This is a genomic window from Methyloparacoccus sp. NF-16, assembly GCF_056880625.1.
In genome coordinates, this window is record NZ_CP174130.1 from 1,968,189 (window position 1) to 2,198,874 (window position 230,686).

The window sequence follows — 230,686 nt, forward strand, 5'->3', positions numbered from 1 at the left end:
TGGGGTGTTGCCCAGCTATACCGCCCTGGGCATGGCGGCGCTGTTGCCGCACGACAAGCTGGCTTACAAGCCGAACGCGAATCTGGATGTAGCGGTGGATGGGGCCGTCGTCGCCACGGTCGAGCAGCGTAGGCAGCAATTGGCCAAAGTGTCCGGGGTGGCCATCAAGGCCGACGATTTATTGGCCATGGGCAAGGACAAGGGTCGCGAGTTGGTCCGCGAGCACAAGGTGATCTACGTCTATCACGACAGGATCGACATGCTGGGTGACAAACAGGGATCCGAGCGTGAAACCTTCGATGCCGTGGCCCAGACGCTGACCGAGCTGAATCAGCTCACCCGTTTCATCGTCAACAGCCTCAATGGCTCGCTGGTAATGATCACCGCTGATCATGGCTTTCTCTATCAGGAATCTCCGCTCGAGGAAGCGGATAAATCCAGCCTGGGCGAGAAGCCGGACGGCACACTCAAGGCCAAGAAACGTTACCTGCTGGGTCAGGGGCTCGGGAAGAATCCGAAAGCCTGGTGCGGGAATACGGCGGTGACCGCCGGCACGGTGCCGGGCGAGGGCAGCATGGACTTCTGGCTGCCACGCGGCGCGGCCCGCTTTCATTTTGCCGGCGGGGCGCGGTTTGTCCATGGCAGCGCCATGCCGCAGGAAATCGTCATCCCGGTGATCACCGTGCGCGAGAGCGAGAGTGAATCCCACAAGACCCGCGCCGTCGAGTTCAGCCTGCTGGGATCGTCGAACAAGGTGGTGACCAACAAGCAGCGGTTCGAATTCATCCAGACCGAACCGGTTTCCGAACGGGTCTTGGCGCGTACCGTGCTGGTCTCGCTGCGCGATGGCGAGGTACCGATCAGCGACGAGATTACGGTGACCTTCGACAGTACCTCCCATCTGATGGACGAGCGCAAGCGCTCGGTGATGCTGACGGTCAAATCCGGAAGCTATGACAAGACCCGGGACTACTTTCTGATTGCGCGGGATGCGCAGACCCAGGTGGAAGCCCTTCGTATCCCGGTCAAAGTGGATCTGGCCTTCACCAACGATTTCTAGACAAACCCATGACCGAAGAAACGCCAACCGATGGCAACGTCGATTCCCTGCTGAACACCCATTTTGCCGGCAAGGTGGTGCGCAAGGATCTGACCAAGCTGATCAAGGAGGGGGCCAATGTCCCGGTCTACGTTCTGGAGTACCTGCTGGGGATGTATTGCGCGTCCGATGACGATGCGACCATCGACTCCGGTCTGAACCACGTCAAGCGCATCCTTGCCGAGAATTACGTCCGGCCTGACGAGGCGGAGAAGATCAAGTCCAAGATTCGCGAGAGCGGCAGCTACAAGGTGATCGACAAGCTCACCGTCAAGCTGAACGAAAAGCGCGATGTGTACGAGGCGTTGCTCTCCAATCTAGGCGTCAAGAATGCCGAAATTTCTGATGCCTTCGTGCGGCAGTACGAAAAGCTGCTGGTGGGTGGCATCTGGTGCATCGTCACCCTGCATTATCGGTTCGAAGAGAATCAGAAGGGCTCGCCGTTTCTGGTGACCGAGCTGAAACCGATTCAGATGCCGAATATGGATATGCCGGGTCTGTTCGAGGGGCGCAGGGCCTTCAGCGAGGAACTCTGGATCGACGCACTGATTCGCTCCACCGGCATGGAGCCGTCCTGCTTCAAGGAACGGGTCAAATGGCACTTGCTGGCCCGCCTGATTCCTCTGGTGGAGAACAACTACAACTTTTGTGAACTGGGGCCACGTGGTACTGGCAAAAGTCACATCTACAAGGAAATCAGCCCGAACAGCATTCTGGTGTCGGGCGGCCAGACCACGGTGGCGAACCTGTTCTACAACATGGGCGCTAAGAAAGTCGGTCTCGTTGGTTTGTGGGACACGGTAGCCTTCGATGAGGTGGCGGGCATCACCTTCAAGGATCATGACGGCGTCCAGATCATGAAGGACTACATGGCATCGGGGTCTTTCTCTCGCGGGCGCGAATCGATCAACGCCAACGCCTCTATGGTCTTCATCGGCAACATCAACCAGAGTGTCGAATCGCTGGTGAAAACCTCGCATCTGCTGGCGCCGTTTCCCGAAGCCATGATCGATCCGGCCTTTTTCGATCGTTTCCACGCCTACGTGCCGGGTTGGGAAATTCCGAAGATGCGGCCGGAGTTCTTTACCAACCAGTACGGCTTGATCGTCGATTACCTGGCCGAGTACCTGCGGGAAATGCGGAAGTTCAACTTCGCGGATGCCATCGACAAGTGGTTCCGGCTGGGAAACAACCTGAACCAGCGCGATACCATCGCCGTGCGCCGCACCGTGTCCGGTTTGCTGAAGCTGATTTGTCCGGCCGGGGATTATGGCAAGGAATCAGCCCGCAAGTGTCTTGAGTACGCCTTGGAAACGCGGCGTCGGGTGAAGGAGCAGTTGAAGAAGATCGGCGGCATGGAGTTCTATGACGTCCACTTTTCCTACATCGATCTCGAGGACGGACAGGAACGCTTCATCGCTGTGCCGGAACAGTCTGGCGGTGCACTGATCCCGGACGGGCAACTGAATCCGGGAACTCTCCACACCATCAGCATGGGCACCGCTGAAATGCCGGGGACCTATCGGCTGGAAATTCAGAGCATTCCCGGCAGTGGCAAGATTTCGGCCTCCGGCTCGGCGCCCAGGGAGCCGGTCAGGGTGGCGCACGATTACTTCAAGGCCAATACCTCGCGGGTGAGTGCCTCGATCAAGCCCGGCGAACTCGACTTCCACCTGCACCTGGTGGAACTGCAAAATGCCGGAGCCCCACAAGCCTTGACGCTGGCCAGCTTCATCGCGCTCTGTTCTATCGCCCTGCGAAAACCCGTGCAGCCCCAGATGTTGATCATGGGCGACATGAGTCTCGGCGGTACCGTGGTGCAGGTGCGCAACCTGGCCGAGAGCCTGCAGGTCGCGTTTGATGCGGGCGCCAAAAGGCTGCTGCTGCCGATGTCCAGCGTCGTGGATATTCCGACGGTACCGGGCGAACTCTTTGCCAAGTTCCAGACCAGTTTTTATTCGGATCCGGTAGACGCTGTTTTCAAGGCGCTGGGGGTGGAATGAATCGGAAGACATGCGCCTGAAAGGCCCTCCCCGGCAAGGCGGTCGTCAAGCACGCGGCGGCACACATTCCGACAGGAGAAGGTCTTCTCCCGGCAGGGAGAGAACAGCACGCTGTCAGCAAGCCAGGCCCACAGGCCGGGGCGCGGCTCAAGGCTGAAGCACCCTCCGCCCCTGATCACCCATCCGCGAGGATCGCATGACCGCGCGGAGAGAAGATGGATAACGAGGATATTGCCTTCTTGAGCCGTGCCCCGGTCCACGGTCCTGGCCTGCTGGCACAGGTTCGACCGGCGGCAACCGCGGGCCAGCGCCCGCCATTGTCATGCGTGCCGCCTGCCGGCACGGGTGGCAACCCCGCACCGGCAGCAGGCACCGTGTGCCTCAGGGTTTCAGGCGCTCGACGAACGGCTTGAGCGGACCCTGCTCGGCCGTGCGGCCATTCCTGCCCACGGCCGGCAGGTGCAGGTAATCGTCGGCCGCATAGTCGGGTCCGCGGGGCGATGCACCGGCCTTGTGGCCATGCGGGATCAGCAGCTCGGGATGGTCGAAGGGCGCCCTCTCCCAGCGCACCCGCTCGTCGGTGAGCGACTTCAGGAACAGCACCAGGTCAGCCTGCTCCTGCTCCGACAGCCCCAGCGGGAACACCAGCGTGCCGATGTGATGGGGATTGTCGACATTGCCGCCCCGGTTGTAGAAGGCCACGACCTCCTCCAGCGATTTCATGCTGCCGTTGTGCATGTACGGTCCGGTCAGTTCGACATTGTGCAGGGACGGCACCTTGAAGGCAGCGTTGATGCCCATCGGCAGCATTCCCTGGCCGGGCCGCGCCCGTTCGCGCCGGATCACCTCGGGCGTCGGTATCCGGGACAGCTGCTTGTAGCCCCGGCAATGGCCCTTGCCGTTGGGGTCCGGCACCAGGTCCGCGGCCGGCATGTTGTAGGCGAACGGCATGTCCATTTCGCAGGCGACCACATCGATGGGGTCCACCATGCCCCGGGCGGGATTCTCCAGCGCATTCAGATACTGGCCGGTGAACGACAGCGGATGGCCGAAGGGATCGGTACCGCCGATGCCGATATCGTATTCCCAGGGCGCGACGCTGGTGATGTTGAAGCCGGTATCCAGCAGTGTGCCGGCGACGCCGATGCCATCGCCGTCCTCGCTCATGCCCGAGCGGTTGACAAGATTGTAGAACTTGACCGACTTGGCGCTGAACACCTTGGGATGGGAAGCCGAGGACAGGTTCGGCCCCACATGGCAGATGAAGCAGTGGGCGTCGAGAAACACCTGCAGGCCGTGGCGCTGGCGCTCGTTGAAATCGACCGGGAAATTGTCCTTGTCGCGGCGGCCGTCAAACGGCGACTGGTCGGCGATCAGGGTTTCCTGGTACAGCTGCAGGGCCAGGCCGAAGAAGAAGGCGAAATTCGCCTCCATCTGGGTGTAGGGTTCGCCGCCCTGCTCCGCCGGGCCATAGGTTCCCCTGGCGGACCAGTAACGGCTGGCAAAGGCCTTGCGGATCAGATCGGCGTAGGTCACGTTGAGGCCCTTGCCGGAAACGTCGCGCAATCCGCCCAGCACGCTGTCCTCGGCATGCACGGCCTGCGTCTCCAAAGGCCGGCGCGGCAGCAGCCGGCGGCCCAGGGCATGGAAGGTCCGCGAAACGCAGGACATTTCGCGGGTATCCAGCGGCGGTGCCACGGCCTGCGAGGCCAGGGAGGCGTTCTTCAGCAGGATGCGCTGCTTGTTCGGCTTGCCGGCCACCCAGACGCCAGCATCCGGATCGCGGGCGCCGAAGGCCGATTCGCCATTGAAGAGGTTGTTGGCGCGGCCATCCCAGAACTGGCGGAAATTGAAGGCGGCATTGATGACCGTCGGCGCGTTGCGGACAGTGACCTGGCGCGTGTTGCGGCCGCCGGCATGGAAGATGTCGTCCTTGAGGGGATCGCAGCGGTCCTCGGTCTCGGCAGCACCGACAAACTGGCCGAGAAAGGCGCCCGAGGAGGACACCACGTCGTCGGTCTGGAAGAGGATCTCGGAATACTTGTCAGTCGGGTCACGGAACTGCATCAGCGGAAAGTCCGCCCGACGCAGCTCGTAATCCGGCCCGCCGGCCGCGCCGGAGGCCGTCTTTTCGAAGGTCGTCGAAGTCGGCGCGCCGACATGCTTGGTGCCGGGGTCCAGCTGATTGCGCGTGCGACCATCCGCGCCGCCCTGCGAGTGGCAGGTCGCACAGGCGACGCCGTCACTGCCCACGCCCCCATCCCAGAACAGCGACTTGCCGAGCTGGATGGCGGCTTTCTTGTTGACGACGATCGGCCGGCTGCCGCTGACCAGGCCCGGTGTCGCCGGTACCTTGACGCCACGCAGGGGGTTGGGCGGTATACCGTGGGCCAGGGCCAGTTCCGACGTGGCCAGCATCAGGATGGCCAGCGTCAGTGGGGAATTGGCGAGTCTTTTCATGATCTTCACGCGCGATTCTGGATAAACGGAAAAAGGGGCGGACGCACCTGTCCCGGCACGCCGCCCCCCGCCCGCGAAACCGGATGGTTTACTTGAAGTTCAGCAGGTTGCCGCTGATGGAAACCTTCATCGGATATTTCACGGTCGTGCCTTCCACGGGCGGCTCGGGCGCGATGCCGCCGGCGACGCAATGGTAGAAGCCGGTGTAATCGGCCAGGATCTGGATGGTGACCTTGCCGGCCTCGCCGTCGAGGATGGCGGCCATGTTCCCCTGCTGGAACTGCTCGGAAAGGATGTCGCCGAGACCGTCACGATCCCAGCCATTGACCGCGAAGTACATGTAACCCTTGCCCAACTTGGCCTTGCCGTCTTCGTTCACGGCATTCGGGTCCATGATCGACTGCCACTGGTTGTAGAAATGACCCGGGGCAAAACCGATCGGCACGTAGCCGTTGCCCTGCGGCCGTTTCCAGCAGGTCAGGCCCGGGTGGAAGCCGGGGATGGCGGAGACGTCGACGGTGATGTTGTACAGCTCGCCCTTCTTCAGCTTCATGTACAGCCAGGACGAGTGATGGGTCCAGCCCTTGTAGCCCATCGTCGAGTTCGAGTAGGCATCGGCGCGGGCGGTCAGGGTCTGCGCCGCACTGTCGGGCCGGAAGGGGAAGTTGTCGCCCTTGATGGCGGTCCATTCGAGCGCGTTGGCCGCCGTGGCGGCACCTGCCAGACCCAGGGCCATCAACAGCTTGCTGACGTGATATTTCATGCTTTTTTGAACTCCATGTGAGTGAAAGAAATCGTTCCTGTGATCCGCCCGGCCCGGCCTCGGGCATGCGACTCGCCGGCGCCCGGGGCACCCGACCGCTGGCTGGCAAGATCGGCGGATACTGTTTGCAGGGTCAAGGATCGTGCCATGGCTGCACCGCTTCATTATCAATGACTTAAATTGCCACCCCGCCAGCGGGTGCGGCATTTGCCACACTCCCGTAAGGGATTTGGCGCATCGATGGCCACAGCCCTCCGCAAATGCCGGCCCCATCAGCATGGCCGCAATCCGCGCGGCGCCTGGGGATGCAAAGGCATTCAAAAAAAGCGCCTCCACGCGGGAGGCGCAAAGCTTCACGGAGCACTGGAACAGAGGATTGAATGAAACGACCTCTCTGCAAAAAGGCGCGCCGACCCACTCGATGGGAGCCGCCCGGCCGCAGGGCCGGGGTGAGAGGGTGAGGCTGTCCGTGGCGAGTGACGGTCGCGCCCCCCGTCCCGGGCCGAAGTCCCCCGTAACCCGGGACAACGCGACCGTCGACCCCGCCAGCAGGAGGATCGACGCACGGCAGTTACACAGCAAATTGCAGGCCAGTCACTGAAAGCCTTGACAATCATGTGGTTACCGACGCCGCTTCGGCGGATCCCGACTGGCGCATGAGGGATATGCCATAACCCTGTGGCGAAATCCCGCAGTCGGCGCGGAACCGGTCTATGCCACCGCCGCTCAAGGCCTGCGGTGCGCTGTCCGCCGGACAGGTGACGGATACAAGTCAGACAGCCCTGCCACTGCGGCATGTCCAGCCCCGGGTGTGGCATATCCCGCAGTTTCGGCGGAATCAGGCGCCGCATCTCTCCCGCCACACGCGACCAACCACCGCGGCACCAAAAAATCAGAATCCGCTTATTACCAAGCGTTTCAATAGGTTATTGACCCCAGGCGCCGTCACTGGATACCGCCATCCCGGCATCCTGCAAATATGGCACGTAATCTGCTGTTAGCGCTGGGCAGCAGGACATCCGCACGACAGGTGGGGTTGGCCGTGCAACCAAGAACTAACGACACATGGAGACTTTCAGAATGAAAATGACGTTTACGCGCGCCCTCGCCATCGGTGCCGGACTGACCGCCCTGGCGGGCGTCCAGCAGCAGGCCCTGGCCCACCCCAGCCTGTCGATACCGAACATGACCGAAGGCACCAGCATCTACACGGCGGTCACCGTCACCCACGGCTGTACCGCCTTCACCCCGGCCAAGCCCGTGACCGGCACCGTGCAGCTATTCCCCACCGGCGCCGACGCCGCCAAGAAGGGCCCGGGCCGCATCACCAAGCCGGACGGCACCAAGGAAGTCATCCAGGGCGGCGTGGCTGCCGTACGCCAAACCAAGGATTCCGGCTCGTATGAAGTCGGCACTGCCACCACCCTGGCCGAGGAAATCGTCAGCGCCAATGGCGGCAATACCGGCGTCACCACCCTGGGCGACAAGTTCCGGGCCGTCTCCAGCCGCGATGTCTTCAACAAGCTCGGCGTAGTCAAGTCGCTGGACGGCGCCACCCGCGTCGGTGCCTGGTCCTACCAGGGCAAGCTGGACCCGGACATGTACGGCCAGACCAGCTTCCGGGCCAATGCCGGCGGTATCTGGCTGCGCAGCGACAAATGCGCCAGGAGCCTGAAGATCCGCGTGCCGGCCATCGACGTCTGCAAGGCCGACCGCAAGAACACCGGCAGCCCGGCCGGCTACGCCAACTACTGGATCAACAGCCAGACGCCGAAGTTCAACATCCCGGATGCCCACGGCATCAAGCCCGAGGACAACTTCTGGATGACGCTGACCATCAACCGCGACACGACGAAAAACCCGTTCCCGGATAGCTGCAAGAGCGATACCAGCAAGCAATACGACGTGGTCGTGACCCCGACCTTCGAGGAAATCGACGGCCTGCTGAAGATCCCCGGCTACGCCTTCGACCAGTAAGTCGAATCCCCCGGCCGGCAAGCGGCCAACCCGGAATAAAGCCCCTCCCGAGGGGCTTTATTTTTGCGAGGGGCTTTTGGCCACGCTATCGGCTACCGATGGCGGCACTTGTGACCCCGCTCCAGCCGGCCGATCGCTCGAACGCCGGAGCGCGGATGCAGCCCACCGGGGCCAAACTACAGGCCTTGACCGTCACCGCCGGCCGGCCGGCCTTCCACTGACAACGGGCACCTGGCATGACACATGGCCAGCCGGTAGCGAACCCCGCCTTGCCGCTGCCAGGCGCCGGCGGCATGGCGAACGGGCAAGGTGTCGGTCGGGGGGGCGGGGACATGAGACGTGAGCGTGGCGTGCTGGCCGGGCGGCTGCGAAGGCAGGCTCAGGGGATTTCGACGGGCTTGCTGATGCCCGTGTAATAGTTGGAGGTGGCCGCGGTATCGCATTCCTGGCGGGTCTTGAAGATCGCCGTGCCCTTGAGCCTGGTGTCCTTGTCGGTGGCCTTCTTCCTGACCTTGCTGATGGTCAGGGTGTACTCGCCCGCGCCCTGGCTGACCAAGGCATAGGTGCTGTAGTAGACGCCCGGGCCATTCTTGAGGCTGATCACTTCCTGCACGACGCCGTCCTTTTCCAGCGTGGCCTTGACCAGGAACTTGGCGGACTTGGTGGCGCCCTGTACCCGCACGCGCATCCTGACCGGTTCGCCGTTGCCGTCGTTGTAGCAGCTTATCCGGTACCTGCGGGTGGCGGTCGGACTCTTGGCCAGGACCGAGACGATCTTGGAGGCGCCGGTCGGCACGTAACCGGCGGCCTGGGCGGACACGCCCGGGTCCGCTTCGATGGCGACGGGTGGCGTCCCGGCCAGCGCCAGGCCGGAGATCAGGCCCAGCCCCGGCAGGGCGAGCGCCGCGCGCGTCAGGGCCCGGCGCGAGGCCGCGGCAGACGGCTGGCCGGATTCGGCGGCCTGGCCGCTGGCCGGCGCGTCAGGTTCGAGAGTCAGGGCGTGAGGATTCGGCGTCATGTTCTGTCAGGGATGGGTTCAGGTGAGGCCCGACGCGGAAGCGCCGGGCTGTCGGATCCGGAGTGCTTGCGCCTGCCGGGACGGCATCATTCCGCCGGCGGTACCGGGGTCACGACCGAGCCGAGAATCCGGGTGGCATTGGTCACGCCCCAGTCCCCGGCCTTGCTGGTCCATTGCCCGTTCCAGGTCTGGTGATCGGCGGCCAGGACGAAATTGAAGGTGGAGACGCCCATGGCCCCCATGTCCATCAGCATCTCGACATCGCAAGTCTTGGGATTGGTGATGGCATAGCTGCCGAACATGTTGACCGTCTTCGGTCCCTTGCCGGGCGAAATCCAGCAATAGCCCTCGAAGGAGCCGGTCAGCTTGTCGGTAGGCTGGAAGGCGGCCTCGCAGCGGGAGATGTTGCTCTTCGCCACCGCATAGGCGGCAGCCTGGTAATAGCGCCAGGTTCCCTTGAGCGCCTTGGCCGAGTTGCAGCCTGCCTGTACCTGTCCGGCTACCGCCACGGTCGCCAGGGCCAACAGGATTTTTTTCATTGATGCAGAAGCCATGGATGGATATTGAGTCTGCCCAAGCAGGCATTGAGCATGCTCAGGCAATGCCCATGCCAAAAATCAGCATATGCTTATTCAATGACTTGGCGTCACATCCACCGCCGATATCGACATATCGGACGAGGCGATAGGTGAAATCCCACAATCCGTGCGGGATTTCACGCAATCCGGGCGAGGAAGCAAAGGGCCAACCACTCCGGGCGCGGCCCATGCTCACGCGCCGGGCGACGGCATCCACGCCTGCCGGCACAGCCCGTTCCGGCACTGCAACCGGATCCGGCCGCCACTGCTGGCCCGGCTCCCGGATGGCCCCGCCCCCACCATCGTCAACCACGCTGCCGCCCTGCGGCTTGGCAAGGCGCGGCTCCGGGACAGGCACGCCGGCGGCGACGACATCGTCCGGCGCAGTGGCCCGGCTCAGGGCAGCATCCAGTCCGGCCCGAGAATCTCCGCCACCATGGCGCGGTAGCGCTCGGACTTCGGCAGCTGGTAATGCTCCAGCGGGTTGTAGTCGTCGGTCAGCACCTCGCCGACGGCGCTGTCGACGGCAACCCGTCGCGCGTCCAGCCAACGCGCCCGCGTCTCGCCGAGCCGCTCCGGACCGAAATCGAGCGGGCTCGCGGAAGCGACGACGACATAGTCGTTGAAATCCTCGCCGGGATCGCTGCGCAGGATGGCCGCATGGGGCAGAACCTGCTCCAGCGTCCGCACCACCGAAGCCAGTCCGCGGTTGCGGCCCTGGTCGAGAAACGCCACGTAGTTGAGGGCCAGGACACCCTCGTCGGCCAGCAGCCGCCGCAGTTCCCGGAAGGTCTCCAGGGTCAGCAGGTGCGAGGGCTCGGTACCGCCGGTGAAGCAGTCGTGGATGATGAGATCGTAGGGCCCCTGCAGGCGGCGGATCTCGTAGCGACCGTCGCCGACCACCGCCCGGCCGCTGGGCGCGAAACCGAAAAACTCGACCGCCGCCTCGGCGACCGAGGGATCGATTTCCAGGGTGTCGGTCACGATGCCATGGCGATGCGCCAGCTCCATCGCCATGTGCCCGGCCCCCTGCCCGATCAGCAGCACGCGGCGGATGTCGCGCCTGACCTCCGGCAGCAGGTTAATGACCTGCTGGTAATTGAGCAGGCTGCTGCCATCCGACAGGCGGGCGGCGCCGATGATGGAGGCGTCCGAGGTCAGCAGGCGCATGTCGCGCCGGGGATCGTCGAGCACCCGCACCCAGCCGTAGAGCGACTCCCGGTCGAACGCGACCCGGTAGGTCGGATCGGCCTGGCCATGGGGTGCCTGTCCTCGCAACGCCGGCAAGGCGGCCAGCGCCAAGGCGAGCAGGATCGTCGGCGTCATCGCGTTGCCGCAGTCCAGCCAGCGCCGCTCGTAGACCGCCACCACCCCGCCGAGCAGCATCAGGGACAGGCCGACGCTGAGCAGGATGGCGCGCGAACCCGCGTAGGGAAAAATGAAGAAGCCGAGCGCCAGGGTGCCGAGCACGCTGCCGACCGTGCTGACGGCGTAGATGGTGCCCGCGCTGGTGCCGACACCGGCAAGCTGCTCGGTTGCCAGCTTGATGGCATAGGGGCCGACCATGCCCAGCAGAGTCAGCCCCGGCATGAACAGCGCGAAGGCGCTGACGAAGGCGCCGGCGCGCAAGCCCAGCGGATCGCTCGCCCGCAGGATGCCGGGCGCCAGCCACGGAATGGCCAGGGTGGCGAGGCCGGCAAGCGCGATGATGACCGGCAGCCCCCCGCCACCCCAGCGGTCCGCCAGCCGGCCTCCACTGAAATAGCCGATCGCCAGGGCCATCATGGTCACCGAGATGATCGAGGCCCAGACATACAGGCTGCTGCCATAGAAGGGCGCGATCACCCGGGTGCCGAGCATTTCCACCACCATGACCGCCGCGCCGGTCAGGAAAACAATCAGGTAGGTCACCAGGTGCGCGTAATGGGTTTGTTGTCGTTCTGCCATGGGAATCCGACGGGTTGATCAGGCTGTTGCCAGGAGAGTGCGGTCGGCCACCGGTCCGGCCAGACCACATGGGCCGGAAGCTTCACGCAAAAAAGCCCCGCTGCCGGGGCAGCGGGGCTTCTGCGGTCGCTTGGCGGATGCCTCAGTGGCCGCTGTGGCTGCCGTCCGGGATCATGCAATTGCAAAACGGCGTGAAAAACTTTCCAGGGTCCTGGGGAAAAGAGCGTTGAAAACTTTCCACCCCAGGTCGTTCAATGCCCGGCTTTTAGCCGGAGTAACCTGGAGTGATCAGAGTGGAACTCATTGCCGAACTGCGGCGCCTGCATTTTGTTGAGAAGGTCAAAATCAGCGAACTGGCCAGGCGCTTTCATCTATCCCGACCGACGGTCAGAAAGCATCTACAGACCGAGGGCGACCCGGTCTATCCCACCCGCAAGCAGCAACCCTATCCCCAACTGGGTCCCTATCGGGATCGGTTAAGGGAGTGGTTGGAGTTTGATGCATCCCTGCCCAGGAAACGTCGCCATACCGCCCAACGTCTGTTTGAGCGATTACAGGTGGAGGGCTATCGCGGCGGCTATTCCTCCGTTCAACGCTTTGTGAAGGTGTGGAAGAGCGCACGCACCGAAACACCGAAAGTCACGCAAGTGTTTGTGCCGTTGGTGTTCTCCCCGGGGGACACCTGCCAGTTCGACTGGAGTCATGAGACCGTGGTCATCGGCGGTGTCGAGCACGTCGTGAAGGTGGCGCATTTCCGCCTGAGCTACAGCCGGAAGATGTTCGTCGTCGCCTACCCACGCGAGACCCAGGAAATGGTGCTGGATGCCCATATTCAGGCGTTTGCGTTCTTTGGCGGCGCCCCCAAGCGCATGGTCTATGACAACCTCAAAACGGTGGTGGACACGATATTCCTGGGGAAGGAGCGTCGCTTCAACCGACGGTTCATGGCCCTGGCCAGCCATTACCTGTTTGAACCGGTCGCCTGTACCCCTGAATCGGGATGGGAAAAAGGACAAGTGGAGAATCAGGTCGGTAACGTGCGCGAATGGCTGTTCACGCCGACACCGCATTTCGACAGTTTGGTTGAACTCAATGTCTGGCTGGCTCAGCGTTGTGAGGAATTGGCTCGACGCGCTCACCCGGAACAGGCTTCACGTACTATCGCGGCGTGCTTTGCTGAAGAACAGGGCTGTCTGATTCCCGTCACGGCCCGTTTCGACGGGCATGTCGATGACATGCGCCGGGTCAGTTCCCAATGCCTGGTGTCGGCTGACCGGAACCGCTACAGCGTACCGGCCCAATGGGCTAATCAGGTGGTCTCGGTCCGTCTCTCCGCTGACCGAGTCCGCATGGTGGCCAACGATGACATCGTGGCTGACCATGCTCGTTGCTTCGGTCGCGGTCAGCTGATTTGTGATCCCTGGCATTACCTCCCCGTGATCGAGCGCAAACCCGGCGCCCTGCGCCACGGGGCACCCTTCGTCCAGTGGGATCTGCCCGTTCCCATCAAAGTCGTGCGAGACCGCATTCTGAAGCAGGACAAGGGCGATCGCGCCTTTGTCGAGCTCCTGCTGATGGCGCGCACGCTTGGGGACAGCGGATTGGAAACCCTGGAAGTGGCCTGTGAGTTGACGTTGCAGTCCGGCGTGATCTGCGCTGCCGTGGTGGTCAATGCCATGCAGCGACTGACCGAGGCATCGAGGCCGAAAACCCTTGAACCCGCCGGTGCGTCGATACCGCAACTGACGCTGGAACCGGTCGCCGATTGCAGCCGCTACGACAGCTTACGGGGGGTGACCTATGTCCATTGATCGCGTAGTCGACCTCAAGGCCTTGCATCTCTATGGCATGGCCGCTGCCTGGAGTGAATGGCTGGCCGAGTTCGGTCATCAACAAAAGCCCGTGATACCCGAAGTCTGGTTGGACCGGTTGATCGCCGCTGAACAAGCGTATCGGCAATCACGCAGCCTCAACTATCAACTCAGGGCCGCTCGCTTTCCGATCCATCGCGACTTGTTGAACTTCAACTGGCATGAAACGCCGTTGGCACAGCATCGGGTCGAACAACTCGCCACGGCCGGCTTCATGGCGGAAGCGCACAACGTGATTCTGGTCGGTGGCACCGGAACCGGTAAAACCCACCTGGCCACCGCTTTGGGCATCGCCGCTATCCATCAGGGCAAGCGGGTGCGGTTCTTCAACGCCGTCGACCTGGTCAACCAACTGGACCGGGAAAAGCAGCAAGGTCGCGAAGGTAACCTGGCCAAACAACTCGTCCACATGGACGCCATCATTCTCGATGAGCTGGGCTACCTGCCGTTCCCTGCCTCCGGGGGTGCCTTACTGTTCCATCTGGTCAGTAAGCTCTATGAAAAGACGTCCTTGATCATCACCACCAATCTCAACTTTGCCGAGTGGGTGCAGGTGTTCGGGGATGCCAAGATGACCACGGCCCTGCTGGACCGCATCACCCACCACTGCGACATCCTGGAAACGGGCAATGACTCCTATCGTTTCAAGCAACGCAAAAGGAGCATCACACCCCAATCACCCTAGCGCTCATCTGGAAACTATTCGGCGCTCTTCCCTGGAAACTTTTCAAAGCCGATTGACACGCCTCATCCACATAAGCCAGCTCAATTTCGCCCGCTTGGGCCTGTTGGATCAGATCTTCGATGTCGCCTCGGGCCCGTTCGAATCGCTCCGGATCGCGTTTTTTTTCAAGCTGTAGCGCGTACGCTTCCACACGTAGCCCAGTTGCTTCAATTCCAGGCGCAAGGTGGTCCGACCGATGACAACCTGGTATTCACGCTCCAGGCGCGTCAGCAATTCCCGCGACGACAACGCTTCACTCTCCACCCACGTTCCCAACTGCTGGCGGTGCTCGTCCGTCAGCTTGCTCGGGGCCCCGCTGCGCGGTCGATCCGGCAAACTCGCCAAACCTGATTTTAGCCATTTGCGCCGCCGAACCCGCACCGCTTCCCGGCACAGCCTCTGCTGTTCCGCCACCGATTGCACGCTATACCCTGCTGACAGCAACAAGATCGTTTCCGCCCGATCTCGCTCGCGCCAATCCGCGCCCTTCTTGATGATCTCCATCAGGCATTCGCGCTCACTGTCCTCCAATTCTATCGGTGCAACTCGTGCCACTGCTCTCTCGTCCGTCCATATCCCAGAATGCCGAGAGTTTACAGCAAATCAACTTGTCGCGAAGTGCTTAGTCGAGTTCACCCTCCGTGAAATGATTATCGGCAGCCAGGATGAAAAACCCCTTGTTGTCATTCGACGCGGCGACGATGATGCCATTGAAGGGCATTTTCGACTCGCCAAATTCCTTGCTGACCCGCTCGAAGGGGCTGGCATTAGCGAAGACATACCCGGGACCGGCCTGGGAAATCCTGGGCATATAGGTAACGCTATAGGTCGTCGTTGATCTGGCGCCGGTCAAGGTAACGCTGGTCCACTTGTTCAGGGTTTTGTCCTGCTTGTCCAGGGCAGCTCTCATTGGCCGGCTGAGCCTGCCGGAATGGATATGCAGCTGATGCTGGCCGCGCACGGTGGCCGGATTGATGGCTAGACCCAGCCAGTAGTCATTCAGCTTCGGCTGCCTTATCTTGAGCCCCGTATGGCGTGCGGCGTCCCAGTAGCTGTAGATATCGCGGTGCTTCCTGTCCTCGACACCTATGGTTGGCGGCAAGGCAAACGTCACATAATGGCAGGTGGGCTTGCCCTGGTTGTCGGTCAGCTGCGCGGCAACGTATTCGTACCTGCCTGGCCGTGAAAATACCTTGAGCCGGGCCAGATCGTCCCTGCATTTGGTCTTGTCTGCCAGGCACGCCTCGATCTGCCGGTACACGGCGCAGGCAGTCTTGCCCTTGTTGGCCGGGTCGCCGCAACTCTTGCACAAGTCTTCATCGGCTATGTCATATTGCGTTTTCGCATAGTAATGATCGGGGTCCCTTTCCCCCGTGTATTGGTTCCAGGCGGGACATGCGCTGCCGCTCGCAGCCTCCGCCACAAGGGCATTGGCAAGCGCATCATCCGCGGCAAGCGGTGATGCCAACCCTACCGGGTTCGCCATGGCCGTTTGGGCCATGGCGACGAGCAGGGCCGCAATCATCAGTCTTATCATGGGGCCTTCATTGTTCCTTGATATAGCCATGGCATGCTCCACAAAGAGGTGAGGCAAATCCGGCTGTCTTGCGCGCCTTTCCGGCCAGGATAACTGGCCACCATCGGGATTTTCGATATTTTCTTGATTATCGCTTTCAACCTGAATCAGGCAGCATATGCCTGATGATGTTCAAGGTTATCCATTCGTCGATAATGGCGAATACGCCTGCCGCCATCAACGATATTCCCATTCCAACAGGGCGTCCAGATTTTCCTCCCACGTCCTGCCTGAAAAATCCGGTCCGGCGTACCGGATGCGTCGGGGCAAGGCAAACACCCCGGCGCGACCGCCGCGTCATCGGGTTCGCCGACAAGATCGTTTTTTCCGCGCGAGCGGGCGTGAACCCTTCTCGGCAGGCCGATCCGCTCAGGCCGGAGCCTGCCCCGCATCGCCCGCCGGCGCGGCACACGCGCCAGATTGCCGTCCCGGCCAGGCCTCATCCGTCTGCTGCACGGCCTGATCGGCCGGGTCCGGCAAAGGCACGGGGATAGCGATGCCGCCCTGGTGGTTGCCGCACATGCAACCGGAACGGTTATCCTCGGGACAGTTTCATGCAGGCTTATTCGTTATCACGATATGCACATGATGTTTCATTATTGGCAAGCCGATCTGTGCCGCTATAGGCTTGCCAGCATGTTTTTGATCGGGCGTCAGCATGGACAAGGTAAGCGTGTACCTCGGACTCGATGATGAGGATATGAGACAGCTCAGTGAAATATCCCGGAATCATCATGTCAGCCGTATCAGAAGGCGGGCCTCCGCCTTGCTGGATATCCATGCCGGTCTCCCGGCGAGTCACGTTGCAAGCAAGCATGCTGTTCATGTCCAGACCGTTTCCAGGTGGGTAAAAACCTGGCTTGAGCATGGCCTGACTTCCGTCCTGAGACGTTCACACGGGGGCGGCCCCATCAAGCTCACGGAGAACCTGCTGGATACGGCCGAACAAATAGCCAGGACAACGCCAATGCGCCTGCCGTATATCCTGAGACGACTCAGGGAAATTCATCCGGACTCACCCTTCATGACGCCGGAGTGTCTGCGCAAGGGTTTGCGGCGCAGAGGCATCAAACGTTGACAAGCAGAGGCCATGGCCATTCCCTGCCCCCATTGCGAGACACCAAACGGTATCGGATGGCGATATGCCAGGTTTCGTCAAACTGGCAGCACAGACACAGGGGACATTCGTGCCGCTTCAACCTAACCCTGGGCCTCGCGTCAGTCAGGCGCCTGAACATACCGACGATCACCTACAGCCAAGAGCACACCTATGTCACGGCACTATAACTTCTCCGCCGGCCCCTCGACTTTTCCGGAAAGTGTCCTCCTAAGGGCACGCGACGAGCTGCTGGAATGGGGCGATACCGGTATGTCCGTGATGGAAATGAGCCATCGCGGCAAGGCGTTCATCGGCATCGCAGAAAAGGCCGAGGCCGATCTGCGCGAACTGCTGGCCATCCCGACCGACTACAAGGTGCTGTTCCTGCAGGGCGGCGCCACCGGCCAGTTCGCCGCCGTTCCCCTGAACCTCATGGGTGACCGGGCCCGGGCCGCCTATCTGGACACCGGCATCTGGTCACAGAAGGCCATTGCCGAAGGCAGGCGCCATGCCGAGGTCATCATCGCCGCGACAGCCCGGGAAAGCGGCTACACCAGCATTCCCGGGCGCTCAAGCTGGCAGGTTCCTGCCGACGCGGCATACCTGCATTACACGGCCAACGAGACCATCGGCGGGGTGGAGTTTCAGGAAATTCCCGATGCCGACGGACTGCCGCTGGTCGCGGACGTTTCCTCCAACTTCCTGTCCCGGCCCCTGGACATCACGCGTTTCGCGGCAGTCTATGCCGGGGCCCAGAAGAATGCCGGGCCGGCCGGGATCACGGTCGTCATCGTGCGGGAGGATCAGCTCGGCAGGGCCAGTTCCATCACCCCCTCGATACTGGACTGGCAAAAACAGGCCGAGAACGGCTCGATGCTGAATACCCCGCCGACCTACAACTGGTATCTGCTGGGGCTGGTGCTGGACTGGCTGAAAGCCGGCGGCGGCATCGCCGCGATCGAGCAGCGCAACATCCGCAAGGCGGCGAGGCTCTATGCCGCAATCGATGGTTCCGGCTTCTACTCCAGTCCGGTCGATCCAGTCGCGCGCTCACGCATGAACGTTCCCTTCCGCCTGGGCAATCCGGATCTCGAGAAAACCTTCCTGGCCGAGGCCAGGACCGCCGGCCTGGTCAATCTGGAGGGCCATCGCTCGGTGGGTGGGCTGCGCGCCAGCATCTACAACGCCATGCCGGAAGCTGGCGTGGACGCCCTGATCGCCTTCATGTCCGAATTCGAACGCCAATATGGGTGAACGCCATGTACAAGATACTGACCTACAACACCATTTCCCCGCTTGGGCTGGAGCGGTTGCCGCGCGACCGCTATGAAGTGGCCGCGGAGATCCGGCAGCCGGACGCCATCCTGCTCCGTTCCCACGACCTGCACGGCACGCCGATTCCGGACAGCGTCAAGGCCGTGGGCCGCGCCGGTTCGGGGACCAACAACATCCCGGTGGATACCTGCACGGCGCGTGGCATACCCGTGTTCAACGCTCCCGGGGCCAACGCCAATGCCGTCAAGGAACTGGTCGTGGCCGGCCTGCTGCTGGCGGCGCGGCGGATTCCCTCGGCGCTGGCATTCGTCCGCGACCTGGAGGGTGACGATGCCAGCCTCGGGCAGCAGGTCGAGACAGGCAAGAAGCGCTTAGCCGGTTCCGAGCTGGCCGGCAAGACCCTGGGCGTACTGGGCCTGGGCGCCATCGGCGTTGCAGTGGCCAACACCGCCAGTGCCCTCGGCATGCAGGTGATCGGGTTCGATCCCCTGCTGACCGTGGAGAGTGCCTGGAAACTCTCCGCTACCGCCATCAAGGCCACCAGCGTGCAGGAGCTGCTGGCACAAGCCGATTTCGTCACTCTGCATGTGCCGCTCAACGAGCAGACACGGCGGTTACTCGACGAGGAACGGCTCGCCGCCATCAAGCCGGCCGCCGTGCTGCTGAACTTCTCCCGCAGCGGGGTCGTGGATGAGGGCAGCGTGATCCGGGCCCTGCAGGACGGCAGGCTCGGCGCCTATGTCACGGACTTCCCCAGCCACGCGCTGGTCAACCAGCCAAATGCCATCGTGCTGCCCCATCTGGGCGCGTCCACAGCCGAAGCCGAGGACAACTGTGCCGTCATGGTGGCGGACCAGATCAAGGACTTCCTGGAGAACGGCAACATCCGCAATGCCGTCAACTTTCCCGATGTCGTGCTGCCGCGCAACGGGGCAAAGGTGCGACTCGCCGCCGCCAATCGCAACGTTCCCAGCATCGTCGGACAGATCACGGCGGCCCTGGCCGATGCCCGACTGAACATCGTCGACCTGATCAACGCGTCGCGGGGTGACCATGCCTTCACCCTGCTGGACCTCTCGGACACGGTGCCGGCGGCCACCTTCGAGCGCATCCGCGCCATCGACGGGGTGCTCTCGGCCCGCCTGGTTTGAATCGCCCTCATCAGCCCACCAAAGGAGACCGTCATGCCCAGCTTCCAGCAAATCCTGGCCTTGGCCAACGATGCCCGAACCCGCATCAGGGAAATCCCCCCGGCGACCGCGGTCGATCCGGAGCATCGCGGCAGACGCCTGCTCGATGTGCGCGAGCGGAGCGAATTCGATGCGGCCCATCTTCCCGGTGCGCGGCACCTGAGCTGGCTGCAACTGGAAGCCCGCATCGGCGAGCTGATTCCGGACAGGTCAACCCCGATCCTGACCTACTGCGCCATCGGCCACCGGTCCGCCATTGCGGCGGACATGCTCCAGCAGCTGGGCTATCGCGATGTGGTGTCGCTGGAGGGCGGCTTGCAGGCCTTTCAGGCCGACGCGGTGGCACAAAAGGCCGCCTGAGCCAAGCGAGGCGGCGGGCCGACCGGCCATCACGCCGGTGGCCCGGACCCGCCATCTGTCGCCGGACCCAGAGGAGGAGCACCCATGAAGATCGGCCTGCCCAAGGAAATCAAGGATCAGGAGGGACGCATCGCCCTCACCCCCGACGCCGTCCGCCAGCTGGTGATGGCCAAACACGCGGTGCGCGTCGAGCTCGGCGCGGGACTCGGTGCTGGCTTTGGCGACGATGAGTACCGGGCCGCGGGCGCCAGCCTGGTCGGCGTCGATGAGGCCTGGGACAGCGAGCTGGTCATCAAGGTCAAGGAGCCGCTGGCATCCGAGTACGGCCATCTCCAGCGGCAGATGCTGTTCACCTTCCTGCACCTGTCCGGCGCGCCACGCTCGCTGACCGAGGTTCTGCTGGAGCGCGGCACCACCGGCATCGCCTACGAAACCCTGGAGGACCGCCACGGCCACCTGCCCCTGCTGGCGCCCATGAGCGCCATCGCCGGCAACATGGCCGCGCTGGTCGGCGCCTATTACCTAGGGCGCACGCATGGCGGCAAGGGCGTACAGCTCGGCCAGGTGCTAGGCGTCCGCCATGGCCGGGTGCTGGTCATCGGCGATGGCGTCGTCGCCCACCACGCGGCGCGCAGCGCGCATGGCCTGGGCGCCGGGGTCGTGCTGGCTGGCCTGGATCCGGCGAAAGGCCAGCAATACCGGACCGAGCTGGGCGAGGGCTTCCTCTACGTCGATTCGACTCCCGCGGCCATCGACCGCGAGTTGCCGGAAACCGATCTGGTGATCGGCGCCGTGCTGCGGCGCGGGGCCAGGGCCGACTACGTGATGACCCGCGAGCAGATCCAGCACCTGCGAACGGGCTCAGTCGTGGTCGACGTCAGCATTGATCAGGGCGGGTGCATCGAGACATCCCGCCCCACCTCGCACAGCCATCCGGTGTTCGTCGAGCACGGGATCATCCATTATGGCGTGACCAACATGCCGGGCGCGTACCCGCGCACCGCCACCGTCGCTCTCTCCGACGCCGTCTTGCCCTACGCCCTGCGGCTGGCGCAGCAGGGACTGGAGGCCCTGGCCGCAGATGCCGGGTTCGCCAGGGCATTGAACACCCATGCCGGATACCTCGCCATCCGACCGGTCGCGGAAGACCTTGGCCTGCTCGACCGCTACCGGCCCTGGGGTTCCCACGGTGCCTGATCCGGGCGCTGGTACGCAGCGACTGCTGCCGGCCACCCCGAACCCGCCTCCAGGATCCCGGCTGTCAACGTCATGAACGATACTCCTTCTCCCCTGAGTCCCGAGCAGTGGCAGACCCTGGTCAGCCTGCTGGGCGCCCTGACACCGGCACAGCGCCAATGGGTCAGTGGTTTTGTGGCCGGCTTCGCCGCCCTGGACGGCCCACGGCCCGAGCCGGCGAAGCCGGCATCCGCGCCAGCCATCACGCTGCTCCATGGTTCGCAGACGGGCAATGCGGAGAGACTGGCCCGGGCCTTCCACGAGCGTCTGGTCCAGGCGGGCCACGAGGTCAGGCTGGAATCCATGGCCGGCTATCCCTTCGCCAGGATCAAGCGCGAATCGTCGGTCCTGATCGTGGTCAGCACCCATGGTGAGGGCGAGCCGCCGGACAATGCCCGCGCCTTTCATGACTTTCTGCACAGCCCGCATGCCCCCCGGCTCGACAGGCTCCGCTATGCGGTACTGGCGCTGGGTGACTCCAGTTACGAGCATTTCTGCAAGACCGGCCACGACTTCGACGGGCGTCTGGCCTCACTGGGCGCCGAAGCGATCATCGAGCGAGTGGATTGCGACATCGACTATGAGGCCGCCGCCGAAGCCTGGCTGGATCAGGTTCTGGCCCGGCTGGAACAGCCCCGGCAGGGCATCGATGCGAACAACGTCGGTGCGCAACCCGCCGCCGCGGCACGCTACTCGCGCCGGCATCCCTTTCCGGCACGTCTGCTGGAAAACCTGCCCCTCACCGGTCCGGGCTCCTCCAAGGATGTCCGCCACATAGCACTGTCCCTCGCCGACTCCGGACTCCGCTACACGCCGGGCGATGCGCTCGGCGTCGTGCCCGGCAATCGGCCGGAACAGGTAGAGGCGCTGCTGGCCGCACTGCATCTCTACCACGCCGACTCCATCACCGGGCCCGGGGGCGCTACGCTCTCGCTGGAGAACGCCCTGTTAAGCGAATATGAAATCACCACGGCCTCCCGCGCCTTCCTCGAAAACTATGCCCCGCTGGTCGGCTCCTCCCGGCTGGCGACCCTGCTGAAACCCGACCGGCGCGGCGAGCTCCAGGTCTGGCTCCGGGGCCGGGACATCCTCGATGTCGTCAGGGCATTCCCGGCGGTCGGACTCACCAGCCAGCAGTTTGTCGACCTCCTGCGCCGGCTGCCGCCCCGTCTCTATTCCATCGCCTCGAGCTGGACAGCAGACCCGGACGAGGTGCATCTGACCGTGGCCGTGGTGCGTTATGAGGCACATGGGATCCTCCGGCATGGCGTGGCATCCACCTTCCTCGCCGACCGGGTGGAAACAGGCGCGGCCGTGCCGGTCTATATCCAGGAAAACCCGAATTTCCGCCTGCCCGCGGACCCCGCGACGCCCATCATCATGATCGGTCCCGGCACCGGCGTGGCGCCGTTTCGCGCCTTCCTGGCCGAACGCGAAGCCATCGGCGCGACCGGCCGCAACTGGCTGTTCTTCGGCGACCGCCAGTTCGAGCACGATTTCCTGTACCAGAGCGAATGGCTGGCTTACCGCCGCAAGGGGCTACTGACGCGCATCGACGTGGCGTTCTCGCGCGATACCGACGAGAAGTGCTACGTGCAGCATCGCATCCGGGAAAACGCGCGGGCGATCCTGGCCTGGCTGGAGGAAGGCGCCCACGTCTATGTGTGCGGCGATGCCGCGAGAATGGCGCCGGATGTCCACGACGCGCTCTGCGAAGTCCTGGTGCGGGAAGGCGGCCGCAGCCCCGATCAGGCCAGAGAGGAGTGGCTGGCGCTGCAAGCCGCGAAACGCTACCAGCGCGATGTCTATTGAATGGATGCCAAGAGGTGGATGCCCCCATGAGCGACAGCAAGCAACGGCAATTGGCCCCCGAGGAAACCCTCAAGCGCAACAGTCACGGTCTGAGGGGGACGCTGGCGGCGAACCTCGCCGACCCGGTGACCGGCAGCATCCCTGAGGATGACGCAAAACTGCTCAAGTTCCACGGCGCCTACTTGCAGGACGACCGCGACCAGCGCCAGGAGTGGCTGCGCCGCAGACTGGAACCCGCCTACAGCTATCTGATCAGGGTTCGCATGCCGGGCGGCGTCTGTGCACCGGCGCAGTGGCAGCAGCTCGACGAGCTGGCGGTACGGTATGGCTTTCCCTCGCTGCGCATCACGACGCGCCAGACCTTGCAGTTCCACGGTGTCCCCAAACGGCATCTCGGGACGGTGATCGCCGGCATTCATGCTGCGCAGCTGGATACCTTGGCCACCTGCGGGGATGTCAATCGCAACGTGGTCTGTCACAACAACCCCTACCTCTCGCCCCTGCATGCCGAGTTGCACGGGTGGGCCGGCCGCCTGAGCGACGAACTCCTGCCCAGGACCCGCGCCTATGCCGAAACCTGGTTGAACGGCCGACCACTGGCTCCGGCAGGAGCGGAAGACGAAGACGATGAGCCGCTGTACGGCAAGACCTACCTGCCGCGCAAGTTCAAGATCGGCATCGCCCTGCCGCCCCGCAACGATATCGATGTCCTGGCCCAGGATCTCGGCCTCATCGCCATCGCCGAGAGCGGGACCCTGCTGGGCTTCAATATCGCGGTCGGCGGAGGCATGGGCATGACGCACAGCGACCCGGCCACATATCCCCGACTCGCCAGCGTCATCGGCTTCTGCCCGCCCGAACGGCTGATAGCGGTCACCCATCACGTCCTCGCCATCCAGCGGGATTTCGGCGACCGCGGCAACCGTCGCCATGCGCGATTCAAATACACGCTGGATGACCGGGGCCTGGACTGGTTCCGGACGGAGCTCGAGGACCGCCTGGGTGAGCCCCTGGCGGAGGCCCGGCCATTCGCATTCCGCGACAGCGGCGACCCGCTGGGCTGGATGGAGGACGGCCAGGGCGACTGGCACCTGACGCTGGCGATACCCAGTGGCCGGCTGCGCGATACCGGCGGCATCGCCTGGCTGACCGCGCTGCGCGAGATCGCACGTCTCCATGACGGCGACTTCCGGCTGACCGCCAACCAGAACCTGACCATCGCGCGTGTCGCGCCCAGTCTGAAGCCCGACATCGAGCGCGTCCTGGCGTGGCATCGCATCCCCCTGCCGGAATCCCAGAGCGCCCTAAGGCAACGCGCCATCTCCTGCGTCGCCTTTCCAACCTGCGGCCTGGCGATGGCGGAAAGCGAGCGCTGGCTACCTGCCCTGCTGAGCCGGCTGGAAAGCGTGCTGGGCGCGCTGGGGCTGGAGCAAGCGCCGATCAACCTGCGCGTGACAGGTTGCCCCAACGGCTGTGGCCGCCCATTCCTCGGCGAAATCGGGCTGGTGGGCAAGGCACCGGGCCGTTACAACCTATATCTCGGTGCGGCCTTCGATGGAACGCGCCTGAACCGGCTTTACCGGGAGGCCATGTCCGAAGACGAGGTGATCGAGGTGCTGACACCGATCCTGCGCGATTACGCAAGCGGACGCGAGCCCGGGGAAACCTTTGGCGATTTCGTCCTGCGTCGCGCGTATGTCGCCCCGGCAACCGCCGGCAGCGCCCCCCGCCCCTGACGATCGATCCGCCGGAAACCTCATGCACGCACTCGCACGCCCCGACAACCCGGCCCTGGCCGCCCTGGAATTGTCCGCACACACCCTCACCCATCTCAAGCAACTGGAAGCCGAGAGCATCCACATCATCCGCGAGGTTGCCGCCGAGTTCGACCGGCCGGTGATGCTCTACTCGATCGGCAAGGACTCGGCGGTCATGCTGCACCTGGCGCTCAAGGCCTTCCATCCCGGCAGGCCGCCCTTCCCGCTGCTGCATGTCGACACCACCTGGAAGTTCCGCGACATGATCGCCTTCCGCGACCGCATGGCCCATGACCTGGGGCTGGACCTGATCGTCCACATCAACCCCGAGGGCGTGGCGCAGAGCATCAATCCCTTCGACCATGGCAGCGAGAAGCACACCGACATCATGAAGACGGAGGCGCTCAAGCAGGCGCTCAACCAGTACCGCTTCGATGCCGCCTTCGGCGGCGCCCGCCGCGACGAGGAAAAGTCCCGCGCCAAGGAGCGCGTCTATTCCTTCCGCGACCAGCATCATCGCTGGGACCCGAAGAACCAGCGGCCGGAACTGTGGAATCTCTACAACGGCAAGGTCAACGCGGGCGAGAGCATCCGCGTGTTTCCGCTCTCCAACTGGACCGAGCTGGATATCTGGCAGTACATCCATCTCGAGAACATCCCCATCGTGCCGCTCTACTACGCCGCCGAGCGGCCGGTGGTGATGCGCGATGGCATCTGGATCATGGTCGATGACGACCGCATGCCGCTGGCGCCGGGCGAGGTGCCGGAGATGAAGCGGGTGCGTTTCCGCACCCTGGGCTGCTATCCGCTGACCGGTGCGGTGGAGTCCAACGCCACCACCCTGCCCGAGATCATCCAGGAAATGTTGCTGACCACCACCTCGGAGCGGCAGGGCCGCCTGATCGATCACGACCAGTCGGGCTCCATGGAGAAGAAGAAGAAGGAGGGTTATTTCTGATGGCGCACCAATCCGAGCTGATCGCCCGCGACATCCATGCCTATCTGGCCCAGCACGAGCGCAAGGAGCTGCTGCGTTTCCTCACCTGCGGCAATGTCGATGACGGCAAGAGCACCCTGATCGGGCGGCTGCTGCACGATTCGAAGCTGATCTACGAGGATCAGCTGGCCGCCATCCGCAAGGACAGCGCCAAGTTCGGCACCACCGGCGATGATTTCGACCCGGCCTTGCTGCTGGATGGCCTGCAGGCGGAACGCGAGCAGGGCATCACCATCGACGTGGCCTACCGCTATTTCTCAACCACCCGGCGCAAGTTCATCATCGCCGACACGCCGGGGCACGAGCAGTACACCCGCAACATGGCCACCGGCGCCTCAACCTGCGACCTGGCCATCATCCTCATCGATGCCCGCCATGGGGTGCAGACCCAGACCCGGCGGCACAGCTACATCGTCTCGCTGCTGGGGATCCGCCATGTGGTGGTGGCCATCAACAAGATGGATCTGGTCGACTTCCGCGCGGAGGTGTTCAACGGTATCCGGGCCGACTACCTGGCCTTTGCCGAGAAACTGGCGATCAGGGACATCCGCTTCCTGCCGCTGTCGGCGCTGAAGGGCGACAATGTGGTCCATCCCGGTCCGAACATGCCCTGGTACGACGGGCCGCCGCTGATGGCGCTGCTGGACAGCATCGCCATCGCCGACGATCAGAACATGGTCAATCCGCGCTTCCCGGTGCAGTACGTCAACCGGCCGCACCTCGACTTCCGCGGCTACAGCGGCACCGTGGCCGCAGGCATCTTCCGCAAGGGCGATCCGGTGATGGTGCTGCCCTCGCGCAAGACCAGCCACATCGCCAGCATCGTCACCTACGACGGCGAGCAGGCCGAGGCCTTCCCGCCGCAGGCGGTGACCTTCACCCTGACCGACGAGATCGACATCAGCCGCGGCGATCTCCTGGTGCGGCCGGACGATGTGCCGCAGCTGGCCGCGCGCTTCCTGGCGCAGGTGGTGTGGATGACCGAGGCGGCGCTGGTGCCGGGCCGGCAGTACCTGATCAAGCAGAACACCCGCAGCGTCACCGGCTCGGTGCCGCGCATCCGCTACCGCATCGATGTCAACACCCAGGCCCATCACCCGGCCACCCAGCTGCACCTGAACGAGATCGGCCTCTGCGAGCTGGCCCTCAGCGCCCCCATCGCCTTCGATCCCTATACCGTCTGCAAGGGCACCGGCGCCTTCATCGTCATCGATCGCCTCACCAATGTCACTGTCGGGGCGGGGATGATCGTGGGCCCCGTGACCGGCGACAGCGCGTTCAGGCCGGTGACGGCCGTGGAGCGACAATGCCGCCTGGGCCAGCGGCCTGTCCGCGTCTGGCTGACAGGCGAAAACCGGCAGCTCATCGCGCGCGAACTGGAGCGGCAATTGTTCGACCGGGGCTTCCTCTGCACGGTCCTGGATCTGGAAACACTGGGTGAGCACGCCGCGGCAGTGCTGGAAAACCTGAACGATGCCGGCCTCATCGCCCTGATCGCGGCGCCTCCGGAGCGGTTGCCGGCCATTCCGGGCGAGGACGACCTGGCGTTGCCTGGCGAACGTCACGATATCCACGCCATCACCCGACGCGCCCAGGCCGAACGGGACGCGCCGCTGGATTTCCAAATCTGACCCGTCTATGGTCTCGACAACCGCTCGGCGAGCCGGGCAGCCTTGATCCGTATCTCCGGCACGGCGGTGGTCTCCCAAAGCATGCCTTTCTCGGGCGGACCGAGGGTAAACAATCGATCCGAGGGGGTACCATCATCACGCCGCAGCGCCCCATCAGCGGCAACGTCGAGCCCCAGCCGCAGGGTATCCGGGCGAATCAGGCCCCGATCGAGGAGATCGCTCACCAGAGGGCTTTCCAACCGGCGGTAATCGCTCTCCGAGCCCGAGCAGTTCAGCACGGCATCCACCGCGATGACGCCAGCGTCGCCCCCATGCCGTGGTCGAACCAGTATCTCCACCGTATCCGGCTGCTCGCGGTACTCCAGGATTCGTCCGACATGGCAAACCAGCTGTCCGTCATCGACCAGCGCCTGCAGCCGAGCGGCCACGGTCGGCGCGAGCCGGTGCCGGTGACAGTCCCACCAGGGCCGCAGATGGCGCAGGAAGCGGCGTTGCTCGGCCAGAGGCAGGGATTGCCACAAGGTCTGGTTGGCCGGGCGCAGGGCGTCGATGGCTGCGCGCCAGTCGCCGCCCGTTTCCCGAATGTGCCGACGCAGGGCTCTCAGCCAGTTGCGCGTCGAGGGTGCGACGGTATCGAGGGCAAAAGCCGTGGCCATGGCCGGCGCATGTGCCCGGGGCCACAATCCCCGCCGCGAGATGGCATGGATAAGGCCGGTGTATCCCGCCGATTTCAGGGCTATTGCCCAGTCCACCATGGTCAGCCCCCCGCCGATGAGCAGGCAGGAGCGGGTTGCCAGCACCGTGTCGAGCAGCCCCGGCTTCCAAGGATTGCCATGGTAGCGCATGCTGGCATAAAAGGCGGGTTCCGCCACGCAGGGATCTCCCGGCGGAAAGTTCCCCAGCGCCAGCACTGCGCGGTCGGCCAGCAGCCGGGGGCCATCCCGCAGCTGCAGGCAAACCCCGTCCGGGGTTTCCGCCATGCGGATGACCTCGGCGGTGTGGTGGCTCAGCTCGATACCTGGCGCTGCCTCGCGCACCGCGGCGTCCAGCAAGTCGACGAGGTAGCGGCCATAGGCGCGGCGCGGCAGGAAGCTTCCCGCCTCCACCTCGGTGACCCAGGGCGGACAGAGGAGCGAGTCCCGTCGCGCCCGCGCCCAGCGCAGGAAATGATCGGGATCGTCCGGGAAGGCGCTCATGTTGCCCGCCGGAACATTGAGCAGGTGGCAGGCCAGCTCGGTACCGTAGGCGACCCCGCGTCCCTGCTGACGCGGCGCCTTCTCGATCAGGGCGATCTCGGTCCCGCGGAGCGCGATCCTGGACAGGTGCGCGGCCACCAGGCTGCCGCTGAATCCCGCGCCGATGATGGCGATGCGGCCGGTCCTTGGCTTTTCGATGGTCAAGGGATGCTCCCATGCGATGGAAAGGCGCGGGCCGCGCCGGCGATGGCGTGGCCCGCGGTCGGGTATCAGCGCCTCAGGGCGTGACTGCCGCCCTGGATGCGACGGACGGCCTCCACCAGCGCGTCGACCTCCCCGAAGGTGTTGTAGAAAGCGAACGAGGGCCGCACCGTGGTTTCCAGGCCGAAGCGACGCAGGATCGGCTGGGCACAGTGATGTCCGGAGCGGACGGCTATGCCGTAACGGTTGAGCGCCTCGCCGACATCCTCCGAGCGGAAGCCCTGCAGCACGAAGGACAGCACGCTGGCCTTCTCATGCGCGGTGCCGATCAGACGCAGGCCCGGTATTTCCAGCAGGCCGCGGGTCGCATAGGCCAGCAGGTCGTGCTCGTGGCGGGCAATATTTTCCAGGCCGACACGTTCCACGTAGTCGAGCGCCGCGCCCAACCCGACCGCATCCGCGATGTTGCCGGTGCCGGCCTCGAACCTTGCGGGGGCGGGCTGGAACAGGGTGCGCTCGAAGGTCACGTCCTGGATCATGTTGCCGCCACCCTGCCAGGGCGGCGTGGCATTCAGGAGGTCCAGCTTGCCGTAGACCGCGCCGATGCCGGTCGGCCCGAACACCTTGTGCCCGGAGAACACGTACCAGTCGCAGTCCAGGGCCTTGACGTCGACCCTCAGATGCGGGGCGCCCTGCGCGCCGTCCAGGAGCACCCGCGCGCCGTAGCGATGGGCGATCTCGATCATCTCCCGGGCCGGGGTGACTGTGCCGAGGGCGTTCGAGACTTGCGAGAAGGCGACCAGCCGGGTCCTGGGGCCCAGTAGCTTCTCGTACTCGTCGAGCAGGATCTGACCACTGTCATCCACCGGCGCTACCCGCAGCCTGGCCCCCTTCTCAGCACAGAGTTGCTGCCAGGGCACGATATTGGCGTGATGCTCCAGCCAGGTGATGACGATTTCGTCATCCTGGCCGATGTGGCGCCGGCCCCAGGATTGGGCGATCAGGTTGATGCCCTCGGTGGTGCCGCGCACGAACACGATCTCATCCCGGCTGCCCGCGCCGAGAAAGCGCGCCACCGTGTCGCGGGCCGCCTCGTAGGCATCCGTGGCGCGCGCCGCCAGTTCATGGGCCGCCCGGTGGATGTTGGAGTTCTCGTGCTGGTAGAAATAAGCCAGCCGGTCGATGACCGCCTGCGGCTTCTGGGTGGTCGCGGCGTTATCCAGCCAGATCAGCGGTTTGCCGTGGACGGTCTCATTGAGGATGGGAAAATCCCGGCGCACCTGCCAGACATCGAAGCCCGGATGGGCGGAATCGAGATGGGCAACCTGATTTTCCTGTGGTTCCTGGCCCTGACAGGCGGGATCACCCGGAACGCTGACCATTTCGCCCAGAAAATACAAGGACACGTCCGCCGCTTCGCCTCCGGCCGTCACCGGCGCGCCGCCGGGCGGCGCCCCTTTCGGCACGGCGATGCCGGGCACGGTGGTTCGGGGCAGACCCAGATCGGGCAGGATGTCCGGTCCGGGTTGGGGTAAGCCCGGCGCCGCCGTGCGGGGGGGCTGGGCGCCTCCCAGGAAGTAATGCGCCAGGGCCGCCGCCGCTCCCCCGGTCGTTAGACCCGGGTCTGGCGCGAGCGGCGGGGCGGTCCCCTCCTGCGGCGCCGGCCGGGGTTCCCGGCTTGCGGCCGAGGGCGGCACGGTGATGGCGGCCGCCGCCGGAACCGGGCGCAGGAAATAAAATTCCGCCAATCCGTCCCGGTCCCCAGGCGCGGCGATACGGTCCAGCGGCAGCGCGGCCAAGGCGGCTTCATCGAGCTGATCGGGCGCGGCGCTGGCCGGTACGGCAGGCGCTTTCTGCAGGAAGGCGCCGCCCCCGTCCGGCAAGGCCGCGAAATATTCGTTGGCCAGTCGCGTCAGGACATCCACATCGGGAAGCCCGGCGAGGCCCAGGGCCTCGACCAGGTATGCCGAACCTGACGCCACAGACTTATCTGTAGGTAGGTTTGTAGTCATGGTACTTGTCCACGTCGACGTTTTCGAGCACGGCGATGGCATCCTCGGTGAGGACAGCCAGCGAGCAGTAGAGGGACACCACGTAGGAGGCGATGGCCTTGCGGCTGATGCCGCCGAACTTGACCGACAGACCCAGCCCCTGCTCGCCCGGCAGGCCCGGCTGATACAGGCCAACCACACCCTGACGGCTCTCGCCGGTGCGCAGCAGCAGGATGCTGGTCTTGCCGTTCTCGATCTTGACCTTGTTCGAGGGCACCAGCGGGATGCCGCGCCAGGTCAGGAACGGCGAGCCGAACAGGTTCACGGTGGGCGGTGGAACACCACGGCGGGTGGCTTCGCGGCCGAAGGCGGCGATGGCCTTGGGGTGGGCCAGGAAGAAGGCCGGCTCCTTCCACACCTTGGCGATCAGTTCGTCGAGGTCGTCCGGCGTGGGCGGCCCGGCCAGGGTGGAAAGCCGCTGCTCGGGCACGATGTTGTGCAGCAGGCCATATTCCTTGTTGTTGATCAGTTCCTCTTCCTGCCGTTCCTTGATGGTCTCGATGGTCAGGCGGAGCTGTTCCTTGATCTGGTCGTGCGGGCTGCTGTAGAGATCGGAAACCCGGGTGTGGATGTCGACGATCGAGGTGACGGCGCTGAGGAAGTACTCGCGCGCGCCCTCGTCGTAGTCGACGAAGGTCTGCGGCAGGTCGCTCTCGTCACGGTGCGAGCAGGCGGTCAGCACGCGCGAGGCGTCCTTGACCTTGTTGACGCGGTAGATGCCGGCCTCGACGCCGACCCAGGGCAGCAGGTGGGTGAGCCAGCGCGGTGAGATGGTGACGAGTTGCGGAACGGTCTTGGTGGCATTCGCCAGGGTACGCGCGGCGTTGTCGCCAAGCGCAAGTTGCTGTTGGTCCAGATCGGTCATGACAGTGTCCTCGAGTGGTTAACGGAATCGATGGTCAGGCGAGCTTTCCACCTCATGTTTTGCCCTTCGCACCCAGGCGGCCGACGTCATCGACGAAGTACAGGCCTCCAGCGGGCACGTTCAAGGCGGGGCTGGGCAATCGGACCGGACCCAGATCGGGCAGCGGTTCGTACCCGGCATTCCGGGCAGGCAGATTGATGTCCACCGGGATTCTTGGCGTCGGCTGGGTTCCCTCCAGAAAATAAGGCGGGGAGCCCGAGGGCAGACCACCAGCGGCGCCCAATCCCGCAAGCGGACTGGTGCCCGCCACATCAGCCAACACACCGGGAGCGGCCCGCAAGGGTTCCTCGCCAGTCGTCGGGAAGGCCGAGGCGGGAGGAACAGCACCAGCGAAAGGCTGCGAACCCAGCTCGACGCCGGGTGTATGCGGAGGCGTGGAGCCGTGCTGGCTGCCGGGCACGCTGCGCTGGCTGGTCGGCGCTCTGGGGTTGGCCGTGGAAATAGCCACCGGCGCCACGGAGTTCAGGTTGGGATCGGTGCCGGGCCGGTCCGGCCGGAGCAAGGGCACCACACCCGGGCTGGTGGGTGGCACGGCCTTCAGGAAATAGAGGCCGGCATCCGCGTCCGACGCCGTCGGAGCTTGCGCCAAGGCGGCGGGGCCCTGCCCCGAGACCCCGGCCAGTGCTGCCGGAATCTTCCTGAGGTCGTCCTCGTTGGGAATGTCCACAGCTGAGCCCGGGTTGGCGGGCGCCGCCGGGACGGCACTTGGTAAAGCGCCCGCGCCAGGGACCACAACGAGAAACTCGTTGGCATAGGGGGCCGTAGCGTCCAGACCGGGGATATCGCCCGGGAGCCCCGGAGTCGTTGCGGGGCGTTCGGTGCCGATAGGCAGGGGGTTACCGGTAGACAGGCTGGTAGTCATGGTATTTCTCCACATCGACATTCTCGAGCACGGCGATGGCATCCTCGGTGAGGACAGCCAGCGAGCAGTAGAGGGACACCACGTAGGAGGCGATGGCCTTGCGGCTGATGCCGCCGAACTTGACCGACAGACCCAGCCCCTGCTCGCCCGGCAGGCCCGGCTGATACAGGCCAACCACACCCTGACGGCTCTCGCCGGTGCGCAGCAGCAGGATGCTGGTCTTGCCGTTCTCGATCTTGACCTTGTTCGAGGGCACCAGCGGGATGCCGCGCCAGGTCAGGAACGGCGAGCCGAACAGGTTCACGGTGGGCGGTGGAACACCACGGCGGGTGGCTTCGCGGCCGAAGGCGGCGATGGCCTTGGGGTGGGCCAGGAAGAAGGCCGGCTCCTTCCACACCTTGGCGATCAGTTCGTCGAGGTCGTCCGGCGTGGGCGGCCCGGCCAGGGTGGAAAGCCGCTGCTCGGGCACGATGTTGTGCAGCAGGCCATATTCCTTGTTGTTGATCAGTTCCTCTTCCTGCCGTTCCTTGATGGTCTCGATGGTCAGGCGGAGCTGTTCCTTGATCTGGTCGTGCGGGCTGCTGTAGAGATCGGAAACCCGGGTGTGGATGTCGACGATCGAGGTGACGGCGCTGAGGAAGTACTCGCGCGCGCCCTCGTCGTAGTCGACGAAGGTCTGCGGCAGGTCGCTCTCGTCACGGTGCGAGCAGGCGGTCAGCACGCGCGAGGCGTCCTTGACCTTGTTGACGCGGTAGATGCCGGCCTCGACGCCGACCCAGGGCAGCAGGTGGGTGAGCCAGCGCGGTGAGATGGTGACGAGTTGTGGAACGGTCTTGGTGGCATTCGCCAGGGTACGCGCGGCGTTGTCGCCAAGCGCAAGTTGCTGTCTTTCTGATTCAGCCATGGTCGTCTCCAGTTGCGGGGATATGGGCCAGTCAAAGTGTTAACCGGGATCTTTGCTTGCACGCATCGCGGGCAAGGCGGCAAGCGATGCAAGCAATCGGGGGGGTCGGGGCAACGCCTCATATGCCCGCCCCATGGTTGAAATATTCACTGCGCGCCGGCGCCTGCGTCAGGTTGCTGAATTCCGGGACGCTGTGCGTCACCCAGACATTGCCGCCGATGACCGAGCCACGGCCGATGGTGATGCGCCCCAGAATGGTCGCCCCGGCGTAGATCACCACGTCGTCCTGGATGATCGGGTGACGGGCGCCGCCCTTGATCAGGACGCCGTGCTCGTCGGCGGGGAAGCGCTTGGCACCCAGCGTCACGGCCTGATACAGGCGAACCCGGGAGCCGATGACGCTGGTCTCGCCGATCACCACGCCGGTGCCGTGATCGATGAAGAAGCTGGGGCCGATCTGTGCCCCGGGATGTATGTCGATGCCGGTCTCGGAATGGGCGATCTCGCCGATCATCCGCGCGATGAGCGGGAGGCCGAGTTGATAGAGCCTGTGCGCGAGGCGATGGTGGATGACAGCCAGGATGCCCGGATAGCAGATCAGCACTTCGTCCTCGCTGCTGGCGGCCGGATCGCCCTCGTAGGCAGCCTGCAGGTCGCTGTCCAGCAAGGCCCTGATACTGGGCAGGGACTGCGCGAACTCGCGGATCAGTTCCTCCGACTGATCGCTGATGACCCGACGGTCTGGCGCCCGTCTTTGCAGGTGCTCGTGGGTGTAGCGGAGTTCCCGCTGAATCTGCACGCGCAACCGCCGCAGCTTGGTTTCCAGCAGGTGCCCGACGTAATAGTCGACGCCTTCCTCGGTAAGGTCGCCGGCCCCCAGCCGGTTCGGGAACAGCACGGTGGCGAAGCCTTCCACGATGTCCTTGAGCTCGCTTCGGTATGGCAGCTTGAGGGAGGCATCGTCCCCATGGCGACAGGCCAGCGCACGCTCGCGGATGTCGAGCAATGCCTTGACGATCGCGGGTATGCCGATGGGGTCCTGGAACTCGGGCAAGGGTGACATGCCTCGCACTCCTTCACGCGGCGAGGCCATTGGCGTCGAAGATGCCTTCATAGAGCGCCGTGCTCAGGTAGCGCTCGCCCGAATCCGGCAGGACCACGACGATGGTCTTGCCGGCGTGCTCCGGACGCTGGGCCAGCCGCACCGCCACCGCCGCCGCCGCCCCGCAGGAAATGCCGGCCAGGATGCCCTCCTCCCGCGCCAGCCGGCGGGCCATGTCGATGGCCTCCTCGTTGCTGACCGGTTCGATGGCGTCGACCAGCGACAGGTCGAGCACATCCGGCACGAAACCGGCGCCGATGCCCTGGATCTTGTGCGGACCGGGCTGCACCGGCTGCCCGGCGCGGGTCTGCGACAACACCGGGCTGGCGGCGGGCTCCACCGCGACCGACAGGACCGGCTGGTGGCGGGTGTGCTTGAGATAGCGGCTGACACCGGTGATGGTGCCGCCGGTGCCGACGCCGGCAACCAGGATGTCGACCTGGCCGTTGCTGTCGTCCCAGATTTCCGGACCCGTCGTGGCTTCGTGAATGGCGGGATTGGCGGGGTTCTTGAACTGCTGCAACAGGACATAGCGGGCGGGGTCGGATGCGGCGATCGCCTCGGCCTTGGCGATGGCGCCCGGCATGCCCTTGGCGCCTTCGGTCAGCACCAGTTTCGCACCATAGGCCACCAGCAGCTTGCGCCGTTCGATGCTCATGGTCTCCGGCATGGTCAGCGTCAGGGGAATGCCGCGCGCCGCGGCCACGAAAGCCAGGGCGATGCCGGTGTTGCCGCTGGTCGGTTCGACGATTTCCTTGCCGGGCCCGAGCAGGCCGCGCTGCTCGGCATCCCAGACCATGGCCGCGCCGATGCGGCATTTCACCGAGTAAGCCGGGTTGCGGCCCTCGATCTTGGCCAGCACGGTGGCCTTGGCGCCCACGGTGATGCGGTTAAGCCGGACCAGCGGGGTCCGGCCGATGGCGCGGGAATTGTCTTCGTACCAGCGGCTCATGCTGCCTCCTGCGATGCTTGTGTGACCAAAAGCCGTTTCCCTTTCGGCTCCGCCGCGCGGGCAAAAAAAAAGCCAGTGAATCCTTTTCTGGATTCACTGGCTTCCGGTGGTCCGGTCAGCTTGCCCGATAGGACCATTCTAGACTTATGAAGGTATAAGGCCAGAGTGGTGGAAACGGTTATCGGCGTGAAAAGGCATGTTTTTGCCTTGCATATAAGTTAACAGCCGGCAGGAGAGCCTTACAAATACCCTGATCGAATATGCTTATTTCTCTGGCGGGCTCAGCGCACCATGGGTTGAGCCCCGGATTGCCGGATCCCTCTGCCACGGGCAGGAACAGGCAACCCGCCCCACCGTGCCCGGGGCTCCCGGTTGACCCGGTTGATTCCACCGATCACCCGATGCTGTGACGGTGGGCGACATCACTGGCGTGCCTCGTGCAATCCGGCCAGCCCGGGGAAATGGCGCCGCAAGCGATCAATGAGCAGCCGCTGGGGTTTCTGGAAACGGCTTTTTCGGGTTGGCCATGACGCGATGCCCTGTTCCCCTCCGCCCCGGCTCATGACCACACGCTCCCCACGGGCCAGCAGCGGCCCCGTGGGCTCAGGCCAGGGCCAGCAGGATATCGTTCCGGGTGATTTCGCCGAGCAAAACCCGCTCCGCGTCGACGATGGGAAGGCGGTCGCATTCATGTCTGACCAGTAATCCCAAGGCCTGGGTGAGCGGGGTCTCCGGTGTGATGGCCGGTATGTCGTCCTCCATGAAGACCCGCGACGCCTTGAGGTGCCGCAACGTGGGATCGCCGAGAAACAGCTTCATGCGGTCCAGCGTGATGGCGCCCTGGTAGCGCCCGGCCGCATCGACGACCCATACCTGCGGGGCCGTGGAGCGGCAGAACATTTCGCTGACAGCCTGGGCGGTGGCTTCCATGTTGACGCGGGCAGCAGCAGGGCTCATGAGGTCCTCCGCCTGCATGAGGAAAGGTACCTGGGTGCGCGGGTTGCCCAGCGAACTCGAGTAGACGGAAACCGGACGGATTGCGGCGGCGATGTAGCGGGCGGTCATCGCCACGGCGATCAGGGGAAGCAGCAGGTCGGCCTTGAGGGTCATCTCGAAGATCATCAGGATCGCCATCACCGGGGCAAACGTGGTGGCTGAGAGAAACGCCCCCATGCCGAGGATGGCAAAGGTCACGGTATCGGTAGACCCATCGAGACCCAGCGCCAGCAAGGACTGGCCATAGAGCCAACCGGTGCAGGCACCGATCAGCAGGGTGGGTGTGAATACGCCACCGATGGTGCCGGTGCCGACCGCTGCGGCGGTGGCCAGCATCTTGAGCAGGGCGAGGCTGAGCACGAAATCACGCATTGGCGATCCGGTCAGGATGAACTCTGCCACGGCATGACCGTTGCCCCAAACCTGGGGATACCAGAGGGAAATCGCCCCGATCGCGAATCCGCCCAGGCCCAGGCTGAGCGGCAAGGGCAGGCGCAAGCGCTGCACCAGACGAAGACAGGCATCGAGCAGGGCCAGGAAGGCTGGCGCCAGGATACCCGCAAGCAGCCCAAGGCCCAGCACCTGCGCGATAGCCGGGGGATGAGCCAGGGTCAGGGATGGCAGGGTGTAGATCGGTCGCAGACCGATCCAGTGGCGGATGACCAAGGTCGCGGACAGGGCGGCGACGATGAGCGGCCCCAACGCCTCGATGGCCAGGGTATGCATGACGATTTCGGCGACGAAAAGCGCACCGGCCAGCGGCGTATTGTAGGCGGAGGCCAATCCTGCCGCACCGCCACAGGCGACCAGCAGGCGCAAGCGTTGCTTGGGAAAGCGGAGCAGACGGCCGATGCTGGAAGCCGCCAGGGCGGAAAACTGCACCATGCCGCCCTCGCGCCCGATCGAAGCGCCAGAACTGATGGAAATCAGCGATGAGGCGAGGCGAACCAGGGTGGGCCTGACCGCGATGACACCGTCGCCGAGCCGGACGGCCTCGAGGTAATCCCGGGAGCGCAGGCCGTTGCATAGGCGCGCCCCCAGCCAGAGCACGGAGCCGGCGGCAAGGCCACCCAGCGTGGGTACCCAGAGGCGCATGGCAGGTGACAGGCTCTCGGCTATGGCGACGATATCCTGGGTCTGCCCGGTCATGAGCCACTTGAGGCCAATGTTGGCCGCACGGAACAGGCCCGAGCAAAGTCCACCCGCAACCCCCACCAGCGCGGCCCACAGCAACATCGAATCCAGACCGGCCGCGCCGGTGTCCGCCCGCAGCCGCAGCCGCCATGCCAGCAGCAGCCTCGCCATGGCGGCGGCCAGCCGGGCGGTGGGTCCGGAGCCTGACTCAGGGGCAGCGGCCATGATCGGGCACGCTAGCGGTACGGCGAGGCGGGCAACGATGCGGCCATCGCGGCAACATTCGCCTGCCGATGTTGAATCATCCCGTTGATTCCCGGGTTATCGATAATGCCGCCGGCGGACCGCTCGTCCAGCTGCTGCCATGCGGGCCGCGGCCGGCGAGTCTCCTCGCCCGCCCTCTGAGGGGGTGTGCTCATGCCATCGGTAGCCCCGGGAGGTTGAACCGCTGTTTTTCGCGGCGCTCGATTTGCACGATGCGGCCCTCGTGAACCGTGATCTCTACCGCCCCGAACCTCAGGTCACGGAGAGCGGTGCGAATGGCTTCCGTGGCGAGGTCCGGACTGTCCTGGGACTCGGGGAGGCTTGCGCTTGCGTTCATGGGCTGTCTTGAGCAGATCGGTGAGGTTTGCTGCGCATGCCGGACAACGGCTCGCATCGGGTCAAGATGCTAGCAACAGGGCTTTTCGGTTCAAAAGAATGAATATGAAGATGTTTATTCGAATCGGCTCTAAGGCAGGGCGCGCAACCGGAGCGCTCATCGCCAGCCCGGCCAGCGTGGCGCAAGCCGCCTGGGCGTCACCTGCAGCGATAAACAGCGCCCACATATGTCACGTTGGTCTGCTCACTCGAGCCACCGCCGCTTCCGTTGGCAACCCCGAAGCTGCCGGTCTGCCCTGCACGTGTCGACAGCAACTGAACGGTATTCCCGCCCATCTGCGCCGCCTGGTTCTTGAGGTCATTCCGTGCACCGGTCTCCAGGTTGGCGTTGCTGGTCCAGCCACCCGTGAAGAAGTTGCCCTGATTTCCCGTGGCCTCGCCCAGGTACTCGCAGTCCTTGGGCTCGGAGTGTCAATCGGCTTTGAAAAGTTTCCAGGGAAGAGCGCCGAATAGTTTCCAGATGAGCGCTAGGGTGATTGGGGTGTGATGCTCCTTTTGCGTTGCTTGAAACGATAGGAGTCATTGCCCGTTTCCAGGATGTCGCAGTGGTGGGTGATGCGGTCCAGCAGGGCCGTGGTCATCTTGGCATCCCCGAACACCTGCACCCACTCGGCAAAGTTGAGATTGGTGGTGATGATCAAGGACGTCTTTTCATAGAGCTTACTGACCAGATGGAACAGTAAGGCACCCCCGGAGGCAGGGAACGGCAGGTAGCCCAGCTCATCGAGAATGATGGCGTCCATGTGGACGAGTTGTTTGGCCAGGTTACCTTCGCGACCTTGCTGCTTTTCCCGGTCCAGTTGGTTGACCAGGTCGACGGCGTTGAAGAACCGCACCCGCTTGCCCTGATGGATAGCGGCGATGCCCAAAGCGGTGGCCAGGTGGGTTTTACCGGTTCCGGTGCCACCGACCAGAATCACGTTGTGCGCTTCCGCCATGAAGCCGGCCGTGGCGAGTTGTTCGACCCGATGCTGTGCCAACGGCGTTTCATGCCAGTTGAAGTTCAACAAGTCGCGATGGATCGGAAAGCGAGCGGCCCTGAGTTGATAGTTGAGGCTGCGTGATTGCCGATACGCTTGTTCAGCGGCGATCAACCGGTCCAACCAGACTTCGGGTATCACGGGCTTTTGTTGATGACCGAACTCGGCCAGCCATTCACTCCAGGCAGCGGCCATGCCATAGAGATGCAAGGCCTTGAGGTCGACTACGCGATCAATGGACATAGGTCACCCCCCGTAAGCTGTCGTAGCGGCTGCAATCGGCGACCGGTTCCAGCGTCAGTTGCGGTATCGACGCACCGGCGGGTTCAAGGGTTTTCGGCCTCGATGCCTCGGTCAGTCGCTGCATGGCATTGACCACCACGGCAGCGCAGATCACGCCGGACTGCAACGTCAACTCACAGGCCACTTCCAGGGTTTCCAATCCGCTGTCCCCAAGCGTGCGCGCCATCAGCAGGAGCTCGACAAAGGCGCGATCGCCCTTGTCCTGCTTCAGAATGCGGTCTCGCACGACTTTGATGGGAACGGGCAGATCCCACTGGACGAAGGGTGCCCCGTGGCGCAGGGCGCCGGGTTTGCGCTCGATCACGGGGAGGTAATGCCAGGGATCACAAATCAGCTGACCGCGACCGAAGCAACGAGCATGGTCAGCCACGATGTCATCGTTGGCCACCATGCGGACTCGGTCAGCGGAGAGACGGACCGAGACCACCTGATTAGCCCATTGGGCCGGTACGCTGTAGCGGTTCCGGTCAGCCGACACCAGGCATTGGGAACTGACCCGGCGCATGTCATCGACATGCCCGTCGAAACGGGCCGTGACGGGAATCAGACAGCCCTGTTCTTCAGCAAAGCACGCCGCGATAGTACGTGAAGCCTGTTCCGGGTGAGCGCGTCGAGCCAATTCCTCACAACGCTGAGCCAGCCAGACATTGAGTTCAACCAAACTGTCGAAATGCGGTGTCGGCGTGAACAGCCATTCGCGCACGTTACCGACCTGATTCTCCACTTGTCCTTTTTCCCATCCCGATTCAGGGGTACAGGCGACCGGTTCAAACAGGTAATGGCTGGCCAGGGCCATGAACCGTCGGTTGAAGCGACGCTCCTTCCCCAGGAATATCGTGTCCACCACCGTTTTGAGGTTGTCATAGACCATGCGCTTGGGGGCGCCGCCAAAGAACGCAAACGCCTGAATATGGGCATCCAGCACCATTTCCTGGGTCTCGCGTGGGTAGGCGACGACGAACATCTTCCGGCTGTAGCTCAGGCGGAAATGCGCCACCTTCACGACGTGCTCGACACCGCCGATGACCACGGTCTCATGACTCCAGTCGAACTGGCAGGTGTCCCCCGGGGAGAACACCAACGGCACAAACACTTGCGTGACTTTCGGTGTTTCGGTGCGTGCGCTCTTCCACACCTTCACAAAGCGTTGAACGGAGGAATAGCCGCCGCGATAGCCCTCCACCTGTAATCGCTCAAACAGACGTTGGGCGGTATGGCGACGTTTCCTGGGCAGGGATGCATCAAACTCCAACCACTCCCTTAACCGATCCCGATAGGGACCCAGTTGGGGATAGGGTTGCTGCTTGCGGGTGGGATAGACCGGGTCGCCCTCGGTCTGTAGATGCTTTCTGACCGTCGGTCGGGATAGATGAAAGCGCCTGGCCAGTTCGCTGATTTTGACCTTCTCAACAAAATGCAGGCGCCGCAGTTCGGCAATGAGTTCCACTCTGATCACTCCAGGTTACTCCGGCTAAAAGCCGGGCATTGAACGACCTGGGGTGGAAAGTTTTCAACGCTCTTTTCCCCAGGACCCTGGAAAGTTTTTCACGCCGTTTTGCATTCCTGAAAGCCTTGATTCAGGCCGCACCCTTCCGTATCCAGAAATGCCTGACCGACAATGGCTCCGAATTCACCGATCGCTGTCTGCGCCGCGAACAGGGCCCCTCAGGGGAGCACACCTTTGATCGCGCCTGCGCCGAACAGGACATCGAGCATCGCCTGATACCGCCACGCCACCCGCAAACCAACGGCAGGGTCGAGCGCTTCAATGGCAGGATTGCCGAGGTACTGCAAACCCACCATTTCGAATCCACAGAGGACCTCGAAGCCACATTGCATCGATACACGCACCTTTACAACCACCACATCCCGCAAAAAGCCTTGAACCATCGATCACCGGTGCAGAGCCTGAAAGAATGGCAGTCTTCACACCCTCATCTCTTTCGAAAAAAGGTTTATCACCTCACGGGACTCGACAGTTAGTTTAAGGCCTTTCTTCACCGCCTGATAGTCAGGAAGTTGTGGATCAACGGGAAGGATGCCAACCTTGAGCAGGTCAGGCGCGGCATGGCGTGGGTCTACACCAAGTACGCCAGCGAGCCGGAATACTTCGCCGCCGAGCGCTTAGCCAAAGGCTGCAGAACGGGTCTGTGGTCTCAGCCGAACGCCATCTCGCCATGGGTGTTCCGACACCCGGAGCGGGCACAGGCGACCACTCCAGAGGCCCGCGTGGCGGCGGAGGGATCAGCCTAGGGCCGGTGTGGCACCAAGCGATTCTACAAGCAGATGACGACGTGTGACGAGGCCCGGTACTTCCTGAGCGTCTGTGGGGTGAAGCAACTCGACGGCGATGGTGATGGGCCAGGGCTGTTCAATGCTCTCAGAATTGGGGATATTAACCCGGCCACTTTTTATCGAACGTCTGCAACCCATGGAAGCCTTGTCTGGCGCAGCAACTGACCCCGTGGTCGTACGTTTTATTGTGGCCGGAGTAATAGTTTGGCGCGATAGATGGGGTTTGCGCACAGCGCCGTGGTCAACCTCGACAACTAGCACGAGGATGGCCAGACGGGCATCGACCTCCTGGATGACAGCCAAAATTCGAGAAACGGGCACGACCAGCTCGGGGGGCCAGAACCTCAACGCTCAAACCGAGCGGGACCAGGAGCTCTTTCCGCAGAACCTGACCCGGGCGGACCGGACGCATGCTGTTCTTGGTCGCGGCGGCCTCAGTGGTTGTCGACGATCTCAACGCGCCCCGCCTACAAATTACCATCGTCGAGCAGGATGATGGGCAGGGCGAAAGAAGAGTTGAGCATGTGCCCTGACTGGCGTGACTATGGCACCCCGAGTACCTTGCGCTTTTCTGAGTCGAACTCTGCCTCTGTCAGTGCGCCGGTATCCAGTAGGTGCTTCAGCTTTTCCAGCTCGCCATATTTGTCCGGTGGCGCTCCAGCTGCTTTCGGTTGGGCTTTGGTGTCGCAGGTAAAAATCAACTCCATGCGGGGGAAATTGCCGAGGATATAGGGCGGATCGGATTGTTCCGACTCCAGCTCATGGAGGGTTTTTGCTTTGTCGTCGCAAAACTTGCGTGCCCGTTCTTCAAGCCCCTCGCGCACGGTTCCAATCGAGACAAAGCCAGTCGCTGCCCGGTCGTAGATTCGATAGATATCCGGGCTCCCCTTCTGGGGCTTGATCCGGCTGGCGGGGTCATCACTGAATGCCGATTCCGACTCGCTGATCTTCTTGATCGGGGACGAGACCGCACAGCCTGCCAGCAATACCACCGAGATCGCACCGCAGATAGCAAGCAGGTTCATTCGTTTCATATCTCCCTCGCTTTGTCGTCAGGTTGTCAGCTACTGGCCTTTGTAGGGCCAGCTATTCCCAGCATCGTCTTGACCCCTTCGGTGTCCACATACGGGGCGTGGAGTACGTCGCGGGCCGCTTTGTCAGTTCCTGCCAGTCGCGCAAGAGGGGGTCCTCCACCTGGAGACTCGGCGCAGGCATCAGGTAGGTTCCGCAAACCATCCGCCGAGGCGGATGGCGCTTCTCATGGATCTTGTTGGCAATCGCCAGCACGGCCAGCACAGGCAAGAAGACAGCCGCGAGCAGCTGAATCGGTACCGCAGCCCACCATTTCAGGTCGTTGTTCTCCATGTAGTCGAGTGTAGGAGCAAAACCTGGTCTTGCCTAGAGGTGTCGATGGGCTTCTGGTCGGGCACGGGTGGCAACCAGCATCGCGCCGTCACTCGCCGGCCCGGGCCAAGAATCCGACAAAGCGATCAGGTATTGGCTGCGTAATTGAAGTATCTCGCGGGTTTCTTTCGGGTATTAACCTGCGTAACCGGGGTATGTGGGTCTGGTTTCTCTTGGGAATATAGGGGGATTATGGCTGCGTAACAGGGGTATACGGGTTTGATTTCTCCTGGGAATATAGGGGGTTATGGCTGCGTAATTGACTTGGGGATGTAAGTTGTTTTCTCCTGGGAATATATTGGGTTATGGCTGCGTAATTGACTTCAAGAAAAAGGGGTTTAGGTGAGCGTCATGGGTGGGGGTGGGGGGTCGTCGACAGCGCGTGGTCCACGGGGGGTGGGGGGTATTGACGCGTTTTGAATCTCTCCGGAAAAGCGCGACGACGCGCGGTCGCATGTTGCCCGGCGCTGGGTTCAAGACATCCGCGTTACCGCATGGCAGGACCAGGACTGACATCACCAGGGCCAAGGATGGCCCATCGTGAGAGTGGCGGCGCCAACATCAAATTCGACTGCAACAGCAACAGCATCGACATCAGCGGCCACCTCGTCTGCCCCATCGACTATTACCGTCAAGTGCCCGCCTCTGGCGGGCGTGACCGGGGCGCCCTTGTGGCGCCTTTTTTGTTCTGGTGCTGATCATGGCGACCAGCTCAAAGCGCGGCGCAACAAGCCGCGCAGAGAACTAACGCCCGAGACGCCTAGGCAGCAGAATCGATGCCCAGCGGTGCGGGTGGCATCGTCCAAGTGAGTACATATGGAGTACACGGACGAATTTTCGGACATGAAAAAGGCCCAACATTGTGGGCCTAAGTCATTGATTATTAAGTGGTAGCAACGCCCGGACTTGAACCGGGGACACCCGCATTATGAATGCGGTGCTCTAACCAACTGAGCTACGTTGCCAGAAAGAAACGGAATGATAAAAAGGCCAACCCGGACTGTCAACCTTCCACAGGGTCGGGTTGGGCGAAGCGGGACGCAGGACTGGCAGCGTGAGGGTCGGTTAAGCTACCGTCCCTTCTACCGCCACCTTGCCGGGAGTTCCCTATGCGTCACCTGTCCTGCCGACCCCAATCCCGACGGCCAATCTGGCCCGGCCTCCGCCTTGGCCTGTGCTGGCTGCTGGTCGCAACGCTGACAGCCGGGTGCGCATACGGTCCGCCCGCAGGCGTCACGGCGGTTTCCTCCTTCGATGCCCAGCGCTATACCGGCAAATGGTACGAAATCGCGCGACTGGATCACGGTTTCGAGCGGGGCCTGACCGACATCAATGCGACCTACCGGCTGCTGCCGGATGGCAGCCTGGAAGTCACCAACCGGGGCTACGATCCCAAGGCAAAAACCTGGCAGCAGGCCGTGGGGCATGCCAGGTTCCTCGGCGACCCGCGCAAGGGCTCGCTCAAGGTCAGCTTCTTCGGGCCCTTTTACGGCGGTTATCACGTCGTCGCCCTGGACCAGAAGGGCTATGACTGGGCGCTGGTCATGGGGCCGGACCGCGACTACTTCTGGATTCTGGCGCGTGACAAGCAACTGCCGGAGCCGCTCAGGCAGGACCTGCTGGAGAATGCCCGTCGCCTTGGCATCGATACCGGGCTACTGATCTGGCCCAGCCAGACGCGCGACGACAGCTGAAATCCGACCAGCCGGAACCGGCCAGGCAAACACCCATTGCCGGAGAACCCTTGTCCTTGAAGCGAAAACCGGCCCTATGGCATCATGCCGGTTCCTTTCGGCGTGGCGAAAATGGCCGTGCCGAACCCCCGCAGGGGTGGCCGCGAAACACAAGTCCCTGCCACCCGAACCATGAGCCCGGGCTTTCCGCGCCTTGCCGGGAGCCGATCGGCACACGCACGGTTCCACCTGCTGCCCAACTTTCCATCCACCGACTGAATCCAGGACACCCATGGCTGGCCGCAATCATCTTTACATCCCAGGTCCCACCAATATCCCCGATGCCGTTCTCAGCGCGATGCATGTGCCCTCCGAGGACCATCGTTCGCCCAACTTCCCCAAGCTGGTCAAGCCACTGCTGGAAGACCTCAAGAAAGTTTTCAGGACCGAGAAAGGCCAGTGCTTCGTCTTTCCCGCCACCGGTACCGCCGGCTGGGAAATCGCCATCACCAACACCCTGTCGCCCGGCGACAAGGTCCTGGCCTACCGCTTCGGCCAGTTCACCCACCTGTGGATCGACCTCGCCAAGCGGCTGCAGATGGACGTCGAATTCCACGAAGTCCCCTGGGGCGAGGGCGTGCCGCTGGATCACCTGGAAGCGCGACTGAAGGAAGACAAGAATCACGAGATCAAGGCGCTGCTGATCTGCCACAACGAGACCGCCACCGGCGTCACCAGCGACCTGCCCGGCGTGCGCAAGGCGCTAGACAGCACCAATCACCCGGCGCTGTTCTTCGTCGACGGCGTCAGCGCCATCGGCTCGCTGGAATACCGCCACGACGACTGGGGCATCGACGTCGGCCTGGCCGGTACCCAGAAAGGCTTCATGCTGCCCGCCGGCCTCGCCCTGCTGGCCTTCAGCCAGAAGGCCCTGGCCGCCCGCGAACATGCCAAATGCCCGCGCGCCTTCCTCGACATCCACGACCACATGGTCCACAACCCCGGCGGCTACTTTCCCTACACCCCGGCTGTACCCATGCTCTACGGCCTGAAGAAGGCGGTCGAACTGCTGCTGGAAGAAGGCATGGACAACGTCTACGCCCGCCACGCCCGTCTAGCCGAAGGCGTGCGCCGTGCGGTCGGCGCCTGGGGCCTCAGGATGTGCGCCAGGGACCCGAAGTGGTACTCCAACAGCGTCACCGCCATCGTCGTGCCGGAAGGCTTCGACGCCCGCGACGTCATGCACTACGCCTACCACCGCTACAACCTGTCGCTGGGCGCCGGCCTGTCGGAAGTGCTTGGCAAGGTCTTCCGCATCGGCCACCTCGGCGACCTCAACGAACTGATGCTCGCCAGCGCCATCGTTGGTTCGGAAATGGCCATGCTCGATGCCGGCATCCAGGTCACCCCCGGCAGCGGCATCGCCGCCGCGTCCGAATACTGGCGGCAGACCGCCGCGCCGCTGGCGGCCAGGGCATAACCGCAGTTGATAGATCATGTCCCGCGAAAATGCGGCTTCTAACGGCGTTCGCGACGCCGCGTGAACGCCTTTTACGGGACGGTCATTGACTTCTTCGGCGCCCCAGCCGTCCCCGTCCCCCGTTCAGCAACAACAAGGTCGCTGAACGGGGCGCGCTTGGATAACGCCACGGGCTTTCGGGACACCTCGCCGTTTGCCGTCGGACGGTGTTGGCACACCACCGACCGGCAAACCGCCTGACCCTGGCCCTTCCGGGTGGATATAGAAGAAAAACTTCCCGGCGATCACTCATGAACCCACCCAAAATACTTGTCACCCGTCGCTGGCCGGAGCCCTGCGAGGATCGCCTGCGCGGGCAGTTCGACGTCACCCTGAATCTCGACAACCACCCGCTGACGCTGGCGGAACTCCAGGCCGCCCTGCGCGATTACGACGCGGTGCTGCCAACGGTGTCCGACAAGTTGCCGGCCGAGGTATTTGCCACGGCGCCGCTGCGCTGCCGCATCCTCGGCAATTTCGGCGTCGGCTTCAACCACATCGACATCGAGGCTGCCCGGGCGGGCGGCATCGTCGTCACCAATACGCCGGACGTCCTGACCGAGAGCACGGCCGACATCGCCATGATGCTGATGCTGATGGCCGCGCGCCGAGCCAGCGAGGGCGAGCGCCTGCTGCGCGCCGGGCAATGGACCGGCTGGCACCCGACCCAGTTGCTCGGGACGCAGGTGACCGGCAAGACGCTGGGATTGATCGGCTTCGGCCGCATCGCCCAGGCCATGGCGAGCAAGGCCCATTTCGGTTTCGGCATGCCGATCGTCCTGTATACACCACGGCCGGTGGCACCCGAACTGCTGGGGCGGTTTCAGGCCCGGCAGCTGGATTCCGTCGAGGCGGTCCTGCGGGAGGCCGATGTCGTGGCCCTGCATTGCCCCGGCAGCGCGGCCAATTACCACCTGATCGACGCCGAGCACCTGGCGCTGATGAAACCGACCGCCATCCTGGTCAACACCGCCCGCGGCGATGTGATCGACAATCAAGCGTTGATCCTCGCGCTGCGCGAGCGCCGGATCGCCGCCGCCGGGCTGGACGTCTACGAGGGCGAGCCGAACCTGGATCCCGGCTTCCTCGAACTCGACAACGCCGTGCTGCTGCCACACCTCGGCAGCGCCACCACGGAGACCCGCATCGCCATGGGCATGAAGGTGATCGACAACCTCGAAGCCTACTTCCGCGGCGAATTGCCACCCAACCGGGTGGCCTGAGCCGGCGACGCCAGTGCCACCAGCGGGCCAGCCCTGGGCCGAGGACGGATTGCCGCCAGGCGAGTTCGCGTGCCAGTGGCAGCGCATCCAGGCAGCCTTCCTGGCGCTGATGCAGGAGCAGCGGCTCCCCCTGGAGGAAGCCCCGGCGCTGGCTGCCGCCTATCTGCCGCTGGCCGCCTGGGTTGCCAGGCGTCCGGCGGATGCCGGCAGACCCACCGTGCTTGGCGTCAACGGCGCCCAGGGTTCCGGCAAATCCACCCTGTGCCGGTTTCTGGAACGCTTGCTGGGCGAACTGCATGGCCTGCGGGTTGCGTGTCTCTCGATCGACGACGTCTACCGGACGCGGGCCGAACGCGAAGACCTGGCCCGGGAAGTCCATCCCCTGTTCCTGACCCGCGGCGTACCCGGTACCCATGACGTCCCGCTGGCACTGGACACCCTGGCGCGCCTCCGGTCGGCGACGATGACCAGCCGAACCGCCCTGCCCCGTTTCGACAAGGCCCGGGACGATCGCGCGCCGCCCGAGGAATGGCCGGTTTTCGTGGGCAGACCCGACCTGATCCTCTTCGAAGGCTGGTGCGTCGGCAGCTCACCCGAGCCGGATGCCGCCCTGCGCGAGCCCATCAATCGCCTGGAGCGCGAGGAAGACCCGGAAGGCATCTGGCGCCGCCGCGTCAACGAGGAACTCGCCACCACCTACGCCCCGCTTTTCGCGCAGCTGGATGCCCTGATCTTTCTCAAGGTACCGGACATGGACAGCGTCTTCGCCTGGCGCAGCCTGCAGGAGCGGAAGCTGGCCGAGGCGGCGCGCGGCGGCCACCGGATCATGGACGACGACGCCATACGCCGCTTCATCATGCACTACGAGCGGCTTACCCGCCGCAATCTCGCCGAGCTGCCGGGCCGCGCCGAACTGACCTTGACGCTGGACCGGCAGCGCCCGGGGGTGGTCTAGGTCTTCAGCCCGGTACCGCGCCAGAGCAGCCAGAGCGCCCAGACCGCCAGCCCGACCACGCCCAGCAACACCACGCCCAGCGCCGGCAGGACGGGAATGTCGGAGATGCCGAGGAAGCCGTAGCGGAATGCATTGACCATGTAGAGGATGGGGTTGCCAAGCGATACCTTCTGCCAGAAATCCGGCAGCAGATTGATGGAATAGAACACCCCGCCCAGATACACCAGCGGCGTCAGGACGAAGTTGGGCACGATGGAAATGTCGTCGAAGCTGTTGGCATAAACGGCGTTGATGAACCCCGCCAGCGCGAACAGCGTCGCCGTCAGCAGGAATACGGCCAGGATCACCCAGGGATGGAGGAAGCTCAGGCCGCTGGCGAACAGCATGCCGATCGCCGTGACCAGCAGCCCCACCACCAGGCCCCGCACCACCCCGCCGCCGACATAGCCCGCCAGTATCACCGTATTCGGTACCGGCGCGCTGATCAGCTCCTCGATGTTGCGCTGGAACTTGCTCGAATAGAACGAGGAAACCACATTGCTGTAGGCATTGGTGATCACCGACATCAGCGCGACGCCGGGGACGATGTAATCCATGTAGGAGATGCCGTCCATCGGCCCGATACGGCGACCGATCAGGGTACCGAAGATCAGGAAGTAGAGGGAGGTGGTCACCGCCGCCGGCAGCACCGTCTGCGGCCAGATGCGCATGAAACGGTAGATCTCCTTGCCGAGAATGGTACGCAGTGCAACCAGATATTGGGGTTGAAACAGCCGTTCGCTCATGACGGGGTCGCATGAAGGGTGCAGGGAATCAGGGCTGGCACAGGGCCTCGCAGGGCACGCCATCGCCGTCGCCATCCAGGGCGCGCACACCGCAGCGGCGCAGGTAATAACGTGCCTCGCTGCAGCTGTCCATGTCTTCGCAGCGATGCTTGTCGCCGCAGCTGCCGGCCTGGCGGGGGCGGTCGGCCATCCGGGGACGGGCCGGGGACGCCGGCCTGTCGCCCGCATGCCGGTAGGCCCAGGGCGGCTCCGGCCGGCTCTGCGACCACAGGCCGGTCCGCCGCCGACGCGCCTCGGCCTCCAGCCGGCCCAGGTCAGGGTCCTGGTTGTAGAGCACATAATGCCAGGCCAGTCCCTGCCGCAACTGTTCGGCGTTGGCCTCCAGCCCGCCGCAGCGGACATTGGCCAGGGTGCGGCCGTACTTGTCCTCGCCCACCGGGTCCACCCGGGCCTGACGGCCATAGCAGAGATCCGACAACCCTTGGCGGGACTGGCGCCCATAGGGCTGGCCCAACTCCGGCGCATCGATGGCCTGTAAGCGCAGCTTGACCGCCCACCCCTGGCGCAGCACCGAGAGCGTATCGCCATCGTGGATGGCCACCACGCGACCGGTCCAACCCGCCGCCGCCGGGTCTCCTGAACAGCTGGCCAGCAGCAGTCCGACCGTCCAGAGGGTGGCCCGCCCAAGCCTGCGCCAGCGCCAGCGCTTCAAAAGCGGGGTACCAGGAACTTCTGGCCGTCCAGCTCCAGCAGCAGATTCTCGGCCTGAATGGCCAGCAGGAGGATACCGCCGGGCAGGCGGTCGCCGGTGCGGTACTTCTTCATGTCGATGATCACGAAACGCTCCGCCGGATTTTTCGAGTAGGCGAACATGGTGATCCTGAAGGGCGGAATGCGTGCCTGTAATTCCGGCGGCAGCTCGCGATAGTCGGGCGTACCCGGCTGGACGCCGGGTCGCGCCCGGGGTGCCTCGACGTCGGCGGCAACATCGCGGGCATCGGCCAGATTCTCACCCTCCCGCTCCAGCTCGCGGTCGATTTCCTCGAAACCCTCGTCAAGCGCCCGGCTGCGCGGCAGCCGCGGCGGCGCCAGCGCAGGCTCGGCGATGGCCGACATACGGCTTCCACGAAGATTCTGCCGGGGCGGTGGGGCGGCGGCCGGCGCCGGGGATGGCGCCACGGCAACCGGCGGGCTGAAGGGCGTACCCGTCGGTGCCTGGGGTGCCGGGCTTGGTGCCGGTGGCGCGACCGCGGTGGCCGGCGCGAGCGTCGGCGCAGCGGCGGCCGTCGTGGATGGCGCGGCCGGATCGCTGGTCGCCGGCAGAGTGGCAGCCGCGGTCGATACCGGCTGACCCGGGTTGACGATGGGTGGATTCAGGTTCCGGTCGGCGCTTGCCGCCGGCGTCTCGACCCCGGTCGTTACCGGCGCGGACACGGGTCCGCCGGCCGTTGCCGCCGGCTTCGGCTGTTCCTCGGCGCCACGCTGGACCCACCAGAGCGCCAACCCGCCGAGGTTCAGCGACAGCAGCAGGCCGATCAGGAGATAAAGCCAGCGGGACTGGCGGACCGGTGTCTCGGTCACCACGCTGGGCAATCCCGGCACCTGGCCGGCCCGGCGTTCGCGTTCGGATTTGCGTAAGGCATCCAGAATGTAGGACATGTCGGCGTCTCTATCTGGGCGTCGGCGACACCAGCAGTGGCACGGCCGGATCCTGCCGGGCCGTCTGCAGGTTCAGCAGGGTCTGCATGCCCAGGAGGCCATCCGCGCGCAGTCCCCGGGATTTCTGGAACTCGACGACGCGCGGCTTGAGCGCATCATCGTAGACGTTGTCCGGCCCCGGAGCGGCCGTGGCCCCCAGCTGCCGGCGCACCCAGGACACGATCGGCGCTGTCTCGCCCGGTTTCACGAGATTGGCGATCGCCGTGCCGGGTTTCCACACCACCCATGCGTTGCCGGTCCACAACGGCAGGATGTCGCCAACCTGGAAGCTGCCGGTGGTACTGCCGCTGGTCAGTTTCAGGGTATCGCCAGCCATCGCCAGCAACGCTACATAGCGCCGCCCGCCCCCGGGCAGCTGGAATTCCAGCACCATCGGCAGATTCAGCTGGCGGAGCTGCAACCAGGCGAACTGCACCGGCTGGCACTGATGGCCACTGGCCTTGCCGGCCTCGCAGGGATCGCCGGTGGCCGCATCCGGTGCCACCGACCAGGCCGAGAACACGCTGTCGTAGGCCGGCTTGCGGCCACGTTCGATGGCGGCGATCCAGCCGGCGAATCCGTCCGCCGATTCTGGCCTGCCGGCCGGCTGGCTGTCCTGCGAAGCATTGCCGTCATCGACCGCCGGGGTTCTGGCCGGTTCTGCGGCAACCTGATCCGCCGGGGCGCTGGCCGGCGGCTCCGGCCCCGCGGCCGGTAGCGATGCCGGTTTGCCGGCAAACGGGCCGGGAATGGCGCCGACATACAGGGCCAGGCCGAGGCTCAGGCCCAGGAGGGCCAGAAGGCCCGCCAGCCGTGCCCGGGAACGGGGCATCCTGGCCGGCATCAGCTCGCGGGCGGCACGCCTGGCGACCGCCGCGGTCACCCTGAGCCGGCCGAGCGTGTAGGCACCCAGCAGGGCACGATCGGCCATCAGGTTGACGAGCCGCGGGATCCCCCGCGCGCGCCGGTGGATCACCCGCACCGCGGCCTGGGTGAAGCAGCGTTCGGAGCCACCGGCGACGGTCATGCGGTGGCGGATATAGTCGCGGGTCTCGACAAGGGACAGCGGGTTCAGGTGATAGCGGGCGGTGATCCGCTGCGCCAGCTGGCGCAGGTTGGGCCGCTCCAGCACCTGGTTCAGCTCCGGCTGGCCGACCAGGATGATCTGCAACAGCTTGGTCTGGTTGGTTTCCAGGTTGGTCAGCAGGCGCACCTGTTCGAGCACGTCGAAACGCAGGTTCTGGGCCTCGTCGATGAGCACGATCACCCGCCGGCCACGGGCATGCGCGTCCAGCAGATACTGGTTGAGGGCGTCGATCAGCTGCTTGAGGCTGGCGCGCGGTCCCGGGTAGGGGATGTTCAGCTCGTCGCAGATGCCGGCCAGCAGCTCGCGGGAGTTCAGGCGCGGATTGAAGATGAGCGCGATGTCGACATCCTCGGGCAGCTGGTCCAGCAAGGCCCGGCACAGCGTGGTCTTGCCGGTGCCGACCTCGCCGGTCAGGACGACGAAGCCGCCGCCCACGCCGATCCCGTACAGCAGGTGCGCCAAGGCCTCCCGGTGCTGGGCGCTGAGATAGAGATAGCGGGGGTTGGGCGCGATCGAGAACGGCAGTTCGGTCAGGCGAAAATGCTGGGTGTACATGCTCCGCGAAGGCAGATGCTGGCTTGCGCAAACCGCCATTTTATAGGCAAAGCCCTTGCCGTGGCGGCCACGGCAGGCCGGCAACCCGTTATTAGTCCGGCTGTGCCGGCGGCTCCGCCTGACCGTGGTACCAGGCTAGCTGCCGATGCAGGGCAACCACCGAGCCGATGATGATGAGGGCGGGCGAGACGATGCCGGCAGCGGTCGCCCGCTCGTAGAGATCGACGAGGGTGCCGGTCACCACGCGCTGGCGGACGGTGGTGCCCTGCTCGATGATGGCGGCCAGGGTGTCAGCAGGACAGCCGTGCCGGATCAGTTGGTCGCGGATTTCCGGAAAGGCCTGCAGCCCCATGTAGACGACCAGTGTCTGCTGCGGGTTCACCAGCCGCGCCCAGTCGACCGAGCTGCCCTGCCCTTCGCGGGAATGGCCGGTGACGAAGGCCACCGACTGGGCATGATCGCGATGGGTCAGCGGAATGCCGGCATAGGCGGCGCAGCCGGTGGCGGCGGTTACGCCCGGCACGATCTGGAAGGGAATGCCCTGCTCCAGCAGGGTCTCGATTTCCTCCCCGCCGCGGCCGAAGATGAACGGATCGCCGCCCTTGAGGCGCACCACGCGCTTGCCCTCGCGCGCCAGCCGCACCAACAGGCGGTTGATTTCCTCCTGGGGCAGGGTGTGCCGACTGCTGGCCTTGCCGGCATTGATCCGTTCGGCATCGGTGCGGATCAGGCCCATGACCTCGGCCGAGACCAGGCGGTCATAGACCACCACATCGGCCTCCTGCAACAACCGCAGGGCGCGCAGGGTCAAGAGATCGGGATCGCCGGGCCCCGCGCCGACCAGCGAGACGAAACCCCGGCCGCCGGATGCCGGCCCCGCCGTTTCGGCGGCGAGCAGACCCTCGAAGCAGCGTTCGGCCGCCGCATCCTGGCCATTGAACATCAGCTCGGCCGGTCCCCCCTGCAGAGCCGCCTCCCAAAAGCGCCGGCGTCGGCTGGCGTCGGGCAGCGCCACCTTGACGCGCTGGCGGAACCGCTCGGCCAGCAGTGCCAGCCGGCCATAGGCCGCCGGCAGGGCCATTTCCAGCCGCGCCCGCACCAGCCGCGCCAGCACCGGCGAGGCACCGCCGGTGGAAACGGCGATGACCACCGGCGAACGGTCGACGATGGCCGGGAAGATGAAGCCGCACAGGTCGGGACAATCGACGACGTTGACGGGCACGTTGCGGGCCTGCGCGGCGGCGGCCACGGCCTCGTTGACCTCGCGCCGGTCGGTGGCGGAGATGACCAGCGCCTGGCCGTCGAGATCGGACGGCTCGAAGCGCCTGGCGAGATGCTCGATGCGGCCGGCCAGCAGAAGCCTGTGGACGTCCTCGCCCAGCGCCGGGGCCACCACGCGCACCCGGGCCCCGGCCCGCAGGAGGGCATTGACCTTGCGCGCCGCGATCTCGCCGCCGCCGACGACCAGGCACGGCTGACCGGCCAGCCGGAGAAAGATCGGCAGGTACTGCATCGGATCAGGCCGTGGCGGGTTCGGCGGCGGGTAACGCCGGGGTCACCGGTGCGGGATGCAGGCCGATTTCCTCGTCGCTCAGGTAACAGCCCGGGTCCTCGGCCCAGGGATTGCCGGTGACCTGATGCGCACGCACCCGGGTATTACCGTTGCAGAGATCGAGATGCACGCAGGCGGCGCAGCGTCCCTCCACCGGTCGCGGACGCTGCTTAAGCCCCGCCATCAGCGGGTCGGACACATCGCGCCAGATGTCGGAGAAAGGCCGCTCGCGCACGTTGCCCAGGCCGTAATGCCACCAGAAGGTGTCGGGGTGCACATTGCCAAGGTTGTCGATGTTGGCGATGTTGATGCCGGAAGCATTGCCGCCCCACTGGCGCAACCGGGCCCGGATGACGGCCTCGTACGCCGGGAAATGGCGGCGAACCCAGTGCAGCAGGTAGGCCCCGTCGGCGTCGTTGTTGCCGGTGACGAACTCGGCCGGCCGGCCTTCGCGCAGTCGCCGCAGACAGGTTTCGAACAGGGTGTCCATCACCCTGCGGGTCATGGCATGCACCGCGTCGTCCTTGCGGTTGCGGTTGCCGCGGCCGCCATAGTTCAGGTGCGAAAGGTAGAACTTGTCCACGCCCTCGGCCTCCATCAGGCCCAGCATGGGCTCAAAGTCGCCGATATTGTCCTGGGTCAGGGTGAAGCGCAGCCCGACCTTGATGCCCCGCTCGCGGCACAGGCGGACGCCGCGCAACGAGGCGTCGAACGAGCCCTCGCCGCGGCGGAAACGGTCATGCGTCTCGCGCATGCCGTCCAGGCTGACGCCGACATAGTCGTAGCCGATGTCGGCAATGGCATCGATATTGCCGGCGTCGATGAGGGTGCCGTTGCTGGACAGGCCGACATAGAAACCCATGTCCTTGGCCCTTCGGGAAATGTCGAAGATGTCGCGCCGCAACAGCGGTTCACCGCCCGACAGGATCAGTACCGGCACGCCGAAGGCCTTGAGATCGTCCATCACGGCGAAGACCTCGGCGGTACTCAGTTCGCCGGGAAAATCGACGTCGGCGGAGGTCGTGTAGCAGTGCTTGCAGGCCAGGTTGCAGCGGCGGATGAGATTCCAGATAACCACCGGACCCGGCAGCCGGCGCGGGCCATCGGTGGCGGGGACGGGTTCGGCGGGCGGCTTGAGCAGTTCCGCGATGAACTGACTGACACGAAACATGATGTGCTGCTGGATGAGAGGTTATTCACCGATGCGCAGACCGGTCTTCTTGAGGATGCGGGTACTGTACAGGATGGCGCGGGCCCGCTGGCTGGAGCCGAGAATGGCGGCAATCGCCTCGGCGTGCGCCGCCACCTCGTCGCGGGTCCGGCCATGCACCATGGCGAAGAGATTGTAGGGCCAGTCGGGCGGGTGCCGGGGCCGATGATAGCAGTGGCTGACGTAGTCGAGCTCGCCGACCCTCTGGCCGAGCGCATCGATCCGGGCATCGTCGACATCCCAGACCGTCATGCCGTTGGCGGTATAGCCCAGCCGATAATGGTTGGGCACCACGCCGATGCGGCGGATCACGCCGAACTCGCGCAGGTCCTCGATGCGCGCCATGACCTCGTCCGGCGACAATCCCAGCTGCTCGGCGATGGCATGATAGGGCCGCGGCACCAGCGGCAGACCCGCCTGGGTCGCCCGGATGATGCGGCGATCGATCTCGTCCAGCGGCAACGCCTCCTCGCCCATGCTCATACCTCGAGCCGCAGACCGACAAAATATTCGGCGACCTTGGGCATGTCGTGAACCGGCAGCCCCGTCTCGGCCGCGATGGCCGCCAGCACCTCGGCCTTGCGTTCGGGCCGATCGGTCGCCAGCACGAACCACAGGTTGAAGGCGTGCTCGCGGGCGTAGTTGTGGGCGACTTCGGGGTGGGCGTTGACCAGCGCCGCCACGCGCTCGAAATCCGCCGCCGGCACACGCATGGCCACCAGACTGAGGGCGCCACCCAGGCGCTCGGCGTGGTACATGGGCCCGAAACGGCTGAGGATGCCGGCTTCCAGCAGGCCGAGGATGCCCTCGATGAGCGCATCCTCGGTCAGCCCCAGGGCTTCCGCCGCCGCCAGGAAGGGACGTTCGCAGACCGGGAAACCGCCCTGCAGGCCGTTGATGATGGTGCGTTCGGTCGGGGTCATGCGGGCTCGGGCAAGGTCTCGGCGCTCAGCCGGTAATGTGCACCGCGCTGCTTGAAGCAGCGGCTGCTGAACAAGGTGGCGCGCGGCAGCGTCTCGATGCCGGCGATCCCGACCAGCTCCTCGATCTGCGCCTCGACCACCCGGCGCTCCCTGCCGTGGATCATGCAGAACAGGTTGAAGGGCCAGTCCGTCCCGCGCCGGGGACGGCGGTAGCAGAGGGTCACGTAGGGCGACCGGCAGAGGATGCGGGCCACATCGCGCACCCGCTCGTCGGGGATGTCGAACACCACCATGGCATTGGCGGTGTAACCCAGCGGCCGATGCCGCACGATGATGCCCAGCCGCTTGATCAGCCCCGCGGACTGCCAGTCCGCCAGCCGCGCGATGACCTCGGCCTCGGAGTAGCCGACCCGCTCGCCCAGGACGGCATAGGGCCTGGACACCAGCGGCAGCCCCGCCTGGAGTGCGTGCAGCAGGGCCAGATCGCGGCGATCGGGCCAGTCGAAGCGTTTCATGCGACGGGTTGATCGAGGTCGAGCGGAAACCCGAGGTCGATATGGAACGCCTCCAGCAGCGGCAGACGCAGCACCGCCAGCCCCGTGTGCCGCTCGATGGCGCACAGGACCGCTTCCAGCTGCGCGGGGTTGGCGGCGGTGACGACGAACCAGAGGTTGTAACGGTGCTCGCGCTGGTAATTGTGGTTCACCTCGGGCAGTGCCGAGACCCAGGCCGCCACGGCTTCCAGCGCCTCCTCCGGCACCGCCAGCGCCGCCAGCAGGCTGACGCCGACGGTATTGGGCGGCAGGATTGCCCCGACCCGGCTCACCACGCTTGCCGCCTTGAGTTCGCGCAGGCTTGCCAGCACCGCCTCCTCGCTGACACCCAGCCGCTCGGCGAGCGCGGCGTAGGGTCTCGGGGTCAGCGGAAAATCGCGCTGGAAGTCGTTGAGCAGGCGCTGGCGCAGCCGCTGCGGATGCATGGGCGCGGCCTCAGAGACCCAGCCGGTGGGCACGGGCGGTGAAAAAGATACCGCTGGGCCGGGCGGCCGGCAGGCGAGCCTTCTCGGCGAAGGTCTCGGTATCGTAGACGATCACGCGGTCGTCGTCGCGCGCCGACAGCCAGACCTCCTCGCCCTTGGGCGTGAACTCCAGGTGCAGGACGGCCTTGCCGGGCGTCAGCCGCTTGACCACCTTGAGGTCGCGGGTATCGATGACCGCGACCTTGTCGTTGTCCGGCAACGCGAAGTTGACCCATATCTGCCGCTCGTCGGGCCGCGGGATGACGAACACCGGCTGGCCGTCGAGCGGAATCCGGCGCACCACCTTCCATTCCCGGCGGTCGATGACCAGCAGCTCGTGGCGACCCACGGCCGGCAGGAACCAGTGATCGCCGATCAGGGCGCGACCCTCCAGATGCGGCATCTTGAACACCGGCAGCTTGGGGTCGTCCTTGGCGTATTCCGGCACGATCCTGCGGACGCCGGCGGCGGGATTCCAGAGGTCCAGCAGGGCCAGCCCGTCCTCGCCGAACAAGCCGGCGATGTAGTAGCGACCCTCGGGCGAAATCAGCGCATCGTAGGGTTCCTTGCCGGCCTTGTACTTGTCGACCTGCGGATGCGCCGGATCGTGCAGGTCGGCTACCCAGACCTCGCCTGCCTCGAACAGGCTGAAGACGAACTTCTGGCCCGGTGCGTCGACCAGGCCGACCACCTTGGCCAGCTGCCCGGCGCCATATTCGGCCTTGATGTCGGCGACCTTTTCCAGCGTTTCCGCCGAAAACACCCGGACGCCACCCGGATCATAGTTGGAGGTGGCGATCAGCCGCCCGTCCTGGGAAATGGCGCCACCGACGCTGTTGTGGGCCTGCTCGACGCGCCTGACGATGCGCCGCTCCAGGATGTCGACCTTGGTCAGCGCGCCGTCGCGGCCGAAGACGAAGGCGTAGCGCTCGTCCGGCGAGTAGACCAGGCTGGCATGCGAGAGATCGCCGAGTCCCTCGATGCGGCCCAGCACGCGGCGGGTGGTGGTGTCGACAGCGGTCAGGCTGCCGCTGGCGCGCTCGACCACCAGGCCGAGATCGCCGGTACCGCGGAGTTCCGCCGCTTGCAGCGGCGCGTTGCAAGCCAGGACGAGCAGGGCCAGGGTGCGCAGGGAGGGCATCAATGCAGGCATGGCAGGGAAACAGGCATCAGGGTGACGGGGAGCCGGGCGCCTTCGGGCCCTGCCGCAACTGCGCGACCAGCCAGGCAGCCTCGGCTTCCGACAGGAAGGACCGCCATGGCGGCATGGCGGTTCCGGGGCGTCCGTTCAGGATGGTCTGGACCAGCAGGCTGTCACCCTTGCCGGCCAGGCTGTCCGGCAGCAGCGCGGGACCGAGGCCACCCTGCAGGGTCATGCCATGGCAGGAACCGCAGTCCTGCCGCAGCAGCTCGATCAGGGCGCGCTGGCGCTCCGGGTCGGGAGCGCCGGCGCCGGCACGGCCGGCCAGCAGCCAGAGCAGCCCCGCAAGACCGGCGCGCAGGCTCACGGTGGTCAGGGCGTCGGCTTCAGGCTGGCGAAATAGGCGGCGATGTTTTCCATGTCCGCATCGCCCAGGTTGGCCGCCATGTTGTTCATGATGGGCGCCTTGCGGGAACCCTCGCGGTAAGCCTTGAGCGCGCTGACCAGGTAGGCGGTCTTCTGGCCGGCCAGGTTGGGGAAGCCATCGGTGGCGCCGATGCCGTTGATGCCGTGGCAGGAGGCGCAGACGGTAGATGCCTTGGCCTTGCCGGCCTCGATATCGGCAGCCTGGGCGGTGCCAAAGCCGGCGGCCAGGGTCAGGGCGGCAGTGGTGAAGAGTGCTTTCATGATTCGGTTTTCCTCGGAGTCGCGGGATGTGGGGCTCGATCGCGCGGGACATGCCGTCCCGCGCGCGATGAAGTGGTCAGAGATCGCCGGGGGCGAGGCCGCGGGTCATGAAGCGGGCACGGGCGCGGGAGAAAATGCCGGCCGGGCTCTCCATGGTGAACGAAGCCACCCTGTCCAGGGTGTGGGAATCGAAGGCCACGACCTCATCCCCGGTGTAGCCGGCGCTCACGTACAGCAGCTTGCCGCTGGCGTTGTATTCCGGGAAGTAGGCATGCCCGCCCACGTCCAGGGTCCTGGCGACTTCCAGGGTGTTCTTGTCGATCAGCTGGATGGTGCGGGCGCGCCGGTCCTTGCTGATGATGTCCACCGCCACATAGGGCGCGTTGGGGTGGGCGGCCGGCGACTCGGTGCCGCCCAGTACCGGTACCTGCTTCACGACCTCCATCTTGTCGAGATCCCAGACGCTGACGACCTCGTGGTCGCAGTCGCCGAAGTTGGTGCCGAAGCCCAGGGTACGGCCGTTGACCTTGACCACCGAGCCGCCGCCGACATGGGGCACGCAGCCGGCCGGCAGCTTCTTGATGATCTTGCGCTGCTCCAGGTCGATGGCGGCAACGATGCTGTCGTCGTAGGAGGCGATCATCAGGTTCTTGCCGCCATGCGACAGGAAGGCGTCATGCAGGTGACGGCCGACGTCGGTGATCTGGGTGACGGGGAAATCCGGCTTGTCGAGATCGACCACCCAGACCTGGCCGGAGTTCTCCAGGGCGATGGCGAAGATATCGGCATACGGCGTGCCGGTGATCATGCCGGAGTCCGAGGTCACGAACTTGCCGTCCGGGTCCTTGCCCTCCAGCTTGAAGTACTTCAGGGGCTCCAGGGTATCGGCATTCAGCAGCACGGCGAAATGCGGCACGAAGGAACCGGCCATCAGGTACTTGCCGTCACGGGATACGCCCAGCGACGGTCCGTTCAGGCCGGTCTTGACGGCCCGCACGATCTTCATGGAATAGAGATCGACCTTGTAGACTTCCGCGGTGTCGGTCTTCACATAGGCCCAGCGCGGGTTGGCCGGATTGAATTCGATGATGTGGGCGGCCGATTCGGTCGGCACCTCGCCAACCTTGGTGTTGGTGGCGCTGTTGATGAACACCGCCTTGGAGCCCTCGCCCCGGCCATGACGGCCACGGGCGGCGACACCGATCAGGTCGTCCATGTTGTCGATGGCGTAGGCCGGTTTGTCGGGCAGGGTCGACTCGTCGGCGACATAGACCTTCAGCGACTTCTTGATGTCGTCCATGGTCCACTGCGGGTCCAGCTTGTCGGTGCTGGAAATGTACTTGACGGCGGAACGGATATCCTCGTCCGAGAGCTTGCCGTAGAAGGGGGGCATCAGGGTGTCGAAGGAACCGGCCATGATGGTGCTGCGAAGCGAGGTCGCGCTGCGGCCCTTGAGGCGCTCCTTGTTCAGGGCCGGCGCGAGATAGCCGCCCAGGTCGGCACCGTGGCAGCTGGCGCAGTTCTCCTGGAAAACCCTGGCGCCGCGCTCCACCGTGATCTGCGGATCTTCCGCCGCCTGCGGCGCGTTGGCCAGGATGGCGGCCACGGCCGTCGCAAGACCCAGCGGCCAGCGGCGGCCCGGTAGTTTCTTCATCGTCATGTTCTCGTTCCCTCAGGTAAATTTTGCCCCTCTCGCAACCCTGCCGGAACAGGCTGCTCGAAGGGTCGTGGTCGATACGCCATTCTGTTTCGCGTCGAAACCGGCGGAAGGGTAATCAGGCACCCGATGCCTGTCAAGACAGCGCGTCATGGCGGAAAATCCGCCCCCGGTCAATAGGCCCACCAGGGCCCCGGTCCCCACATGCCCCAGTTCATCGCGGCGTTCTCGTTCATCTGCGCGGCCATGCGCTGCTCGTCGGCGATTTCCTTCTGTACCGCCAGCTGCTGATAGCGCTGATAGGATTCCGCATTGCCCCAGTAGACACACTTGCAGGTGGTGGCATCGGCGTAGACGTAATAGACGTCGCCATCCTTTTCATGTGGCACCAGCTTGTGCTGGGTCAGGGTCTGGACATGCGCCAGCTTGTCCGGCGTATCGGCCAGTTTGACCTGGAAGCCGCTGGCGGCGAGCAGCTGCTCGGTATCCATGGCGCGGCTGGCCTCCATGGCGGCGCACCCGGGCAACAGCAGCGCCGGGAGCAGCAGGGCGAGTCGGCCGGCGGGCAAGGGCAGGCGGGCGGGCGGGAACGGCATGAGGGATGATCTCCGTTGCGGGAATGGAGGAACAGCGGATGGGCCGGTCGCGGGCCGGGCATTTCTTGTCACCCGGCAGTATCCGCGTGTATCGTTCGCCCGCCCGACAGGGATACCACCGCCTGTGGCAGGCACGCGCCGGCAAGGCGGAAAGTCTAGCACTTGCGCCCGGTGAATTCTCAAGCCACGCCGACGCCCGCGAGAGGACACATGTCAGCACCCATCAGCTATTCCAGCGCGTCCCAGAAAGGCCATGGCGGCCTGGTCCTGGCGGCCCTGGGCGTCGTTTTCGGCGATATCGGCACCAGCCCCCTGTATACGCTGAAGCAATGCTTCGCCGCCGGCGGGGGACTCAGCGCCACCACCGCCAATGTGCTCGGCGTACTGTCGCTGGTGTTCTGGGCCATCATGATCGTGATCTCGATCAAGTACGTGCTGTTCATCATGCGCGCCGACAACAAGGGCGAAGGCGGCGTCATGGCGCTGATCTCCCTGGTGGCGCAGAAAGCCGAGCTCAGCGCCCGCCGCCGCTCGTGCATCCTGCTCGTGGGACTGGCGGGCGCCTCGCTGTTCTACGGCGACGGGGTGATCACGCCCGCCATCTCGGTCCTGAGCGCCGTCGAGGGGCTGGAAGTCCTCAAACCCTCGCTGCAACCCTACGTCATCCCCATCGCGCTCGGCATCCTGGTCGCCCTGTTCGGCAACCAGCACCGGGGTACCGGCAAGGTCGGCGGGCTGTTCGGCCCGGTGATGCTGGTGTGGTTTGTCGCCATCGGCTACTACGGCATGCAGAGCCTGCTGAAGACGCCGGCCGCCATGGCGGCCGCCAATCCCGTGCACGCCTACCGCTTCTTCGTCCAGCACGGCCTGCACGGCGGACTGGTGCTCGGCGCCGTGGTGCTGGCGGTCACCGGGGGCGAGGCGCTCTATGCCGACATGGGCCACTTCGGCCGGGCGCCGATCCGCAAGGCCTGGTTCCTGATCGCCCTGCCCGCCCTGCTGCTGAGCTACTTCGGCCAGGGCGCGCTGTTGATGCGCAACCCCGGCGCCATCGACAACCCCTTCTACCTCAGCATCAATCCGCACGCCATGTCGCTGATGATCGTCCTCGCGACGCTGGCGACGGTGATCGCTTCGCAGGCGGTCATCTCCGGCGCCTTTTCGCTGACCGCCCAGGCCATCCAGCTCGGCTTCGCGCCGCGGCTGAGCATCCTGCACACCTCGGACGCGGAACGCGGCCAGATCTACATTCCCACTATCAATCGCATCATGCTGCTGGGCGTGGTCGGGCTGATCCTGGGCATGCGCTCCTCGTCGGAGCTGGCGGCTGCCTATGGCATCGCCGTCACCGGTACCATGGCGATCGATACCCTGCTGGCCTTCGTGGTGATCTACAACCTGTGGAAATGGAACCCGGTGGTCAGCGCCCTGGTCGCCCTGCTCTTCCTGACCGTGGACCTGGCCCTGTTCACCGCCAACATCCCCAAGATTCCCGAAGGCGGCTGGTTCTCGCTGCTGGTGGGCGCGGTCGCCTTCACCTTTCTCGACACCTGGCGGCGTGGCCGCGAACTGGTCCAGCGGCGCCTGCAGGAGGAAGCCATGCCGGTGGCCGACTTCCTCGCGCAGATGGAGGCACATCCGCCGCTGCGCGTGCCGGGTACCGCCGTCTTCCTCTCCAGCAGCCGCCAGGGCATCCCCCTCGCCCTGCTGAACAACCTCAAGCACAACCGGGTGCTGCACCAGACCGTGGTCATCATGACCGTCATCACCGAGCCGGTGCCACGGGTGGCCCCCGACCGGCGCCGCGAGGTCATCAAGCTGGCCGACGCCCTGTTTCGCGTCTACCTGCACTACGGTTTTGCCGAAACGCCCAATCTGACCAAGGCCCTGAAAACCAGCAGCCGCGAGTTCGACATCGATCCCGCCGAAACCTACTTCTTCCTCAGCCGCGAAACCCTGATCGCCAAACCCTCGCCGATCATGGCGCTATGGCGCATGCGCCTGTTCATCGCCATGGCCCGCAACGCCTCCTCGGCGGCGAAATACCTGCAAATCCCGGCCGGACACGTGGTGGAACTGGGCAGCCAGTTGGTGCTCTGAGCACGGGCCCGCCGTTCTCTCAGAGCGCGGCGATCGCCTCGCGCAGGGTCTTGACGGGCATCGCCTCGAGCCCGGGATCGTGGCCCCTGAGGATGTTTCTGGCGGGCGCCAGGGCGTGGCGGAAGCCATGCTTGGCGGCCTCTCGCAGCCGTTCCTCGCCGCTCTGGACCGGCCGCACCTCGCCGTTCAGGCCCAGCTCGCCGAACACCACCCAGTCGCGCGGGATGGGCCGGTCGCGGAAGCTGGAGACGATGGCCAGCACCACCGCCAGGTCGCCCGCCGTCTCGCTGAGCCGCAGCCCGCCGACCAGGTTGACGAACACATCCTGATTGAGGATCGGCACCCCGCCATGGCGGTGCAGGATGGCCAGCAGCATGGCCAGACGGTTGCCATCCATGCCCACGGCCACCCGGCGCGGGGTCGGCAGATGCGATTCGTCCACCAGCGCCTGCACCTCCACCAGCAGCGGGCGGCTGCCCTCGCGCATCACCATGACCACGCTGCCGGGCGCGTCCTCGTCGCCGCGCGAGAGGAAGATCGCCGAAGGATTCCTGACTTCCTTGAGCCCCGTTTCCGTCATGGCGAACACGCCAAGCTCGTTGACCGCGCCAAAGCGGTTCTTGAAGGCCCGGATGACGCGGAAACGGCTGCCGCTGTCGCCCTCGAAGTACAGTACCGTGTCGACCATGTGCTCCAGCACCCGGGGCCCCGCCAGGGCACCCTCCTTGGTGACGTGTCCCACCAGGAACACGGTGGTGCCGGTCTGCTTGGCGAAGCGCACCAGTTGCGCCGCGCACTCGCGCACCTGGGCCACGGAACCTGGCGCCGATTGCAGGAGCTCGCTGTAGACGGTCTGGATGGAGTCGACCACCAGGTAGTCCGGCCGCAGCCTGTCGGCCGTCCGGAGAATCCGCTCCAGCTCGGTCGCGGCCAGAATCTGCACCGTCTCGCAGGGCAACCCCAGGCGCCGGGCACGCAGGCTGACCTGACTGATGGATTCCTCGCCGGTGAGGTAGAGCACCTGCTGGCTGCGGCTCAGGGCCGCCACCGTTTGCAGCAGCAGCGTCGACTTGCCGATACCCGGGTCGCCGCCGATCAGCACCGCCGAGCCGGGCACCAGACCGCCGCCCAGCACCCGGTCGAACTCTTCCAGGCCGGAGGGATTGCGCTGGATCGCCTCGACCTCGACCGTCGCCAGCGACACCGGCTCCGGATCTGCCTGACCCGCGGCGCCGGCATAGCCGCTGAACCGGCTAGCACCCGGCGGGGCGCGATCCTCGACGCTCTCGACCAGGCTGTTCCAGAGCCCGCAACCGGGGCATTGCCCCGCCCACTTGCTCTGCGCATGGCCGCACTCGGTGCAGCGATAGACCGTCCGGCGGTCCTTGCCGCGGGCTACCGCCAAGGCTTGATCCCGCTGACCAGGGCGTTGACGCCATCACGGAAGTGCCGAGTGATCTCGGCGTAGCCCAGCCCGGCCATCTCCGCCAGCGCGGGCGTCAGCCGCATGATGTGCTCCTCGGACTCGTCGCTGAACAGGTGCACCACCCACTGTTCCAGCAGGTCCGGCCGGTTCATCTCGCCGAGGAAGACGCGGAAATAGCCCCGTACCTCGTCCTGGGTGGCGGCCAGGTGCGCGGCGGGATCGTCCAGGGCGTAACGGTCGCCGTTGACGAACACCCCGCCCGGTTTCAGCACGCGCAGCACCTCGGTCAGCACCCGATGGCGATAGCCGGAGAGAAAGTTGTGGACGGTATAGGCGCTGGCGACAAAATCGACCGAGTCGTCCGGCAAATCGCCCAGCGCGCTCAATGCGTCAGCCTCGCGCAGCACCAGACGGCCCTCGGCAAGCGCTGTTGCATGCGCCGCGCGCGCCTGGCGCAGCATGGCCGGCGCATTGTCCACCGACAGCAGGCGCAGGTCGCGGCGGCCACCGAGCAGACAGGCAGTGGTGATGCCGGTGCCGCAACCGAGCTCCAGCGCGGACAGGGCGCCCGCCGCCGGCGTCCCGTTCCAGGTGGCAACAAATTCGCCGACCCGGCGACTGATGTCCGCCGCGGCCGGGCACACGCGCTCGAGGAAATGGTATTCATCGGCGAGCACCCCATGGAACAGCTGCTCGGCCTGGTGTTGTGAGGTCATGCTCAATCCCCCGTGGAGGTGGGTGCTGAGGGTGCCGGTGCCGGCGCAGCGGCCTGATGGCTGATGCGGTAGAGGGCGCCGGCCTTGTCGTCCGACACCAGCAGGGCGCCGTCCGGCATTTCCAGGACATCGACCGGACGGCCGGTCACCTGGCCGTCGGGTTTCAGCCAGCCCTCGGCGAAGGCGTCCTCGCGGACCGGTCGGCCGTTCTCGAAGCGCACCAGGGCCACGCGGAAGCCCTGCGGCTCGCGGCGGTTCCAGGAACCGTGCTGGGCCACGAACAGCTGCTGCCGGTACTCGGCGGGAAACTGCGAGCCGCCGTAGAAGCGCAGCCCCAGGGCCGCCACATGGGCGGGGAAGTTCCAGGCCGGCGCGGTGAAGGCGCTGCAGGGCGCTTCCCGGCCGAATTCCGGATCGCTGATGTCGCTGCCGAAACAGTGCGGGAAACCGAAATGCAGACCGGGCCCGGGCGCATGGTTCAGCTCATCCGGCGGACGGTTCTCGCCCAGCCAGTCGCGACCGTTATCGGTCAGCCACAGCTCATGGGTCACCGGATGCCAGTCGAAGCCGACACTGTTGCGCAGCCCCCGGGCATAGATCTCGAAGTTGCGGCCATCCGGATCCAGCCGGGTCAGGGTGGCATAGACCGCCTTGTCCGGCTTGCAGATGTTGCAGGGCGCGCCGACCGCCGTATAGAGCTTGCCATCCGGCCCCGTGCGCAGATATTTCCAGCCATGATGCCGGTCGCCGGGATAGCCGTCGTAAACGACCTGCGGCGCGGCCGGCGTGGCCCCCTGGACCGCTATCCGGCTGATCCGGGAAACCTCGGCCACATACAGCGCACCCCCCAGCCAGGCCACGCCATTGGGGGCGTTCAGCCCGCTGGCGATGACGTCGACCTGCTCGGCCTGGCCATTGCCGTCCCGGTCGCGGACGGCGTATACCTTGCCCGCGCCGAGGCTGCCCACATACACGGTGCCATCGCCGCCCAGGGCCATCTGCCGGGCGCCCGGCACCCGATCGGTATAGACCGAGATACGGAAGCCGGGCGGCAAGCGGATACCGCTCAGGTCGATGGACTGTCCGTTGCCCTCGCCCGCGCAGCCCGTCAGCAAGCCACCCAGCAGCCACGCAAGCCGTGCCGTCGGCGATCGCCGCTCCGCTGCGCCCGTCGCCGGGCCCTCCTGCCGGTGACCCATCTGCCTGATGTGCTTCATCGTCTTGCCTCCTCGCCCGGATGGTTGGCGTCATGGCCGGCATGCCGGCCGTCGATCAGTTGCCGACGCAGTCGCAGCGCGCCGTCATTGCCCGAACACCGCGCGGATCTGCGCCTGGGCGGCTTCCGCGGCGGCGTGGGGATCGGCGGCATCGCGAATGGGACGGCCGACGACGATATAGTCGGCGCCGTTGCGGAAAGCCTGCTCGATGGTGACGACGCGCTTCTGGTCGTCGCTGGCGCGGTTCTCGACCGGCCGGATGCCGGGCGACACGACCAGCAGCCGGTCGTCGACCTCGGCCCGCAGGGCGGGCACCTCCAGCCCGGAGGAAATGACACCGTCGCAGCCGAGGGCCAGCGCCCGTCGCGCGCGGGACAGTACCAGCTGCTGCACGTCGCAGTCGAAGCCCAGGTCCCGCATGTCGCCCTGATCGAGGCTGGTCAGCACCGTCACGGCCAGCACCTTGAGCGAACCCTTGGCGCTGGCGGCGGCCGCCATGATGGCATCGTTGCCATGCACGGTGGCGAAATCGACGCCGTGGCCGCTCAGCACACGGATCGCCCGGGCCACCGTCTCCGGCACGTCGAAAAACTTGAGATCGGCAAAAACCCGCTTGTCGCGGGCGTTCAGCCAGTCGATCAGGGCGTAGTAATCGCCGGACATGAACAGCTCCAGACCGACCTTGTAGAAGCTGACGGCGTCGCCCAGCGTGGTCACCAGCGCCTTGGCCTGCTCGATGTCGGGCACGTCCAGGGCCATGATCAGGCGTTCGTGAGCGGGGATGGGTTTGGTCGAAAGCAGGTCGGTCATGATGGGCGTCCTTGAGTCAGTCCTGTCGCGGAGCGGATGGCAATCCAATCTAGAATACCGGCTTTTGCGGCAGGGAAGTGTGTATGGTTCAGGTATTGATGCAGATGGGCCTGCTGATCCTGTTCGGGGCCGTCTGGCGGACGCTGCGGCCGGGCGGGCTGGATGCCGGCACCACCCGCCATGTGCTGACGACCCTGGTCTTCAACCTGCTGCTGCCGGCACTGGTGCTGACCGTGCTGTGGGATGCGCGGCTGGGACTGGACTCGGTCAAGCTGTCGCTGTACGGCGCCGCCATCGTCTTCATCGGTGCCGGCGTCGCCTGGCTCATGGGCCGCGCCGGCCGCATCCAGCGGCATCGGCTGGGCGCCGCCATGCTCGGCATCGCCTTCGCCAACATCACCTACATGGGACTGCCGCTGCTGGAGCACCTGTACGGCCCCCGCGCCCGCGCCATCGTCGTGCATCTGGACGTGTTCGCCGGCATGCCGCTGGTGCTGACCTTCGGCCTGCTGATCGCGCGCCAGCACGGTACCCCGCCCAGGGGCGAGGGATCGCTGCTGCGACCGCTGCTGATCAACCCGCCGATCTGGGCCGGGATCGCCGCGCTGGCGCTGAATCTCTCGGGCATCCGCCAGCCCGCCGGCCTCCAGCACTTTCTGGAGCCCCTGGCCGACGCCGTCGCCCCGCTGATGCTGATCGCCGTCGGCCTCAGCCTGCAATGGCAGGCCTGGCGCCGCGCCAACCTGCCGCTGGGCCTCGCCGTGATGGTGGCGAAGATGATCGTCATGCCACTGCTCGGCCTGGGACTGGCCTGGCTGCTCGGTTTTCGCGGCGAGACCCTGACCGCCCTGGTGCTGGAGGCGGGCATGCCGTGCATGCTGTTCGGCGTGGTCTACTGCGACCGCTACCGCCTGGACAGCGGCTTCTACGCCATGACGGTGCTGCTGACCGCCCTGTCCGCCACCCTGACCCTGCCGTTCTGGCACCGCTGGGTCGGCAGCCTGCCCGCCTGACGCCAACCCACCCCGAGCGACGCCCATGCAACTGCCCAGCGCCGAAATCTTTTCCCAGGGCGAGGAAGTGGTCTGCGGCGATATCGCCGACACCAATGCCGCCTGGCTGTCCCGCGAGCTGACCGGGCTGGGCTTCGAGGTCCGCCGCCATACCGCCGTCGGCGACCGGCTGGACTCGCTGGTGGATTTGCTGCGGGAGATCAGCGGCCGCGCCAGCCTCTGCCTCTGCACCGGCGGCCTCGGGCCGACCAGCGACGATCTCACCGCCGAGGCCGTGAGCCTGGCCTTCGGCCGACCGCTGCGGCTGGATACCGAAGCCCTGGCGCAAATCGAGGCCTGGTTCCGGCAGACCGGCCGCACCATGCCCGCCGTCAACCGCAAGCAGGCCCTGCTGCCCGAGGGCGCCACGCGACTGGACAACCGCTGGGGCACGGCACCGGGCTTCTCGGTCAGTAGCGGGAATTGCCTGTTCCACTTCATGCCCGGCGTACCGCGCGAGATGAAGGCCATGTACCGGGCCAGCATCGCGCCGGCCCTGCCCGGGCTGTACCTGCTCGCCCCGCTGCAGCGGGTGGTGCTGCACACCGTCGGGCTCGGGGAATCAGCCCTGCAGGAACGCCTGGACAGCGTGCCGCTGCCGCCGGGTACGCGGCTCGGATTCCGCGCCGGTGGCGCCGAGAACCAGGTCAAGCTGGCCTTCCCGGGCGATCTGGACATCGCACCGCTGGAAGCCACGATCGCGGCCGTATCCGCCGCCATCGGCGAAGCCTGCCATGCGGTGGTCCGCAACGGCGTGGGACCGGCCAGCCTGACCGAATCGGTGGGCCTGCTCCTGTGCGGCAGCGGAGCGCGCCTGTGGCTGCTGGAGTCGGTCAGTGGCGGTCTGCTGGCCTCGCGCTGCGGCGATCAGGACTGGCTGGCCGCCGCCCTGGTCGCACCGGCCACGCACGGCCTGCTGGCACGGTTCGGCCTGAGGGCCGCCGCCCGGCCGGCGGCCACGGCCCTGCGCCTGGCCCGCGCCCTGCTGGACCAGGGCGCGGGCGCGGGCGGCGGGCCAGACCATGCGCTGGTGCAGTGGACGGAGAGCCGACCCGCCGAGCTGCGCGAGGAGAACCGGCAAGCCGAGCTGTTCGTCGCCATCGCCGGCCCGCACGGCGACGTCGTCGAGCAGCGCCTGCTCGCGGGATCCTGGCCACGCAAACGGGATTCGGCGGCGGCCTTCAGCCTGGACGCGCTGCGCCGCTTCCTGGCATCCCGCAGCAGCCGCTGAGGGGGGTGCACCCGCCATCGCGCGGCGGAGCTTCGGGCTGACGGGGGTGCCCGGGCACGGGTGCAAGCATCCGGGAGGCCGGGGCGCCGATTCCCGTCCGGCCGGCTTCATGTCCCGGGGGCGTTCCTGCGTGTCCCCGCATGCTGGCGCAGGAGCGTCAGCATGTGCGCGAGATCGATGGGCTTGGTGAGAAAGTCAGTCATGCCGGCATCGAGGGCCGCCTGCCGCTCCTCGGGCAACACTCCCGCCGTCAGGGCTATCACCGGCAGCCTCTGCAGGCCGGGGTGGCGACGTATCGCCCGGGTCGCCGTCAGCCCATCCATCACTGGCATCTGGATATCCATCAAGACCACGTCGAAGTCGTCCGGCCGCCTGCCGAGCATGTCCAGAGCCTGCTGGCCATGGGCGGCCGCATGCGTGACCACGCCTGCCTGCGTCAAGGCCCGCTCCACAACCATGCGGTTGATGGCGGTGTCATCCACGACCAGCACGCGCAGCCCGGCCAGTTCGCCCCCCGCCGGATCCGAGGCTGCGGCCGGTGCGGGTGCGGACGGTTCCCGGCCAGCCGGGGTTTCGCCCGGGGCACGCTCGAACGGCAGCTCGAACCAGAATACGCTCCCGGCCCCGGGCTGGCTGTCCACGCCGATGTTGCCGCCCATCATCTCGACCAGGCGCCGGGTAATCGACAGCCCCAGCCCGGTCCCGCCAAAGCGGCGGGTGATCGTGCTGTCCGCCTGCGTGAACGGCGCGAACAGGTTTGCCATGGTCTCAGGCGCCATGCCGATGCCCGTATCCCGGACCTCGAAGCGGGCACGGACCCGATCGATTGACCATCCGACCGGCTGCGCCCGGATGAGCACCTCCCCCTGCTCAGTGAATTTGACGGCGTTGCCCACCAGGTTGTAGAGGACCTGCTTGAGCCGCAGGGCATCGCCCAGCCATCCGCCCCGCAGTCGTGCGGATGCCTCGAGCCGCAACCCGATGCCCTTCCGGTCGGCGCCCACGGCCGCGATCCTGACGACCTCGGTCAGGGTCGAACCCATGTCGAAAGGCTGGACATCCAGGGTCAGCTGGCCCGCCTCGATCTTGGAGAAATCGAGTATGTCGTTGATGATGCTCAGCAGGGACTGGCCGGCGGCCAAAATGTGCTCGACGATTTCCTGCTGGTCCGGCGACAGCGGTTCGCGCTGCAGGAGCTGGGCCATACCCAGGACGCCGTTCATGGGCGTGCGAATCTCGTGGCTCATGTGCGCCAGGAACATGGATTTGGCTGCATTCGCGGCATTGGCAAGAGCGGTACGCTCCGCGACTTTCCGCTCCAGCGAGGTGTTGATGTCCAGGATTTCCTGCTCCAGTGCCCGGCGTTCGGTGACATCGATCAGCACGCAATGGGTCCGCTGGAAAAGGCCCTGCCCATCCCGCTGGATGTAGCCGACGATCTGCACCAGCAGCGGCGTGCCATCGCGGCGGCGCAAGCGCAGGTCGCTGGTGATGGCGCCGCTCGCCATGAAGCGGCTGAACGTGGGGGCAAACAGGCCGGCAGAATCGGTGTCCCAGAAATCGCCGAAGCACAGCCCCAGCATGTCCTCGGGATGCTCGAATCCCAGTAGCTCGGCCATCTTGTCGTTGACGTCCACCCAGCAACCCTCGACATTCAGGGACTGATAGGCGATGGGCAGATGCAGGAACAACATCCTGAAGCGTGCCTCGCTCTCGCGAAGCTGCTCCTCGGCCTGCCGCCGCTGGGTGATGTCCATGCTCAAACCGGACATGTGTACCGGGTATCCTGCGGCATCGCGGACGATGTCGGCCCGGACCTCGATCCAGCGCGTCTCCCCGTTCGGCAGCACGATCCTGTGGTCCAGGTTCAGGGGAACAAGCGCGCGGGCCGCCTCGATGGCCTGCTGCTCGATCGTCTGGCGATCCTCGGGATGGAGACGCATCCGCCATGCAGCCCAGGTATCGAAATCGTCACCCGCGGCGGTCGGCTCGACGCCGAAGAGTTCCATCATCTCCCGGGACCAGACGACCTTGTTGGAGACCAGGTTCCAGTCCCAGAACCCCACATTCGCCGCCCGCGACGCCAGTGAGAGCTGGGACAGCAGGCGGCGCTCGGCGAGCAGCGCGGAGGCCAGACGCGACATCAACAGAACACCGAACACCAGCAATACCCCGGTTATCGCATAGGTGGCCCAGTAGACTCCCTCGAATGAGCTTCTGCCGCTGAGGCGCAGCCAGTCCAGAACCGAAACCACCAGCAGAACGGCGTAGACTCCCGTGACCACGACATGCATCCCGCGCCGGGAGCGCCGTGTCCAGACGACCATGGCGGCCAGCAGCGCGAGTGCGAAGACCAGGGGCGGCAGGTACATGATCGCCACTGCCCAGCGGTTGTTGCCGCTGATCCAGGTCACGAGCGGCATGAGCGCGGCATAGGCAAGGACGGTCCGCGCAACCGGACCTCGGGCGCGGTCGAAGAACGCCAGCAGCATCAGCAGGAGCAGCGGCGCGGTCAGCATGCGGGAGGAAAAAACAAACCAGCTGAACCACTCGAAATCCACCAGGGGCGATGTCACGAGGATGTTCAGGTTGCTCAGGGCGTTGGTGATGCTGCACAGCCCGAACCAGAGATACAGCCGTTCCGAGCGGAGGATCCAGCTCACCGACAGAGCCAGGCCACCGAGGGACACGGCTACCCAGGTCAACCCCCGCAGCAGCTCGACCTGCCACAGCCACTGCCACAGGTACGGCCCCTCGGCGAGCGCCCGCGCGACACCGATGCGTACCGGCGATAGACCGTTCATCTGCCGGTCATTGGCGTAGATGTCGAATTCGAGCGTGTTGGTTCCGGCCTGCCAGAGCGCCACGGGCGGGATGAACAGTTGCGGTTGATGGAGGCAGCGCAAATCGCGCAGCTCGCCGACACCGCAGGCGCCAAAGGTGACGCCGTTCAGGCGGACCCGTCCGGACAGGCTCAGCTTGCGGACGTAGATCCCCAGCGGCGCCGTTGGCACGGAGTCCAGGTCGAATGTCATACGGTAACGGACTTGTCCCCCGGCCGGCGGAAAATCCTCCGCTGCCAGCAGGTGGGGCAGGCTTACCCATTTTTCCCCGCCCAAGCCTGATAGACAGACCCGATCCCGGATCAGGATGTCCTTTTCGGCACCGATGGCTACCCGCGCCCAGCCGAGGCAGGCGATGGCCAGGATGCAGCAGGCCACCAGCCAGACGGAGGTTCTCAGCCGGTACCAGAACGGAGTTTGTGTCGCGATTGCCATGGTGTCGCTGCCTGATGCCAGTCCCGCCTCGGCGCCGCCCGGTCGCCACGAGGGCATTCCCGACGGCATGCGGGGAAATATCTCCTTGCCGAGCATCGGCGGTAATTCTCCCACGCCTGCATGCCGGGCAACCCGGGCGTCAAGGCAGCCTCGCCGGTCGCGACAGATGGCAGCAGAGCAACCGGAACTTTCGCCTCCCGGCGTCTGACCTAGGCCGGCGAAGCAGTCGATCGTGCGGGGATTTCAGTACCCGCGAATTCCAGCATAATTGGATCGGAGCATGGCCAGTCCAGCGGCGATGAAAAAACGAACCCATACCATCGGGACAGGCCGTGCGAACGCTCCCGCCAAGCGTCTGCCCAAGCTGCCGGTGAACGTCCTGAAGGTGACGGTCGTCCCTGGTGTTAGGCGGTACAAGGCAACATGAACGCAAAAGGCCCAACGCTTGCCGCATGGCTCGCGACCCTTCTGGTGTCTGCCCCCGGCACTGCGGACCATTCGCCCGAGCATGCCACGGGCAATCTGCTGTACGACATCCAGAACCCTTTCGTCTATATCCCTCGAATCCAGTTCGAAAACCACTTCGACACCGGCGCGGGGCCCTACGACGCCTCGACCTACCGCCTGCGGATGCGACCGATCATTCCGGTCGACCTGACCGAGGATATCGGTCTCAGAACCCGCACGACCTTCAACATGACCTACCAGAGCGCCCTCTATCCCGGCGGTCCCAACCAGCTGGGCTTCGGCGACATGGATCTGGAATTCTACCTGACGCCTACCCGCTCGCTGGCGCACGGCACGCTGATGGTCGGCTTCGGTCCCTCGGTACACATACCGACCGCCACGCAGACCCTGATCGGCCTCCGCCAATGGGGCCTGGGCGCCACGGCGGCGATCGTCTGGCAACCGTCGACAATCTACGCGCTCAAGGGCTGGACCCTGGGCTTCAACGTCAACCAGTCGTTCGGGATCGGCACCGGCGGCGGTACCCAGGCGGCAAGCCTGCTGCTGCTGAATCCCGGCATCTCCTACACGCTGGCGTCGGGTATTGCGTTCAACCTGTATTCCGAATCCTTCTATAACTGGAATGACGATCAGTGGACGGTACCCGTCAACCTGGCCGTCAGCACCCTGTTCGCCCCGGGCGGGCAGAATGTCGTGGTGACCCTGGCCGGTCGCCACTACGTCGAGCGTGGCCTCTGGGATCCCCAGTGGGGCGCGCAACTGAACTTCAATTTCCTGTTCCCGCCGTAAGCCCGCCAGCGCGAACCTTGCCCGGGTCGCCCCGGGCGGGGCACGAAGCGCCCCGGCAACCGCCACTCTCGAGCGAAGGTAAGCCGTCAGGGCTCCGCCAGCGGGGATGCCGCGCTTGCCGGATATGGTATTGGTTCGATACCATATGGTCTCACTTCGGAGAACCGACATGATTGGGAACGATCCTCTGGCCCCGACGCTTGACGTCGCCGAGTGGGTAAACACCGCAGGCCCTGTGAGCATCGAGGCGCTGCGCGGGCGTGTGGTGGTGCTGCAAACCTTCGAGGTGCTGGCGATGGACGGCGTCAGCCATGAATTGCGCCAGGCGCGCGCCCTGCACAGCCAGCTGGCCAGTCAGGGCGTTGCCATCATCGGACTGCACACGGCCTGCCCGTCCCACCAGGCGCTGGAATCGCTGGCGCTGAGGGACTTCCTGCAGGACTACCGGTTCCGTTTCCCGGTCGCGATCGACAGGGCGGTCCCGCAACAGGCCATACCGAGCACGATGCACGCCTATGGTCTGCACTCGGCGCCCTCGCTGGCCATCATCGACCGGGCGGGCCGCATCCGGCATCGCGCGCACGGTCGCGTCGAGGATCTCCAGCTGGGCATCTGGCTGGGCCGGCTCCTGGCCGAAGTGCCGGCGCCCTGGCAGGCGATCGACGCGGAGCCTGGCCTGCCGGGTCGCGACCGCCGACAGCAGGCGCTGCTGCCGGCGGCCTGTGCCTGACCGGCGCGGCAGAAAAATCCGCTGGACATCCGTGCGTCCGCCTGCTGCCATGTAGCGCCCGCCGGCCTGGCCAGCGCCACCGAGCCGCCAGCCAGCGGCGTTTCACCATCGACAAACCGGGAGGACAACCGCCATGCACGTTACATTCGAAGACGCTCAAAAGGCCATTGAGGCCGCGCTGACCAAGGCCCGCGCCACTGGCACCCAGATGTGTATCGCCGTAGTGGATTCGGGCGCCGAACTGAAGGCTTTCGCCCGCATGGACGATGCCTGGGTCGGCAGCGTCGACATCGCCATCAAGAAGGCCAAGACGGCCTGCTTCTTCGCCATGCCCACCGGTCAGATCGGTGCGCTTTCGCAACCCGGCGGCCCCCTGTACGGTATCGAGCACTCCAACGGCGGCCTGATCACCTTTCCCGGCGGGGTGCCTATCGTCAACCGGGACGGCGTCCTGATCGGCGCCATCGGCGTCAGCGGCAGTTCCGTGGAAAACGACCACCTGGTCGCCACTGCCGGATCGGAGGCCATCGGCGTCTCGGCGCTGCCGGATCATCCCTGGCGGACCTGAACCATCGCCCGGCTGCGCGGACAGCGCCAGGGCCGGGCCCGGCCGGACCGTTCAGGGCTTGCCGCCCGTCCGTGGGTAGCGCTTCTCCAGGTCGTCGAGGAAGCGGTTGATCTGCCGTATGCTGCCCTTGAAAGCCTTGGGCGAATGGCCGGCAAGCCAGCGCTCGGCGCGGCGATTGGTCCAGGGCCAGAGCATCAGTCCGCCGAGGACGAGAAAGGGCGTGCCCAGCACACCCGGCATCACCATGCCGACCACGCCGGCCGTGAACAGCAGCCAGCCCATGTCCCGGGGCAGCTTCTCGATGCGCCTGACGGTTTCCTCGTCCAGTTCCAGGGCCACCAGGTTGTGTTCCAGCGCTTCCTCTCGCGCGGCATCGTCAGACTTCGCCGCCGCCGGCTCGGCCGCCCCGGATGATGCGACAAGCCCGGCAGGTTTCCGCTGGCCGGTGGGGGCGCGGGATGGACGGCTGGATCGGGATTCGGGCGTGTTGCTGCTCATGTGGTTGGACGGGATCGGGCATCAGGCAGATGCGGGGAAATGGGGTATGGCGCGGCCCCGGGCCATGTCGGGCCGGTCCGCCAGGGTCCGCCGCAGGCCGCGGTCGACGTTCAGCACGCCGATATTGGCGACGATGCCCGAGGTGATGCCGTTCAGCACCCCGCCAAAACCGCCGGCGATGCAGAGAAGATTGGGGATGCTGGCCAGGCGGGTGTTGCGGATGATGTCGGCATCGTGGGCGCGGGCCAGCGCCAGCCAGTCGGCCAGCCGGCAGCAGGAACCGTCCAGCGCGACCACGTCCGCCGGCATCGGCCCCGCCGCCAGGGTATCGGTGGCCACCGTGGCATGCGCGAGGGACGCCAGCCCGGCCTGCTCCCGCAGGCGGCCCGCCAGCAGAGGTTTGACGCCCCGCCGCCGCAAGCCTTCCAGGAAGCGCATCCTGCCGGACAGGTCCAGGTTGCCGCCATGGAGCTCGATGCCCAGGCTTGCGGCCAATTCGCCCGTCCGCGCTTCCGGCGCGGAGGACAGGAGAAACACGGGCAGGCCCAGGGCTTGCAGGCGCCGCACGGTATCGGCCAGTAGCGGCGCGGGGGCGGGCCCGAACCGCAGCTCCGCGACATCCTGGCCGTCCACGGTCACGCGCAGGGTGGGCCATTCATCAGCGCCCCGCCGGATGCACAGCGCCAGTTCCCGCTCGCCCTGCCGCACGCGCACGCCATCCGCCGCCAGCGCCAGCAGTTCCGGCTGCCGCACCACCAGGTTGCGGGCACGGCAGGCCTCGGCCAGCACCACGGCCCAGTCGCCACCCAGGTAGAGAGCGGCGCCAGCCGCCTGGCACAGCAGGGCATCGCTGTCCGGCAGGCGACTGCGGATCCCGGTCAGTACCGGACGGGTGTCCGCCAGCCGGGGATCGTCGCCGTCCAGGACGACGAAATCGCATTCGGCCAGCCGGGCGATGGCAGACGGGTTCTGCACCAGGGCGCCGGCCACCCGCATCGCCCGCATCTGGCGGAGGGTCAGCAACGGCACGGCCAGGGCGGGCCCGCTGATCCAGTCCTGATGCAGGATGGCGCCGACCGTGATGAGATCGCCCGCCAGCCAGCCGACGCCGGCCGTGGCCAGCGTGGGCAGGGCGGTGCGGTCGGCCAGCTGTTCGCTCCTGGCCCTGAGCGCCGCACTGGCGGGAATGACGGCGGCAGCCCCGGCCATCGCCGCGCCGATGCGGGCGGCGCGGGTGTCCGTCCCAACCCGCTCGGCAACCATCTCCAGCGAACCGGCCAGCACCCGCGAACCGGCCAGCACGGCATCGCCGGGCAGCTTGCGCAGGGCGGTCGCGGCACCGGTCATCCAGCCCTCGTCCACCAGCGCCATGCCGGCGCCGACCTGGCCATCGGCAGGCACAACGGCGCCGGCGACAACCCGGACCACCTGCCCCGGCCGGATGGCCGACGGGGCGGAGCCCTCCCCTGCCCGGCCACCCGGCAGCCCGGTGCCTTCGGCCACAGGCCCCGCGACCTCGACCAGGCTGCGTGTCTCGTCGGCCAGCTGGCGACGCCAGCGGCGCTGCCAGTAGCGCAGGGACCAGTCCGTCAGGGCGAAAGCCAGCACCTGGCCGGTGACGATGGAGCAGGTCAGCAGCGCGGTGTGGAAAAGCGGCACGCCGACCTTGCCCCGACCGAGCTGGGTGGCGGCATCCCGGACCACGCCCAGATGGGTGGTGACGAGGATGCCCGCGGCCACCGGCGTGGCCACCGGCAGCAGCAGCTCGCCGAGGGCGCCCAGGCCCACGCTGGCATTGGCCGTGCCCATGGGTACATGGGCGGGATCGGCCACGGCAGCGATCGGGTCATGCTCGCAGCAGACCGTTTCCACCACCCGGAGCAGGCGCTCGGCCGTTACCCGGGCGGGACTGTAGTGGACCCGCAGCAGGCCGGCCGCGTCGTCAATCGTCACTGCGCGCACCCCGGCCAGACGACCGAGCGCCTGACCGAGACGAAGGCTCAGGGGATTGGCGGACCCCGCCAGACAGGCATGGCGCAGCTCCAGCCGATCCGGACGCTGGGTATCGATATCGAGCGAGATCACCTGTCCCCGGCAGCGCAGCAGGCGAACCGCCATGTACGGTTGCCAGTCGGGCAGCAGCGGATCGGCCAGCGCGCCGTCCTCCATGCCGACGGCCCGGGCCAGCCGTTCAAGCCAGGCCTTGCGCTGTCCCGGCTCGGCCCGGTAGCGAATCCGGGCACTGCCATCCTCGGGCTGGATGGCAAGGCTCAGGACACCGTCGACGGCCAGTGCCCGCCGGGCGAAAAGCCGTGCCCTGGCATGCGCCTCCGGGCCGAAGATGGCGGGATCGCGCAGGCTCAGCACCTGGCTGGCCAGCCGGACGTCCGGCGCCGTAGCGGCCACGGACTCAGCCGCCGGCATAGGGCTGCAGGATGCCGTTGGCAACCAGTGTGTCGAGATCGGCCACCAGTTGCCGGTCCTCGGCATCGAGCACGTTGTAGAGCTCCCGCAGCCGCTTGCGGCGCTGGCGGATTTCCAGGGCGATGGCCGCCACGAGAACGATACCGAACACGGTCGTGATTGATTCACCGATGGCATTCATGCGGGGTTCCTCCGGAGGATGGAAAACGGGATCGACGGCACCGGCTCAACCCGCCACCAGGGTTTCGGAACCGTTGCGCAGGACCTCGATGGCGCCCTGCAGGCCGTCGCGATGCAGCTGTTCCCGGATGTTCTTCTCGATATCGGCGCTCTGCCGATGCCGGGCCAGGAAGTTCAGGAAGGTCTTGAGCACCTCCAGCGCCTGGGCGGGATCGCGGATCATGCCGAGATTCAGGTGGAAGCCGTGATATTCCCCGTCGCCGTGCAGGTGACCGGCGCGGAGGTCGCGCGCCAGCAGGATCGGGTCCTTGCCGATCAGATGCGGGTGCTTCTTCAGCATCTGCCGGGACTGCGCTTGCGTCAGCACGAACAGGGGGTCGTCCTGCTGGTACTGCGTGATCATGTCCAGGTTGCGGCGGACCAGTTCCGGGACGGGTCCGTCCCAGCCGCTGTCGATGAGAAAGAAGTGGAACCGGGCGCGGCCGGCACCGGTCTCGGTCTCGGCCAGGTCGGACCCGACGGACGACGCGGGCATGGGTTTCGGCCTGATCAGCCGGCGGGTACGCCGCGCCCGCGTCAGCGTCTTGTCTTCGTCACGCATGGGTCTTGCTCCTGAAAGGGTCGCGCCGGGCCGGCCGGCCGCAGAACGGGATTACCCGGCCGCCTTGCCCCGTGTCGTGCGCGGTCTGCCACGAACCGGCAGTTTGCGCGGTGCCGGTCTGGCCGCGGCATCCGGCGCGGGACGCGATTCCGCCGCCGACGGCGGCGCGGCCCGATCCGCGCGATCCGGCATGGCCGGGACGGCCGTGGCTTCCGGGAACGGGGCGCCGCCAGCGGACGCCTTAATTTCCATCTCCAGCAGATGCCGCCGCTCCGCCTCCAGCCGGGCCACCTCGCGCATCGGCCAGACGCCGTTGACCAGCGCGCCGATGGCGGCGACATTGTTGGTGAGCACCGAGGCGCCGACCCCGAAGCCGAGAGTGAACACGCCCGCCACACAGGCGATGTTGGGCGCCAGGATCATGCCCCAGCTGCGCTGGATGTTGCGGTCCAGCCGCAGGGCGATGTCGCGCAGCTCGCACAACTTGCCCAGCCCCTGTTCCAGGAAGACGATGTGCGCGGTATCGGTGGCGATCGAGGTGGCACCGCGCAGGGAGATGGAGACGTTCGCCTTCTTCAGCGCGATCGAATCGTTGATGCCGTCACCGACGAAGCAGACCTTGCGGCCCTCCTGTTGCAGCTTCTCCACGTAATCGGCCTTGTCCGCCGGCAGCACCTGGGCGAAATAGCGGTCCATGCCCAGCTCCTCGGCCAGCTTGCGGGTGGGTGCCTCGTGGTCGCCGGAAATGATCGCCAGGTGCCGGATGCCGCGCTGCCGGAGACCGGCGATGATCTCCCTGACCTCGGGCCGCAGCGCGGCACGCAGTTCCAGGGCGCCGCCGAGTTCGTCGTCGATGGCGACCATGACCATGGTGTCGCCGTCGTTGTGCACGGCCTCCAGCTTGCGATCCACAGCCGGCGGGATGGCGATGCCTTCCATCTCCAGGTAGCGGCGACTGCCGACGCGGATGACCCGACCATTGACACCGACGCGGATGCCGTAGCCCACCTGGTACTGGGTCTCGTCGGTGGCCGGCAGCTCCAGGCCCAGTTCCTCGGCCCTGTGCAGGATGGCCAGGGCGATGGGATGGTGGAACTTGCGCTCGGCGGCCGCGGCATACAGCAGCACGGTTTCCGGCTGGTGGCCGTTGGCGGTGACGATGTCGCCGACTTCGGGGCGTTCCCGCGTCAGGGTGCCGGTCTTGTCGAACAGCACGGTGTCGATCTCGTTCATCAGCTCCAGCGCCCGGCCATCCTTGACCAGGATGCCCTTCTGCGCGCACAGCGCCAGCGAGGACAGCATGGCCAGCGGCGCCGCCATGCGGATGCCGGTGCCGAGATCGCTGTTGAGCACCGCCACACCGGCGAAGGGGCCCAGCGTCGAAAAGGCCAGCCCGCTGACGGCCAGGGTCGGGATGACCGCCATGTCGGCCAGGCGCTCGCCCTTATGCTGCGAGGTCAGCTTGTAGCCGGCGGTGTCGTTGAGGATCTGGCTGATCTTGGCCGAGGCCGTCTCGCTGCCGGCCTGCTCGACCGACACGAGGATCTTGCCGGCCACCAGGACGGTCGAGGCATAGACGCGGTCGCCCACGCCCCTCTCGGCCGGCGTCGACTCGCCGGTCAGGGCGTGCTGGTCGATCATCGCCATGCCCTCGACGATGTGACCGTCGACCGGCACCATGTCGCCGGTATGCACGGCAACGATGTCGCCCTGCCCGACCTTGTCCAGCGACACCTCGATCTCGACGCCGTCCCGCACCAGCCAGACGAACCGCGGCTGCTTGCCGAAGGCATTCAGCAGCATCTTGCGCGAGCTGTCCTCGGTGCGCTTGACCAGCAGGCGGCCGAAGGACAGGCACCAGCACATGACCGCGCCCGGCAGAATCTGCAGGGTGGCGAGGCAACCGACCACCACCAGGGAGTCAAGCACGTCGACGCCCAGCCGGCGTTCCTTGAAGAGCACTTCCCAGGCCCCCTGGAAGCTCGGGATGGCGGTGTAGGCGAACAGGGCGGCCGCCACCGGCATCAGCGGCGGGAAGGCAAACTGCGCCGCCGCCGCCACCGGCAGCGACACGCTGCAGATGGCGAGGTCCAGATCCAGCTTGTCCAGCGCTTCCTGCTGCTCGGCACTGGCCAGGGCGCCGTCGACGATCTCGATGATGCTGGTCCAGTCAAGCCGCCGGGGATCGTAATCGACCTGTACCGTGCAACGCAGGGAATGCGTCTTGTAGCGGTCGACGCCGAGCACGCTCATCAGCTCGCGTTCGATGGCGTCGCACAGGCCGCTCTTGCGGTAGAGCACGGGATTCTTGAGCCGGATCGTCCCGGTACCGCGCGTCACCACCTGCCAGCCGGTCACCAGATGCCGGTGGCGATGGTAGCGAACCACGCCATGACGGTCGCGGGCCGTGACCAGCGGCGACACCACCGGCTGCGCCGGCGACTGACGGCCGGCAACCGGTTCGGCGGGAGCATGTTCCTCCGACGCCTCCTGCAGGCAGTCCGCCAGCCGCGCCAGCACCTCGCGCGCGGCATGGCGGCCGGCATCGTAGTGCAGATCGACCCAGTCCCCGCCGGTGGCTGGCAGGGTCAGCCCGCGCAGTTCGCCGGCCCTGAAAATGCGCCGCAGGAAGCGTTGCAGATCGGGCGACGCCTGGTCACCGAACAACTGCCTGCTGTGCAGGCGGAGGACGCCGGGATGCGGCAGGCGGATGGAGACCTCGGCGGCAGCCGCCGGAGCAACGGAATCGGTCATCGGGGACTGGACAGCCATGGTGATTCAGGCAGGCATGGGAAAGGCAAGGCCGGAGATCCGCTGCGGCAGCGACAGCGTCACCCCCGCCGGAAAGGCTCCGGCGCAACGACGGGACGGGGCGGCCGGGCCCAACACCGGGCTCACGAGCCCGGGGTCGTCTCGTCAGCGGCGGATGGCGTCTGCCTGGCCTCGTTGAGCGCCTCGATGGCGGCGCGACCACCATCGATGAAACCCTCGACGATCGGGTTCTCCTGGGGTATCGAACGGGCCACGAACACCGTGGCATAGACGATGCCGTAGGACACCATGTAGGAACTGGTATAGGCAAACCGGGACAGCGATTGCGAGACCCCGCTGCCCGCCTCGCTCAGCCGCTCGCGGGCACGGCCGGCATCCTCGGAGGCATTGTGAATCGCATCGCGCATGGCGTCGGAAATCGAGCGCAGCGGATCATTGTCGGTCGTGTCGGCGGTCGCGGCCTTGGCCATGTCGTACTCCCTGGTCGGTATTGATTCGGTAGGATTCGCTAACCCTTGGGGCGCCAGCCGGACTGCATGTCCGGCGGGATAGTCACACCCGCTGATGGGGTTGAGCCAATACCATCCAGGCGGCAGCCGGCGGGCCTTTTGCATGGCAAGCTAACACAGGCCCAAAAACGCTGTCCACCGGCAAATGTCGGCCCTCATGGCCGACTATGGACGGCGGGAATAGGAACAGGATTCCAGCCTGACATTCTGTTATCGATACGCCACGAACAATCTTTCAGAAACTCCCGCCCCATGCCGGGACGGAGGCATCGGTCATGCCTTGAGGGGCTGGATATCGCCGTATCGGCCTGTTTTCCGGTAGCCGGGCGACAAAGCCATCGCCCACGCGGCCCGCGAAGACGCCCGCAGCAAACGCCGGAGCCGCTTCCCGGCCTTGGCCCGACCACCGCCAGCGCACGGCTCGCCAGCCTCGGCGGCGCGCACGAATTCGACAACGGTCGCCAGCTTCCTGCATGGATCGGACGGGTTCCTGGGCAATACAGCAGCGGTGGCAACGCCAGACTGGGGCGCGGCACCAGGGCTGGTGACAACTACCTCTGCAGTCGCCTGGCCATGGAAGCCAGAGCCACCCTCAGCGGCCTTGGCGACCAGCAGGATCGCTTCAGCCGCTGGGCGTGCAACCTGGTTGAACGACACGGCGGCTGGAAGGCGGTAGTTGCCCTTGCCGCGACGAAGGCACGGCTGGTGTGGGCGGTGCTGCGTTACGGCGAGGATTTTAGGGAAGCTCTGATCAAATCGCTGGTAAGCTGCTTTCACTGAACTTCAGCCCGCGGTGACCTTATGAAACAGACCACCTTCGCTTCCCTCGCCTTTGACCACAAGAAGAAGCAGCCCCGGCGGGAGACGTTCTTGGCCGAGATGGAACGGACGGTACCCTGGACCGCGTTGTTGGCGGTCATCGAGCCCCACTATCCCAAGGCTGGCCGGCGTGGGCGTCAGCCCTACCCCCTGGCGACGATGCTGCGGTTGTACTGTCTCCAGCAGTGGTATGCCTTGTCTGATCCCGGCCTGGAAGACGCCCTGTACGAGATTGAATCCCTGCGGCGGTTTGCCAGGCTGGAGCTTGCGGACGACGCACTGCCGGACGAAACCACGATCTTGAACTTCCGGTGCCTGCTGGAGCGGCACGCACTGACGGCCAAGCTCATGAACACGATCAACGACGTTCTGGAAGAGCAAGGTCTGTTGCTGAAGGGCGGCACGATGGTCGATGCCACGATCCTTCATGCCCCGCCCTCGACCAAGAACCAGGATAAGGCCCGCGATCCCGAAATGCATCAGACCAGGAAAGGGAAGCAATGGTACTTCGGCATGAAAATCCACGTCGGCGCGGATGTGGATAGCGGTCTTGCCCATACCGTATCCGTCACACCCGCCAATGTGGCGGATATCACCGAACTGCCCAACCTCCTGCGGGAGGACGACCGAGCGGTATTGGGCGATGCGGCGTATGCCAACAATTCCTGCAAGCGTGCTGCCCGGAGAGCGGGTGTCTACTGGGGTGTTGCGCTGAAAGCGCGTCCAAAGTCCCGCTTAGGGTCCAGCCAGAAGCAGAGGAACCGCAAGCACTCCGCCATCCGCAGCCGGGTGGAACACCTGTTCCGGGTCATCAAGTGCCAGTTTGGCTATACCAAAGTCCGCTACAAAGGATTGGCCAAGAATGCCGCCCAGGTTTTCATGCTGGTGGGCCTGGCGAACCTCTATCTCAAGCGCAGGGAGTTGCTAGCATGACGGGAGTCATCCGTCCGCAGCGTGGGGAAACCCCCAACAGGGCACCTCGAAAAACCCCGGATTTCGTCAGATTTATCTCTATAACCTACTGATTTACAGGACGTGATTTTTCAGAAAAAGAGGTTTTTCGAGGTGCCCAACAAAGCAACAATTACCGGCGAGCCATGAGTCAAAACGCGAGCTTTTCGACACGGTGACTGAAAAAAACGACCCAACTCGGCCTTCACTCGCCGAAATGCAGATTTATTCAGAGGTTCCGAAGGTGAAGTCATGCGCGCCACGTTACTTCACCAGCTCCATCAGCTTGCCGAAGCTGTCCACTACGTCGTACTTGACCTGCTCCGGGGCAAACTTCTTGTTGATGTCGTCGAAGAACTTGCGGGCGCACTTGATCTTGGTTTTCTCGATCTCGCGCAGCTCCATGCTGGACATCGAACCCTTGGTCTCGGCCACGAAGTAGACGTGTTTGACTGCGCCTTCCTTGAAGGAGATGGCCCAGTCGGGGTTGTAGTCGCCAACCGGTGTAGGGATCAGGAATCCGCGTGGCAGCTTGGCGTAGACCACGACTTCGCTGCTGGCGTCCAGCTCCTTCACGAACTGGCGTTCGATGTTGGAGTCTGTCAGCACGTAGTCGTAGATATGGCGTTGCAGCTTATCCCCGGCTTTGCTGAAGTCCTGCTTGGTCAGGCCTGCAGTGAAGATGTCAAGGTCGAACTTGTCTTCCACGGGGTCATAGGCCAAGTGTTCAACGATGACCGTGGCCTTCTGCTCGTTGATCAGCCGCACGGCTTCAGCGATGAAACTCTCCGGATTGGTGCGGAACTGGGCAAACACTGCGACGTTGATCCCTTTGAGGATGTCTGCCGTCGTGCGTCGGGTCAGCTGCGTACCTTCAGCGATCTTGCCGATCAGGTCGTACTTCACCGCAGAGTGAATCGAATGCACGTTTTTTTCCGTCTCGGTGGCCTTGAGCACGAACGCCTCGCCATCCTTGAGACCGTCATAGGTCACCTGGGCCGCCTGCTCGCCAGTCTGGATGGTGTACTGCAACGGGATCACGCGAAGGCTCTTGTCCAGTTCTGCGACCGCCTTTGTCACCAACTCTGCCGAATCAAAGTCGACGCTGTAGGCCGCCTTGCGATTGATCCGGTTCCACAGCGCCTTGAACTCTTGTTTGTCGAAGTTGCTGTTGAGCGGGTTCTTTTTGGGGCGACGGTCGTCGCTGATCTCAAACATCTGGCTGTCACTGAAGACGCTGTCGATCAGCTGGTACACCTGCTCGGCATGAGCCTGCAACTCCGGTGGCAGCGGTGCCAGGGTGCCGCCTGAACGGCCCCGGGTTTTGAGGAGGCTCCAACACTTGAGAAGATGGAGCCATGAACAAGTCAACAAAGTTCTCACCCGAGGTGCGCGAGCGCGCTGTGCGCATGGTGCAAGAGCACCGGGGCGACTACCCGTCGCTGTGGGCAGCCGTGGAATCGATTGCGCCCAAGATTGGCTGCGTGCCGCAGACGCTGCTGGACTGGGTCAAGCGCGAGGAAGTCGATGCCGGCCAGCGTGATGGCCTGAGCAGCAGCGAGCGCGAACGCCTCAAGCAACTGGAGCGTGAGAACAAGGAGCTGCGCCGCGCCAACGACATCCTCAAGGCCGCCAGCGCGTTTTTCGCCCAGGCGGAGCTCGACCGCCGTTTGAAGAGCTGAAGCGCTTCATCGACCAGCACCGCAACATGTTCGGGGTCGAGTCCATCTGCCAGGTGTTGCAGATGGCCCCGTCGTGTTATTGGCGCCACGCGGCCCGCCGGCGCCGGCCTGAACTGCGCAGCGCCCGCGCCCAGCGTGACCAGGCCCTTGCGGCTGACATCCAGCGCGTGTGGCACGCCAACTGGCAGGTCTACGGTGCCGACAAGGTCTGGCTGCAGATGAACCGCGAAGGCATCCGGGTGGCGCGTTGCACGGTCGAGCGGCTGATGAGGCGCCTGGGGCTGCAGGGCGCGCGTCGAGGCAAGAGCGTTCGCACGACCACGCCAGATGCAGCAGCGCCGTGCCCGCTGGACCGGGTCAATCGGGTGTTCAAGGCCGAGCGTCCCAATCAACTGTGGGTGTCGGACTTCACCTACGTCAGCACGTGGCAGGGCTGGCTGTACGTGGCCTTCGTCGTCGACGTGTTTGCCCGGCGCATCGTGGGCTGGCGCGTCAGCCGCACCATGCAGACGGACTTCGTGCTTGATGCGCTGGAGCAGGCCCTGTACGAGCGTCAGCCCGCTGCCAATGCCCTGGTGCACCATTCGGACAGGGGGTCGCAATACCTGTCCATTCGGTACACGGAACGCCTGTCCGAAGCCGGCATCCGACCCTCGGTCGGGAGCAAGGGCGACTCCTACGACAACGCGCTGGCCGAGACCATCAACGGGCTGTACAAAGCCGAATGGATTCACCGCCGGGGCCCCTGGAAAACCAGGGAATCCGTGGAACTGGCCACCCTGCAATGGGTGCATTGGTTCAACCACATCCGACTGCTCAAGCCGATTGGGGGCATCCCTCCGGCAGAAGCTGAGGCAAACTACTGGCGGCAACTCGCCAGTGAGGCCGCCACATCGGCCTCAACTTAAACCAACTGGCCTCCTCGATACCCGGGGCCGTTCAAGCCAGCCACCAACCGGGGGGACAACGCCGGCCGCCCGGTCGTACTCGCAAAAGGGGCCCCGAAGGCGTTTTCGATCAACGTCCAGTCCATCACATCCGCGAGTTTCACCAGAGGATGCTTGAGGTTGATCATCTCGACCAACGGGTGTCTGAACAGATCTCCCGTTTGCAGTCCCGACGGCTTAGGTCCCATAAAAACCCCGACAGAATTTGCAAGAAAACAGGGCTCTATTATCTCAATTCTGGCAATTCCAGACCTTAAAAGATGGTCCTTTTATAAAGCAAATCAAAGGACTAAGAGTTATTCAGCTCGGACTACTGAACAGCAGCAGATGGGGCAGATCGAACATCCGCCCCTGGGCGCGACGATGATCCGGTATCGGCAACAAGCTTTGCTTTAAAGGGCACAGAGTCGTTTTTGCTCAAAGGAAAACCGTACCATCCCCAATCCTGAGAGCATTGAACAGCCCTGGGGAGAAACCCGGCACCGCTAGAAACTGATCACCGTTTCCAGAAACCCGTAATTGCCGTTCGCGCCGGCGTAATTGCTCTCGATGATGGACTGGCCGAAGGCATGCGCATACATGGCGTTGACGGTCAGGTTTTCGACTGGCCGGTAGGAGAGCGCCACATGCGTCAGGTTGGCGAGATCGGCATGGCCATGGGTCGGCGTGCCCAGGAAGCCGAAGAACCGCTGGTTGCTGGCACCACTGCTGGCGTAGACCAGGTCTGCCGTCGCATTGACGCTGAGCGCGTGGAAGTCGGCCCGCAGGGTGACCGCGGGATGCGGCCGCAGGATCGCCTGCACGAACACATCCTGATTGTTCATCATGTTGTAGAAGGGGAACTGGGCATACAGCCAGGCCGTCGGCAGCAGCTGGAAGAAGGTGCCGTGGGTGTCATCGTCGGGATTGCCGTCACCGGAGCCGCTGTTGATGCCCGCCCTCAGCCACGGGCTGGCCCAGACATCCGTCAGCTGGTAGCCCAGTTCCGCGCCAAAGGCAAAGGCGCCCTGGGTCTGTGCCTGCCACTGGCCGAACTGGCCGAAGCCGTACAGCAGGCCGTCGAGGCGGCCGCTCCCTGCCTCCCAGACATGGACGGCATGTCCGCCCACCGTGTGCAGGTCGATGTGCGAGCCCCGCTGTGGCGGCAGCGTCTGGGCATTGTCGACCACGATCACGTCCGGCCGGTCGTCGTGGTAGACATACCAGGCCAGCCGGCCCAGCGTCCGGCCGAAGCGGTCGCCATCGCGCAGCCCAAGGGTGACGCCGGCGATGTTGATCCCCTCGATCGAATACATGCCGTTGATGTCGAAGCCGCCCTGGGTGGGGACAAAGCCGAAGCCCGAGATTTCGTAGTCGGCGGTCCCGTAGCCGAGCGTCCCGCCGTCGAAGCTGCGCCCGGCATGGGTGTAGTCGAAGGCGCCGATCAGGCGCTGGGCCAGCCGCTGTTCCTGTATCCACTTGAGCCCCTTGTCGGTCGCCAGGCCCTGCATGCCGTCCGCGTATAGCTGCCGGCCGCCGGACAGCCAGAATCCGGACTGCCGGAGCTTCAGGTAGCCCTGCCGCAGGAAGGCGCTGTTCTGGTTGATGTGCTCGGAGTTCTCGTAATAGCGGGCACCGAGACCGACGCCGTTGTCGGGCAGGCCGGCCAGGGTCGTATCCTGGAACTGGGCGAAACCGTCCAGCCAGTCGTCGTGGTTCAGCCGCAGCCCCAGCTGGAACTTGTTGCCCATGAAACCGTAGTCGTAGGTCCGGTCCAGCACGACATCCCTGATCTTGGGCTTGCCGAACCAGTCGACGGCCTCGCCGCGCAGGCGTTCACAGATTTCCAGCCTGAGCCGGGTCGCGCCCCCCAGTTCCATGGCTAGGGGATTGCCGGCATCCGCCGACGCCAGGGTGGACAGACCGGCCAGCAGCAATCCTGCCGGAAAAGCCGGAGTGCCGGGACGAAAGCCGCTGCATTTGCACGTTTTCATGGCGTACCTCTTTGAGAATCGACCACTCAAAAAGGCTGCCCATGCATCCGGCTATCGCCGTCGTCTGGTGCGTCCCGAAGGGATGGGCAGCCGAGGACGACGTTGTCCAGCCGAGTGGCTTTTCCGGCGTTGGCAAAGCCACGCCTGACTACTGCAGATTCCGTGCCTTGAACAAGCCCGGGAATACCGGGCGTTCCCGGGTTTCAGCCCCGTCGGGGCGCCTGTTTCCGGTGCACACCGGCCCGCCGTGAGACAGCCCGCGCTGCCGTCAGAGCTCCAGTTCGTGGATCGAGACCAGCGTCCTGGCGATGTCGCCGATCCGCTGGTTGCGGTCCATCGCTGCCTTGCGCAGCGCGGCGTAGGCCTTGTCCTCGGAAATGCCGTGCTGGCGCATGAGAATGCCCTTGGCCTTCTCGATGATCTTGCGATCGGCCAGCTGGGACTTGGTGTCCGACAACTCCTGGCGCAGCGCCTCGAACTCGCGGAAACGGGCCAGCGCCACCTCGACGATGGGCATCACCCGTTCCTTGTCCAGGCCATCCACCACATAGGCGCTGACACCGGCCCGCACGGCCTGGCGGATGTAGTCGCGGTCGCGGTTGTTGGAAAACATGATGATCGGCTTGGGCCGGTCGCGGCCGATCTCGCGCATCTGCTCCAGGGTGTCGCGGCCGGGCGACTCCATGTCGACGATGATGATGTCCGGCCCGAACCGGCGCACCGCCTCGGCCAGGCCGCGCCCGGCGGGGACCCGCTCGATCTGCGTGTGGCCGGCGTCGGTCAGCGCCTGCTCGATGATGGCGCTGCGACCGGGATGCTGGTCGACCAGCATGATCCTCAGGTTCATGCCCCGCCCCGTCGCCAGTCCCCGGGCGCCACCCGCCGGTCCCACGGCTGGCCATCGGACAGATAGCCGATGGGGTCGCGCGGATCGAAGCGCCGGCCATCGCAGAAGCGGTCCGCGCCCAGGGTCAGCGGCCCGCTGGCCTCGGCCAGCGGGTATTCGGTCTCGTGCCCACCCTCCGGCTTGTCGTCGACCAGCGGACAGGCCAGCCCCAGCGCGGCGGCGGCCTCCCGGTACAGGTCCGGCCGGTAGACACGCCCGGCCAGTGGACGCAGCGGCAGCGCCATGTCGATCTGGCCCCAGCGCGCCATCTGGGTCAGGAACCACAGGGCGTGCGAACGCCAGGGGAAGGTCGCGGCATAGCGGAAGAAGACCGGGCCAGCCACCCCCGCCAGGATCTGCCGGACGAGCGGCGCCGGCACGCCGACATAGTCCTCCCGCGCCAGCAGCTCGGCCAGCGCCCCGTCATGCCCCCGCGCTTCCAGCCACTGCGCCGCCTTCAGCAGGGCAATCAGCAGGGCGCGATGGGTCGCGGGATGACCCGCCGCCCAGGTCTCGGTCACCGCGAATACCTTTTCCGGGTGATGGCGCCAGACCGCGTGATCGGCCAGCAGCACGACGCCCGCCCCCTGCGCCATGGCCAGACTGCCCCAGGGTTCGCCGACGCAGAAACCCTCGATCTCGCCGGCTGCCAGCGCCTCGACCATGAACGGCGGTGGCACCACGTCGAGATGGACATCGCGATCGGGATGCAGCCCGTGGGCGGCCAGCCAGTAGCGCAGCAGATAGTTGTGACTGGAATACGGGAACACCACGCCCAGTCGCAGCGGACGCCCCTGTTCCCGCCGCCGCCAGGCGACCCGCGCCAGCCGTGCGCCGGAACCGCCCTCGCCCGGCGTGGATGCCAGCGCAGCCATGGCCGCATGCAACCGCGTCGAGACGCCGATGACATTGCCGTTGAGCCCCAGGCTCAGCGCCGTCAGCATCGGCACGCCGGCCACCGGTTCCGGCAGGCTGGCCGCCAGCGGCAACGGCGCCAGCATCTGCGCGCCGTCCAGCGTCCCGGCCGCGACCTTGTCGCGGATGTTGGCCCAGGACACTTCCCGCGACAGATTCACCCGCAGACCCTGCTCGGCGAAGAAGCCCCGCTCCAGCGCCACCACCAGCGGCGCGCAATCGATCAGCGGCATGAAGCCCAGATTCAGGTCGGGCTGCTCGATCCGGTCATGGGCATCCGATGGGACAGGAGTCATCCGCGTTCCGCCAGTAGTGATTGGAGTTCCGGGATGCAGGAACCACAATTCGTGCCAGCCCTCAGCGCCTCGCCGATGGCCTCGACCGAACCCAACTGCCCGTCGCGGATGGCCTGACGCAGGGTATTGACGCCCACACCGAAGCAGGCGCAGACCGCGCGGCCCGGGTCCTCGCCGGCGAGCGGCTTGCCCAGCAGCAGGCTGCGGCGGTCGGCGTCATCCAGCGACTCGCGGGCGAACAGCCCGCCCAGCCACTCGCGCGGCTGCGGCAAGGCCGCCCGGTCGACGAACAGGCAGCCCATCAGCCGGCCGTCGCGCAGCCAGGCGCAGCGGTAGCGCCCGGCGCGGAGATCGTGCATCTCGGCCCACTCGTCGCCGGGATTGTCGGCGGCGGCTTCCCCGGGATAGCCCAGCAGTCGGCGGGCATGGGCGGGCCAGTCCCCCGGGGCGCGGGTATCCGCCAGCTCATGGCGCCAGTGGTGGCGGCCAATGGCGCGCACCGCATAGGCCACCGACGGCAGCGGTACGGCCTGGCGGGTCAGCAGGAAGCCCTGCCAGAGCGGGCGCCAGGGCTTGATGCGCAGCGGAGTGTGCTTGGATTCGGGCTCGCCCGACACGGGATCGACCAAGGGATTCACCAGGGCGTTGACCAGCCCGGCGGACGCATTGCGGAACGACCAGTGCATGGGCATGAACACCGAGTCCGGCGGCGTGTCGGCGCTCACCCGTGCCCGGGCGATGGCCACGCCATGGGCGGTTTCCAGCCGGACCAGGCTGTCGTTGGCGATGCCGTGGCGCGCCGCCGTGTCGGGGTGCAGCTCCGCACAGGGCTCGGGCGCATGCTGGGACAGGCGCGGCGATTTGCCGGTACGGGTCATGGTATGCCACTGGTCGCGGACCCGTCCGGTGTTCAGGCTCAGCGGCAACCCGGCCGAGAGCTTGCGGCCGAGATCCTCGATCCGCGGCGCGACCAGGCGGGCGCGGCCATCGCCATGGCCGAACCGCCCCTCGGCGTACAGCCGCGCGGTGCCTTGGGGCGCTTCCGCATTGACCGGCCATTGCAATGGCGGCAAGGCGTCGTAGCCGCGCGGGTCCAGGTCGGCCAGCCCGGAGATGTCGAAGCGGCGCGTGCCGGCATTGCGGTAGCCCGACAGGCGGGCGTGCTCGACAAAGATCGCCTGCGCCGACTCGTAGGGGAAACCGTCGGCATAACCCAGCCGCCGCGCCACCTGGGTCAGCATCCACCAGTCCGGCCTGGCCTCGCCCGGTGCCGGCAGGAAGGCGCGCTGGCGGGAGATGCGACGCTCGGAATTGGTGACGGTGCCATCCTTCTCGCCCCAGGTCTGCGCCGGCAGACTGACATGCGCATAAGGGGTGAGATCGGTCTCCGCCTCGCAGTCGGCCACCACCACGAACTCGCAGCGCGCCAGCGCGGCACGGACCCTGCGGCTGTCGGGCAGGCTGACCACCGGGTTGGTGCCCATGATCCAGACCGCCCGGACCCGGCCCGCGGCGATGGCGTCGAACAGGTCGACGGCCTTCAGCCCGGGCCGCTCGGCGATGCGCGGGCTGTTCCAGAACTCGCGCAGCAGCGCCCGGTGGCCGGCCCGCTCCAGGTCGAGGTGCGCGGCCAGCTGGTTGGCCAGCCCGCCCACCTCGCGCCCGCCCATGGCGTTGGGCTGGCCGGTCAGGGACAGCGGCCCCATGCCGGGCTTGCCGATGCGCCCCGTCGCCAGGTGCACGTTGAGGATGGCGTTGACCTTGTCGCTGCCGGTCGCCGACTGGTTGATGCCCTGCGACCAGGCGGTGACGGTCTTGTCGGTCCGTGCGAACCAGCGATAGAAACGGGCCAGGTCGCCCTCCGCCACGCCGCAGGCCGCGGCCACCGCCGGTAGCGACGGGGCGGTGGTGCGAGCGGCGGCGAGGGTTTCGCCGTAGCCCGCAAGATGGCGTTCGAGAAAGCCATAATCGAGCCGGTCGTCCCGGCGCAGGTAATCCAGCAGGCCGGCGAACAGCAAGGCGTCGGTGCCGGGCCGGATGCCCAGGTGCAGATCGGCGCCCTCGGCGGTGGCGGTCCGGCGTGGGTCGATCGTCACCAGCCGCCGGCCGGGATGATCCTGGCGCGCCTTGAGGAGGCGCTGGTAGAGCACCGGATGGCACCAGGCGGCATTGGAGCCGACCAGCACGACCAGATCGGCCAGTTCCAGATCCTCGTAGCAGCCCGGCACCGCGTCCTCGCCGAAGGCGCGCGTCTGGGCGGCAACGGTCGAGGCCATGCACAGCCTTGAATTGGTGTCGATGTTGGCTGCACCGATGTAGCCCTTCATCAGCTTGTTGGCGACGTAATAGTCCTCCGTCAGCCACTGGCCGGAGCCGTAGAAGGCCACCGCCTCCGGGCCGTGCGCGTCGATGACGGCGCGAAACCGTGCCGCCACCTCGTCCAGCGCCCGCGCCCAGCTCACGGTTTCCCGGCCGATGCGCGGTGCCAGCAGGCGCGTGCGCAGCGACAGGGTCTCGCCGAGGGCGGAGCCCTTGGAACACAGCCGGCCATAATTGGCGGGATGGTCGGGATCGCCCCTGACCACGGCGGCCTCGGCGCCGGCCGGGGTCGCCAGGACGCCGCAGCCGACGCCGCAGTAGGGACAGGTGGTTCTTATCGGAGCCGCGCTCGCGTTCATGGAAGTCTCCTTGCCCTCATCGCCAGGACCGGGCCCGGTCCGGCTGTCCGGCCAGCGCTCAGGCACGCAGCCAGACGCAGCCATCCTCGACCTTCACCGCATGACAGAAGGTCTGGCCCGTGTCCGGAGCCACGGCCTCGCCGGAGGTCAGGTCGATGACCCAGTTGTGCAGCGGACAGGTGACCCGGTGGCCATGCACGATACCCTGCGACAGGGGCCCGCCCCGGTGCGGGCAGCGGTCGCGAACCGCGAACACGCGGTCGTCCTGGGAGCGGAACAGGGCGATATCCCCGGCCGCCGTGGCGACAACGCGGGAACCCTGACGCGGGATGTCGGCCAGCTGGCCGATGCGAGTCCAGTTCTGCATGGTGTTACTCCAGGGTCTCGAGGGGGATGAAGTCGCCGCGGGCCGCGGGCCGGGCCAGCTCTGCCCAGGGGTCCACCTGCGCGGTTGCCTGGGATTGCCGGAAGCGCCGGTACAGCGTCTGGCGATCCTCGGCATTCTCCACGATGCGCGACCTGACGTAGGACAGGCCGACGCGCTCGAGCCACGGCGCGGTGCGCTCGAGGTAGCGGCCCTGCTCGCGGTAGAGTTGCATGAAGGCGCCACAGTACTCCATCACCTCAGCCTCGGTCGCCACCTTGCAGAGGAGATCGGTGCCGCGCATCTTGATGCCGCCGTTGCCGCCGACGTGGATTTCGTAGCCGGAATCGACGCAGACCACGCCGAAGTCCTTGATCGTGGCCTCGGCGCAGTTACGCGGGCAGCCGGACACCGCCATCTTGAACTTGTGCGGGGTCCACGAACCCCAGGTCATCTTTTCCAGCCTGACACCCAGCCCGGTGGAATCCTGGGTGCCGAAGCGGCACCACTCGGCGCCGACACAGGTCTTCACGGTACGCAGGCTCTTGCCATAAGCGTGCCCGGAAACCATGCCGGCCGCGTTGAGATCGGCCCAGACCGCCGGCAGGTCCTCCTTCCTGACGCCCAGGAGGTCGATCCGCTGGCCGCCGGTGACCTTGACCGTGGGAATCCTGTACCGGTCGGCCACGTCGGCGATAGCGCGCAGTTCGTCCGGCGTGGTCAGACCGCCCCACAGGCGCGGCACCACCGAATAGGTACCATCCTTCTGGATGTTGGCATGGACACGCTCGTTGATGAAGCGCGACTGCGGATCGTCGCGGTAGTGGCCGGGCCATGCGCACAGCAGATAGTAGTTCAGCGCCGGCCGGCAGACATGGCAACCGTCCAGGGTCCGCCATTCCAGGGCGCTGTAGACGGCCGAGAGCGATGTCAGGCCCTGCGCCACGATGGCCTCGCGCACGGCGTCGTGGGAATGGCGGGTGCAGGCGCAGATGGGCTTCTCGGCCGGCGTCTGCTCGTGGGTGCCGGCCGTCGCCGCCAGGATCTGCTCGACCAGCCCGGTGCAGGAGCCGCAGGACGCCGAGGCCTTGGTATGGGCGCGCACTTCGTCGAGGGTGAACAGCTTCTTCTGCACGATGGCGTCGACCACGGTCTTCTTGCAGACCCCGTTGCAGCCGCAGATTTCCGCGTCGTCAGGCATGCCGGCGATGCTCTGGCCCTCGCGCCCCTCGTCCGCCATGTGGGCGCGGCCGAACAGGATGGTATCGCGGAAATCGCCGATGTCGGTCTGCTCGCGCATGAGCTGGAAATACCAGTTGCCGTCGACCGTGTCGCCGTAGAGCACCGCGCCGCGGACGCGGTTGTCCTTGACCACCAGCTTCTTGTACATGCCCCGGGCGGCATCCTGGATCACCAGTTCCTCGCAGTCCTCGCCACCCTGGAACTCGCCGGCCGAGAACAGATCGATGCCGGTGACCTTGAGCTTGGTCGAGGTCACCGAGCCCTGGTAGCGGCCGATGCCGTATTCGGCCAGATGGTTGGCGCAGACCCGCGCCTGCTCGAAGGCCGGCGCCACCAGGCCGAACAGCCCGCCGCGATGCTGCACGCACTCGCCCACCGCATAGATGCTGGGGTCGTAGGTCTGCAGGGTGTCATTGACGACGATGCCCCGCTCGCAGTGGATGCCGGCCGACCTGGCCAGCTCGATGTTGGGACGGATGCCGACCGCCATCACCACCAGTTCGGCCGGGATTTCCAGCCCGCCCTTGAAGCGTACCGCGCGCACCCGCGCCTCGCCCAGCAGCGCCTCGGTCTGTGCCTCCATCAGGAAGTTGAGGCCGCCCGCCTCCAGCGAGCGCTTCAGCAGCGCTGCGGCCGCCTTGTCCAGCTGGCGGTCCATCAGGGTGTCGAGGACATGCACCACGGTGACCTCCATGCCGCGCTTGCGCAGGCCGTTGGCGGCCTCCAGGCCCAGCAGGCCGCCGCCGATGACCACCGCATGGCGGTGTTTCGCGCAGGCCTCCAGCATGTGGTTGACGTCGCGGATATCGCGGAAGCCGACCACGCCGTCCAGCTCGTGGCCCGGGATGGGCAGCATGAACGGCGTCGAGCCGGTGGCGATCAGCAGGCGGTCGTAGGCCGCCGTGCGTCCGCCCTCGGCCGTCACGCATTTCCGGCGCCGCTGGATGGCGGTCACGCGCTCGCCCTTGTGCAGCGTGATGCCGTGGCGCGCATACCAGTCGTCATCATTGAGGATGATGTCGTCGAGGCGCTTCTCGCCGGCCAGCACCGGGGACAGCAGGATGCGGTTGTAATTGCCGTGCGGCTCGGCGCCGAAGACCGTGATCTCGTAGAGATCGGGCGCAATCTTGAGGAGTTCCTCGACGGTACGCATGCCGGCCATGCCGTTGCCGACGACCACCAGTTTCTGTTTCTTCATGTCGGTTACCTGAAGCTTCGATTGCGTCGCAGTCGTGCCAAAAAAAAACGCCACCCACCCCGCGCCGGGGATGAATGACGTCGTTGTCATCGTGAAGGCGCCGCCGTTGGCGCTTGCCAATCATGAAGCAGGCTTCGTGCCATGCAGCCGGAATCGCCGACCGCCGTGGACCTGGCCTCGGCGCGTCGTCGGAGCGCCCGGCCGGCGCACCATTCCGGACCGGGCCACGCCTCGCCCTAGTGCGACAGGGCCGCCAGCCGTTGCAGCGCGGCAAGCAGGGCCAGCAGCAAGCCCGCCGACAGGCACTGCCAGAACAGCAGGGGGTTGCGCGAGTACAGCGGCAGGCGAGCCGGGCGCTGGACCGGGCGGCCGTTCGCCAGTCCCGCCTCCAACTCATGCGCCAGCTCCATAGCATCGGCATGGCGCCGTTCGGGATCGCTGGCCAGGGCGCGGTTCAGTGCGACCTCCAGCCAGACCGGCAGATCCGGCCGCAGCTGGGTCAGCGGCCGGATCTGGCCGAAGCGGGGCTGGCTGAAGGCCTCGATCTCGCCATAGGGATAGGCGCCCGCGGCGAACAGCCGGTAGAGCGTGACGCCGAGGGAAAACACGTCGCTGGCGCGGCTGCCGCGTTCGCCCCGGAACAGTTCCGGCGCCATGTAGGATGGCGTGCCGGGCACCGGCAGGTCGGAATCCTCCGGCCAGGCCGGCAGCCGGGCGATGCCCAGATCCAGCAGCCGCAGGCCGCCCGCGTCCGGCAGCAGCACGTTGTCCGGCTTGATGTCGCGGTGGACGACACCCTGGCGGTGCAGCGCGTAGACCGCCCGGCAGAGCCGCAACGCCAGCGCCAGACCGGCCGCCAGCGGTACCGGCCGGTGATGCCGCATCCAGGTCTCCAGCGTCAGCCCCGGGTAGTAGGGCATGAGCGCGTAGAGACAGCTCTGCCGGCCGGGTTCCGGCTCGATGAACTCGGCCAGCCAGGGACTTTTGACGCTGGCGCCGATCCAGGCCTCGCGGGCGAAGGCCTCCCGGTATTCGGCATCGCTGGCGGCCGTGGGCAGCGGCCACTTCACCACCAGTGGCTGCGGCCGGTCGGGCGCCTGCGCCTGGTACAGCACGCTGCAGCGGCCGGCGGCGATCACCCGCGTCAGGACGAAGCCATCGACCCGCTGGCCGACGCCCGGCGGCGGCGCGAGCGGCAGGTCGCGCAGGGACAGCAGCAGTTCCTCGCGTGCCTTGCGCGGCAGTTCGACGACATCGACCACCAGCGCCGTCAGGTTGTCGTGGGCCCCGCGCGCCAGCGCCAGCTCGATCAGCCGCGCGGCGGTATGCCCGGGCGCCGCCCGCTCGGCCAGGCAGCGGCTCAGCTGTGCGGCGCCGAGGACGCCATGCAGGCCGTCGCTGCACAGCAGAAAGCGGTCGTGCGGCTCCAGCGCCAGCGTCCGGTGCTCGATCTTCAGCGATGACTCCAGCCCGACCGCGCGGTACAGCACATGCTCGTAGCCGGGTCGGCTCAGCGCATGATCCTGCGTCAGACAGGCCAGGCCAGCCCCGCGCAGGCGGTAGACGCGCGTGTCGCCGACGTGAAAGATCTGGGCCTGGCGGCCACGCAGCGCCAGGGCACTGAAGGCGCAGCCCATCCGGTCGAGGGCCGGATCACGCCGACCGATGTCGTGAATCCAGCGATTGGCGCTGTCCAGCGCCCGCGATGCCCGCCGGGCGACATCCAGCGTCGCCGGCAGCTGGTAATAGCCCTCGACGAAGGCCCGGGTCGCCACCTCCGCCGCCACCCGGCCACCGGCCAGGCCGCCGAGCCCGTCGGCCACCACCGCCAGCGCGCCATAGCGGGCCAGCTCGGCCGGCTCGGGTATGACACAGGCGACGTAGTCCTGATTGTCCGCGCGGGCGCCGATGGCGCTGGCCAGGCCGTGGGCGAGCCGCAAACCGTCGGGCGGCGGCGCCATGCCCGCCCGTCAGACCTGGGCGCCGGAGGCGGCGCCCCAGGTGGTGCGCCAGCGCCTGCGCACCCCGACCAGTCCGGCCAGCCCCAGCAGGGGCAGCAGGCCGAAAAGCAGGAAGCCGCCCGCGAACCCATGCTGCCAGGCCCAGGAGACGCCCAGCGCCTTGGCCAGGAAGAAGCCGCCGAGACCACCGGCGCAGCCCACCAGACCGGTGACGATGCCGATCTCCCGGCGGAAGCGCAGCGGCACCAGCTGGAAGATCGCCCCGTTGCCCATGCCCAGGGCCAGCATGCCGGCGAAGAACAGCGCGACGGCGACCCAGGCGCTGGCCGGCAGCTCGGCAAGCGCCCAGCCGGCCACGGTGGCGCCGCCGGTCACCGCCGGACTCGGCCCTTCCGGCAGCCGAGAGACGGCGACGTAGCTGAGCGAAACGATGGCCAGCAGGCATTCCAGGGTGCGGATGCCGCCGAAGCGGTCGGCCAGATAGCCGCCCACCGGGCGGAACATGGAGCCGGCGAACACCACCAGCGCCACCATGACGCCGGCGCTGACGCCGGAGACGTGGTACCAGTGGGTGAAATACAGCGGCAGCGCACCCCCGAGGCCGACGAAGCCGCCGAAGGTGATCGAATAAAAAAACATGAACCACCAGACATCGCTGTCGCGCAACACCCCGGCGTAGTCCCGCCAGGCCAGCGGCCGCGCCTGCGTCGGCGCGTCGCGGGCCATCAGCGCGTAGAGGATGAACACCACCGCCAGCGGGATCAGCAGGAAGCCGAACACGGCCTGCCAGCCGAACCGCTCCGCCAGTACCGGCACGATCAGCGAATCCAGCACCACGCCCATGTTGCCGGCCCCGGCGATGCCCATCACCAGGCCCTGGAACCTCGGCGGATACCAGCGACTCGCCTGCGGCAAGGCCACGGCAAAACTGGCGCCGGCGACACCCAGCAGGCATCCCAGCAGCTGGGCCTGCTGCCTGTCATGCAGGCCGAACAGCGCCACCCAGCCGAGCCCCGCCATCACCAGCAGCTGTGCCAGCAGCCCCGTGGTCTTGGGTCCGATCGCGTCCGCCAGGAAGCCGATCAGGATGCGCAATATCGCGCCGGACAGGATCGGGATGGCGACCAGCGTGAATTTCTCGCTGACCGGCAAGCCGAGATCCTGGGTGATGTAGAGGGACAGCGGGCCAAGCATGACCCACACCATGAACGATACGTCGAAGTAGAGGAAGGCCGCGACCAGGGTCGGCCAGTGGCCCGCCTGTCGAAATTCCCTGAAATGCATGAGCGACTCCTGAGCAGTGCGAGGGCAAAAAAAAACGCCTGCCAGCGGGATCCCGAGAGGATAAGGGTCGCGCCGGAAGACGTCTTTGTCGGGCGCCCACCGGCTTTGGTGGACGCCGCCTGATATCCAGCAGACTTCATGCCAGAGAGGAAATCCGCTGCCCCGCCCCATGCCATGGGCGGCGCTCAGCGCGAACCCGGGCCACCGCCGCACCCGGTTGGCGCAGACCTGCCCCCATTCGGGCGGCCCCGGCCCGGCAGGTGTGGCGACGCTGGATACAAAGCGGTCCCCGGCGGCTATACTCTCGCCCCATTTGAGCCCTACGGAGGACAAGCAATGGCCTTTCTGCAGAACAAGCGCGCGCTGATCGTCGGCGTCGCCAGCAACCGTTCCATCGCTTATGGCATTGCCGAGGCCATGGCTCGCGAGGGCGCGGAAATCGCCCTCACCTACCAGAACGAAAAGCTCCGGGAACGGGTGGAGAAGCTGGCGGAGGAACTGGGCGCGAAGATCGTGCTGCCCTGCGACGTGGTCAGCGACGACGAAATCGCCGCGATGTTCGCCGAACTGGGCAAGCACTGGGACGGTCTGGACAGCATCGTCCACTCGGTGGCCTTCGCGCCGCGCGATGCGCTGGAAGGCAGCTATGTCGATGCCGTCACCCGGGAAAACTTCCGCCTCGCCCATGACGTCAGCTCCTACAGCTTCGCCGCGCTGGCAAAGGCCGGCCGGCCGCTGATGGCGGGACGCAATGGCTCGCTGCTGACCCTGACCTACCTGGGCGCCGAACGCGCCATCCCCAACTACAACGTGATGGGCGTGGCCAAGGCCAGCCTGGAGGCCAACGTCCGCTACCTGGCCGCCGCGCTGGGCCCCGAGGGCATCCGCGTCAACGCCGTGTCCGCCGGTGCCATCCGCACCCTGGCCGCTTCCGGCATCGCCAATTTCCGCGAGATGCTGGCCAAGGGCGAGCAGGCGGCGCCGCTGCGCAAGAACGTCACCATCGAGGAAGTCGGCAATGCCGCGGCCTTCCTGTGTTCCGACCTCGCCTCCGGCATCACCGGCGAAATCCTCTACGTCGACGCCGGCTACAACATCGTCGGCCTGTCGGGTCTGTGACCGCACCCGGATGACGCCCGCCCGGCAGCCGCCGGCCGCGCCACGGCCCGGTTGCGGACTGCGACTGCGCGGGCTGCGGCGGGTCTTCGGCGCCCGGACGGTCATCGAGGGCCTGGACCTCGACATCGCCCCGGGCGAATTCCTGGCACTGCTGGGTTCCTCCGGCTGCGGCAAGTCCACCCTGCTGCGGCTGATCGCGGGGCTGGACCAGCCGGACGGCGGCCTGCTGCAACGGCACAGCGGTGAACCGTCGCTGGCCTACGTGTTCCAGGACGCCAGCCTGATGCCCTGGCGCACGGTGCTCGGCAACGTAGCCCTGCCGTTGGAACTGGCCGGTGTCGGGCGATCCGGGCGGGAAGCGGCGGCGCATCGCCTGCTGGCCACCGTCGGCCTTGCCGATGCCGCCGGGCGTTTTCCGGCGGAGCTCTCGGGCGGCATGCGCATGCGGGTTTCGCTGGCACGGGCGCTGATCACGCAACCCAGCCTGCTGCTGCTGGACGAGCCCTTTGCCGCCCTGGACGAATTCACCCGCCAGCATCTGGACGAGCATCTGCAGCAGATCTGGCTGGCGCGGCGCATGACGGTGATCTTCGTCACGCATGCCATCGGCGAGGCGGTCTTCCTGGCCGACCGGGTGGCGGTGCTCGCGGGACAGGGCGGACGGCTGCTCGCCGACCGGCGCCTCGACCTGCCGCGCCCGCGGCCGCCGGAGCTGCGCACGACAGCCGGCTTCGTCGGCGAGGTGCAGGCGCTGTCCCGGCTGCTGCGCGGGGATGGCGAAAGGCCGTGAGTCCGGTCCGCCTGCAAACCTGGCTGCCGCCCCTGCTGAGCCTGCTCGGCATCGCGCTGGCGCTGGAAATCGGCCTGCGGCTCTCCGGCACGCCGGCCTACCTGCTGCCACGCCCCTCGGCCGTGATCGTGGCGTTGCTGGCCAGCAGCGCCGAGCTGGGCCGGGCCACGCTGCAAACCGCGCTGACGGCCAGCGCGGGTCTCCTGGCCAGCGCCCTGCTCGGCGGGCTTGCGGCCATCGCGCTGTGCAGCCATCCGTGGATACGCCGTGCCTTCTATCCCTACGCAGTGTTCTTCCAGACCGTGCCGATCGTCGCCATCGCGCCGATGCTGGTCGTCTGGTTCGGCTACGGTCCGCGGGCGGTGATCGCCTCGGCCTTCATCGTGTCGGTGTTTCCCGTCATCGCCAACACCCTGAGCGGGCTGCTGTCCAGCGACCCGGCCCTGCGCGATCTGTTCGGGATCTACCGTGCCGGGCGGCTGGCCACCCTGGTCAAGCTGCAAATCCCCGGTGCCCTGCCGCAATTCCTGACCGGCCTGCGCATTGCCTCGGGACTGGCGGTGATCGGCGCCATTGTCGGCGAGTTCGTGGCCGACAGCTGGGAAAACGGCGGCGGCATCGGAACGGCGGTCGAGATCGCCATCAAGGAGCAGAAGACCGACAAGGTGTTCGCCGCCGTGCTGATGGCCTCGCTCCTCGGCCTCGCCTTCTTCGCGCTGGTGAGCCTCTTCAGCCGGCTGGCCATGCGCCGCTGGCGGCTAGCGGAAACCCGGGAATGAACAGGTTGCTCGACATCCTGCGCCTGCTGGTCTGCCTGTGGGCCCTGCTCCTGGCGGGCTGTCCGGAAGGGCGCGACGACACCGATGCGGACGGACGCCCACGCCTGAAACTGCAACTCAACTGGGTGCCGGAGCCGGAATTCGGCGGCTACTACGCGGCGCGGGAGATGGGCGCCTTCGCGGCGGAACGGCTGGACGTCGTCATCCAGCCCGGCGGCCCGGGCGTGCCGGTGGTGCCGATGGTGGCCGCCGGCCAGGCCGATTTCGGCATCACCAGCGCCGACAGCCTGTTGGTGGCGCGGGAGCGGGGCGTGGACATCGTGGCCGTGTTCGCCCTTTACCAGACCTTCCCGGAGGGCATCATGGTGCATGCCGAGCGCGGCCTGACGTCGATCGGCGAGGTCTTCGCGGGCGGCACGCTGGCAATGGAGGCGGGTACGCCCTACCACCGGTTGCTGGAGCAGCGCTACGGCTTCCGCAACATCCGCGCCGTGCCCTACAGCAACAACCTGGGGCCCTTCCTGCACGACCGCGATTTCGCCCAGCAGTGCTTCATCACCGCCGAGCCGGTGGCCGCCCGCCGCGCAGGCGCGCACCCGCAGGTCTTTCCCATCAGCGACATCGGCTACAACCCCTATGGCGGGGTTGTCTTCACCCGCCGCCGCCTGCTGGACGAGCGGCCGGAACAGGTCGCGGCCCTGGTACGGGCCATACGCCTGGGCTGGTCGCGCTACATGAGCGATCCCGCGCCGATCAACGCCGTGATGCACGGCCTCAACCCGACCATGGATCCCGACACCTTCGCCGAGGCGGCAGCCATCCAGCAGGCCCTGATCACCGGCCCGCAACCCGGCGGCACGCCGCTGGGACAGATGAGCCTGGAGCGCTGGCGCACGCTGGCCACGCAACTTGGCGAACTGGGCCTGATTTCGCGGGTGGCGCCGGAATCGGCCTTCGTCAATCCCTGAAGGCAGGGACCGGCAGGTTCCCCGGCCGGCCGGGCGTCAATGATGCTTGACGGCCACCACGTCCTCGAGCGCCCGCGCGGTCCTGGCAGCCACGGACTTGCCCGTTCCGGCCGTCTGGGCGGCCGTCCCGATGATTTCCTTGCGATATTTGTGGGCGAAATAACCGGCGGCCAACCCCAGGCCGAAAACCAGCCAGGGGTGCTTCGCAAACAGACGCATGTCCCGTTCCTCGGATGAAAGGCAAGAGTGAGCGGGCATTCTATCGGCTTTCCGGCGGCATGCCGGAGCCGGCACGGACGGGAGAGCTAGGGGGCGGCCAGGGCAAACCCCGAGGCCGATGCATCCGGGAGCGGCTGTCCCAGATCCAGCGTCTCGCCCTCGACGGCCAGGGCGCATTGCAGGCGGGCACCGGCGCTGTCCGCCAGCGCCTGGGCCAGGCCCAGCTTGCGCTCGATGTCGGCGTCGTCATGCTCCGGGTCGTGATGGAACAGGATCAGCTTGCGGACCTCGGCCTGCAGGGCCAGCCGGACGACCTGGCCGACACTGGAGTGGCCCCAGTTGACCTTACGCGGATACTCGTCGTCGAAGTAGGTCGTGTCGTGGATGAGGACATCCACACCGGAGAGGAACCGCGCCAGCCGCGCCACATAGACATCGTCCGGTGCCGGCTCGCCCAGTTCGTTGTCGGTGATGTAGGCCATCGAGCGGCCGGCATGATCGATGCGGAAGCCCAGGCAATTGCCCGGATGGCGCAGCCGCAGGGTGCGCACGGACACACCGTCGAAGCGGTACTCGCCCTCGTGCAGATCCTCGACCTTCAGCGCGGCGCCGAAGGCTTCCAGCGTGATGGGAAAGTAGACGCCGTCCATCTGCCCTTCCAGCAGGTCGCGGAACGAACGCTCGCCCTGCGGCGGCCCCATCAGGGTGATGCGGTTGCCGAGCCGATAGAACGGGGCGAAGAACGGCAGGCAGTTGAGGTGATCCCAGTGCGGATGGGAGATGAAGATCCGCCCGTCGAAACGGCCGCCCTCGCGTTCGAGCAGATAGCGCGAATAACGGCGCAGACCGGTCCCGGCATCGAAGACGAAATGCCGGTCGCGACCGATGTCGAGGCTCACGCAGGAGGTGTTGCCGCCATACTTGAGCGATTGCTCGCCCGGCATCGGCAGGGTTCCCCGCGTGCCCCAGAAGTGCAGGCGGAAGCGGCCGGCGTCGCTCTCCGCCGCCAGCAGCTGATCGAGATCGTAGGGCTTGTGCAGCACCTCGTCGGCACCTTCGGCATAGGCGCGCTGGCGACAGGTCTCCGAGGTATCGGCCGTGAGCAGAACCACCCGGCTCGATCGCAGTTCGGGGCGATGACGGATGGCCGCCAGCATCGCGAATCCGGCGTCGCCGGGCAGGTCGGCGTCGAGGAACAGGCTGGCCGGGCGGCAGGCCAGCAGGGTTTGCACCAAGGCATCGCCGTCCGCCTCGGCCAGCGCCAACCCGCGGGATTCGGCTGCCCGGACCACGGCGCTGCGCAACGGCGCCTGCCCCTCCAGCAGGAACCTGTGGGACGCCGGGGCTTTGGCCATGCTGGTCATGATTGCTCGGTGAGGGTCTGGAGGATGAGGTGAGTGAACAGGTCGACGCGGCCGCCGGCGTCGCTCAGGAGCGACCCTGTCTGGACCTGGAGCGGCCGGCCTGCCAGAATCGCCGCCTCGCATCCGGGCGCGTGGCGCCCGGCAGCCGAGCCAGCGAGTCCAGACGATGAACCAGTCCAGGAAATCCAGCCTCAACGCCCTCGTCTATTCCACCGCGCAGGGACGCATCTGCCCCGCCTGCCGCCAGCCCATCGCCGCCTGCAGCTGCCGGCGCCAGCGGCAGGCACCCGCATCCGACGGCATCGTCCGCATCCGCCGGGAAACCAAGGGACGGGCCGGCAAGGGCGTCACCGTGATCACCGGCGTGCCGCTGGAGGGCGCGGCGCTGGATCAGCTCGGCAAACGGCTCAAGCAGCGTTGCGGCACCGGCGGCACGGTGAAGAACGGCACCATCGAAATCCAGGGTGATCATCGCGATCTCATCCTTGCTGAGTTGAGCCCATTCGGCTGGACGGTCAAGAAGGCCGGCGGCTGACCTTCAGGAGGACACCCGGCGGTCAGGAGAGTTCACAGCAGAGTTCCTCCATGTCGTCGAGGATCTGCTGGTAGGTCTTGATGTCGTCGACCACCGGATCGGTGATCGAGTAGATGGGCTGGGGCTGGCTCTGGCCCTTGAGGTGGAACTCCCCGGCACGCTCGAAGTGCCAGCCCTCGCGGCAGGCATCCCTGACCGGCTCGCTCAGGGCAATGGCCTTGCCGATGTTGCGCGTGAGCCCCTCCAGGCGCGCCGCCAGGTTGACGATGTCGCCGAGCACGGTGTAGTCCATCTTGATCGAGGAACCGATGTTGCCCTCGATCACCAGCCCCTTGCTCAGGCCGAAACCGCAGTAGAGATACTTCTGCAGCCGGCAGCGGCCGGCGGAACCGCGCAGCGCCTGGATCTCGCGCAGGGTTTCCACGCAGGCGCGGATCGCCAGATCGGCGGCGTCCGGGGGAAAATGCGCCATCACGCAGTCCCCGACGTACTTGCTGACCTGGCCGCCGTGCGCTACCACCTGGCGCGAGCAGGTGTCGAGGAACAGGTTGACCAGCTCGGCCACCTCCTCCACCGGAAAGCGTCCCGACAGATAGGAAAAGGCCACGATATCGCCGAACAGGATGACTTCCTCGGTCTTGCGCACCGGCACGCTCAGGGGATTGACGCCATCGGTGAGGAAACGCAGCACGGCCGGCTGCGTGTAGCGCTCGATGATGCGATGCGATTCGGTGATGTTCTCCAGCATGATGCGGATGGCTTGCAGGATCAGGTCACTGGTGCCATCCAGGCGCACGGTGCGCATCGACCAGCGGCCGAAGAAGCGCTCGCCGATGTCGTGTTCGGCCTTGAGGATCAGGACGTCCTGGTGGCGGGGGTCGCGACGGATGCGCTCCAGTACCCGGTCCACGTCATCCGGCTCGCCTTCCAGGATCTGGAAGAAGAATTCGTGCGCCGACAGCAGGATGCCGGTGACGCCGACCTTGGCATTGTTGATCGTCGAGCGCCGGCCGATTTCGTCGACCTCCTCGTCGCTCAGCTTGCGGGTCGTCGTACTGATGTACATGATGCGCTTCATACCGTCGCTCTCTCCTCGTCTGCGGCCGGCTCGCCGGACGCGCGTTTGTTGTTGTATGGCGGATGTCTGCTGACGCCGCGCCCGATCACCCTCCGTCGGCGATGCGCACCGATCGCCGCGTGACGTGCCCGATGCGGCACCCGCGCTTCAGCCGCGGGCCTTGCGCCGCCCGGTACGTTCCTCGATCTGCTGCTTGATGGCGCGCGCCAAGGCGCTGGAACCGACCGAGAGGGCCTGGAAATCGTCGCGGCCGAGCACCGTCAGCTCGCAAGCGGTGAGACAGCGAACCGTGGCGGTTCGTTTCGTGTCGCTGACCAGCGCGATCTCGCCGAAGAACTCGCCGCCGCCGAGTTCGCCCACCTTTCTGCCGTTCTTCAGCACCTCGACCCGGCCGGACTGGATGATGTAGGCGGTATCGCCCGCCTCGCCCTGGCGGATGACCTCGTCCCCGGCCTCGAGGTGCAGGCGTTGCAGCCGGCTGGTGGCGTCGGGCGCCAGGACGGCGATGTCGGCGCGGAACGGCACGTCCAGTGTCCAGTCGATGAGGATGCGCAGATTGCGCTCCAGTCCCGGCATGGTGGCGAGGTTGCTGATACGGGCCAGGAACCAGGCCGGCAGACCGCCCACCACCCAGCCGACCACCTGGCACAGGGAGCGCCGCCCCATGCTGAACGGCAGAATCCAGCGTTTCCGGTAATGGAAGGGCCGGGTCTCGAAGTCCTGCGACGCCGCCCAGGCGTTCTGGCCGGCGGCCTTGCCCAGATCCATCCAGTCGGCGGTGGTCAGGTAGCGGCGCGGCTGGCCATTCGCCACGGCCGGCGGCAATGCCGTCGTCGCCCAGATATGCGGCCAGCCCCGCAGCCGCAAGTCGGCTTCGGTCTCGGGCGGCCAGTTCACCGTCTGGTCGTCGATGACGGCGCGGGGCAGCATGAAGCAGCTGTTGACCACGAAACCCACCGGCTGGCGCGAGCCATCGGTAAAGACCACGCTGTCGGGCGTCACCGCCGCCACCTGGCGCTCGCGGCCCAGGATGACCCCGGCCTTGGCCAGCTCCCGGTCGCGGCGCTCGCGAATCCCGGCCTCGAAATCGCTGAAGGCCGTCTGCGTGTCCTCGAACAGATAGACCCGCCAGCCCTGGTCCCGCAGCACGGGATAGGAAACCCGGGCGGTCTCCAGCATGGTGCAGATTTCCTCGGCGGTGGCGCAGGCACGCTGGCCGGAGCCGATCACGGCAAAGCTGAGCAGGCGCTCGCGGGTCGCCGCATCGGCCTCCAGCTCCGCCTGTTCGACGCGATCCATGATCTGCTTGCGGATGTGCAACGCATCGCCGACCGAATTGATGGGGCTGGCATGCGCCATCAGGCCGGGGTAGCGGTTGAGATTCGGCACCAGGAACAGGGCCAGCACCAGCTCGTCGTAGGGAACCTCGATGGTCCGGTCGCCCGGCAGGTTGACCCGCACCTGACGCACCTGGCTGTCGACCTCGGCCACTTCGCCGAGAATGACGCGCGTTTGCGGCAGCACCCGGCGGATGGGATTGACCGCATTGCCGGGTTGCATGGTGCCGCCGATGACCTCCGGCAGCAGCGGATAGAACAGCACGTTGGGCTGGTCGTGGATCAGGGTCAGCCGGATATTGCTGTACTGGCCGATCAGCCGCTCGATTTTCATGGCGGCATGGATGGCCGCCACGGTTCCGCCGACGATCACGATATTGGCTGTCTTGTCTTTCGCTTCTGGCATGGCGAAATGTCCCGCACCGTTGAATAAAAAGGAAAGCATGACGCCGTAGAACAGCGCATGCGCCATCCAGCTCTCCGGCAGCAGCGCCGCGAACATCAGGAAAGCGCCGAGGAAGAACAGCGACAGGGGCCTGAGCAGGATGCCGGCGATGATGAGGATGCCGGACGTGAATTCCACCAGCGTCATCAGCAGCGTTGCCGTCTCGGGCGCCATCCCCAGGAGGCGGATGTCGTGGATCGTCAGGATGGCGATGGCGAGATTCGGCTGCATGACCTTGAAGGCCACGGCAAGATAGAAGATGTTGATGCCGGTCAGCACCCGCATGATGGCCTGCGCGCGCTGACGCGGAACCCGCGCCAGTTCGGCCTGCATGGTCTGGAGGCGGGGGTGCGTCGGCAGCGGCAGGAAGTAGCTGCCGGGCCCCTGGCAGAGCAGGTAGATGGCAACGCCGACCAGCGCGCCGGCATAGGAATAGATGGAGGCCTGGAACAGCAGCGTGCCGATCAGCGCCAGCAGCAGCAACCCGACGGCGCAGAGCCGGACGTAGGCGCCGAACAGAAAGCCGATGCCCAGCAGGAATTCGAACCAGCGCAGCCACAGCACACCCGGGGCAACCGTGGCCAGTTCGAGATCCGGGGCAAACAGCGTGGGCGAGGCCAGCCGCTCGACGCCATGGCGGGGCTCCAGCCCGAACGCGGATGACATCAGCACCCAGGCCAGGCAGAACCGCAGAATCGGCGCGACGATATGGCCGAACGCGCCCAGGCGGGCCTGCAAGTCGGGAAACAGCTCCCGGGCGCCGGTGAATCCCAGCCGGATCCAGCCCAGGGTGAAGATCGCGAAAGCCGTGATCAGGGTGACGTTGAGCGGGGTCGCGCTGACCCACAGCTCGGGTGGCTGGCGGGCGCTCCAGTCCTGGATCTGCTCGGGCGTGAGAATCCAGCGCTCATGGGCAAACGCCAGCTGGCCGGGCAGCCCTGTACCGATCAAGGCCAGCAGCCAGAACAGCGGGTTGCCCCCGCCGATCGATGGGCGCCGGCCAGGGGCCGGAGCCTTGGGGCCGGGACGCCGACCCGCGAAATCTCTCCTCGACGATGTCATGGCACGGAACCTCGAGCCGTCCGGTCGGCTGCTTTCTTATTGTTATCGGACGGGTTCCGGCGGGGCGCCGCTGGTCCCCGCTGTCCTATCGCGACGCTGGGTCAGCTCGCATAGACACCTGGGTCGGACACACGTTCACTTCTTCCTATCCGCCTCGCCGGGGTGATGAGGGATGCAGAGGGTTCCCCAGCGCGGCATCGGCAACCGAGGACGGACGATCGCCGCTGTCCCCGGCTGCCACCTGCATCAGTTGCCCGGGTAGATGACTGAGGGCTGGAAGTAGGCCGCCGGATATTTCGGATCCGGCTCGTGGGCGGCGGCTTGGACGGAGGCGCCGCCGGCGCTGGGGGTCGACGCGGTGGCGCCCGACAGCTTCTGGATCAGGCTGGCATCGCTGAAGATGACCGAGGGCTGGAAGTTGTAGGCAGGATACTGGTCTTCGCTGGCGATGACAGCCGTGCTGGCCAGGGTGATGCCAATGATCGCGAGGGCTTTGATGGTCGGCATGGGTTTACCTCCGGTTGATTTCGTCGTTATTGTCGAACCGCATCCCCGTCCGTTGCCGGTCGCCAGCCAGGCGTGCGGGCGAGCCATGTGCCAGATGCGAACGGGCGATGCCGTATTCCGTCCTTGCGGACACATCGCGTACTTTAACGGAAAACGCCGGGCGGCGGTATTTGGCGCCCGGCGCTCCGCCTGCGCCGGCCGACGTCAGAACAGCCCGCTGATCCGGCCGTGCTCGTCGACGTCGATCGACTCGGCCGCCGGCACCCGCGGCAAGCCCGGCATGGTCATGACGCTGCCGGCGATCGCGACCACGAAACCGGCACCGTTCGCCAGCCTGACCTCGCGGACATGGACATCGTGGCCCGTGGGCGCGCCCCTGGCGCCGGCGTCGGTGGAGAAGGACATCTGGGTCTTGGCCATGCAGACCGGATAATCGGGATGCGCCTCGCTCCAGAGTTCCAGCTGCCGGCGCACCTTGTCGTCGGCGCTGATGCTGCCGGCACCGTAGATGCGCGTGGCGATGGCCTCGATCTTGTCCCACAGCGGCGCGCTGTCCTCGTAGACAAAGCCATGCCGGCCCGGCCGGTTGTCGACCAGGTCCGCCACCACCCGCGCCAGTTCCTCGGCTCCGGCGCCGCCCTCGGCCCAGTGGCGGGCCACCACCACCTCCACGCCCAGGGCCCGGCAGCGGGACGCGAGACAGGCGATTTCCGCCTCGGTATCGAAGCTGAAATGATTGACCGCAACCACGCAGGGCAGCCGGTAATGCTCGCGGATGTTGTGGACATGGCGCTCCAGGTTGGCCATGCCTCGCTCCAGCGCGGGCAGGTTTTCCTGGTTCAGCTCCGCCTTGTCGACGCCCCCGTGGAATTTCAGCGCCCTCACCGTCGCCACCAGCACGATCGCTGCCGGATTCAGCCCGGCCATGCGGCACTTGATGTCGATGAATTTCTCGGCCCCCAGATCCGCGCCGAAGCCCGCCTCGGTCACCACGTAGTCGGCCAGTTTCAGGGCCGTGTGCGTCGCCATGACGGTGTTGCAGCCATGGGCGATGTTGGCGAAGGGGCCGCCATGGATGAAGGCGAGATTGTTTTCCAGCGTCTGCACCAGATTCGGCTTGATGGCGTCCCGGAGCAACGCCGCCATCGCCCCGTGGGCCCTGAGGTCGCGGGCGAAGACCGGCGTCCTGCCGTCGCTCTTGTAGCCGATGACGATGCGGCCCAGCCGTTCCTTGAGGTCCTCCAGATCCCGGGCCAGACAGAGGATGGCCATGACTTCCGAGGCCACCACGATATCGAAGCCATCCTCGCGCAGATAGCCGTTGGGGGTCCCCCCCAGCCCGACGACGATGTGCCGCAGGGCGCGGTCGTTCATGTCCACCACCCGCTTCCACTGGATGCGCCGGGGATCGATGCCCAGCGCATTGCCATGGCTGATGTGATTGTCGATCAGGGCCGCGAGCAGGTTGTGGGCCACGCCGATGGCGTGGAAGTCGCCGGTGAAATGGAGATTGATGTCCTCCATCGGCACCACCTGGGCATGGCCGCCACCGGCCGCGCCGCCCTTGACGCCGAAGCAGGGTCCGAGCGAGGGCTCGCGCAGGCAGATGAGCGCCTTCCTGCCGATGCGGTTGAGAGCATCGCCGAGGCCGACGGTGGTGGTGGTCTTGCCCTCCCCCGCCGGCGTCGGGCTGATCGCCGTCACCAGGATCAGCTTGCCGTCCGGCCGGTCTTCGAGGCCATGGATGAAGTCGAGGTCGAGCTTGGCCTTGTAATGGCCGTAAGGGTCCAGCTGCTGGGCGGGAATGCCGAGCCTGTCCCGGGCCAGATCGATGATGGGCAGCAGCTTGGCCTGACGGGCGATTTCGATGTCGGACATTCGGTCTCCTGGGGCGATGACGATGGGGCCAGACCGGCGCTATCCGGTAGCACCGGCCGCAGACAGGGGCGGAATTCTAGCAAGACCGGGCCGCCGGCTCGGTCGCTGGCCGGATTCGCGGCCAGAATGGCCGCCGGCATCAGCGCGGCGGACGCTCCACGCCGGGCGGACCGTGGGCCAGGAAATCGGCCCAGGCCCGATCGACCCGGGCCCGGTAGGCCTGCCGGAAATGTTCCACCGAAAAGCGGCGGGCATTGTCGCGGCAGGTGACAGGCTCGTAGCGGTCAGACTCCGCCTCGAACCGACGGATGGCGGCGCGGATGGCCTCCGCCGACTGCTGGCCGAAAAACAGCCCGCTCGGTCGCGGCTGGTCGGGCCCGCGCACCGTCTCCAGGGCGCCGCCACGCCCGTAGGCGATAACCGGCGTGCCACAGGCCTGGGCCTCGACCGGCAGGATGCCGAAATCCTCTTCCGCCGCGAAGACGAAGGCGCGGGCCCGCTGCAGGTAGTCGCGCAAGACCGCGAACGGCTGATGGCCCAGGAGATGCACATTGGCGCCGGCCTTGCGGCGGATCCTGGCCATTTCCGGCCCATCGCCGATGACCACCAGGGTCCTGTCGGGCAAGCCGGCAAACGCCTCGACGATCAGATCCAGGCGCTTGTAGGGCACCAGCCGGGAAGCGGCCAGGTAGAAATCGTCCTTGGCCTCCCGCAGCGGGAAGGCATCGACATCGACCGGCGGGTACAACACCTCGGCCGGTCGCCGGTAGACGCGCCAGATGCGCCGGGCGATGAAGGCCGAATTGGCCAGGAACAGATCAACCCCGTTGGCGGTGCGCAGGTCCCACAACCGCAGCCGGTGCAGCATCCACCTCACCGGCCAGGTGCGCAGCCCCCGATCCAGCCCTGCCTGGCGCAGGTACTGGTGCTGGAACTCCCAGGCGTAGCGCATGGGCGAGTTGACGTAGCTCACGTGCAGCTGCTCGGGGCCGACGATGACACCCTTGGCGACGGCATGGCAGTTGGACAGGATCAGATCGTAGGCGCCGAGGTCGTGCTGCTCCACCGCCAGCGGCATCAGCGGCAGGTAATGACGGAAACGGGAGCGGGCGAAGGGCAGCTGCTGGATGAAGGTCACCTGCGGTGACTTGCCCTGCAGGAAGGCGCGTTCCGCCTCCGGCACGAAATCGACCACGGCGAAGATGTCGGCCTCCGGGAAGCAGGCCAGCATCTGCTCCAGTACCCGCTCGGAGCCGGCATAGGCGGCCAGCCATTCGACGACGATGGCAACTTTCATGGCGATGGAGGGCAGGGGAAATCCGCAGCGGCAATCGCTGGCAAGCCTATCATGTCATGCACCGGCCCCGGCGATACCGGCCATCACCCGCGCGGCGACCAGGTCCCAGTCGAACCGGCGCGCGCGACGCAATCCCCGCGCCCGCAGGTCCGCCAGCCATGCGGTGCGGGTCACCGACTGCAGGACGGCCACGAAATGGTCTTCATCGTCGGGATCGAAATAGGCCACGGCATCGCCGCCGACTTCCGGCAGGGCCGTCCGGTTGCTGCACAGGACCGGCGTCCCGGACGCCATCGCCTCCACGACCGGCAGGCCGAAGCCCTCGTAGCGCGAAGGCATGACCAGCGCCAGGGCGCCACGATACAGCGCCGGCAGATCCGCCTCCGGTACCGGACCGAGCGGCACGACCGGCGCCGTGACGGCCAGTTCGGCCACGAGGCGGCGCAGCCCGTCCGACAGGTCGCCGGTCAGCAGCAGATCCGCCTCCCGCCAGATGCCGCTGGCGGCATAGGCGCGCAGCAGACCCGCCACATTCTTGTGCGGCTTGCGATTGCCGACATACAGCAGATAGGGCCGCCGGTGGTCCCGGCACGGCCCGTCCGGGGAAAACGCCGGGCTGACGCCGTTACCCGCGATCACGATCCGCCCGGGCGGCAGGCCCGCCCAGTCGGCGATGCGCTGCCGGGAAAAATCCGAGACGGTCAGGACGAGGTCCGCGCGGTGCAGGGCCGGTCTCAGCACCGCCCGATAGTAGGCCTGCTTGACGAGCGAGCGTTCCTCCGGCACTTCCAGGTGGATCAGGTCGTGCAGGGTGAGGGAAAACGGGCATGGCCACCCCAGCGGCGCGTTGAAGCCCGGCGAGAAGAAATGTCCGGGCCGCCGCGCCCGCAAGGCACGGCGGAGGCGCCAGGGATCGGCGATGTCCAGCGGCCGGCCCGGCAGGCGCAGCGGCGTCATGCCGCAGCGCCGCGCCACCTCGCCCGCGAACCGGCCAATGCCGTGCGGGCCCAGCCAGCGATCGTCGTAGAGTATCGTCATCAACCTGAATCCATCACCATCCGCAAAGCCGCCTTGCCGCGTGTCCCGGCCCCGCCGTCACCGGCTGGCGCTGACGGGCGATCGTCGGCACGGAACGAAGGCAAGGCACAAGGATAAAACAGTTGTGCCGCCGACCCGGCGGGGCGCCGCGCGAATCTCCGTTCCCGATGGCGGCAACCGGCACTTGACGAAGTCCACACGCTGATGGATAAAGCCCGCCCGCAACCTTGCCCCCTCGCCGTCATTGCCACCCGGAGGCCTGCCCGTGACCCGCAACCTGCAATACCTGCCGATGGCCTTGGCCGTTGTTCTCGCCCTGAACGGGAGCGCCTGCCAGCGATTGGGGGGCGCCTCCCTGCGCGACAAGGTCACCGTCAGGGACGAGGCAACCGTGGCGCCGTTGCCCAGACAGGCACCGGCGACGGTCTACGTGGCCGACTTCCGCCTGGACACGGCCGATTTCCAGGGCGACCAGGGTGTGCGCGGCGCCCTGCCGGGCCGGCTGGCCGATGGCGCACTGGACGGAGTCGGCGAGCGGCTGCCCAAGCCGCTGACCACCACGGACCCGTCGGCCAAGGCAGCCGGGATCGTCGAAACGCTGGCCACCGCCCTGGTTCAGGACCTGCGGGACCAGGGCGTTCCCGCCGAACGCCTGCCCACGGGGACATTGCCGCGCAGCGGCTGGCTGATCAGCGGCCGGTTCGTGGACGTGGACGAGGGCAACCGCATCCGCCGTGCGGCCCTCGGCTTCGGACAGGGTGCCTCGCAGATGCAGGTGGAAGTGGGCCTGAGCGACCTCTCGGACTCCGACCCCACCCGACCCTTTGCCGTATTCGGTACCGTCAAGCAGCATGGCGAGACGCCAGGCGCGGCGGTAACGCTGAATCCCTACGCCGCCGCCGCCAAGTTCGTCATGGAAAAAAACGCCTCCGACAAGGACGCACGCAAGACCGCCGCCGAGATCACCGAAGAACTCGTCCGGTACCGCGACCAGGTGCGCGGCGGGGCATCCCGCTGACCTCTGCGCGATCCCGCGGGTCGGGGGGAAACCTTACAGTACAATAACGCGGCCGCGGGCCCTCGCGCCCGCCCCGTCACTCAGGAGAAATCGTCCATGGCCTCTCGCGGCGTCAACAAAGTCATTCTGGTCGGCAACCTCGGCGCCGACCCGGAAGTTCGCACCTCCCCCAACGGCAGCGTCATCGCCAATCTCAGGCTGGCTACCGGTGAAACCTGGAAGGACCAGCAGGGCAACCTGCAGGAACGCACCGAATGGCATCGCATCGTCATGTTCGGTCGCACGGCGGAAATCGCCCGCGACTACCTGCGCAAGGGCAGCAAGCTGTACCTGGAAGGCCGGCTGCAAACCCGCAAGTGGCAGGACAAGGACGGCCGCGACCAGTACACGACCGAAATCGTCGCCCAGGAATTCCAGATGCTCGACCGCGCCAGCGGCGAGTCTCCCCAACGCCAGGGCGGGGGCTTCGGCGACTACAACGGGCGCCAGGGTGGCGGCTATGCGCAGGCGCCGCAACAGCCTCCTGCCGCCAATCCGTCCTACCCGCCCAGCGGCGGTGGCGGCAGTGGCATGGATATCGATTTCGACGACGACATCCCGTTCTAGACCCGGCCATATTCATAGCTGTAAACAAGATCCCGGTAGGCCATGTGCCTACCGGGTGGACCGAGCGGCCGGCGAGGATCCGGGCCCGATGGCACCCGAAACCCACGACTACCCAAGCGTTCGCCATCCCTGCGGGCGAGCCCTGCCCATCCTGGAGCAACATCCATGAAGTGCCGCATCTGCGGGAACGCATCCGACAACCCGGTGTTCGGCGTCCGGGAAATGCTGATGGGAACCCGGGAGCGCTTTGCCTATTTCCAGTGCAGCCAGTGCGGTTGCCTGCAGATCGATGATTACCCGGCCAACCTGGCCGACTACTACCCTGACGATTACTACTCGTTCGAGCAGGGCGAACGCCAACCGCAGGGCATCGACAGGCGGCTCAAGGACACCCGGGATCGCTGGATACTGTTCAACCCTGGCCTGGTCGGCCGGCTCTGCGCCGCTCTGAAACCCACCGGCGACATCGCCAAACTGCGGGGACTGGGGCTGGACCTCGACGCGCGGATCCTCGACGTCGGCTGCGGGGCGGGCCATTTCCTGACGCGGCTGCACCAGCTCGGCTTCCGCGATCTCACCGGCATCGATCCCTATCTGGATCGGGACCGCCAGCCGGTGCCCGGGCTCAGGCTGCTGAAAACCGACCTCGCCTCCCTCAGCGGCACTTATGACCTGATCCGCCTGAACCACTCCCTGGAGCACATGCCGCGGCAGGCCGAGCAGCTGGCCGGGATCGCCGCGCACCTGAAGCCGGGTGGCTGCTGCCTGATCAGCGTTCCGCTGGTGACGTCACATGCCTGGGACCATTACGGCACGGACTGGGTGCAGCTGGATGCGCCGCGGCATCTCTACCTGCATAGCGAAGCAAGCCTGAAAAGGCTTGCCAGCGCCGCGGGTCTGGCGCTGCTCAGAGTCATCCACGATTCGACGGCCTTCCAGTTCTGGGGCAGCGAACTCTACCGCCAGGATATCGCCCTGCGGGAGGCCAGGCAGACCGGCCGGCGGCCCGTTTCCCGGAAAATGCTGCGCCGCTACAAGCAACAGGCGGCGCGACTCAACCGCGAGCAGCGGGGCGACGCCGCAACCTTCTGCTTCCGCAAGGTCGCGGCAGCCCCGGCGTCCACGCCGCAGGCAACGCCGCCGCCGAAACCGTCATCCGCCGGGAATCCGCCCGCTTGACCCTGCATCCACCAACCGTCCCGGCACCACCGCCGATCTGTTCCGCTACGTCGACCATCCGCATGTTCCAGCAACCCTCGCTGCCGCAGGAGCGCGGCAACACGCCGTCCTTTCATCCGCAATACCGTCCCGACATCGATGGCCTGCGGGCCCTGGCCGTTCTGGCGGTCGTCATCTTCCATGCCTTCCCGCTGGCATTGCCGGGAGGCTTCATCGGCGTCGATGTGTTCTTCGTCATTTCCGGCTTCCTGATCACGCTCATCCTGCTGGAGAATCTGGCGCGCAGGCAGTTCAGCCTGTCCGGCTTCTATCGGCGCCGCATCCTGCGCATTTTTCCCGCCCTGACAATCGTGCTGCTGGCCACGCTGCTGGCCGGCTGGTTCATGCTGCTGGATGACGAGTACCGGCAACTCGGCAAGCACACGCTCGCCGGAGCCGGGTTCGCGCTCAACTTTGTCCTGCGTTCGGAGGCCGGCTACTTCGACACCAGCAGCGAGGCCAAGCCGCTGCTGCATCTCTGGTCGCTCGGCATCGAGGAGCAGTTCTATCTCGGCTGGCCCCTGATCGTCTGGCTGACGTGGCGCAGGAAGGCCCTGTTTCCCTGGGTCTGCCTGACCCTCCTGGCGCTGTCCTTCGGCAACAACATCCTGCGGGTGCAGGGCAATGCCGTCGCGACCTTCTTCAATCCGCTATCGCGGGCCTGGGAGCTGCTGACAGGCGCCATGCTGGCCTATGCGCAAACGCGCGTCGCCACGGGCAAGCCGCTGGGCAATGGCGGCATCCTGCCCGGCATGGCGGGTCCGCTGGCCGCAAACCTGCTGTCGCTGCTGGCGCTGGCCGCGCTGTTCGCGGGATGCCTGCTGGTTCGCCCGGGCCAGCACTTTCCCGGCTGGCAGGCGCTGGTACCCGTCGCAGGCACGGCGCTGCTGATCGCAACCGGGCCCTCCGCCTGGGTCAACCGGAAACTGCTGGCGACGCCGCTGCTGGTCTGGTTCGGGCTGATCAGCTACGCCCTGTATCTGTGGCACTGGCCGTTGCTGTCGTTCAGCTGGCTGTATGGTGGCCAGGCCCCCGAACCGGCGATCCGTCTGGCTCTGGTCGCGCTGGCCATCGGACTCGCCTGGCTCACCACCCGTCATGTGGAATGGCCCATCCGCCGCGCCGCGGCGGCGCGGCGCAATAGCCTGCGCCTGCTGGCCGGCATGATGGCCACCGCGCTGGTCGGCGGCCTGGTGTTGTGGCGGCAGGGCTTTCCCGCGCGTCTGGGCCAGCCATCGCTGGCCGACCAGAAGCTGGATCACCGCTTCTGTCTGGCGGCGGTGCGAAAGCAGGGCTACTGCGAGTTCGGCACGCCGACAGCCGGCAAGGCCCTGCTGCTGTACGGCGACAGCTACGCCTTTCACCTGGCCAAGGCGCTGGAACAGGCGGCGGGCGGTCGGTACCGCATGTTCCTGGTATGGAGCCCTACCTGCTTTTTCGGCATGGCGCTGCGGCCACCCGGCCACGCGGAGGAAACCTGCGATGCGCGCCGGCGGCTGCTGGGCGAGCTGAAGCTGCCGCCCCTGCAGGCCACCATCCACGCGCAGTTCTGGCGAGCCTACGGCCTCGACAGCGTCCCGGCCATCCGCTCCGCCATGACCGACGCCCTGATGGATTTCCGGCTCAAGCCAGCCAGAACCGTCATCGTCGGCCCGACCCCCAATATCAACCTCCGCTGCGGACTGGCCCTGCACTATCCGGGCGTCGCTCCGAAATCGGCGAGCTGCATGGACAATCTGGATATCGAGAACCACGACTACCAGGCACGCTTTGCCAGCGCGCTGGCGGAACTGCCGCTGCCGCCCAGGGCGCGCTGGGTCTACCCCATGAAGACCCTGTGTCCCGGCCAGCCCAGCCACTGCACGCTGATCGAACATGACAAGGTCTACTACCACGACAACTCGCACCTGACCGAGGCCGGAGCGGCCCGGATCATGCCCGAACTCCTTCAGGCCATCGAAGGTCCCTGACCCGGCACGTGACACGACCCGAGCATGGGCTTGTTCGCCGGAGCGGGCGCAATGGTGCGATGGCGCGGTCGTGCGACGGGGGGACACGTCCGCATGCTCTGCCGAGGGAACGGCCGGAGAACCGACCGATACGCCTGCCGGCCGCCGGGCAGCCTCCCGCTGTGTCGGCCCTTGATTTTTGGCCGTCGAGCTTCAATCATGGCCATCCTGACATTGACTAATCGAGTATGAAACCATGCGCATTCTGCTGTTTCTGCTGACCAACGCGGCGGTCCTGCTGCTGATCAGCATCGTCTTTCATGTTCTGGGACTGGGCGATTTCCTGCATCAGCGGGGGGTTCCCCTGAGCCTGGACCAGCTGCTGATTTCCTCGGCGGTGATCGGCATGAGCGGGTCCTTCATCTCGCTGATGATGTCGAAGTGGATGGCCAAGCAGTCCATGGGCGTGCATGTCATCGAGCAGCCCGGCAACGCAACCGAGCAATGGCTGGTGGATACCATCGCCCGGCAGGCACGGCGGCTGAACATCGGCATGCCGGAAGTCGGCGTCTTCGACAGCCCCGATCCCAATGCCTTCGCCACCGGCATGAGCAGGAACGCTTCGCTGGTGGCCGTCAGCACCGGCCTGCTGCAGCGCATGAATGCCGATGAGGTGGAAGCGGTGCTGGGCCACGAAATGAGCCATGTGGCCAACGGCGACATGGTGACCATGGGTCTGTTGCAGGGCGTGGTGAACACCTTTGTCTATTTCTTCGCCAGCATCGCCGGCTACCTGGTCGACCGGGTGCTGCTGCGCTCCGGGGACGACGAGCGCGGCTACGGCTATGGACCCGGCTACTACATCACACAGATGGTGGCGCAAGTCCTGCTGTCGATCCTGGCCACCATGATCGTCATGTGGTTCTCGCGCCGCCGTGAATTCCGCGCCGACGCAGGTGGTGCGGAGCTGGCCGGCCGCGGCAAGATGATCGATGCGCTGCGTGCCCTGCAGCGGGCCCACGAGCCGGCCGACCTGCCCGGCGAGCTGGCGGCGTTCGGCATCAATGGCGGCATCTCGTCCGGCTTCCAGCGCCTGTTCCTGAGCCACCCGCCGCTGGAGGAACGCATCGCCGCCCTGCAGAACGGCCGCTGATCGCCATGCGGACCCGCGCCCGGCCAGAACGAGGCCAGACCGGCGCGGCCGCGCCTCACCCGGTGGCCGGCGGACCGGAACGCCATCGCCCCCCCTTTCCCGAACCGACACGGACATCATGATCCCCACATCGACGACTGCCCCCGCCCGCGGCGGGTTCTCCGAGCTGGTGGACTGGGGCGTACTGAAGGTTTCCGGCGACGATGCCGGCCACTTCCTGCAGGGTCAGGCCACCACCGACGTGCTGGCCCTGGCCAGCGGGACACTCGGCTGCGGCGCCTTCTGCACGCCCAAGGGCCGGGTAGTGGCCAACTTCCGCATCGCCCGCGCGGACGATGGCTACCGCCTGCTGCTGGCCGCCGAGCTCGCCGAGCCGCTGCGGGAGCGGCTCCAGCGCTACGTGCTGCGCGCCAGGGTCACGCTGGAAAACCTGACCGGACCGGCGCGGGTGTGGGGTTTCTTCGGCGGAAACACATCCCTGCCGGCCGGTCTGGGCTGGCCGCTGAGCGACGGCAGCGATCGCCATCTGGCGATTCTGGCGGCGGACCAGTCGCCACCCGGCGAACCATTGCCTGCGGATGCCTGGCGGCTGGCGGACATCGAGGCCGGCTTTGCACGGATCCTGCCGGCAACCGGCGAGGAATTCCTGCCGCAGATGCTCAACCTGGACCGGATGGGTGGTATCGGCTTCAGCAAGGGTTGTTACACAGGGCAGGAAATCGTCACCCGCACCCACTATCTGGGACAGCTGAAACGACGACTGTTCCGCTTCCGGGTCGAGGGCTGCGAATGCCTACCGCCGGGCGCGCCGATCCTGGACACCGCGGGGGACGAGCCCCGCTCCGCCGGGCAGGTGGTGAACGCCTGCCCGGCGCCCGCGGGCGGCAGCATCGGGCTGGCCGTGATCGCGCTCGAATTCGCCGGCCAGCCCGGGCTGCGGCTGGCCGATGCCGAGGGTGCGCCGGTCCGCCTGGAACCTCTGGTGGACGACGACCGGCCCTGACGGCCGGCAGCGTTCCCGCTGGTATGTTCAGGCCATCAGCATCGCGTCCTGGAGGCGGCGGATCTCGTCGCGCAGACGGGCGGCTTCCTCGAACTCCAGATCCCGCGCAGCGGCGTACATCCGCTCTTCCAGCTGCCTGATCAGCCTGGCGGCCTCGGCCGGCTTGACCGACCGATAGTCGGGAGGCGGCTCGGCCACTCTGGCGCGACTCTTCTTCTGCGCCGCCCCGAGCGAGCCCGGGATGGGCAGTTCCAGGATATCCGTCACCCGCTTGACGATGCCGGTCGGCACCAGGCCCATGCGGCGGTTGTAGTCCTCCTGCCTGGCACGGCGGCGCTCGGTCTCGGCCAGCGCCCGCTCGATCGAACCGGTCACCCGGTCGGCATAGAGGATGGCCTTGCCGGCAACATTGCGCGCCGCGCGGCCGATGGTCTGGATCAGGGACGAGGTCGAGCGCAGGAAGCCCTCCTTGTCGGCATCGAGGATGGCGACCAGCGAGACTTCGGGGATGTCCAGCCCTTCGCGCAGGAGGTTGATGCCCACCAGGACATCGAACTTGCCCAGCCGCAGGTCGCGGATGATCTCCACCCGCTCGACGGTTTCGACATCCGAATGCAGGTAGCGCACGGCGATGTCGTGCTCGAACAGGTACTCGGTCAGATCCTCGGCCATGCGCTTGGTCAGGGTGGTGACCAATACCCGCTCGCTCCTGCGCACCCGCTCGCGGATTTCCGACAGCATATCCTCCACCTGGGTCAGGGCCGGGCGGATGTCCACCACCGGGTCCAACAGCCCGGTCGGTCGCACGACCTGTTCGACCACCGCGCCGGAGTGCCTGAGCTCATAGGGACCCGGCGTGGCCGAGATGTAGATGCGCTGCGGCGATCGCGCCTCGAACTCCTCGAATTGCAGCGGCCGGTTATCCAGCGCCGAGGGCAGCCGGAAGCCGTAGTCGACCAGCGTTTCCTTGCGCGAACGGTCACCCCGGTACATGGCGCCGAGCTGCGGGATGGTGACATGGCTCTCGTCCACCACCAGCAGGGCGTCGGGCGGCAGGTAATCGAACAGGGTCGGCGGCGCCTCGCCCGGCGCACGCCCCGAAAGGTAGCGGGAGTAGTTCTCGATACCCGAGCAGTAGCCGACCTCCAGCATGATTTCCAGATCGAACAGCGTGCGCTGCTCCAGGCGCTGGGCCTCGACCAGCTTGTGCTGCTCGCGCAGCTCGCCGAGGCGCGCGCGGAGATCCAGCTTGATCTGGTCGATGGCATCGAGAATCTTCTCGCGCGGGGTGACGTAGTGCGTCTTGGGGTAGACGGTATAGCGGGCGATGCGGGAGAGGATTTCACCGGTCAGCGGATCGAACAGCGACAGCCGCTCGATCTCGTCGTCGAACAGTTCGATGCGCAGCGCCTCGCGCTCGGATTCCGCCGGATAGACATCCACCACCTCGCCGCGTACCCGGTAGGTCGCGCGCCGCAGCTCGGTGTCGTTGCGGGTGTACTGCAATTCCGCCAGGCGACGCAGCAGGGTGCGCTGCTCGATCATGTCGCCCCGGACCAGGTGCAGCACCATGCTGAAATAGGAGGCCGGCTCGCCCAGGCCGTAAATGGAGGAAACGGTCGCGACGATGATGGTGTCGCGCCGCTCGATCAGTGCCTTGGTGGCGGACAGGCGCATCTGCTCGATGTGCTCGTTCAGCGAGGCGTCCTTCTGGATGTAGGTGTCGGAAGACGGCACATAGGCTTCCGGCTGGTAGTAGTCGTAGTACGAGACGAAATACTCGACGGCGTTTTCCGGGAAGAACTCCTTCATCTCGCCGTACAGCTGGGCCGCCAGGGTCTTGTTGGGCGCCAGGATCAGCGTGGGCCGCTGTTCGCGGGCGATGACGTTGGCGATGGTGAAGGTCTTGCCGGAGCCGGTCACGCCCAGCAGGGTCTGATGCAGCAGCCCGTCGTGCAGGCCTTCGATGAGCTGGCGGATGGCCTCCGGCTGGTCGCCCGACGGCTGAAAGCGGCTGTGCAGGGCGAATTTTTTTCCCTTGGCAGGATTCAGGGGCAGGCTCTCATCGAGTATCATTTTTTGCGGCATCGTTTCCGCCCTCATCCTGTGATTTTCCCCGACATCATGAATAAGACCCTGTCCGATCGCGTCCTGTCCATCAAGCCCTCCCCTACCCTGGCGGTAACCGCCAGAGCCGCGGCCATGCGGGCCGCGGGCAAGGATATCGTCGGCCTGGGCGCGGGCGAACCGGATTTCGACACGCCCGAGCATATCAAAGCGGCCGCGATCAAGGCGATCCAGGACGGGTTCACCAAATACACCGCCGTCGACGGCACGCCCGGCCTCAAGAAGGCGATCGTCGCCAAGTTCAAGCGGGAGAACGGTTTCGATTACGATACCCGTCAGGTGCTGGTGTCCTGCGGCGGCAAGCAGAGCTTCTACAACCTGGCCCAGGCCCTCCTGAATCCCGGCGACGAGGTCATCATTCCGGCGCCCTACTGGGTGTCCTATCCGGACATGGTGCTGCTGGCCGGCGCCCGGCCGGTCATCGTCGAGGCACCGCAGTCGCAGCGTTTCAAGATCACCCCGGACCAGCTGGAGCGGGCCATCACCGCCAGGACGCGGCTGGTGGTCATCAACAGCCCCTCCAATCCCAGCGGCATGGCCTATACCGAGGCAGAGCTGAAGGCGCTGGGCGACGTGCTGCGCCAGCACCCGGACATCATCGTCGCCACCGACGACATGTACGAGCACATCGTCTGGAACGGCCGCTTCATCAACATCCTCAACGCCAACCCCGACCTGTACGAGCGGACCATGGTGCTCAACGGGGTGTCCAAGGCCTACTCCATGACCGGCTGGCGCATCGGCTACGCGGCGGGACCGGCCTGGCTGATCGAGGCCATGACCAATATCCAGTCGCAGAGCACCTCGAACCCCACCTCGATCTCGCAGGTCGCCGCGGAAGCCGCGCTCAACGGCGATCAGGGCTTCATCGGCGACATGCTGAAGGCCTTCCGGGAGCGGCACGACTATGTGGTCCGCGAGCTGAACGGCATCGCCGATGTGGACTGCCTGGAGACCGACGGCACCTTCTACGTGCTGCCCGACGTCAGCCGGGTCATCCGGCGCCTGCCCGGCATCGACGACGATCTGGGTCTGTCGGAATTCCTCATCGAGCAGGGTGGCGTCGCCGTGGTGCCGGGCTCGGCCTTCGGTGCCGAGGGCCACATCCGCCTGTCCATCGCCACCAGCATGGCCAACCTCGAAAAGGCCATGACCCGCATCAGGGCAGCGCTGACCTGAGACGCCACCGGGGCGGGTTTCCCGGCCTGGGAAACCCGCCCCGCGCGCTGCCGTCAACCCAGCTTCAGGCCGGACAGGTAGGCCTTGAAGCTCTCCCGCAGTTCCTCGTGCTTGAGGCCCTGTTCGACCGTGGCCATCAGGTAACCAAGCTTCGAGCCGCAGTCATACCGCTTGCCCTCGAATTCATAGGACAGTACCGGCTCGTCCTTGAGCAGCATGGCGATCGCGTCGGTGAGCTGGATCTCGCCGCCGGCGCCGCGCTGGACCTTGTTCAGCCGCTCGAAGATGCCCGGCGTCAGGATGTAGCGCCCCACCACCGCCTGGCTGGATGGCGCGTCCTCCGGCTTCGGCTTTTCGACAATGCCGTTCAGCTTGCCGAGTCCGGGACGGATGTCCTCCGCCTTGACGATGCCGTAGCTCTGGGTTTCCGAAGGGTGGACCCGCTCGGTGCCGAGCACGGAACACTGCCATTCCTCGAACACCTCGACCATCTGCCTGAGGCAGCCGCGCGGGCCATCGTCGATCATGTCGTCGGCCAGGATCACGGCGAAGGGCTCGTCGCCGATGACGGCCGCCGCACAGTTGACGGCATGCCCGAGGCCCAGCGCCTCGGCCTGGCGGATATACACACAGGTGACGCCCGGCGGCACGATGTCCTGCAGTGCCTTCAGCGTCTCGGTCTTGCCGCGGGTCGCCAGTTCCGTTTCCAGCTCGTAGGCCTTGTCGAAATGGTCCTCGATGGCCCGCTTGGTCCGGCTGGTCACGAAAACCAGGGTATCGATGCCGGCGGCGACCGCTTCCTCGACCGCATACTGGATCAACGGTTTGTCGACGATCGGCAGCATCTCCTTGGGGCTGGCCTTGGTGGCCGGCAGGAATCGGGTACCCAGACCCGCAACGGGGAAGACGGCCTTTCTGACGGTTTTTTTCATGCGTGTGGCTCCTTGTTGGACAGGGTGATGAGTTGCCTTGCGGCCAGGTAGCGGACGACCTGCCAGGCGCAGTCATCCAGGGTATCGCGCCCGGTATGCACGACGATCTCCGGGGCGAGCGGCGCCTCGTAGGGAGAGGAGATGCCGGTGAATTCCGGGATGGCGCCTTGCCGCGCCTTGTGGTACAGCCCCTTGACGTCGCGCTGCTCGCAGACCTCCAGCGGGGCATCGCAGTGGACCTCGATGAACTCGCCGGCAGGCAGCAGCGACCGGATACCGTCCCGATCCCGGCGAAAAGGCGAGATGAAGGCGGTGATGACGATCAGGCCGGCATCCGCCATCAGCTTGCTCATCTCGCCGATGCGGCGGATGTTTTCCTGCCGGTCGACGGCGCTGAAGCCCAGATCACGGCAGAGACCGTGTCTGACGTTGTCGCCATCGAGGACATAGGTTCTGCAGCCGTCCCGGAACAGCAGTTCCTCGACCCGATGGGCCAGCGTGGACTTGCCGGCTCCTGACAGGCCGGTGAACCAGAGGACGAAGCTTCTGTGGCCATTCTGGGCCTCGCGCGCCTGACGGCTGACGTGGCCGGCATGCCACCGGATATTCTGTAGTGTGCTCATGCGGTTATCGGGGAATGGGGTTTCACGCACAGAAAAGGCCCCTGGCGGGGCCCCTCCCGGGCGGGATGCATCGTCAGCGGGTGGCCCGGGTTCCGGCCGTCGCGCCACCGTGGCCCGCCGATGCGGAAACATCGGTCGTCCAGGCCAGGCGACACTGGTCGAAGGGCGGAAGCGGCGTCGACGACAGCCTGGACATGCGGTTCTCCGGATCAGCGATGGTGTTGGGTGAACAGACCCGGCCGAACCTCAACCGGAACCTTCCCGGCTGACGTCCTGTTCGAGGGTCGTCACGCTCAGGGCGGCAAAGGGACCGACCGGGCGTATCGAGCCCCAATATTGGCAGGACGGGCAACGCCAGTAAAGTTCGGAGGCGTCGAAACCGCACTGCTCGCACTGGAACTGTTGCGTGTCCGCCATGATATCGTTCAGCAGGGCGCTCAGGCGACGCAGCTTGCCCGAACCATGCTGACTGTCCGCCGCCAGCAGGGCCAGTGCCCGCGCCACCGCAAGCGGTTCGGGGTGCGCCTCGAGAATGGGCAGCAGGTAATCCACCGCCGCCATGATGCCCTCGACATGCTGCAGCCGCTCGGCCCGGGCCACGGCAGCCGACACGATGCCGTAGTCGGCGTAGAGCTGCCCGTAGTAATCCAGCAGTTCCCGGCCCTGGCCAAGACGATCGGCGCACAGGCTGATCAGGGGCAGCACGACCGAGAGGTAGGCCGGATCCTGGCGCTCGATGTCCTTCAGCGTCTGCAACGCCTTCAGGTGTTCGCCGTTGCCAAGTTCCAGGCGGCCCTTGGCGATGCTGGCCCGCACCGAGCCGGGATCGTCCTCCAGCGCCCGGGAGAGATAGTCCCGCGCGTCCTTGAGCCGATGTTCGGCCATCGCCTCTTCCGCCAGCTCGCAGAGAAAATGGGCGACCGTCTCGCCAAACCGCGGCTTGCTCTGCCGGCGCAGGTCGGTGACGCAGGCGATGGCCCGCAGCCAGTCCCGTTGCTGCTGGTAGATCTGCAGCAGGCGCTGCAACGCGACCTTGCCATGGGAACCGCTCCTGGCAAGCTCGGTGAAGATGGACTCGGCGCGGTCAAGCAGCCCGGAACGCATGTAGTCGATGCCCAGCTCATGGCTGGCGCGGGCCCGCTGTATGGGCGTCAGGCCAGGTTCCTGCAGCAGCTTGGCATGAATCTCGATTGCCTTTTCGACCTCGCCACGGCGACGAAAGAGGTTGCCCAGCGTGATGTGGGTTTCCATCCGCTCGGCATCCTGCTCCAGGATCTCGGCGAGCGCTGCGATGGCCTTGTCGGTCTTCTCGTCCAGCAGGTAGTTCAGGCCACGACGGTAGGCCTGGGTCAGGGGATGGGAGAAATTGGTCCGATACTGGTGGAGGTAGTGCCGACGGGCGGCATACCAACCCGAGGCTGCCGCCACCGGCAGGAGCAGGGCCGTGAGTTCCTGCACCGACACGGGAGCTTCAGCCGAATCCGGAGGAGGCGGCGGACAGACGCCGCGGACAGAAAAAAGCCATGCCCTGGATCCACGGATTCAGCGGCATGGCCCTGCAATCGCTGTTGCGGCCCGCAGGCAGGCCGGGTTCAGCCAAGGGATTACTGGAAACCCTCATTGACCCTGTCCCTCAGTCCCTTGCCAGGCTTGAAGTGCGGTACGTAGCGTGAGTCCAGCTGGACCCGGGTCCCCGTCTTGGGATTGCGGCCCAGTCGCGGCGGACGGAATCGGATGGAGAAGCTGCCGAAACCGCGTATCTCGATGCGATTGCCCACGGCAAGGGCCTCGGCCATGTGCTCGACGATACCCTTAACGGCCAGTTCGATATCCTTGGGGAGAATGTGCGGATAACGTTCGCCCAATGAATGGATGAGGTCGGATTTCGTCACGATAAATCCCTTTCTGTCGGGAGGAGCCCGAAGACCCCTCCCGCCGGTCGCAACTTACTTGTTTTCCATCTGCTCCTTGAAGATGTCGCCCAGGGTCGGCATGGCCGAAGAGGCCTGATCCGAATAGCCCCTGATGGCGGCCGCCTCGTCATCCTGATCCTTGGCCTTGATGGACAGGGTGATGGCCTTGTTCTTCTTGTCCACGCCCATGAACTTGGCTTCGATCTCGTCGCCGACGTTCAGCTGGGTGCGGGCATCCTCGACGCGATCACGGGAGATCTCCGAGGCGCGCAGGTAGCCCTCGACGCTCTCGGCCAGGGTGATGACGGCACCCTTGGCGTCGACTTCCTTGACAATGCCCTTGACCATGTCGCCCTTCTCGTGGGTGGCCAGGTAGTTCTGGAACGGATCCTGCTCCAGCTGCTTGACGCCCAGGGAGATGCGCTCGCGCTCCGGATCGATCGCCAGGATGACGGTCTCGACCTCGTCGCCCTTCTTGTAGTTGCGGATCGCTTCCTCACCCGGAATGTTCCAGGAAATGTCGGACAGATGCACCAGACCGTCAATGTTGCCTTCCAGGCCGATGAAGATGCCGAAGTCGGTGATCGACTTGATGGTGCCGGTGATCTTGTCGCCCTTGTTGTGGTTGGCGGCAAATTCATCCCACGGATTGGCGCGGCACTGCTTCATGCCCAGCGAGATGCGGCGACGGTCTTCGTCGATGTCGAGCACCATGACCTCGACCTCGTCACCCAGCTGCACCAGCTTGGACGGATTGACGTTCTTGTTGGTCCAGTCCATCTCGGAGACGTGCACCAGACCCTCGACGCCCTCTTCCAGCTCGACGAAGCAGCCATAGTCGGTGAGGTTGCTGACCTTGCCGAACAGCCGGGTGCCGGCCGGGTAGCGACGGGCGATGTTGAGCCAGGGATCCTCGCCCAGCTGCTTGAGCCCCAGGGAGACGCGGTTCTTCTCCTGGTCGTACTTGAGCACCTTGACCTGAAGTTCCTGGCCGATTTCCACCGCTTCGGAGGGATGACGCACGCGCTTCCAGGCCATGTCGGTGATGTGCAACAGACCGTCGACGCCACCGAGATCGATGAAGGCACCGTAATCGGTGAGGTTCTTGACCACACCGCTGATGATCGCGCCTTCCTTCAGGTTCTCGAGCAGCGCTTCCTTCTCGGCGCTGTACTCGGACTCGACCACCGCGCGGCGCGACAGCACCACGTTGTTGCGCTTCTGGTCGATCTTGATGACCTTGAACTCCAGGTCGCGGCCCTCGAGGTAGGTGGTGTCGCGCACCGGGCGCACATCCACCAGCGAGCCGGGCAGAAATGCACGCAGGGCACCGATGGCCACGGTAAAGCCACCACGGACCTTGCCGGTCAGGCGACCGACCACGGTCTCGTTCTCCTCGTGCGCCTTTTCGAGGTCGCCCCACGCCTTGAGACGCTTTGCCTTGTCGCGGGACAGGAGGGTGGCGCCCAGGCCGTCTTCCAGCAGTTCAAGGGTGCATTCGACGGTATCGCCCACCTGAACCTCGAGCTGGCCATCGGCGTCGAGGAACTGCCATTTCGGGATGACGCCCTCCGACTTCAGGCCGGCGTTGACGACGACCACATCCGGGCCGATATCGACGACCATTCCGCGGATGATGCTGCCTGGTCGCATTTCTGCCTGGGCCAGACTCTGTTCAAACAATTCAGCAAAGCTCTCGCTCATAAACTTTTCACGTTGCATCAGGTGCCCGGGGGAACCTGATTTTCGGTAGATTGGAAGATTCCGCCGGCTCAGCCGAGCCGGCGCCCCATGACCGCGGAACCCTCAGACGGGTGCCCTGACCAGCACCAGCACCCGCTCGATGACCTGGTCGGCGCTGAGGTCGCTGGAATCGATCAGCAAGGCGTCGTCGGCCGCCACAAGGGGAGCCTCGGCCCGTTCCCGATCCCGTCGGTCACGCGCTTCGATGTCCGCAGTCAAGTCGGCAAGATTAACATCGAGACCTTTACCCTTCAACTGCTTATAGCGCCGGACCGCCCTGACTTCGGCGCTGGCGGTCAGGAAAACCTTGAACGGGGCATCCGTGAACACCACGGTACCCATGTCCCGGCCATCCGCCACCAGTCCCGGCGCGTGACGGAAGGCTTGCTGCTTGGCCAGCAGGGCGCGCCGCACCGGCCCCAGCGCGGCAACCCGGGAAGCGATGTTGCCGCAGGTCTCCGTGGCAATCTGGTCGGCGATGTCAACGCCGTCGAGCAGCACCCGCGGTGGTTCGTCGGCCGTGAACGCCAGCCGCATGTGTTCGGCAAGGCGGGTCACCGCCGGGACATCCTCCGGCGCGACACCGGCCCGGGTGGTCGCCACGGCCAGCGACCGGTAGATCGCCCCGCTGTCGAGAAAATGCCAGCCCAGCGCGCGCGCCACGGCCCGGCTGACCGTACCCTTGCCGGACCCGCTGGGTCCGTCGATGGTCAGGACGGGAATGCCCGCGCTCATGCCGATGGCCTGCCGTCGGATTCGATCGACAGCCCCAGGCGCCGGGCGATCTCGACAAAGGTCGGGAAGGAGGTGTTGACATTCGCGCAATCACGGATGGTGATCGGCCCCTGCGCCCGCAAGCCGGCGATCGAAAACGCCATGGCGATACGGTGGTCGCCATGCGACTCGACCTCGCCGCCGGCCATCGGGCCACCCCGCAGCACCATGCCGTCCGGCGTCGGGGTGGCATCCACCCCCAGCACGCGCAGACCATCGGCCATCACCTGGATGCGGTCGCTCTCCTTGACCCGCAGCTCCTCGGCCCCGGTCAGCCGGGTCTCGCCTTCGGCGCAGGCAGCGGCGACGAACAGCACCGGGAATTCGTCGATGGCCAGCGGCACCAGCGCCTCGGGGATTTCGATGCCCCTGAGGTGGCTGGCGCGAATCCGGATGTCGGCGACCGGCTCGCCGCCGGCCTCGCGCGCATTCAGAATCTCGATGTCGGCCCCCATCAGCCTGAGGATGTCGATCACGCCGGTACGGGTCGGGTTGATGCCCACGTGCTGCAGCGTGACATCCGCCCCGGGGGCGATGGCGGCGCCGACCATGAAGAAGGCGGCGGAGGAAATGTCGCTGGGGACATCGACATCGCAGGCAGTGAGACGGCCGCCCGAAGCCAGCGACACCACCTCGCCCTCGCGCTGCACCGCATAGCCGAAGCCGCGCAGCATGCGTTCGGTATGGTCGCGGGTCGGTGCCGGCTCGCGCACCGAGGTCCGTCCCTCGGCATAGAGACCGGCGAGCAGCAGGCAGGACTTCACCTGGGCGCTGGCCACCGGCATGTCGTAATGGATGCCCTTCAGCGGAGTACCGCCGTGAATCCTGAGCGGCGAGGTGCCCTTCTCGGTGGTATCGATGTGCGCCCCCATCTGCCGCAGGGGATCGGTCACCCGTTTCATCGGCCGCTTGGACAGGGAAGGATCACCGGTCAGCACCGAATCGAACGGCTGCCCCGCCAGCAAGCCGGACAGGAGACGCATCGAGGTGCCGGAATTGCCGAGATACAGTTCCTGGGCCGGTGCTTGCAGTCCATGCAGGCCGACGCCATGGATGGTCACGCACCCGTCCGCGGGCCCTTCGATGCGGACCCCCATGGCCTGGAAGGCCTTCATGGTCGAGAGGCAGTCCTCGGCCTGCAGGAAACCGCTCACCCGCGTGACACCCTCCGCCAGGGACCCCAGCATGATGGAGCGATGGGAGATCGACTTGTCGCCGGGCACGCGGGCCTCGCCCTGCAGCGTGCCGCCGGACCGGACATGGAAGGTGACTTGATGGTGCTGCATGTTATTTTTCCAACTGATCCAGAAAACGTTGACGCGCACTGCGCGCGTCGGCAAAGAGTTGCAGTAGCGCCTCGGCCCGGCCCGCCTGGATGTGCCCGGCGGCCAGGGCCAGGGCCTCCCGGTACTGCTCGATCAGGGGCACGATCTGCTCCCGGTTGGCCAGGCAGATGTCCAGCCACATGCGCGGGTCGCTGGAGGCAATGCGGGTGAAGTCGCGGAAGCCGCCGGCGGCGTACTGGAAGATTTCCTGCTGCTCGTCCCGCCGCCCCAGCATCTCCGTCAGCACGAAGGCGAGCACATGCGGAAGATGACTGGTCGCCGCCAGAACCTCGTCGTGATGCCGGGGCGCCATGCGCGACACCCGTGCGCCGACGGCGGCCCACAGGCGCTCGACGCGCTCAAGCGCGTCCGGCGACGTTTCCGGCAGTGGCGTCAGGATGACGCGCCGGCGATCGAACAGGTCGGCCCGGGCCGCGGCCGCGCCGGAACACTCGGCTCCGGCAATGGGATGGCCGGGCACGAAATTGGCCGGCACGCTGCCCAGTTGCGCCTGCAGCGCGGCGATCACGTCGAGTTTGGTGCTGCCGACATCGGTATAAAGGGTCCCGGCACGCCAGACGGGTCCGAGTGCCGCCAGTACCGCCGGCATCGCTCCCACCGGCATGGCCAGCACCACCAGGTCGGCGTCGACCGCGGCCGCCGCCACCTCCGTCCGCGCCTCATCGATGATGCCGAGCCGCAGGGCCGCCGCCAGGTTGGCCTCATCCCGGTCCACGCCGACGATCGATGCCACTCCCGGCTGCCGGCGCAGGGCCAGCGCCAGCGAGCCGCCGATCAGGCCGACGCCGATCAGGCACAGTCGCCGGATCATGCCGCCAGAACGCGATCGAGTGCGTCCAGAAAGGCCTGGTTCTCCGCCGGCGTACCGACCGTGACACGCAGATGACTGGGCAGTTCGTAATTGGCGACGGGCCGGACGATGACCCCTGCCCGCAACAGTGCCGCGTACACCGGCGCGGCCGGGCGCCCGCAATCGAAGCTGATGAAATTGCCCACCGAGGGAATCGCCGTCAGTCCGCGAGCCGCCAGGGCGGCGCCCAGAAAAGCCAGCCCCGCGTCGTTCAGGGCGATGCTATGGCTCAGGTGTTCCTCGTCGTCGAGCGCGGCACAGGCCGCCTCCAGCACGGCCGCATTGAGGTTGAAGGGCTGGCGCACCCGGTTGAGCAGTTCGGCCACGGCCGCGCTCGAGACGGCGTAACCCGCGCGCAGGCCGGCAAGCCCGTAGGCCTTGGAAAAGGTCCGGGTGACGATCAGGTTGGGGAATTCCGCCAGCAGTTGCATGGCATCCGGATAATCGGCCCGGCCGACGTATTCGAAATAGGCCTCGTCGACCACCGCGATGACCTGCTCCGGCAACCCGCGCAACAGGGCGCTCAGCTGGTCGCGGTCCAGATAGGTCCCGGTCGGGTTGTTCGGGTTGGCGATGAAGAGGACGCGGGTATCGGCCCGCACCGCCTGGCCCAGTGCCTGCGCATCATGACCATAGCGCGGCCCGCGGGAACCGTCGTGCGCCGGCGCAACCAGGGCGGTCGCGCCCACCGCCTGCGTCACGATGGGATAGACGGCGAAGGCATGCTGCGAAAGCACGGCGGATACGCCGGGGCCGAGAAAGACGCGTGCGACCAGATCCAGCACATCGTTGGAACCGTTGCCGAGCGTGATCTGCCCGGGTGCGACGCCCAGCCTGCCGGCCAGCGCCTGCTTGAGCGCGAAACCGCTGCCGTCGGGGTACAGGTGCAGTTCGCCCAGCACCCGTGCGGCGGCCTCCCGGGCCCTGGGGCTGGGGCCGAGGGGATTCTCGTTCGAGGCCAGCTTGACGATGTTGCGGATGCCGAGTTCCCGTTCGAGTTCGGCGATCGGCTTGCCGGGCACATAAGGTGTCAGCCCCCGGATGCCGGGAACCGCGAGGTCGATGGGTTGCATGATGGCTGGGAGATGACTGGGATCGGTCAGGTGAATGCGCGGGGATAGGAGCCGAGGACCTTGAGCAGGGTGACATGCCGCTCCAGCTCCTGCAGTGCCGCCGCCACGGCCGGATCCTCGCGGTGCCCCTCGACATCGACGAAGAATACGTAATCCCAGGCCGCCCGCCGGGAGGGGCGCGACTCGATCTTGCTCATGCTGATGCCATGCCGGGCAAACGGTTCGAGGACGCCATACAGGGCGCCGGGATCGTTATGGATGGCGAGCAGCAGCGAGGTCTTGTCGCCACCGGTCGGGCCCACCGGATGGCGGCCGATCACCAGGAAGCGGGTGGTATTGTCGGGTTCGTCCTCGATATTGCGCTCCAGCATGCGAAGCCCGTAAAGCTCGGCCGCCACTTCGCCGGCTATGGCGGCGCTTCCGGGTGCCTGGGTGGCGCACAGGGCCGCCTCGGCATTGCTGCTGACCGCGGTGCGCCTGACGCCGGGCATGAAGCGGTCCAGCCACTCGCGACACTGGGCCAGGGACTGCTGGTGCGAGAAGATTTCCTCGATGTCCTCGGCCCGCTCGCAGCGGGTCATCAGATTGTGGTGGATGCGCAGACTGACCTCGCCGGCGATGACCAGCGGCGAGTGCAGGAAACTGTCCAGCGTGTGGGTAATGACGCCTTCGGTGGAATTTTCGACCGGCACCACGCCGTACTGGCAGGCGCCACTCTCGACGGCACGGAAGATCTCGTCGATGGCGGGAAACGGCGTGGCGCAGATCGCGTGACCGAAATGCCGGTAGGCCGCCTGCTGGGTGAAGGTTCCTTCCGGGCCGAGAAAGGCCACTGCCAGCGGCTTTTCCAGCGCCAGGCATTCGGACATCAGCTCGCGGAAGAAGCGCGCCACCGTTTCCTGGCTCAGCGGGCCGGGATTTCTCGCCATCATCCGCCGCAACACCTCAACCTCGCGCTCGGGACGGTGGAAACAGTCGACCTCGCCGGCCGCGATCTTGATCTCCGCCACGGTCTTGGCGCACTCCGCGCGCTGGTTCAGCAGGACCAGCAGCTGATCGTCGATGGCGTCGATTGCCTGGCGAATGGCTGCCAGCTGCGTCTGGTCGCTGGGCGGCATGGCGTCTGCAGTCACGGGCGGGCTCAGATGAGGCGGGCGGACAGTACGCCGGCAATGGCGCGGATGCGGTCCAGGGTCGTCTCGGGCACGGCCGAGTTCAGGTCCACCAGGGTATAGGCCACATCGTCGCGGGACTTGTTCATCAGGTCCAGGATGTTGAGGTTGGCATCGGCCAGGGCGCCGGTGATCTGGCCGACCATGTTGGGGACATTCTCGTTGATGACGCAAAGCCGGGCACCCGCGGTGCGCGGCATCACCACCTCGGGCAGGTTGACGGCATTGCGGATATTGCCATTCTCGAGGAAGTCGCGGATCTGGTCGGCCACCATCACGGCGCAATTGTCCTCGGCCTCGGCGGTCGAGGCGCCCAGATGCGGCAGGGCGACCACGCCCGGGTGGTCCAGCAGCCGCCGGGTGGGGAAGTCGCAGACATAGGCGCCCAGCTGGCCGGCATCCAGGGCGGACAGTACGGCCGCCTCGTCCACGACCTTCTCGCGCGAGAAGTTGAGCAGGACCGCGCCCCGCTGCATGTGGTCCAGGCGTGCCGCGTTGATGACATGGCGGGTATGCTCGTTGAGCGGCACGTGCAGGGTCACGAGGTCGGCACGGGCGATCAGCTCGTCGATGCTGCCGGCCCGCTTGGCCAGCGAGGACAGCTGCCAGGCGCTTTCCACCGTCAGCTGCGGATCGTAGCCGACGACCTCCATGCCGAGATCCATGGCGGCGTTGGCAACCTTGACGCCGATCGCGCCCAGTCCCAGCACCGCCAGGGTCTTGCCCGCCAGTTCGAAGCCGGCAAACTGCTTCTTGCCCTTCTCGACCTGGGTATGGAGAACCTTGTCATCGCCCTCCAGCGTGCGGGCATAGTGCCAGGCGGGGCAGATCCGCCGCGCCGCCAGCAGCATGCCGGCGATCACCAGTTCCTTGACCGCATTGGCATTGGCGCCCGGCGCATTGAAGACCGGAATACCGCGGCGGGTATATTCGGCCACCGGGATGTTGTTGACCCCGGCACCGGCACGGCCGACGGCCTTGAGCGTGGCGGGAATCTCCACCCCATGCAGATCGTAGGACCGCAGCAGGATGGCGTCGGGGTGCTGGATCTCCGAGGCGACCTCATAGCGCTCCCGCGGGAAGCGTTCCAGGCCAGTCGTGGCGATATTGTTGTAGGTGAGTACCTTGAACATGACGGTTAGCCGTATTTGCGTTCGAATTCGCCCATGAAACCGATCAGGCTGTCCACCCCTGCCTCCGGCATCGCATTGTAGATACTGGCGCGGAAACCACCGACCGAGCGGTGGCCCTCGAGGTTGACCAGGCCGGCCGCCCTGGCTTCGGCCAGGAAGGTCTTTTCAAGCTCGGTGTTGGCGATGCGGAACGGCACGTTCATGCGCGAGCGGCAGGCCGGATCCACCGGGTTCGAATAGAAGGGCGACCGGTCGATGGCGGCGTACAGCTTGGCGGATTTGCGGACATTGACGGCCTCGATCGCCGCCAGCCCACCCTGCTCTTTCAGCCACTCCAGCACCAGGCCCAGCAGGTACCAGGGGTAGGTCGGGGGCGTGTTGAGCATGGAGCCATTGTCGGCCTGCTGGCGGTAATCGAGAATCGACGGCGTGGCCGCCATCGGCTCGCCGATCAGGTCCTCGCGCAAGATTACCACGGCGATGCCGGCGGGCCCCATGTTCTTCTGCGCACCGGCATAGACGAGGCCGAAGCGGCCGACATCCAGCGGTCGCGAGAGGATATTCGAGGACATGTCCGAAACCAGCGGCAGGCCACCGGCGTCCGGAATGTCCTGGAATTCGACGCCGCCTATGGTCTCGTTGGAGGTGTAGTGCAGGTAGGCGGCATCGGCATCCACCGTCCATGCCGCCCGCGGCGGAATGGCACAGAAGTTATCCGGCTCGCCGCTGGCCGCAATCCGCACCCTGGCGTACTTCTTCGCTTCGGCGATCGCCTTTTTCGACCAGATGCCGGTATTCACGTAGGCGACCGTCGTCTTGTCGCGCAGCAGGTTCATGGGAATCGCCGCAAACTGGGCACTCGCGCCGCCCTGCAGGAACAGCACCTTGTAGCCGGCCGGAATCGACAGCAGTTCCCGCAGATCGCTCTCGGCCCGTTCGGCGATCGCCACGTAGTCCTTGCTGCGATGGCTCATTTCCATGACCGACATGCCGGTCCCGTGCCAGTCGAGCAGTTCGTCCCGTGCCCGTTCGAGCACGGCGGTGGGCAGCGCCGAAGGTCCGGCGCTGAAGTTGTATACGCGCGTCATGTGTTTGCCTCTGGTGATTCGTCGGAAGCGGTATCGTCATCGCCGGCCTCCTCGCCTTCGAGGTAGGGAATGCGGTCGACGCCGACCACCTTCTCGCCGGGACTGAGCTTGATCACGGTGACCCCCTGGGTGTTGCGGCCGAGCTCGCGGATTTCCTCCACGCGGGTGCGGACCAGGGTGCCGGCATCGGTGATCAGGCGGTGGGCAGCGCCGAAGGTCCGGCGCTGAAGTTGTATACGCGCGTCATGTGTTTGCCTCTGGTGATTCGTCGGAAGCGGTATCGTCATCGCCGGCCTCCTCGCCTTCGAGGTAGGGAATGCGGTCGACGCCGACCACCTTCTCGCCGGGACTGAGCTTGATCACGGTGACCCCCTGGGTGTTGCGGCCGAGCTCGCGGATTTCCTCCACGCGGGTGCGGACCAGGGTGCCGGCATCGGTGATCAGCATGATTTCGTCGCCATCCTGCACCAGCGCCGCCGAGACGACGGCACCGTTACGCTCGCTGGTCTGGATGGCGATCACACCCTGGCCACCGCGACGATGACGGGGAAAATCGCTGATGACGGTGCGCTTGCCATAGCCATTTTCGGTGATGTTCAGCACCGAGCCCTCGGTGCCGATGATGAGGGCGATGACTTCCTGCCCGTCCATCAGAGTCATGCCCCGGACGCCGGTGGCTCCGCGCCCCATGGGGCGCACGTCGTCCTCGCCGAAGCAGACTGCCTTGCCGGCGTTGCTGAACAGCATGACATCCTGGCTGCCGTCGGTGACCGCCACATCGACCAGCCGGTCGTCCTGGCGCAGGTCGATGGCGATCTTGCCGATGGAGCGCGGGCGCTCGAATTCGCTCAGCGCCACCTTCTTGACGATGCCGGAGGTGGTGGCCATGAAGACGAAATGGCCATCGTCGAATTCGCGGATGGGCAGGATGGCGTTGATCCGCTCCCCTTCCTCCAGGGGCAGGAGATTGACGAAGGGACGGCCCCGCGCCGTGCGGCTGGCCACCGGCAGTTCGTAGACCTTCAGCCAGTAGACCTTGCCAACGCTGGAGAAGCAGAGAATGGTGTCGTGGCTGTTGGCGACGATCAGCTTCTCGATGTAGTCCTCCTCCTTCATCGTCGTCGCCATCTTGCCACGGCCACCACGGCGCTGGGCACGGTAGGCGGAGAGAGGCTGCGACTTGACATAGCCCTCGTGCGAGACGGTAACGACCATGTCCTCCTCGGGAATCAGGTCGGCGCGGGACAGGTCCAGGTGATCCTGGATGATGCGGGTCCGGCGCTGGTCGCCGAACTGGTCGCGGATGGCGATCAGCTCGTCGCGGATGACCTCCATCAGCCGCGTGTCGCTGCCGAGAATGCCCAGCAGTTCGTCTATGCGCACCAGGATGCCCTTGTACTCGTCGATGATCTTGTCCTGCTCCAGCCCGGTGAGGCGGTGCAGGCGCAGGTCCAGGATGGCCTGGGCCTGCTCGGGCGACAGCCGGTAGCCGGCCTCGCTCAGTCCATGGCCGGGCGCCAGGGCCTCCGGACGCGAGCGGTCGGCCTCGCCGGCGCGCGCCAGCAGGTCGGACACGACGCCGGGACGCCAGTGGCGTTCCAGCAGGCGCTCCTTGGCGATGGCAGGGCTGGGCGAGGTCCTGATCAGCTCGATGACCTCGTCGATGTTGGCCAGGGCGACCGCCAGGCCTTCAAGGATATGGGCGCGTTCGCGCGCCTTGCGCAGGTCGAACAGCGTCCGTCGGGTCACCACCTCGCGCCGGTGGTCGATGAAGGCGGCGATGATTTCCCTGAGATTCAGACAACGCGGCCGGCCGTCGATCAGCGCCACCATGTTGATGCCGAAGACGCTCTGCATGGCCGTCTGCTGATAGAGGTTGTTCAGCACCACATCCGGCGCCTCGCCCCGCTTCAGCTCGATCACCATGCGCATGCCATCCTTATCGGACTCGTCGCGCAGCCCGGAGATCCCCTCCAGCCTGCCCTCCTTGGCCAATTCGGCGATCTTCTCCATCAGGCGCGCCTTGTTCACCTGATAGGGTAGCTCGCTGACGATGATGCTGGTGCGGCCGCCATCTTCCTCGAACTCGCACTGGGCGCGGATATGGATGCGGCCGCGGCCGGTCAGGTAGGCCTCGCGAATGCCGCTGGCGCCATTGATGATCCCGGCGGTGGGAAAGTCGGGGCCGGGAATGATGGCCATCAGTTCCTGGATGCCGGCCTCGGGGTTCTCGATCAGCTTGAGGCAGGCGTCCACCACCTCGACAAGGTTGTGGGGCGGGATGTTGGTCGCCATGCCGACCGCGATGCCGGCCGAACCATTGACCAGCAGGTTGGGCACCCGGGTCGGCAGCACCGACGGCTCCTTCTCGGACTCGTCGTAGTTGGGGGTGAAATCGACCGTTTCCTTGTCGAGATCGGCGAGCAGTTCATGGGCGATGCGCGCCATGCGCACCTCGGTGTAGCGCATGGCGGCGGGCGGATCGCCGTCCACCGAACCGAAATTGCCCTGGCCGTCGATCAGCATGTAGCGCAGCGAGAACGGCTGGGCCATGCGGACAATGGTGTCGTACACCGCCGAGTCGCCGTGCGGATGGTACTTACCGATGACATCGCCCACCACGCGAGCCGATTTCTTGTAGGGCTTGTTCCAGTCGTTGCCCAGTTCGTGCATGGCGTACAGCACACGCCGGTGCACCGGCTTGAGGCCGTCCCTGACGTCGGGCAGCGCCCGCCCCACGATCACGCTCATGGCGTAATCGAGATAGGACTGCCTCATCTCGTCTTCCAGGTTGACGGAGATGATTTCTTTGGCGAATGAGCTCATTGAGACTTCGGGTGAAAACTCGGGGCCGGGCAGACACCGGCAGGGCGGACCCGCAAAAGTGTCAGAGTATACCGCACGATGCCGGCCGGAGCCGCCCGGCATTCACGGGCCGCCCACGCCCGGCACCACGACAGCCCTGCCCCGGCGATGCTCGCGGAATTTCAGGCATGATGAATGCTTAACGGTTCGGAAGGCGACGGCGGCCGGCGGGCATTGTTGATAAACACAGCTCGATTATTTATATTTCTCGGCCATTTGCGCGCGGTTTGGTCAGTCGCGGCGGACTGCCCCCGCATGCGGCCAGCCGTACCGCCAGCCTGGCAAACGCACCGTTTTCTCGCGCCCTGCATCGTTTCCGGGCAGATCCCCTGACCGGGGGATGCAGGGCCGGCCGGAAGATTCCTGATTTGAGGTAATCCATGAGTTTCAACGCCATCCCTGACCAGCAGGGTCTGTACGACCCCCGCAACGAACATGACGCATGTGGCGTGGGCTTCATCGCCCACATCAAGGGCCACAAAAGCCATGACATCATCAGCAAGGGATTGGAGATACTCAAGAACATCACCCACCGGGGTGCCGTGGGTGCAGACCCCCTGGCCGGTGACGGCGCCGGCATCCTGATCCAGATTCCCGATGCCTTCCTGCGGGCGGAAACCCGGGCCGCGGGCATCGACCTGCCCCCTGCCGGCGATTACGGCGTCGGCATGATCTTCCTGCCGCGCAGCCCCGAACATCGCGCAACCTGCGAAAAGATCATCGTCGACCTGATCCGCGACGAGGGGCAGAAACTGCTCGGCTGGCGCGACGTGCCGGTGGAAAATGCCGGTCTCGGCGAATCCGTGAAGGTGATCGAGCCCTGCATCCGCCAGATCTTCGTCGGCCGCGGCGACAACTGCCCGGACCAGGACGGCTTCGAGCGCAAGCTGTTCGTCATCCGCAAGCAGATCGACAACCGCATCCGCGAACTGCAGATGAACGAGGGCAAGATGTTCTACATCCCCTCGTTCTCGTCGCGCACGCTCGTCTACAAGGGCATGCTGCTGGCGGATCAGGTCGGCGTCTACTATAGCGATCTCGGCGACGAGCGCATGGTCTCGGCACTGGCGCTGGTGCATCAGCGCTTCTCGACCAACACCTTCCCGACCTGGGATCTGGCGCACCCGTTCCGGATGATCGCCCATAACGGCGAGATCAACACCCTGCGCGGCAATATCAACTGGATGGCGGCGCGCCGGCATTCCATGTCGTCGAAGATCCTGGGCCAGGATCTCGACAAGATCTGGCCGCTGATCGGCGAAGGCAAGTCCGACTCCGCCAGCTTCGACAATGCACTGGAACTGCTGGTGATGGGCGGCTACTCGCTGGTCCACGCGATGATGCTGCTGATCCCGGAAGCCTGGGCCGGCAATCCGCTGATGGACGAGAAGCACCGTGCCTTCTACGAGTACCACTCCGCCCTGATGGAACCCTGGGACGGCCCGGCCGCGGTGGCCTTCACCGACGGCCGCCAGATAGGTGCCACGCTGGACCGCAACGGCCTGCGCCCGGCGCGCTATCTGATCACCGATGACGACATCGTGGTCATGGCCTCGGAAATGGGCGTACTGACGATCCCGGAGGAAAAGATCGTCAAGAAATGGCGGCTGCAACCCGGCAAGATGTTCCTCATCGACATGGAGCAGGGCCGCATCATCGACGACGCCGAGATCAAGGCCGAACTGGCGGAAAAGGCGCCCTACCAGCAATGGCTGAACGAGACCCAGCTGCAGCTCGAGAACCTGCCGCCGGAAATTTCCGCCATGCCGCCGGACGCGCAGACGCTACTCGATCGCCAGCAGGCCTTCGGCTACACCCAGGAGGACATCAAGTTCTTCCTGACACCGATGGCCCTGAGCGGGCAGGAACCGGTGGGCTCCATGGGCACGGACGCCGCCCTGGCGGTGCTGTCCAGCCGTCCGCGCATGCTCTACGACTACTTCAAGCAGGGCTTCGCCCAGGTCACCAATCCGGCCATCGACCCGATCCGCGAGGAACTGGTGATGTCGCTGGTGACCCATATCGGCCCGCGCCCGAACCTGCTCGACCTGGAGAACGGCGGCGCCCACAAGCGGCTGGAGGCCCATCAGCCGATACTGAGCAACAAGGATCTGGAGAAGATCCGCCGCATTGAGGCACGCACCAACGGGGTCTTCAAGACCACCACCCTGAGCTTCTGCTACCCCGCGGACGCCGGCGCCGGCGGCATGGAAAAAGCCATCGAAACGCTGTGCGCACGGGCCGAACAGGCGGTGCACGACGGCAACAACATCCTGGTCATCTCCGATCGCGAGATGGATGCCGAGCACATCGCCATCCCTGCCCTGCTGGCAACCTCGGCCGTGCACTATCACCTGATCCGCGCCGGCCTGAGGACCGAGGTGGGTCTGGTGGTAGAGACCGGCGAGGCGCGCGAGGTCCATCACTTCGCGTTGCTGGCCGGCTATGGCGCCGAAGCGATCAATCCCTACCTAGCCTTCGACACGCTGTCCGCCCTGCGCCAGGAACTGCCGGAGAAGATCGGCGAGGACGAAGCCCACAAGCGCTACATCAAGGCCATCGGCAAGGCGCTGCTGAAGATCATGTCGAAGATGGGCATCTCCACCTACCAGTCCTACTGCGGCGCCCAGGTGTTCAACGCCGTGGGCCTCAGCGACGAATTTCTGGCCCGCCATTTTTCCGGCACCAGCGCCACCACCGGCGGTGCGGGTCTCCCCGAGATCGCCGAGGAAACGGTCAAGCGTCACCGGCTGGCCTTCAGCGACGCGCCCCTCTACCGCAACGCGCTGGATGTCGGCGGCGAATACGCCTATCGCGTGCGCGGCGAGGATCATGTCTGGACGCCGGAGACCATCTCCAAGCTCCAGCACGCGACCCGTACCAACAACTGGGAAACCTACCTGGATTACACGCGCTCGATCAACGAGCAGAACGAGCGGCTATTGACCCTGCGCGGCCTGCTGGACTTCAACTTCGACCGGCCCGCCGTGCCGTTGGAGGATGTCGAGCCGGCCAAGGACATCGTCAAGCGTTTCGCCACCGGTGCCATGTCGTTCGGTTCCATTTCCTACGAAGCACACACCACGCTGGCCATTGCCATGAACCGGATCGGTGGCAAGTCCAATACCGGCGAGGGTGGCGAGCTGGCGGAACGATTCACGCCGCTGCCCAACGGCGACTCCATGCGTTCGGCCATCAAGCAGGTTGCCTCGGGCCGCTTCGGCGTGACGGCGGAATACCTGGTCAATGCCGACGACATCCAGATCAAGATCAGCCAGGGCGCCAAGCCCGGCGAGGGTGGTCAGCTGCCCGGCCACAAGGTCGACGCGACCATCGCCAAGGTGCGGCATTCGACCCCGGGCGTGGGCCTGATCTCGCCGCCCCCGCACCACGACATCTACTCGATCGAGGACCTGGGCCAGCTCATCCATGACCTCAAGAACGTGAATCCGGAGGCCCGCATCAGCGTCAAGCTGGTATCCGAGGTGGGTGTCGGCACGGTTGCGGCGGGCGTCGCCAAAGCCCATGCGGATCACGTCACCATCGCCGGCTATGACGGCGGCACCGGTGCCAGCCCGATCACTTCCATCAAGCACGCGGGTCTCCCTTGGGAGATCGGCCTGGCCGAGACCCACCAGACCCTGGTGCTGAACAAGCTGCGTGGCCGTATCTGCGTGCAGGCCGATGGCGGCATGCGCACCGGCCGCGACGTGGTCATCGCCGCCCTGCTCGGTGCGGACGAGATGGGCTTCGCCACCGCGCCACTGATCGTCGAGGGCTGCATCATGATGCGCAAGTGCCATCTGAACACCTGCCCGGTCGGCGTCGCCACCCAGGATCCGGAACTGCGCAAGCGCTTCACCGGCCAGCCCGAGCATGTGGTGAACTTCTTCTTCTTCATCGCCGAGGAAGTGCGCCAGCTGATGGCCCGGCTGGGCTACCGCAGGTTCGACGAGATGATCGGCCAGACCGACCGGCTCGACATGCGCAAGGCAGTCGCCCACTGGAAGGCCTCCAAGATCGACCTGTCGCGACTGCTCTACAAGCCCGTGCCCGGCCCCGGCGTCGCGACCTTCAACACCGAGCGGCAGGACCATGAATTGCACAAGGCGCTGGATCACCAGCTGATCGCACAGGCAAAACCGGCGCTGGAAACGCGCACGCCGGTGCAGATCGAGGTGGACATCCGCAACTACAACCGCACCGTGGGCGCCATGCTGTCCGGCGAGGTCGCCAAGCGCCATGGCCATGCGGGGCTGCCGGAGGACACCATCCACGTCAAGCTCAAGGGCACGGCGGGGCAGAGCTTTGGTGCCTTCCTGGCGACCGGCGTGACCCTGGAGCTGGTCGGCGAAGGCAACGACTACGTCGGCAAGGGCCTGTCGGGCGGACGCATCGCCATCTACCCGCCCAAGGAATCGCCGATCGTGCCCGAGGACAACATCATCGTCGGCAACACCGTGCTGTACGGCGCCATCGAGGGCGAATGCTATTTCAGCGGCGTGGCCGGCGAACGCTTCGCCGTGCGCAACTCCGGCGCCATCGCGGTGGTGGAAGGGGTGGGCGACCACGGCTGCGAGTACATGACCGGTGGCTGCGTGGTGGTACTGGGCAATACCGGCCGGAACTTTGCGGCCGGCATGTCCGGGGGCGTCGCCTATGTGCTCGACGAGAATGGCAATTTCAGCCGCCGCTGCAACATGGCCATGGTCGAGTTGCAGCCGGTACCGTCCGAAGCCCGCGCACTGGAGCGTTTCGATCACCAGGGCAACGACCTGGAAAGCCACGGGCTGGTCGACGTCATGCACGACATGACGCGCCATGACGAACAGCGCCTGCGGACCCTGATCGAGAAGCACCGCCGCTACACCGGCAGCGAGAAAGCGCGGCGCATCCTGGAGAACTGGTCCGAGTATGCGCCGCGCTTCGTCAAGGTGATGCCGGTCGATTACCGACTGGCGCTGGAAAAGATGCAGCGGGCCCAGGCACAGGTTTCCGCCAGCCACTAATCGCGGCGAGGCGGCCGGATCCTGCCGGTCGCCTCCCGAGCACTGACGATCACACTGCGATGCCGCTCCGGCGTCTTACAGAGGTTAACTAAGCATGGGTAAACCCACCGGTTTCATGGAAATCTCGCGCCAGGATCGGCGCTATACACTGGTCGCTGACCGGGTTCAGCACTATCGCGAGTTCGTCATTCCCCTGTCCGACGAGGAGCTGGGCAAGCAGGGCGCGCGCTGCATGGATTGCGGCATTCCCTACTGCCACAACGGTTGCCCCATCAACAACATCATCCCGGACTGGAACGATCTGGTCTATCAGGGCAACTGGCACGAAGCCATCGAGGTCCTGCACAGTACCAACAATTTCCCCGAATTCACCGGACGCATCTGCCCGGCTCCCTGCGAGGCGGCCTGCACCCTGAACCTCACCGACGAACCGGTCACCATCAAGTCGATCGAATGCGCCATCGTCGACAAGGCCTGGGAAATGGGCTGGATTCAGCCGCAGATCGCCAAGCACAAGACCGGCAGGAAGGTCGCCATCGTCGGCTCCGGACCGGCCGGCCTGGCTGCCGCCCAGCAGCTGGCCCGGGCCGGCCACGAGGTCGTGGTCTTCGAGAAGAATGACCGCATCGGCGGGCTGCTGCGCTACGGAATTCCCGACTTCAAGATGGAAAAGCACCACATCGACCGGCGCATCGCCCAGATGCAGGCGGAAGGCGTGGTGTTCCGCCCGAACTGGCATATCGGCAAGAACATCCCGGCCAGGCAGCTGCTGGAGGATTTCGATGCCGTGATTCTGGCCGGTGGTTCCGAGCAGCCGCGCGACCTCAAGGTGGCCGGCCGCGAGCTGGATGGCGTCCACTTCGCCATGGATTTCCTGCCGCAGCAGAACAAGCGCAATGCCGGCGACAGCATCCCCGAGGACATCAGTCTCTCGGCCAACGGCAAGCATGTCATCGTCATCGGTGGTGGCGACACCGGTTCCGACTGCATCGGTACCTCGCGACGGCATGGCGCCCTCTCCATCACCCAGCTCGAGATCATGCCGAAGCCGCCGGAGAAGGAGAACAAGACGCTGACCTGGCCGAACTGGCCCAACAAGCTGCGCACCTCCAGCTCGCACGAAGAAGGCTGCGAGCGCTTCTGGAGCGTGGACACCGTCTCGATCGAGGGACGGGACGGGCATGTCACCCAGATCAACTGCATCAAGGTCGACTGGCAGCAGGAAAACGGCCGCTGGGTCATGAACCGGGTCGCCGGCAGCGAGTTCAGCCTGAAGGCCGATCTGGTGCTGCTGGCCATGGGTTTCGTGCATCCCATGCGCGAGGGACTGCTGGAGCAGCTGGGCGTCGAGCTGGACGAGCGGCAGAACGTCAAGGCCAACACGCTGGACTATCGCACCTCGGTCGACAAGGTCTTCACGGCCGGCGACATGCGCCGGGGCCAATCCCTGGTGGTCTGGGCGATCCGCGAGGGTCGCCAGTGCGCCCGCGCAGTGGACGAGTATCTGATGGGGAGCAGCGAGCTGCCGCACTAGGCGGCGTCGGCACCGATCCGTCCCCTCTGCCCAAGGCAGCCGGTCGTCATGCGACCGGCTGCCTTTCTTGTTTCAGTCACTTGCTTCAGCCCGTAGGGCGGTTCCCTCGCGGGCCCCGGTCGACTGGGTGGCATCCGTTTTCGCGAAAAGTTTCCTCCGTCAATTCAAGCCCTTGGCAGTTCGTCCACGGTCCACGCGGGGGTGGGCGCAATCCCACCGGGCTGTCAAGATATTGTGCTTAATCGAATTTATGAGCACAATATATAGGGCCTGACGACAAGCTCCTGCCCTTGTCGCACGAGCCGTGCAACCTCACAATCCCCTCGAATCGATAGCCATCAGGAGTGCGGACCATGTTGAACTGGGATGAACCGCTGAGCGGACTGACTGCCCCCACGACCCCCAAGATGCCATTTCCCTTGCATGACGCATCGGAATTGCCTCTGGAGCCGCCGCGCGCGCAGACAACCCCCATCGGCGCACCCGATCCTGACATTGCGCTTGACTCCGAGGTCGCCATCCACCCTGTCCCGCAACAAACCGGCGCCGGCGCCACCGGTCTCGAACACATCGAAATGGGTGCCCGCCGCATCCAGGTTGATGACAAGAAGATCATCAACTGTCGCGCCGACCTGAACCAGTTGGTGCCGTTCAAGTACCGCTGGGCCTGGCAGAAATATCTGGACGCCTGCGCCAACCACTGGATGCCGCAGGAAATCAACATGAATGCCGACATTGCCCTGTGGAAAAGCCCCGATGGATTGACCTCGGATGAGCGCATCATCATCAAGCGCAACCTGGGCTTCTTCTCCACGGCTGACTCGCTGGTCGCGAACAACCTGGTGCTCGCGGTCTACCGCCATATCACCAACCCGGAATGCCGTCAGTATCTGCTGCGTCAGGCTTTCGAGGAGGCCCTGCATACCCACGCCTACCAGTACGTCGTCGAGTCGCTGGGCATGGACGAGGGCGAGGTCTTCAACATGTACCGGGAACTGCCGGCCGTGGCGCGCAAGGCCGAGTGGGCCCTGCCCTTCACCCAGTCGCTGGGCGATCCCACCTTCCGTACCGGCACGCCCGAAGACGACCAGCGACTGCTGCGCGACCTGATCGCCTTCTACGTGATCTTCGAGGGGATTTTCTTCTACGTCGGCTTCGCCCAGATCCTGTCCATGGGCCGCCGCAACAAGATGACCGGCACCGCGGAGCAGTTCCAGTACATCCTGCGCGACGAGTCCATGCACATGAACTTCGGCATTGATGTCATCAACCAGATCAAGATCGAGAATCCCGATCTCTGGAGCGACGGTTTCCAGCAGGAAATCATCCGGCTGATCACCGAGGCGGTCGACATCGAAATCCAGTACGCCCACGACACCATGCCGCGCGGCATCCTGGGGCTGAATGCCAACATGTTCGAGGAGTACCTGAAGTTCATCGCCAACCGGCGCTGCAGCCAGATCGGCCTGCCGGAACAGTACGCCAGCACCCAGAACCCCTTTCCCTGGATGAGCGAAATCCTTGACCTGAAGAAGGAGAAGAATTTCTTCGAAACCCGCGTCACCGAGTATCAGACCGGCGGCGCACTGAGCTGGGATTAACGGCCCGGCTCGCCTGCCGCCCACAGCTCCCGGAATGCCCGGGCCGCGCATTCCGGACCGCGCGGGTCACCGAAAACCCCTTCGATCACGGCCAGGAGGTCGGCTCCCGCCTGCAGCAGGACACGCCCATTTTCGGGTGTGATGCCACCAATGGCGACGATGGGGAGCCCCAGTCTGCGCCGGGCCTCGCTCAAGGTCTCCAGACGGGCGCAGGGCGCCAGAGGCTTGCTGGCAGAGGGGAAGAAGCGTCCGAAGGCCACATAATCCGCACCACCGGCCTCCGCTGCCGCAGCCCTGTCAGCGTCGTCGTAGCAGGATACGCCGATGATCGCGGCCGCTCCCAACCGCTGGCGTGCCTCCGCCAGCGACATGTCGTCGCGGCCGAGATGCACGCCATCGGCACCCACGGCCAGGGCCAGCTCGATATCGTCGTTGACGATCAGGGGAACACCGGCGGCATGACAGGTCGAGAGCAGGGCACTGGCATCGGCGACGGTATCCCGGTTGGATCCCTTGGCACGATACTGCACGACAGCCACTCCACCGCGAATGGCACCCCGAACGCCCGCGGCGAGATCGTCCGTACGGGGTCGCGCATCATCCCGGGTGATGGCGTAAAGACCCGAGGAGGGAAAGGGTAAGGTTTGCCTCATGCGGAAACCACCGGTCTCGCCAAGCGGCCACCCGTCCGCGCTAGCCCAGCACGCGCGCCATGACCAGCGCATCCTCCCGGCCATGTCTGGCGGGATAATAGTCCTTGCGGGTGCCGATCTCGTTGAAGCCCAGGCTGCGGTAGAGCCTGATGGCGTTGGGATTGGAGGGGCGAACTTCCAGGAACATGCTGTCGGCCTTGAGGCGGGCGGCCTCGTCGATCAGCTTCTGCAGGACGATCCGCCCATAACCCTGCCCCTGCCAAGCCGGTGCCACGCAGACATTGAGGACGTGCGATTCGCCAGCGCCGATGGTGGATATCCCGTAGCAAACCACTTCGCGCGCCCGCTCCCCCACCCAGCAGTGATAGCCGATCTTGAAGCAGCTGCGAAAGGTTTCGAGTTCCCAGGGAAACTCGTAGGCGGAGGCCTCGATCGCAGCGAGCAGCGTGATGTCGCTGCGCACCATCGGGCGCAAGATCAGCTCGGCGTTTTCCACGAGTGAGGGGAAATGCTTGTAATAGAATTCGGTCTCGGCGTCATAGCGCAGCCAGCGGCGAGCCCGATCCAGCAGATCCAGAAAGGCATCCATCAGCCGCTCACTCCCCTCAGGCCCGGGCGGCGACGGTCTTCCGCGCCAGTTTGAGATCTTCCCAGGCCCGGCGCTTCTCCGTCTGCGAACGCAGCAAATAGGCCGGATGATAGGTGACCACCAGCGGGATGGAGCGGTAATCATGCACGACGCCACGCAACTTGCCGATGGGGGTACTGGTCTTGAGCAGATGCTGGGCCGCGATCCGACCGACAGCGATGATCAGGGCCGGCTTGACCAGCGCCATCTGGGACAGGAGATAGGACTCGCAGGCGGCGGCTTCCTCCGGCAGGGGGTCTCGGTTTCTGGGCGGGCGGCATTTGAGGACGTTGGCGATATACACCTCCTCCCGGCTCAACCCTACTGCCTTGATCATCTCGGTCAGCAGCTGGCCGGCCCGACCGACGAAAGGTTCGCCCTGCAAGTCTTCCTGCTCGCCAGGTGCCTCGCCGATGAACATCCAGCGGGCGGCGCGATGGCCGACACCGAACACAACCTGGGTGCGGGTCTCGTGCAGGGCGCAGCGGCGGCAGACCGAGGCCTCCCGCTCCAGGGTTTCCCAGTCGCCGTACAGCCCCGGCGCTGGGCAGGGTGGCGCGCCGACGGCCGGCACCTCGATCACATCTGCGGCGCCGTCTCCGGGACCATGCGGTACCGGCAGGCGTGGCACCCATACCTGGATGCCCATGGCATCCAGGCGATCCAGGCCGGCTTCCGGCCCGCCGGTGGGCGTCCCCGGAGACAGATCCCCGTGCATTCAGACATCACCCGCGACCTGGGGATGCATCCGCTGACGGGGCGTCAACAGCTTGTTGACAGCGTTGATGTAGGCCTTGGCCGAGGCGATGACGATGTCGGTATCGGCCCCCTGGCCATTGACGATGCGTCCGCCTTTCTCCAGCCGTACCGTCACCTCGCCCTGTGCGTCCGTACCGGTGGTGATGTTGTTCACTGAATAAAGCAACAGCTGGGCGCCCGTATCGAGCAGGGATTCGATGGCCTTGAGACTGGCATCGACCACGCCGCCACCGGAGGCGGTGCCGGTCAACTCCTCCTGATCGACACGGACAGTGACCCGGGCAGTCGGCACTTCGCCGGTCTCGGCACAGACCTTCAGCGAAACCAGGCGCACGCCTTCCTCCTCCGCCTCGCCGGCCGCATCGGTGATGAGCGCCTGCAGATCCTCGTCGAAGATATCATGCTTCTTGTCGGCCAGTTCCTTGAAGCGCGCAAAGGCATCGTTCAACTCCGCCTCGGAGACAAATTCGATGCCGAGCTCCTGCATGCGGGTCTTGAAGGCGTTGCGGCCCGAATGCTTGCCGAGCACCATGCGGTTGGCGGTCCAGCCCACATCCTCGGCGCGCATGATTTCGTAAGTCTCGCGATGCTTGAGGACACCGTCCTGATGGATACCCGACTCATGGGCGAAGGCATTGGCGCCGACGATGGCCTTGTTCGGCTGGACCGGAAAACCGGTGATGTTCGACACCAGCTTGGAACAGGCGACGATCTCCCGCGTGTCGATCGACACATGGCAGGGAAAGACATCCTTGCGGGTCGTGACCGCCATGACGATTTCCTCCAGTGCCGCATTGCCGGCACGCTCGCCGAGGCCGTTGATGGTGCATTCCACCTGACGCGCACCGTTGAGCACGGCGGACAGGGAATTGGCGACGGCCAGGCCGAGATCGTTGTGGCAGTGCACGGAAAACACGGCCTTGTCGGCGTTGGGAATGCGTTCGCGCAGGCGACGGATGGTCTGGCCGAACGGCTCCGGGAGGCTGTAGCCGACGGTATCCGGGATGTTCAGCGTGGTAGCGCCGGCATCGATGACGGCCTCGAGGATGCGACAGAGAAAATCCTCCTCGGAGCGGCCGGCGTCCTCGGGCGAGAACTCGATGTTGTCGGTGTACTGGCGGGCACGCTTGACGGCCCTGACGGCATTGTCGATCACCTGCTCCGGTGTCATCCGCAGCTTGAGCTGCATATGAATCGGCGAGGTGGCGATGAAGGTATGGATCCTCGACTGGGCCGCCTCCCGCAGGGCTTCGCCGGCGCGGTCGATGTCCTTGTCCAGCGCTCTGGCCAGGCCACAGACGACGCTGTCCCTGACGGTCCTGGCCACCGCCTGCACGCCCTCGAAATCGCCAGGGCTCGCCGCCGGAAAGCCGGCCTCGATGACATCCACGCGCAGCCTTTCGAGCGCCCTGGCGATACGGACCTTTTCGTCTCGGGTCATCGAAGCGCCGGGGCTCTGCTCACCGTCGCGCAAGGTGGTATCGAAAATGATGAGTTTGTCGCTCATGTTCTTGACCTCTCTGAATCTGAACTTGTCACTGGACAGGGATATGCGGGTTCTGCGGTGTGGGTGGTGAATGACTGCCCCTCAGGGCAGATTCAGTCCGGCAACCAGCAGGAGCGACAGGCTGATCGAAAGGCAGAGACGAGACTTCCGCGGGCCATCGTGGCCCTGGCGGTCAGGAACGGAAGCCGTGATCGGGAGGGGATGTGACATGGAATGGCACTATAAGCCGCGGGCCTGCGGGAGACAAGCGCCCCGTCAGGCGCGGCGCTCGGTGCGCATCCGGCGCCGGCGTACCAGCGTCAGCACCGGCCCCGAGATCGCATAGGTGGTGAACAGGGTGAACAGCACCAGCGGCGGGTTGGTGAAGAGGAAGGCGAACACCAGCATGATCAGGATGGCCCAGATGAAGGAAACCCGGCCATGCAGGTCGATATCCTTGAAGCTGTAGTAACGGAAATTGCTGACCATCAGGAGCCCGGTGGCGATCGCCAGCCCCAGTGCCGGATATCCGAGGTTCTCGGCGGAAATGCCGTGACTGACGCAGACCCAGACAAATCCCGCGAGGATGGCGGCCGCCGAGGGACTCGGCAGTCCCTGGAAGTAGCGCTTGTCCTGGGTGGCAATCTGGGTGTTGAAGCGCGCCAGTCTCAGTGCCGCACCGGCGGCATGGACGAAGGCCGCCACCCAGCCGGCCTTGCCGAGGCTGGACAGAATCCAGGTGTAGAGAATGAGCGCTGGCGCGGCACCGAACGAGATCATGTCGGCCATGCTGTCGTATTCGGCCCCGAAGGCACTCTGCGTGTTGGTCAGCCGGGCCACCCGGCCATCCAGGCCATCGAGCACCATGGCGATGAAAATGGCGATGGCGGCCACCTCGTACTGGCCGTTCATGGCGGAGGTGATGCCGTAGAAACCGGCAAACAGCGCGGCGGTCGTGAACAGGTTCGGCAGCAGGTAGATGCCGCGACGACGGTTCTTGGTTTGCGGATGCTGTTCCATCATGATCCCGGTAAATGCGGTTGGGAAAACACGGCCCGGTCCCTGTCTTCGGGGTCCGGCACCGTGTCGCTACCCAGCAAGGCTAGCACGGGTACCGGAACGTCTGAATGACAAAGGGTGAGACATGCTCACCCCCTGTCGGCGCCTGCTAGCGGAACCGCATCAGTTCCGGGATTTGTCGACGATCTTGTTGGCCTTGATCCAGGGCATCATGGCGCGCAGACGCTCGCCGACCTCCTCGATCGGATGTTCACGGCCCAGGCGGCGTTTGGCCTTCAGGGTGGCGGCGCCGGCCTGGTTCTCGAGGATGAATTCACGGGCGAATTCACCGGTCTGGATCTCGCGCAGGATCTTCTTCATCTCCTGCTTGGTCTGCTCGGTAACGACGCGCGGACCGCGGGTCAAATCCCCGTACTCGGCCGTATTGGAGATGGAATAGCGCATGTTGGCGATGCCGCCCTCGTACATCAGGTCGACAATCAGCTTGAGTTCGTGCAGACATTCGAAATAAGCCATTTCGGGCGCGTAGCCGGCCTCAACCAGGGTTTCGAAACCAGCCTGAACCAGCGCGGTGGCGCCGCCGCAAAGTACTGCCTGCTCGCCGAACAGGTCGGTCTCGGTCTCCTCGCGGAACGTCGTCTCGATGATGCCGGTACGGCCGCCACCGATGGCGGAGGCATAGGACAGGGCCACTTCCTTCGCCTGGCCGGAGGCGTTCTGCGCGACCGCGATCAGATCCGGGATGCCGCCGCCCTTCACGTACTCGCTGCGCACGGTATGGCCAGGTGCCTTGGGCGCGATCATGATCACATCGAGATCGGCACGCGGCTGGATCTGGCCGAAATGGATGCAGAAGCCGTGGGCAAAGGCCAGTGCCCCGCCCTGCCTGATGTTGGGTTCGATCTGTTCGGAATAGAGCCTGGCCTGATGCTCGTCGGGCGCCAGGATCATGACCACGTCGGCCGACCTGACCGCGTCCTCGATCGAGGCAACCTCGAGCCCGGCGTTCTGGGCCTTGACCGCGGAAGCAGAGCCCGGACGCAGGGCCACCACGACGGAAACGCCGGAATCCTTGAGATTGAGGGCGTGCGCATGACCTTGCGAACCGTAGCCGACGATGGCCACTTTCTTGCTCCGGATGATGGAAAGGTCGGCGTCTTTGTCGTAATAGACCTGCATGGAATGTCCTCGGTGTTGAATGGGCTCGAAAGGTTTTGGGTTCAGGCGTGCAGCCCCCGCTCACCGCGGAGTATGCCCGTGGTGCCGGAACGCACGACCTCGATGATGTGATCCTCGCTGATGGCGCGCAGGAAGGCGTCCAGCTTGGATTTCTCGCCGGTGATCTCGACAACGTAGGTGCTGGAGGTCACGTCGAGGATGCTGCCGCGGAAGATGTCGCACAGGCGCTTGATCTCGTCGCGCATTGCGCCGGAGGCGCGCACCTTGACCATCATCAGCTCCCGCTCGATGTGGGAGGATTCGGAGATGTCGATCAGCTTCACCACGTCGATCAGCTTGTTCAGCTGCTTGGTGATCTGCTCGATGATGTCGGCGCTGCCGGAGGTCACCAGGGTCATGCGCGACATGGAGGCATCCTCGGTGGGCGCGACGGTCAGGGTCTCGATGTTGTAGCCGCGGGCCGAGAACAGGCCGGCCACGCGCGACAGGGCGCCCGCCTCATTCTCGATGAGGATGGAGATGATGTGACGCTTCATGCCAGTTCCCGGTCAACGCTGACGCCGGGCGCCATCCTCATTTCATGGTGGGCCTTGCCGGCCTCGATCATCGGATAGACGTTCTCGCTCGGGTCGGTCAGAAAATCCATGAACACGGTGCGATCCTTGAGTTTGAAGGCCTCTTCCAGCGCCAGCCGCACATCGGCCGGCTTCTCGATGCGCATGCCGACATGGCCGTAGGCCTCGGCCAGCCTGACGAAATCGGGGATGGTTTCCAGATAGGAATGGGAATAGCGGCTCTCGTAGGAAAATTCCTGCCACTGGCGAACCATGCCCATGTAGCCGTTGTTGAGGTTGATGACCTTGATGCCGGTCCGGTACTGGAGTGCCGTGGCCAGCTCCTGGATGCACATCTGGATGCTCGCCTCACCGGTGATACAGGCTACGTCGGCGTGCGGATGAGCCAGCTTGACCCCGATCGCCGCCGGCAGGCCGAAACCCATGGTGCCCAGCCCACCGGAATTGATCCAGCGACGCGGCTGGTCGAACTTGTAGAACTGTGCCGCCCACATCTGGTGCTGGCCGACATCCGAGGTGATGAAGGCCTGGCCTCGGGTCACGGCCCACAGTTCCTCGATGACGAACTGCGGCTTGATGCGGTCGCTGCCACGGTCGAAGGCGAGACAGTTCACGGACCGCCAGCGCTCGATGCGCTCCCACCAGGCAGCCAGGGCCTGGGCATCGGGCCTGGCCGGGCTGGACGCCAGCATCTCGATCATGTCGTCCATCACCGGGCCGACCTCGCCAACGATCGGCACGTCCACCTTGACCGTCTTGGAGATCGATGCCGGGTCGACATCGACATGGATGATCCTGGCATGCGGACAGAATTGCGCCAGCTTGCCGGTTACGCGATCGTCGAAACGGGCGCCGATCGCCAGCAGCACGTCGCACTCGTGCATGCCCATGTTGGCTTCGTAGGTACCATGCATGCCCAGCATGCCGACGAACTGGGAATCCGTGGCCGGATACGCGCCGAGCCCCATCAGGGTATTGGTGATCGGGAAGCCCAGCAGCCGGGTCAGCTTCACCAGCGAGGCCGCAGCGTTGCCGATGACCACCCCGCCGCCGGTATAGATCATCGGCCGTTTGGCGCTCAGCAGCAGGTCGACCGCTTTCCTGACCTGCCAGCGGTGTCCGCGCACCTGCGGATTGTAGGAGCGGATGGATACCGTCTCCGGGTAGGCATAAGGGATCTTGATGTTGGGGTCGGTAATATCCTTGGGGATATCGACGACGACAGGTCCCGGCCGGCCGGTGGTGGCGATGTAGAAGGCCTTCTTGATGGTTTCCGCCAGCTTGGCGAGGTCCTTGACCAGGAAGTTGTGCTTGACGCAGGGCCGGGTGATACCGATGGTGTCACACTCCTGGAAGGCATCGCTGCCGATGACCGGCGTCGGCACCTGGCCGGTCAGGATCACCATGGGGATGGAGTCCATGAAGGCAGTCGCGATGCCGGTGACGGCATTGGTGGCGCCGGGCCCCGAGGTCACCAGCACGACGCCGGGCTTGCCGGTCGAGCGCGCATACCCATCGGCCGCGTGGGTCGCGCCCTGCTCGTGGCGCACCAGGATATGCTTGACATCCTCCTGCTTGAACAGGGCATCGTAGATGTGGAGCACGGAGCCGCCGGGATAGCCGAAAATGTACTCCACCCCCTCGTCCTTCAGACATCGGACAACGATTTCAGCGCCGCTGAGCTCCACGAACTTCACCCTGCCATAAAGATTCAGGGCGCTGGATCGCGCCCTGAGCGGATAAAAAGGTTGACTAACTTACTAGGACTTGATTACACCGTCAAGGCGGACGAGGCGACCGCCGACCCTGATGACGCCGCCGGCGACGAGCAGGCCCGGGTGACGGGAATGCCTCACTTCTGCTGTCGCCAGCGGTAGTGAATCTGGCCGTCGTCACAGCGCCAGCCGCCGCGGTTGCTGCCACCCGTCTCGCCCACGGACTGACAATGATGGTCCTGCACGAATTTTTGCCAGTCGTCCTCGCCCTCCGGGGCGGAAAGGATGAGATAGCCCACGGTGGCGGCAGCAAGGCCAAGGGCGGAGAAGGCGGCGGTCTCGATCGGTTTCATGGGCGACTCCTGATTGCGTGATTGCGCAGGATGTTTCTTGTTGTACGTCCTGTTCCCGACCGGCTCTCCGGCACACGGTCACACCGATCGGTTGCCACTACGACCCCCGATCGTCCGCTCCGGTTCATTGGCACGCCGGGCTTGCAGCGCTACAGACAGCCGGGCGGCTTCGGCAGCCCCGCCACCAGACAGGCATGCCGGACCGGGCTGCCGGCAAACAGGCCATTGAGATAGCGGGAATTGCCGCGCTCAGGACCCAGCGCGCGCTCCACCGCCTTCACGAACATGCGGTTATTGGGCAGATGACGAAACTGCCGGTGATAGTCGCGGAGGAAATGGACGATCTCCCAGTGGGCATCGGTCAGCACCAGGGGAATGCGAGCCGCCAGCCCTGCCGCGACGCCCTCGTTCCAGTCATCTGCATCCTGCAGAAACCCGTCCGCCGTGACGCGGGGCATCGCCGATGGTGCAGCCTCCGTCATGTGCCGCCAAGACCTGCCGGCGGCTGGGCCCCGAGCCCGGCGGTCGCGCTGCCAGGGGCGCCGTTCCAGCCGAAGACGACATCGTATCGCGCGATCAAGGCCGGCACTTGCGATTCGGGAATGGCGATCAACCCCGCCCCGGACGCCAGGGTCGGGTCGGCCAGGCCGGTCGATGACGCCTGGGCGGCCCAGATACCCTCCAGGCCATACAGCGACAGGACCTCGATCAGCCGGCTACCGGACAGGGCATCGCCATCCCCGGCCGCCGCCAGCATCCGCCTGCCATCGCCGATGAACAGCACGCCAACCGGCTGGTCGAAAGCGGCGAAGGTCAGCACCTGATCCAGCCATTCCTGTCCCGCCATACCTTCCAGCGATCGCGCCAGGACGAACAGAAAGCGCTTCGTCCTCACGTCCAGGCATCCGCATCGAAGACCAGCACCCGATCAGCCTTCAGGCAGGCATCGACCCAGGCTCCCAGGCCACCCGGCACGAAACCCTCCCGAATCACGGCGTCCCTGCCTTGACCGCAAGCGGGATCGTAAAGCCCTCGCCGCTCGGCGGCAGCCGTGCAGAACACCAGTTCCAGACCGGCCTCCCGCCCGAGCCGCGACCAGTCGGCCCCCGCCACGTTCGCGGTATCGCCGGCGAATGCATGGCGGACGCCATCCTGGTAGAAAAAGATCCGCACGATCTCGTCCCCCGACGCGATGGCGGTCTTGATAAACTGGACTCCCTGTTCGGTGGCCCGACCCTCCAGGGGGCCCGCATTGATCTGAACGGCGTATTTCATGGCAACGTTGGGTTTGGAATGGGCTTGAACAACCCCCATTTCTCCGGGTGATATCCCCCCTGCACCGAGGCCTTGTCCATCTTGAAACGATTTGTCACAACGGCGCTGGCCACCCCGCTCTTGACCGCGCTGGCCACGGCAGCGGCGCCGGCCGTCCGCGCGGAGATGCCCGACATCCAGCTGCCGGATATCGGCGATCCGACCGGGACGCTGATGACCGCCCAGCAGGAGGGAGAATTGGGCGCGGCCTTCTATCGCAGCCTGCACGCAAGGATGCAGATCAACAACGACCCCGAGGTATGGGATTACATCCAGTCGCTGGGTTCCCGCCTGACCGCCAACAGCGATACGCCCAGCCAGAATTTCACCTTCTTCGTCGTCAATGAGCCAGTCATCAACGCCTTTGCAGGTCCCGGCGGCTACATCGGCGTCAACTCGGGCCTGATCCTGCTTTCAGAACAGGAAAGCGAACTGGCCTCGGTACTGGCACACGAAATCTCGCACGTCACCCAGCGCCATCTGTTCCAGACCTTTCAGGCGGCCAGCCGCATGTCCATCCCCACAGCGCTGGCCATGCTCGGCGCCGCCCTCATCGGCGCGCAAGGCGGCGGCAATGCGGCCATAGCCGCGATGATGGCGGCCCAGGGCATGAGCCAGCAGTATCAGATCAACTTCACCCGCGACAACGAGGTCGAGGCGGATCGCGTCGGCATGCAGATTCTCTCCAAATCGGAATTCGATCCGCGGGCGATGCCGGAATTCTTCGAACGAATGCAGCAATCGACCCGTTTCGCCGGCAACCGCATCCCGGAATTCCTGCTGACGCACCCGGTCACCGTGGCGCGCATCTCCGACACCCGCGACCGTGCCGAACAATTCGCCTATCGGCAGTACCCGGACTCCCTGCCCTACCAGGTCATCCGCGCCAAGCTGCGCGTACAGACCGCGCCCAGCCCACGCAATGCGCTCGACTACTTCACCACCATGCAGACGCGCGGTACCGGCCAGCAGCAGGACATCATGGCCTACGGCCTGGCCCTGGCACAATCCCGGCTCGGACAGACCGAAAGAGCCAGGACAACACTGCAGCGCCTCGTCAGAACCTACCCGCATCAATCGCAGTTCATGAACGCGCTGGCGGAAACCGAAATGGACGCCAAGCAGTTCGGCAAGGCAGCGGAGCTGTACGAACTCGCCCTGCAGCGTTTCCCGGACAACCAGGCGATGACCCTGAACTATGTCCGCGCCCTGCTGAACACCGGGCAGACCGCCAAGGCACGGACGGTGCTGCACGATCTCATCAAGCATCATCCGCCGACGCCGGACATCTACGAACTGATGGCGGAAGCCTACAGCAAGCTGGGCAACGAGGGTGAGTCGCACCGCTACTATGCCGAGGGCTACTATCTGCTGGGCCAGACCAAGTCGGCCATCCTGCAGATGCAGCTGGCCAAGCGCGCGGCGGGCGGCAACTTCTATCTCAATTCGGTGATCGACGAACGCGTGACCCAATGGCAGGCCGAAGAGGCGGCGCAGAAAGAGCGCTGATTCAGCCCAGCCCCACGATCCCGCGCTCGATCTCCCCCTGCTTGCGCAGCTCGCGCTTCATGATCTTGCCGGCCGCGTTCTTCGGCAATTCATCCAGCACCACGAAGCGACGGGGAACCTGATGGCGCCCCAGCCAGGCGCGGCAATGCTCGCGAAGGGCCTTCTCGCTGCCGGCACCGGAAGGGTCCAGCGCTACGTACGCCACCGGTACCTCGCCATGCAGCGCATGCGGCTCGCCGACCACGGCAGCTTCGCGCAATCCCGGGTAGCGGTAGAGCACCTCCTCGACCATCCGGGGGTAGACATTCATGCCGTTGACGATGATGAGATCCTTCTTGCGGTCGACGATGCTGAAATAACCGTCCGCATCGCGCATCCCGAGATCCCCGGTCAGGAGCCAGCCATCGCGGAAGACCTCGGCGGTGGCTTCCGGCTGGTTCCAGTAGCCTTTCATCACATTGGGCCCGCGCACGGCGATTTCGCCGACCTCGCCATCCGGCAAGGTCCGGCCGGCATCGTCGACGATCCGCATTTCCACCTCCGGTACCGGCAAGCCCACCGTACCCGGCTTGGCCAGCCCGTCGATGGGATTGACGCAGGTCACCGGCGAACACTCGGTCGGGCCGTCGCCCTCGTAAAGGCGGATACCGAAGCGAGCCTCGAACTGGTTCAGGGTCTGGACCGGCATGGCCGCCCCGCCAACGATACCGAAACGCAGCGAGCGCAACTGGCTGATCCGCTCCTCGCGCAGCCGCAGCAGGACGGCATACATGCTGGGCACGCCAAGAAAGATGCTGGCCCGGTGCCGCGCGATGGCTTCCGCCACCGCCTCGGGCTCGAACCGCGCCATGGGAATCAGGGCGCAACCGCTGGCAAGCGGCGTCAGCATGCCGACGGTGGCCGCGAAGGCATGGAACATCGGCAGCACCACCAGCACCCGGTCCAGCCCGGGCCGCCATTTCATGGCATGCCGCACGCTCCGGACGTTGGCAACCAGATTGGCGTGCGTGAGCATGGCGCCCTTGGGAAAACCGGTCGTCCCCGAGGTATAGAGGATGGCGGCCAGATGCTCCCGTGCCTCGATGGTCGGCGATGGCGGAACGCCCGCCGGCGCGTCGGCCAGTTCGCCCAGGGCGACGCGCGGATCCGCTGCCGGCACGATGCGGGCCGCCCAGCGCAGCATGCCCGCCTGTCCGGCCAGATCCCGGACCTTCTCCGCCAGTGCCTCGTGAAACACCAGGCCCCTGGCTCCCGAATCGTTGAGGATGTGCAGGATTTCGGGGCGATTGATGAGCAGGTTGATGGGCACAACCGTGGCACCCGCCAGGAGAATGCCGGCATAGACGATGGCGAACTCGGCGCCATTCGGCGCGTACAGCGCCACCCGATCGCCCGGCTCGATGCCTCTTGCCGCAAGGCCGGCGGCGATATCGCCCGCCAGGCGGTGGAATCGACGGTGATCGATGACGCCGGCATCGGTCAGGATGGCGGGAACCTGGGCATAGGTCTCCGCGCTCTCGCGCAGCAGGTCGATCAGGCTGGTCATGATGTCAGCGCGGCGGATGGAGACCTCACAGACAGCCAGCCCCCCACCCGCCGCCAGTTCGCTGCCGATTCGGATCAGTTGATGACGTTGTGGCCGCGGTTGCGCATGCAGTTGATGAAGGCACGCTTGTAGGCCTCGTCGCCGCTGACACCCGTGTAAGTGCCGCCACCGAGCCCCCCCGCCGCCGCACCGATGGCGGCGCCGCCGCCGGGATTGCCGGCTACCGCGCCGATGGCGGCCCCTGTTGCCGCGCCGAGCAGACCACCGGCGACGGCACCCTTGGCCGTCTCGGTGCCGGGGGAACCGGCCTCCTTGGCCAGCATCTTGCACTCCTCCGTATCCTGGGGAATTCTTGCCGCATTGGGGTCGTTGTGGCTGTCCGTCACCGGCTGCCAGCCGGTGTAGGTCGCACAGCCCGCCGTCATCGCCAAAGCCAGCGTCAGAAAAGCGGTTTTGTTCAGCATTCGGTGTCTCCGGGTCGTTCAGGGTCTGTCGGGTTGAGAGCTTGCCGCCACGGGCGAGCCAGGCACGCCGCTGGAATCCGCGGTCATCGGCAAGCGACTGGGTTGCGTCCCCGGGCTAGCCGCGCCGATGGCGGATCGCAGGTAGCCGGGAGAGCCGGCGTTGCGGCTGCTGCGCGCGCCTGCATCAACCCAGCAGGGCCTCGCCCTGTGCCAGACGCGGCAGCGATCCATTCAGCCCCATAGCATAGCTCATGGCCAGTTTCTTCGCGGGCCTCAGCCGTTCGGCGAGGCCCAGGCCAAGGTTCCGGACCAGTCGCAACGGCAGGTGCCGGTTGCCGAAGGCCCGGTAAAAGCCGTCCATGACCGTCATCATCAGCAGATTGTTGCTGCGCCGCATGCGCTCATAACGGGCCAGCACCGCCTCGGATGCCCAGTCCTCCTGCTTGCGCTGGGCCGAGATCAGCACTTCCGCCAGTGCGGCGGCATCCAGCAAGCCGATGTTGACTCCCTGCCCGGCCAAGGGGTGGATCATGTGGGCCGCATCGCCGATCAGAGCGACGCCCGGCTTGATGTAGCGCAACGCATGCTGCCGACGCAGGGGAAAACTGCCGCGCGCGGTGATGGCCCGGATCTGGCCCAGGCACGGCGGGAAAGCGGCCAGCAGCTCGGCCAGCAGCTCGGCGTCGGGCAGACCCTTGAGGCGCTGGACCTCCTCCGGACGGTGATACCAGACCAGCGAGGCATGCGGGCCGCTCAGGGGCAGCAGCGCCTGCGGGCCAACCGGGGTGAAACGCTGCCAGGTGATGTCCTGTTGCGCGGCAGCGGTGTCGACGGTAAGCACCAGGGCGTGCTGCTCGTAATCCCAGCCGCTCACACCCATGCCGGCAGCCTGCCGGACCCGGGAAAAACCGCCATCGGCGGCGACCAGCAGGCGGGTCCTGAGCACACGTCCATCGTCCAGTTCCACCTCGGAGCCGTGCGGCTGATAGCGGATCGCCCGGGTCTTCACGGGCGACAGCAGGCTGACGTTGTCGAAGTCCCGCAGGCGATCCAGTACCGCGAGCTGGATCACGCGGTTCTCGACGATATGCCCCAGCACCGGCTCGTTGATTTCCTCGCTGCGGAACTCGACATCGCCGGCATCCTCCCAGACACGCATGCGGCGGTACGGACACAAGCGGCGCGATGCGATGCCATCCCAGGCACCGATTGTCCTGAGGATATTGGCGGAGGCGACACTGACCGCCGATACCCGGAGGTCATGCGGCTGTTCGGGCGAAAAGGGCCTGGGCGGCGCGTCCTCCAGCACGGCAACCCGCAGCCCGCTGCCGCCCAGCGCGCAGCCCAGCGTCCCGCCGACCATGCCACCCCCGACAATCAGGACATCGTAATCTTCGTTCATGCTTACCCCCGTTGCTCTGGGAAGGGATTATCCCGTATCGAGGAGGGAATGCCCAAGACACGACGTGTCCCGCGTGCGATGAACCGGGCGCTACGGGAATCCTGACCCTTCCGCCACCGCCGGATCAGGGTGGCAGGACAGGAGCAAGCGGCCGGCGCATGGCCCGGCAACCGCGCCATCCCGGCCGGACTCTTTCTCAATCGGCCAATGTTGGCTACCATCACGACGATTCCACCGGACGGCGATGCACCGTGCCCACACCGCCGCAACACGCCCGCCCCCCCCTACCGACAGGACTCGCACGATGAAATACGGCGCTTTGACCTTGATGCTGGCAACGAGCCTGCTCCTCTCCGGCTGCAACACCTGGAGCGGCTTCGGCCAAGACCTGCAGAAGGTCGGCCAGAAGGTTCAGCAGCAGGGCGACAAAGTCAAGCATTGAGATTCGCCGGTCATCCCGGCCTGCGCCCAGCCGACACGCCGGACCGGACCTGAATCCCGTTACCCCTCCGCCTGCCCGGACCGCGTCGCTGTCCGCTTCATCCCGGGCAGCGCGCCTTGCCGGCCGGCAAGGACAGGCTCAGACGGCGTTTTCGTCCTCGACCATGTTGGTCGCCACCAGTCCCGCGAAGGCGCAGAGAAAGCCGTTGATCATCAGCCAGAACGGCAGGGTCTCGAGACCGAAGAACTTCGCCCCCGTCACGATCGCCCACAGCATCGCCATCAAGGCCGTCAGCACCGTGCTGACGGCACCGACGATGCCGCCGTGAGCAAAACCATGGTGACCGGCCTTCCTGGCGGCGACAAAACCCGATACCAGGCATGTCGCCAATCCCAGCAGCTGGTTCAAACCATAGAGCAAACCCTGATAATCTCCCGTGGCGGCCCGCTCACCGATCAGCGCCGGCAGCAGGATCACGTGCACCACATAGAGCCCCAGAAAGATCGCGATACCCCAGATGAGGGCTTTGCCTTCGATGACCATGTGTTATCTCGATGTTTAACGGCGGTTGGCGACAATGGGCAGACATCGGACCAATAGGCCAATCCCATCCCCGGCCCGACCGTTGAAAATGCGCCTGCGGTTAGACGGGCCAGGGCTGAAAAATTCCTGATACCGGCATATCCCGCATGAAATCACTGATGTATCGCCAGGCCCGCTGGTGCGCCACGCACCCTGGCGGGGTGCTTCTGGTCGCCGCCCTCCTGTCATTGCTGGCGATCGTAGCGGCGGCGCGACTGCCCGTCCACACCTCCCGCCAGGCCCTGCTGCCCCAGGACACCGACGTCGCCCGACGCCTGAGCACTTTCCTGGGCAAGTTCGGCGCGGCCTCCGACCTGATGATCGCCATCGAGGGAGCCCCACGTGCCGAGCTCGAATCCTACGCCACGGAACTCGCCAGGCGGCTCAACCAGCAGCCGGAAATCGCCTACGCCACCGAGCGCCTGGATACCGATTTCTTCGCCCGCCACGCCTACCTGCTCGCCCCGCGCACCGCGCTGACCCGCCTCGAACAGGGGTTGTCACTGGCCGCCGACGCGCCATCGGTGCCGCTGGACAGCATGCTGGCGGCAGCCGGGGACACACTCGCGGCCGTGCCCTCCGGACCGGGCCTCGACTTGCAGCGGATGACCACCACCATCCGCGCCGCCGATGCCCTGCTGGCCGAATGGCAGCGCTGGCTGGGCGCATCGCAGCCAGCCGACACCGTGGACTGGAGCGGCCTGCTGTCGGCGGTCGGCGCCAGGGAGCTAGGCAACGGCTACTTCGCCTCGCACAACGGGCAAATGCTGGTGGTCTTCGTCCATCCGCGGGATGCCTCGGAAGCCTTCGAGACGCTGCAGCCCTTCAACGAGCGGGTCCGCAGCGTGGCCGGGGGGCTTGCCCGCGAGTACCAGGCCAGCGGACGACCCGCGCCCTCATTCGTCCTGACCGGCATGCCGGCGATCGAGTACGAGGAGTATCTCGACATCGGGCGGGACATCAAGCTGGTCATCTGGACGGCGGCGGGCCTGATCGCCGCGCTGATCCTCCTGGTGGTGCGGAGCATCCGCTGGGCACTGGCCATCTTCATTCCCATGGGTCTGGGCGCGCTGTGGAGCCTGGCGCTGGCCCTGCTAACCGTCGGCCACCTGAGCATCATCACGTCCAGCTTCCTGGCGATCCTGTTTGGACTGGGTGCGGACTACGGCATTTTCACCTCCTCGCAGATCGCCGAAGCCCGCCGTGCCGGCAAGCCCCTGATCGAGGCCATCGGCACGGGAATCGCCGGCTCCTTCTCCGCCGTCATGACGGCGGGCGGCGCTTCGCTGCTGATATTCGGTGCGCTGGCCACCGTCGAGTTCCCGGGCTTCGCCGAGCTGGGCCGGGTCGCGGCAGGCGGGGTACTGCTGATCCTGCTTGGTACCTGGCTGGTTCAGCCTGCCGTCTATGCCCTGTTCCCGCCCCGCCTGGCGGTGCCCCCCACGCCGGCCGGCCCCCGGCCAAGGCCCGGCCGCCGCGGTGCCTTCGCCCGTTCGCTGGCCTGGCTCTGGGTGGGACTTGCGCTGGCAACCGCCTGGATCGGCATCCGGGCCGGCCTGGCCATTCCCTTCGACTACGACGTGCTGTCGCTGCTGCCGGCCGATTCCACCGCCGCCCAGTACCAGCGGCGCATGGCCAGCGAAACCGACTATCAGTCCGAGGTCATCATCTTCACCGCCAGCAACCTGGACGACATGCGCCGGATCACCGCCGGCGCCAGCGCGCTGCCGACGATCGCCCGCGTGCAGTCGATCACGCAGCTGTTCCCGGAAGACGCGACGGAACGCGTCGTCAGCGCCAAGACCATCGGCCGGGCAGCGCAAGCGCCCGGCCTGCAGCGGCAGTTGGATCTCCTCGACCGGCAGGGCCTGGACGAGCCGACCTTCAGCCGCCTGCGCACGGTGCTGGAAAAGGCCCAGACCAGGATCGAGGAAGGCCAGGAACAGGCCTTCTCGGCCGGCCATGAGACGCTGGTGCACGAGCTCGAATCGCTGCGCACGCGGCTGGAATCCCTGCGCGCCAGTCTCGCGGCCAACCCCGCGCAGGCCCGCGACCGATCCGAACGCTTCCTGCGCGCCCTGGTGGGCGAGGCCCGGCGCGGTCGCGAGCAGCTTGCCGGCTGGGATTCGGCCCGGGCGCTGTCACCCGGCGATTTGCCGCCCAACCTGCGGGATCGCTTCGTGGCGCCGGACGGCACCCTGGCCGCCTACGCCTTCCCCGCCGAGAGCGTCTACGACTGGGATTATCTGGAGCGCCTGGTTCGCGAGGTGTACGCCGTCTCGCCCGAGGCCACCGGCTTTCCGACCACCCATGAGGCCTTCTCCAGGGCCGTGGTCGAGAGCTTCGGCCAGGGAACCCTGCTGGCCATCGCCGTCTGCCTGGCCTGGCTGCTGCTGATCCTGCGCAGCCTGCGCGGCTTCGTGCTGGCCTCCCTGCCCCTGGTCATCGGCGGCGGCTGGATGCTCGGACTGATGGCGCTGCTGGGCCTTCGCTACAATTACGCCAACATCATCGCCCTGCCGCTGGTGATCGCGCTGGCGGTCGATTACGGCGTCTGGTTCAGCCACCGCTGGCGGGCGCTCCGGCAAGCCGGCCCCCTGGCCGTGACCCTGGATGCCGGCAACGTCATCGCGCTGGCCGCCGGCACCGAACTCGCCGGTCTCGGCGCCATCACCCTGGCCAGCTACCGCGGCGTATCGGGCCTGGGTATGGACATCACGCTCGGACTGCTATCCTGTCTGGCGGCAACCCTCCTGGTGGCGCCGGCCATCGGGCAATTGATCGATCCGACCGGAAAACCGTGAACAGCACATTGATATCCTCTCTCCGCCTGCTGGCCGCCGGGCTGGCGCTGGCAATCGCGACATCCGCCGCTCTGTCGGCGCCTGCCCCCATCCTGGTCTGCTACCCCGGTGGTCCGGTCAGCGAAGCGGAAGCCAATACCGCCATGGCATCGATGCTGCGGGTCGTGGAGCGTATCGGCCAATGGCCGGCCAACAGCTTCACCAGCAGCTTCACGACGGCAGCGGACACCTGCCGCAGTCAGCTGGATCAGCTGAAGCCGGCCTTTGCCATCACCTCGCTGGGGCTTTTCCTGGAACAGCGCGACGCCCACCATCTGGTTCCCGTGGCCCAGCCACGCATGAAGGGCGCGACCTCGGAGCGCTACCGCCTGCTGGTGCAGAAGGGCAAATATGGCCGCCTCGACGAGCTCAAGGGCAAGGCCATCGGCGGCACGGTGCTGGAGGAACCCGACTTCCTCCAGCGGATCGTTTTCGCCGGCAAGCTCGATCCCCGCTCGGCCTTCGAACTCAAGCCATCGCGCCAGGCCATCCGGGCGCTGCGTGCCCTGGACAAGGGTGAACTGGATGCGGTGCTGGTAAACGGCCAGCAGTTCGCGGCCCTCGGCTCGCTGCCGCTGCAGAATCCCATGGAAGCCATCTACACCTCCGGCGACATCCCGCTCATGGGCATGGTCGCCGATAGCCAGGCCAGCTCCGCCAGCGAGCGCGAGCGCTTCGCCCGCGCCCTGCAAGGGATGTGTGGAGACAGCGAGGGCAAGAAACTGTGCGAGCTGTTCGGCATCGAGGCCTTCGTCCCGGCCAGCCCCGGCGCGATCGAGCCGATGATCACCCTATGGAAACAGGAAAGATAGGTCGTGCGATCGCTCCCCATCAGCCTGCTCGCCGCAGCACTCCTCATCGGCGGCTGCGCCAGCCTGCCGGATCAATGGGTACGCTTCCCGGGACTTTCGGACTGCCCGGAGACATCGCCGCCGAGCCTGCTCGCGAATGGCGACCGGTTCGGACCCGGCAGCTCGACCCACAGCCTGCAGTGCGCCCTCAGCGTTGCGCGTAACAGCAACGCGCCGGAGGTGCAGCGCTCCGCCCTGCCAAGCCGGCTGGCCCTGCATCTGGCGGAGCGCGAGCCGGACAGCGCCCGCAAGGAGGCGCTGGCCCGTGAAGGCGTGCAGTGGGCGGAGCAGGCGCTCCGTCAGGGCGCCGAACGGGATGGCGCGGTTCATTACTATCTGGCGGCCAACCTCGGCCTGGCGGTCCACCAGCACCCCCTGCAGGCCGCCGACAGCGTCTCCCGGCTGGAGCAGGAACTGCAGACGGCCGTCCGCCTCTCTCCGGGTGTCGACGATGGCGGCCCCCTGCGGCTGCTGGGCATGCTGTATCTGAAGGCACCTTCCTGGCCGACGGGCATCGGCGATGGAGACAAGGCGCTGGGGTGGTTGCAGAAGGCGGTCGACCAATACCCGCAGCATCCACTCAACCACCTGTTCCATGCCGAGGCGCTGTGGGAGGTCGACGAGAAAGGTGACGCGGCCAGGTCCGCGCTGGAAGAAGGACTCAGGCAGCTGCGCTCAGGGCCGTGGGGTTACAACAAGACCATCTGGGGCAAGGAGTTCTCGCAAGTCGCGCAGGAACTGGACACCCCGCTGCGCTGACTCCTGCCACAAACATCCCCGCCATCGACATATCGTGAGCACGCAACCGAACACCCCCATCCTGGCCGAAGCGGCCACCCGCAAGGCCGTCGGCTACCTGTTGGGGCTCCAGAAGGAAAGCGGCGACTGGGAAGGCGAAATGGTCTGGTGCACCATGATCCTCGCCCAGGCGGTGATCGTCCGCACGCTCGTTGGCCGCCCCTATCACGAGGCGGAACGCCAGCAGATCATCCGGCATTTCGCGGTCAATCAGGCCGACGACGGCTCCTGGGGCATGCACCCCGAGTCGCCCGGTTATGTCTTCTTCACCACGCTGGCGTACATCGCCCTGAGATTGCTGGACGTGCCGGCCAGCGACCCCCGGCTGGCCCGTGCCCGGGCCTGGCTGCACCGGCAACCGGGTGGCGTGAAGGGGATTCCGACCTGGGGCAAGTTCTGGCTGGCCATGCTGGGCCTCTACGAATACACCGGGCTCAACGCCATTCCGCCGGAGCTGTTCCTGCTCCCGCGATGGCTACCCTTCCACCCCAGCCGGTTCTATTGTCATACACGACTCATCTACCTTGGCCTGGCCTACCTTGCCGGCCGCCGCTACCGGGCCGATCTGCCGCCGGCGCTGATCGAGGAGTTGCGGAAAGAACTCTACGACGAGCCCTATGACACCATCGACTTCGCCGGCCTGCGCCACACCCTGGCGCCGGGCGATGTCCATGTCCCGATCAGCCCCCTGCTGCGGCGCATCTATGATCTGCTGGCGCTGTTCGAACGCTGGCACAGCCCGCGGCTGAGAGAAAAAGCCTTGGCGGCCTGTTTCGACCGCATCCTCTATGAGCAGCGCAGCACCCGATATCAGGGCATTTCTCCGGTGAACAGCCTGCTCAATACCCTGGCCATCTTCGTCGAGGACCCCCGGCATCCCGACCTGGAACCCAGCCTGGCGGGCGTCGAGGCGTGGCGCTGGGAAGACCCGGCGGAGGGTCTGCGCTATGTCGGCGCCCGCTCGAACACCTGGGACACCGGCTTTGTCCTGCAGGCGCTGGCCAATCTCCGGCAGACCGATGACGACACCCGCACGGCGGTCGGCAAGGCGCTGCGCTTCCTCGAACGCGCCCAGCTGACGGAGGAGCTGCCCAACCCCGCCGACCACTGGCGGGATCCCGCGCTGGGTGGCTGGTGTTTTTCCGACGGCCAGCACCGCTGGCCGGTCAGCGACTGTACCGCCGAGGCCGTCTGCGGCATTCTCGCCGCCGCCGAACACCCTGAACTGCGAGCCATACCCACGCTGGATGTCGAGCGCCTGACGCAGGCCATCCGCTTCATCCTGTCCCGGCAGAATGCCGACGGCGGCTTCGGCACCTACGAGCGCCGCCGGGCCGGCAAGCTCATGGAGCTGGTCAACCCGTCCGAGATGTTCGGACAATGCATGACCGAACTCTCCTATCTCGAATGCACGGCCTCCTCCCTCGCCGCGCTCTGCCACTATCGCCGGCATTACCCCGACTTCCCCGGCGGCGAGATCGACCGTGCGATCCCGCGGGCCATCGCGCTGCTGCGCAAGGGCCAGCTGCCGGACGGCGCCTGGCCGGGGTTCTGGGGCATCAACTACACCTATGCGATCTTCCATGTGGCAAAAGGTCTGCGCCTGGCCGGCATGCCGGCCACCGACCCTGCCCTGGTCCGGGCTGCCGCCTGGCTGAAGGACAAGCAGCGCCCCGATGGCGGCTGGAGCGAGCATTACAGCAGCTGTCTCGATGGCCAGTACCGGGAACATCCGGAAACCCAGGTGGTCATGTCCAGCTGGGCGATCCTGGCCCTGCTGGAAATCCTGCCGCCTCAGGACAGCACCATCGAGCGTGGCATCTTGTGGCTTATGCAACAACAGCAGGCGGACGGAGGCTGGCGACAGCAAGCCGTGAATGGGGTTTTCTTCGGCGCGGCGATGCTCGACTACCGCCTTTACCATACTTATTTTCCGGTTTGGGCCCTGACACGATATACTTGTGCTGTAAATACACGACAAAGTTGCCCACAAGCCACAGCTGTTGCATGATGATCCCGGATAGTCTGGCCAGTGGCTCATCCACAAGCCCATGCGGCACGCAATGGACGCGTTGCCGGGCTCGCCCAACAATCTTCCGCCAGACCTGCCAAGCCTGAACTTATGACGGGTAATTCCGAGTTGACGATGGAAACACACGCGATGAATCATCTGGACACCGACGTCCTTATCGCCGGGGGCGGCGTGGCTGGTGCTGCCGCTGCCGCGGCCCTCTCGCCACTGGGCTTGCGCATACTGATCGTCGAACCCAAGCTCTCCCATGGCCGGCGCCTGGCCGGCGAGTTGATTCACCCGCCCGGCATCGATGCGCTCAAGCAGCTGGGCCTGCTCGAGAACGATGCCAATATCGGCGCCGATATCGGTGGGTTCGCCATCTTCCCCTACCAGCCGGATCACGAAGTCCAGGAGTCGGAATCGGTCATCCTGCCCTACAGCGAAGTGGATGGCCTGACCCATGGCGGTATGGCCATCGAACACCAGGCCCTGAAAAACCATCTGCTGGAGAAGGTGAAGCACTTTTCCGGCGTCGATGTCTGGCTCGGGGGGCGGGTTTCCTCGATCGAGCAGAACGAAGGCGAGGACGATTATGCCGCCATCGTCACCACCGATACCGGGACAACCCGCATCCGGGCGCGACTCATCATCGGTGCCGACGGACCGATGTCGCAGGTACGGAAGCTGACCGGCATTCCACACGAGACACATCGCTACTCGGGCATGATGGGCGTCGAAGTGGACGACACCCACCTGCCCAATCCCGGCTATGGAAACATCTTCCTGAATCCGCTGGGCATCTCCTATGCCTACAGCGTCAGCACAGGCCGTGCCCGGGTGATGTTCGAGATCCTGCGCGGGGATAATTCCAAGGAATCCATCCGCGAGCATCTCAAGTTTTTCCCGGCGGCCTTCCGCGAGGACATCGAGGCAGCCATGGCCCAGGACAAGCCGATGGCCGCCGCCAACTACCGCATCGTGCCGCAGAGCAGCGTCAAGGCCAACATCGCGCTGCTGGGTGACGCCCGCGGCTGCTGCCATCCGCTGACGGCATCGGGGATTACCACGGCGGTCAAGGATGCCCTGAGCCTGCGGGACGCCCTGGTCGAGACCCGCTTCAACGTTCCGAAAGCCCTGCGCCGTTACGCCATCGCGGCGGGGCGGGTACAGCTGACCCGCCGTACCCTCTCGGAAGAGCTGCGCGAAGCCTTCCTGTCGCATACGGCGGAAGCGGAACTGCTCAACCAGTGCATCTTTTCCTACTGGCGCAGCTGCCCCAAGGGACGCGCGCACTCGCTGGCGCTGCTGTCCACCCAGGACAGCAGCATCGTCTCGATGGGCGCTCAGTTTGCCCTGGTCGTGATGCAGGCCTTCCGCCTGTTTCCGGAGCGGATCAGGAGCGGCCAGACCAGCCTATGGCTGCGCTCGATGGCAAAGCTGGCCCTCAAGGGCATGAACATCCAGCAGAACGCCTTTCGTCATTGGTTGCGGGAACAGCATGCCCTTGGCCTTGGCAGGTGATGGCGAGGTCCGCGTGGATTGCGCCTGAGGGCGCGTCCTGCGGCGAATCCCGCTCACGCCCGCAGCCGGAACCCGTGCTCGCCCGGCACGGGAAAGACCCGACCAGGCCTCATTCAACATCAATGCGTATCGCCTGAGTCGGGCAATACTTCGCCGCGGCCCTGGCCTTCTCCAACTCGGCTTCCGGGGGATGATCGTTGAGGATGGTCAGGTGCCCTTCCTCGTCCACATGGAAGAGTCCGGGGGCTTCGCCCATGCAGGCGGCGTGTCCCTTGCACAGATCCCGGTCGAGCCGGATCCGGAAATGCCCCGCTGATGCCATGGCGATCCCCTCGTCACCAGTCCGAGCGGCCTCTGCTGCCGTGCTGGCCGACCGGCGGCGGCGATAGCGGATGCGGCAGGGCGACCCGGGCTCGACCACCATCTTAGTGTAATCGTCCCGATAGCTGTCGGGCGCGTCCACCAATTCGAATTCGTAGCGCCGCAGCAGGATGCAGAAAATCGCCTTGATCTGGAACAGGGCGAAGGCATTCCCCGAGCATTTGTGCCGCCCGCCCCCGAAGGCCTGCCACGCATACAGGTTCCTGTCCTCGGCGCGCTCGGGCAAATAGCGGTCGGGATCGAACTGTTCCGGGTTGGGAAACAGCGCGTCGATGCGATGGGTGACCGCCGGTGCCGCACAGACAAACTTGCCGGCCTTGATCAGGTAATCGCCGACCGTGAAATCCTGCAACACCTTGCGCATCAGAATGATCAGCGGTGGATGCAGGCGCAGCACCTCCTTCAGCACGCTCTCCAGCTTGGGGACTTGCCGCAGCGACTCGAAGGTCACCTTGCCATCCTCGCCGAACAGGGCATCCAGCTCCGCTACCACTGCCTGCATCCAAGACGGATGCCGCAGCAATTCGATCAGAACCCAGGCCGTCGTGCCGGAGCTGGTGTGGTGGCCGGCAAAGATCGTGGCAATCAGCATGCCGGTAATCTCGTGTGGCGTCAGCTTGCTGCCATCCTCGTAGGTAGCATCGATCAGCGTCTGGAAGACGTTCGGGCTGTCGGAACGCGCCTTGGCCCGTCGCGCCATGATTTCGGTGACCAGCACCTGCAAGCGGGCGCGAGCCTTGTCGCGGCGCCGAAAGACCGGTAGCGGCAGGTTCGGGAACACATAGGCGATCGGCTGGATCCCCTGCTCCAGATCGTGATAGATCTCGGCAAAAACCTTGTTCAGCTCGAAGCGGAATTCCGGCCCCAGCAGGCAATGACTGGACGTGTAGATGGTCAACTCCTTGGTGAACGCCAGGAGATCGATCTCACCGGCCTCGCCCCAGCCCGCAATCAGGTTCTCGACCTCCTCGACGATCAGATCCGCATAGGTACGCATCGGCTTGTCCCGCAGCGCCGGCATCAACATTTGCAGCTGCTGGTTCTTCTTGCGGATCGGTGCATCGAACACCACGCCCTGGCCGAAGATCGGCGTCATGATCTTGTAGGCCGCCCCTTGGTCCAACTGCTCGTCAGGCGCGCGGTAGAAAGCCTCGCTGGCCTTGTCGCCGGTCAACAAGACCATGTCCTGATGGAACATCTTGAACTCGGCCACGTCGCCCAGCTGCTCGCGCAGGCTCATCATGAACAGGTGCGGGTTCTTGCCGAAGGCGAGGATATGTCCGAGCAGCGGCAACGCGCCCTGCAAACGGGGCGGTGCCATCAGGCCGGAACGACGGATGGGGGAATCAGAGCTCATGAGAGGTGAGGAATGGCGGGGAAGGAATCGACAAACTAAGTTGCGGGGGATGATAGCCCAAGCCGGGGCGCGGACACGAGCAGGGGGCGGCGCCGCACAGCCGCGATGCCCCTTGAAAAGACAAACGCCCATCCCCACCTTGCAAGCTCATGAGAAGAGCCTATACTTGGTCCTTTCCACACCGGGGGTGACATGGCTTCGACGTGGATCGCAAAACCCAAGGTGCATGCCGAGGTGCAGTTCCCCTCGTAAAACCAGCTGCAACCAATATAGTTGCCAACGACGACAACTACGCTCTAGCTGCTTAAGCCAGCTAGTGTCTGACCAGGGCCTGCTTATGGACGCTGTCTCAGGCATAACCCAAGCATAAGCTCGCGAGGAGGCAAGTCCGGGGCCAAATCGCTAAAACTTACGGAATCGCTGATCGTCTTCCCTGCCAGTCGGGCAACGGTCAGTTAAATTCAATGACATGGATAAGCATGTAGAGCCGAAGGCGGAGGATTCGCGGACGCGGGTTCAATCCCCGCCACCTCCACCACATCTTGTGGACTTCCTTTTATTTTCAAATAGATAGGAAGTCCACATCCCAACTGAAGTCACAGTGCGTTACACACGTGTGTTACAACAAGTGACTTCAGCCCCCTCCTATGTGACGACCAACCGGCTCGGAATTTTTTACTTCCAGTACCGGGTACCCACACACTTTGATCTGGCAAGACTTTTCCGGACACAAAATCAGGCAGCTTTTCGGTGCAGTTGCTCGAACTCGACGGGAGTTCGATAACCGAGTGTCGAATGCTTGCGCTGCCGGTTATAAAACACTTCGATGTACTCGAAGATCTCTTGCTTGGCCTGCTCTCGGGTCTCGAAACGGCGGTGATGGATCAGCTCCGTTTTGAGGGTATGGAAGAAGCTCTCGGCCGGTGCGTTGTCCCAGCAGTTGCCCTTGCGGCTCATGCTGCAGACGTAGCCCTGGTCCTTCAGCAGCGCCTGGAAGCGGCCTGAGGCGTACTGGCTGCCGCGATCCGAATGCACCAGCAGGCCCTTACCGGGCCGGCGGCTCCAGTGGGCCATCTGCAAGGCATCGACGACCCGTTCGGCGGTCATCCAGGCCGACATGGCCCACCCCACCACCTGGCGTGAGTACAAGTCCAGAAACACCGCCAGATACAGCCAGCCCTCGCGGGTCGCCACATAGGTGATGTCGCCGACGTAGACGCGATCCGGTCCGGCCACCTGAAATTGCCGATCCAGACGGTTGGGCGCCACCGGCAGGGTGTGGTTCGAGTTCGTGGTCGCCCGAAACCGCCGCCGGGTCTTGCAGCGCAGCCCTTCCCGGCGCATCAGACGGCTGATCCGGGCACGGCTGACCCGCTGTCCCTGCGGGTCCAAGTCGTCCTGGATACGCCGTGTTCCGTAGGTTTGGCGACTGCCCTCGAAGACCTGCTTGAGGTCCTCTGTCAGTTGCCGATCGGCTTGCTTGCGAGCGCTCTCAGGCCGGCTCAGCCATTCATGGAACCCGCTCCGGGAAACCTCGAAAATCCGGCACATCCGGCTCACCGAGAACATCGTTTGATGCGCTTGGATAAAGGCGTACTTCACGTGGCCTGCTTCGCGAAGTACGCCGCCGCTTTTTTTAGGATGTCGCGCTCCTCTTTCAGGATCGACACCTCTCGACGCAGCCGCTTCAGTTCCTCGTAAAGGTGCTCGGAGTTCACCGACTCCTGATCCGGCTGAGGCTTCCCGTGATACTGCCGAACCCAACCGTACAACGTGTCTTTGCTGACCCCCAACTCCCGGGCGGTCTGCGCCAGCGGGCGCTTCGACTCCACCGCCAACTTCACCGCCGATTCCTTGAATTCAGCGGTGTAACTTTTTGCCTGCTTTCTCTCGTTCATTTCAACACACGACCTCGACTTCTCTTATGATCTCACTTGAGGTTGTGCGTCCGGGATAGTCTAGCCAGGTCAGGGTGACGGTGCTGAAGCTGACGCGGTGGCGGTCGAACACATCCACCATTCGCGCGAAATCGGTCAGCGATCGCGTTAGACGGTCGATCTTTTAGACTGAACCGCCCCGGGTTTGAACCGCCTGGCGGTGCCGCATGACGGGACCATTCTGGCGCGGGGCACACGGCATGAGAGGGGATGAAGGCGCGGCGGACACCGGGCGAACGCCAACAGCCGAGGGCTAAGCCTGGCGCCGATGCCCCCCCTTGAAATCGGATGCGACTGTGCCGAGCCCCCGTAAACTAGCGACACGATAATTTTTGTAAAACCAAGACAAATTTGACTCGACACATACGTTGGCGCGCTGCTAGACTTCGCCCACCCTAAGGATCGGGTGCAGCCAGACAGCCCGGACGGGCAATGGGTTGGTTGTCAGGGATGACGCAAAGGGTGCGGTACCGCACTGTAACTCAACACACCAAAAAAGAGGTAAGCAACATGGCAGCAACAACTGCGAGCGGTGTAGGCGCGGCTGAACGCCCGCTGCTGGACACCAAATGGGTCGTATTTGCATTCAGCATCTACTTCGTTTTCTACATGTGGGTACGCTGGTATGAAGGCGTGTATGGCTGGTCCGCTGGCCTGGACTCCTTCGCACCGGAGTTCGAGACCTACTGGATGAACTTCCTGTACACCGAAATCGTACTGGAAGTGGTCACCGCCTCCATCCTGTGGGGCTATCTGTGGAAGACCCGCGACCGCAACCTGGCCGCGATCGAGCCGCGTGAAGAACTGCGTCGCAACATGACCCACCTGATCTGGCTGTTCGCCTATGCGAATGCCATCTACTGGGGTGCCTCGTACTTCACCGAGCAGGACGGCACCTGGCACCAGACGATCGTGCGCGACACCGACTTCACCCCGTCGCACATCATCGAGTTCTACCTGAGCTACCCGATCTACATCATCACCGGCTTTGGCTCGTTCATCTACGCCAAGACCCGCCTGCCCTTCTTCTCCGAAGGTCTGTCGCTGCCGTACCTGGTGGTGGTTGTCGGTCCGTTCATGATTCTGCCGAACGTCGGCCTGAACGAGTGGGGTCACACCTTCTGGTTCATGGAAGAGCTGTTCGTCGCCCCGCTGCACTACGGCTTCGTCTTCTTCGGCTGGCTGGCGCTGGCCATCGCAGGCGTCCTGCTGCAGGTCTTCGCCAGCATCGGCAACCTGATCGGCAACCTGGTCTGTGAAGCCGTTGACCAGGGTCTGATCGCCAAGTAAACGAAGCGACCAAGGTCAAGCCCAAGGTAATCCCTGGGCAAAACCCGGAAACCCTCGCCGACCCCGGCGGGGGTTTCTGCTGTCTGCGGCTTTCCAGAAAAGGGCGCCTCTCTGCCCCCAACCTGTTGACTGCCAACGTTTCAGCCGCCGCCAGGCGGGACAGTCAGCGCCTTGCCCGAGCAGGCCGATATCCGAACCAGCATGCGGCACGAGATTGACCGCGCAAGATGAAACGCATGCACACAACCGGGAGCATGCCCGCGGGAATGTCGGGGATTGCCTGCCGTAACCACGAGCGCATGTGCCACACCTGTTTCAGCCATCCCATTTGAGACAATTTTGAGACAATACGAACGGCATACGGCAGCATCCCCATGACTGTCCTCATGGCACCGCCTTGAATTACAAGATTTTTTCTTCGCCTGGCCTGTTTCCTGCGTGAAAGAGGGACACATGACTTCCGCAAACCAGGAGAACGACATGAACATCCGACACCCTGTCTGCCGTATCTATCTAGCCCCACATTTCCTGCTCTGGGTCGCCCTGGAGCAGGCGGTGCTGTTGTGGCTGGGTCAGGACCTCGAAATCGCGAGTGTCCGCTTCACGCTGGTGGAAGCGAGCATCTTCCTTTGGTTTTCCGCCGCCACGGCTCGCATATTGATGGATACGAGAGACCACCCACCGGTACCGGCCCTGGAGGCCGTTTCTGGCACCCATGTCATGGCCATGAGGCGGGCGACAACCCAAGCATAGCCGGGATGGCTCCGGACGGGCCGGCGTCCATCCCTTGAATCCGACCCGGGCGGGAGAGCCGATCCCCGTTACTCGAGCGCCACCATCACCTCATTGCGGCGGAGGTATGGCAAGGTCCATGGCGGGTCATAGAAGGCGTAAACGGGTGATCCGACCGCTTTCCAGTGGCGGGACCGGACTAACGCCAGGATCTGCCCGGCGTTCGTCGTGAGGCTGTCTTCGCCTGCCGCTCCGGAAAAACGAATGACGGCAAACCGGGCCGCACCCAGTGCGACGAGGCTCACCCTGGCATCATTAGGTCTGGGCAAGTCAACCAGCCGCTTGTCTGCCGGCATGATGAAACGCACCCGCCAAAGGTTGCCAACGCCGCCCTGCAGGACGGGGGCAGTCATCGCCACCTTTTCCGAGGATCGATTGTTGCCGAATATGTAATCCGCGATGATCCGGAAACCGGCTTGAATGGCTTGCCTGCGCTCGCCGGCGACGTCGGTCTCGGCCACGATCATCGGCGGATAATCGCGCAATTCGATATTGCCGTGCCGTTCCACGACAACATGTCTGGGGTGTTCAATCTGACGCATCACCGTCTTTCCCGGGCAACCGCCCCATCGGGAACATCACAGAGCCATGGGCTCCCATTATCGCCATGCCCGTTGCCATGGCGCATCAACGTTCCGTCGCCGTGGGCATCAGTTCGCATTGCTTCAGTACGTGTTGCCAGGCCCGGGTATGTCGCGCAATGTCCTGATTGAAACGTATCCAGAGACTGTTCGGGGTGTCGGGATTGAGCGTTGCATCATAGAAGGCCTGAAAGGCAGGAGGCGGCGGGACTTTCTGAGCCTCCAGCACTTCGTGGAGCGCCTCGAAAAGTGGTCGGGCGGTGGTGTGCAGCAGGCTCAGATACGGCTGTACCTCACCGATGTAGTATTTCCGGAATACATTGAAAAGATACTCGCCACGCGGAGTCTTGTGGCCAGCTGGACATAGCCGGTCCTGGCTGGCTACCGTTTCCAGCACGTCGGTACCGCGCGCCAAATAGGCTCGACCTTGCGCCATGCCTTGCAACAACGGCCCGACCAGTTTCCCCGACTGGATCACGAAATACCTGGACTCCAACGGCGTGGCATCGATGGCCTCGTCATCGGACTCGAGGGTCTGGCCAATCCGGGCAATGAAACCCAGGGCGCCGGTCAGCTCGGCGCTGGTTGGCTCTGCTCCCCGGGCGAGCGGCTCCGCGGCCGTATTCAGCAGAACCCGGAACTCGGGGCTGGCGAAGGTGGCATTCCAAAACACGGCAGGCAGGTTGGCACGCTTGCGGATCTCGATTTGCTGAACGGTGGTGATGAACTCCTCGTCCCGTTTCTGGGATCGCTCGAGGTCATGCAGGCAGCTTTTCACTTGGCGGTGAAAGCGCAACTCATAGAGCAGCCTTGCTGTCGCCGATTGCACCTTGCCCAGAGAGCTGTTGCGGGCGCTCACCTCGCCCAGCAGATGACATTGTCCCAAGCCCAGGAAGGTACCGAAACCGACCCGCATATCGTCCAGCGGAAGCAGGAGTTCACGTGGCCGCGGATAGGCTGGGATGGCCGCGGCGGGTACATCAGCGCCGGGCGCAACGCCGGTGACGTTCGACATGCGTTCCAGCAGACGTTCGAACATGACGTCAGGTGCATCACCATCGCCACAGCCGCCGAGCAAGGACACGCCGAGCAGCAAAGACCGGTAAACGGGCCGCATCGGATATGTCATGGGGCGATGTCGACAGGCCCGGCAAGATATCCGAGCGGGCGGCATCAGCCATGGGGCGGATATTCCATCAGCGGCATGGTCGGACGCTCCTATTTGACGAGAGGCCGAATCGCGCTGAAGCCCCCGTCCAGATTCCAAACCTGCCCGGTTACCCGAGCCGCGGCAGCCGACAGTAGCCACGTCATCAGTTCGGCCAGATCCTCGACCGCTCCTATGCCGGGCAGTGGATATTGCCTGGCGGCGATCTCCCGGAGGGCGGGACTGGCCAGCAGCCCCTGCGTGGCCGGCGTTTCCAAGATTCCCGAGGCAACGGCATTGATACGAATACCGGCCGGAGCATAGGTCGCGGCCGCCGACCGCACCAGGCCCTCAAGGCCTGCCTTGGAGGCGGCAACGGCCTCATGGTTGGCGGTACCGACTTGTGCGGCAGCGGATGACACCAGGACGGCCGCACCCGCTGAACCCTGTTCGCGCAAGGCCCCGACAAACGCCGCGAGAGTGTAAAACGCGCTCACGAGATTCGCGTTCAGGCAGCTGAGGAAATCGTCCTCTTTCATGCGATGCAAGGCTCCCAGCCGAATGTTGCCAGCACAGTGCACGAGTGCCGTGGGAAGTCTCTGGTGGGCTTTCGCCACCTGCAAGAGCCGTTGCGCTCCCGACGACGTGCTGCAATCCGCCTCGATCTGCAGGTGCCTGTCACCGTAGACGTCCACCAGGCGACGGCCGGATCGACTGGCGACGATCACAAACCAATCGTCTCGGCTCAAGCGTCGGGTGATGGCCTGCCCCAGGCCGCCCGCCGCACCTGTCACCAGAACAATTTTCTCCATACCCCAAGTCTCCAATGATTTCCCCGGGATGTTGTTGATTCCGTGCCGGCCATCTGAACAGAAAATGGCCTTCCCGGGCCCGATGCCATCGTCAAAGGCGTAAACCCAAGAAAATCGGGCCACCAGGCCTCATGGCGGACCCCATCGCCATTCATAAGCGGTGGATAGCGACCCTGAGACAACGAATCGGCTCCTTCGTGCCACTTGAAGCCCCGAGTGGCGAACAATTCGTGCGCACCCGGCTGGTGCCCCGCGTTGGGCGATGCGCTGCAGGCGGTGATGTGTGGGGCCGGGCACAACCTGCGCCTGATCCTGGCCGCGCTGCGGCTGTTATGCGCCCGCTTTTCGCCGTGCTTGGCATGCCCGCCTGGCAAGAACCGTGTCGTGAAGCTGGCTTCCGACGTCAAGTGCTCGGGGTTATCGCCAGCCGTCAGTAGCAGCTACGCGGCCGATCCATAACCGATGGAGTTTCGCGCCATCAGGTCGTGCGCCAATTCCTGCGCCCGCTAAAAATGGGGGGATTACCGCGGACCTCCACTTTGGCATGCCTGTCACAACAGGCGCACCCAGCCCCCGGGGTGCGTCCGTCGGATGCCGGCATACCCGCGGCAAAGCGGGTACAGGCTCAACACGATGACGGCGGTGGCGAGATAGACGATGAGCAGGCCGAAGCCATGATCGGACGGTTGCGGCAGTCGGGCGGTCACGAAGGGCCAGCCGAATTGCCATCCCGCCTCGCCGTAGCGGCCTAGGTCCACCAGCGTGGCCAGGGCATGGATCAGCGGCAGGTGCAGCAGGTAGAAGAACAGCGGCACCTGTCCGAACACATTGAGCGGTTGCAGCCAGCGTGGGACTGGCCGGTCCAGCGCCGCCAGCAGGAGCAGGCCCGGTCCCAGCGTCATCAGCAGGTACTGCAGGGACGGCGGATACTTGCTGCAGTTGAGAAAGGCCAGCAGCGTGAGCCCATCGCTCGCCTGCGGGGTCCAGGCGACCGGCTCGCCGTACAGGTTTCCCGCCCGCAGCCAGACGAACGCCAGGGTCAGCCCCCAGCCCCAGCGCATCAGCCACTGGCGCCGGGCGGGCGCTTCCCGGCACCAGACGGGGCCGCAGCCGAACCCGGCCGCCATCAGGCCAATCCAGGGGATGAGCGGGTACAGCGCCACGAACCGCACACCGGGCACGATTTCGAAGCTGCCCCCGGCATGCAGGATGCGCCAGAGCCAGCCCAGCGACCCGAAGAACTCCGGGGTGAGGCCATCGAACAGGTGATGGGACACCATCATCAGCAAGCCTGCCGCCAGCAGGTGAGGGGGCCGCAGGCGGATCAGCGGCGCCAGGGCGAGCATGCACCAGCCGATGGCCCACAGCACTCCGCCGACCAGCCGGTGCAGGTCCAGGGAAAAGGTCCAGCCCAGCCACCGCACCCAGGTCAGGTCCAGGAGGATCAGCAGCAGGCCACGTTGCCAGAGCAACCGGGCCTGAGCCTGATGGTCGCCGCGACGGGCCAGCGACAGATAGGCGCTGACCCCCGCGAGGAAGATGAACAGTGGCGCGCAGAGGTGCGTGATCCAGCGGGTCAGGAACAGCGCCGGCGTGGTCTGGGCCAGGTTCAGGGGATCGATGTCGGCCTGACTGAAATAGTCCCGGGTATGGTCGAGTGCCATCAGGAGCATGATCAGGCCCCGTGCCAGGTCGATGGCGACGATGCGGCGGTCGAAGGGTGCGGAAGCTGCCATCGTCATGCAGCCCTGTCGGTTCCCTGGGCGAACGGGTGCTTCATGTCATTGCGCCTGGCCGGCGCTCGACCATGGTCATTGCTGCCGGGCTTGCCCCCGACGCCGGGTCGATAGCCGCTACATGGGGTCATGTTCATCGCTCCCGAGATGGCTCTGAAATGATTGTCATACCGGTATCATTCGGATCAGGGTACCGTCAAGGCGGTGCATCGCTTGCCCGGCAGGTTCTGGCCCGTGCGGGCCCAACGCCACCGGAACAGCGCCTCGCCGAGTCGCACCCCCGTCACGCATCAGGAAGCCCGACATGAAGCCGATCGACAAACCCACGCCCGCCGGACTGCGCGAGGCGCTGAACCGGATTCGCCAGGGGCCGGATCCGCTGGCAGCCCGGTTGCTCATCCAGCATGTCCACCAGCGACTGCAACGGCAGGACCCCTTGGATCCGGAGGCGTTGGCCTACCTTCAGCTGGCGTTTGGCCGGCTGGCCGAGGCCGGGATGGATCCCGCAGCGGCGCTGGGTCTTGGTTCGCCACAACCGAGTCAATCCTCCGGCACGGCCGGACTACGAGAGCAGGGCATTGCCCTGATCGTGGAATATCAGCAGCGGTTCGATCCGTATCGCGGCGCCAGGAAGCGTGCTTACCTGATTGCCGCGGAGCGCTTTGGCATCTCCGGCCGTCATGCAGCGGACATTCACGCCGCCCAGCAGGCCTGGCTGAATGGCTTGTCGGACGAGGAACTCCGGCACCGCTTGGCCATGCTTCAGGCCGGGGGCGCGCCGGCAACCGCCGCTGTACGCGACGCCGACAGGTAACAGCCGCGCCGTCCGACCGGTACCGGGTCCGGGCAGCCTCGCGCCTGCGCGTGCCAGCCCGGGGTCTTGCGACTGGCGTATTCAGCGCGGACTCTCTATGGTCAGTCGTAAAGACAGGATGTGCCAAACACTGATTTTCCAGGAATTCCCGATGTCCGGCAGCAAGGGCGGGTAGGTTTCACTGTCCTTGCAATGGCCCAAACCCAGGAGCTGTCATCGATGCTGAAAACCATGCCTCGCAAGCTCATCGCCGAGTTGATCCTTTACGGCAGCGCTTTTCTGGCCATTGCCGGCGTTCCCCCTCACGTGAACTGGGCGCCCTGCGGGGAGGGACGCTTCTGCGCTACCGTTCCCGTGCCGCGGGATTATGCGAAGCCCAAGGGACCGCAACTGGAACTCGCGGTCGTCAAGTTGCCCGCCGCCCGCCCCGAACAGCGGATTGGCTCGCTCTTCATCAATTTCGGTGGTCCTGGCGCACCCGCAGTGGAAACGCTGAAAAGAATCGGCAAAACCGAGTTTGCCAGACTGAACGAGCGTTTCGATCTGATCGGCTTCGACCCGCGCGGCGTGGGCGAGAGTCGCCCCGCCATCGATTGCCAGGCCCACGAGGGGAAACAGGCGCCGTTCCTGACCCCGCTCAACATCGATCGGCACAGCTGGATGGCCGACGCCAAAGCAGTTGCGACAGCTTGTCTCCGGGCTAATCCCGGGATTCTTGGCTACGTGACGACAGCCAATGTGGCCCGCGATCTCGACCGGCTCCGCGCGGCGGTTGGCGACGAGCGGCTTTCCTATCTGGGCTTCTCCTATGGCACGTACCTTGGCGCTACCTATGCCAGTTTGTTTCCCGGGCGCTACCGGGCCATGGTACTGGATGGCGTCCTTGCCGCGACGACGTATGCCCGGCATCCCATAGCGACGGGCATGGCACAAATGAGCGGTTTCGAGCAGGCGCTGGATCGTTTCCTTTCCGCCTGCGCTGCGGATCAGGTGGCCTGCGCGGGGTTTGGTGGGGACGATCCGGGCATGGCCTTCGATTGGTTGGTCGCCCAGGCAAACCGCCTGCCCGTGCCTGCGCACGGGGACAATCCTGCGCCCGTGGACGGTGACGATCTCCTCATGGCGACGTCGCAAGCCCTCTATACCAAGCAGACCTGGCCACTGTTGGCCCGGGCACTCGCTACCGCCAGCCGGGGTGACGGCACCCTGGCGAGGGAATTGGCCGACATCGCCTATGGGCGCAATCCGGACGGCACGTATGACCCGATGCTGGACCGGTACTTTGCCATCACCGCGGTCGATGAGCGCTGGCCCCGCCAGACGCGTGTCTATGAGCGCGCCGGGCATGACGCCTGGTCCTCCTTCCGACGCTTCTGGTGGGGGGTTGGCTACAGCAATCTGCAGTACCGCTACTACCCCGTCGCACCGCGCCGGGCCTATCGCGGACCGTTCCGCGCCACCTCTGCCAGTCCGACCATCCTGGTGGTAGGGACAACGTATGATCCGGCCACACCCTACCCGGATGCGCTCATGCTCACCCATGAATTGGGCAATGCCCGGCTGTTGACGGTGACGGGCGATGGTCACTGCGCCTACCGGCAGGGCAACTCCGCCTGTATCGCGTCCGCGGTGGAAGACTACCTCATCAGCGGCCAAGTACCTCCCGAGGGCAAGCGTTGCCGGCAGGACGCTGCCTTTGCGCAACCGCTGCCCACGGTGCAAGGCCAGGCAGCATCACGGACGAACTGGGAGAACCTGGATTTTCTGAGGGTATACCTGAGGGCTATCAGGTAGGCAGAAACCCCTCTTGTGGAACGCCGAGATCATCCACCGGCGCAGCAGCCGTCTCACGGGACGATCGACAAGGCACGGTCCGCCATGGCGACCCTGGAGGGCTTCAGTCGCGGGACGTGCGGCTGTGGTGGCCCGCCCCCTGCTGCCCGGTGGCGTATCGCTCAGCCGCATGGTTCCCGAGGCACGCGATATCGGTTTGCAAGGCCTGCATATCGCAGGGGGCATGAAGATCAACAGCCGCACCGGCGGCAACGAGGGCCAGCCGGCGCCCGCTCGTCATGTGCGGTGCTCCGGGCCTCACATGCCCGGCCGCGCGGGGCGGGGGGAGTTTTGTCACCCCTAGCAGGCCTCAGGGCGGCAGGCTGGAAAAGCCCTGCGGCGCCAGGACGGGCTCGGTGGCGAAATCCTTGGGCAACTCTCCCGTCAGCGTGTCCAGGAAAGCCACCAGCGCGGCGACTTCCTGATCGGTGAGATCCTTGCCAAGCTGTACTTTGCCCATGACGCGTACCGCTTGCGGCAGCGTGGCCACGGAGCCGTCATGGAAATACGGCGGAGTCATGGCGACATTGCGGAGACTCGGCACCTTGAAGCGATACTTGTCGGCGGGTTCCCCGGTATCCGTGAAACGGCCCTCATCGATCGGCTGGCTACCCGTCCGCTTCCAGTAATCCTCGAACACGCCGAAGGTCTGAAAAGACGAACCGCCGATCCCTATGCCGTTGTGACAAGCCGCGCAGCCGAGGTCGATGAAGGTCTTCAAACCGTTTTGTGCTTGGGGCGGGAGTGCCTTGGCATCGCCCTGGAGATAGGCATCGAATGGCGATGGCGTCACCAGTGTGCGCTCGTAAGCCCCGATAGCCTTGCCCCAGTTCTCCGGTGTTACCGGCTCAGGATCGTTCGGGAAGGCTTGTCTGAATTCCGCCGCGTATCCCGGCAGCGCCTTGAGCTTCTGGATGACGGCCGCGACGTCGGGATTGCCAAAGCTGGTGCGGCCGGTCAGCGATTTCAGCGCCTGCTCCTCTACGTTCGCGCGGTCACCGATCCAGTGCGCCCTGAACTGAAGCGCGGCGTTCAGTACCGTGGGCGCATTGCGAGCGTTCAACCGATGTTCGACGCCGATCGATCTGGGCAGGGCATCGGTGCCGTACAGGGCCGGGCGGTGGCAGGTCGCGCAACTGACGGTACCGTCCAGGGACAGCCGTGAATCGAAAAACAGCTGTTTGCCCAGTGCCACCCGAGCGGCTGCGGCGGGAAACGCCTCGGTCCTCCTGTGCTCGGGCAGAGGTTGGAACATCTGCTTCGCGACAGCCGGCAATGGCGTATCCGGCTCCTGGGCCTGAGCCGTCAAGGCGAGCAAGGACACGGCCCAGGCGGTGCGCCGCGCCCGATGAGTCCAGGATGAAACGGGGCGATACCCGGAGCTGTCGTTGCAAGGCTTGAGTTGACGGTTCATGAGCTAATCCTCTCGAGAGCGGGGCGTGTGATTCCTCGGCCCCACCCGGAGACCGGTATCAGTACCCGGGAGCTCAAGGCAAGGTACCCCTTTGGGTGTGTGTGGAACCTGGCCGGACCAGAGCCCGTGCAAGGTTTCCAGCGAGAATGATACCGACCCCGCCCGATAGCGGATCAGCAGCAACTGCCGTGGCGTCGGAAAAATGGTTGGGGCGAGTCGCATGATTCGGTTTCAGCCGTTCACGTGTTGGTCGACGTTGGTAGCGAAGCTCAAGGCCACCTTGCCATTCTTCGGCACCGCTCGGGCACGATGCCGATCTCCCTCTCCGGACGATCCCAAAGCGGCCGGAGCGGGCCTTCATCGTCCAGTCCGCGCCCAGATGGTTGCAGGCTTATTTCACCGACGCCACGGTAGCCTGGCCCCGGGTGCTGTTCTGCAACTGCCTGATGAAGCTGTCAGCCTGATGTCGCAGGATTTGCACCTGAATGCGAAGGCCGTCCGCCGCGTAATTCTCCGCCCGCTCTTCCGCGTCGAAAGCATCCAGCAGTCGATAGAGGGCCCCGGTATGCTCGTAGGGCGCCTGAATGGCCAGGCGAACACGGGGTAAGACCTCGACGCATGCCGCCTGCCGCAGGGCTTCCGCGGCGACATGCCCATAGGCACGCATCAATCCCCCCGCGCCGAGCAACGTCCCCCCGAAGTAGCGGATGACGCCCACCACGGTATGGTCGAGTCCCTGACCCTCGATGGCGCGCAAGATTGGCTGACCGGCGGTGCCACTGGGTTCACCGCCATCGCTGAAGCGATACGCCTTGTCGATCTTGTAGGCCCAGCAGAGATGCGAGGCTTCTGCATGCTGCGTCAGCAAGCCTCGCAGAAACCCGTTCACCTGAGTGAGTTGGTCCACCCGCTGTGCATGAGCCAGAAAGACCGAGCCCTTGCTATCCTCCCGAAACGCGGCACTATCGGCCAGCGTGACAAATGCCTGATCATCCATCGCTCAGACCGTCTTGAACGCCTGCGAGCACGATTGCCGCGGTATCTTCATGCACTGTGCTGCCTGCCTGATATCAACATGCGCCACCCTTGGAAGACAAATTCCGGGGGAACCTTAAAACCGCCCCGCGAGCCAGCCGCCGGCGTGTTCCCGGCCGGTGAGAACGTAATCGAGAACATTAGCATTCTGCAGGGTGAGTTCGAGCCGGCGCTGGGTGTCGCTACCACCGGCGAACAGCAGCGCGTCGCCCGGTGCGAGAGGTGTTGCCGCATCCGGTGTCACGTGTCGCTCGCCTTCCCGTTCCAGCATCAGCGGCATGACCGCAAGCGCATGCTCCCGTTCAACGTTGTCGCGCAGCAGCTGGCCGAGGACGATTGCTGCCCCGCTCACCAGCGCCCGGTACACCGCCGGCGCTTCGCCAGCATTGAGGCACAACCCCCAGATTTCCGGCACGTGGCCCGAGCCGAGATACTCAAGGCGGCCGGCGAGCGTCTGGCACCAGGCTTCGCTGCTGCCGCGCACGAGATCCAGGAACCGTGTCAGCAAGGGTGTGGTCAGGGTGGCGATGCACTCCTGCGCGATGATACGCGGTGGCACCATGCAGAAATCGTCACGGAACGCATCGAAGAGCTGGCTGTTGGCGGTCTGGTTCTGGCGTGTCACGACGAACAGGCGGGGATTCAGCTTCTGGGCGGTCACCGCGATCGAGAGGTTGTTGATATCGCTGTCGCTGCCCGCGACGATGCCGTCCGCCGTATCGACGCCTGCCTCGCTCAGTGTCGCGGCCTCGGTACCAAGACCGCGCACCACGCAAATCCCCGCCGTCGCCACAGGTTCGGGATCGATCACGGTAAGTTCGATGCCGGTCGGCGCCAGATGCTGCACGATGGCCCGGCCAAAACGTCCGTAGCCGCAGATGATCCAGCGGCCGCGCGGTGGCAGGTGTGGGGGCGGCACCACGGAATCGGGCAGGCCGGTGAGGATCTCGATCAGCCGGTAGCGCTGTGGCGCCGCCACGGCCAGCGCTAGGTATTCGGCGAAACGCTCGAACGGATTGATGATGTGGTCTGTGCCGAATGACGCCATGTTCGCACCGAAGCGCGGCGTTCGGGCACAGGCAAGGACCGGGAGATGCGGATTCATCAAACGCGCGGCGATGGCGATACCGAGATTCGCCTGCTCGTCGTCGGTGAGCGCCAGTACGCCGCGGCACTTCGGGTGGCGGAGTCCGGCGAGCAGCAGTGTATCCGGAACCGACGCGTCTGCCGCGAGCGCCGGTACGTCGGTCTGAAATTCCCCCAAATCGAGCTCCTGCACGCGCAGTTCATCCTTCTCGAGGATCACGAACTTGCGGCCGTTGGCATCAAGGGTATGGCTGACCAGGCTGCCCGTTTCACCGGCACCGCAGATCAGGTAAAAGGGCTCGTGTGTACGTCGAACGCGGCGTGCGAAGCGGCTCATCACCAGCGCATTCTGCAGGCCCTTGTCCTGCAGACAGGCCAACAGCGTGACGATGACGAACGACCAACTGATCACCAACAGATAAATGCAGGCAGTGATCCAGATTCGCTGGGCATCGGAGAACCCGCTGGCTGGTTCCGTGTAACCGATGGTGGTGGCGGTGTAGGTGATGAAGTAGAAGGCATGAAAAAAATCCAGCGGCGGCGCCGGCTGGCCGCTGGTGTCCGCACCAGGAATGATCGTCAGCCCCAGCACGGCGATGGCATGGCTGACGATGACGAAAATGAGCGGCGCCCGCAGGCGCCGCAGGATGTGAAAGATGATGGTGTTCATGCCGGCTGCCGCGTCAGCGGCGCATCATCACGGTTTCGGCGATGAGAATGATGACGGATACGACGTTGGCGAACAGCGCTCCTCCCGAGAGCGAAAGCACGCTCGAGGTAGTGCTCACTGTCATCCCGGCGCCGGTCACGTGCACCGCCATGGCCCAGACGATTGCCGCGGCGATCAGCTGCAGGTCGGCGACGAGGCTCGTGGCGAGATGGATGGCGCCGATCTGCGTGCGATCGCCAAACTTGAGCACGGTGGCAATGAGGTTAACCGTGATGGCCGCAAACAGCTCATAGACATTGTGCAGTTCGGGGCGGGCGATGTCGCCGATGAAGAAACCGAAGTTCAGCGTCGCCGCCAGTAGAATGAAGAAACCGAAGATAACCTTTTCCAGATTCATGCGTTCTCCTGAGGTGCGGTTCCCAGCAAAGGTCTTGAGCGCCCGACTTTCTGTGTGAACGGGCTTGCCATCAAGGGTGCCATTCTCCCGAACGGGATCGTAACGCGGGTGCGCGCGGCATGGAATAAAGGTGGGATACAAGGCTATCGACTGAAGCAAGATGCCGGGGGCATGCCGCCCCTGATTTGCCCCCCACAAAGCCATCGCCAAATTCGCCGACCGCGACAACGACCGCGCGCTCGTGACCGGCGCAGCGGCGACGGCCTTCCAAGTGCCGATCAGCACGCGCATGTTCCCCCGCGTCAGGGCGGCGTCTGCTCGAAGGCGATCTGATGCTGTTCCGCCAGGCTGGCGATGGCGGCCAGGAGTTTCCCGTTTTTCCTCAGCTGCGTGGCGTCGTCAGGTGCGCGGATCGCATAGTCCACCAGAAGCTCATAGCCGTGTAGGCCGATCTAGGTCAGGGCCACCTTGACGGTATCGGCGATGACATCTTCATGCGCTTGCAGCAGAGCCTCGACGCTCGCCTGAAAGGCCCGCAGCTGTGACACCGGTGTGCTCAGCTTCAGGTGCAAGGTCCGCTTGATCCGCCACATCTTTCGCAGGGAGAGATTCTCCAGCGTATGACGGATGAGTTCGCTGCTGGGTACGATGATCAGTGTATTCTCCGGTGTCCGCAGCCGTGTGCTGCGGAAGCCGATATCCTCGACCCTGCCCTCGATGCCCGCGGTACGGATCGAATGACCAATCCGGAAGGGCTTTTCAAACATGATGATGAGCGAGCCGAACAGATTGGTCAGGGCTTGTTGGCCTGCCAAGGCCATTGCCAGACCGCCAATACCAAGTCCGGCGACCACGGAGTAAGCGGGTAGCCCCACCCGGTTGGCGCCCTCGATCAGGATGCCCAGCGCCAACGCCAGCGAGACCAGCCGACCGGCCAGGCGGATGAGCGGGCTATCGGTGCTGCCGCGACGGACGCGCTCATTGTTGATGAACCAGTCTGCGGTGAGGCGGCCAAGATCCCAGACCAGCCAGGTCAGCGCCAGGTAGAACAGGCCCGAGAGCGAGACCGCCATGGCTTCATAGAGGTTGGGCGTCACGCGCAGGATATCGCCCATGATGTAGAGCAGGGCCGGTGCCAAGAGCAGCAGGCTGAGGGCTGGCAGCAGGCCCAGCAGGCCCCCTGTATCACTCCGGTTCCGCCGCGCGCGCCGGCCGAGTCGCAGACAGAGCCAGAAGATGCCGAGTGCGCCGCCGCCAAGCATGACGATGCCGACCCAGCGCCACAGCGGCTGGCCGAACAGGCTGCGCATGGTCCACCCGGGTAGATCCAGCATCCAGCGTAGGGGGACCCATGCATGCAGGGTCATGGCCAGTCCGGTGGGGAAGCCGAACACGAAGTCGTACATGCCCGGTACATGGCCACCCTTGTAGGGTTGATCCTTGATCCGTTCGTAGAACGCGGGAATCTGTCGGACGGTCTCCTGGGTAAAGAGGTATTCGCCAGCCCGCGGGCCGGATTCGATGAGGCCAATGTGGATTTCCGATCCCGGCACGGTCCAGCGCTTGAACGTCCGGGATTGCATCGTCACGGCGTCAGGTGCGGCCGAGTCCGGTGGCAGCTCGATACGGTCAAGAATTTCCTTCAGCTGTATGGTCAGGCGCCAGGCCGTTTGCTCCAGGGTTGCCGGGGGCAGGGCGCTCAGGTCCAGGTACTTTGCACTGATGGCCCGTCCATGCTGGATGAGCTCGACCGTCTGCTGGTATTGCCGTTCGTCGGGGAACAACCGGCCTGATTGCAGGTAATGGGTGATGAAGCCGCCATCCCCCATCAGGCCGCCATAGCGTTCGTCCATGACGCGAATGAAACCCTGGAGTGTGCTGCGGGGGCTCGTCGTATCGGCGGGTTCCAGAACGTTGAAGACCTCCGCCGGCATGGCCGGAGCGATGTTGCCCGTTGTCAGCAGGCAAATCAGAACGGTGACCCTGCACAAGGCATGAAACCGCCGATTCGGCGCGCCACTGGCCCGATCGGGCCCGGCCGCGAGGCATGGCGCCGCCGGCGCCGGAAGTTGACCTGGGTTTTTCTGGTACATGCTTGGCGATCTTTCAGACTTGGGGATGGTGCAGGCTGAGCCCACGGTGGCAGGAAGCCGACCGGCGATGACGGCTGGCACTGCGAGGCTGTGCCCATGGGTCGGATGGCTGCTTGGGGCGCATGCCGTGTCATCGCACCGGCAGGGTCAGTGTCGGGCCTAGCGACTTGGCTGCGCCTGCCTGCAGGCGGAACAACTGCGCCAGCAGCAGGAAGGTCGACTTGGATTCCAGGTCGTTCCTGGCAAGGTAGTACCAGTGGTCTTGGTAAGGCGTAGCCAGGAACGCATTGCCGGGCCGCGCGTCGCTCTCGCAGATATGGAATAGCCTTCCGGCGGGCGTCAGGCCCCAGTCGAACGTTGTGCCATCGGCATTGCGCGTTACGGTCACCAACCCCTCCTGGCGATGAGCTTCCGGTACATCCACCCGGTGTGACAGGTAGAACAGGGTGCTCATCAGCGGCCGGCTCACAATATAGACCGTATCCGGCCGATGCTCGATGGCATCGGTTTCGACGTTGAACACCTGGCGCTGCGGATCCAGGCCCAGGATGGATTTGATCTGGCGGATGGTATCGGCATGCTCCGGTGTCGAGCGGATCCCGATCTTCGGCGTTTTCGTGGCGGGGTCCTGGCGCGCCTGGATCAGGTTATCGTCAGCCACGCTTTCAAAGAGATCGACCAGGTGATTCCATTCCGGATAGTGCTTGGGCGCTTTGGCTGGCGTCGGCCCCGAGGCTGTGGGCGTGTTGGCGATCCCGTTCAGGCTTTCCACGCACAGGCCAAAGACGCGCCGCACCGACCAGCCGGAGCCTGTCAGGGCCAGGATGGCGTCGATCGAGATCGGTGACAGCAGGCTCTTGACGAAGTCCTCGCCTTGCAGGGGCAACATGACCTGGCTAGACTAGCCCGGACACACAACCTCAAGTGAGATCATAAGAGAAGTCGAGGTCGTGTGTTGAAATGAACGAGAGAAAGCAGGCAAAAAGTTACACCGCTGAATTCAAGGAATCGGCGGTGAAGTTGGCGGTGGAGTCGAAGCGCCCGCTGGCGCAGACCGCCCGGGAGTTGGGGGTCAGCAAAGACACGTTGTACGGTTGGGTTCGGCAGTATCACGGGAAGCCTCAGCCGGATCAGGAGTCGGTGAACTCCGAGCACCTTTACGAGGAACTGAAGCGGCTGCGTCGAGAGGTGTCGATCCTGAAAGAGGAGCGCGACATCCTAAAAAAAGCGGCGGCGTACTTCGCGAAGCAGGCCACGTGAAGTAGGCCTTTATCCAAGCGCATCAAACGATGTTCTCGGTGGGCCGGATGTGCCGGATTTTCGAGGTTTCCCGGAGCGGGTTCTATGAATGGCTGAGCCGGCCTGAGAGCGCTCGCAAGCAAGCCGATCGGCAGCTGACAGAGGACCTCAAGCAGGTCTTCGAGGACAGTCGCCAAACCTACGGAACACGGCGTATCCAGGACGACTTGGACCCGCAGGGACAAGCGGGTCTGAACGGCCCCGGGTATCGAGGAGGCCAGTTGGTTTAAGTTGAGGCCGATGTGGCGGCCTCACTGGCGAGTTGCCGCCAGTAGTTTGCCTCAGCTTCTGCCGGAGGGATGCCCCCAATCGGCTTGAGCAGTCGGATGTGGTTGAACCAATGCACCCATTGCAGGGTGGCCAGTTCCACGGATTCCCTGGTTTTCCAGGGGCCCCGGCGGTGAATCCATTCGGCTTTGTACAGCCCGTTGATGGTCTCGGCCAGCGCGTTGTCGTAGGAGTCGCCCTTGCTCCCGACCGAGGGTCGGATGCCGGCTTCGGACAGGCGTTCCGTGTACCGAATGGACAGGTATTGCGACCCCCTGTCCGAATGGTGCACCAGGGCATTGGCAGCGGGCTGACGCTCGTACAGGGCCTGCTCCAGCGCATCAAGCACGAAGTCCGTCTGCATGGTGCGGCTGACGCGCCAGCCCACGATGCGCCGGGCAAACACGTCGACGACGAAGGCCACGTACAGCCAGCCCTGCCACGTGCTGACGTAGGTGAAGTCCGACACCCACAGTTGATTGGGACGCTCGGCCTTGAACACCCGATTGACCCGGTCCAGCGGGCACGGCGCTGCTGCATCTGGCGTGGTCGTGCGAACGCTCTTGCCTCGACGCGCGCCCTGCAGCCCCAGGCGCCTCATCAGCCGCTCGACCGTGCAACGCGCCACCCGGATGCCTTCGCGGTTCATCTGCAGCCAGACCTTGTCGGCACCGTAGACCTGCCAGTTGGCGTGCCACACGCGCTGGATGTCAGCCGCAAGGGCCTGGTCACGCTGGGCGCGGGCGCTGCGCAGTTCAGGCCGGCGCCGGCGGGCCGCGTGGCGCCAATAACACGACGGGGCCATCTGCAACACCTGGCAGATGGACTCGACCCCGAACATGTTGCGGTGCTGGTCGATGAAGCGCTTCAGCTCTTCAAACGGCGGTCGAGCTCCGCCTGGGCGAAAAACGCGCTGGCGGCCTTGAGGATGTCGTTGGCGCGGCGCAGCTCCTTGTTCTCACGCTCCAGTTGCTTGAGGCGTTCGCGCTCGCTGCTGCTCAGGCCATCACGCTGGCCGGCATCGACTTCCTCGCGCTTGACCCAGTCCAGCAGCGTCTGCGGCACGCAGCCAATCTTGGGCGCAATCGATTCCACGGCTGCCCACAGCGACGGGTAGTCGCCCCGGTGCTCTTGCACCATGCGCACAGCGCGCTCGCGCACCTCGGGTGAGAACTTTGTTGACTTGTTCATGGCTCCATCTTCTCAAGTGTTGGAGCCTCCTCAAAACCCGGGGCCGTTCATTCTGTCCATGAGAATGCTGGCCTGCTCAACTGTCTCCTCCAGCGTGTCACCATCCCATGGATTCCCCGGCATGGATCGGATACCGACCACGAGTCCTTCATTGAGTGTGGTGGCCACCGTCACCTTCACCCCAAATTCGTAAGGTGTCCGGGTTTTACCCTTGGAAATGCACTCAACCTCCGGAGCGTGCAGGGCATACAGCTTGTTCTTGTCTTTCCGCTGCTGGGTCAGAATCCGGTTGACGCGAGACAGCAGATCGCGAGCTCTGGCCTGATGGGCTTCCGGAATCTGGTCCAGGTTTCTCTGCACGTCGCGATACACCCGTCCGACCCGTGTCTTCAAGATCTTGACCGCCTTGTGCATCCGCTTGAACTGTTTGGCATGCGCGTAACGGCCAATCTGGGCCGCTATCCGTGGGGCTTCACGGTTGTAGTTTTGCCGCAGCGCAATGCCGTGTTCGTCAGCCAGCTTGACCAGATGTTGGCGGCTTCGCTCCAGGAGGCGGCTATCGGTGGGATGCGCGATGGCTTTCGGCATGACCGTGGTGTCAACGATCACCCGGTCAAAGCTGACGGCTTTTACCGCACCGATCTGCTGGGCGGCAGCCAGGGTGACCATCAACATGGACTCCACGCCTGCCTCTCCGATCCGCTGACGCCAGCAGGTCAGGCTGGAGCTATCCATGGGTGCTTCCGTCTGGAAGTAGATCTCGCCCGTGAAGTACTGGACGTAAGGATTCTCCGTCCAGGTGTTCACGATCTCTTCATCGGAACAGCCATAGGCGTGCTGCAGATAGAGCAAGCCAGCCACCAACCGGGGGGACAACGCCGGCCGCCCGGTCGTACTCGCAAAAGGGGCCCCGAAGGCGTTTTCGATCAACGTCCAGTCCATCACATCCGCGAGTTTCACCAGAGGATGCTTGAGGTTGATCATCTCGACCAACGGGTGTCTGAACAGATCTCCCGTTTGCAGTCCCGACGGCTTAGGTCCCATAAAAACCCCGACAGAATTTGCAAGAAAACAGGGCTCTATTATCTCAATTCTGGCAATTCCAGACCTTAAAAGATGGTCCTTTTATAAAGCAAATCAAAGGACTAAGAGTTATTCAGCTCGGACTACTTACTTTACCGTCAGTAAAGCCCGCCGAACCAGGCTGAAGCCCACTTCGTTCAAGACTTCGGTCAGCCATTTCTGAGCGGCCTGGGCATCCAATCCCAGGCCGACTCCAGGGCTTTGTTGCCTAGATTCTGCCGCGCCTCGTCGGGCCCGTCGCGCCTGCAACGGATCGTCGGGCCTCGCCACCACCCCTGCCTAGGACTTGTACGCTGTGCACTCGCCGCGAGACTCCTTTTTTGAGAACTGGCGGCGCCTCTACGGACAGCTCACCGGTCCCGGCATGGCGAGGGTCGGATCCTGCGAGTTCAGGGTTTGCACCGCCTCGTCCAGTTCCAGAGGCAGCCGGGTCCAGGGAATCCGCAGCCAGAAGACATCGCCGCGTACCAGGCGGGGAACCACATTGGCCGGCACGGCCTTTTCCATCAGCAGTTGCTGCTCCTTGATGGCCTCTTCCCGGGTCTTGTAGAGGCCCAGCGAGATGGCGCCCTCCAGGGGGCCGCGGTCGAACAGCCAGGTTTCGTGGATGCCCTGGTTCTGCAACATCTGCCGATTGGCGCGGGCCGCCTCCAGGGTGCCAGCCTTGGGATAGATCACCCACCAGCCATCCGGCACGTCGCCGGCGCGCACGATCACCTGGGCAGCGTCGGCCGTGGGTTTGAGCAGGGCCAGATGGTTTTCCGCCGTCTCGCGATCCTGCACCGGGCCGATTTCGAAGCAGCCCTTGGGGCTGGCGCCGCCGGGCAGGATGCCGGCATCGGTGCGCGACCCGTCGCCGGCGGGCGCCGCGTCACCGGGTGGTGGCAGGACCTCGAACTCGCCGGACGCCGGCAGGGATGACGGCGCCGCCAGCGTTTCCTCGCTGATCGCCACGTGCTGGTCGTTGAGTTCCCGGATCAGAGTGTCGCGCTGCTCCAGGCCGAACTTCCAGCCCAGGAACAGGAGGTTGATCACCACCAGAATGTAAAAGATTTTCTTCATGGAAGGGCTTCGGCCTCTGTCAGTAACCCGCGCAGCACGATGTGCTGGTCCAGTTGAAGCGGCTGCGCGACATGAGCCGCGATGGTGGCCGCATCGCCCCCCGTCATGACCAGCCGGAAGTCGGCGCCGGTGCTGGCGCGCAAGGTGGCCAGGGTCTTCTCGATCAGGCCGGCGCCGGCCATGATACAGCCCTGCCGCATGGCCGCCCCGGTGTCGCGCCCCAGCGTCAGGTCGGCCGCACCCGGCGGCCGCGGCACACTGAGGGCGCTGGCATGACGCTGCAGGGCCAGCGCCATGGTCCGGAGACCCGGGGCGATGAGTCCGCCCAGGTGTCGACCGTCGGCGGCCAGCGCGTCCAGGGTCATCGCCGTGCCGCAATCCACCAGGCAGGCTGGCAAGGGATGGTCCCGGTACAGCCCGAGGAGCCCCAGCCAGCGATCGACGCCCAGCCGGTCGGGCTCGGCATAGCCGTTGACGACCGGGCCGCAGCACGCCCGGCTGCGGGCGAATACCGGCGACAGCCGCCAATGCCGCTCGATCCAGGCATGCAGCAGGCGCGCCACCTCCGGCCCGGCGACATTGGACACGTGCACCGCCGCCGGCGCCGGCAGCCCGGCCCAGTGTGCATCGAGCCGCTCCGCGAGACCCTCGGCCTGCGAGGCGAACGGCAGGCCAGGCTCCAGCCGCCCGTGCCGATGACAGGCCCACTTGATGCGGGAATTGCCGGCATCGACTAGGAACCTGGCGGTCATCGGCCCGGTATCCGCAGGCGCAGGTCGCCGGAGGCAAACTGCCGCCGGTCGCCGCCGGCCTCCTCGAACAGCAGCAGGCCCTGATCCGTCACGTCCAGGATGCGCCCCTCGAAGCAGCGGTCGCCGATCTGCACGCTCGCGGCATGGCCGGCATGGACATGGCCGGCGCGCCACTCCGGCAGATAGGGTGCGAGGCCGTGGGACGGGTAGTCGCGCAACAGCGGCAGCAATTCATTCAGCAGCAGCGCCACCAGCCGGTTGCGGGCCGGCGGATGGCCGTCGCAGATCCGGCCGAGATCGGTCCAGGGCTGGTCGATGGTCGCCGCGGCGGTGCCCGGCAGGTGGCGATTCAGGCCCAGGCCGATGACCACCGCACACTGCCCATGGGCCTCGCCGACGACCTCCAGCAGGATGCCGCCGAGCTTGGCGACTCCCCAGAGGATGTCGTTCGGCCACTTCAGCCCGACGCCCGGCACGTTCGCCACCGCCAGCGCCCGCATGACGGCGACGCCCACGGCCAGGCTCAGGCCGGCGACCTGGGTGGGATCGTCGAAGCGCCACAGCAGCGACAGGTAGAGATTGGTGCCCAAGGGCGAAATCCAGTTCCGGCCGATGCGGCCGCGGCCGGCCGATTGATATTCCGCCAGGCAAACCAGCCCGGCCGGCGCATCGCCCCCCGCCCGCCGCAGCAGCTCGCTGTTGGTCGAGTCCAGATGGTCGTGGATGTCCAGCCCGGTGAGCAGATCCGCCGCCGTCCCGGACAGATCCGCCGCGATGCGCGCCGGCGACAGCCATTCCACCGGGGTCAGCAGGCGATAGCCGCGACCGGGCAGCGCCGCGACCTCCAGGCCCAGCGCCTGCAAGGCCTGGAGATGTTTCCAGACCGCCGCCCGGCTGACCCCCAGCATCTCCGCGAGCGCCGCGCCGGAATGGAAGCGGCCGTCCAGCAGCGCGTCCAGCAGCCGCTTGTCGCGGGCATCCAGCACCACGCGCGGCCTACCCCGCCTGCCCGCTGGCCTGATCCAGCGCTTTCAGGCGCGCCAGTTTCTCGGCGATCCTGATCTCCAGTCCGCGCGGCACCGGCCGGTAATACTGGCGCGGGGCCATGCCGTCGGGAAAGTACTGCTCGCCGGCGGCGTAGGCGTCGGGCTCATCGTGGGCGTAGCGATAGGCCTTGCCGTAATCCAGCTGGCGCATCAGGCCGGTCGGCGCGTTGCGCAGATGCAGGGGCACCTCCAGGCTGCCGGTGGCCCGGGCATCGGCGCGCGCCGCCTGATAGGCGACGTAGACGGCATTGCTCTTGGGCGCACAGGCCAGATAAACCAGCGCCTGGGCCATGGCCAGCTCGCCCTCGGGACTGCCCAGCCGTTGTTGCACATCCCAGGCGTTGAGCGCCAGTTCCAGCGCGCGCGGATCGGCGTTGCCGATGTCCTCGCTGGCGATGCGCACGATGCGCCGGGCCAGGTAAAGGGGATCGATGCCCCCATCCAGCATGCGGCAGAACCAGTACAGCGCGGCATCCGGCGCGCTGCCGCGCACCGACTTGTGCAGCGCGGAAATCTGGTTGTAGAAGTCTTCGCCCTGCTTGTCGAAGCGCCGCGCGCCACCGCCGGCCAGCACCTCCCGGGCCAGATCCTCGCCGATGGCATCCGCGCCGCTGTCCAGCAGGTCGACGCTGATTTCCAGGAGATTCAGGAGCTTGCGGGCATCGCCGTCGGCGGCCCGCGCATACCAGCGGCGAATGTCCTCGTTCATGCCGACCGGCCGGGCGCCGTAGCCACGTTCCGGGTCGGTCAGCGCCTGCGCCAGCACGGCCAGGAGGTCGTCCTCGGTCAGGGCGCGCAGCACGTAGACCCGCGACCGGGACAGCAGCGCGTTGTTGAGCTCGAACGAGGGATTCTCGGTCGTCGCGCCGATGAAGGTGAAGGTGCCGTCCTCGACGTGCGGCAGGAAGGCATCCTGCTGCGACTTGTTGAAGCGGTGCACCTCGTCCACGAACAGCAGGGTGCGCCGCCCGGACTGCGCCAGCCGGTGGCGGGCCTCGGCGACCTGCTCGCGAATCTCCCGCACCCCGGACAGGACCGCCGAGAGGGTCACGAACTCGGCCTCGGCATGATGGGCGACCAGCCGGGCCAGGGTGGTCTTGCCGGTGCCGGGCGGCCCCCAGAAGATCATCGAATGCAGGCGGCCGCCGCGGATGGCCTCATGGAGCGGCTTGCCCGGCGCCAGCAGGTGCCGCTGGCCGACATATTCGGCCAGCGTGCGTGGCCGCAGGCGATCGGCCAGGGGGGCCAGCATCGCACCGCTCATGCCGTCGTCAGGAACGTCGGACCGGGACGGCTCCCCGAGCGCGGCTCATTGCCCCTCGAACACATCCACGCCGGCCGGAGGCCTGAAGCTGAACAGGGCCGGGTCGAGCCGGACCCCGGTCTTGAGGTTGTTGAAATAGATGCGCGTCAGCTGGCCGAAGTTGTCGCTCAGCTCCATACCGATCAGGCTGTCATGCTCCAGCCCGATCTGCACGTAGCGGAAACCACTGTCCTCGTTCCTGGGAATCAGCTTGAGGATGGCGATGCCCTCCTCGTCCGACTGGTTCTCGATGGTGAAATTCTTCTCCAGCGGCACCTCGCCGGTCAGCAGCAGGGCCGGGGTCGAACCGATGGCCTGATCGAGCTTCTTGGCCGTCACCTGCTCCAGGTCCTTGTCATAGAACCATACCTTGCCGGTGCTGGAGACGATCTCCTGATGGTAGGGCTGCTGATAGTTCCAGCGGAACTTGCCCGGACGCTGCAGATAGAAAACGCCGCTGCTGCGCTTGCCGAGATTGCCTTTCTCGTCCACCTGCACCTGGGTGAATTCGGCCTGCAGGGTGCTCGCCCGGGCGAGGAAGCCCTTCAGCCGCTGCTCCGGCGTCACCGCCGCGGACAGGGAACAGGAGACGGCCAACAGAATGGGGAATGCGGTGTGTTTCAGCATGTTCGGAAGATGGCGAGAGTGATGCGGGGCGGCCGTCAGTCGAGCGGAAGGGCCCGGGCCAGCTCGGCGGCCAGCCCGGTATAGGTACGCGGGCTCAGCGCCAGCAGCCGCTCGCGGGCGACCTCCGGCAATGCCAGGCCGTCGATGAAGCGGGCCAGCGATTCGGCGTCGATGCGCTGGCCGCGGGTCAGCTCCTTGAGCTTTTCGTAGGGTTTCTCGATGCCATAGCGGCGCATGATGGTCTGGATCGGCTCGGCCAGCACTTCGGGATTGGCGGCCAGATCGGCCTCCAGCGCATCGGCATTGAGCTCCAGCTTGCCGATGCCCTTGAGCGTCGCCTGCAGCGCGATGAGGGTGTGCGCCAGGCCGACGCCGGTATTGCGCAGCACGGTGGAATCGGTGAGGTCGCGCTGCCAGCGGGATATCGGCAGCTTCTCGGCCAGATGCGAGAAGACCGCATTGGCCAGCCCCAGATTGCCCTCGGAGTTCTCGAAATCGATGGGATTGACCTTGTGCGGCATGGTCGAGGAGCCGACCTCGCCGGCCACGGTTTTCTGCCGGAAGAATCCCAGAGAGATGTAGCCCCAGACATCACGGTCGAAATCCATCAGCACGGTATTGAACCGCGACAGGGCATGGAAGGTTTCCGCCAGATAGTCGTGCGGCTCGATCTGCGTGGTGTAGGGGTTGAACACCAGTCCCAGCGACTCGACGAAACGGCGGGCGAAGGCCGGCCAGTCCACATCCGGATAGGCGACGCAGTGGGCGTTGTAGTTGCCGACCGCGCCGTTGATCTTGCCGAGCAGTTCCACGGCGCCGACCTGGCGGGCCTGACGCGCCAGGCGGGCGGCGACATTGGCGAACTCCTTGCCTAGGGTCGAGGGTGTCGCCGGCTGGCCATGGGTGCGCGACAGCATGGGCTGGTCGGCGTGGTCGCGGGCCTTCTCGCCGATGGCGGCGATGACCTTGCGCATGGCCGGCAGCAGCACCGCATCGCGCGCCTCGCGCAGCATCAGGCCGTAGGCCAGGTTGTTGATGTCCTCGGAGGTGCAGGCAAAGTGGATGAATTCGCTGACGGCCTCCAGTTCGGCATGGCCGGCGATCTTTTCCTTGAGGAAATACTCCACCGCCTTGACGTCATGGTTGGTGGTGCGCTCGATCTGCTTCACCCGCCCGGCATCCTCGGCGGTGAAACCGTCGACGATGGCGTTCAGCCGCGCCTGGGCCGTGGCGCTCAGGGCCGGCACCTCGGCGATGACGGGCTCCCCGGCCAAGGCCTGGAGCCAGCGCACCTCGACCAGGACACGGTAGCGGATCAGGCCATATTCGCTGAGGATGGCGCGCAGCGGTTCAACCTTGTCCGCATAGCGGCCGTCGATGGGGGAGAGATCAGTCAAAGCCATGTGTCTGTCCGCTTGGGTCGCGGCCCGGGCCGGGCGGTATGCCGGGCGACAGGCCAGGATGGAAGAAAATCGCAGGAGGGCATTCTATCGCTTCGGTGCCCGGCCCCCGGCATCACCGCACCGTCAGGCCAGCATGGCCATCGTGGCCGGTGGCCGGTCGACGAGCCCGCGCGCCTCGCCCCGGAAACTGGCGGATTCGATGATGCCGCCGCCGAGGCACTCGTCGCCCCGGTAGAAGACCACCGACTGCCCGGGCGTCATAGCCCGCTGCAGCCGCTCGAAGCGCACCCGGCAGCGGCCGCCCTCCAGAAGCGTGACCTCGCAGGCCTGATCGGGCTGGCGGTAACGGGTCTTGGCGGCGCAGCGCAGGGGCGCCGTCGGCGGGCGCTCCCGGCACCAGTCCAGGGTACCGGCCTCCAGGGTATCCGCCAGCAGCAGCGGGTGTTCATGACCCTGGCCGACGATCAGCACGTTCCGTCGCAGATCCTTGGCCAGTACATACCAAGCCTCGTCCGCCGCGCCCCGGATGCCGCCGATGCCGAAACCGCGCCGCTGGCCCAGGGTGTAGTACATCAATCCGTCATGCCGGCCCAGCGCCTGGCCGTCGGCTGTCTCGATGACGCCGGGCTGGGCCGGCAGGTAGCGCTGCAGGAACGCCTTGAACCGCCGTTCGCCGATGAAACAGATGCCGGTGCTGTCGCGCTTGCGGGCATTGTCGAACCCGGCGCGGGCGGCGATGCGGCGAACCTCGGCCTTTTCCAGGTCGCCGATGGGAAACAGGGTCCGGGCCAACGGATCCTGGCCCAGCGTATGGATGAAATAGGTCTGGTCCTTGCCGCTGTCCACGCCCTTGAGCAGACGGTAGCCGCCGTCGCCGTGCGGCTCGATCCGCGCGTAATGGCCGGTGGCGATGCGGTCGGCGCCGAGGTCGCGGGCATAGTCGAGAAAGGCCTTGAACTTGATTTCCTTGTTGCAGAGGATGTCCGGGTTGGGGGTGCGGCCGGCCGCATATTCCCGGAGGAAGACCTCGAACACGTGATCCCAGTATTCGGCGGCGAAATTGACCGTCTGCAGCGGGATGCCGAGCCGGTCGCACACGGCCTGGGCATCGGCCAGGTCCTCCCTGGCGGTGCAGTATTCGGTGCCGTCGTCCTCGTCCCAGTTCTTCATGAACAGCCCGGTGACGGCATGGCCCTGCTCCAGCAGCCGCAGGGCGCTCACCGAGGAATCGACGCCGCCGGACATGCCGACGATCACCCGCCCGGCCATGACTCAGAGCCGCGTGGCCTTGAGCACGGCGAGCGGGTAACGCTCCCCGGCCAGGCAATCGTCGACACAGCGCAGCACCAGTTCGCTGCGATGGCGGTCGCGGCAGGCCGCCAGCTCGTCGCGGGTCAGCCAGACCGGCCGGATGATGCCCTGGTCCAGCGACGCATCGGCCTCGTGCCGGTCGGCACGCGCGGTGATGGCGAGGCGCAGGAAGCTGGCGGCACGGTCGGGCCGGCTCCAGAGGTAGGCACCGACCAGCGCCTCCGGCTGGACGCGCCAGCCGGTTTCCTCGTAGGTTTCGCGCATCAGCGCCTCGATCAGGGATTCGCCGGCCTCGACATGGCCGGCGGGCTGGTTGATCACGTGCCGGCCCCGGTCGTCCCGTTCCTCCACCAGCAGCCAGCGGCCGTCGCGCTCGACCAGGGCAGCCACTGTGACGCGCGGGCGCGCGGCCGTCTGGATAAATTCCGGCGTCATCGGGTCTCAGGAAGAGTGTGGTGGGAACGGCGGCATCGGCGGATGGGCAGCAATTATGCCACAGGGTCGAACCTGACCGGCCGCCGCCAAAGGACCGCCACGGCAGGGACCCATGCCCCGCGCGCAGCTCTGCGACAAGCGAATATCTGGTGCTATAGTTCCAGCCGCATCTTTCATCACCGGATCGATCCCTCGCACCATGGCCCAGCAACCTGATCACAGACTCCGAGACGATCTGGCGGTCGAGGAAGCCAAGCCCCGGCTCAAGCGGCCCCCGCTCTACAAGGTGTTCCTGCTCAACGACGATTTCACGCCCATGGAATTCGTGGTGGACATCCTCAAGATCTTCTTCGGCATGGACGAGGAGAGGGCCACCCAGGTCATGCTGCATGTGCATACCAAGGGCATCGGCGTCTGCGGGGTGTACTCGCGCGACATCGCCGAAACCAAGGTGCGCCAGGTCAACGATTTCTCCCGCCAGCACCAGCATCCCCTGCTCTGCGACATGGAGGAGGCCTGAGTTGAGCCCGCCCCTGTCCGCCCACATAATCGCCGCACAGGCCGCCGGCCAAGGTTCCGGCCTCATGCCCCTCTCAGGAGTTCAATCATGCTGAGCAAAGAACTTGAGATCTCTCTCAACCACGCCTTCCGGACAGCCTACGAGAAGCGGCATGAATTCATCTCCGTCGAACATCTCCTGCTCGCCATGCTGGACAACCCGGCAGCGATGGAGGTACTCAAGGCCTGCGGCGCCAATCTCGACTGGCTGCGGCAGGAACTGCAAGGCTTCCTCGACGAAACCACGCCGCTGATCGCCCCCGGCGTCAAACGGGAGACCCAGCCCACGCTGGGCTTCCAGCGGGTACTGCAGCGCGCGGCCTTCCACGTGCAGTCGTCCGGCAAGCAGGAGGTCAGCGGCGCCAACGTGCTGGTCGCCATCTTCAGCGAGCAGGACTCCCATGCCGTCTACCTGCTCAGCCAGCAGGACATCAGCCGGCTGGACGTGGTCAACTACATCTCCCACGGCATCACCAAGCTGCACGAGGAATCCGACCAGGCACCCGGCGGCGCCCCGGCCAATGACAACGGCGAGCAAGCCGAAGCGAACCCCCTGGAGAAGTTCGCCGAGAATCTCAACGAGCTGGCGCGCTCCGGCAAGATCGACCCCCTGATCGGCCGCCGCGGCGAGGTCGAGCGCACCATCCAGGTGCTGTGCCGGCGGCGCAAGAACAACCCCCTGCTGGTGGGCGAGGCCGGGGTCGGCAAGACGGCCATCGCCGAGGGACTGGCGAAGAAGATCGTCGAGGGCGAGGTTCCGGAGGTCCTGGCCAACAGCACCATCTACGCGCTGGACCTCGGCGCCCTGGTGGCCGGCACCAAGTATCGCGGCGATTTCGAGAAGCGGCTGAAGTCGCTGCTGGCGCAGCTGAAGAAGCAGCCGCACGCCATCCTGTTCATCGACGAAATCCACACCATCATCGGCGCGGGCTCGGCCTCGGGCGGGGTCATGGATGCCTCGAACCTGATCAAGCCGGTGCTGGCCTCGGGCGACCTGCGCTGCATCGGCTCGACCACCTATCAGGAATACCGCGGCATCTTCGAGAAGGATCGCGCCCTGGCCCGCCGTTTCCAGAAGATCGACGTGCTGGAGCCCTCGGTGGACGAGACCTTCCAGATTCTCAAGGGCCTGAAATCGCGCTTCGAGGAACATCACGAGGTCAAATATTCGCTGGCGGCTCTGCGCACGGCCGCCGAGCTGTCCGACCGCTACATCACCGACCGCCACCTGCCGGACAAGGCCATCGATGTGATCGACGAGGCCGGGGCCGGCCAGCGGCTGTTGCCGGCGTCGAAGCGGAAGAAACTGATCGGCACGCTGGAGATCGAGGATATCGTCTCGAAGATCGCCCGCATTCCCCCGAAGACGGTCTCGACCAATGACAAGGACAAGCTGCGCGACCTGGAAAAGAACCTGAAGATGCTGGTGTTCGGCCAGGACGAGGCGATCACGACCCTCGCCGCCGCCATCAAGCTGTCACGGGCCGGCCTGCGCGAGGCACAGAAGCCGATCGGCTGCTTCCTGTTCGCGGGGCCCACCGGCGTCGGCAAGACCGAGGTGACGCGTCAGCTGGCCAAGGTCATGGGCGTCGAGCTGCTGCGCTTCGACATGTCGGAGTACATGGAACGGCATACGGTCTCGCGCCTGATCGGCGCACCGCCCGGCTATGTGGGGTTCGACCAGGGCGGTCTCCTGACCGAGCAGGTCGGCAAGCACCCGCATGCGGTGGTGCTGCTGGACGAGATCGAGAAGGCCCACCCCGATGTCTTCAATCTGCTGCTGCAGGTGATGGATCACGGCACGCTGACCGACAACAACGGCCGCAAGGCGGATTTCCGCAACATCATCCTGATCATGACCACCAATGCCGGCGCCAGCGAGGGCGGCCGGCCATCCATCGGCTTCACCCGCCAGGATCACGCCAGCGACAGCCTGAAGGTCATCGAGCGGACGTTCTCACCGGAATTCCGCAACCGCCTGGACGCCATCATCCAGTTCAGGCCGCTCAGCATCGAGATCATCGCGCAGGTGGTCGACAAGTTCATGTTCGAACTGGAGACGCAGCTGGCGGAGAAACGGGTATCGGTGGTGCTGGAACCGGAAGCCCGGCAATGGCTGGCCGAGCATGGCTTCGACCCGCAGATGGGCGCGCGGCCGATGAGCCGGGTCATCCAGGAGAAGATCAAGAAACCGCTGGCGGAGGCGATCCTGTTCGGAAAACTGGCCACCGGCGGCGTCGCCAGGATCGGCGTGGAAGACGGCGAGCTCTCCTTCTCGGTGGAGGGCGTGCCCGAGGTGTCCGAACCGGCCTGAACTAGCGCTGGCGGAAGGTGATGCGCCCCTTGCTGAGATCGTAGGGGGTCATCTCGACCTTGACGCGGTCGCCGGTCAGGATCCGGATGTAATGCTTGCGCATCTTGCCGGAAATATGGGCCATCACGACGTGCCCGTTATCCAGCTCGACACGGAAGGTGGTGTTGGGCAGGGTCTCGATGACCTTGCCTTCCATCTCGATATGATCTTCTTTCGACATACGCTTTCTGGGTTGGCGGAATTTCCGGGAGACCCCGGAAAAAGCCGCGATCTTACCATATCGGCCACCCGATCCATTAACCGGGATGCAGCCGTTCCCAGCCGCCGTCGGCAAGTCGCTCCAGCGGCCGAAAGCCGGACTTGTAGGCCATCTTCCGGCAGTCCCTGACCCAGAATCCCAGATAGACGTGCGCCTGGCCCCGGCGGCCGGCCTCAGCGACCATCCACAGAATCGCCCACGTACCGAGACTGAGGTGCTCCGCCGACGGCTCGTAGAAGGTATAGACCGCCGACAGGCCGTCCTCCAGCTCGTCCACGACGGCCACCGCCAGCAGCGTTTCGTCCGCGCGAAACTCGACGAAACGGGTGCCCTCCCAGCGCTGGTTGCCGAGGAAGCGCATGAAATCCTCCGGCGAGGCGCCGGCCATCTCGCCATCGGCATGCCGGGCGTCCAGGTAGCGCGTGTAGAGCCGGTAATGCTCCGCCCGGAAAACCGGCGGCAGGACGGTCGCCGCCAGGTGCGCGTTGCGCCTGGCCACCCGCCGCTGCGAACGGTTCGGGCGAAACTCGCGCACCGGGATGCGCACCGGCACGCAGGCCTCGCAGCCGAGGCAATGCGGCCGGTAGACCAGATCGCCGCTACGCCGGAAACCGTTGGCGACCAGCAGGGTATACAGCGATCTGTCCACGGCCAGCTCGGGCGGCACGAAGGCCATGCGCGCCTCGCGGCCCTCGAGATAGCCGCAGGGATGCGGCAGGCCGACGTAAAGCGGCAGGCCGACCTCGCGCTCCGTCATGCCGGCTGCCAGGCGGAAGCGGCCACGGGCGCCTCGCAATGGCGCTCCAGCAGCTCGGTGAACATCTGACGGCTGATGTCCCCGGCGCCCAGACTCTCCAGGTGCGGGGTGTGCACCTGGCAGTCGATCAGTCGATAGCCCCAGGCCGAGAGCTGCCGGCATGCCAGCACGAAGGCCACCTTGGAGGCATCGGCGGCCCGGTGGAACATGGACTCGCCGAAGAACACCTGACCGATGGCCACGCCATACAGCCCGCCGACCAGTTCCCCGTCCCGCCAGGTCTCGAAGGAATGCGCCAGCCCCAGCCGGTGCAGGTGCCCGTAGGCCCGCAGCATCTCGGGCGTCAGCCAGGTACCGCCGGCACCGGTCCGGGGCGCGGAACAGGCCAGGATCACCGCGTCGAAAGCCCGGTCGTAACTGAAGGCGAAGTCACCCCGGCGCAGGCGCTTGCCCAGGCTGCGCGATACCTTCACCGCTTCCGGCGCCAGCACCCAGCGGGGATCGGGCGACCACCAGAGGATGGGTTCGCCGGCGTTGAACCAAGGGAAGATCCCGTGCCGGTAGGCGTTGCGCAATCGCTCCGGCGACAGGCAACCGCCGGCTGCGAGCAGGCCGTTGGGCTCCGCCAGGGCACTCGCCACCGGTGGAAAGGGCTGCGCCCGGTCGTGCGGATCGAGAATCGCGAACATCACGCCTGCCGATAGGGAGAGCGCTCCCCCATGCGTCGGATGTAGTCATCCATCATCGCCGCCTCCCGCTGCAGGAAACGGGCGACAGGCGCCCGAAAGTCCTCATGCGCCAGCCAATGACAGGAGGCGGTGCGCGCCGGCAGGAAACCGCGGCTGATCTTGTGCTCGCCCTGGGCGCCGGGCTCGAAGCGGCGCAGACCGCGGGCGATGCAGAACTCGATGCCCTGGTAATAGCAGGCCTCGAAATGCAGGCCCGGTATCTCCTCGCGACAGCCCCAGTAGCGCCCGTAGAGGGCATCGTCGCCCACCAGGAAATAGGCGGCAGCGACGATCTCGCCCGCCCGGCGGGCCAGCACCAGGCGCACCCGGGAACCCAGCGTTGCCGCCAGCTGCCGGAAGAAGGCCAGGGTAAGCGCGGGGAAATTGCCATGCCGGTCAAAGGTGTCGCGGTACAGTGCGTGGAAGGCGGCCCATTCGCGGGCCGAGACCTCCTCGCCGGCGAGCGGGACCAGCTCCACGCCAGCCTCCCGTACCTGCCGCCGCTCGCGCTGGATTTCCTTGCGCCGCTTGGCGGTCAGCGCGGCGAGGAAATGCTCGAAGCTCTGGTAACCCCGGTTTTCCCAGTGGAACTGGCAACCGGTGCGCCGCAGCAGGCCCGGCGCCTGCGTCAGTTCGTCATCGGTCGGGAACAGCCAGTGCAGGGACGAAACACCCAGCGAGCGCGCTGCCTCGATGGCGGCCCCGATCAACCGCGCGACCAGAGCGGGCTCGCGGAGGTCGGGACGGACGAGCAGCCGCGGACCGGTGGCCGGCGTGAAGGGCGATGCCGCCACCAGCTTGGGATAGTAGGTCCGCCCGGCCCGTTCGTGCGCCTCGGCCCAGGCCCAGTCGAAGACGAATTCACCGAAGGAATTGGATTTGAGGTACAGCGGCAGCGCTGCCAACAGCTCGCCCGACGGATCCGTCAGCGTCAGCGGCAGGGGAAACCAGCCGACCCGGTCGCCGAGACAGCCACCCTCCTCCAGGGCGAGCAGGAATTCGTGCCGCAGGCAGGGGAAGCCGGCGCAGCCCAGACGGTTCCACGCATCGCGGGCGATGGCGGCCATCCCGTCCTCCAGCAGCCGGACCTGCAAGCCGTTGGAAGCCATGTAGCAGGCGGTGTCAGCCGCGCCGGGAGCGCGGCCGTATCGGGCGTTCGCGGCCCGCTTGTGGGATAATGTGCGCCTTTCCCGGATACCGGCAGCTGGCGTCAGCCATGCTCGTCCCGGCCCCGTTCTCCTCGTTCCGCAATTCCAGTTGCTCTCAAATGGCTCAATACGTTTATACCATGAACCGCGTGGGCAAGGTCGTGCCCCCGAAACGCGAGATTCTCAGGGATATTTCCCTGTCCTTCTTCCCCGGCGCCAAGATCGGTGTCCTGGGCCTGAACGGTTCCGGCAAGTCGACGCTGCTGCGCATCATGGCCGGCGTCGACACCGAATTCAACGGCGAGGCGCGCGCCCAGTCCGGCATCAACATCGGCTACCTGCCGCAGGAACCGCAACTCGACGCCAGCAAAACCGTGCGCGGCAATGTCGAGGAGGCCCTGTCCCATGTCAAGAATGCCCTGACCCGGCTGGATGAGGTCTACGCGGCCTATGCCGAGCCGGATGCCGACTTCGATGCTCTGGCCGCCGAACAGGCCAGGCTCGAAGGCATCATCCAGGCCAGCGATGGTCACAATCTGGAGCGCACCCTCGAAATCGCCGCCGACGCCCTGCGTCTGCCCGATTGGGACGCCGACGTGACCAAGCTATCCGGTGGCGAAAAGCGCCGCGTGGCGCTGTGCCGGCTGCTGCTGTCCGGTCCCGATATGCTGCTGCTGGACGAACCGACCAACCACCTGGACGCCGAATCGGTGGCCTGGCTGGAGCGCTTCCTGCACGACTTCCCCGGTACCGTCATCGCCGTCACCCATGATCGCTACTTCCTCGACAACGTGGCCGGCTGGATCCTTGAACTTGACCGCGGTCACGGCATCCCCTGGGAAGGCAATTACTCCACCTGGCTCGAACAGAAGGAGAAGCGACTGGAAATCGAGGAAAAGCAGGAGAGCGCCCGCCAGAAGGCCATGAAGGCGGAACTGGAGTGGGTGCGCGCCAACCCCAAGGGCCGCCATGCCAAGAGCAAGGCCCGCCTCCAACGCTTCGAGGAACTCACCAACCAGGAGACTCAGAAGCGCAACGAGACCAAGGAAATCTACATCCCGCCGGGCCCGCGCCTGGGCGACGTGGTGGTGGAGGTCGAAGGTCTGCGCAAGGGCTTCGGCGACCGCCTGCTGATCGACGATCTCAGCTTCCGCCTGCCGCCCGGTGGCATCGTCGGCATCATCGGCCCCAACGGCGCCGGCAAGACCACCCTGTTCCGCATGATCGCGGGGACCGAGCAGCCAGACGGCGGCACCATCCGCCACGGCGAGACGGTGAAGGTTTCCCACGTCGATCAAACCCGCGACCATCTGGACGACAACAAGACCGTCTGGGAGGAAATCTCCGACGGGCTGGACATGATCACCGTCGGCAGCTACACCACGCCGTCCCGTGCCTACTGCGGCCGCTTCAACTTCAAGGGCTCCGACCAGCAGAAACGCATCGGCGACCTGTCCGGCGGCGAACGCAACCGCGTCCACCTGGCCAAGCTGCTGAAGAGCGGCGGCAACGTCCTGCTCCTGGACGAACCGACCAACGACCTCGATGTGGAAACCCTGCGCGCGCTGGAGGAAGCCCTGCTCGACTTCCCCGGCTGCGCCGTGGTGATATCGCATGACCGCTGGTTCCTGGACCGCATCGCCACCCACATCCTGGCCTTCGAAGGCGACAGCAAGGTGGTCTGGTTCGAGGGCAACTACGCCGACTACGAGGCCGACCGCAAGCGCCGTCTGGGCGACGAGGCCGACAACCCCCACCGCATCCGCTACAAACCCCTGGCCGGCTGAGCCGGCCCACCCCCTGAGGGCGGCCCCGCCAAGCGGGGTCCGCCTTTGCCTCTTGATCCCATCTGCACCGGACTCCATGACAGAAACCCCGCAAACCTTCGCCGAACTCGACCTGCCCCTCACCCTGCTGGAAACGGTCCGGGAAATCGGCTACGAATCGCCCTCCCCCATTCAGGCCGCCAGCATCCCGCACCTGCTGGCCGGACGCGACCTGCTCGGCCAGGCCCAGACCGGTACCGGCAAGACGGCCGCCTTCGCCCTGCCGATCCTGAGCCGCATCGACGTATCGCGGCGCGTCCCCCAGGCCCTGGTACTGGCGCCGACCCGCGAACTGGCGATCCAGGTCGCCGAGGCCTTCCAGACCTATGCCCGCCATCTGGAGGGCTTCCACATCCTGCCGGTCTACGGCGGCCAGGGCATGGGCCAGCAGCTGCGCCAGCTGGCGCGCGGCGTCCATGTCATCGTCGGCACCCCCGGCCGGGTCATGGATCACCTGCGCCGCGAGACCCTCAATCTCGACCAGTTGCAGACCCTGGTGCTGGACGAGGCCGATGAAATGCTGCGCATGGGCTTCATCGAGGATGTCGAATGGATCCTCGAACACACGCCCGACACCCGGCAGACCGCCCTGTTCTCGGCCACCATGCCGCCGGTCATCAAGAAGATCGCCAACCGGCATCTGCGCGATCCGGCCGAGATCAAGATCCAGAGCAAGACCTCCACCGTGGAGGCCATCAATCAGCAATACTGGCTGGTATCGGGCCTGCAGAAGCTGGAGGCGCTGACCCGCATCCTCGATGCCGACGACATCGACGCGATGATCATCTTCGTCCGCACCAAGACCGAGACCGTCGAACTGGCCGAGAAGCTGGAGGCGCGCGGCTACGAGGCGGCGGCACTGAACGGCGACATGAGCCAGGCCCTGCGCGAGAAGGTCATCGACCGGCTGAAGAAGGGCGCGCTGGACATCGTCATCGCCACCGACGTCGCCGCGCGCGGACTGGACGTGGAACGCATCACCCACGTGGTCAACTACGACATCCCCTACGACACCGAGACCTATGTCCATCGCATCGGCCGCACCGGCCGGGCCGGACGCAAGGGCACGGCGATCCTGTTCGTCGCTCCGCGCGAGCGGCGGATGCTGCGCGCCATCGAGCAGGCCACGCGGCAACCGATCCAGCAGATGCGCCTGCCGACCCTGCGTGACATCGCCGACCGGCGCATCGAGCAGTTCAAGGCGCAGCTGGTGGAAACGCTGGACAACCAGGACGTGACCTTCTATCGCGACCTGATCGACCGGCTGGTGGCCGAGGAGATCGGCGAGCCGGCCGACATCGCCGCCGCCATCGCCCACCTGCTGTACCGCGAGCGCCCCCTGGCCGCCGTCGACGAGCCGGAGCCGCCGGTACGCGAGTTCGCGCCACGCGATGCCGACGACTCGCGCCGGCCATCGCGTCACGGCGAACGATTCGAACGCGACGCCAACCGTGGGCCGGGCCGGCGCAACGAGGGCCGTGGCGATTTCCAGCGTCCGGAGGGCCATCTGCAGGCCTTCACCCTCGACGTGGGCCGGGTCCACGGCGTCATGCCCAAGGACATCGTCGGCGCCATCGCCAACGAGGGCGGCATCCCGGCGCGCCAGATCGGCGCCATCAAGCTGTTCGACAGCTACAGCACGGTGGAGCTGCCGGCGGGTCTGCCGCGCGCGGTGTTCCAGGCCTTGTCGCGGACCTGGGTGCGAGGCCAGCGCATCAACCTGCAGCCGGCCGAGGGCCACGGGTCCGGCCGACCACCGGCCAAGCGCAAGTACGGCGGCGACAAGCCCGCTGGGGACCTGCCACCGCGCAAGCGCAAGATTGAGGGGCTGGTCATGCCGGTATCCAAACGCCGCCGGAAACCCGAAGCCGATGCGGAGTAACCACCGGCCATGGTCGATCTGAACCCGATCATCGCCCAGTTGCAGGCGCTCAACGATACGTTGGCGCGCCTGGCGCCACCGCCGGCGCAGGAACCCGACTGGTCGGCCCTGGCCTTTCGCTGGCAGGGCAGCCAACATCGCCAGCCGCTGCTGGCCATCCCGGCCATCCAGAAGCTGGCGCTGGACGATCTGCTCGGCATCGACCGGCAGAAGCAAGCGCTGCTGTGTAACACGCGTCAGTTCCTGCAGGGGCTGCCCTGCAACCATGCCCTGCTCTGGGGTTCCCGGGGGACCGGCAAGTCGTCGCTGATCAAGGCATTGCTGGGCGAACTGGCCGAACGGGGCCTGCGCGTCGTCGAGGTCAACCGACAACACCTCATCGAATTGCCGGCGATCCAGGAGATCCTGCGCAAGCGTCCGGAAAGGTTCGTCCTCTATTGCGACGATCTCGCCTTCGAGGCGGACGACGCCGGCTACAAGGCGCTCAAGGCGATACTGGAAGGCTCGCTCGACGCGCAAGCGGACAATGTGTTGATCTACGCCACCTCCAACCGCCGCCACCTGCTGCCGGAGTACGCCGAGGAGAACCGCCAGGCGCGATGGGTGGAGGGCGAATTGCACCAAGGCGAGGCGGTGGAGGAAAAAATCTCCCTGTCCGAGCGTTTCGGCGTCTGGCTATCGTTCCACCCCTTCAACCAGGATCAGTACCTGGCCATCGTCATCCACTGGCTGGACCGGCTGGGGAACCGCGATGACCGGGAAACCGCCCGTCATGAGGCTCTGACCTATGCCTTGTTGCGCGGCTCCCGCAGCGGCCGGGTCGCCTGGCAGTTTGCAAAGGACTGGGCGGGTCGGCGGGGATTGTCATCGAGTCTGCTTGAGTTACAACCAGAGCGATAGCGCCCGACCATTTCGTTCGAGGGACATGGAAGGTCGATTATCATATTCATGCACTAAACGTGAAATATAGTATACTATCAAAATGACAGATCCAGTAACTCATATAGGACTGATCGACTAAAGCATCTGTCTCTGATGCATAACTAAGCGACTGGTTCGCGGGGGCCTTGCTTCTCGCAGCAAGATACCTTGCATGATGTCATGGTGGCATTGCTCAAAAACCAGTAGTGACGCCACAGGCATAGATAAGCCTGGCCCTCCACACTCATCATCAGTTTCAACAAGAAATCGAAGCATGACAAGAGAAATCCCGCTCAACGACCACACCCCAGAAGATGAGATCTCGATTGCTGATATTCTGAGCAAGCTATGGCGACGAAGAGGACTTATCCTAAGCATCACACTGTTGAGCAGCAGCATCGGCCTTATCTATATTCTTCTTGGCGCCACAACAAAAAAAACACCTGTCACCCTCTTCGTCGAGCTAAGCGGCATCAAGAACGACACATATCCGAATGGCGCGGCATTTTCACCTCAAGACCTGAAGTCCCCCGATGTTCTAAGGGCCTTATACGATAAGTACAAGCCTAAAGACCAAAACACATTTCCCGAACACCTAGAGGTTAACTATGGCTCTGACCTCATGCTCGGAACACATGAAAACTACAAGCAGCAGCTCGCACAGAAGGGACTATCAGCAGGAGACATACAAAAAATCAACTCCGACTACAAATCCGCACTGGAGGAAATCGCTCGCCGTGGGCTTGAGATAAGATTCTATTATCAGGAAGCGGGACTTTCCCTGGCCGAGGGCAAAGCGCTGATCAATGAAGTACCAAGACTCTGGAATGATACCTATATCAAGAACTATCGTGTTCTGCTTGATCCCAAGCTGGCGGAAATACCCGGCAAGGCACGCAGCATATCCCTTGACACCACAACAGGGCTATTAGAAGCCTCACAATACATCAAAAACACGATTGCAGGGCTAAAAATCCTGATCGGCGATAATCGGTTCGCTGCACTGACGAATGCGGATGGGCATACGGCGTTCGATATCCTGAAAAGGATCGAGTTCCTCAGAGAAGTCCGCTTCCTCCCGCTGATGGCGTCCTCGCTGCAGAGGCAGGATATCGCCTCCCGGGGATACGCACGGAACATAAAACTTCAGATCGAAGAGATTGATCGAAATCTGGACGCGCTCAACGCATTATCCCAGGAAACCATCAGTTTCCAGCGCTCCAACAACGCGACCAGTACGAACCAAAAATCAAGCCCGGAGGGCAACCTGCAACTCTCCGACTCAATGCTATCCGAAATCCTCAAGCTCTCCAATCAAGCCTCGCTGAGTGACTTCCTGAAGGACATTCTGACCTCTAGGCGCGAACTTGCCTTCAAGCGCTCGACCTTGCAAGGAGAACTGGATCGCTTGACGGCGGACAACAATGCGAGCTATGACTCGTCCTACATCAAGGAGGTCTCGGCATTGCTTAGCGAGATCCTTAACGAATATCAACTTCTGGTGGAAAAGGCAAAGACCACCGCCTCATCGAATATTCAAAGCTTCTACACACCAATCGGCACACCGGAATCGTTCACGTCAAAATGGCCGGACAGATCCTTGCTGATACTTTCTCTTAGCATTCTCGTCGGCCTGTTCCTGTCAGCAGCAATAGCTCTCCTACTGCCGGAAAAGTCCAGACCTTCGCAGTAAAAGCACGCGCGAATATCGCCATCATGCCTGCGCATCAACCATCGGGCTACTTGAGAATCATGACTCCACGCAAAATCCTCGTCACCAGCGCCCTGCCCTATGCCAACGGCCCGATCCACCTGGGCCATCTCGTGGAATACATCCAGACCGACATCTGGGTGCGATTCCAGAAGATGCGCGGGCATGAGTGCCATTACGTCTGCGCCGACGATACCCATGGTACGCCGATCATGCTGCGGGCGGAGAAGGAAGGCATCACGCCGGAGGCACTGATCGCCCGGGTGCAGCAGGAGCACGAACGCGATTTTGCCGGCTTCCATGTCCAGTTCGACCAGTATTACTCGACGCACTCGGAGGAAACGCGGCAGTTCGCGGCCACGATTTACGAACGCCTGAAATCCAACGGGCTGATCGAGTCGCGCAGCATCGAGCAATACTACGATCCCGAAAAGGCGATGTTCCTGCCGGACCGCTTCATCAAGGGCGAGTGTCCGCGTTGCCATGCCAAGGACCAGTACGGGGATTCCTGCGAAGCCTGCGGCGCGACGTATTCGCCGACCGACTTAATCAATCCTTATTCGGCCGTCTCCGGCGCGACGCCGGTGCGCAAGGAATCGGTGCATTATTTCTTCAAGCTTGGCCAGTGCGAGGATTTCCTCAAGCAATGGACGCGGGCTGGTCATCTGCAGACGGAAGCGGCCAACAAGATGGCGGAATGGTTCGAGGCCGGGCTGGCCGACTGGGACATTTCCCGCGACGCGCCCTATTTCGGCTTCGAAATTCCCGATGCGCCGGGCAAGTTCTTCTACGTGTGGCTGGACGCGCCCATCGGCTACATGGGCAGCTTCGCCAAGCTGTGCGAAAAACTGGGACTGAATTTCGAGGATTACTGGCGCAAGGATTCCGCCGCCGAGTTGTATCACTTCATCGGCAAGGACATTCTGTATTTCCATGCGCTGTTCTGGCCGGCCATGCTGGAATATTCGGATTTCCGCACACCGACGAACATCTTCGCCCACGGCTTTCTGACGGTGAACGGCGAAAAGATGTCGAAATCGCGCGGTACCTTCATCACGGCCGAGAGTTATCTCAGTCAGGGCCTGAACCCGGAATGGCTTCGCTATTACTATGCCTGCAAGCTGAACGGCAGCATGGAGGATATCGACCTCAACCTCGAGGATTTCGTGCTGCGGGTCAATTCCGACCTGGTCGGCAAATACGTCAACATCGCCAGCCGCACGGCCGGCTTCGTGACCAAGCTGCTGGATGGCCAACTGGATCTCGGCTTCTGGAATACGACAGAGGGTCAGGCGCTGCTTGACGGGCAACGCGATGCCGCGAACGCCATTGCCGAGGCCTACGAGAACCGCGATTACGCCAGAGCCACCCGCGAAATCATGCGCATCGCCGATACCATCAACGAATACGTCAACGACCAGGAGCCCTGGAAGGTCGCGAAGCTCGATGACCAGCGCGAACGGCTTCAGACGATCTGCACCCGCAGCCTGCAAGGCTTCCATACCCTTTCGGTGCTGCTTTCCCCACTTTTGCCGCAACTCACTTCGCGCGTCGCCACGGAATTCTTCGGCATGGACCGCGATTTCAACTGGAATGATCTCGGGCAGCCGGTGGCATCCATCCAGCCCTATCAGCATCTGATGACACGGGTCGATCCCCAGCAGGTCGAGACTCTGGTCGAAAGCAACAAACAGAATCTGCAGGCCACCCAGCCGGAACCCCATTCCGAGCAGCGCCATGCCGAGCATCAGCAGCATGCCATCCAGCCGATCGCCGACACCATCGGCATCGAGGATTTCGCCAGGATCGACCTGCGCATCGCCCGCATCGCCAAGGCGGACCATGTGCCGGGCGCGGACAAGCTGTTGCAGCTGACGCTGGACATCGGCGAGGCCCAGCCGCGCAATGTCTTCGCTGGCATCAAGTCGGCCTACGATCCCTCGCAACTGACAGGAAAGCTGACGGTGATGGTCGCCAACCTGGCACCGCGCAAGATGAAGTTCGGGCTTTCCGAAGGCATGGTGCTGGCGGCCAGCGACGAACGCGGCGGGCCGTTCGTGCTGATCCCCGACGAAGGCGCCCAGCCGGGCATGCGCGTGAAATAGGCCGGGAGGACAGCTCGCTCAGAAGGTCTGGGTGGGCTGCTTGCTGTCCCGGTAGGCGACCAGATAGCGCTCGATGCGCTCCCGGATCGACTTGCCCTCCTTGTCGTCGAACTGGATGCCGATACCCTGCGGGCGGCGGTTTTCCCCCTGATGCGGGGAGATGAACACGACCTTGCCGACGACCGGGATGCGCTCGGGCTCGTTCATCAGATGCAGCAGCAGGAACACCTCGTCGCCGAGCCGGTAGCGGCGCTGTGTGGGGATGAACAGCCCGCCGCCTCTGACCCAGGGCATGTAGTAGGCGTACAGCACGCCGGCATCGCGCATGCCCAGCGACAGCATGCCCAGGTTGGCCATCGGCAGGTCCTCGCCCGCGCGCGACCCCGGCTGCTCATCCATGCCGGCTGCCCAGCCGCGACCAGCGAATCAGGGTCTCCTCCAGCAACAGCTGCCGGTTGGCCTGGGTTCCCAGTGCCTGCCGGAGGGCCAGCAGTTCCCGCCAGTAGTTCAGCAGGCCGCGCGGACCCAGGCCGGCCGCCAGCCACTGCAACTCGGGCAGGACATCGGCATTGCGCACCCTCCGGGGCGAAGCGCCCACGGCCAGGCGGATCAGATCCGGGAGCCAGGACAGCATCCAGTCCAGGCACTCCTCGTGCGACAGACCATGCCAGCGTTCGGCCACCACCACCGGATCCTGCCGCTGGTCGGCGATGGCGCGGAATTCCTCGAATACCCGCCGGCGCCGTTCGACGACATCGCTGTCCGCCAGCGCCAGGGCCCGCAGCGGCGAGCCACCGGCGGCGTTCAGCAACGTATCCACCGCGATTCCCGGCTGCCGCAGCGACAGCCAGTGGGCCGCCTCCGCGGCCGTGGGCGGGGTAATGGCAATCTTCTGGCAGCGGCTGAGGATGGTCGGCGGCAACCGGGAAGGCGCCTCGGCAACCAGGATGATCAGGTTGTGTTCGGCCGGCTCCTCCAGCGTCTTCAGCAAGGCATTGGCGGAACTGACGTTCATCTGCTCGGCCCGTTCGATGAGCGAAACCCGGTAGCCCTCGTACTGGGATTTCAGGGCCAGATCGCCAATCAGCTTGCGGATGGCGTCGACCTTGATCGGCTTGCCCGGCTCCTCGGGCGCGATCCGCCGATAGTCGGGATGCGTCCCGGCCGCGAGCAGATGGCAGCCGGCACATCGGCCACAGGGCCGTGTGCCGGCACCGGTGCACAGCAGCCGGTGGGCGAAGCGCTCGGCCAGGGCCCCCTTGCCCAGACCGCTGGGACCGTGGATCAGCAGAGCCTGGGGCAGACGACCGCCCTCGACATGCGCCTGCAACCGTTCCCAGGCCGGCAGGAGCCAGGGGTGGAGTTCGCCTTCGGGAGCCGCGTTCATTCGTCGTGGCCCAGGAGTTCGTCCAGATGGACGGCAATGCGCGCCTGCACCTCGGCCAGCGTGCCGGACGCATCCACGCGACGGATGCGCCGTGGCTGCTGTGCCGCGCGTTCCCGATAGGCGGCGCGCACACGCTGGAAGAAGGCATCCGTCTCCGCTTCGAAGCGGTCCATGCTGCCCCGGCGGCGCGCCCTCGCCAGGCCAAGTTCGACGGGAACGTCCAGCAGCAGCGTGAGGTCCGGTTGCAGCCCGGCCTGCACCCACGCCTCCAGCTGGGCGATGACAGCCAGCGGTACGCCACGGCCGCCGCCCTGGTAGGCATAGCTGGCGTCGGTAAAGCGGTCGCACAGCACCCAGCGGCCCGCCGCCAGGGCCGGCCGGATGACATCGCGCAGATGCTGGGCACGGGCGGCGAAGACCAGCAGCAGCTCGGCCTGCGCGTCGATCTCGCCATCGCCCAGCAACAGGCCGCGCACGCGCTCACCCAGGGGTGTTCCGCCCGGCTCGCGGGTGCGGACCAGATCGATGCCGCGCGCCCGCAGATAATCCTCGATGAAACCGAGGTTGGTGGTCTTGCCGACCCCTTCCCCGCCCTCGAGGGTAATGAAACGGGGCCGCATGTCAGCGGCGCCGCTGGAACTGGTCGACCGCACGCTCATGCTCCTCCAGCGTCGCCGAAAACACATGTGAACCATCGCCGCGAGCGACGAAATAGAGACTGCCACCCGCCGCGGGATGCAGGGCGGCACGGATGGACTGGCGGCCGGGCAGCGCGATCGGCGTCGGCGGCAGGCCGCTGCGGGTATAGGTGTTGTAGGGCGTGTCGCGCCGCAGATCCTCCCTGCGGATGTTGCCCTGGAACTGCTCGCCCATGCCGTAGATGACGGTCGGATCGGTCTGCAGGCGCATGCCCTGCAACAGACGCCGCACGAAGACACCGGCGATGGCCGGCCGTTCGCTGGCCTGCCCGGTCTCCTTCTCGACGATGGACGCCAGGGTCAGCGCCTCTTCCGGGCTGTTGAGCGGCAGGTTCGGGGCGCGGTCCTGCCATTCGGCCGCGAGGATGGCGCGCATTTTGCGGTGGGCCTGCCTGAGAATGTCGAGATCGGAGGTGTGCCGACCGGTGAAATAGGTGTCGGGGAAGAACTGGCCTTCCGGGAGCAGGCCCGGCGATCCGAGCAGCGCCATGATGTCCTCGGCTGTCCGTCCGGCGGTTTCCTGCCGGAGGTTCGGATGCCGCGCCAGCGCCTCGCGCATCTGCCTGAAGGTCCAGCCCTCGATGATGGTGACCGGCTCCTGCCGGGATCGGCCGCTGACCAGCATGTCCAGCAGACCGCGTGCCGTGGTGCCCGGCGGGATTTCATACTCGCCGAACTTGAGATCGCCACTGACGCCGCGGGTCGCCGCCAGCAGCCGCAGCCACACGGGCTCGACCACGATCCGCCGCTGGCGAAGCTCCTGGGCCACGGCGGCGAGTCCCTGCCCCTTGTGAACCATCAGGCGCTCGCTCTGGCGGATGGGCAGGGGACGGTCGAGGCTGGAGCGGTAATCGGCATGGATCCACAGCCCCAGCAACAACAGGGCGAAAAGGCCGGCGACCCCGCGCATCAGGCGGGCACGGCGGCCCGTTCCGCCGCCTCGTGCAACCATGCGCGGAACTTGTGGGTCCAGGGGCCCACGGGGTATTCGCGCACCCCGATCAGCTCGCGCACGGGCCAGAGCCCGATGACGCTGTTGCTCAGGAAGACTTCATCCGCCGCCAGCAGGTCGGCGGGGATGAGGCGGGTCTCCTGGCACGCCAGGCCCAGCCGGTCCGCCGCCTGCCACACCAGGGTGCGCATGACGCCCTGGATGCCACAGCGGTCCAGCCGGGGCGTCAGCAGGCAGCCGTCCCGGACGAGGAACAGGTTGCTCTGCGTGCCCTCGACCACGAAGCCCTCCGCGTCCAGCATGATGCCCTCGGCAACCTCGGGATCGGACCACTCCGAGCGTGCCAGCACCTGCTCCAGACGGTTCAGGTGCTTGATGCCGGCCAGCGAGGGATTGATGCCCAGGCGGGTGTGGCAACACCGGACCGTCACGCCGGCAGTGGCGTGGGTCGGCGGATACGCGACGGGCGGGTGGAGAGCCAGCACACGGGTGGGGGCAACGCTGTCCGGCGGACGGTAACCGCGTCCGCCGATGCCGCGGGTCAGCATGATCTTCAGCACGCCGTCGCGGCAATCACCGATCAGCGCGCGAACCTCCCCGGTCAGCACGGCCCTGTCGGGTTCAGGCAATCCCAGTCGACCGGCGTCCCGGGCCAGCCGCTGCAGATGCAGGTCGAGGAACAGCGGCGAGCCGGCCACCACGCGCAGGGTGGTGAAGATGCCGTCGCCATACTGAAAGCCGCGGTCCAGCACGGCGACGCTATCACGCGAGTGGCCATCGACCAGCATCCGCGTCATGGCAGCGCCCGGACGGAGGCGAGCCTGCCGGGCCGCCATCCGGCGCGGGCGGATTCAATCGAAACGCTTGAAGATAAGCGTGCCGTTGGTGCCGCCAAAACCGAACGAGTTGGACATGACATGCTGCAATTTCATCTCGCGGGCATGATGGGGAACGTAGTCCAGGTCGCAGGCCGGATCGGGATGGTCGAGATTGATGGTCGGCGGCGCCACCTGATCGCGCAGTGCCAGCACCGAGAAGATTGCCTCGATGCCGCCGGCCGCGCCGAGCATGTGCCCGGTCATCGACTTGGTGGAACTGACAGCGACGCGGTAGGCGTGGTCGCCCAGCACCATCTTGACCGCCTGGGTCTCGGCGATGTCGCCAGCGGGAGTCGAGGTTCCGTGGGCGTTGATGTAGTCGATATCCTCGGGATTGAGGCGCGCGTCGCGCAAGGCGTGCTCCATGCATCGGGCGGCACCCTCGCCACCCGCCGGTGGCTGGGTCATGTGATAGGCATCGGCGCTCATGCCGAAGCCGACCAGTTCGGCATAGATCGTCGCGCCGCGCCGGCGGGCATGCTCCAGCTCCTCCAGCACCATCACGCCGGCGCCATCGCTGAGGACGAAGCCATCGCGCTCGCTGTCCCAGGGCCGGCTGGCCCGCTGGGGGTCGTCGTTGCGCCGCGACAGCGCCTTGGCCGAGGCAAAGCCGCCGAGCGAGGTCGGCGAGGTTGCCATTTCCGCGCCGCCGGCCACCATGACGTCGGCGTCGCCGTACATGATGACGCGGGCGGCCTCGCCGATGTTGTGGGTACCGGTGGTGCAGGCCGTGACGATGGCGAAGTTGGGGCCTTTCAGGCCGTACTTGATCGACAGGTTGCCCGAAATCATGTTGATGATATTGCTGGGCACGAAGAAGGGCGAAATCCTGCGAGGACCGCCCTTGAGGAAAGCATTGTGGCCGATTTCGATACCGGTGATGCCGCCGATGCCAGCACCGATGGCGACACCGATGCGCTCGGCGTTGGCCTCGGTCGCCGCCAACCCGGCGTGCTCGATGGCCTGGCAGCCAGCGGCAAGTCCGTAATGGATGAAGACATCCATCTTCTTGGCTTCCTTGTCGCTGATGTACTGGGTGATGTCGAAATTGCGCACGCTTCCCCCGATACGGGTGGAAAAGTCGGACACATCGAAGACATCCAGCGGACCGATGCCGCTTCTGCCGTTCAGCACGTTTTCCCAAGATTCGGCCGCCGTGAGTCCCACGGGGGACACGGCGCCGAACCCGGTGACCACTACACGTCGTTTACTCAAGGCCTTGTCCCGGTCGAAAGGGTGAAGGGGAAATCAAAACGCAAGAAACCCCGCGCTGCCGAGCCGCGCGGGGTTCCGATCTGACGAAGCGATCAGACGTGCGCGGTGATGTAGTCGATAGCCTGCTGGACTGTGGTGATCTTCTCGGCGTCCTCGTCCGGAATCTCGCACTCGAACTCCTCTTCGAGCGCCATGACCAGTTCGACCGTATCCAGTGAATCGGCGCCGAGATCGTCGACAAAGGACGCTTCGTTGGTGACTTCCTCCTTTACGCCCAATTGTTCGGCTACGATCTTCTTTACGCGCTCTGCTACATCGCTCATGGTGAATCCTCAGTCGTTACGTCTGGTTTGATTGTATGGGTGGTTGATATTGCCCCTGGCTAGTCAGGGGTCACGTCCTGTTTGGCTTTACTTGTGCCGGCTGCCGCGACGATATCCGCAGGGGCACTTTATGACATGAACCGGCATTATGCCATATACATGCCGCCATTCACGTGCAAGGTCTCGCCGGTGATATAGCTGCCATCGCGGGAACACAGAAAGCTCACGGCGCCGGCAATTTCCTCCGCCGCGCCCAGCCGCGCCAGCGGAATGTTCTGCAGCAGGGCCTGACGCTGCTCCTCGGCGAGCGCCCGTGTCATGTCCGTGTCGATGAAGCCCGGCGCCACGCAATTGACCGTGATGCCCCGGGAGCCGACCTCCTTGGCCAGCGACTTGGTGAAGCCGATGATGCCGGCCTTGGCGGCGGCATAGTTGGTCTGGCCGGCGTTGCCGGTGACGCCCACCACGGAGGTGATGTTGACGATCCGTCCCTGGCGAGCCTTCATCATGCCGCGCATGCAGGCCTTGCTGAGCCGGAAGATGGAGGTCAGGTTGGTGCGCAGGATATCGTCCCACTCCTCGTCCTTCATGCGCATGAGCAGGTTGTCGCGGGTGATGCCGGCGTTGTTGACCAGCACCGCGGGCGTTCCGAATTCGCCGCTGACCGCCTCGATGAAGGCTTCGATCGCCCCCGGTTCCGCCACATTCAGCACCCGGCCGACGCCCTCGAGACCGGCTTCCTCCAGGTAGACGGTGATGGCGGAGGCACCCGCGTCGCTGGTGGCGGTACCGACGACAAAGAAGCCATCATCGGCGAGACGTTCGGCGATGGCACGGCCGATACCCCGGCTGGCGCCGGTGACGATTGCTAGGGGAGAACTCATGCGAGGAGACCTTTGGCCTTGAGTAAAGAGGAAGTATCGAACAGCGCCTCGGTGCGGGCATCGCCGACGATGCGCTTGTTGAGGCCGGCCAGCACGCGGCCCGGCCCGCACTCGACGAAACGGTCGACACCCTGGGCCGCCATGTGGCGAATGGTTTCCACCCAGCGGACCGAGCCGCACAGCTGTTGCGTCAGGGCCTCGCGCATCGCCTCGGGTTCGGCGTGCGCCGCGACGTCGACATTGTGGATCACCGGCAGCGCTGGCAACCGCAGGGGAATGGCAGCGAGGATGCCACGGAAGGCATCCGCCGCCGGCTGCATCAGCGGGCAATGCGAGGGCACGCTGACCGGCAGTATCACGGCCCGCTTGGCGCCGGCCGCCTTGGCCAGTTCGGTGGCGCGCGCAACCGCCTCGCGGTGGCCGGCAATGACCACCTGGCCGGGAGCATTGAAGTTGGCGGCCGTGACCCGTTCACCGTCATGGCTGGCCTGTTCGCACACGGTCAGCACTTGCGCGTCGTCGAGCCCCAGCACGGCGGCCATGGCACCGACATATTCCGGCACGGCCTCCTGCATCAGCCGCGCCCGCTCGGCGACCAGCCGTATCCCGTCCCTGAATTCCAGCGCCCCGGCACAAACCAGCGCGGTGTATTCGCCTAGACTGTGCCCCGCCAGCCGGGCGGGGCGAACATCCGTCTCCCGGCACCAGACCCGCCAGGCCGCGACACCGGCCGCCAGCATGGCCGGCTGGGTCTGGCGGGTGGCGTTGAGCCGCTCTTCCGGGCCGTTGCAGACGAGATCCCAGAGGTCGTAGCCCAGGGTCTCCGAGGCCTCGGCAAAGGTTTCGGCGACGCTGCCATGCGATTGGGCCAGTTCGGCCAGCATGCCGACCGACTGGGAGCCCTGCCCCGGGAAGATAAACGCCAGACCTGAATCCACGCCGCGCATCGGTTCTCTCCATCGTTGTTTTTCGTCTCGCCGGTCAATAGCGCAACAGCGCCGAGCCCCAGGCAAAGCCGCCGCCGAAGGCCTCCATCAGTACGGTCTGTCCGCGACGGATGCGGCCATCGCGGATGGCCTCGTTGAGGGCCAGCGGAATGGAGGCCGAGGAGGTGTTGCCCTGCTTCTCGACGGTGCACACCACCTGATCCATCGACATCTTCAGCTTCTTGGCGGTAGCCGTGATGATGCGGATGTTGGCCTGATGCGGCACCAGCCAGTCGACATCGGCCTTTTCCAGCCCATTCTCCTCCAGCGTCTCGTCGACGATGCGGCCCAGCGTGTTGACCGCCACCTTGAAGACCTCGTTGCCCTGCATCTTCAGATAGCGGGACGCCGTTTCCTCTTCCGGGTGATTGGCCGCCAAGTTGGGCACATACAGCAGATCCTGATACTGGCCGTCGGAATGGATGTGCGTGCTCATCAGCCCCGGTTCGTCGGCCGCGCCCAGCACCACCGCCCCGGCGCCATCGCCGAACAGCACGCAAGTGGAGCGATCGGTCCAGTCGACCAGGCGCGAGTTCATCTCGCTGCCGACGACCAGCACGTGGCTGGCGCTGCCGGCGCGGATGTACTGGTCCGCGATGCTGAGGGCGAAGATGAACCCGGAACAGGCTGCCTGGATGTCGAAGGCGGCGCATTCGCGGATGCCCAGCCGATGCTGCAACAGGCAGGCGGTACTGGGAAAGACGCGGTCCGGCGTGCCGGTACCGACGATGATGAGATCGAGCTGCTCGGGTTCGAGCCCGGCGGCCTCCAGCGCCTGCCGGGCGGCGATTTCGGCCATGCTCGACGCCGTTTCATGCTTGGCGGCGATGCGGCGCTCGCGGATGCCGGTGCGCTCGACGATCCACTCGTCGGTGGTCTCGACGGTCCGGGAAATCTGTTCGTTGGTGAGAATGTTTTCCGGCAGGTAACCGCCGGTTCCGAGCAGTGTGGCGTAGCGGCTCACGCGATCTTCCTCGCGGCAAAGACTTCGGCCACCCGTTCGCCGATGCGGTCGGGCACGCCCTTCTCGACTTCGAGCATGGCCACCCGGATGGCATTGGCAATGGCCACCCGGTCGGCATTGCCATGACTTTTGACCACGATGCCGCGCAGGCCGACCAGGCTGGCGCCGTTGTAGCGCCGCGGGTCGAAGCGCCTGCGGAAAGCCCGGAGAACCGGCAGCGCCAGCAGCCCGAGCAGCTTGCTGAAGAGATTGCGGCCGAACTCGTCCTTCAGGGAGTTGCCCAGCAGCTTGGCGAAGCCCTCGATCGCCTTCAGCGCCACGTTGCCGGTAAAGCCGTCGGTCACCACCACGTCGACGTTGCCGGCAAAGATGTCATTGCCTTCGACAAAGCCGACAAAGTTGATGTGGGTGTCGGTCAGCAGCTTGGCGGCCTGCTTGACCTGCTCGTTGCCCTTGATTTCCTCCTCGCCGATGTTGAGCAGGCCAACCCGGGGATGTTCGCGATCCTCGACCGCCTTGACCAGCTCGTAGCCCATGATGGCGAACTGGCAGAGATGCTCGGCTGTACAGTCGACATTGGCGCCCAGATCAAGGACATGGGTATGTCCGGTCCGGGACGGCATCATGGCGATGATGGCCGGTCGGTCGACGCCGGGTATCGTCTTCAGGACGAATTTGGCGATCGCCATCAGGGCGCCGGTATTGCCGGCACTGACGCAGGCATCAGCCTGGCCCTGCTTGACCAGATCGATGGCGACGCGCATGGAGGAATCCTTCTTGCCCCGCAGCGCCTTGGAGGGAAGCTCGTGCATCTCCACCATCTGGGAGGCGTGATGGATGCTGACGCGGCCGTCCAGCGCGGCACTGCCGCCCTTGAGGGCCTGCCTCAGGCGTCCCTCGTCGCCCACCAGCAACAGGTGGAGATCAGGATAGCGGGCCGCGCAATCGAGAGCCGCCGGCACGATAACATCGGGCCCATGGTCGCCACCCATGGCATCGAGCGCGATCGTCAGCTTGCGCGACATAGAGAGAAGCAATGAATCATGAGGGAGCCGGAACGCATGGCGAGGATGCCCCCGCCGGACACGCCGGGATTACTCTTCAGCGGTTTCCTCGACCTTGCTGGCGACAACCTTGCGGCCGCGGTAATAGCCGTCGGCACTGACATGGTGACGGCGATGCGTCTCGCCGGTGGTGGGCTCGATGGACAGCGCCGGAGCGCTCAGGGCATCGTGCGAGCGGCGCATGTCGCGCTTGGAACGGGTCTTGCGGTTTTGTTGAACGGCCATGTTTTACTCCTGAGAGGAAAGATCTTTCTTGAGCCGGGCCAGCTCGGCGAAAGGGTTGGGTCTTGAGGTCTGAGCCGGGATGCCGGAGCCACTCGCGCGGCAGTCGGCATGCCTGGGTATGGTCGGGATCGCCAGCAGCAGTTCATCCTGCACGATATCGGCCAGCGACACTTCCTCGCCCGCGCCGACAATCAGCGCTTCCATCGAGTCAGGCAATCGCAGGGCCTCGTCCACGGAGGTCACCACGCCGAGGTGCAGCGCGCTGTCGACCGGCCAGGGGACCGGCCACAGACAGAACTGACACTGCAACACCAGATCGCTGCGAACCCGCCCGCTGATCCAGGCGAGCCGACCCGAACGGCCAAACTGCAGATCCAGATGGGCATCGCCGGTCTTGTCCAGCAGCAGATCCGCCAGCCGGTCTAGGCTGTCGAGCGGCACATCGCCTACCAGATGCCGGCGCTTGTCGGCAAAGCTCGCTGGATCGAAGACAGCCGGCAAACGGTCAGACATAAGCGGTGAATAATAGCGACTAAGCCGAATATCTGTCAAAAATTCCATCACTTAGGCCGGTGACATGCCGGCCTGTCGCGGCACCGTATGGCCGGACAAGGGCTCTGCTGCTAATGTGGGTGCTTTCCCCCAGCACAAGGACGCCCATGAGTCGATCATTCCGCACGCTTGCCTGCCTGGCCCTGCTGGGCGCCCTGACCGCCTGCGAGGCGGTCAAGCACGACATCCGCGAATCCAGTACCCGGTCGATGGAAGACCAGCTGAAGGCAGCCGGCTTCAAGATCATGCTGGCGGATACCCAGGAGCGCCAAAAAATGCTCAACAGCCTGCCACCCGAGCGGGTAACCCGCATCCCCCGCCCGGACAATGTCTACTATATCTATCCGGACCCCGATGTGTGCAGCTGCCTGTACGTGGGCCGGGAAGTGGAATTCGAAAAGCTGCAACAGCTTGGTGCGGAGCTGGCGCAGTCCAACCGGGCCATGATCACGCATGAAATCGCCGAGAACCAGCAGGCCGGCTGGGCGCCCTCCGGCCCCTGGGGCAATTGGGGGTATTGGGGCATCACCAACCCCAACAGCATGGGCCGGCCGGCCTGGGATCCGGAATGACAGCCGTCCGTCCTCGCCTGCCCGCACTGGTGCAACCCCCGGCACGGCCGGTGGCGGACCCCGGGAGGGAACCGCGATCCGTTCTGTTATAGAATCACGCGGTTGAGGTTTTGTCCGCCATGGGCAGGCCTCGCGCCCCGATCGCCGCATTCGAGCGGCGCCGCCACGCCCCACCGAGCCCCGCAGCCGGCAGGATTACCGTCCATTCCACCCGTGAACATCCTCGCCCCGCAGCATCCCCCGGATTCCCGGGTGGTCCCGATCCCCGGGCGTTCGAGCGCTTTTTCGCGCATGGACTGATCGCCGGTGCACACGTCCCCGTCAACACCCGTGATCGGCGCGCGCCCGGCCGGTGCGCAAACCCGGTGGCTGGGCGCCCGATGCCGGTATGGCTTGGTCATTCTGCTGTCGATCCTGCTTCACCTGCTGGCCTGGCAGGGGCGCCACTGGCTGCAACAGCCGCCGGAGACCCTGCCCGTCCCCCGGCCACCGGTGACGGTGACCCTGGTACCCGCCTCCCAGCCAGCCGCAGCACCCGGCCCGGCCGCACCGGCGCCGCCGGCACCCCCGGTGATACCCAGGCCGGTCACTCCGCCCGCGGCGCCACCGGCCAGGCCCGCTCCGCCAAAGGTGATCAAGCCGCCGGTCCCGCCCAAGCCACGCCCGCGCGTGGCGCCGGAACCAGATCCGAATGCCGCAGCCCCCGCGCGGCCCGTGCCGCGGCGATTGCCGGCGCCGGAACCGGCCACCAGTGCCGCACCGGCAGCGCCGGCACGGGCACCGGCCAGCCACGCGCCACCGGGGGCGGCGTCGACCGCTCCGGCGGCGCCCCGCGCGCCGGCCGCTGGCCCTGCCGGCGGGGCGTTCGAGAGTGCCCGGGCCCATGCGGCCTATCTGCACAATCCGAAGCCGGTCTATCCGCCGCTGGCCAAGCGCCGGCAGTGGGAGGGCAAGGTGTTGCTGCGGGTGCAGGTGCTGGCCAGCGGGGCGGTGGCGGCGGTGAGCGTGGCGGCCGGCAGCGGCCATGAGGTGCTGGACGAGGCGGCGCTGGAGGCGGTACGCCAGTGGCATTTCGTGCCGGCAAAACGGGGCGGTCAGGCGGTCGACAGTTGGGTCAATGTGCCGATCAATTTCAATCTGCTGGAGGCGCCGTAGGGCGCCCGGTCGTTGTGGGAGGTGTGTTTGTCATGATGGAGTTTGCCAAGAGTCCCATCGTCAATCTGACGTTGTGGGTGTTGATCGGCTTTTCGGTGCTGGTGTGGGCGCTGATCTTTCTGAAGGCGTTCGAGCAGTGGCGGCTGCGGGGCCATAACCGGGCCTACAGCCAGGCGTTCTGGCGGGCGCCGAGCCTGGGGGCGGCAGCGGCGCTGGGGGGCTTGCCGGGCCCTCTGGCGCGGATCGCCAAGGCGGGCTTCGAGGTGCTGCAGGCGTCGCCCCCGGGAACGGCGCCCAGTCTGGCGTCCAGCGGCGATCGCCAGGATATCCTGGAGCGCTGCCTGCGCCAGCGCATCCAGCAGGAGCGGCACCGGGTGGAGCAGGGGCTGACGATGCTGGCGAGCATCGGCAGCACGGCGCCGTTCATCGGTCTGTTCGGGACGGTGTGGGGCATCATGCATGCGCTGGAGGACATCAGCCGGACCGGTTCGGCGAGCCTTGAGGTGGTGGCGGGGCCGATCGGGGAGGCGCTGATCGCAACGGCGATCGGCATCGCCTCGGCCATCCCGGCAGTGCTGGCGTACAACTATTTCCTGCGGCAGGTGAAGCTGACCGAGGCGGAGCTGGAGGATTTCGCGACCGATTTCCTGCATCTGGCCGTGAAGACGGGCTTTGCCCTGCCGGCGGAGTCCTGAGATGGCGTTCGGTTCCCCGCGCGAGGAGCAGGCGGCCCTGAGCGAGATCAACGTGACGCCGCTGGTGGATGTGATGCTGGTGTTGCTGGTGGTGTTCATCGTCACGGCGCCGCTGCTGACCCAGTCGGTGGGGGTGAACCTGCCGAAGACGGTGGCGGCGGCACCGCCACCGCCGCGGCCGGTGACACTGGTGAGCCTGGACAGCACCGGCCAGCTGTACCTGGACCGGGAAAAACTCGACAGCGCCGCCCTGGCGGACCGGCTCCGCCAGCGCAAGGCCGACCAGCCGGACCTGACCGTGCAGTTCGAGATCGATGAGCAGGTCCGCTACGGCCAGGCCGCCGCCATCCTCGCCATCGCCCAGCAGGCCGGCATCACACAGCTCACCTTGCAGACCAGACACTGACAAAAATAGGGGTCGCCGGAAACGCGGGCCTTTCCCGAAAGGTCGGCCCGCTGCAGCAGCGTCCCGCCCCGGATGGCTCGCCGCCGCGGAGCGACCTTGGCTGCCTAATGCGGATGCGACGCTCCGTCATGACGGGGACGGGCCGCATCGCAGTAGAGCGCGTCGGGACAGCGCTCCGAGGATTCGAACTGGAAGGTCGCGTGGTT

The 230,686-nt window shown here is 65.5% G+C and carries 202 protein-coding genes, 1 tRNA gene, 1 other RNA gene, 5 pseudogenes and 2 other annotated features (2 of these 211 only partly in view); of the genes and pseudogenes, 72 read left to right on the forward strand and 137 right to left on the reverse strand.

The window, feature by feature from the left end; all coding sequences use genetic code 11:
• Together pglZ and brxL are read left to right on the forward strand one after the other, a co-directional pair.
• Positions 1-1,060, forward strand: the end of a protein-coding gene (gene pglZ / locus ACH5N8_RS09405) for a BREX-1 system phosphatase PglZ type A (protein ID WP_483281123.1). It extends 1,553 nt beyond the left edge of the window; only the last 1,060 of its 2,613 coding nucleotides appear in the window; the start codon falls outside the window, past its left edge; the stop codon is at positions 1,058-1,060.
• An 8-nt stretch (positions 1,061-1,068) separates the two neighbouring features.
• Positions 1,069-3,102 (forward strand): protease Lon-related BREX system protein BrxL, encoded by a 2,034-nt coding sequence (brxL, locus tag ACH5N8_RS09410; RefSeq protein ID WP_483281124.1) that lies wholly within the window; start codon positions 1,069-1,071, stop codon positions 3,100-3,102.
• Between the two features lie 381 nt (positions 3,103-3,483).
• On the opposite strand, the gene ACH5N8_RS09415 is transcribed toward brxL, so the two are convergent.
• Positions 3,484-5,562 (reverse strand): cytochrome-c peroxidase, encoded by a 2,079-nt coding sequence (locus ACH5N8_RS09415; protein WP_483281125.1) that lies wholly within the window; start codon positions 5,560-5,562, stop codon positions 3,484-3,486.
• An 88-nt stretch (positions 5,563-5,650) separates the two neighbouring features.
• Positions 5,651-6,325 carry a copper(I)-binding protein CorA gene (gene corA, locus ACH5N8_RS09420; RefSeq protein WP_483281126.1) on the reverse strand — a complete coding sequence of 225 codons (675 nt, stop codon included), beginning with the start codon at positions 6,323-6,325 and terminating at the stop codon, positions 5,651-5,653.
• A gap of 1,080 nt (positions 6,326-7,405) precedes the next feature.
• Here corA and ACH5N8_RS09425 point away from each other — a divergent pair.
• A complete protein-coding gene (locus ACH5N8_RS09425) occupies positions 7,406-8,302 on the forward strand; it encodes a hypothetical protein (RefSeq protein ID WP_483281127.1) in 897 nt (298 codons plus the stop codon).
• A gap of 379 nt (positions 8,303-8,681) precedes the next feature.
• Here the strand turns inward: ACH5N8_RS09425 and ACH5N8_RS09430 are convergent, their stop codons facing one another.
• The 4 genes from ACH5N8_RS09430 to ACH5N8_RS09445 all read right to left on the reverse strand — a co-directional run bounded on the left by ACH5N8_RS09430 (position 8,682) and on the right by ACH5N8_RS09445 (position 11,845).
• The gene (locus ACH5N8_RS09430) at positions 8,682-9,320 is read right to left on the reverse strand and encodes a hypothetical protein (RefSeq protein WP_483281128.1); all 639 of its coding nucleotides are present in this window, start codon (positions 9,318-9,320) and stop codon (positions 8,682-8,684) included.
• Positions 9,321-9,406: 86 nt separating this feature from the next.
• Positions 9,407-9,859: a hypothetical protein gene (locus ACH5N8_RS09435; protein WP_483281129.1), complete on the reverse strand. Its 453-nt coding sequence runs from the start codon at positions 9,857-9,859 to the stop codon at positions 9,407-9,409.
• A gap of 55 nt (positions 9,860-9,914) precedes the next feature.
• The gene (locus tag ACH5N8_RS09440) at positions 9,915-10,256 is read right to left on the reverse strand and encodes a hypothetical protein (RefSeq protein WP_483281130.1); all 342 of its coding nucleotides are present in this window, start codon (positions 10,254-10,256) and stop codon (positions 9,915-9,917) included.
• A gap of 38 nt (positions 10,257-10,294) precedes the next feature.
• Positions 10,295-11,845 carry a fused MFS/spermidine synthase gene (locus tag ACH5N8_RS09445; protein ID WP_483281131.1) on the reverse strand — a complete coding sequence of 517 codons (1,551 nt, stop codon included), beginning with the start codon at positions 11,843-11,845 and terminating at the stop codon, positions 10,295-10,297.
• Between the two features lie 293 nt (positions 11,846-12,138).
• Here ACH5N8_RS09445 and istA (ACH5N8_RS09450) point away from each other — a divergent pair, with 293 nt between their 5' ends.
• Both istA (ACH5N8_RS09450) and istB (ACH5N8_RS09455) read left to right on the forward strand, forming a co-directional pair.
• A complete protein-coding gene (gene istA / locus ACH5N8_RS09450) occupies positions 12,139-13,656 on the forward strand; it encodes an IS21 family transposase (protein ID WP_460028912.1) in 1,518 nt (505 codons plus the stop codon).
• Complete coding sequence (istB, locus tag ACH5N8_RS09455) at positions 13,646-14,401, forward strand: IS21-like element helper ATPase IstB (protein ID WP_483281132.1); 756 nt, start codon at positions 13,646-13,648, stop codon at positions 14,399-14,401. The genes istA (ACH5N8_RS09450) and istB (ACH5N8_RS09455) overlap by 11 nt, the downstream gene beginning before the upstream one ends.
• Before the next feature lie 108 nt (positions 14,402-14,509).
• On the opposite strand, the gene ACH5N8_RS09460 is transcribed toward istB (ACH5N8_RS09455), so the two are convergent.
• Positions 14,510-14,944 (reverse strand): helix-turn-helix domain-containing protein, encoded by a 435-nt coding sequence (locus ACH5N8_RS09460; RefSeq protein ID WP_483281133.1) that lies wholly within the window; start codon positions 14,942-14,944, stop codon positions 14,510-14,512.
• A gap of 118 nt (positions 14,945-15,062) precedes the next feature.
• The gene (locus ACH5N8_RS09465) at positions 15,063-15,965 is read right to left on the reverse strand and encodes a CDP-diacylglycerol diphosphatase (protein WP_483281134.1); all 903 of its coding nucleotides are present in this window, start codon (positions 15,963-15,965) and stop codon (positions 15,063-15,065) included.
• Positions 15,966-16,716: 751 nt separating this feature from the next.
• On the opposite strand from ACH5N8_RS09465, the gene ACH5N8_RS09470 reads away from it, so the two are divergent.
• From ACH5N8_RS09470 to cysN, 9 genes are all read left to right on the forward strand, one after another.
• The gene (locus tag ACH5N8_RS09470) at positions 16,717-17,094 is read left to right on the forward strand and encodes a helix-turn-helix domain-containing protein (protein WP_483283179.1); all 378 of its coding nucleotides are present in this window, start codon (positions 16,717-16,719) and stop codon (positions 17,092-17,094) included.
• 192 nt (positions 17,095-17,286) lie between these two features.
• The gene (gene serC, locus ACH5N8_RS09475; RefSeq protein ID WP_483281135.1) at positions 17,287-18,369 is read left to right on the forward strand and encodes a 3-phosphoserine/phosphohydroxythreonine transaminase; all 1,083 of its coding nucleotides are present in this window, start codon (positions 17,287-17,289) and stop codon (positions 18,367-18,369) included.
• A gap of 5 nt (positions 18,370-18,374) precedes the next feature.
• A complete protein-coding gene (locus ACH5N8_RS09480) occupies positions 18,375-19,541 on the forward strand; it encodes a 3-phosphoglycerate dehydrogenase family protein (RefSeq protein ID WP_483281136.1) in 1,167 nt (388 codons plus the stop codon).
• A 33-nt stretch (positions 19,542-19,574) separates the two neighbouring features.
• A complete protein-coding gene (locus tag ACH5N8_RS09485) occupies positions 19,575-19,940 on the forward strand; it encodes a rhodanese-like domain-containing protein (protein ID WP_483281137.1) in 366 nt (121 codons plus the stop codon).
• Between the two features lie 84 nt (positions 19,941-20,024).
• Positions 20,025-21,137, forward strand: a complete 1,113-nt coding sequence (gene ald, locus ACH5N8_RS09490; protein ID WP_483281138.1) for an alanine dehydrogenase — start codon at positions 20,025-20,027, stop codon at positions 21,135-21,137.
• Positions 21,138-21,209: 72 nt separating this feature from the next.
• A complete protein-coding gene (locus ACH5N8_RS09495; protein WP_483281139.1) occupies positions 21,210-22,988 on the forward strand; it encodes an assimilatory sulfite reductase (NADPH) flavoprotein subunit in 1,779 nt (592 codons plus the stop codon).
• Positions 22,989-23,014: 26 nt separating this feature from the next.
• Positions 23,015-24,724, forward strand: coding sequence for an NADPH-dependent assimilatory sulfite reductase hemoprotein subunit (locus ACH5N8_RS09500; RefSeq protein ID WP_483281140.1), 1,710 nt, complete (start codon positions 23,015-23,017; stop codon positions 24,722-24,724).
• Positions 24,725-24,746: 22 nt separating this feature from the next.
• The gene (gene cysD, locus ACH5N8_RS09505; RefSeq protein WP_483281141.1) at positions 24,747-25,703 is read left to right on the forward strand and encodes a sulfate adenylyltransferase subunit CysD; all 957 of its coding nucleotides are present in this window, start codon (positions 24,747-24,749) and stop codon (positions 25,701-25,703) included.
• Positions 25,703-27,373 carry a sulfate adenylyltransferase subunit CysN gene (gene cysN / locus ACH5N8_RS09510; RefSeq protein ID WP_483281142.1) on the forward strand — a complete coding sequence of 557 codons (1,671 nt, stop codon included), beginning with the start codon at positions 25,703-25,705 and terminating at the stop codon, positions 27,371-27,373. Before cysD ends, cysN begins: the two co-directional genes overlap by 1 nt.
• Positions 27,374-27,378: 5 nt before the next feature.
• Here the strand turns inward: cysN and ACH5N8_RS09515 are convergent, their stop codons facing one another.
• The 9 genes from ACH5N8_RS09515 to ACH5N8_RS09555 form a co-directional block, all read right to left on the reverse strand.
• Positions 27,379-28,773, reverse strand: a complete 1,395-nt coding sequence (locus tag ACH5N8_RS09515; RefSeq protein ID WP_483281143.1) for an FAD/NAD(P)-binding protein — start codon at positions 28,771-28,773, stop codon at positions 27,379-27,381.
• Positions 28,774-28,838: 65 nt separating this feature from the next.
• Positions 28,839-30,752: a family 2A encapsulin nanocompartment cargo protein cysteine desulfurase gene (locus tag ACH5N8_RS09520; RefSeq protein WP_483281144.1), complete on the reverse strand. Its 1,914-nt coding sequence runs from the start codon at positions 30,750-30,752 to the stop codon at positions 28,839-28,841.
• A gap of 4 nt (positions 30,753-30,756) precedes the next feature.
• Positions 30,757-31,686: a family 2A encapsulin nanocompartment shell protein gene (locus ACH5N8_RS09525; RefSeq protein ID WP_483281145.1), complete on the reverse strand. Its 930-nt coding sequence runs from the start codon at positions 31,684-31,686 to the stop codon at positions 30,757-30,759.
• 52 nt (positions 31,687-31,738) lie between these two features.
• Positions 31,739-32,608, reverse strand: coding sequence for a hypothetical protein (locus ACH5N8_RS09530; protein ID WP_483281146.1), 870 nt, complete (start codon positions 32,606-32,608; stop codon positions 31,739-31,741).
• Positions 32,583-33,512 carry a family 2A encapsulin nanocompartment shell protein gene (locus ACH5N8_RS09535; protein ID WP_483281147.1) on the reverse strand — a complete coding sequence of 310 codons (930 nt, stop codon included), beginning with the start codon at positions 33,510-33,512 and terminating at the stop codon, positions 32,583-32,585. The genes ACH5N8_RS09530 and ACH5N8_RS09535 overlap by 26 nt, the downstream gene beginning before the upstream one ends.
• A 118-nt stretch (positions 33,513-33,630) precedes the next feature.
• Positions 33,631-34,575, reverse strand: coding sequence for a serine O-acetyltransferase EpsC (gene epsC / locus ACH5N8_RS09540; protein WP_483281148.1), 945 nt, complete (start codon positions 34,573-34,575; stop codon positions 33,631-33,633).
• A gap of 13 nt (positions 34,576-34,588) precedes the next feature.
• Positions 34,589-35,566 (reverse strand): cysteine synthase A, encoded by a 978-nt coding sequence (cysK, locus tag ACH5N8_RS09545; RefSeq protein WP_483281149.1) that lies wholly within the window; start codon positions 35,564-35,566, stop codon positions 34,589-34,591.
• 603 nt (positions 35,567-36,169) lie between these two features.
• On the reverse strand, positions 36,170-37,921 hold the full coding sequence (locus ACH5N8_RS09550; RefSeq protein ID WP_483281150.1) for a ClcB-like voltage-gated chloride channel protein: 1,752 nt from the start codon (positions 37,919-37,921) through the stop codon (positions 36,170-36,172).
• 190 nt (positions 37,922-38,111) lie between these two features.
• Positions 38,112-38,354, reverse strand: a complete 243-nt coding sequence (locus tag ACH5N8_RS09555) for a YezD family protein (RefSeq protein WP_483281151.1) — start codon at positions 38,352-38,354, stop codon at positions 38,112-38,114.
• Between the two features lie 41 nt (positions 38,355-38,395).
• On the opposite strand from ACH5N8_RS09555, the gene ACH5N8_RS09560 reads away from it, so the two are divergent.
• Positions 38,396-38,809 carry a hypothetical protein gene (locus tag ACH5N8_RS09560; protein WP_483281152.1) on the forward strand — a complete coding sequence of 138 codons (414 nt, stop codon included), beginning with the start codon at positions 38,396-38,398 and terminating at the stop codon, positions 38,807-38,809.
• A 14-nt stretch (positions 38,810-38,823) separates the two neighbouring features.
• Here ACH5N8_RS09560 and istB (ACH5N8_RS09565) read toward each other — a convergent pair whose 3' ends face one another.
• Both istB (ACH5N8_RS09565) and istA (ACH5N8_RS09570) read right to left on the reverse strand, forming a co-directional pair.
• Entirely contained in the window at positions 38,824-39,579 is a 756-nt protein-coding gene (gene istB, locus ACH5N8_RS09565) for an IS21-like element helper ATPase IstB (RefSeq protein ID WP_483281132.1), read from the reverse strand.
• Positions 39,569-41,086, reverse strand: a complete 1,518-nt coding sequence (istA, locus tag ACH5N8_RS09570; protein WP_460028912.1) for an IS21 family transposase — start codon at positions 41,084-41,086, stop codon at positions 39,569-39,571. The genes istB (ACH5N8_RS09565) and istA (ACH5N8_RS09570) overlap by 11 nt, the downstream gene beginning before the upstream one ends.
• Before the next feature lie 113 nt (positions 41,087-41,199).
• On the opposite strand from istA (ACH5N8_RS09570), the pseudogene ACH5N8_RS09575 reads away from it, so the two are divergent.
• The 3 genes and pseudogenes from ACH5N8_RS09575 to ACH5N8_RS09585 form a co-directional block, all read left to right on the forward strand.
• Positions 41,200-41,622 (forward strand): annotated as a pseudogene (locus ACH5N8_RS09575) (integrase core domain-containing protein); the annotation flags it as partial.
• A 36-nt stretch (positions 41,623-41,658) separates the two neighbouring features.
• On the forward strand, positions 41,659-41,892 hold the full coding sequence (locus ACH5N8_RS09580) for a thermonuclease family protein (RefSeq protein ID WP_483281153.1): 234 nt from the start codon (positions 41,659-41,661) through the stop codon (positions 41,890-41,892).
• Positions 41,893-42,344: 452 nt separating this feature from the next.
• A complete protein-coding gene (locus ACH5N8_RS09585) occupies positions 42,345-42,467 on the forward strand; it encodes a hypothetical protein (RefSeq protein WP_483281154.1) in 123 nt (40 codons plus the stop codon).
• Positions 42,468-42,476: 9 nt separating this feature from the next.
• Here the strand turns inward: ACH5N8_RS09585 and ACH5N8_RS09590 are convergent, their stop codons facing one another.
• On the reverse strand, positions 42,477-42,959 hold the full coding sequence (locus ACH5N8_RS09590; RefSeq protein WP_483281155.1) for an SHOCT domain-containing protein: 483 nt from the start codon (positions 42,957-42,959) through the stop codon (positions 42,477-42,479).
• Positions 42,960-44,226: 1,267 nt separating this feature from the next.
• Positions 44,227-44,303 (reverse strand) — tRNA-Met (locus ACH5N8_RS09595).
• Between the two features lie 144 nt (positions 44,304-44,447).
• Between ACH5N8_RS09595 and ACH5N8_RS09600 the strand changes: the two genes are divergently transcribed.
• The 4 genes from ACH5N8_RS09600 (at position 44,448) to ACH5N8_RS09615 (ending at position 48,708) form a co-directional block, all read left to right on the forward strand.
• Positions 44,448-45,032 carry a lipocalin family protein gene (locus tag ACH5N8_RS09600; protein WP_483281156.1) on the forward strand — a complete coding sequence of 195 codons (585 nt, stop codon included), beginning with the start codon at positions 44,448-44,450 and terminating at the stop codon, positions 45,030-45,032.
• Positions 45,033-45,303: 271 nt separating this feature from the next.
• Entirely contained in the window at positions 45,304-46,491 is a 1,188-nt protein-coding gene (locus ACH5N8_RS09605; protein ID WP_460028413.1) for an aminotransferase class V-fold PLP-dependent enzyme, read from the forward strand.
• Positions 46,492-46,781: 290 nt separating this feature from the next.
• Positions 46,782-47,753 (forward strand): 2-hydroxyacid dehydrogenase, encoded by a 972-nt coding sequence (locus ACH5N8_RS09610; protein WP_483281157.1) that lies wholly within the window; start codon positions 46,782-46,784, stop codon positions 47,751-47,753.
• Between the two features lie 13 nt (positions 47,754-47,766).
• The gene (locus ACH5N8_RS09615) at positions 47,767-48,708 is read left to right on the forward strand and encodes a hypothetical protein (RefSeq protein WP_460028415.1); all 942 of its coding nucleotides are present in this window, start codon (positions 47,767-47,769) and stop codon (positions 48,706-48,708) included.
• Here the strand turns inward: ACH5N8_RS09615 and ACH5N8_RS09620 are convergent.
• The 15 genes from ACH5N8_RS09620 to ACH5N8_RS09690 form a co-directional block, all read right to left on the reverse strand.
• Complete coding sequence (locus ACH5N8_RS09620; RefSeq protein WP_460028416.1) at positions 48,705-49,493, reverse strand: ABC transporter permease; 789 nt, start codon at positions 49,491-49,493, stop codon at positions 48,705-48,707. The genes ACH5N8_RS09615 and ACH5N8_RS09620 overlap by 4 nt on opposite strands.
• A gap of 28 nt (positions 49,494-49,521) precedes the next feature.
• The gene (locus ACH5N8_RS09625) at positions 49,522-50,205 is read right to left on the reverse strand and encodes a thermonuclease family protein (RefSeq protein WP_483281158.1); all 684 of its coding nucleotides are present in this window, start codon (positions 50,203-50,205) and stop codon (positions 49,522-49,524) included.
• A complete protein-coding gene (locus ACH5N8_RS09630; protein ID WP_483281159.1) occupies positions 50,202-51,152 on the reverse strand; it encodes a general secretion pathway protein GspB in 951 nt (316 codons plus the stop codon). Before ACH5N8_RS09630 ends, ACH5N8_RS09625 begins: the two co-directional genes overlap by 4 nt.
• A 10-nt stretch (positions 51,153-51,162) precedes the next feature.
• Positions 51,163-52,833 carry an ExeA family protein gene (locus ACH5N8_RS09635; RefSeq protein ID WP_460028419.1) on the reverse strand — a complete coding sequence of 557 codons (1,671 nt, stop codon included), beginning with the start codon at positions 52,831-52,833 and terminating at the stop codon, positions 51,163-51,165.
• Positions 52,834-52,924: 91 nt separating this feature from the next.
• On the reverse strand, positions 52,925-54,346 hold the full coding sequence (gene cysG / locus ACH5N8_RS09640) for a siroheme synthase CysG (RefSeq protein WP_483281160.1): 1,422 nt from the start codon (positions 54,344-54,346) through the stop codon (positions 52,925-52,927).
• Positions 54,347-54,350: 4 nt separating this feature from the next.
• Positions 54,351-55,556, reverse strand: coding sequence for a heme d1 biosynthesis radical SAM protein NirJ (gene nirJ, locus ACH5N8_RS09645; protein WP_483281161.1), 1,206 nt, complete (start codon positions 55,554-55,556; stop codon positions 54,351-54,353).
• 21 nt (positions 55,557-55,577) lie between these two features.
• Positions 55,578-56,078 (reverse strand): siroheme decarboxylase subunit beta, encoded by a 501-nt coding sequence (ahbB, locus tag ACH5N8_RS09650; RefSeq protein WP_460028422.1) that lies wholly within the window; start codon positions 56,076-56,078, stop codon positions 55,578-55,580.
• Positions 56,075-56,518: an Lrp/AsnC family transcriptional regulator gene (locus ACH5N8_RS09655; RefSeq protein ID WP_460028423.1), complete on the reverse strand. Its 444-nt coding sequence runs from the start codon at positions 56,516-56,518 to the stop codon at positions 56,075-56,077. Before ACH5N8_RS09655 ends, ahbB (ACH5N8_RS09650) begins: the two co-directional genes overlap by 4 nt.
• Positions 56,515-57,033 carry a siroheme decarboxylase subunit beta gene (gene ahbB / locus ACH5N8_RS09660; RefSeq protein ID WP_460028424.1) on the reverse strand — a complete coding sequence of 173 codons (519 nt, stop codon included), beginning with the start codon at positions 57,031-57,033 and terminating at the stop codon, positions 56,515-56,517. Before ahbB (ACH5N8_RS09660) ends, ACH5N8_RS09655 begins: the two co-directional genes overlap by 4 nt.
• Positions 57,030-57,497 (reverse strand): Lrp/AsnC family transcriptional regulator, encoded by a 468-nt coding sequence (locus tag ACH5N8_RS09665; protein ID WP_460028425.1) that lies wholly within the window; start codon positions 57,495-57,497, stop codon positions 57,030-57,032. The genes ahbB (ACH5N8_RS09660) and ACH5N8_RS09665 overlap by 4 nt, the downstream gene beginning before the upstream one ends.
• A 10-nt stretch (positions 57,498-57,507) precedes the next feature.
• Positions 57,508-58,689 (reverse strand): cytochrome D1 domain-containing protein, encoded by a 1,182-nt coding sequence (locus ACH5N8_RS09670; RefSeq protein WP_460028426.1) that lies wholly within the window; start codon positions 58,687-58,689, stop codon positions 57,508-57,510.
• A 16-nt stretch (positions 58,690-58,705) separates the two neighbouring features.
• Positions 58,706-59,044 carry a c-type cytochrome gene (locus tag ACH5N8_RS09675; protein WP_460028427.1) on the reverse strand — a complete coding sequence of 113 codons (339 nt, stop codon included), beginning with the start codon at positions 59,042-59,044 and terminating at the stop codon, positions 58,706-58,708.
• A gap of 5 nt (positions 59,045-59,049) precedes the next feature.
• Entirely contained in the window at positions 59,050-59,364 is a 315-nt protein-coding gene (locus ACH5N8_RS09680; RefSeq protein WP_460028428.1) for a c-type cytochrome, read from the reverse strand.
• 76 nt (positions 59,365-59,440) lie between these two features.
• On the reverse strand, positions 59,441-61,018 hold the full coding sequence (locus tag ACH5N8_RS09685) for a cytochrome D1 domain-containing protein (RefSeq protein WP_483281162.1): 1,578 nt from the start codon (positions 61,016-61,018) through the stop codon (positions 59,441-59,443).
• A gap of 176 nt (positions 61,019-61,194) precedes the next feature.
• Positions 61,195-61,617, reverse strand: coding sequence for a hypothetical protein (locus ACH5N8_RS09690; protein WP_460028430.1), 423 nt, complete (start codon positions 61,615-61,617; stop codon positions 61,195-61,197).
• Positions 61,618-61,827: 210 nt separating this feature from the next.
• Here ACH5N8_RS09690 and ACH5N8_RS09695 point away from each other — a divergent pair, with 210 nt between their 5' ends.
• Complete coding sequence (locus ACH5N8_RS09695) at positions 61,828-63,717, forward strand: potassium transporter Kup (RefSeq protein ID WP_483281163.1); 1,890 nt, start codon at positions 61,828-61,830, stop codon at positions 63,715-63,717.
• Positions 63,718-63,736: 19 nt separating this feature from the next.
• On the opposite strand, the gene radA is transcribed toward ACH5N8_RS09695, so the two are convergent.
• From radA to pyrF, 4 genes are all read right to left on the reverse strand, one after another.
• Complete coding sequence (radA, locus tag ACH5N8_RS09700; RefSeq protein WP_460028432.1) at positions 63,737-65,122, reverse strand: DNA repair protein RadA; 1,386 nt, start codon at positions 65,120-65,122, stop codon at positions 63,737-63,739.
• Positions 65,113-65,859 (reverse strand): class I SAM-dependent methyltransferase, encoded by a 747-nt coding sequence (locus ACH5N8_RS09705; RefSeq protein ID WP_460028433.1) that lies wholly within the window; start codon positions 65,857-65,859, stop codon positions 65,113-65,115. The genes radA and ACH5N8_RS09705 overlap by 10 nt, the downstream gene beginning before the upstream one ends.
• A gap of 2 nt (positions 65,860-65,861) precedes the next feature.
• Positions 65,862-67,076: a PQQ-dependent sugar dehydrogenase gene (locus ACH5N8_RS09710; RefSeq protein ID WP_483281164.1), complete on the reverse strand. Its 1,215-nt coding sequence runs from the start codon at positions 67,074-67,076 to the stop codon at positions 65,862-65,864.
• Positions 67,077-67,160: 84 nt separating this feature from the next.
• On the reverse strand, positions 67,161-67,886 hold the full coding sequence (pyrF, locus tag ACH5N8_RS09715; RefSeq protein ID WP_460028435.1) for an orotidine-5'-phosphate decarboxylase: 726 nt from the start codon (positions 67,884-67,886) through the stop codon (positions 67,161-67,163).
• Between the two features lie 83 nt (positions 67,887-67,969).
• Here pyrF and ACH5N8_RS09720 point away from each other — a divergent pair, with 83 nt between their 5' ends.
• The gene (locus tag ACH5N8_RS09720; protein ID WP_483281165.1) at positions 67,970-68,899 is read left to right on the forward strand and encodes an AEC family transporter; all 930 of its coding nucleotides are present in this window, start codon (positions 67,970-67,972) and stop codon (positions 68,897-68,899) included.
• A 25-nt stretch (positions 68,900-68,924) separates the two neighbouring features.
• The gene (locus ACH5N8_RS09725; protein WP_483281166.1) at positions 68,925-70,169 is read left to right on the forward strand and encodes a competence/damage-inducible protein A; all 1,245 of its coding nucleotides are present in this window, start codon (positions 68,925-68,927) and stop codon (positions 70,167-70,169) included.
• Positions 70,170-70,276: 107 nt separating this feature from the next.
• Here the strand turns inward: ACH5N8_RS09725 and ACH5N8_RS09730 are convergent, their stop codons facing one another.
• Positions 70,277-73,447, reverse strand: a complete 3,171-nt coding sequence (locus ACH5N8_RS09730; protein WP_483281167.1) for a PAS domain-containing hybrid sensor histidine kinase/response regulator — start codon at positions 73,445-73,447, stop codon at positions 70,277-70,279.
• A gap of 423 nt (positions 73,448-73,870) precedes the next feature.
• Here ACH5N8_RS09730 and ACH5N8_RS09735 point away from each other — a divergent pair, with 423 nt between their 5' ends.
• The 3 genes from ACH5N8_RS09735 (at position 73,871) to ACH5N8_RS09745 (ending at position 76,002) form a co-directional block, all read left to right on the forward strand.
• Positions 73,871-74,704 carry a hypothetical protein gene (locus ACH5N8_RS09735; protein WP_483281168.1) on the forward strand — a complete coding sequence of 278 codons (834 nt, stop codon included), beginning with the start codon at positions 73,871-73,873 and terminating at the stop codon, positions 74,702-74,704.
• A gap of 235 nt (positions 74,705-74,939) precedes the next feature.
• Positions 74,940-75,434 carry a peroxiredoxin family protein gene (locus ACH5N8_RS09740; protein ID WP_460028750.1) on the forward strand — a complete coding sequence of 165 codons (495 nt, stop codon included), beginning with the start codon at positions 74,940-74,942 and terminating at the stop codon, positions 75,432-75,434.
• A 133-nt stretch (positions 75,435-75,567) separates the two neighbouring features.
• Positions 75,568-76,002 carry a GlcG/HbpS family heme-binding protein gene (locus ACH5N8_RS09745; protein ID WP_483281169.1) on the forward strand — a complete coding sequence of 145 codons (435 nt, stop codon included), beginning with the start codon at positions 75,568-75,570 and terminating at the stop codon, positions 76,000-76,002.
• Between the two features lie 51 nt (positions 76,003-76,053).
• Here the strand turns inward: ACH5N8_RS09745 and ACH5N8_RS09750 are convergent, their stop codons facing one another.
• The 6 genes from ACH5N8_RS09750 to ACH5N8_RS09775 form a co-directional block, all read right to left on the reverse strand.
• Positions 76,054-76,500 (reverse strand): YbaN family protein, encoded by a 447-nt coding sequence (locus tag ACH5N8_RS09750; RefSeq protein ID WP_460028752.1) that lies wholly within the window; start codon positions 76,498-76,500, stop codon positions 76,054-76,056.
• A gap of 21 nt (positions 76,501-76,521) precedes the next feature.
• The gene (locus ACH5N8_RS09755; RefSeq protein WP_483281170.1) at positions 76,522-78,906 is read right to left on the reverse strand and encodes a P-type ATPase actuator domain-containing protein; all 2,385 of its coding nucleotides are present in this window, start codon (positions 78,904-78,906) and stop codon (positions 76,522-76,524) included.
• 4 nt (positions 78,907-78,910) lie between these two features.
• Positions 78,911-79,105 carry a hypothetical protein gene (locus tag ACH5N8_RS09760; RefSeq protein ID WP_483281171.1) on the reverse strand — a complete coding sequence of 65 codons (195 nt, stop codon included), beginning with the start codon at positions 79,103-79,105 and terminating at the stop codon, positions 78,911-78,913.
• Positions 79,106-79,150: 45 nt separating this feature from the next.
• Positions 79,151-79,705: a hypothetical protein gene (locus ACH5N8_RS09765; protein ID WP_483281172.1), complete on the reverse strand. Its 555-nt coding sequence runs from the start codon at positions 79,703-79,705 to the stop codon at positions 79,151-79,153.
• A gap of 51 nt (positions 79,706-79,756) precedes the next feature.
• Positions 79,757-82,459, reverse strand: coding sequence for a heavy metal translocating P-type ATPase (locus ACH5N8_RS09770; RefSeq protein WP_483281173.1), 2,703 nt, complete (start codon positions 82,457-82,459; stop codon positions 79,757-79,759).
• A 140-nt stretch (positions 82,460-82,599) separates the two neighbouring features.
• Entirely contained in the window at positions 82,600-82,947 is a 348-nt protein-coding gene (locus ACH5N8_RS09775; protein WP_483281174.1) for a hypothetical protein, read from the reverse strand.
• A 367-nt stretch (positions 82,948-83,314) separates the two neighbouring features.
• Here ACH5N8_RS09775 and ACH5N8_RS09780 point away from each other — a divergent pair.
• Together ACH5N8_RS09780 and ACH5N8_RS09785 are read left to right on the forward strand one after the other, a co-directional pair.
• A pseudogene (locus ACH5N8_RS09780) lies at positions 83,315-83,766 on the forward strand (transposase); the annotation flags it as partial.
• Between the two features lie 21 nt (positions 83,767-83,787).
• Positions 83,788-84,738 (forward strand): IS5 family transposase, encoded by a 951-nt coding sequence (locus ACH5N8_RS09785; RefSeq protein ID WP_483281175.1) that lies wholly within the window; start codon positions 83,788-83,790, stop codon positions 84,736-84,738.
• A 282-nt stretch (positions 84,739-85,020) separates the two neighbouring features.
• Here the strand turns inward: ACH5N8_RS09785 and ACH5N8_RS09790 are convergent, their stop codons facing one another.
• A complete protein-coding gene (locus ACH5N8_RS09790) occupies positions 85,021-86,034 on the reverse strand; it encodes a restriction endonuclease (RefSeq protein WP_483281176.1) in 1,014 nt (337 codons plus the stop codon).
• Between the two features lie 80 nt (positions 86,035-86,114).
• On the opposite strand from ACH5N8_RS09790, the gene ACH5N8_RS09795 reads away from it, so the two are divergent.
• A protein-coding gene (locus ACH5N8_RS09795; RefSeq protein ID WP_483281177.1) for an IS3 family transposase occupies positions 86,115-87,346 on the forward strand; the annotation gives its coding sequence in 2 pieces (ribosomal slippage) (positions 86,115-86,406 and positions 86,406-87,346; 1,233 coding nt in all).
• Positions 86,393-86,509 (forward strand) — a sequence feature (AL1L pseudoknot). It overlaps the preceding gene by 117 nt.
• A gap of 32 nt (positions 87,347-87,378) precedes the next feature.
• On the opposite strand, the pseudogene ACH5N8_RS09800 reads toward ACH5N8_RS09795, so the two are convergent.
• From ACH5N8_RS09800 to ACH5N8_RS09840, 9 genes and pseudogenes are all read right to left on the reverse strand, one after another.
• Positions 87,379-87,573: pseudogene (locus tag ACH5N8_RS09800) on the reverse strand (transposase); the annotation flags it as partial.
• A 297-nt stretch (positions 87,574-87,870) separates the two neighbouring features.
• A complete protein-coding gene (locus tag ACH5N8_RS09805; RefSeq protein WP_460026687.1) occupies positions 87,871-89,358 on the reverse strand; it encodes an alginate export family protein in 1,488 nt (495 codons plus the stop codon).
• A 268-nt stretch (positions 89,359-89,626) separates the two neighbouring features.
• Entirely contained in the window at positions 89,627-90,205 is a 579-nt protein-coding gene (locus tag ACH5N8_RS09810) for an ANTAR domain-containing response regulator (RefSeq protein ID WP_460026688.1), read from the reverse strand.
• Complete coding sequence (locus tag ACH5N8_RS09815; RefSeq protein ID WP_460026689.1) at positions 90,202-91,455, reverse strand: CmpA/NrtA family ABC transporter substrate-binding protein; 1,254 nt, start codon at positions 91,453-91,455, stop codon at positions 90,202-90,204. Before ACH5N8_RS09815 ends, ACH5N8_RS09810 begins: the two co-directional genes overlap by 4 nt.
• Positions 91,452-94,133, reverse strand: coding sequence for a molybdopterin-dependent oxidoreductase (locus tag ACH5N8_RS09820; RefSeq protein WP_460026690.1), 2,682 nt, complete (start codon positions 94,131-94,133; stop codon positions 91,452-91,454). Before ACH5N8_RS09820 ends, ACH5N8_RS09815 begins: the two co-directional genes overlap by 4 nt.
• Positions 94,134-94,191: 58 nt before the next feature.
• Complete coding sequence (gene nirD / locus ACH5N8_RS09825) at positions 94,192-94,500, reverse strand: nitrite reductase small subunit NirD (RefSeq protein ID WP_460026691.1); 309 nt, start codon at positions 94,498-94,500, stop codon at positions 94,192-94,194.
• Positions 94,501-94,504: 4 nt separating this feature from the next.
• Positions 94,505-96,937, reverse strand: coding sequence for a nitrite reductase large subunit NirB (nirB, locus tag ACH5N8_RS09830; RefSeq protein WP_460026692.1), 2,433 nt, complete (start codon positions 96,935-96,937; stop codon positions 94,505-94,507).
• A 236-nt stretch (positions 96,938-97,173) separates the two neighbouring features.
• Complete coding sequence (locus ACH5N8_RS09835; protein WP_460026693.1) at positions 97,174-98,898, reverse strand: bifunctional protein-serine/threonine kinase/phosphatase; 1,725 nt, start codon at positions 98,896-98,898, stop codon at positions 97,174-97,176.
• Positions 98,899-98,907: 9 nt separating this feature from the next.
• A complete protein-coding gene (locus tag ACH5N8_RS09840; RefSeq protein WP_460026694.1) occupies positions 98,908-100,182 on the reverse strand; it encodes a nitrate/nitrite transporter in 1,275 nt (424 codons plus the stop codon).
• A gap of 336 nt (positions 100,183-100,518) precedes the next feature.
• Here ACH5N8_RS09840 and ACH5N8_RS09845 point away from each other — a divergent pair, with 336 nt between their 5' ends.
• From ACH5N8_RS09845 to ACH5N8_RS09860, 4 genes are read left to right on the forward strand one after another with little or no spacing between them, the layout of a single operon-like run.
• Positions 100,519-101,301, forward strand: coding sequence for an enoyl-ACP reductase FabI (locus ACH5N8_RS09845; RefSeq protein WP_460026695.1), 783 nt, complete (start codon positions 100,519-100,521; stop codon positions 101,299-101,301).
• Between the two features lie 10 nt (positions 101,302-101,311).
• Entirely contained in the window at positions 101,312-102,091 is a 780-nt protein-coding gene (locus ACH5N8_RS09850; protein ID WP_460026696.1) for an ABC transporter ATP-binding protein, read from the forward strand.
• Entirely contained in the window at positions 102,088-102,870 is a 783-nt protein-coding gene (locus ACH5N8_RS09855; protein ID WP_483281178.1) for an ABC transporter permease, read from the forward strand. The genes ACH5N8_RS09850 and ACH5N8_RS09855 overlap by 4 nt, the downstream gene beginning before the upstream one ends.
• The gene (locus tag ACH5N8_RS09860) at positions 102,867-103,838 is read left to right on the forward strand and encodes an ABC transporter substrate-binding protein (protein WP_460026698.1); all 972 of its coding nucleotides are present in this window, start codon (positions 102,867-102,869) and stop codon (positions 103,836-103,838) included. Before ACH5N8_RS09855 ends, ACH5N8_RS09860 begins: the two co-directional genes overlap by 4 nt.
• A gap of 36 nt (positions 103,839-103,874) precedes the next feature.
• Here the strand turns inward: ACH5N8_RS09860 and ACH5N8_RS09865 are convergent, their stop codons facing one another.
• Positions 103,875-104,057, reverse strand: a complete 183-nt coding sequence (locus ACH5N8_RS09865) for a hypothetical protein (RefSeq protein WP_460026699.1) — start codon at positions 104,055-104,057, stop codon at positions 103,875-103,877.
• Positions 104,058-104,143: 86 nt separating this feature from the next.
• The gene (locus ACH5N8_RS09870) at positions 104,144-105,421 is read right to left on the reverse strand and encodes an MBL fold metallo-hydrolase (RefSeq protein WP_460026700.1); all 1,278 of its coding nucleotides are present in this window, start codon (positions 105,419-105,421) and stop codon (positions 104,144-104,146) included.
• Between the two features lie 166 nt (positions 105,422-105,587).
• Between ACH5N8_RS09870 and ACH5N8_RS09875 the strand changes: the two genes are divergently transcribed.
• Complete coding sequence (locus ACH5N8_RS09875) at positions 105,588-105,956, forward strand: translation initiation factor Sui1 (RefSeq protein ID WP_483281179.1); 369 nt, start codon at positions 105,588-105,590, stop codon at positions 105,954-105,956.
• Between the two features lie 22 nt (positions 105,957-105,978).
• Here ACH5N8_RS09875 and ACH5N8_RS09880 read toward each other — a convergent pair whose 3' ends face one another.
• From ACH5N8_RS09880 to ACH5N8_RS09905, 6 genes are all read right to left on the reverse strand, one after another.
• Entirely contained in the window at positions 105,979-107,034 is a 1,056-nt protein-coding gene (locus tag ACH5N8_RS09880; RefSeq protein WP_460026702.1) for a BLUF domain-containing protein, read from the reverse strand.
• 147 nt (positions 107,035-107,181) lie between these two features.
• A complete protein-coding gene (locus ACH5N8_RS09885; protein ID WP_460026703.1) occupies positions 107,182-109,878 on the reverse strand; it encodes a cyclic nucleotide-binding domain-containing protein in 2,697 nt (898 codons plus the stop codon).
• Positions 109,879-110,124: 246 nt separating this feature from the next.
• Positions 110,125-110,385, reverse strand: a complete 261-nt coding sequence (locus ACH5N8_RS09890; protein ID WP_460026704.1) for a hypothetical protein — start codon at positions 110,383-110,385, stop codon at positions 110,125-110,127.
• A 204-nt stretch (positions 110,386-110,589) separates the two neighbouring features.
• Positions 110,590-112,263 carry a formate--tetrahydrofolate ligase gene (locus ACH5N8_RS09895; RefSeq protein ID WP_483281180.1) on the reverse strand — a complete coding sequence of 558 codons (1,674 nt, stop codon included), beginning with the start codon at positions 112,261-112,263 and terminating at the stop codon, positions 110,590-110,592.
• A 139-nt stretch (positions 112,264-112,402) separates the two neighbouring features.
• Positions 112,403-113,560 (reverse strand): glycosyltransferase family 4 protein, encoded by a 1,158-nt coding sequence (locus ACH5N8_RS09900; protein WP_460026706.1) that lies wholly within the window; start codon positions 113,558-113,560, stop codon positions 112,403-112,405.
• A 54-nt stretch (positions 113,561-113,614) separates the two neighbouring features.
• Positions 113,615-114,598 carry a glycosyltransferase family 4 protein gene (locus ACH5N8_RS09905; RefSeq protein WP_483281181.1) on the reverse strand — a complete coding sequence of 328 codons (984 nt, stop codon included), beginning with the start codon at positions 114,596-114,598 and terminating at the stop codon, positions 113,615-113,617.
• A 265-nt stretch (positions 114,599-114,863) separates the two neighbouring features.
• Between ACH5N8_RS09905 and ACH5N8_RS09910 the strand changes: the two genes are divergently transcribed.
• The 6 genes from ACH5N8_RS09910 (at position 114,864) to ygfZ (ending at position 121,545) form a co-directional block, all read left to right on the forward strand.
• Positions 114,864-115,616 (forward strand): DUF4410 domain-containing protein, encoded by a 753-nt coding sequence (locus ACH5N8_RS09910; protein ID WP_460026708.1) that lies wholly within the window; start codon positions 114,864-114,866, stop codon positions 115,614-115,616.
• A 96-nt stretch (positions 115,617-115,712) separates the two neighbouring features.
• The gene (locus ACH5N8_RS09915; RefSeq protein WP_460026709.1) at positions 115,713-116,222 is read left to right on the forward strand and encodes a single-stranded DNA-binding protein; all 510 of its coding nucleotides are present in this window, start codon (positions 115,713-115,715) and stop codon (positions 116,220-116,222) included.
• A gap of 165 nt (positions 116,223-116,387) precedes the next feature.
• On the forward strand, positions 116,388-117,401 hold the full coding sequence (locus ACH5N8_RS09920) for a class I SAM-dependent methyltransferase (RefSeq protein ID WP_483281182.1): 1,014 nt from the start codon (positions 116,388-116,390) through the stop codon (positions 117,399-117,401).
• 62 nt (positions 117,402-117,463) lie between these two features.
• Positions 117,464-119,410 (forward strand): acyltransferase family protein, encoded by a 1,947-nt coding sequence (locus tag ACH5N8_RS09925; RefSeq protein ID WP_483281183.1) that lies wholly within the window; start codon positions 117,464-117,466, stop codon positions 119,408-119,410.
• A gap of 235 nt (positions 119,411-119,645) precedes the next feature.
• Positions 119,646-120,542: a protease HtpX gene (gene htpX, locus ACH5N8_RS09930; protein ID WP_460026712.1), complete on the forward strand. Its 897-nt coding sequence runs from the start codon at positions 119,646-119,648 to the stop codon at positions 120,540-120,542.
• Between the two features lie 118 nt (positions 120,543-120,660).
• Entirely contained in the window at positions 120,661-121,545 is an 885-nt protein-coding gene (gene ygfZ, locus ACH5N8_RS09935) for a CAF17-like 4Fe-4S cluster assembly/insertion protein YgfZ (RefSeq protein WP_460026713.1), read from the forward strand.
• Between the two features lie 27 nt (positions 121,546-121,572).
• On the opposite strand, the gene uvrB is transcribed toward ygfZ, so the two are convergent.
• Positions 121,573-123,621 (reverse strand): excinuclease ABC subunit UvrB, encoded by a 2,049-nt coding sequence (gene uvrB, locus ACH5N8_RS09940; RefSeq protein ID WP_460026753.1) that lies wholly within the window; start codon positions 123,619-123,621, stop codon positions 121,573-121,575.
• A 48-nt stretch (positions 123,622-123,669) separates the two neighbouring features.
• Here uvrB and ACH5N8_RS09945 point away from each other — a divergent pair, with 48 nt between their 5' ends.
• Positions 123,670-124,851, forward strand: a complete 1,182-nt coding sequence (locus tag ACH5N8_RS09945; protein WP_460026714.1) for a pyridoxal phosphate-dependent aminotransferase — start codon at positions 123,670-123,672, stop codon at positions 124,849-124,851.
• Between the two features lie 53 nt (positions 124,852-124,904).
• Here the strand turns inward: ACH5N8_RS09945 and galU are convergent, their stop codons facing one another.
• From galU to gyrA, 14 genes are all read right to left on the reverse strand, one after another.
• On the reverse strand, positions 124,905-125,783 hold the full coding sequence (gene galU, locus ACH5N8_RS09950) for a UTP--glucose-1-phosphate uridylyltransferase GalU (RefSeq protein ID WP_460026715.1): 879 nt from the start codon (positions 125,781-125,783) through the stop codon (positions 124,905-124,907).
• The gene (gene cysC / locus ACH5N8_RS09955; protein ID WP_460026716.1) at positions 125,780-126,406 is read right to left on the reverse strand and encodes an adenylyl-sulfate kinase; all 627 of its coding nucleotides are present in this window, start codon (positions 126,404-126,406) and stop codon (positions 125,780-125,782) included. Before cysC ends, galU begins: the two co-directional genes overlap by 4 nt.
• Positions 126,407-126,652: 246 nt before the next feature.
• A complete protein-coding gene (lapB, locus tag ACH5N8_RS09960; RefSeq protein ID WP_460026717.1) occupies positions 126,653-127,870 on the reverse strand; it encodes a lipopolysaccharide assembly protein LapB in 1,218 nt (405 codons plus the stop codon).
• 140 nt (positions 127,871-128,010) lie between these two features.
• The gene (gene ihfB / locus ACH5N8_RS09965; protein WP_460026718.1) at positions 128,011-128,298 is read right to left on the reverse strand and encodes an integration host factor subunit beta; all 288 of its coding nucleotides are present in this window, start codon (positions 128,296-128,298) and stop codon (positions 128,011-128,013) included.
• A gap of 54 nt (positions 128,299-128,352) precedes the next feature.
• On the reverse strand, positions 128,353-130,023 hold the full coding sequence (gene rpsA, locus ACH5N8_RS09970; protein ID WP_483281184.1) for a 30S ribosomal protein S1: 1,671 nt from the start codon (positions 130,021-130,023) through the stop codon (positions 128,353-128,355).
• 102 nt (positions 130,024-130,125) lie between these two features.
• Entirely contained in the window at positions 130,126-130,797 is a 672-nt protein-coding gene (cmk, locus tag ACH5N8_RS09975) for a (d)CMP kinase (protein WP_483281185.1), read from the reverse strand.
• Positions 130,794-132,122, reverse strand: a complete 1,329-nt coding sequence (gene aroA, locus ACH5N8_RS09980) for a 3-phosphoshikimate 1-carboxyvinyltransferase (RefSeq protein WP_483281186.1) — start codon at positions 132,120-132,122, stop codon at positions 130,794-130,796. The genes cmk and aroA overlap by 4 nt, the downstream gene beginning before the upstream one ends.
• A 1-nt stretch (position 132,123) precedes the next feature.
• Complete coding sequence (locus tag ACH5N8_RS09985) at positions 132,124-132,993, reverse strand: prephenate dehydrogenase (RefSeq protein WP_483281187.1); 870 nt, start codon at positions 132,991-132,993, stop codon at positions 132,124-132,126.
• Positions 132,990-134,105 (reverse strand): histidinol-phosphate transaminase, encoded by a 1,116-nt coding sequence (hisC, locus tag ACH5N8_RS09990; RefSeq protein WP_483281188.1) that lies wholly within the window; start codon positions 134,103-134,105, stop codon positions 132,990-132,992. Before hisC ends, ACH5N8_RS09985 begins: the two co-directional genes overlap by 4 nt.
• A gap of 26 nt (positions 134,106-134,131) precedes the next feature.
• Positions 134,132-135,223, reverse strand: coding sequence for a prephenate dehydratase (gene pheA, locus ACH5N8_RS09995; protein WP_483283180.1), 1,092 nt, complete (start codon positions 135,221-135,223; stop codon positions 134,132-134,134).
• Positions 135,224-135,246: 23 nt separating this feature from the next.
• Positions 135,247-136,410: a phosphoglycerate dehydrogenase gene (locus tag ACH5N8_RS10000; protein ID WP_483281189.1), complete on the reverse strand. Its 1,164-nt coding sequence runs from the start codon at positions 136,408-136,410 to the stop codon at positions 135,247-135,249.
• A 5-nt stretch (positions 136,411-136,415) separates the two neighbouring features.
• Positions 136,416-137,498 carry a 3-phosphoserine/phosphohydroxythreonine transaminase gene (gene serC, locus ACH5N8_RS10005; protein ID WP_483281190.1) on the reverse strand — a complete coding sequence of 361 codons (1,083 nt, stop codon included), beginning with the start codon at positions 137,496-137,498 and terminating at the stop codon, positions 136,416-136,418.
• Complete coding sequence (locus ACH5N8_RS10010) at positions 137,495-137,785, reverse strand: DNA gyrase C-terminal beta-propeller domain-containing protein (protein ID WP_483281191.1); 291 nt, start codon at positions 137,783-137,785, stop codon at positions 137,495-137,497. Before ACH5N8_RS10010 ends, serC (ACH5N8_RS10005) begins: the two co-directional genes overlap by 4 nt.
• Entirely contained in the window at positions 137,742-140,324 is a 2,583-nt protein-coding gene (gyrA, locus tag ACH5N8_RS10015) for a DNA gyrase subunit A (RefSeq protein ID WP_483281192.1), read from the reverse strand. The genes ACH5N8_RS10010 and gyrA overlap by 44 nt, the downstream gene beginning before the upstream one ends.
• Before the next feature lie 419 nt (positions 140,325-140,743).
• Between gyrA and gltB the strand changes: the two genes are divergently transcribed.
• The 3 genes from gltB (at position 140,744) to ACH5N8_RS10030 (ending at position 148,507) form a co-directional block, all read left to right on the forward strand.
• Positions 140,744-145,372 (forward strand): glutamate synthase large subunit, encoded by a 4,629-nt coding sequence (gene gltB, locus ACH5N8_RS10020; protein WP_483281193.1) that lies wholly within the window; start codon positions 140,744-140,746, stop codon positions 145,370-145,372.
• A 94-nt stretch (positions 145,373-145,466) separates the two neighbouring features.
• Positions 145,467-146,906, forward strand: coding sequence for a glutamate synthase subunit beta (locus ACH5N8_RS10025; RefSeq protein WP_483281194.1), 1,440 nt, complete (start codon positions 145,467-145,469; stop codon positions 146,904-146,906).
• Positions 146,907-147,259: 353 nt separating this feature from the next.
• Positions 147,260-148,507, forward strand: coding sequence for a ribonucleotide-diphosphate reductase subunit beta (locus tag ACH5N8_RS10030; RefSeq protein ID WP_483281195.1), 1,248 nt, complete (start codon positions 147,260-147,262; stop codon positions 148,505-148,507).
• Here ACH5N8_RS10030 and thiE read toward each other — a convergent pair.
• The 12 genes from thiE to tusD all read right to left on the reverse strand — a co-directional run bounded on the left by thiE (position 148,504) and on the right by tusD (position 158,150).
• Entirely contained in the window at positions 148,504-149,160 is a 657-nt protein-coding gene (thiE, locus tag ACH5N8_RS10035; RefSeq protein ID WP_483281196.1) for a thiamine phosphate synthase, read from the reverse strand. The genes ACH5N8_RS10030 and thiE overlap by 4 nt on opposite strands.
• Positions 149,161-149,200: 40 nt before the next feature.
• A complete protein-coding gene (rimI, locus tag ACH5N8_RS10040; protein WP_483281197.1) occupies positions 149,201-149,749 on the reverse strand; it encodes a ribosomal protein S18-alanine N-acetyltransferase in 549 nt (182 codons plus the stop codon).
• 16 nt (positions 149,750-149,765) lie between these two features.
• A complete protein-coding gene (locus ACH5N8_RS10045; RefSeq protein ID WP_483281198.1) occupies positions 149,766-150,506 on the reverse strand; it encodes a uracil-DNA glycosylase in 741 nt (246 codons plus the stop codon).
• Positions 150,507-152,054, reverse strand: coding sequence for a 2-isopropylmalate synthase (locus tag ACH5N8_RS10050; RefSeq protein ID WP_483281199.1), 1,548 nt, complete (start codon positions 152,052-152,054; stop codon positions 150,507-150,509).
• Positions 152,055-152,309: 255 nt separating this feature from the next.
• Complete coding sequence (pssA, locus tag ACH5N8_RS10055) at positions 152,310-153,056, reverse strand: CDP-diacylglycerol--serine O-phosphatidyltransferase (RefSeq protein ID WP_460026734.1); 747 nt, start codon at positions 153,054-153,056, stop codon at positions 152,310-152,312.
• Between the two features lie 159 nt (positions 153,057-153,215).
• The gene (gene ilvC, locus ACH5N8_RS10060) at positions 153,216-154,232 is read right to left on the reverse strand and encodes a ketol-acid reductoisomerase (protein ID WP_483281200.1); all 1,017 of its coding nucleotides are present in this window, start codon (positions 154,230-154,232) and stop codon (positions 153,216-153,218) included.
• Between the two features lie 41 nt (positions 154,233-154,273).
• Positions 154,274-154,768 (reverse strand): acetolactate synthase small subunit, encoded by a 495-nt coding sequence (gene ilvN, locus ACH5N8_RS10065; protein ID WP_460026736.1) that lies wholly within the window; start codon positions 154,766-154,768, stop codon positions 154,274-154,276.
• Entirely contained in the window at positions 154,765-156,495 is a 1,731-nt protein-coding gene (locus ACH5N8_RS10070; RefSeq protein ID WP_483281201.1) for an acetolactate synthase 3 large subunit, read from the reverse strand. The genes ilvN and ACH5N8_RS10070 overlap by 4 nt, the downstream gene beginning before the upstream one ends.
• Positions 156,496-156,659: 164 nt before the next feature.
• Positions 156,660-156,875, reverse strand: a complete 216-nt coding sequence (locus tag ACH5N8_RS10075; RefSeq protein WP_460026737.1) for a hypothetical protein — start codon at positions 156,873-156,875, stop codon at positions 156,660-156,662.
• Positions 156,876-157,024: 149 nt separating this feature from the next.
• Positions 157,025-157,333, reverse strand: a complete 309-nt coding sequence (locus ACH5N8_RS10080; protein WP_483281202.1) for a TusE/DsrC/DsvC family sulfur relay protein — start codon at positions 157,331-157,333, stop codon at positions 157,025-157,027.
• A 20-nt stretch (positions 157,334-157,353) separates the two neighbouring features.
• Positions 157,354-157,770: a hypothetical protein gene (locus ACH5N8_RS10085; protein ID WP_483281203.1), complete on the reverse strand. Its 417-nt coding sequence runs from the start codon at positions 157,768-157,770 to the stop codon at positions 157,354-157,356.
• Positions 157,767-158,150, reverse strand: a complete 384-nt coding sequence (tusD, locus tag ACH5N8_RS10090; RefSeq protein WP_483281204.1) for a sulfurtransferase complex subunit TusD — start codon at positions 158,148-158,150, stop codon at positions 157,767-157,769. The genes ACH5N8_RS10085 and tusD overlap by 4 nt, the downstream gene beginning before the upstream one ends.
• Positions 158,151-158,231: 81 nt before the next feature.
• Between tusD and ACH5N8_RS10095 the strand changes: the two genes are divergently transcribed.
• On the forward strand, positions 158,232-159,698 hold the full coding sequence (locus ACH5N8_RS10095; protein WP_483281205.1) for a beta-barrel assembly-enhancing protease: 1,467 nt from the start codon (positions 158,232-158,234) through the stop codon (positions 159,696-159,698).
• Between the two features lies 1 nt (position 159,699).
• On the opposite strand, the gene ACH5N8_RS10100 is transcribed toward ACH5N8_RS10095, so the two are convergent.
• From ACH5N8_RS10100 to ACH5N8_RS10110, 3 genes are all read right to left on the reverse strand, one after another.
• A complete protein-coding gene (locus ACH5N8_RS10100; protein ID WP_483281206.1) occupies positions 159,700-161,244 on the reverse strand; it encodes a long-chain-fatty-acid--CoA ligase in 1,545 nt (514 codons plus the stop codon).
• Between the two features lie 74 nt (positions 161,245-161,318).
• Entirely contained in the window at positions 161,319-161,708 is a 390-nt protein-coding gene (locus ACH5N8_RS10105; protein ID WP_460026743.1) for a glycine zipper family protein, read from the reverse strand.
• A gap of 184 nt (positions 161,709-161,892) precedes the next feature.
• Entirely contained in the window at positions 161,893-163,110 is a 1,218-nt protein-coding gene (locus tag ACH5N8_RS10110; protein ID WP_483281207.1) for a UbiH/UbiF/VisC/COQ6 family ubiquinone biosynthesis hydroxylase, read from the reverse strand.
• 304 nt (positions 163,111-163,414) lie between these two features.
• Here ACH5N8_RS10110 and ACH5N8_RS10115 point away from each other — a divergent pair, with 304 nt between their 5' ends.
• A complete protein-coding gene (locus tag ACH5N8_RS10115; RefSeq protein ID WP_460026745.1) occupies positions 163,415-163,552 on the forward strand; it encodes an entericidin A/B family lipoprotein in 138 nt (45 codons plus the stop codon).
• Positions 163,553-163,690: 138 nt separating this feature from the next.
• On the opposite strand, the gene ACH5N8_RS10120 is transcribed toward ACH5N8_RS10115, so the two are convergent.
• Entirely contained in the window at positions 163,691-164,095 is a 405-nt protein-coding gene (locus ACH5N8_RS10120; protein WP_483281208.1) for a hypothetical protein, read from the reverse strand.
• A gap of 146 nt (positions 164,096-164,241) precedes the next feature.
• On the opposite strand from ACH5N8_RS10120, the gene ACH5N8_RS10125 reads away from it, so the two are divergent.
• The 5 genes from ACH5N8_RS10125 to ACH5N8_RS10145 all read left to right on the forward strand — a co-directional run bounded on the left by ACH5N8_RS10125 (position 164,242) and on the right by ACH5N8_RS10145 (position 172,161).
• On the forward strand, positions 164,242-166,938 hold the full coding sequence (locus ACH5N8_RS10125) for an MMPL family transporter (RefSeq protein WP_483281209.1): 2,697 nt from the start codon (positions 164,242-164,244) through the stop codon (positions 166,936-166,938).
• A complete protein-coding gene (gene bstB, locus ACH5N8_RS10130) occupies positions 166,935-167,789 on the forward strand; it encodes a sterol transporter periplasmic substrate-binding protein BstB (RefSeq protein WP_483281210.1) in 855 nt (284 codons plus the stop codon). The genes ACH5N8_RS10125 and bstB overlap by 4 nt, the downstream gene beginning before the upstream one ends.
• 3 nt (positions 167,790-167,792) lie before the next feature.
• Positions 167,793-168,587: a tetratricopeptide repeat protein gene (locus ACH5N8_RS10135; RefSeq protein ID WP_483281211.1), complete on the forward strand. Its 795-nt coding sequence runs from the start codon at positions 167,793-167,795 to the stop codon at positions 168,585-168,587.
• 34 nt (positions 168,588-168,621) lie between these two features.
• A complete protein-coding gene (locus tag ACH5N8_RS10140) occupies positions 168,622-170,637 on the forward strand; it encodes a 2,3-oxidosqualene cyclase (RefSeq protein WP_483281212.1) in 2,016 nt (671 codons plus the stop codon).
• A 135-nt stretch (positions 170,638-170,772) separates the two neighbouring features.
• Positions 170,773-172,161 carry an FAD-dependent oxidoreductase gene (locus tag ACH5N8_RS10145; RefSeq protein WP_460026751.1) on the forward strand — a complete coding sequence of 463 codons (1,389 nt, stop codon included), beginning with the start codon at positions 170,773-170,775 and terminating at the stop codon, positions 172,159-172,161.
• Between the two features lie 109 nt (positions 172,162-172,270).
• On the opposite strand, the gene ACH5N8_RS10150 is transcribed toward ACH5N8_RS10145, so the two are convergent.
• The gene (locus ACH5N8_RS10150) at positions 172,271-173,863 is read right to left on the reverse strand and encodes a cytochrome P450 (protein ID WP_483281213.1); all 1,593 of its coding nucleotides are present in this window, start codon (positions 173,861-173,863) and stop codon (positions 172,271-172,273) included.
• A 219-nt stretch (positions 173,864-174,082) separates the two neighbouring features.
• Between ACH5N8_RS10150 and ssrA the strand changes: the two genes are divergently transcribed.
• Positions 174,083-174,437: a transfer-messenger RNA gene (gene ssrA, locus ACH5N8_RS10155) on the forward strand.
• Positions 174,438-174,634: 197 nt separating this feature from the next.
• Here the strand turns inward: ssrA and ACH5N8_RS10160 are convergent.
• A protein-coding gene (locus ACH5N8_RS10160; protein WP_483281214.1) for an IS3 family transposase occupies positions 174,635-175,797 on the reverse strand; the annotation gives its coding sequence in 2 pieces (ribosomal slippage) (positions 174,635-175,530 and positions 175,530-175,797; 1,164 coding nt in all).
• Positions 175,798-176,346: 549 nt separating this feature from the next.
• Between ACH5N8_RS10160 and amoC the strand changes: the two genes are divergently transcribed.
• Together amoC and ACH5N8_RS10170 are read left to right on the forward strand one after the other, a co-directional pair.
• A complete protein-coding gene (amoC, locus tag ACH5N8_RS10165) occupies positions 176,347-177,126 on the forward strand; it encodes a bacterial ammonia monooxygenase, subunit AmoC (protein ID WP_483281215.1) in 780 nt (259 codons plus the stop codon).
• Positions 177,127-177,606: 480 nt separating this feature from the next.
• Positions 177,607-177,879: a hypothetical protein gene (locus tag ACH5N8_RS10170; RefSeq protein ID WP_483281216.1), complete on the forward strand. Its 273-nt coding sequence runs from the start codon at positions 177,607-177,609 to the stop codon at positions 177,877-177,879.
• 68 nt (positions 177,880-177,947) lie between these two features.
• On the opposite strand, the gene ACH5N8_RS10175 is transcribed toward ACH5N8_RS10170, so the two are convergent.
• The 3 genes from ACH5N8_RS10175 to ACH5N8_RS10185 all read right to left on the reverse strand — a co-directional run bounded on the left by ACH5N8_RS10175 (position 177,948) and on the right by ACH5N8_RS10185 (position 180,458).
• On the reverse strand, positions 177,948-178,460 hold the full coding sequence (locus tag ACH5N8_RS10175) for an SOUL family heme-binding protein (protein ID WP_483281217.1): 513 nt from the start codon (positions 178,458-178,460) through the stop codon (positions 177,948-177,950).
• Positions 178,461-178,545: 85 nt separating this feature from the next.
• A complete protein-coding gene (locus tag ACH5N8_RS10180) occupies positions 178,546-179,628 on the reverse strand; it encodes a DUF3080 family protein (RefSeq protein WP_483281218.1) in 1,083 nt (360 codons plus the stop codon).
• A gap of 89 nt (positions 179,629-179,717) precedes the next feature.
• On the reverse strand, positions 179,718-180,458 hold the full coding sequence (locus ACH5N8_RS10185) for an SDR family NAD(P)-dependent oxidoreductase (protein ID WP_483281219.1): 741 nt from the start codon (positions 180,456-180,458) through the stop codon (positions 179,718-179,720).
• 252 nt (positions 180,459-180,710) lie between these two features.
• Between ACH5N8_RS10185 and ACH5N8_RS10190 the strand changes: the two are divergent.
• Positions 180,711-180,917 (forward strand): annotated as a pseudogene (locus ACH5N8_RS10190) (hypothetical protein); the annotation flags it as partial.
• Positions 180,918-181,009: 92 nt separating this feature from the next.
• Here the strand turns inward: ACH5N8_RS10190 and ACH5N8_RS10195 are convergent.
• On the reverse strand, positions 181,010-182,200 hold the full coding sequence (locus ACH5N8_RS10195; RefSeq protein WP_483281220.1) for an acetyltransferase domain-containing protein: 1,191 nt from the start codon (positions 182,198-182,200) through the stop codon (positions 181,010-181,012).
• A gap of 298 nt (positions 182,201-182,498) precedes the next feature.
• On the opposite strand from ACH5N8_RS10195, the gene ACH5N8_RS10200 reads away from it, so the two are divergent.
• Both ACH5N8_RS10200 and ACH5N8_RS10205 read left to right on the forward strand, forming a co-directional pair.
• Entirely contained in the window at positions 182,499-183,008 is a 510-nt protein-coding gene (locus ACH5N8_RS10200; protein WP_483281221.1) for a hypothetical protein, read from the forward strand.
• 219 nt (positions 183,009-183,227) lie between these two features.
• Positions 183,228-184,802 (forward strand): alpha/beta hydrolase, encoded by a 1,575-nt coding sequence (locus tag ACH5N8_RS10205; protein ID WP_483281222.1) that lies wholly within the window; start codon positions 183,228-183,230, stop codon positions 184,800-184,802.
• Between the two features lie 349 nt (positions 184,803-185,151).
• On the opposite strand, the gene ACH5N8_RS10210 is transcribed toward ACH5N8_RS10205, so the two are convergent.
• From ACH5N8_RS10210 to ACH5N8_RS10240, 7 genes are all read right to left on the reverse strand, one after another.
• Positions 185,152-186,255: a cytochrome-c peroxidase gene (locus ACH5N8_RS10210; RefSeq protein WP_483281223.1), complete on the reverse strand. Its 1,104-nt coding sequence runs from the start codon at positions 186,253-186,255 to the stop codon at positions 185,152-185,154.
• Positions 186,256-186,646: 391 nt separating this feature from the next.
• Positions 186,647-187,252: an IMPACT family protein gene (locus ACH5N8_RS10215; protein WP_483281224.1), complete on the reverse strand. Its 606-nt coding sequence runs from the start codon at positions 187,250-187,252 to the stop codon at positions 186,647-186,649.
• 114 nt (positions 187,253-187,366) lie between these two features.
• On the reverse strand, positions 187,367-189,046 hold the full coding sequence (locus tag ACH5N8_RS10220) for a potassium channel family protein (RefSeq protein WP_483281225.1): 1,680 nt from the start codon (positions 189,044-189,046) through the stop codon (positions 187,367-187,369).
• Positions 189,047-189,059: 13 nt separating this feature from the next.
• Positions 189,060-189,734 (reverse strand): DUF6394 family protein, encoded by a 675-nt coding sequence (locus tag ACH5N8_RS10225; protein WP_483281226.1) that lies wholly within the window; start codon positions 189,732-189,734, stop codon positions 189,060-189,062.
• 11 nt (positions 189,735-189,745) lie between these two features.
• Positions 189,746-189,868, reverse strand: coding sequence for a hypothetical protein (locus ACH5N8_RS10230; RefSeq protein ID WP_483281227.1), 123 nt, complete (start codon positions 189,866-189,868; stop codon positions 189,746-189,748).
• A gap of 27 nt (positions 189,869-189,895) precedes the next feature.
• Entirely contained in the window at positions 189,896-191,434 is a 1,539-nt protein-coding gene (locus tag ACH5N8_RS10235) for a mechanosensitive ion channel family protein (protein WP_483281228.1), read from the reverse strand.
• 232 nt (positions 191,435-191,666) lie between these two features.
• Positions 191,667-192,425 (reverse strand): hypothetical protein, encoded by a 759-nt coding sequence (locus ACH5N8_RS10240; RefSeq protein WP_483281229.1) that lies wholly within the window; start codon positions 192,423-192,425, stop codon positions 191,667-191,669.
• 71 nt (positions 192,426-192,496) lie between these two features.
• Between ACH5N8_RS10240 and ACH5N8_RS10245 the strand changes: the two genes are divergently transcribed.
• Positions 192,497-192,796: a transposase gene (locus ACH5N8_RS10245; protein ID WP_483281230.1), complete on the forward strand. Its 300-nt coding sequence runs from the start codon at positions 192,497-192,499 to the stop codon at positions 192,794-192,796.
• 47 nt (positions 192,797-192,843) lie between these two features.
• Positions 192,844-193,065, forward strand: coding sequence for an IS3 family transposase (locus tag ACH5N8_RS10250; RefSeq protein WP_483283181.1), 222 nt, complete (start codon positions 192,844-192,846; stop codon positions 193,063-193,065).
• Here ACH5N8_RS10250 and ACH5N8_RS10255 read toward each other — a convergent pair.
• The 10 genes and pseudogenes from ACH5N8_RS10255 to ACH5N8_RS10300 all read right to left on the reverse strand — a co-directional run bounded on the left by ACH5N8_RS10255 (position 193,062) and on the right by ACH5N8_RS10300 (position 203,315).
• A protein-coding gene (locus ACH5N8_RS10255; protein WP_483281177.1) for an IS3 family transposase occupies positions 193,062-194,293 on the reverse strand; the annotation gives its coding sequence in 2 pieces (ribosomal slippage) (positions 193,062-194,002 and positions 194,002-194,293; 1,233 coding nt in all). The genes ACH5N8_RS10250 and ACH5N8_RS10255 overlap by 4 nt on opposite strands.
• Positions 193,899-194,015, reverse strand: a sequence feature (AL1L pseudoknot). Its footprint overlaps the gene before it by 117 nt.
• 51 nt (positions 194,294-194,344) lie before the next feature.
• Positions 194,345-195,337, reverse strand: a pseudogene (locus tag ACH5N8_RS10260) (IS5 family transposase); the annotation flags it as partial.
• A gap of 378 nt (positions 195,338-195,715) precedes the next feature.
• Positions 195,716-196,438 (reverse strand): hypothetical protein, encoded by a 723-nt coding sequence (locus ACH5N8_RS10265; RefSeq protein ID WP_460028036.1) that lies wholly within the window; start codon positions 196,436-196,438, stop codon positions 195,716-195,718.
• A complete protein-coding gene (locus ACH5N8_RS10270; protein ID WP_483281231.1) occupies positions 196,435-197,190 on the reverse strand; it encodes a type III pantothenate kinase in 756 nt (251 codons plus the stop codon). The genes ACH5N8_RS10265 and ACH5N8_RS10270 overlap by 4 nt, the downstream gene beginning before the upstream one ends.
• A complete protein-coding gene (locus ACH5N8_RS10275; RefSeq protein ID WP_483281232.1) occupies positions 197,187-198,179 on the reverse strand; it encodes a biotin--[acetyl-CoA-carboxylase] ligase in 993 nt (330 codons plus the stop codon). Before ACH5N8_RS10275 ends, ACH5N8_RS10270 begins: the two co-directional genes overlap by 4 nt.
• A gap of 7 nt (positions 198,180-198,186) precedes the next feature.
• Positions 198,187-199,500 carry a replication-associated recombination protein A gene (locus ACH5N8_RS10280; RefSeq protein WP_483281233.1) on the reverse strand — a complete coding sequence of 438 codons (1,314 nt, stop codon included), beginning with the start codon at positions 199,498-199,500 and terminating at the stop codon, positions 198,187-198,189.
• A gap of 45 nt (positions 199,501-199,545) precedes the next feature.
• Positions 199,546-200,166, reverse strand: a complete 621-nt coding sequence (gene lolA, locus ACH5N8_RS10285) for an outer membrane lipoprotein periplasmic chaperone LolA (protein WP_460028040.1) — start codon at positions 200,164-200,166, stop codon at positions 199,546-199,548.
• A 35-nt stretch (positions 200,167-200,201) separates the two neighbouring features.
• Positions 200,202-201,569, reverse strand: a complete 1,368-nt coding sequence (gene purB / locus ACH5N8_RS10290; RefSeq protein WP_483281234.1) for an adenylosuccinate lyase — start codon at positions 201,567-201,569, stop codon at positions 200,202-200,204.
• Between the two features lie 123 nt (positions 201,570-201,692).
• On the reverse strand, positions 201,693-202,838 hold the full coding sequence (gene mnmA, locus ACH5N8_RS10295; RefSeq protein ID WP_483281235.1) for a tRNA 2-thiouridine(34) synthase MnmA: 1,146 nt from the start codon (positions 202,836-202,838) through the stop codon (positions 201,693-201,695).
• Between the two features lie 3 nt (positions 202,839-202,841).
• A complete protein-coding gene (locus ACH5N8_RS10300; protein WP_483281236.1) occupies positions 202,842-203,315 on the reverse strand; it encodes an NUDIX hydrolase in 474 nt (157 codons plus the stop codon).
• Between the two features lie 199 nt (positions 203,316-203,514).
• Between ACH5N8_RS10300 and clpS the strand changes: the two genes are divergently transcribed.
• Together clpS and clpA are read left to right on the forward strand one after the other, a co-directional pair.
• Positions 203,515-203,835: an ATP-dependent Clp protease adapter ClpS gene (gene clpS / locus ACH5N8_RS10305; RefSeq protein WP_460028044.1), complete on the forward strand. Its 321-nt coding sequence runs from the start codon at positions 203,515-203,517 to the stop codon at positions 203,833-203,835.
• An 87-nt stretch (positions 203,836-203,922) separates the two neighbouring features.
• Positions 203,923-206,187, forward strand: a complete 2,265-nt coding sequence (gene clpA / locus ACH5N8_RS10310; RefSeq protein ID WP_483281237.1) for an ATP-dependent Clp protease ATP-binding subunit ClpA — start codon at positions 203,923-203,925, stop codon at positions 206,185-206,187.
• Between the two features lies 1 nt (position 206,188).
• Here clpA and infA read toward each other — a convergent pair whose 3' ends face one another.
• The 4 genes from infA to ACH5N8_RS10330 all read right to left on the reverse strand — a co-directional run bounded on the left by infA (position 206,189) and on the right by ACH5N8_RS10330 (position 209,040).
• Positions 206,189-206,407, reverse strand: coding sequence for a translation initiation factor IF-1 (infA, locus tag ACH5N8_RS10315; RefSeq protein WP_460028046.1), 219 nt, complete (start codon positions 206,405-206,407; stop codon positions 206,189-206,191).
• Between the two features lie 76 nt (positions 206,408-206,483).
• Entirely contained in the window at positions 206,484-207,203 is a 720-nt protein-coding gene (locus ACH5N8_RS10320; protein WP_483281238.1) for an arginyltransferase, read from the reverse strand.
• Positions 207,200-207,895: a leucyl/phenylalanyl-tRNA--protein transferase gene (aat, locus tag ACH5N8_RS10325; RefSeq protein WP_483281239.1), complete on the reverse strand. Its 696-nt coding sequence runs from the start codon at positions 207,893-207,895 to the stop codon at positions 207,200-207,202. Before aat ends, ACH5N8_RS10320 begins: the two co-directional genes overlap by 4 nt.
• On the reverse strand, positions 207,892-209,040 hold the full coding sequence (locus tag ACH5N8_RS10330; protein ID WP_483281240.1) for a GNAT family N-acetyltransferase: 1,149 nt from the start codon (positions 209,038-209,040) through the stop codon (positions 207,892-207,894). Before ACH5N8_RS10330 ends, aat begins: the two co-directional genes overlap by 4 nt.
• Before the next feature lie 158 nt (positions 209,041-209,198).
• On the opposite strand from ACH5N8_RS10330, the gene ettA reads away from it, so the two are divergent.
• The 5 genes from ettA (at position 209,199) to metG (ending at position 217,524) form a co-directional block, all read left to right on the forward strand.
• The gene (ettA, locus tag ACH5N8_RS10335; RefSeq protein WP_460028050.1) at positions 209,199-210,866 is read left to right on the forward strand and encodes an energy-dependent translational throttle protein EttA; all 1,668 of its coding nucleotides are present in this window, start codon (positions 209,199-209,201) and stop codon (positions 210,864-210,866) included.
• A gap of 76 nt (positions 210,867-210,942) precedes the next feature.
• Positions 210,943-212,787: a DEAD/DEAH box helicase gene (locus tag ACH5N8_RS10340; RefSeq protein WP_483281241.1), complete on the forward strand. Its 1,845-nt coding sequence runs from the start codon at positions 210,943-210,945 to the stop codon at positions 212,785-212,787.
• Between the two features lie 9 nt (positions 212,788-212,796).
• Positions 212,797-213,687, forward strand: coding sequence for an ATP-binding protein (locus ACH5N8_RS10345; RefSeq protein WP_483281242.1), 891 nt, complete (start codon positions 212,797-212,799; stop codon positions 213,685-213,687).
• 295 nt (positions 213,688-213,982) lie between these two features.
• Entirely contained in the window at positions 213,983-215,401 is a 1,419-nt protein-coding gene (locus tag ACH5N8_RS10350) for a hypothetical protein (protein WP_483281243.1), read from the forward strand.
• A 59-nt stretch (positions 215,402-215,460) separates the two neighbouring features.
• Positions 215,461-217,524, forward strand: a complete 2,064-nt coding sequence (gene metG, locus ACH5N8_RS10355; RefSeq protein WP_483281244.1) for a methionine--tRNA ligase — start codon at positions 215,461-215,463, stop codon at positions 217,522-217,524.
• Positions 217,525-217,542: 18 nt separating this feature from the next.
• On the opposite strand, the gene ACH5N8_RS10360 is transcribed toward metG, so the two are convergent.
• From ACH5N8_RS10360 to ACH5N8_RS10420, 13 genes are all read right to left on the reverse strand, one after another.
• Positions 217,543-217,923 carry a PilZ domain-containing protein gene (locus ACH5N8_RS10360; protein WP_483281245.1) on the reverse strand — a complete coding sequence of 127 codons (381 nt, stop codon included), beginning with the start codon at positions 217,921-217,923 and terminating at the stop codon, positions 217,543-217,545.
• Positions 217,916-218,911: a DNA polymerase III subunit delta' gene (locus ACH5N8_RS10365; protein WP_483281246.1), complete on the reverse strand. Its 996-nt coding sequence runs from the start codon at positions 218,909-218,911 to the stop codon at positions 217,916-217,918. The genes ACH5N8_RS10360 and ACH5N8_RS10365 overlap by 8 nt, the downstream gene beginning before the upstream one ends.
• Positions 218,908-219,570: a dTMP kinase gene (tmk, locus tag ACH5N8_RS10370; RefSeq protein ID WP_483281247.1), complete on the reverse strand. Its 663-nt coding sequence runs from the start codon at positions 219,568-219,570 to the stop codon at positions 218,908-218,910. Before tmk ends, ACH5N8_RS10365 begins: the two co-directional genes overlap by 4 nt.
• Positions 219,533-220,519: an endolytic transglycosylase MltG gene (mltG, locus tag ACH5N8_RS10375; RefSeq protein ID WP_483281248.1), complete on the reverse strand. Its 987-nt coding sequence runs from the start codon at positions 220,517-220,519 to the stop codon at positions 219,533-219,535. Before mltG ends, tmk begins: the two co-directional genes overlap by 38 nt.
• The gene (pabC, locus tag ACH5N8_RS10380) at positions 220,519-221,358 is read right to left on the reverse strand and encodes an aminodeoxychorismate lyase (RefSeq protein WP_483281249.1); all 840 of its coding nucleotides are present in this window, start codon (positions 221,356-221,358) and stop codon (positions 220,519-220,521) included. The genes mltG and pabC overlap by 1 nt, the downstream gene beginning before the upstream one ends.
• A gap of 54 nt (positions 221,359-221,412) precedes the next feature.
• A complete protein-coding gene (gene fabF, locus ACH5N8_RS10385) occupies positions 221,413-222,654 on the reverse strand; it encodes a beta-ketoacyl-ACP synthase II (protein ID WP_483281250.1) in 1,242 nt (413 codons plus the stop codon).
• A 92-nt stretch (positions 222,655-222,746) separates the two neighbouring features.
• Positions 222,747-222,977, reverse strand: a complete 231-nt coding sequence (acpP, locus tag ACH5N8_RS10390) for an acyl carrier protein (RefSeq protein ID WP_460028059.1) — start codon at positions 222,975-222,977, stop codon at positions 222,747-222,749.
• Between the two features lie 146 nt (positions 222,978-223,123).
• Positions 223,124-223,861, reverse strand: coding sequence for a 3-oxoacyl-ACP reductase FabG (gene fabG, locus ACH5N8_RS10395; protein ID WP_483281251.1), 738 nt, complete (start codon positions 223,859-223,861; stop codon positions 223,124-223,126).
• On the reverse strand, positions 223,858-224,808 hold the full coding sequence (gene fabD, locus ACH5N8_RS10400; protein WP_483281252.1) for an ACP S-malonyltransferase: 951 nt from the start codon (positions 224,806-224,808) through the stop codon (positions 223,858-223,860). Before fabD ends, fabG begins: the two co-directional genes overlap by 4 nt.
• A gap of 34 nt (positions 224,809-224,842) precedes the next feature.
• A complete protein-coding gene (locus tag ACH5N8_RS10405) occupies positions 224,843-225,811 on the reverse strand; it encodes a beta-ketoacyl-ACP synthase III (RefSeq protein WP_460028062.1) in 969 nt (322 codons plus the stop codon).
• Positions 225,808-226,836 (reverse strand): phosphate acyltransferase PlsX, encoded by a 1,029-nt coding sequence (plsX, locus tag ACH5N8_RS10410; protein ID WP_460028063.1) that lies wholly within the window; start codon positions 226,834-226,836, stop codon positions 225,808-225,810. The genes ACH5N8_RS10405 and plsX overlap by 4 nt, the downstream gene beginning before the upstream one ends.
• A 69-nt stretch (positions 226,837-226,905) precedes the next feature.
• Positions 226,906-227,100 (reverse strand): 50S ribosomal protein L32, encoded by a 195-nt coding sequence (rpmF, locus tag ACH5N8_RS10415; RefSeq protein WP_460028064.1) that lies wholly within the window; start codon positions 227,098-227,100, stop codon positions 226,906-226,908.
• 3 nt (positions 227,101-227,103) lie between these two features.
• The gene (locus tag ACH5N8_RS10420; RefSeq protein ID WP_483281253.1) at positions 227,104-227,613 is read right to left on the reverse strand and encodes a YceD family protein; all 510 of its coding nucleotides are present in this window, start codon (positions 227,611-227,613) and stop codon (positions 227,104-227,106) included.
• A gap of 146 nt (positions 227,614-227,759) precedes the next feature.
• Here ACH5N8_RS10420 and ACH5N8_RS10425 point away from each other — a divergent pair, with 146 nt between their 5' ends.
• From ACH5N8_RS10425 to ACH5N8_RS10440, 4 genes are all read left to right on the forward strand, one after another.
• Positions 227,760-228,224: a hypothetical protein gene (locus ACH5N8_RS10425; protein ID WP_483281254.1), complete on the forward strand. Its 465-nt coding sequence runs from the start codon at positions 227,760-227,762 to the stop codon at positions 228,222-228,224.
• 393 nt (positions 228,225-228,617) lie between these two features.
• Positions 228,618-229,379: an energy transducer TonB gene (locus ACH5N8_RS10430; protein WP_483281255.1), complete on the forward strand. Its 762-nt coding sequence runs from the start codon at positions 228,618-228,620 to the stop codon at positions 229,377-229,379.
• 32 nt (positions 229,380-229,411) lie between these two features.
• On the forward strand, positions 229,412-230,074 hold the full coding sequence (locus ACH5N8_RS10435) for a MotA/TolQ/ExbB proton channel family protein (protein WP_483281256.1): 663 nt from the start codon (positions 229,412-229,414) through the stop codon (positions 230,072-230,074).
• 1 nt (position 230,075) lies between these two features.
• Complete coding sequence (locus tag ACH5N8_RS10440; RefSeq protein WP_483281257.1) at positions 230,076-230,480, forward strand: ExbD/TolR family protein; 405 nt, start codon at positions 230,076-230,078, stop codon at positions 230,478-230,480.
• A 104-nt stretch (positions 230,481-230,584) separates the two neighbouring features.
• Here ACH5N8_RS10440 and ACH5N8_RS10445 read toward each other — a convergent pair whose 3' ends face one another.
• Positions 230,585-230,686, reverse strand: partial view of a cation diffusion facilitator family transporter gene (locus ACH5N8_RS10445; RefSeq protein WP_460028092.1) — the 3' portion only. 855 nt of this gene lie beyond the right edge of the window; 102 of the gene's 957 nt are visible here — the last part of the coding sequence; its start codon lies beyond the right edge, outside the window — the gene reads right to left on this strand; the stop codon is at positions 230,585-230,587.

Coding starts and splice junctions, on each gene's coding strand:
- htpX (WP_460026712.1), top strand. CDS start 119,646: ATGCGCATTCTGCTGTTTCTGCTGACCAACGCGGCGGTCCTGCTGCTG.
- ACH5N8_RS09680 (WP_460028428.1), bottom strand. CDS start 59,364: ATGAAAGCACTCTTCACCACTGCCGCCCTGACCCTGGCCGCCGGCTTT.
- ACH5N8_RS10220 (WP_483281225.1), bottom strand. CDS start 189,046: ATGAACACCATCATCTTTCACATCCTGCGGCGCCTGCGGGCGCCGCTC.
- ACH5N8_RS09535 (WP_483281147.1), bottom strand. CDS start 33,512: ATGGCTGAATCAGAAAGACAGCAACTTGCGCTTGGCGACAACGCCGCG.
- ACH5N8_RS09555 (WP_483281151.1), bottom strand. CDS start 38,354: ATGCGAGCCGTTGTCCGGCATGCGCAGCAAACCTCACCGATCTGCTCA.
- ACH5N8_RS09470 (WP_483283179.1), top strand. CDS start 16,717: ATGAGACAGCTCAGTGAAATATCCCGGAATCATCATGTCAGCCGTATC.
- ACH5N8_RS09560 (WP_483281152.1), top strand. CDS start 38,396: ATGAATATGAAGATGTTTATTCGAATCGGCTCTAAGGCAGGGCGCGCA.
- ACH5N8_RS09725 (WP_483281166.1), top strand. CDS start 68,925: ATGCAACTGCCCAGCGCCGAAATCTTTTCCCAGGGCGAGGAAGTGGTC.
- ACH5N8_RS10300 (WP_483281236.1), bottom strand. CDS start 203,315: ATGACGCCGGAATTTATCCAGACGGCCGCGCGCCCGCGCGTCACAGTG.
- ACH5N8_RS10210 (WP_483281223.1), bottom strand. CDS start 186,255: ATGAACCGTCAACTCAAGCCTTGCAACGACAGCTCCGGGTATCGCCCC.
- tusD (WP_483281204.1), bottom strand. CDS start 158,150: ATGAAATACGCCGTTCAGATCAATGCGGGCCCCCTGGAGGGTCGGGCC.
- ACH5N8_RS10280 (WP_483281233.1), bottom strand. CDS start 199,500: ATGAGCGGTGCGATGCTGGCCCCCCTGGCCGATCGCCTGCGGCCACGC.
- ACH5N8_RS09590 (WP_483281155.1), bottom strand. CDS start 42,959: ATGAACCTGCTTGCTATCTGCGGTGCGATCTCGGTGGTATTGCTGGCA.
- infA (WP_460028046.1), bottom strand. CDS start 206,407: ATGTCGAAAGAAGATCATATCGAGATGGAAGGCAAGGTCATCGAGACC.
- ACH5N8_RS09605 (WP_460028413.1), top strand. CDS start 45,304: ATGGCTGGCCGCAATCATCTTTACATCCCAGGTCCCACCAATATCCCC.
- ACH5N8_RS09760 (WP_483281171.1), bottom strand. CDS start 79,105: ATGAATGCCATCGGTGAATCAATCACGACCGTGTTCGGTATCGTTCTC.
- gyrA (WP_483281192.1), bottom strand. CDS start 140,324: ATGAGCTCATTCGCCAAAGAAATCATCTCCGTCAACCTGGAAGACGAG.
- uvrB (WP_460026753.1), bottom strand. CDS start 123,621: ATGATACTCGATGAGAGCCTGCCCCTGAATCCTGCCAAGGGAAAAAAA.
- ahbB (WP_460028424.1), bottom strand. CDS start 57,033: ATGAAACGCTTCGACTGGCCCGATCGCCGCGATCTGGCCCTGCTGCAC.
- ACH5N8_RS09600 (WP_483281156.1), top strand. CDS start 44,448: ATGCGTCACCTGTCCTGCCGACCCCAATCCCGACGGCCAATCTGGCCC.
- cysD (WP_483281141.1), top strand. CDS start 24,747: ATGCACGCACTCGCACGCCCCGACAACCCGGCCCTGGCCGCCCTGGAA.
- ACH5N8_RS09425 (WP_483281127.1), top strand. CDS start 7,406: ATGAAAATGACGTTTACGCGCGCCCTCGCCATCGGTGCCGGACTGACC.
- ACH5N8_RS09500 (WP_483281140.1), top strand. CDS start 23,015: ATGAGCGACAGCAAGCAACGGCAATTGGCCCCCGAGGAAACCCTCAAG.
- ACH5N8_RS09480 (WP_483281136.1), top strand. CDS start 18,375: ATGTACAAGATACTGACCTACAACACCATTTCCCCGCTTGGGCTGGAG.
- purB (WP_483281234.1), bottom strand. CDS start 201,569: ATGGCTTTGACTGATCTCTCCCCCATCGACGGCCGCTATGCGGACAAG.
- istB (WP_483281132.1), top strand. CDS start 13,646: ATGTCCATTGATCGCGTAGTCGACCTCAAGGCCTTGCATCTCTATGGC.
- ACH5N8_RS10100 (WP_483281206.1), bottom strand. CDS start 161,244: ATGACCAGCCTGATCGACCTGCTGCGCGAGAGCGCGGAGACCTATGCC.
- ACH5N8_RS09670 (WP_460028426.1), bottom strand. CDS start 58,689: ATGCCTGCATTGATGCCCTCCCTGCGCACCCTGGCCCTGCTCGTCCTG.
- nirJ (WP_483281161.1), bottom strand. CDS start 55,556: ATGTTTCGTGTCAGTCAGTTCATCGCGGAACTGCTCAAGCCGCCCGCC.
- ACH5N8_RS10115 (WP_460026745.1), top strand. CDS start 163,415: ATGAAATACGGCGCTTTGACCTTGATGCTGGCAACGAGCCTGCTCCTC.
- nirD (WP_460026691.1), bottom strand. CDS start 94,500: ATGCAGAACTGGACTCGCATCGGCCAGCTGGCCGACATCCCGCGTCAG.
- ACH5N8_RS10120 (WP_483281208.1), bottom strand. CDS start 164,095: ATGGTCATCGAAGGCAAAGCCCTCATCTGGGGTATCGCGATCTTTCTG.
- ACH5N8_RS09865 (WP_460026699.1), bottom strand. CDS start 104,057: ATGCGTCTGTTTGCGAAGCACCCCTGGCTGGTTTTCGGCCTGGGGTTG.
- galU (WP_460026715.1), bottom strand. CDS start 125,783: ATGAAAAAAACCGTCAGAAAGGCCGTCTTCCCCGTTGCGGGTCTGGGT.
- ACH5N8_RS10150 (WP_483281213.1), bottom strand. CDS start 173,863: ATGGCACCGCCCCGTTTGCAGGGCGCGTTGCCGCTGCTCGGACATATC.
- ACH5N8_RS10125 (WP_483281209.1), top strand. CDS start 164,242: ATGAAATCACTGATGTATCGCCAGGCCCGCTGGTGCGCCACGCACCCT.
- ACH5N8_RS09880 (WP_460026702.1), bottom strand. CDS start 107,034: ATGAAGCGCATCATGTACATCAGTACGACGACCCGCAAGCTGAGCGAC.
- ACH5N8_RS09460 (WP_483281133.1), bottom strand. CDS start 14,944: ATGGAGATCATCAAGAAGGGCGCGGATTGGCGCGAGCGAGATCGGGCG.
- ACH5N8_RS09900 (WP_460026706.1), bottom strand. CDS start 113,560: ATGAAAGTTGCCATCGTCGTCGAATGGCTGGCCGCCTATGCCGGCTCC.
- brxL (WP_483281124.1), top strand. CDS start 1,069: ATGACCGAAGAAACGCCAACCGATGGCAACGTCGATTCCCTGCTGAAC.
- rpsA (WP_483281184.1), bottom strand. CDS start 130,023: ATGAGCGAGAGCTTTGCTGAATTGTTTGAACAGAGTCTGGCCCAGGCA.
- gltB (WP_483281193.1), top strand. CDS start 140,744: ATGAGTTTCAACGCCATCCCTGACCAGCAGGGTCTGTACGACCCCCGC.
- ACH5N8_RS10000 (WP_483281189.1), bottom strand. CDS start 136,410: ATGTTCAAGGTACTCACCTACAACAATATCGCCACGACTGGCCTGGAA.
- amoC (WP_483281215.1), top strand. CDS start 176,347: ATGGCAGCAACAACTGCGAGCGGTGTAGGCGCGGCTGAACGCCCGCTG.
- ACH5N8_RS10105 (WP_460026743.1), bottom strand. CDS start 161,708: ATGCTGAACAAAACCGCTTTTCTGACGCTGGCTTTGGCGATGACGGCG.
- ACH5N8_RS10365 (WP_483281246.1), bottom strand. CDS start 218,911: ATGAACGCGGCTCCCGAAGGCGAACTCCACCCCTGGCTCCTGCCGGCC.
- clpA (WP_483281237.1), top strand. CDS start 203,923: ATGCTGAGCAAAGAACTTGAGATCTCTCTCAACCACGCCTTCCGGACA.
- ACH5N8_RS09690 (WP_460028430.1), bottom strand. CDS start 61,617: ATGCCGTTCCCGCCCGCCCGCCTGCCCTTGCCCGCCGGCCGACTCGCC.
- ahbB (WP_460028422.1), bottom strand. CDS start 56,078: ATGAGCATGGGCGAGGAGGCGTTGCCGCTGGACGAGATCGATCGCCGC.
- ACH5N8_RS10145 (WP_460026751.1), top strand. CDS start 170,773: ATGGAAACACACGCGATGAATCATCTGGACACCGACGTCCTTATCGCC.
- ACH5N8_RS09495 (WP_483281139.1), top strand. CDS start 21,210: ATGAACGATACTCCTTCTCCCCTGAGTCCCGAGCAGTGGCAGACCCTG.
- ACH5N8_RS10200 (WP_483281221.1), top strand. CDS start 182,499: ATGAAGCCGATCGACAAACCCACGCCCGCCGGACTGCGCGAGGCGCTG.
- ACH5N8_RS09850 (WP_460026696.1), top strand. CDS start 101,312: ATGACGCCCGCCCGGCAGCCGCCGGCCGCGCCACGGCCCGGTTGCGGA.
- ACH5N8_RS09430 (WP_483281128.1), bottom strand. CDS start 9,320: ATGACGCCGAATCCTCACGCCCTGACTCTCGAACCTGACGCGCCGGCC.
- ACH5N8_RS09525 (WP_483281145.1), bottom strand. CDS start 31,686: ATGACCGATCTGGACCAACAGCAACTTGCGCTTGGCGACAACGCCGCG.
- ACH5N8_RS09465 (WP_483281134.1), bottom strand. CDS start 15,965: ATGATTGCGGCCCTGCTCGTCGCCATGGCCCAAACGGCCATGGCGAAC.
- ACH5N8_RS09705 (WP_460028433.1), bottom strand. CDS start 65,859: ATGACCTCACAACACCAGGCCGAGCAGCTGTTCCATGGGGTGCTCGCC.
- ACH5N8_RS10270 (WP_483281231.1), bottom strand. CDS start 197,190: ATGACCGCCAGGTTCCTAGTCGATGCCGGCAATTCCCGCATCAAGTGG.
- ACH5N8_RS09875 (WP_483281179.1), top strand. CDS start 105,588: ATGAACCAGTCCAGGAAATCCAGCCTCAACGCCCTCGTCTATTCCACC.
- ACH5N8_RS09750 (WP_460028752.1), bottom strand. CDS start 76,500: ATGAGCAGCAACACGCCCGAATCCCGATCCAGCCGTCCATCCCGCGCC.
- ACH5N8_RS09860 (WP_460026698.1), top strand. CDS start 102,867: ATGAACAGGTTGCTCGACATCCTGCGCCTGCTGGTCTGCCTGTGGGCC.
- ald (WP_483281138.1), top strand. CDS start 20,025: ATGAAGATCGGCCTGCCCAAGGAAATCAAGGATCAGGAGGGACGCATC.
- ACH5N8_RS09620 (WP_460028416.1), bottom strand. CDS start 49,493: ATGAGCGAACGGCTGTTTCAACCCCAATATCTGGTTGCACTGCGTACC.
- nirB (WP_460026692.1), bottom strand. CDS start 96,937: ATGAAGAAACAGAAACTGGTGGTCGTCGGCAACGGCATGGCCGGCATG.
- ACH5N8_RS09775 (WP_483281174.1), bottom strand. CDS start 82,947: ATGGCCAAGGCCGCGACCGCCGACACGACCGACAATGATCCGCTGCGC.
- plsX (WP_460028063.1), bottom strand. CDS start 226,836: ATGTCGCGCAAGCTGACGATCGCGCTCGATGCCATGGGTGGCGACCAT.
- ACH5N8_RS09720 (WP_483281165.1), top strand. CDS start 67,970: ATGGTTCAGGTATTGATGCAGATGGGCCTGCTGATCCTGTTCGGGGCC.
- ACH5N8_RS10245 (WP_483281230.1), top strand. CDS start 192,497: ATGAACGAGAGAAAGCAGGCAAAAAGTTACACCGCTGAATTCAAGGAA.
- ACH5N8_RS10205 (WP_483281222.1), top strand. CDS start 183,228: ATGCTGAAAACCATGCCTCGCAAGCTCATCGCCGAGTTGATCCTTTAC.
- ACH5N8_RS09765 (WP_483281172.1), bottom strand. CDS start 79,705: ATGCGTGACGAAGACAAGACGCTGACGCGGGCGCGGCGTACCCGCCGG.
- fabD (WP_483281252.1), bottom strand. CDS start 224,808: ATGCGCGGCGTGGATTCAGGTCTGGCGTTTATCTTCCCGGGGCAGGGC.
- metG (WP_483281244.1), top strand. CDS start 215,461: ATGACTCCACGCAAAATCCTCGTCACCAGCGCCCTGCCCTATGCCAAC.
- fabG (WP_483281251.1), bottom strand. CDS start 223,861: ATGAGTTCTCCCCTAGCAATCGTCACCGGCGCCAGCCGGGGTATCGGC.
- ACH5N8_RS09945 (WP_460026714.1), top strand. CDS start 123,670: ATGAATAAGACCCTGTCCGATCGCGTCCTGTCCATCAAGCCCTCCCCT.
- ACH5N8_RS09845 (WP_460026695.1), top strand. CDS start 100,519: ATGGCCTTTCTGCAGAACAAGCGCGCGCTGATCGTCGGCGTCGCCAGC.
- pheA (WP_483283180.1), bottom strand. CDS start 135,223: ATGCCGCCCAGCGACCAGACGCAGCTGGCAGCCATTCGCCAGGCAATC.
- ACH5N8_RS09730 (WP_483281167.1), bottom strand. CDS start 73,447: ATGGCAATCGCGACACAAACTCCGTTCTGGTACCGGCTGAGAACCTCC.
- ilvN (WP_460026736.1), bottom strand. CDS start 154,768: ATGAAGCGTCACATCATCTCCATCCTCATCGAGAATGAGGCGGGCGCC.
- lolA (WP_460028040.1), bottom strand. CDS start 200,166: ATGCTGAAACACACCGCATTCCCCATTCTGTTGGCCGTCTCCTGTTCC.
- ACH5N8_RS09885 (WP_460026703.1), bottom strand. CDS start 109,878: ATGACATCGTCGAGGAGAGATTTCGCGGGTCGGCGTCCCGGCCCCAAG.
- cmk (WP_483281185.1), bottom strand. CDS start 130,797: ATGAGCGCGGGCATTCCCGTCCTGACCATCGACGGACCCAGCGGGTCC.
- pabC (WP_483281249.1), bottom strand. CDS start 221,358: ATGACGCGGATGCTGGTCGATGGCCACTCGCGTGATAGCGTCGCCGTG.
- ACH5N8_RS10320 (WP_483281238.1), bottom strand. CDS start 207,203: ATGACGGAGCGCGAGGTCGGCCTGCCGCTTTACGTCGGCCTGCCGCAT.
- ACH5N8_RS09835 (WP_460026693.1), bottom strand. CDS start 98,898: ATGGCGCCGCCGCCCGACGGTTTGCGGCTCGCCCACGGCCTGGCCAGC.
- ACH5N8_RS10045 (WP_483281198.1), bottom strand. CDS start 150,506: ATGCACGGGGATCTGTCTCCGGGGACGCCCACCGGCGGGCCGGAAGCC.
- pyrF (WP_460028435.1), bottom strand. CDS start 67,886: ATGACCGACCTGCTTTCGACCAAACCCATCCCCGCTCACGAACGCCTG.
- ettA (WP_460028050.1), top strand. CDS start 209,199: ATGGCTCAATACGTTTATACCATGAACCGCGTGGGCAAGGTCGTGCCC.
- ACH5N8_RS09920 (WP_483281182.1), top strand. CDS start 116,388: ATGAAGTGCCGCATCTGCGGGAACGCATCCGACAACCCGGTGTTCGGC.
- ACH5N8_RS09485 (WP_483281137.1), top strand. CDS start 19,575: ATGCCCAGCTTCCAGCAAATCCTGGCCTTGGCCAACGATGCCCGAACC.
- ACH5N8_RS09745 (WP_483281169.1), top strand. CDS start 75,568: ATGCACGTTACATTCGAAGACGCTCAAAAGGCCATTGAGGCCGCGCTG.
- pssA (WP_460026734.1), bottom strand. CDS start 153,056: ATGATGGAACAGCATCCGCAAACCAAGAACCGTCGTCGCGGCATCTAC.
- ACH5N8_RS09820 (WP_460026690.1), bottom strand. CDS start 94,133: ATGAACGCGAGCGCGGCTCCGATAAGAACCACCTGTCCCTACTGCGGC.
- ACH5N8_RS10425 (WP_483281254.1), top strand. CDS start 227,760: ATGAGTCGATCATTCCGCACGCTTGCCTGCCTGGCCCTGCTGGGCGCC.
- ACH5N8_RS09870 (WP_460026700.1), bottom strand. CDS start 105,421: ATGACCAGCATGGCCAAAGCCCCGGCGTCCCACAGGTTCCTGCTGGAG.
- ygfZ (WP_460026713.1), top strand. CDS start 120,661: ATGATCCCCACATCGACGACTGCCCCCGCCCGCGGCGGGTTCTCCGAG.
- istB (WP_483281132.1), bottom strand. CDS start 39,579: ATGTCCATTGATCGCGTAGTCGACCTCAAGGCCTTGCATCTCTATGGC.
- ACH5N8_RS09735 (WP_483281168.1), top strand. CDS start 73,871: ATGAACGCAAAAGGCCCAACGCTTGCCGCATGGCTCGCGACCCTTCTG.
- ACH5N8_RS09665 (WP_460028425.1), bottom strand. CDS start 57,497: ATGCATCCGCAGCGGCTGCGCCAGCGCCTGCTCAACGACTTCCAGCGC.
- ACH5N8_RS09810 (WP_460026688.1), bottom strand. CDS start 90,205: ATGAACCTGAGGATCATGCTGGTCGACCAGCATCCCGGTCGCAGCGCC.
- thiE (WP_483281196.1), bottom strand. CDS start 149,160: ATGAGGCAAACCTTACCCTTTCCCTCCTCGGGTCTTTACGCCATCACC.
- ilvC (WP_483281200.1), bottom strand. CDS start 154,232: ATGCAGGTCTATTACGACAAAGACGCCGACCTTTCCATCATCCGGAGC.
- ACH5N8_RS09905 (WP_483281181.1), bottom strand. CDS start 114,598: ATGACGATACTCTACGACGATCGCTGGCTGGGCCCGCACGGCATTGGC.
- ACH5N8_RS09770 (WP_483281173.1), bottom strand. CDS start 82,459: ATGACCGATTCCGTTGCTCCGGCGGCTGCCGCCGAGGTCTCCATCCGC.
- ACH5N8_RS09890 (WP_460026704.1), bottom strand. CDS start 110,385: ATGCCGACCATCAAAGCCCTCGCGATCATTGGCATCACCCTGGCCAGC.
- ACH5N8_RS10080 (WP_483281202.1), bottom strand. CDS start 157,333: ATGCCCCGCGTCACGGCGGACGGGTTTCTGCAGGATGCAGATGACTGG.
- ACH5N8_RS09685 (WP_483281162.1), bottom strand. CDS start 61,018: ATGAAGAAACTACCGGGCCGCCGCTGGCCGCTGGGTCTTGCGACGGCC.
- ACH5N8_RS10440 (WP_483281257.1), top strand. CDS start 230,076: ATGGCGTTCGGTTCCCCGCGCGAGGAGCAGGCGGCCCTGAGCGAGATC.
- ACH5N8_RS09550 (WP_483281150.1), bottom strand. CDS start 37,921: ATGGCCGCTGCCCCTGAGTCAGGCTCCGGACCCACCGCCCGGCTGGCC.
- ACH5N8_RS09915 (WP_460026709.1), top strand. CDS start 115,713: ATGGCCTCTCGCGGCGTCAACAAAGTCATTCTGGTCGGCAACCTCGGC.
- ACH5N8_RS10435 (WP_483281256.1), top strand. CDS start 229,412: ATGATGGAGTTTGCCAAGAGTCCCATCGTCAATCTGACGTTGTGGGTG.
- ACH5N8_RS10050 (WP_483281199.1), bottom strand. CDS start 152,054: ATGAGCGACAAACTCATCATTTTCGATACCACCTTGCGCGACGGTGAG.
- ACH5N8_RS09415 (WP_483281125.1), bottom strand. CDS start 5,562: ATGAAAAGACTCGCCAATTCCCCACTGACGCTGGCCATCCTGATGCTG.
- ACH5N8_RS09805 (WP_460026687.1), bottom strand. CDS start 89,358: ATGAAAACGTGCAAATGCAGCGGCTTTCGTCCCGGCACTCCGGCTTTT.
- ACH5N8_RS10025 (WP_483281194.1), top strand. CDS start 145,467: ATGGGTAAACCCACCGGTTTCATGGAAATCTCGCGCCAGGATCGGCGC.
- ACH5N8_RS10345 (WP_483281242.1), top strand. CDS start 212,797: ATGGTCGATCTGAACCCGATCATCGCCCAGTTGCAGGCGCTCAACGAT.
- ACH5N8_RS09695 (WP_483281163.1), top strand. CDS start 61,828: ATGTCAGCACCCATCAGCTATTCCAGCGCGTCCCAGAAAGGCCATGGC.
- ACH5N8_RS09895 (WP_483281180.1), bottom strand. CDS start 112,263: ATGTCCGACATCGAAATCGCCCGTCAGGCCAAGCTGCTGCCCATCATC.
- ACH5N8_RS10175 (WP_483281217.1), bottom strand. CDS start 178,460: ATGCGTCAGATTGAACACCCCAGACATGTTGTCGTGGAACGGCACGGC.
- ACH5N8_RS10195 (WP_483281220.1), bottom strand. CDS start 182,200: ATGACGATGGCAGCTTCCGCACCCTTCGACCGCCGCATCGTCGCCATC.
- ACH5N8_RS09435 (WP_483281129.1), bottom strand. CDS start 9,859: ATGAAAAAAATCCTGTTGGCCCTGGCGACCGTGGCGGTAGCCGGACAG.
- cysG (WP_483281160.1), bottom strand. CDS start 54,346: ATGCAGTACCTGCCGATCTTTCTCCGGCTGGCCGGTCAGCCGTGCCTG.
- ACH5N8_RS09815 (WP_460026689.1), bottom strand. CDS start 91,455: ATGACTCCTGTCCCATCGGATGCCCATGACCGGATCGAGCAGCCCGAC.
- rpmF (WP_460028064.1), bottom strand. CDS start 227,100: ATGGCCGTTCAACAAAACCGCAAGACCCGTTCCAAGCGCGACATGCGC.
- ACH5N8_RS09985 (WP_483281187.1), bottom strand. CDS start 132,993: ATGATCCGGCGACTGTGCCTGATCGGCGTCGGCCTGATCGGCGGCTCG.
- ACH5N8_RS09710 (WP_483281164.1), bottom strand. CDS start 67,076: ATGAAGCACATCAGGCAGATGGGTCACCGGCAGGAGGGCCCGGCGACG.
- ACH5N8_RS10225 (WP_483281226.1), bottom strand. CDS start 189,734: ATGCGCGTGCTGATCGGCACTTGGAAGGCCGTCGCCGCTGCGCCGGTC.
- rimI (WP_483281197.1), bottom strand. CDS start 149,749: ATGGATGCCTTTCTGGATCTGCTGGATCGGGCTCGCCGCTGGCTGCGC.
- ACH5N8_RS10265 (WP_460028036.1), bottom strand. CDS start 196,438: ATGAAGAAAATCTTTTACATTCTGGTGGTGATCAACCTCCTGTTCCTG.
- serC (WP_483281135.1), top strand. CDS start 17,287: ATGTCACGGCACTATAACTTCTCCGCCGGCCCCTCGACTTTTCCGGAA.
- aroA (WP_483281186.1), bottom strand. CDS start 132,122: ATGCAGCACCATCAAGTCACCTTCCATGTCCGGTCCGGCGGCACGCTG.
- cysN (WP_483281142.1), top strand. CDS start 25,703: ATGGCGCACCAATCCGAGCTGATCGCCCGCGACATCCATGCCTATCTG.
- ACH5N8_RS09610 (WP_483281157.1), top strand. CDS start 46,782: ATGAACCCACCCAAAATACTTGTCACCCGTCGCTGGCCGGAGCCCTGC.
- ACH5N8_RS09445 (WP_483281131.1), bottom strand. CDS start 11,845: ATGGCAGAACGACAACAAACCCATTACGCGCACCTGGTGACCTACCTG.
- hisC (WP_483281188.1), bottom strand. CDS start 134,105: ATGCAACCCATCGACCTCGCGGTTCCCGGCATCCGGGGGCTGACACCT.
- ACH5N8_RS09655 (WP_460028423.1), bottom strand. CDS start 56,518: ATGACCCCGACCGAACGCACCATCATCAACGGCCTGCAGGGCGGTTTC.
- ACH5N8_RS10010 (WP_483281191.1), bottom strand. CDS start 137,785: ATGACGATACCGCTTCCGACGAATCACCAGAGGCAAACACATGACGCG.
- clpS (WP_460028044.1), top strand. CDS start 203,515: ATGGCCCAGCAACCTGATCACAGACTCCGAGACGATCTGGCGGTCGAG.
- mltG (WP_483281248.1), bottom strand. CDS start 220,519: ATGCGCGGGGTCGCCGGCCTTTTCGCCCTGTTGTTGCTGGGGCTGTGG.
- ACH5N8_RS10420 (WP_483281253.1), bottom strand. CDS start 227,613: ATGTCTGACCGTTTGCCGGCTGTCTTCGATCCAGCGAGCTTTGCCGAC.
- ACH5N8_RS10170 (WP_483281216.1), top strand. CDS start 177,607: ATGAACATCCGACACCCTGTCTGCCGTATCTATCTAGCCCCACATTTC.
- ACH5N8_RS10330 (WP_483281240.1), bottom strand. CDS start 209,040: ATGGCTTCCAACGGCTTGCAGGTCCGGCTGCTGGAGGACGGGATGGCC.
- cysC (WP_460026716.1), bottom strand. CDS start 126,406: ATGAGCACACTACAGAATATCCGGTGGCATGCCGGCCACGTCAGCCGT.
- ACH5N8_RS10360 (WP_483281245.1), bottom strand. CDS start 217,923: ATGGATGAGCAGCCGGGGTCGCGCGCGGGCGAGGACCTGCCGATGGCC.
- mnmA (WP_483281235.1), bottom strand. CDS start 202,838: ATGGCCGGGCGGGTGATCGTCGGCATGTCCGGCGGCGTCGATTCCTCG.
- ACH5N8_RS10075 (WP_460026737.1), bottom strand. CDS start 156,875: ATGAAACCGATCGAGACCGCCGCCTTCTCCGCCCTTGGCCTTGCTGCC.
- tmk (WP_483281247.1), bottom strand. CDS start 219,570: ATGAGCGTGCGGTCGACCAGTTCCAGCGGCGCCGCTGACATGCGGCCC.
- ACH5N8_RS10250 (WP_483283181.1), top strand. CDS start 192,844: ATGTGCCGGATTTTCGAGGTTTCCCGGAGCGGGTTCTATGAATGGCTG.
- ACH5N8_RS10215 (WP_483281224.1), bottom strand. CDS start 187,252: ATGGATGATCAGGCATTTGTCACGCTGGCCGATAGTGCCGCGTTTCGG.
- ACH5N8_RS10185 (WP_483281219.1), bottom strand. CDS start 180,458: ATGGAGAAAATTGTTCTGGTGACAGGTGCGGCGGGCGGCCTGGGGCAG.
- ACH5N8_RS09630 (WP_483281159.1), bottom strand. CDS start 51,152: ATGTCCTACATTCTGGATGCCTTACGCAAATCCGAACGCGAACGCCGG.
- ACH5N8_RS10180 (WP_483281218.1), bottom strand. CDS start 179,628: ATGACATATCCGATGCGGCCCGTTTACCGGTCTTTGCTGCTCGGCGTG.
- ACH5N8_RS10340 (WP_483281241.1), top strand. CDS start 210,943: ATGACAGAAACCCCGCAAACCTTCGCCGAACTCGACCTGCCCCTCACC.
- serC (WP_483281190.1), bottom strand. CDS start 137,498: ATGACGCGCGTATACAACTTCAGCGCCGGACCTTCGGCGCTGCCCACC.
- ACH5N8_RS10240 (WP_483281229.1), bottom strand. CDS start 192,425: ATGTTGCCCCTGCAAGGCGAGGACTTCGTCAAGAGCCTGCTGTCACCG.
- cysK (WP_483281149.1), bottom strand. CDS start 35,566: ATGAGCCGCTGGTACGAAGACAATTCCCGCGCCATCGGCCGGACCCCG.
- ACH5N8_RS09530 (WP_483281146.1), bottom strand. CDS start 32,608: ATGACTACCAGCCTGTCTACCGGTAACCCCCTGCCTATCGGCACCGAA.
- epsC (WP_483281148.1), bottom strand. CDS start 34,575: ATGTCACCCTTGCCCGAGTTCCAGGACCCCATCGGCATACCCGCGATC.
- acpP (WP_460028059.1), bottom strand. CDS start 222,977: ATGAGCGATGTAGCAGAGCGCGTAAAGAAGATCGTAGCCGAACAATTG.
- ACH5N8_RS10110 (WP_483281207.1), bottom strand. CDS start 163,110: ATGAACGAAGATTACGATGTCCTGATTGTCGGGGGTGGCATGGTCGGC.
- ACH5N8_RS09925 (WP_483281183.1), top strand. CDS start 117,464: ATGTTCCAGCAACCCTCGCTGCCGCAGGAGCGCGGCAACACGCCGTCC.
- ACH5N8_RS10030 (WP_483281195.1), top strand. CDS start 147,260: ATGTTGAACTGGGATGAACCGCTGAGCGGACTGACTGCCCCCACGACC.
- ACH5N8_RS09635 (WP_460028419.1), bottom strand. CDS start 52,833: ATGTACACCCAGCATTTTCGCCTGACCGAACTGCCGTTCTCGATCGCG.
- ACH5N8_RS09785 (WP_483281175.1), top strand. CDS start 83,788: ATGAAACAGACCACCTTCGCTTCCCTCGCCTTTGACCACAAGAAGAAG.
- ACH5N8_RS09840 (WP_460026694.1), bottom strand. CDS start 100,182: ATGCATTTCAGGGAATTTCGACAGGCGGGCCACTGGCCGACCCTGGTC.
- corA (WP_483281126.1), bottom strand. CDS start 6,325: ATGAAATATCACGTCAGCAAGCTGTTGATGGCCCTGGGTCTGGCAGGT.
- ACH5N8_RS10350 (WP_483281243.1), top strand. CDS start 213,983: ATGACAAGAGAAATCCCGCTCAACGACCACACCCCAGAAGATGAGATC.
- ACH5N8_RS09585 (WP_483281154.1), top strand. CDS start 42,345: ATGCTGTTCTTGGTCGCGGCGGCCTCAGTGGTTGTCGACGATCTCAAC.